Origin of the sequence: Streptomyces sp. BK022 (assembly GCF_004217355.1) — a bacterium.
Lineage (GTDB): Bacteria > Actinomycetota > Actinomycetes > Streptomycetales > Streptomycetaceae > Streptomyces > Streptomyces griseoluteus.
In genome coordinates this window covers 1-226,885 of the sequence record NZ_SHKU01000008.1, presented here as the reverse complement: position 1 = coordinate 226,885, position 226,885 = coordinate 1, and the positions used below count along the sequence as shown (strand labels likewise).

Sequence of the window (226,885 nt, the reverse complement as noted above, 5' to 3'; positions counted from 1 at the left end):
GGTGGAGGTGAAGACCAAGGACGGCCGGGGCGCCACGGTGAAGCACGCCCTGAAGGCCCCGGCCACCGCGTACGGCCGGCTCGACACGCGGGGCGCGGCGTTCGTGGACGACGTGCTGCAGCGGTGTGGCATCCCCGTCACGGCCGAGGACCTGATCCCCGCGGCGGAGGTTCGCTACGTCCGCGCCGCCCTCGCCGACCTGGATCACGGCACCCGCGTCACTCTCGACGGCGCCCTCTCCTGCCACCGTGGCGGCCGCGGCGCCGCCCTCGACCCCGGCCACGTGCTCGTCGAGACCAAGGGCGGTGTCCGGCCCGCACCGGCCGACCGGCTGCTGCTGCGCCTGGGCGCCAGACCCATCTCCCTCAGCAAGTACGTCATCGGCCAGTCCCTTCTCACTCCCGGCCTGCCCGACAACGACGTACGCCGTCTCGCCCGTGCCCACTTCACGGCGCTGACGCGTGCCGAACCGCTCTTCGAAAGGACCCCCACCGCATGAACGCCCCGCGCGGTATCACATGGCCCTACGCCGTGATCGCACTGCTCGCGGTCGCCGCCGTCGCCGTCGGCCTGTTGCGGCCGCAGCTGATCCCGACCGCTGCCGCCTCCGGCAAGAAACCCGGGGCCACCCGACGGGTCGAGCAGAACCCACCGCCCAAGCTGTTCACCGACGCCGAGATCGCCGCCATCGGCAAGCAGGCCGCAGCCCAGCGCGCGAAGGCGGACGCCCTCTTCGCCCGGTGGAAAACCGCGCACGGCACGGCCCGCGACGACAAGGCGTTCGCCGCCTGGGCCGCCCGGCAGGTCCCGGCACCACCGTCCGCGAAGCGGCGTACCGCCGAACTCCACCAGGTCCAGGCGCTCGCCAGGACCCGCACGGCGGCAGGGAAGAAGGCCGCGACCTGGCTGGAGCTCTACGGCAAGCAGGACATCTGGAAGCTCTACCTCCACGACCAGCGCGAACTGATGCCCGCAGCGCGGGGCGAGGCCGAGAAGGGCCGGCTCAAGGCCGCGCTGAAACTCGCCAAGACGATCACCGACCAGGTGGCGGCCAAGGACAAGCAGTCGGCCCCGTTCGTCCTGGACCCGACCCTGCGCCCGGAGAAGCACATCGAGCCCGGCGCGAAGGGCCCGTACTCCTACCCCTCCCGGCACGCCAGCCGCTCCGCCGCGGCCGTCACCTTCCTCGCCGCCCTCTCCCCGCACCGCGCCCAGGACTACCAGTGGATGCGCGCCGAGGTCCTCTACTCCCGCCTCTACATGGCCGGCCACCTGCCCAGCGACCTCACCGCCGGTACCCTCCTGGGCGACCTGACCGGCGACTACGAACTGGCCGTCAGCGGCCACTGACCCGTTGGCCGCCATCGGGAGCGGGTGGCGGTGCGACCCCGTCGCCGGCCGCTCCGGATCTTCCCGGCGACGGGGTCGGCACCGGGGCGGACCCGGAGCTGTGGCTGCCGGTTGAGGGGGCGGTGACCGGCTGAGGCTGCGGACCGTAAGCTCGGGGCATGGACGCGTGGGTGCCGTACCTGATGCTGTGCGGTGGGCTGGCGGTGGTGCTGGGAGCCCTGACCTGGCTGGCTCTGCGTGTGCGGCGGCGGGGTGGTGCCGGGGGCGTGCTGGCCGCGTACGAGGAGGCGTTCCGGACCACCGGCCATGCCGCGTACCAGGAGATCCGGGCGGAGGCCGAGCGGAAGACGCCCGCGGACTCTCCCGACGGGCCCTTCAGGAGGACACGGTGACGGACGGCGAGTGGTGGCCGGTGGCCGACACGCTCGGGTTCCTCGCGGGGCGGTGGCGGGTGACCCGTACCGTGCGGGATCTCACGGGCGCGCACGAGGGGTACTTCACCGGGCACACCGACTTCGGCCCGCTGGACGGCGGGTTGCTGCACGAGGAGGCCGGGGAGTTCACCTGGCAGGGCGTGACGCGGCCCGCGACGCGGACGCTGCGGTTCCTGGCGGGCGCCGAGCCGGGCACGGCGGACGTGCGGTTCGCGGACGGGCGCCCCTTCCACGACCTGGACCTGCGCGGCGGACGGCACGTCGCCGGGCACCCCTGCGCGGCCGACTTCTACCGGGGCGAGTTCACGGTGACCGACGCCGACCACTGGCGTTCGGTGTGGCGGGTCGGCGGCCCGGAGAAGGACCTCGTGCTCACCACGGACTACGTGCGCGAGGGCTGAGGCGACACCGCGTCCAGCCGCAGGGTCCAGCGCCCCGCGCGCCCGGCGACGGTGATCGTGGAGAGCGGTCGTACGTCGATGCTCCAGAAGGCGGACGGCGGCGCCTGGAGGGCGTAGACCAGGGCCGCGCGGATCACGGCCGGCTCGGCCACGGCCACGATGCGGGCATGGTCGTCGCCGGGCCGGGTGTCGAGCCAGCCGCCCACCCGTGAGATGAAGGCGAGCATCGACTCACCGCCGTGCGGGCTGGCCCTCGGGTCGGCGAGCCAGGCGTCCACCGCCTGCGGCTCGCGGGCCATCGCCTCGGCCAGGGTCAGTCCGCGCCAGCGCCCCATGTCGCAGTCGCGCAGGGCCAGTTGGGAGAGCGGAGCGTACCCGAGCGCGTCGCCGGTGGCGCGACTGCGCGGAGTCGGGGAGCAGTAGCGCAACTCGGCGGCCGCCAGCGGCAGCAGATACCCGACGACGCGCTGCACCTCGTCCCAGCCCGCCTGGTCCAGCGGCCGGTCGTCCTGGAACCGCTCCGCGTGCGACGGGGAACCGTGCGCTGCGGCCACGAACGTCACCCGAAGTGGCATGCGGTGATGGTGATCCCCGGACGGGGGCCGGTCAAGGGCCCTCACGCGGGCCGCTGCGAGGGTGACCGGAAAACACCACCCCTGGTGTCTCAACGCCCCCGTTCGGGCTGTGACTTGAGGGGCTTCACCGTACTTCGTCCCACGCCGACCGCAGCCGCCGCACCCCCTCCGCGATATCCCCCGTGCTCGCCACCGCGGCGAAGCTCAGCCGGATGTGCGCCGCCGGGGGTTCGGCGCTGAAGTAGGGCCGGCCAGGGGTGACGGAGATGCCCGCGCGCAACGCGGCGGCGGTCAGCGCGGACTCCGTGACGCCCTCCGGCAGCCGCAGCCAGAGGTGGTAGCCGCCGAACGGGATGTGCGGCAGGGCGAGTTCGGGCAGATGCAGCCCGAGCGCCCCCGTCATCGCCTCCCGGCGTACCGCCAACTCGGCCGACAGCGACCGCAGATGGCGCGGCCACGCCGGTGAGCCGACGAGTTCGAGCGCCGCCTCCTGGAGCGGCCGGGGTACGAAGAAGCTGTCCACGACCTGGATGGCGCGCAGGCGTTCCAGTACGGGCCCGCGCGCGGCGAGGGCGGCCACCCGGAAGCTGGGCGAGGTCGCCTTGGTGAGCGAGCCGACGTGCACCACGACACCGTCCGGGTCGTCCGCCGCCAGCGGCCGGGGCAGCGGGGGCGCGTCGGCGTGCGCGAGACGGCGCACGAAGTCGTCCTCGATGACGAAGGCGCCCGAGGCGCGGGCGATGCGGAGCACCTCGGCGCGCCGGCCGGGGGCGAGCACGGCGCCGGTCGGGTTCTGGAACAGGGGCTGGCACACGAAGACCCTGGCGCCGCTGGCACGGAAGGCGTCGGCCAGCAGGTCGGGGCGTACGCCGTCGGCGTCGACCGGCACCGGTACGGGCCGCAGGCCGGCGGCCCGGGCGAGGTCGAGCATGCCGGGGTAGGTGGGCGACTCGACCAGGACCGGCGCGCCGGGCGGGGCGAGCGCGCGCAGCGCGGTGGCCAGCGCGGACTGACCGCCGGACGAGATGAGCACCTCGGCCGCGGTGACGGACCCGCCGATGCCCCGGGCGAACCACTCCCGCAGCTCGGGCAGCCCCTCGAGCGGCGGCCTCCCCCAGGCGCCGGGCCGCCGTCCGGCGCGGGCGAGCGCCGCGGCCATGGCCTGTTCGGGCTGGAGGCCGGGGTGCGGATAGCCGCCGCTCAGCTCCAGCACGCCGGGCGGCGGCGCGGGCAGCGAGACCATGACTCCGGACGCGTCCACGGTGCGGGGCACGACGTCTCCGGCGGCGTCGGCGCTCAGCGCGACCTCCTGCCAGGAGGTGTCCCCGGCGGGCGGGGTCTCGGCACGCGGCCCCGCCCGGAAGGCGCCCGCGCCGGGCCGGGTGACGACCAGCCCCTCGGCGGCGAGCCGGGCCAGCGCGCGGGAGACGGTGACCGGGCTGACCCGGAACCGCTCGACCAGCGCACGGCTGGACGGGAGCTTTCCACCAGGTGAGTAGCGGTCCAGCTCCAAGCGCAGCTGTTCCGCCAGCTCGCGCACACTGCTACGCTCGTTCATGAGAGCACAGAGTAGCGCTACCGATACGACCGCGATAGCAGTCACCGCACCCCGCAAGCCCCTCCTCGTGGGCACCGGCCAGGCGGCCCTCGGTGTCGTCGCCTTCTCCCTCACCTTCCCGGCGACCGCCTGGGGTCTGGAGAGCTTCGGGCCCTGGTCGCTCGTGGCGGTCCGGGGCGTCCTCGCGGCCCTGGTGGCGGGAGCCTGCCTGCTGCTTCTGCGCGTGCCGCTGCCCGAGGCCCGCCATCTGCCGGGACTCGCCATGGTCGGGATCGGTACGGTGCTGGGCTTCCCGCTGCTGACCACGCTCGCGCTCCAGACCTCGACCACCGCGCACGCGGCCGTCGTCGTGGGCCTGCTGCCCCTGACCACCGCCGCGGTGTCCGCCCTGCGCACCGGCGTACGCCCCTCGCGCCGCTTCTGGACGGCCGCGCTGGCGGGCGCGGCGGCCGTGGTCGCGTTCACAGTCGTCCAGAGCGGCGGCGCGCTGACCCGGGCGGACGCCTACCTCTTCGGGGCGCTGCTGGTGTGCGCGGCCGGATACACCGAGGGCGGGCGGCTGGCCCGGGTGATGCCGGGCTGGCAGGTCATCGGCTGGGCGCTGGTGCTGTGCCTGCCGCTGAGCGCGCTCGGCACCGCGCTGGCACTGGGCCACGAACCGGTACGGCTCACCGCACACGGGATCGCCGGGGTGCTGTGGGTCGCGGTGGGCTCGCAGTTCGTCGGGCTGCTGCTCTGGTACCGGGGCATGGCGGCCGTCGGCGTCCCGCGGGCCAGCCAGTTGCAGTTGGCCCAGCCCCTGCTCACACTGGTGTGGTCGGCACTGCTACTGGGCGAGCACGTCCCCGCGGCGGCACCGCTGACCGCGGTCGCCGTGCTCGTGTGCATCGCCGTCACCCAACGGTCGTGACCGTGAGGAGGGCCTGACAATGCACGCGTCCAAGGGCGACCGCCTTGTCCAGCACGGACGAGTGGTCGGCCAACACGATCAGGTCACCGAAGTGGTCGAAGTGATCGGCGAGGAGGGCGAACCGCCCTACCGCGTCCGCTTCGAGGACGGGCACGAAGCCATCATGTCGCCCGGCCCGGACTGCCAGGTCCGCCACCACGAGGACGAGACGAGCTAGCGGAAGCACAACGGGGTCAGCGCGGGGGTCTCGCCGGCCGGCGGTAATGGTCGGCGACCACCCGCGCCATCGCGCCCAGCGGATCGCGGGCCACGTCCTGGGCGGCGAAGAACACATGCCCGCGCACCTGCGGATATTCATCGGCCAGGGTGAGATGCCGGGACAGTTCGGCGGGGTCCTGCCATGCGGGAGGCTGTCCCGCCGCGCCCACCTTGTAGAGCGCCTCCCCCACGTACAGCCGGGTCCCGGTGCCCGCGGCCTCGGCCGCCCACCAGTCGAGGAGCTTGGCGTAGTCGGCGGCCGGGAAGCCGATGTTCCAGTAGATCTGCGGGACGATGTAGTCGATCCAGTGCTCGCGCACCCACTTCCGGGTGTCCGCGTACAGGTCGTCGTACGTCTGCACTCCGGCCCGGGTGTCGGAGCCGCGCGGGTCGGTGGCCGCGTTGCGCCAGACGCCGAAGGGGCTGATCCCGAAGCGGGTGCCGGGCCGCACCCGGCGGATGCCCGCCGCGACCTCCCGCACCAGCCGGTCGGTGTTGTCGCGCCGCCAGGCGGCCCGGTCCTGGAATCCGCCCCCGTACGCGTCGTAGGCGGCGTCGTCGTCGAAGGTCTGCCCGGCGACCGGATACGGGTAGAAGTAGTCGTCGAAGTGGACCGCGTCCACGGGGTACCTGGCGACCGCGTCCAGCATGGCCACCCGGACGAAGCGCCGCACCTCGGGCAGGCCGGGGTTGTAGTACAGCTTGCCGCCGTAGGGCACCACCCACTCCGGGTGGAGCCGCGCCGGGTGGTCCGGGGTGAGCCGGCCGGGGTCGGTGTGGTTGGCGATGCGGTACGGGTTGAACCAGGCGTGCAGTTCCAGGCCGCGCGCGTGGGCCTCGCGCACGGCGGTGCCCAGCGGGTCCCAGCCGGGGTCGCGGCCCTGGGTGCCGGTCAGGTACTCGGACCAGGGCTCGTACGGCGAGGGCCACAGGGCGTCGGCGGTCGGGCGCACCTGGAAGATCACGGTGTTCAGCCGGCCGGCCACCGCCCGGTCGAGGTGGGCGATCAGCTCGGCCCGCTGCTCCTCGGGCGGGAGCCCGGGCCGCGAGGGCCAGTCCCGGCCCGCGACCGTGGCGAGCCAGACCCCGCGCATCTCCCGGCGGTGCCGCCCCGACGCGTACGCCGGAGTGCTCCCGGCCGCCGCCAGAGCGGCCAGCGCGCCCAGGGCGAGCGTCCGCCGCGAGACGGCCGCCACCGCCGTACGCGTCCCGGTCACCGCGCGAGCCGCCATCGCTACCTCCACGCTCCGAGTCCGCCCCGTGACGGACCGTCCCGGAGGCACGGCTTGTCCCTACCCCGTCGATCGATCATCGATACTTGGCGGTAACGTGCACGATCGGAGCAGGCACCGAATCCGGACGCCCTGCACGAGCCGGAGAACCAGCGAAGGGGACGATGTGACGGACTTCCGAGCCGGAGACATCTCGCGCGTCGGAGTCGTGGGCTGCGGCCAGATGGGCGCGGGCATCGCCGAGGTGTGCGCACGCGCGGGACTGGACGTGAAGGTCGCCGAGACCACCGGCGACGCCCTGGAGTACGGCCGTACCCGGCTGCACAACTCCCTCGCCAAGGCGGCCGAGCGCGGCAAGATCAGCGAGGAGGAGCGCGACGCGGCCCTCTCCCGGCTGAGCTTCACCACCGACCTGGGCGAGTTCGCCGACCGCGATCTGGTGATCGAGGCCGTGGTGGAGAACGAGCAGGTGAAGACGGAGATCTTCCAGGTGCTCGACCAGGTGGTGACCCGCCCGGACGCGATCCTGGCCTCCAACACCTCCTCCATCCCCCTGGTCAAGCTGGCGGTGGCCACCTCGCGCCCCGACCACGTGATCGGCATCCACTTCTTCAACCCGGCCCCGGTGCAGAACCTGGTCGAGCTGATCCCGGCCCTCACCACCTCCGAGGGCACGCTCAGCCGGGCGCAGATCTTCGCCGAGAAGACGCTGGGCAAGCACGCCATCCGCGCGCAGGACCGCTCCGGCTTCGTCGTCAACGCGCTGCTGGTGCCGTATCTCCTCTCCGCGATCCGCATGTTCGAGTCCGGCATCGCCAGCCGCGAGGACATCGACAACGGCATGGAGATGGGCTGCGCCCACCCGATGGGTCCCCTGAAGCTCTCCGACCTCATCGGCCTGGACACGATCGTCTCGATCGCCAACTCCATGTACGCCGAGTACAAGGAGCCCCTGTACGCCGCTCCCCCGCTGCTCCAGCGCATGGTCGAGGCGGGCCGGCTGGGCCGGAAGTCCGGGTCGGGCTTCTACTCGTACTGAGCTAGCTGTGTGGTGATCCCACACAGGCTGATCGCACACATGCTGATCGCACAGGGACCCGGCACTCCTATGAGTGCCGGGTCCCTGTGTTTCACACTCCGTGTGCGCCGGGGGCTCGCATATGCCGTTCGCACACGCTCCCCACGGGCCCACCAGGGCGGTTGACTCTCCATGCGCATGCAAGGGACGCGGAGTCGTCCCGTCCGACCACGGAAAGGAGTGGACCCGTGACCGTCGAACCGGAGCAGGCCGTGGTTCACGGAGAACTGGCCGAGTTACGCCGCCGCCTCGATGTCGCCTACGCGCGCGTCGAAGGCGGGCTGGCCCTGCTCAGTCACCGTACCGAGGAGACCGCCAAGGAGCTGGACGAGCTGAACTCCCGGGTGAAGTCCCTCGAACACGCCCGTTGGCCACTGACCTCGGTGGCCGCGCTCACCGCCCTGGGGGCGCTCGCCGTCGCCGTCTGGCAGGCGCTGGCTCACTGACCGTCTGCGAGCCGGAGATGGTGCAGCAGGAGTAACGCGGCCGCCATGTTGGCGGCCGGGACCTCCCCTCGGGCGATCATGTCGGGGACGAGTTTGAGCGGGACCCACTCACGGCGGTCCGACTCGAAGTCGTCCACGGGATGACCGGTGTACTCACCCTGATCGGACCAGTAGACGTGGTGCCGGGCGTCGGTGAGGCCGTTGGACGGCTCCACACTCATCAGGTGGTGCAGAGGCCCCGGCCGCCAGCCGGTCTCCTCCTCCAGTTCCCGCGCGGCCGCGGCCATGATGTCCTCGCCGTCCTCCACGACCCCGGCGGCCAGTTCCCAGCCCCAGCTGTCGGTGATGAAGCGGTGCCGCCACAGCAGCAGGACCTCGTTGGCCTCGTTGACCACCGTGGCGACGGCGACCGGACGGAGCCGGATCAGGAAGTGGTCCAGATGTGAGCCGTTGGGCAGCTCGACATCCGCCAGATTGACGCTGAACCAGCGATTCGCGTACACAGTTTGTTCGTTCTGTTTCGTCCACTGCACGGTTCTGCCACCTTCCGCCGAGTAAGTGGCAATATCGCAGCAGGGACTATTCCCGGCCTACAGGGCGCTCGTTCCGGCGGCGCGCGCCCCCCGCCCGCTACAGCGGGACGCGCAGCGCGCCGTCGATCAGTTCGGCCGCGTCCGCGGTGCCGGCCGAGCCGCAGCGCACCAGGTACTCGCGGACCGCCCGGAGCCGGTCGCGCAGTCGCTGGGACTCCATGCCGCGGGCCTGCTCGGCCATCTGCACGGCCGTCGCCACCGCCTTGTCGGCGTTGCCCTGCCGCAGCTCGATCGTGCTCAGCATCGCCAGCCGGTGCACCCGGCCCCGGTCGTGCGCCGGGGTGTCCACGGCCGCCGCCGCGTGCTCCCGCGCGGCCGACAGCTCACCGAGGCGCAGCAGCGCCTCGGCCACCTGGACGTTCACCAGGCCCGGCTGGACGTACCCCGTCTCGTCCGGCTCGGTGCCCGGCCGGATCTGCCCGGCCGCGGACTCCGCCCGCCGGATGCAGGACAGCGCGCCGCCCCCGTCGCCGAGGTGCGCGTACGCCTTGGCCTGCATCGCGTACAGGTCGGAGGCGAGCGCCGGGGTGATGTGGCGGCCCGCCGTGCGCAGCGCGGCCTCGGCGAAGGCGACCGCCTGGCGGTACTCCCGCATGAACAGCGACTGGTTGACCAGCAGCGCTATCACGTATGCCCCGAGCCCCCGGTCGCCGCTCGCCTTGGCCAGCCGCAGCGCCTGGTGGAAGTAGCGCTGGGCCAGGCCGTGGGCGTCGGAGTCGTAGGCGCAGATGCCCGCGATGGCGACCAACCCGCCGGTGGCGCGGTGCAGTTGACGGCCGGTGTCGTCGGGGTAGCTGCCGCGCAGCAGGGGCGCGGCCTCGGCGTTGAGGAAGCCGACGATGCGGGTGCGGGTCGCCACCCCGCCCGTCTTGCGGTACATCTGCTCGTAGTGGGCGCGGGCTGCCCGCAGGGTGCCGATGTCGGCCTCGGTGACCCGGAGGTGTCCGCCGCGCGAGACGTCGACGTCCTCCGGCGGGTTCTCCCACTCCCACACCGGCATCACCGCGGGCGTACCGGTGACGGCGGGGGCGCCCAGGACGTGCGGGCGCTGCTGTTCGTCCGAGCGCCACAGCGCGGTGGCCCGCTCCACGAAGCCGGAGAGCGAGCCGGCGTGCGCGGTGGCCGGTTCACCCGGTACGCCGAGACCGATGTCGTCCAGCGTGACCGGGCGCCGTAACCGTCCCGCGAGCACCTCGCAGATCAGGTCCGGCACCTGGCCTCTCGGCCGCTGGCCCTTCAGCCACCGGGCCACGGCGGTGTGTTCGTATCTGAGGGCGAGTCCCCGGCGGCGGCCCGCCTGGTTGACGTGGGCGGCGAGCCCGGCGTGCGAGATCCCCGCCTCGTCCAGGATCGCGTCGAGCAGAGTGTTGGGCTGCATGATGGCCCCCCGAGTGGCGTGGTGCCGTAAGCGTAGTGCGAACGGGTTCACACGGGGTGTGAACGGAGTGCGCGCATCCGCGCCCCGCGCGCACTGTCCGGCGCGGGGGCCGGGGCGCTTCACTTGGGTCCCCGCCTCACCAGAGGCGGGCCGGGCCACCCGCTCCCCCTCACAAGGCGGCGGCCCGGCCGAGCGCCCCCGGGCGTCGGGCGGAGCCCCGCACTCCCGCCGCCGCGCGGAACCGGTACCGCGTCGCCGACAGGGCCCTCGGGCCACCGGCCTCGCGTTCGCGCGGCGGCGGCGGCCGGGCACCCGGCCCGGCGGGCGCCGGGAACGGCGCCGGCCGGCCACGGATCGAGTCCGTGACCGGCCGGTGCCTTCGGCTTCTCGCGGGGTCAGCCGCGCAGCTCCGCGCCCGTGCGCTCGTTCGCCACGGCCACCGCGGCGTCGCGCGCGGCGGACGCCTCGTCCACGGTCAGCGTGCGGTCGCCGGCCCGGAAGCGCAGCGCGTACGCCAAGGACTTGCGGCCCTCGCCGAGCTGCTCCGGGTTCTCGTACACGTCGAACAGCCGGATGGACTCCAGCAGTTCGCCCGCGCCCTCGCGCAGCGCGGCCTCGACGTCGGCGGCGGGCACCGGCTTGTCGACGACCAGCGCGACGTCCTGCGTGGCGACCGGGAAGGTGGAGATGGCGGGCGCCTGCGGGGTGTCGTCGCCGGCCGCCTCCAGGGCGTCCAGGTCGACCTCCATCGCCGAGGTGCGCTCGGGCAGGCCGAGGGCCTTGAGCACGCGCGGGTGGAGTTCGCCGGCGTGGCCGACGACGCGCTCGGCGCCGTCCACCACGACCGCCAGCTCGGCGCAGCGGCCGGGGTGCCAGGGGCCGTACTGGGCCTTGCGCACGATCAGCTCGGCGCCGGCCTCGCGGGCGACCGTCCGGGCGGCCTCGACGGCGTCCGCCCAGTCGGCCGGGCGGCCCTTGCCCCACCAGCCGGCCTGCTCGCGGGCTCCGGTGAGGACGACGGCCACGTGGCGCGGCTGCTCGGGCAGTACGGCGTCCAGGCGGGCGATCTCCTCGTCGGTGGGCCGGCGGTCGACGGGCAGGTGCCCGGCGACGGCGGCGGCCTCGCGCGGCAGGAAGACCAGGCCGGTCTCGAACAGCGCCAGGTCGTGCGAGCCCCGGCCGTCGTTGCGGCGCAGCGCGCCCAGCAGGCCGGGCAGCAGCGTGGTGCGGAGCGCGGGCTCCTCGTCGTTGAGCGGGTTGGCCAGCTTCACCACCTGGCGGGCCGGGTCGCCGGCGTCCAGGCCGAGCTGGTCGAAGACCTGCTCGGAGACGAACGGGTAGTTCGGCGCCTCGACGTAGCCCGCGCCGGCCAGCGCACGCCCGATCCGGCGGTGCAGGCGCTGACGGTGGGTGAGGCCGCGGCCGGAGCGGGGCCTGGGCAGCGTGGAGGGCAGGTTCTCGTAGCCCTCGAGCCGGATGACCTCCTCCGCGAGGTCGTTGGGCTCGGTGAGGTCGGGCCGCCAGGACGGGACGGTGACGATCAGCTCGTCCTGCCCGTACACGTCGCTGCCGATCTCCTGGAGACGGCGGACGACGGTCTCGCGGCCGTAGGTGACGCCCGCGACCTTGTCCGGGTGGTCGGCCGGGATGGCGATCGTGCGCGGCGCGGACGGCGCGACGATCTCGGTGACACCGGCCTCGGCGGTGCCGCCCGCGAGGAGGACCAGCAGGTCCACGGTGCGCTGCGCGGCAGCGGCGGCGGCCTCGGGGTCGACACCGCGCTCGTAGCGGCGGGACGCCTCGGTGGACAGCTTGTGCCGGCGGGCCGTACGCGCGACGGAGACGGCGTTGAAGTGGGCCGCCTCCACCACGACGTCCGAGGTGGAGCGCTCGGTGTCGTCGTGGTCGGCGATCTCCGTGTTCGCGCCGCCCATGACACCGGCCAGGCCGATGGGGCCGCGCTCGTCGGTGATGACGAGGTCCTCGGCGTGCAGCGTGCGCTCGACCCCGTCCAGGGTGCGCAGCTTCTCGCCCTCCTCGGCGCGGCGGACCCCGATGGCGCCCTGGACCGAGGTGCGGTCGTAGGCGTGCAGGGGCTGGCCCAGCTCCATCATCACGTAGTTGGTGACGTCCACGGCCAGCGAGACCGGGCGCATGCCGACCTTCTGCAGGCGTCGGCGCAGCCAGATCGGGGACCGCGCCTCGGGGGTCAGACCGGTGACGGTGCGGGCGGTGAAGCGGTCGCAGCCCATCGGGTCGGAGACCTTCACCGGGTAGCCGTAGGCGTTCGGCGCGGGCACGTCGATGAGCGCCGGGTCGCGCAGCGGCAGGCCGTAGGCGATGGCGGTCTCGCGGGCGACGCCGCGGATGGACAGGCAGTCGCCGCGGTTGGCGGTGACGGCGATGTCCAGCACCTCGTCGACCAGCTCGAGCAGCTCGATGGCGTCCTTGCCGACCTCGGTCTCCGGCGGCAGCACGATGATGCCGTGGGTACCGTCGTCGCCCATGCCCAGCTCGTCGGTGGAGCAGATCATGCCGTGCGAGGTCTTGCCGTACGTCTTGCGGGCGGCGATGGCGAAGTCGCCGGGCAGGACCGCGCCGGGCAGCACCACGACGACCTTGTCGCCGACGGCGAAGTTGCGGGCACCGCAGACGATCTCCTGCGGCTCACCGGTGCCGTTGGCGGTGCCGACGTCGACCGTGCAGAAGCGGATCGGCTTCTTGAAGCCCTCCAGCTCCTCGATCGTCAGCACCTGGCCGACGACGAGGGGACCCTTGAGGCCGGCGCCGAGCTGCTCGACGGTCTCGACCTCGAGGCCGGAGTCGATCAGCTTGGCCTGTACGTCACGGCCGGTCTCGGACTCCGGCAGGTCGACGTACTCCCGCAGCCAGGAAAGCGGGACACGCATCAGATCTCCATCCCGAACGGCCGGGTGAACCGGACGTCACCCTCGACCATGTCTCGCATGTCTTCGACGTTGTGGCGGAACATCAGCATCCGCTCGATGCCGAACCCGAAGGCGAACCCGCTGTACTTCTCCGGGTCGACACCGCAGGCGGCCAGCACCTTGGGGTTGACCATGCCGCAGCCGCCCAGCTCGATCCAGCCCTCGCTGGAGCAGGTGCGGCAGGGCCGGTCGGGGTTGCCGACGGACGCGCCGCGGCAGACGTAGCAGACCATGTCCATCTCGGCGGACGGCTCGGTGAACGGGAAGAAGTTCGGCCGCAGCCGGGTCTTCATGTCCGGGCCGAACAGCGACTGGACCATGTGGTCCAGGGTGCCCTTGAGGTCGGCCATGGTCAGGCCCTCGTCCACGGCGAGCAGCTCGACCTGGTGGAAGACCGGGGTGTGCGTGGCGTCCAGCTCGTCGGTGCGGTACACGCGGCCGGGGCAGATCACGTAGACCGGCGGCTCGCGGTCCAGCAGGGAGCGGATCTGCACGGGCGAGGTGTGGGTGCGCAGTACGACACCGGACTCGGTGCCGCCCTTCTCGTCGCGGACGAAGAAGGTGTCGGCCTCGCCCCGCGCGGGGTGGTCGGGGCCGATGTTGAGCGCGTCGAAGTTGAACCACTCGGCCTCGGCCTCGGGGCCCTCGGCGACCTCGTAGCCCATGGCCACGAAGACGTCCTCGATGCGCTCGGAGAGCGTGGTCAGCGGGTGCCGGGCACCGGCGGGGACGCGGTCGTACGGCAGGGTGACGTCGACGTCCTCCTCGACCAGCACCCGCGCGTCGCGCTCGGCCTCCAGCTCCGCCTGGCGGGCTGCCAGCGCCTTGTTGACCGCGCCGCGGGCCATGCCGACCCGCTTGCCGGCCTCGGCCTTGGCGTGCGGGGGCAGGGCGCCGATCTCGCGGTTGGCGAGGGACAGCGGGGAGGCCGGGCCGGTGTGGGCGACCTTGGCCTCGTGGAGCGCCTCGAGGGAGTCGGCGGCACGGAAGGCGGCGAGCGCCTCGTCCCGCATACGCTCGATCGCTTCCGGTTTCAACGCCTCGACCTCGACAGGGTCGTACGACTTATTCGGTGCCGACATCTCTTCCCGTGCTTCCGATTGGGTGGCTGGTGGTCCCGTCACCGCCCGAGGGGGTCCCGGCGGGCCGCGTACGGACACAAAGGTGCCAGGGGCCGAGTCTAACGGGGACGGGCTGGACGAATGGCCCGCGGGCGCTCAGGCCAGGTAGGCCGGGGCGCTCACGGGCAACGTAAATCGGAACCGCGCGCCGCCGCCGGGGGCGCGGCCGACCGTGATGGTGCCGCCGTGGGCCTCGACGATGCCCTTGACGATGTAGAGCCCGAGGCCGGTGCCGCCGCGCTTGCTGCCCCGCCAGAAGCGGGTGAAGACGCGGTTCATGGACTCCTCCGGGATGCCGGGCCCCTCGTCGCTCACCGTGACCGACGTGGCCGTCTCCTCGCCCTCGCGCGGTGACGGGGCGGGTGTGACGTCGATTGTGACGGTTCCGGCGCCGTGGCGCACCGCGTTTTCCAGCAGGTTGCTGAGCACCTGGTCGACCTTGTCGGGGTCGGCCCACAGGGCGGGCAGCGGATGCTCGACCCGGAGCAGGAAGCGGTCGGCGGGCTGGCCGGCGGCGACATGGGCCTGGATGTGCCGGCCGACGGCGGCCGCGATGTCGACGGGCTGGCGGCGCACCTCCAGCCGGCCGCTGTCGATGCGGGAGATGTCGAGGAGTTCGGCGATGAGCCGGGTGACCCGGTCGGCGTCGGCGTCGACGGTCTCCAGCATCAGCCGCTTCTGCTCGTCGGTGAACCGCTCCCACTTGGCCAGCAGGGTGGCGGTGAAGCCCTTGACGGAGGTCAGCGGGGAACGCAGCTCGTGCGCGACGGTGGCGATCAGCTCGGCGTGGCTGCGCTCGGTGCGGCGCCGGGCGTCGGTGTCCCGGAGGGTGACGACCAGGCGGCGCAGCGGGCCGAGGGGCTCGTCGCGTACATAGCGGGCGGCGACCAGCACCTCGCGGCCGCCGGGCAGCAGCAGGTTCCGCTCGGGCTGGCGGACCCGGATGGCGAGGCCGCCGTAGGGGTCGGTGAGCTGCCACCAGCGGCGGCCTTCGAGGTCCTCCAGCGGCAGCGCCTTCTCCAGCGGCCGGCCGAGGGCGTCGGCGGGGCTGACGGCGGTGATCCGGGCGGCGGCGGCGTTGAACCGTACGACCCGGCCGTGCTCGTCGGCGACGACGAGCCCGTCGGGGAGCTGGTCGGGGTCGATCGCGTCGGCGGGAAACGCGCGCACGTCCCGCCCGTCCGGCGCCGCACTCGTGCCGACCACACTCATCCCCGTACCCCACCTCTCCGCCTGCGCAGGGCCCCCGAGTGGGTCACCCTACTCGCTCCGGGTGACGGAACGGCAGCCTCCGGGAGCGCGCTGGGCGCGCGCCGACGCGTAGAGGCATACGGCCGCGGCGGTCGCCAGGTTCAGGCTCTCGGCCTTGCCGTGGATGGGGACGCTGACGACGGCGTCGGCGAGCGCGCGGGTCTCCTCGGGCAGTCCCCACGCCTCGTTGCCGAACACCCAGGCGGTGGGGTCGCCCATGGCGCCCTTGTCCAGCTCCTCGTCGAGGTCCCGGTCCCCGGCGCCGTCGGCGGCGAGGATGCGCACCCCGGCGTCCTTGAGCCCCCGCACGGCCTGTTCCACGGGGACGCCCATGGCGACGGGCAGGTGGAAGAGGGAGCCGACGGAGGCGCGTACGGCCTTGGGGTTGTACAGGTCCACGGAGGCGTCGGTGAGGATCACCGCGTCGGCGCCGGCGGCATCCGCGCAGCGCAGCACCGTACCCGCGTTGCCGGGGTCGCGGACGTGGGCGAGGACGGCGACCAGCTTGGGACGGGCGGCGAGGATGTCCTCGAACGGGGTGTCCAGGAACCGGCAGACGCCGACGACGCCCTGCGGGGTGACGGTGGTGGAGATGTCGGCGATGACGTCCTCGTCGGCGAGGTGCACCCGCGCCCCCGCGGCACGTGCCTCGGCGACGATGTCGGCGTACCGGTCCGCGGCCTCGACGGTCGCGAACAGCTCCACCAGCGCGGACTCCCCGTCCACCCGGTGCCCGGCGGCCTCCCGCACGGCCTGCGGCCCCTCCGCGAGGAACAGCCGCTCCTTGCCCCGGAAATTCCGCCTCCCCAGCCGGCGCGCGGCACTCACCCGCGCGGAGCGGGGAGAGATCAACTCAGGGTTGCCGGAGCCCATGTTCCTCATCACCTTCAACCGAAATCCAACAGCAAGCGGTGTCGTTCAGGGGCGCGGGGAACTGCGCGACCAGCCACGACGGCGCCGCACCCGACAACACCCACCGCCCGCCCGCCCCAACAACAGGACCCGCAAGCAAAAGAGCCTGCGGGTCCTGAAGACAACCGGCTCAAGGCCAGCGCAGCGTCACGCGGCCTTGGGCGCGTTCACGTCCGCCGGGAGCGCCTTCTGGGCGACCTCGACGAGCGCCGCGAACGCGGTGCCGTCGTTGACGGCCAGCTCGGCCAGGATCTTGCGGTCGACCTCGATGTTCGCGGCCTTCAGACCCTGGATGAAGCGGTTGTAGGTGATGCCGTTGGCGCGGGCAGCGGCGTTGATCCGCTGGATCCACAGCTGACGGAAGTCACCCTTGCGCTTCTTGCGGTCGTTGTAGTTGTAGACCAGCGAGTGGGTGACCTGCTCCTTGGCCTTGCGGTACAGGCGCGAGCGCTGACCACGGTAGCCGGAGGCCTGCTCGAGGATCGCCCGGCGCTTCTTGTGGGCGTTGACTGCCCGCTTGACGCGTGCCACTTTTAACTCCTTGTAGCGGGGCCGGTGAGTGGACTCGGACTCACACGACCCGAAAACGATTGGGTCCCGGTGTCGACGTAGGGCGCGCTGAAGGCGCCGCTACGTCACTTGCCGAGAAGCTTCTTGATCTTCGCGGCGTCGCCCGGAGCCATCTCGGCGGTGCCGGTGAGGCGGCGCGTCACGCGGGACGACTTGTGCTCGAGCAGGTGGCGCTTGCCGGCGCGCTCACGGAGCACCTTGCCGGAGCCGGTGACCTTGAAGCGCTTGCTGGCACCGCTGTGCGACTTGTTCTTCGGCATAGCGCCGTTATCTCCTCGTCGGTGGCGCTCCGGTGCCCGGTCGTGAAACCGGGCACGGTGGAGCGTCGCTCTTCTATCGGTTGGTTCCGTCGGGACCTTTCGGTCCCTCGGGATCACGCCTCGGCGGGAGCCTCGGCAGGGGCCTCGACGTCCGCGTTCTCGGCGGTCTCGACGTCCACGTCCTCGGAGTCCGCGGCGTTCTGCGAGCGGCCGGGGTTGGCCTTCGCGTCGGCCTTGCGGGCCTCCTGCGCCTGGCGGGCCTCGGCCATCGCCTCGGTCTTCTTCTTGTGCGGACCGAGAACCATGATCATGTTTCGGCCGTCCTGCTTCGGGTTCGACTCGACGAACCCGAGGTCCTGGACGTCCTCCGCGAGGCGCTGCAGCAGTCGGTAGCCCAGCTCGGGGCGGGACTGCTCACGGCCACGGAACATGATCGTGATCTTGACCTTGTCGCCCTGCTTGAGGAACCGGACGACGTGACCCTTCTTGGTGTCGTAGTCGTGCGGGTCGATCTTCGGCCGGAGCTTCATCTCCTTGATGACCGTGTGCGCCTGGTTCTTGCGCGCCTCACGGGCCTTCATGGCCGACTCGTACTTGAACTTCCCGTAGTCCATGAGCTTGCACACGGGCGGACGGGCGTTCGCCGCGACCTCGACCAGGTCCAGGTCGTACTCCTGCGCAAGCTCCAGTGCCTTGGCCAGGGGGACGATGCCCACCTGCTCGCCACTGGGACCGACAAGTCGCACCTCGGGAACGCGAATCCGGTCGTTGATGCGGGGCTCGGCGCTGATGGATCCTCCTCGGTAGCACCACGCGACGGTCTGGCGGACAGCCGCGTAACGTCTGTATCAGTAAGACCTAACCGCGCCGAAGCACAAAAAATGCCCCGGACGATCACATGCGGGGCTCCTCGAACTACCGGAACACCGCCGCGATGGTCGCGGGGCGCGCTCTCGGACGGGGTCCGCCGCCTGGGCGACGAATCCGTCTGACCGGTGACCCGCCGCCCGCGAGGGTGGTCGGGTGGGAGCTCGAAGCCTCCACTTGTGGCCGGAGTGCTCGCCGCGTGGGCGTACTCGTCCGGCCGGTCGTTACACCAGGTTAGCAGGAGCGGCGCGCGGCAGCCAATCTCGGGTCCTCCGGCCGTACCGGCCGGGGTCCGGTCGGGAGAGGCCGGGGGCCGGCGCCTATCGTGTGGGGTATGAGTGAGACCTCCCCTGAGACGCCCGACTTCGACGCCATGACCCGCGACATCGCCGAGGTCCCCGCCGTCGAGGTGATCGTGACGGTCGCCGTCAACCTGATGAGCGCGGCCGCCGTGAAGCTCGGGCTGAGCGAGGAGGGCGAGAAGTACAAGGACCTGGACGAGGCCCGCAAGCTGATCAGCGCCCTCGCCGGCCTGCTGGACGCGAGCACGACCGAGATCAGCTCCTTCCACGCCGCCCCGCTGCGCGACGGCCTGAAGTCGCTCCAGCTCGCCTTCCGCGAGGCGTCCCTCGTCCCGGACGAGCCGGGCCAGGGCCCCGGTGAGAAGTACACCGGGGCGGTCTACGGCTAGTCGTCAGTCACGCGTGAACAAGGGCTCGCCCGGAGGGGTGGTTCCGGCCGGCAGGAGTGCCAGGTCGAGGCCGCGCACCAGGCGGGCCCTCAGCGTTTCGTCGGCGGCCAGCCGCTCGGCGATCGCGCGGGCGGCCCGGGCGGGCGGCACGGCCGGGTCGAGGACGAGCGCCAGGGTGCCGTCGGCCTGGCCGGGGCCCAGGTGCGCGGAGCGCACGGCGGGCTCGGCGGCGACGGCCGCGCGGACGGCGGCCACCACGGCCGGGTCCGTCAGCGGGTCCACGCTGGTACGGCCCTCGGCCAGCGCGAGCAGCGCGGGCCCCGTCAGCTCGAACGGCACCGGCCCGGCGAGGTCCAGCACGACCGTGTCGGCCTTCTCGTGGGCGGCGGCCTGGAGCGCCTGGTGCAGCGGTACGGCGACCGGCCGGGCGGCGGGGTCCCAGCGGGCCAGCGACGCGGTGGAGGTGAAGGCGGGCAGCGCGGTGCGCCCGGCGGCCTTCAGCGTGGGAACGGCCATGTCACTGGTCTTCTCCCTGCGCAGCCCGTTCTCGTCCACCTCGACCTCACCGAGCACGGCGACGACCGGCACGAGCAGCCGGGCCCCCTTGAGCGCCTCCAGTACCGGCCCGAGAGCCGTCCGGTCCTCGGCCCAGGCCGCGAGCGCGGCGGTCAGCCGGGGGTCGGCGGAGCCGTCGTCGTCGGAGAACCCGGAGTCGGGAATGTTCTTGTTCACCACGCTCCCGACCCTATCGGGGGCGGTACGGGGCCGAGCCGACGGGAGGCGTCGATGCGCGCGCTGAAGGTGGCGGTGCCTGCGGGGGCCCGGTTGTCGGCGGGCGTGCTCGACCCGGGTTCCGGACGGAGCGCGGTGTACGGCGACGGCTCCTTCGACACGGCCAGCGTGGTCAAGGTCGGCATCCTCGCCGCGCTGCTGCTCGGCGCCCAGGACGCGGGCCGGGAGCTGACGGGGGCGGAGCGGGAGCGGGCCGCGCGGATGATCGGCCGCAGCGACAACGACTGCGCGACCGAGCTGTGGCACGGCATCGGCGGCGCCCCCGGCCTGGACGCGGCGCACCGGCGTCTCGGCCTCACCGCGACGGTGGGCGGCACGAACGGCTACTGGGGCCTGACCCGCACCACGGCACGGGACCAACTGACCCTGCTTCGGCATGTGTTCGCCCCCTCCCCCGTCCTCACCACGGCCTCGCGCGCCTGCCTGGCCGCCCTGATGGCCTCCGTGGTGCCCGACCAGCGATGGGGTGTCTCGGCGGTGGGCCCCGGCGCGCTGAAGAACGGCTGGTTCCCCCGCGACGCGACCGGGCGCTGGGTCGTGCACAGCGTCGGCCGGGCGTCGGGTGCCGACGGCGACCGCCTGCTGGCGGTCCTCACCGAGGGCACGTCGAGCCGGGCGGAGGGCATCGCCCTGGTGGAGTCGGCGGCGCGAGCGGCGGTACGGGCCTTCGCCGGCGATGCCTGATCAGTCCAGGGTGCCCGGTCTGCGGCCGCGCCTGATCACCACGGCCGCCGCGATCAGGAGCGCGGTGCCGGTGACGCCCGCCGCCCAGGCCGCCCAGCCTGGGCCGGAGGAGGCGGAGCCCGGGGTGTCCGGGCCCGCGCCGAAGTACTTCTTGGCGTAGGTGGCGGGGCGGAGGGTGTCCGGCTGGAGGGTCGTGGCGGCCTTGAGGGCGGCGGCCGGATCGATCATGCCGAAGCCCCGGGAGTCGTCGCGGCCGCCCGTGGGGGCGTCCCGCGCGGTGTCCTCCAGCACCTTCTTGACCTGGGCCGGGGAGAGCTTCGGGCGGTCGGCCTTGAGCAGGGCGGCCGCGCCGGAGACGAAGGCGGAGGCGGCCGAGGTGCCCCAGCCCTCGTAGTAGCGGTGGTCGGGGTCGGCGATGACGACGTCCACACCGGGCGCGCTGACGGCGGCGTACCAGCGGCGGGTGGAGAAGGAGGCGCGGGTGCCGTAGCGGTCGACCGCAGTGACGGCGATGACGCCGGGATAGGCGGCCGGGTAGGAGACGTGGTCGCCCTTGTCGCCGCCGTTGCCCGCCGAGGCGACCACCACGACACCCTTGCCGAGGGCGTACTGCACGGCCTCGTCCTCGCCGGCCTCGGGGTGCGCGGAGTCGGAGTCGTCGCCGAGGGAGAGGTTGATGACGTCGGCGCCGTGGTCGGCGGCCCAGCGGATGCCGTCCGCGAGGGCGTTGCCCCGGGTGACGCGGGCCTTGGCGCGGGCGGCGTCCTTGTCCTCCAGGATGACCCGCACGGGGAGGATCTTCGCCCGGGGCGCGACGCCCATGATCCCGGCGCCGCCGCCGGGCCCGTGCCCGTGACCGGCGATGATCCCGGCCATGGCGGTGCCGTGCCGGGCCCAGGCGCGGTCGCCGGGCCCGGCGCCGAAGCCGACCATGTCCTTGCCGGGCAGCACGTTGCCCGCGAGGTCGGGGTGGTCGTCCTCCACGCCGGTGTCGAGCACGGCGACGGTGACGCCCTGGCCCTGGGTGGTGCGCCACGCCTCGTCGAGATGGAGCGCGGACAGTCCCCACTGCTGGGCGCGGATGGAGTCGGCGTGGGCGGTGGCGGCCGGGAGCAGGGCGAGGCCGGCCGCGAGCAGCAGACTGGACGCGGTGCGGGTGCGGCGCCTCATGACGGTTTCTCCGTGGCCGGGCTGACGGTCTGGCGGAGCTTGCGCTGGACGCGGTCGGCGAGCCCCTGGGCCTCGTTGCCGAGACCGGCCTGCGCGGGTGCGGAGGTGGCGCCGGAGCGCACGGCGTCCGGGGCGGGCTCGGGGGTGTCGACGGTACGGCCGTCGGCCCAGCCGGAGACGGCGAAGGCGACGATGGGCGCGTCGGTGAGGACGCTGACCGTCCAGCTCGCCCGCTGCCTCGCGCCGAACCCTGCGGCGGGGGTGCCCTTGGCGGCGTAGGGCAGGGGCAGCAGGTCGGTGCGCCGGTCGAGGCGCTCGTTCCTGAAGCGGGCGGCGAGCCCGGCCATGGCCGCGGGGTCGGCCTTGGTGAACAGCAGCCCCACGGTGGTGACATGGGTCCGGGTGGCGTCGGTGTAGGTGGCGCGCAGCAGGCGGGCGCAGCCCACGGGGGCGAGGGCGCGCGCCAGCAGCGGGTCGAAGGCTCCTTCGCAGCCGGTGTCGGGGGCGACCGCGATCCGGGTCCAGCTGCGGTCGGCTCCGCCGGGTCCGGCGCCGGTGCCCCGCACGGTGGGCGGGAAGAGCTGGTCGACGGGCACGTTGTGCCAGAGCGATCCGGCGGCGGCGAAGCCGCTGTCCGCGGTGCGGTCGCCGTCCTCGCCGGTGAGCCAACTCCCGGCCAGCGCACCCCCGATGAGGCCGAGCCCGAGCACGACGCAGACGGCGGCGACACCGGTGCGGCCGCGCAGCCGGGCCAGCGGGCCGGGGCCGCGCACGGGTTCCTCGTACGGCTCGGGCTGCCCGAACGCGCCGACCGGCCAGGGGGCGTTCCAGGAGAGGGACGGGTCGGGCGCGGGCGCCGGGCTCCAGGCGGGCGGGGGCGGCACCTGCGGGGCGGGCTCGGGGCCGGCCGGTACCGGCCGGGTGGGGGTCTCCGTCGGCGTCGCGGCCGGGGTGCGGGGCGGCGGGGTGTCGGGGAAGCGGGCGGAGGCCGGCGGGGGCGGCGGCGGTGTGGTGATCCGGGCCTCGGGGACGGGGGGCCGGCTCTCGCGGGGGCGTTGGAGGGGGCGGCGCGGGGCGAACACCGAGGGCTCGTCCTCGGTCGGGGCTTCCGTACCGGCGGGCGAGGGGTCGTCGGCGGGGCGCGGAGGGAACGGGGCGCGGCGCGCTTCCGTGCTCATGCACCCCCCGTTTCCTGGCGACCGGGCCGACTGCTCGTACGCGGGCCGTCCTGGTCGGCGGCCTCGGCCCGTCGGACGAGTTCCGTCCGGGCACGCATACCCGTACGGCTGTACCGGCATCCCGGTTCAGCGCTGCGGCCGGGTGTTTTCCGCCGTACGTGCGCGTCACTTTACGGGTTAGGGGCGGCCTGGACGGAACCGGCCGACGCCCTCGGGGCATCTGCCCGGAACATCCCCCTACCCTCGGGTAATCGCGTCTGGCAGGCTGCCGTCATGACTGCGCGTGCCGCCGACCGGGCCCGGTACGACCGGGCCACCGCCGCCTACGAAGCCCCGCTCGCCCTCGTGGATCTGGCCGCCTTCGACGCCAACGCGGACGACCTCGTGCGCCGGGCTGACGGGAAACCGATCCGGGTCGCCTCCAAGTCGGTCCGCTGCCGGGCCCTGCTGGAACGGGTGCTGGCGCGGGAGGGCTTCGCCGGGATCATGTCGTTCACGCTGGCCGAGTCGCTGTGGCTGGCGCGCTCGGGCTTCGACGACGTGCTGCTGGCCTACCCGTCCGCCGACCGCGCCGGGTACGCCGAGCTGGCGGCCGATCCCAAGCTGGCCGCCTCGGTCACGGTGATGGTGGACGACGTGGCCCAGCTCGACCTGATCGACGCCGCCCGCGCCGGAGGGCGGGAGGTGGTGCGGGTCTGCCTGGAGCTGGACACCTCGCTGCGGCTGTTCGGCGGCCGGGTGCGGGTGGGCGCCCGCCGCTCCCCGCTGCACTCCCCCGCCCGACTGGCCGAGCTGGCCCGGTCGGTGGCCCGGCGTCCGGGGTTCCGGCTGGTGGGGATCATGGGGTACGAGGGGCATGTGGCGGGGGTGGGTGACGCGGTGGCCGGGCGTCCGCTGCGCTCGCGGGCGGTCCGGCTGATGCAGGCGGCGGCCCGGAAGGAGCTGGCGGAGCGGCGCGCGGCCGCCGTACGGGCGGTGCGGGCGGTGGCGCCGGAGCTGGAGTTCGTCAACGGCGGCGGTACGGGCAGTGTGCAGCACACGGCGGCCGAGGACGCGGTGACGGAGATCGCGGCCGGTTCGGGGCTGTACGTGCCCCGGCTGTTCGACAACTACACGTCGTTCACGGGCCGTCCGGCCGCCCTGTTCGCGCTTCCCGTGGTCCGGCGTCCCGGTGTGGGCGCGGTGACGGTGCTGGGCGGCGGCTATCCGGCGTCGGGCGCGGCGGGCCGGGACCGGCTGCCGGTTCCGTATCTGCCTCAGGGGCTGCGCTTCGACCCGCAGGAGGGCGCCGGGGAGGTGCAGACCCCGCTGCTGGGCTCGCCCGCCGACGATCTGCTGATCGGCGACAAGGTGTGGTTCCGGCACGCCAAGGCGGGCGAGCTGTGCGAGCGGTTCGACGTGCTGCACCTGGTGGAGGGGGACACGGTCACCGCGACCGTGCCCACCTACCGGGGCGAGGGGCACACGTTCCTCTGACGGTCCCTCAGTACACCGTGTCCGCCTGGTCCGGCACCACGGAGCCGTCCGGGCGGAGCACGGGGACCCGGCCGCCGTCGGGGGCGTTGTAGGCGGTGGTGGAGCAGGGGTACGGGTCGGTCCTGCGGGGCAGCGGCTCGATGAACATCGGGTTGACCACCCAGCGGCCGTCCGCGTCGTCGTAGGCCCGGCACATCAGCTCGGCCTTGTTCCGGTTGAGGACCAGGTGGGCGCCGGTGGCGTCGGAGACGAAGGTGACGTCGGTGTCCGCGTCGCCGCCGCCGAGGGCGATCCGCTTCCTCCACGGCTGCTTCTGCCAGGCGGCGGGCCCGTGGATGCCGTAGATGTCCTGGTTGATCCAGCACCGCTTGCCGTCGATGTACGGGATGACGTCACCCTTGTTCACCCCGGTCCCCCCGCAGCCCTCGTTGCGGGTGGTGATGCGGCCTCGGTGGTCGAGGACGGAGCGGATGGCGATGGTGTGCGCGGCGTCGACGCCGACCCCGCGCGACCAGACCTCGGTGACCGGTTCGGAGCCGGCCGAGACGATGTACACCCGGAACCCGGCCCGCTGGAGGGTGCGGATGAGGTCGCGCTGCTGGTCGTAGTAGCGGACGTAGGCCGGGACGGTGTGGGTGCCCAGGGTGCGGGTGGCGCCGACCGGCGCGGCCAGCGCCTCGGTGCGGGCGGCGGCCGCGTACGAGGAGAGCTGGGCCGGGGTGCGGCCCGCGAAGAGCTGGGGCACCCAGGCGTACTGCGGGACGGTGCGCCGGTGGTTCCAGGTGCCGGCGAAGGCGGCGGCGCCGCTCATCGTGGTGCCCTTCTCCCGGATCTCCACGATCTCGTCGGTGCACCCGGGCCGGTCGGAGGTGCGCAGGGAGACGCCCGCGCCGGTGCCGCAGGCGGCGGTGAGCGCCCGGTCCCCGGCCTCGGTCATCCAGGCGCTGGTGTCCTTCCAGCGGGCGGGGCGGGGCAGCGCGTCGTGGCGCAGGGCCCAGGAGAGGGTGGCGTCGGTGACGTCGTTCTTGGTGACCGTGTTGTCCCAGTCGAACGCGGCGACCGCGCCCCGGTGTCCGGAACAGGTGCCGCGGGCGTCGATGACCTGTTGCAGGTGGGCGCGGTTGCTGCCGTACCAACTGGTACTCAGCTCAGGGCACTTGGTGTCGGCGGCCACTGCGGTGGGGGCGAGGGCGGGGGCGGCCGCGAGGGCGGCGGCCGCGGCGAGGGACCAGGCGAGTAGCTGTCGCATGGGAAGGGGACCGTACACCTTTCGTGGGGAGGGGGCCGGGTACGCGCCCGACTAGAGCGGGGTGACGTACGCGCCGGAGATGCCGCCGTCCACCAGGAAGTCGGTGGCGTTGACGAAGGAGGCGTCGTCGCTGGCGAGGAAGGCGACGGCGGCGGCGATCTCGTCGGCCCGCGCGAACCGGCCGAGCGGGATGTGCACCAGCCGGCGGGCGGCCCGCTCGGGGTCGGTGGCGAACAGCTCCTGGAGCAGCGGGGTGTCGACCGGGCCGGGGCACAGGGCGTTGACCCGGATGCCCTCGCGGGCGAACTGCACCCCGAGTTCACGGGACATGGCGAGCACCCCGCCCTTGGAGGCGGTGTAGGAGATCTGCGAGGTGGCCGCGCCCATCCGGGCCACGAAGGACGCGGTGTTGATGATGGAGCCGCGGCCCTGGCGGCGCATGTAGGGCAGCGCGGCCTTGCAGCACAGGTAGACGGAGGTCAGGTTGACCTCCTGCACCCGCTTCCACGCCTCCAGCCCGGTGTCGAGGATGGAGTCGTCGTCGGGCGGGGAGATACCGGCGTTGTTGAAGGCGATGTCGACGCTGCCGTAGGTGTCGTGGGCGGCCTGGAACAGCGCCTCGACCTGCGCGGGGTCGGTGACGTCGGTCTTCACGAACAGTCCGCCCACCCCGTCGGCGGCGGCCTTGCCGGCGGCCTCGTCGATGTCGGCGCAGACCACGTGGGCGCCCTCGGCGGCGAGTCTGCGGACGGTGGCCAGGCCGATGCCGCTGCCGGCTCCGGTGACGACGGCGGTGCGGCCGACCAGGCGGCGGCAGACGGGAGCTTCGGTCTCGGTCACTTAGGCGGGCCCCTCCGTGCTGAGGAAGACGTTCTTGGTCTCGGTGAAGGCGGTCAGGGCGTCCGGGCCGAGTTCGCGGCCGAGTCCGGACTGCTTGAAGCCGCCGAACGGGGTCCAGTAGCGGACGCTGGAGTGCGAGTTGACGGACAGGTTGCCCGCGCGGACGGCCCCGGAGACGCGCAGGGCGCGGCCGAGGTCACGGGTCCAGATGGAGCCGGAGAGCCCGTAGGGGGTGTCGTTGGCGAGCCGGACCGCGTCCCGCTCGTCGTCGAAGGGCAGCAGGACGGCCACGGGGCCGAAGATCTCCTCGCGGGCGGCCGGGCTGTCGGGGGCCGCTCCGGTGAGCACGGTCGGCGGGAACCAGTGCCCGGGGCCGTCCGGCGCGGTGCCGCGCAGGGCGGGGGCGCCGTCGGGGACGTAGGAGCGGACGCGGTCGAGCTGGGCGCGGGAGATCAGCGGGCCCATCTGCGTCTTCTCGTCGGCGGGGTCGCCGACGACCACGGCGGTGAGGGCGTCCGCGAGGAAGGCGCGGGCCTCGTCGTAGACCTCGCGCTGGACCAGGACGCGGGTGCGGGCGCAGCAGTCCTGGCCGGCGTTGTCGAGGAAGGAGAAGGGGTCGAGGGCGGCCTTCAGGTCGGCGTCGGTGAAGACGATGTTGGGGCTCTTGCCGCCGAGTTCGAGGGTGACCGGCTTGAGCAGGCGGGCGCAGCGCTCCGCGACCTCGTGTCCGGTGCGGGTGGAGCCGGTGAACACGATCTTGGCGATGCCGGGGTGGTCGACCAGGGCGCGTCCGGCGGTGTGGCCGTGTCCCGGCAGCACCTGGAAGAGGTGCTCGGGCAGGCCCGCCTCCAGGGCGAGTTCGGCGAGGCGGAGCGCGGTGAGGGGGGTGGTCTCGGCGGGCTTGAGGACGACGGCGTTGCCCGCGGCGAGCGCCGGGAAGGAGCCCCAGGCGGCGATGGGCATCGGGAAGTTCCAGGGGGCGATGACGCCGACCACGCCGAGGGGTTCGTGGAAGGTGACGTTCCAGCCGCCGGGCACCGGGATCTGGCGGCCGGTCAGCCGTTCGGCGCCGCCCGCCGCGTAGAGCAGCAGATCACGGGCGTTGCCGGCCTCCCAGCGGGCGTTGCCGAGGGTGTGGCCGGCCTCGCGGACCTCCAGCAGGGCGAGTTCCTCGGTGTGCGCGTCGACGGTGTCGGCGAAGCGGCGCAGCAGCCGGGCGCGGTCGGCGGGGGCGAGGGCGGCCCAGGCGCGCTGGACGGGGACGGCGCGGGCGACGGCGGCGGCCACGTCTTCGGCGCTCGCGGCGGGGACGGTGGCGAGGGTCTCCTCGGTGGCGGGGTTGACCACGTGGAGTTCGTGCGGGTCCGTCAAGGAGGTGTCACCTTTCACGGGCGTTCACGGGTTCACGGGCGTCGGCGAGTTCACGGGTGTTCGCGGGTTCACGGGTGTTCGCGGGTTCAGGGGTGTTCACAGGCGACGGCCTGTTCACAGGCGTTCGAAGGAGCGGCGCAGTTCCCAGTCGGTGACGGCGGCGTCGAAGGCGGCCAGCTCGACGCGGGCCATGTTGGCGTAGTGGGCGACGACGTCCTCGCCGAACGCGGCCTTCGCGATCGGGCTGGTCTCCCAGAGCTGGGCGGCCTCCCGCAGAGTGGTGGGCACGTGCGCGTAATCGGCCGTGTACGCGTTGCCCGCGCAGGGCTCGGGCAGTTCGAGCCGCTGCTCGACCCCGTACAGCCCGGCGGCGACGAGTCCGGCGACGGCGAGGTACGGGTTGACGTCGCCGCCGGGCAGCCGGTTCTCGAAGCGCAGCGAGGGGCCGTGGCCGACCACGCGCAGGGCGCAGGTGCGGTTGTCGTGGCCCCAGGCGACGGCGGTGGGCGCGAAGGAGCCGGGCTGGAACCGCTTGTAGGAGTTGATGTTGGGCGCGTACAGCAGCGAGAAGTCGCGCAGCGCGGCGAGCTGTCCCGCCAGGAAGTACCGCATCACCTCGGACATGCCGTCGTCCCCGGCCATGACGCTGCGGCCGTCCTCGTCGGCGAGCGAGAGGTGGATGTGGCAGGAGTTGCCCTCCTTCTCGTTGAACTTCGCCATGAAGGTGAGCGCCATCCCCTCCTGGCTGGCGATCTCCTTGGCGCCCGTCTTGTACACCGCGTGCTGGTCGCAGGTGCGCAGGGCCTCGGTGTAGCGGAAGGCGATCTCGTGCTGGCCGGGGTTGCACTCCCCCTTGGCCGACTCGACGGTGAGCCCCGCGCCCGCCATCTCGTTCCGCAGCCGGCGCAGCAGGGGCTCCACGCGCCCGGTGCCGAGGATGGAGTAGTCGATGTTGTACTGGTTGGCCGGGGTCAGCCCCCGGTACCCGGTGTCCCAGGCGTGCTCGTAGCTGTCCCGGAAGACGATGAACTCCAGCTCGGTACCGGCCTGGGCGGTGTATCCCAGTCCGGCGAGCCGCTCCAGCTGGCGGCGCAGGATCTGGCGCGGGGCCGCGGTGACCGGGGCGCCGTCCTCCCAGGCGAGGTCGGCCATGAGCAGCGCGCTGCCGGGGTGCCAGGGCAGCCGGCGCAGCGTGGCCGGGTCGGGGCGCATGGCGAAGTCGCCGTAGCCCCGGTCCCAGGACGACATCTCGTAGCCGTCGACGGTGTTCATCTCGGTGTCGACCGCGAGGAGGTAGTTGCAGCCCTCGGTGCCGTGGTCGAGCACCTCGTCGAGGAAGAAGCGGGCGGCGAACCGCTTGCCCTGGAGCCGTCCCTGCATGTCGGGGAAGGCCAGGACGACGGTGTCGATCTCACCGCCGGCGACCAGCGCCCGCAGTTCCTCGATACTCAGCGGGGGTGTGCGGTCTGCCACGGGAGAGCCTCCTTTGGCCGTGCTGCGCGCGGTCCGGCGGGGAGCCATAAGGTATGGCGGGGAACCATTGCTTGGGAAGGGGGCGCGACCGGATGGCCGGGAATGCGGGGGCGCGGGAGCCGGGAGCGGGCAGCGACCGGCTGGGCGCGGTGCTGCGCCCGGTGCGGGCGGGCAACGGCTTCGAGGAGGCGCTGGAGCAGATCCTCCAGGTGGTCCGGCTCGGTCTCGTCCGCGACGGTGAACGGCTGCCCGCCGAGCGGGAGTTGGCGGAGCGGCTGGGCATCAGCCGGGTGACGCTGCGCGAGGTGCTGCGGGTGCTGCACGACCAGGGTCTGGTGGAGTCGCGGCGCGGGCGGTACGGCGGCACGTTCGTGCTGCGCCGCGCGGACGGGGCCGGCGAGGGCGAACTGCGGCGGCGCACGGCGGAGGTCGACATCGAGGACGTACTGCGCTTCCGCGAGGTGCTGGAGGTGGGCGCGGCCGGGCTGTGCGCGGCGCACGGACTGTCCAGGGAGGGCGTCGTGCGGCTGCGGCGGGCGCTGGACCACACGCGGGACGCGCCGCTCGCGGACTACCGGCGCCGGGACACCTTGCTGCATCTGACGCTGGCCGGGCTGTGCGGCTCGCCGTCGCTGGCGGCGCAGTACGCGGCGGTCCGGGCGGGCGTCAACGACCTGCTGGACTGCATCCCGCTGCTGGTGAGGAACCTGGAGCACTCCCAGCGGCAGCACACCGCGCTGGTGGACGCGGTGCTGGAGAGGGACGCGGACGCGGCGCGGGAGATAGCCCGGGAGCACTGCGCGGGCACGGCGGCGCTCCTGCGGGGCTTCCTGGCCTGACCCCGGCTCTGCAAAGGTATGGGTGAGCACCTTTGGAGGGCACATGGGCGGACGGCCGCTGATCGGTGTGAGTACGTATCTGGAGGCGGGCGCCCGCTGGGGTGTCTGGGAACTGGAGGCGGCCCTCCTGCCCGCCGCCTACCCCCGTCTGGTGAGCCGTTCCGGCGGCCTGTCCGCCCTGCTGCCCCCGGACGACCCGGCGCTGGCCCCGGAGGTGGTGGCCCGACTGGACGGCGTGGTCGTCGCGGGCGGCCCCGACGTCGACCCCGCCCGCTACGGCGCCGAACGCTCCCCCCGCTGCGGTCCGCCCGCCCCGGAGCGCGACGCCTGGGAACTGGCCCTCATCGAGGCCGCGTTGGCCGCCCACGTCCCCTTCCTCGGCATCTGCCGGGGCATGCAGCTCCTCAACGTCGTCCTGGGCGGCACCCTCGTCCAGCATCTCGACGGCCACGCGGAGGCGGTCGGCGTCTTCGGGGCCCACCCGGTCCAGCCGGTGCCGGGCACCCTCTTCGCCTCCATCCAGCCCGAAGCCACCAGCGTCCCCACCTACCACCACCAGGCCATCGAGCACCTCGCCACCGCCCTCACCCCCTCCGCCCACGCGGCCGACGGCACGGTCGAGGCCGTCGAACTCCCCTCCGCCGCGGGCTGGGCGCTGGGCGTCCAGTGGCACCCGGAGATGGGCACGGACGACCGGGTGATGCGCGCGCTGGTCGCCGCGGCGGGCGGAACCGGGTCCTAGGGGGCGTCTCCCCGATCTTCGCGGGCCCGCGACGCCTGGCACGGCACCTCGCCGCACGGCCGAATCGCCCAAGTACGTCCAGTACGAGGACGACTCGACCGCACGCCGAGGCACCGCACCAGACGCCGCGGGCCGATCCACGAAGATCGAGGAGACACCCCCTAGCTCCGCGTCAGCGACAGCAGCTCCCGCGCCGGTCCGGTGGGCCGGTGTCCCGTCGGCCACACCGCCCGCAGGTCCCGGCGCAGCGGGACCCCCTCCACCGGGATGCCGATCAGGCGGCGGGTGGCGAGTTCCTCGCCGACGGCGAGTTCGCTGAGGACGGCGGGGCCCGCGCCGCTGATCACGGCGGCCTTCACGGCGGTGGTGGAGGAGAGTTCGATGAGGGGCCGGGCGGGGGTGCCGAGGGCGGCGTCGAGGACCTGGCGGGTGCCGGAGCCGCGTTCGCGGAGGATGAGGGGGGTGGCGGCGAGTTCCGCCGTCGTCAGGGGGCGGGGGCGGCGGGCCCAGGGATGGGCGGGTGCGGTGACGACGGTGAGCCGGTCGTGGGCGATGACGGCCGAGTCCAGCCCCGCGGGGACGGTGAGCCCCTCCACGAAGCCGAGGTCGGCCTCGCCGGCGAGCAGGAGTTCGGCGACCTTGGCCGAGTTGCCCGCGAGCAGCGACACCGCCGTGTCCGGCCGGCCGGCGCGCAGCGCGAGCAGCCAGCCGGGCAGCAGGTACTCGGCGATGGTCATGCTGGCCGCGACCCGCAGCCGGGAGTCCCGTGTCGCCCGGAGCGCCTGCGCGCCCGCGTCGAACACCTCGGCCGCCGCCACGACCTGCCGCGCCCAGTCGGTGACCAGCGCGCCCGCGTCGGTGAGCCGGGAGCCGCGCGGGGAGCGGTCGACCAGGGCGACGCCGAGCTGCCGTTCCATGGAGCGCAGCCGGCTGCTGGCGGCGGGCTGGGTGATGCCCAGCTCACGCGCGGCCGCCCCCAGACTGCCCAGCCGGGCCACGGCCAGCAGCAGCTCCAGCCCGCCCAGATCGGGCACCCGGTGCGCCAGCGAACCGCGCCCGGCCTGCTCTTCGCTCATAAGACCACCTTATGCCCCCATAGAAACGGACTCCCTGGTCAGCACCGGGTCCGGGCCGGGACGCTGGTCCCATGGTCACCGCAGCCCGCCTCCGCCACCTCGGCCCGAACTGGTACGCCGTCGTCATGGGCACGGCGATCCTCGGCTCGGCGGGCGCCGTCCTCCCCGCCCCCGTCCGCCGGCTCTGCGCCGCTCTGTGGGTCCTCTCCCTGCTCCTGCTGCTCGCCCTCCTCGCGGCCCGCGCCCTGCACTGGAGCCACCACCGCGACCAGGCCCGTCACCACCTCCTCGACCCGGCGACGGCCCCCTTCCACGGCTGCGCCGCCATGGCGCTCCTCGCGGTCGGCGGCGGCGCGCTCTCGGCCGGCCGGTACCTGATCGGCACCCGGGCGGCCGTCGCCCTGGACACCGTTCTGTTCAGCGCCGGTACCGCGCTGGGGCTGGCTGCGGCCGTGGCGGTGCCGTACCTGATGGTGACCCGGCACCGGCTCACCCTCGCCGACGCCACCCCCGTATGGCTGCTACCGCTGGTCGCGCCGATGGTGTCGGCCGCGCTGGGCCCCGCCCTGGTGCCGTATCTGCCGCCCGGCCAGCCCCGCGAGACCCTGCTGCTGGGCTGTCTGACACTGTTCGGGCTGAGCCTGCTGGCCACGCTGCTGATGCTCCCGCTGCTCCTCGCCCGCCTGCTGCTCCACGGCCCGCTGCCGCTCGCGCTGACCCCGGCCCTGTTCCTGGTCCTCGGCCCGCTGGGCCAGTCGACCACCGCCACCGGTGCGATCGCGGACCTGGCGCCGGGCGTGGTCCCGGCGCCGTACGACCGGGGCCTTGCGGTGTTCGCCGTGCTGTACGGGGTGCCCGTCATGGGCTTCGCGCTGCTGTGGCTGGCGTTCGCCGTCGCGCAGCTGGTGCGGGCGCGGCGGCGGGGCATGCGGTTCGCGCTGACCTGGTGGGGGCTCACCTTCCCGGTCGGCACGTGCGTCACCGGCGCGGCCTCCCTGGCCCGGCACACCGGCCTGGACGTGTACGCGGCGCTCGCGGCCGGCCTGTACGCCCTGCTGCTCCTCGCCTGGGCCGCGGCGGCCGCCGGTACCGTGCGCGGCCTGCTCAGCGGGGCGCTGCTGCCAGCGCCTCCGCCAGCACGCGGGGAGCTTCGAGCAACGAGGGCCCGTACCAGGTCAGGTGCCGTCCGCTGACCAGGGCGCAGGGCAGGCCGGGGAACGCCTCGGGGCCGTCGTCGGCGGTGAAGCGGTACGGCTCGTCGGGCAGGACGACCAGCTCGGGGGCCGCCGCGTTCAGCTCGTCCAGCGGGACGCGGGGGTAGCGCTCGGCGTGATCGGCGTGGAGGTGCCGTACGCCGAGGCGGGCCAGGACGTCGCCCGCGAAGGTGTCCCGGCCGAGCACCATCCAGGGGCGGCGCCAGACGGGCACCACGGCGCTGAGCGGCCGCCGCGACTCGGGCAGCGCGGCCCAGGCCAGCTCGGCGCGGTCCAGCCAGCCGGGCCGGCTCGTGGCACCGCACGCCGACAGCACCCGCTCCAGCTCGGTGAAGGCCTGCGGCACGGTCCGTACCTCGGTGACGAGCACCGGGACGCCCGCCGCGCGCAGGGCGTCGAGGTCGGGGGCGCGGTTCTCCTCCTCGTTGGCGATCACGAGGTCGGGTTCGAGGGCGGCGATCCGCGCGGTGTCGGGGTTCTTGGTGCCGCCGATCCGCTCGACACCGAGGTCCGCCGGGCGCTCGCACCAGTCGGTGGCCCCGACGAGGACACCGGGCAGCGTCACGGCGACCGCCTCGGTCAGGGACGGCACCAGGGAGACGACTCGCATCAGGAACTACCGTGCCCGGTCCTGGACCGCCTCGATGTGCTCGGCGACGGCCACCACGACCACCCGGGTGTCCGGCACGGTGGCCCGCCAGCGGTGGCGGACACCGCCGGTCAGGTACAGGGTGTCGCCGCGGCCGAGCCGGTAGGCGCGGCCCTCGGCCTCGATCTCGACCGCGCCGTCGGCCACGTACATCAGCTCGTCGTTGCGGTGCTGGAACTCGCGGCCGGCGTCGTGGTCGCCGGTGAACTCGGAGGCGTGCAGCTGGTGGTGGCCGCGCACCAGGGCGCGGGTACGGGCGGTGAAGTCGCCCTCGGCGGCCGGCTCACCGCGTACGACGTCGACGCTGCACGCGGGGTCGGCGGCGGCGAGGAGTTCCACCGCCGTGGTGCGCAGCGCGTCGGCGAGCTTCTCCAGGGAGGTGCGGCTCGGGCGGGCCCGGTCGTTCTCCACCTGGCTGAGGAAGGGCACCGAGAGGCCGCTGCGCTCGGCCACGACCGCGAGGGTGAGTTCGAGCGTCCGGCGGCGCCGCCGGACGGCCGCGCCGACCCGCACGGGCTGTCGCTCCTTGTGGTCGCCCATGGCTGCGGCTCCCTCCTTCACGCGTGGCGCGGCTGCCCGGACGCCCCGTGCCGGGCGCCCCTGTCCTGAGTTGTCTGCACCCTACGCACGTTCGGCAAACCGTTTCACGCGCCTCTCACATCCGGCGCCGTCGCAGGGCGAGTACCCCACGGTTCGCGCCAGTGCCGCGGTCCGCCGGACGCGTGGTCCTGCCCCGGCTTTCCGCGGCGTTCACCTGCTTCAAGGCTCGGGCGTCCCCAGGTGTTCCCGCGAGGCGGGGTCCATGGCGCTCCGTGGTTGGCCGGATCTCTACGGTGGTGAGACCGGCTCCCGGGGGCGGACGCGGGCCGGCGTCCGCCCCCTCACCTCATCCGGTGGCTTCCCGCCCGCCCTTGCCGGCCGGTGCCCAGGTGTCGGCCAGCCCGGGGTTCTCCTTGAGCCAGGCGCGGACGGCGTCCTGCTCCTTGCCCTTGCCGGCCTTCTGGATGCGGGCCTCCAGGCCGGTGAGCTGCTTCTCGGTCATCGAGAAGTCCTTCAGCCACTCGGCGACCTCGGGGTTGTCCTGGCTGAACCCCTTGCGGGCGAGGGTGTGCACGGCGTCGCCCTTGCCCCAGGCGCCGGCCGGGTCCTTGAGCTTCTTCAGCCGGTAGTCGCTGTAGGCCCAGTGCGGGGACCACAGGGTGACGACCACGGGCTGCTTCTTGGCGTAGGCCCGCTTCAGCTCGGTCAGCATGGCCGGGGTGGAGCCGTCGACGACCTGGTAGCGGCCCTTGAGCCCGTACCGGTCGAGCACCTTGTCCTTGAGCAGGCCCATCATGCCCGCGCTGGGCTCGATGCCGATGATCCGGCCGTCGAACTCGGCGGCGTGGTCCTTCAGGTCGGCCAGGGAGTTCACGTCCTTCACATAGGACGGAACGGTCAGCTCCAGGGAGGTGGAGCCGTACCAGTGGCCCAGGTCCTCCATCCGGTCGCCGTACTTCTTCCAGTACTCGGCGTGCGTGGTGGGCAGCCAGGAGTCGGTCTCGAAGTCCAGGCGGCCGGTGGCCAGGCCGGTGTAGAGGGGGCCGGCCGCGTACTGGGTGACGCTGACCTTGAAGCCGCGCCGCTCCAGCAGCTCCTTCCACAGGAAGGTGGACGCGATGCCCTCGTCCCACGGGATGTACCCGAGCTTGATCTCCTTGCCCTGGCCGATGTCCGTGCCGGACGCGGTGGACTTGGCGGCGCCGGGCCCGAAGACCCCGAGCCCGCCCGCGACCAGCGCGAGCACGACCACCGCGACGACGGCGACGGCCGGGCGCGGCCGGTACGACCAGGCGGTGGGCCGGGCCTTGGCGGCGGCGCGGCGGCCCAGCGGGGAGAGGTGGGTGCCGAGCGCGCCGGTGACCCGGTCGAGGTAGATGGCGAGGACGACGATGCCGACGCCCGCCTCGAAGCCGTAGCCGATGTCGAGCTGGCCGATGGCCTCGTTGACGGCGCCGCCGAGGCCGCCGGTGCCGACCATGCCCGCGATGACGACCATGGACAGGCCGAGCATGATGACCTGGTTGACGCCCGCCATGATGGTGGGCAGGGCGAGCGGCAGCTGCACCCGCCACAGGGTGTCGCGGGGTGTGGTGCCGAACGCCTCGGCGGCCTCGACCAGTTCGGCGTCGACCTGGCGGATGCCCAGCTCGGTCATGCGGACGCCGGGGGCGAGCGCGAAGATCAGCGTGGCGACGACACCGGCCGCGGTGCCGAGCCCGAAGAAGAGCATGGCCGGGATGAGCAGCACCATCGACGGCATGGTCTGGAGGAGGTCCAGCGCGGGGCGCAGGGTGGCGCTCACCGCGCGGGAGCGGGCGGCCCAGATGCCGAGCGGGATCGAGATGACCAGCGCGATGATGGTGGCGACCAGCACCAGCGAGAGCGTGGACATGGCCCGTTCCCACAGGTCGAGGGAGTCCACGAGGGCGAATCCGGCGAAGGCGAGGACACCGGCGAGCAGTCCGCGCAGCCACCAGGCGAGCACGGCGAGGATGCCGGCGAGCAGCAGGGGCTGCGGGGCGGTGAGGACGGCGTCGATGCCGTCGTACATGCCCTCCAGGACGGCGCGGACGGCGTCGAAGAGCCAGGAGAGGTGGCCGACCAGCCACTCGACCCCGGAGTCGACCCAGTCGCCGAGCGGAAGCCTAGGCACGGGCGGTCACCTTCCTGTCGTCGCGGGGGTGGTCGCAGGCGATCGGGCCGCCCTGCTTGTCGCCGAGGAAGCCGACCAGGCGGCTCTCGGGCACGACGCCGACCAGGGTGCGGTCGGCGTCGACGACGGCGACCGGGTGGCTCAGCCGGGCGCTGAGCGCGCACAGTTCGGTGAACGGTGTGCCGGGCGCGGCGGTCTCGCAGGCGCAGTCGGCCTCGTCGCCGCGCACCTCGGTGTCCATGACCGCGGACGCGGTGAGCACGCGGGAGCGGTCGACGTCCTGGATGAAGGAGGCGACGTAGTCGTCCGCGGGGCGCAGCAGGATGTCCTCGGCGGTGCCGGTCTGCACGATGCGGCCGTCGCGCATGACGGCGATGCGGTCGCCCAGGCGCATGGCCTCGTTGAGGTCGTGGGTGATGAAGACGATGGTCTTGCGGAGCTTCTTCTGCAGTTCGAGGAGCTGGTCCTGCATGTCGCGGCGGATCAGCGGGTCCAGCGCGCTGAAGGACTCGTCCATGAGCAGCAGGTCGGCGTCGGTGGCGAGCGCGCGGGCGAGGCCGACGCGCTGCTGCATGCCGCCGGAGAGTTCGTCGGGCCAGGAGTCCTCCCAGCCGGCCAGACCGCACAGGGCGAGCGCCTCGTCGGCGCGGCGTTCGCGCTCGGCGCGGGGCACGCCCTGCACGGCCAGGCCGTAGGCGGCGTTGTCACGGACGCTGCGGTGCGGGAAGAGCGCGAAGTGCTGGAACACCATGCTGATCTTGTCGGCCCGGACCTCGCGCAGCTCGCGGTCGCCGAGCGCGGTGAGGTCCCGCCCGTCGAAGCGGACCCGGCCCGCGGTGGGCGTGAGCAGTCCGTTGAGCGTGCGCAGCAGGGTGGACTTGCCCGAGCCGGACAGGCCCATGACAACAAATATCTCCCCGGGCTCGACGGCGAAGGAGGCGTCGATGACGGCGGCGGTGCTGCCCTCCGAGCGCAGCTCGTCGCGGTCGGCGCCCTGTTCGAGCCGTTCCACGGCCCGGTCCGGTCGTCTGCCGAACACCTTGTAGAGATGTTCGGCTTCGATTCTCGCGGTCATGCATGTCCCTCGGCTAGGCGGCAAGGAGCAGGAGACGAGGGATAGTTGTCACTTGATAAGCAATTGCCTCGTTCCGGCGCGCGGCGCCTGCCCGGTCGCATTTGAGCCAAACACGCAAGTGTCCCAGGTCACACCCGCGGGCCCGGCGCACCGGCCCGCTGTCGGTGCGGTGCGGCATGATGCGAGCGTGACCGGACGACTGATGCTTCTCGACACCGCCTCCCTGTACTTCCGCGCCTACTTCGGCGTGCCGGACTCGGTCAGGGCGCCGGACGGCACCCCGGTGAACGCGGTGCGCGGACTGCTGGACTTCATCGACCGCCTGGTCAAGGACCACCGCCCGGACAAGCTGGTGGCCTGCATGGACGCGGACTGGCGCCCCCAGTGGCGGGTCGACCTGATCCCCTCCTACAAGGCGCACCGGGTGGCCGAGGAGCACGAGGGCGCCCCCGACGCCGAGGAGGTCCCGGACACCCTCTCCCCGCAGGTCCCGGTCATCGAGGACGTGCTCGACGCGCTCGGCATCGCCCGCGTGGGCGTGGCCGGATACGAGGCGGACGACGTGATCGGCACGTTCACCGCCCGCGCGGACGGCCCGGTCGACATCGTCACCGGCGACCGCGACCTGTACCAACTGGTCGACGACGCCCGTGACATCCGTGTCCTGTATCCGCTCAAGGGCGTCGGCACCCTCCAGCTCACCGACGAGGCGTGGCTGCGCGAGAAGTACGGCGTGGACGGCCGGGGTTACGCGGACCTGGCGCTGCTGCGCGGCGACCCGAGCGACGGCCTGCCGGGCGTCCCCGGCGTCGGGGAGAAGACGGCGGCCAAGCTGCTCGCCGCGTTCGGGGACCTGGCCGGGATCGTCGCCGCCGTGGACGACCCGAAGGCGAAGCTCACCCTGACCCAGCGCAAGCGCCTGACCGAGGCCGCCCCCTATCTCGCGGTCGCCCCGAAGGTCGTCCGGGTCGCCGACGACGTCCCCCTGCCCGAGGTGGACATCGCGCTGCCGCACGCCCCGCGCGACCCCGCCGCCCTGGACGCGCTCGCGGCCCGCTGGGGCCTGGGCAGCTCCCTCCAGCGGCTGCTGACCACCCTGGAGGCCTGAGTAGGAGCCCGTTGGCAGGGGAAATTCCCGGACGAAGGGCCCCAGGCACCGGAGGCACACCGGGGTGAGGTGCTAGCTTAGGTAAACCTAACCAAGGCAGCAGGAGGCCGTCATGGCAGAGCGTCCGGGGCGAAAGCCGCGCAAGCTCCATTCCGCCCAGGTGGTACGCACCGAGCGGCTGACCCCGCACGTCCAGCGGATCGTGCTCGGCGGCGCCGGACTGGCCGACTTCTCGGCCGACACCTGGACCGACCACTATGTGAAGCTGCTCTTCGCCCCGGTGGACGGGATGACCTACCCGGAGCCCTTCGACCTGGAGGCGATCCGGGCCGAACTCCCCCGCGAGCAGTGGCCGGTGACCCGTACGTACACCGTCCGCGCCTGGAACGCCGAACACCGGGAGATGACCCTCGACTTCGTCATCCACGGCGACGAGGGTCTCGCCGGGCCCTGGGCCACCCGGGTCCGCCCCGGCGAGACCGTGCGCTTCTTCGGCCCCGGCGGTGCCTACACCCCCGATGTGACGGCCGACTGGCATCTCCTGGCCGGGGACGAGAGCGCGCTGCCCGCCATCGCCCGCGCCCTGGAGACCCTGCCCGCCGGCACGATGGCGCGCGCCTTCGTGGAGGTGTCCGGGCCCGAGGAGGAGCAGAAGATCGACTCCGATGTGGAGGTCGTCTGGCTGCACCGCGGGGACCGCCCGGTCGGCGAGGCCCTGCTGGAGGCGGTACGGGCGCTCGAGTTCCCCGAGGGCCGCCCGCACGCGTTCGTGCACGGCGAGGCGTCCTTCGTGAAGGAGCTGCGCCGGATGCTGCGGGTCGACGCGCGGATCCCGCGCGAGGACCTGTCCATCTCCGGCTACTGGCGCCTGGGCCACAACGAGGACGGCTGGCAGGCCAGCAAGCCGGAGTGGAACGCGCGGATCGAGGCCGAACAGGAGAGCGCGGCCGCGTGAACCGGCGGGTCAGTCGCCCCTGAGCCGGGCGTGCAGGTGCATGTCGTGCCAGCCGTCCGGGTGCAGCAGCGCCCGGCGGCGGGTGCCCTCCACCGCGAACCCGGCCTTGGTGGCGACCCGGCAGGACGCCTCGTTGGCGGTGGCGTGCAGCAGCTCCAGCCGGTTGAAGCCGATCTCGTCGAACGACCAGCGCACCAGCGCGTCCGTGGCGTGCCGGGCCACGCCCCGCCCGCGCGCCGACGCCACCGTCCAGTACGCCACCTCGGCCACCCCGTCGCGCAGCCGGATCTCCCGCAGCGCTGCCCGGCCGCACAGCTCACCGGTGTCCACCCGGACCACGGCCCACTGGGCGTCGCACTCGCGCGTCCACTGGGCGTGCCAGTCCTCGATCCAGCCGGCGGCCTCCTCGGGGGAGTCGCAGGCCCTGGCGTGCCACTGGTTGAGCGTCGGGTCCTGGAAGGCCGCGTGGACGGCGGGCGCGTCCTCGGCCCGCCAGGGGCGCAGGCGCAGCCCGGCGGCGGCCGGGATCTCCGGCTGCGGCCGGTGGGAGAGGGTTCCTTCGGGCAGCACCGGGCTGGTCAGATACGGCATGTCGGCATCCTGCCAAGTACCGGGCGGCGGGCCAACCGGATGGGGCCCCCGTAACCTGGGAGACCTGATGAGACGCCGTACGCAGCCCCCGCCCGCCCCGCTCCCCCAGCGCCGGGGGGTCGACCCCGTGCGGGTGCGGCTGCCCGTGGACGGGGCGTGGGCGACGGTGCGCGAGCATCTGGTGGCCCGGCTGACGGGCGCCGGTCCGGGCGCGGTGGAGGCGATGTTCCACGCCGGGGCGGTGGTGGGCGCCGACGGGCTGCCGGTGGCGCCGGACGCGCCGTACCGGCCCGGGATGTTCGTGTGGTTCCACCGCGAGCTGCCGCCGGAGGTGCCGGTGCCCTTCCCGGTCGAGGTGGTGTACCGGGACGAGCACATCGTCGTCGCCGACAAGCCGCACTTCCTGGCCACCACCCCGCGCGGCTCCCATGTCCGGCAGACGCTGCTCGCCCGTCTCCGTCACGACCTCGGCCTGCCCGGACTGGGCGCCGCGCACCGACTGGACCGGCTGACCGCCGGGCTGGTGCTGTTCACCGTCCGCCCCGGTGAACGCGGCGCCTACCAGGGCTTGTTCCGCGACCGCCTGGTACACAAGGAGTACGAGGCCGTCGCCCCGCACGACCCGGGGCTGGAGCTGCCCCGGACCGTGCGCAGCCGGATCCTGAAGGAGCGCGGGGTGCTGGCCGCGCGGGAGGTGGCGGGCGAGCCCAACGCGGTGACGCGGGTGGAGATCGACGCCCACCGCGAGCGGGACGGGCTGGCCCGGTACCGTCTGCTGCCCGCGACCGGCCAGACCCACCAGCTCCGGGTGCACCTGAACTCGCTCGGCGTCCCCATCCTCGGCGACCCCCTCTACCCGGAGGTGGCTCCGGTCACCGCGCCCGGCGACTTCCGCCGCCCCCTGCAACTCCTGGCCCGCAGGCTGGAGTTCACCGACCCGCTGACCGGGGCCCGGCACAGCTTCGTCAGCGGGCGCACACTCCAGGCGTGGGCGTCGCCCTCGGCTTGGGCGGGCGCCTGACCGGGGGGCCTACTCCCCCAGCAGCCACCGCCACATGCGCTGCCAGCGGCTCGGCAAGGCGCTCTCCGACGACGCGGGCGAGGACCCGGCCGGCTCGGCGGGCGGCGCCGGGACCGGAGCCGGCTCCACCCTCCGCGCCGCCTTCTCCTCCACCCACGCGCGCGGCTGCGGCACCGGTGCCTCGGCCCGGTGCGGGTGGAGGGAGGACATGCTGGGCGCCCGGTTGACGTCCTGCTTCGCCTTGGGCTCGAACAGCACCGGCAGCGACACCAGGTGCCGGGACGCGATGGAGGACCGCCAGCGCAAGTCCTCCTCGGCGCACTCCAGCCGGATGTCCGGCAGCCGGGTCAGCAGAGCCTCCACCCCGATGTCGGCGATGGCCCGCCCGATGTCCTGGCCGGGGCATTCGTGCGGGCCGCCGCCGAAGGCGAGATGGGACCGGTTGCCCTTCATGTGCGCGGTCGGGTCGGGGCGTACGCGGGGGTCGACGTTGCCCGGTGCGGGCGCGAACAGCAGCCCGTCGCCGCGCCGGATGCGCTGCCCGCCCAGCTCGGTGTCCTGCTTGGCGTAGTAGCCGAGGACCGTGCTGAAGGGCGGCTCGTCCCACAGCGACTGCTCGATCGCCTCCGGCACCGTCATCTGGCCGCCGTTGAGCCGGGCGCGGAACCCCGGCTCGGTCAGCACCATGCGCAGCGCGTTGGCCAGCAGGTTGGCGGTGGTCTCGTACGCGGCGAAGAGCAGCAGCCGCAGATGCTCGCGGACCTCGTCGTCGCTGAGCCCCGCCGGGTGCGTGACGAGGTGGCTGGTGACGTCGTCCTCGGGGCGGGCCCGGCGCCGGGCGGTGAGCCCGCTGAGCGCCTCCATGACGTAGGCGTGGCTCTGGATGGCGGTGTCGGTTCCCTTGAGCGCGTCCCGGGCGGCGTGCACCATCCGGTCGTCGAACTCCTCGGGCATGCCGAGGATCTCGCACATCACGGCCATCGGCAGGTGCTCGGCGAACTGGGAGACCAGGTCGGCCCGGCCGCGCCCGCAGAAGCGGTTGACGAGTTCCTGGGTGGAGCTGTTGATGGAGCGGCGCAGCGCCCGGTGGTCGATGGTGCCCATGGCGGCGGTGACGGCCGCGCGCAGCCGCTGGTGCTCGTCGCCCTCGGCGTGCGCGCAGATCGGCTGCCGGGCGATGTGCGGCATCAGCGGATGGTCGGGCTTGACCATGCCCTCCAGCAGCGGGGTCCAGCCCCGGCTGTCGCGGGTGTACTGCGAGGGGCTGCGCACCATGTGCAGGTTCTCGGCGTGCCCGAGCACCACCCACATGGGCACGTCGTCGTGGAGGAGGACGGGGGCTACGGGGCCGTGCTTCTCGCGCAGCCGCTCGTAGAGGTCGTCCAGGTCGAGCGCGTCCGGTCCGTACAGCCGGTGCAGGCCGCCGGGGCCGGTGCCGTGCGCGGGGCAGCCCGGCGGCGGGCCGGGCGCGGTGTCGGGGGTGCCTGTCGGGGTCTGGGGTTCAGGCGTCACAGTGATCGCTTTCCGGAAACGGCTGGTGGGGTTCGCGCGCCCGCTCAGGTCAGGGCGCCGGACCGGGCGAGGGAGTGCAGGAAGTGCATCAGCGTCAGCAGGGTGTCCCGGCTGGAGGCGCGGCGCCGTACGTCGCACTCGACGATCGGGATCTCCGGGGCCAGGTCGAGCGCGCCGCGCAGCTCCTCGACGGGGTGCCGGGGCGCGTCCGGGAAGGAGTTGACGGCGACGATGAACGGCACGCCGCGTTCCTCCAGGCGGCCCATGACGTCGAAGCTGACGTCCAGGCGGCGGGTGTCGACCAGGACGACCGCGCCGAGCGCGCCCTCGAAGAGGCGGTTCCACAGGAACCAGAACCGTTCCTGGCCGGGAGTGCCGAAGAGGTAGAGCACCAGCTTCTCGGTGATGCTGATGCGGCCGAAGTCCATGGCCACGGTGGTGGCGGTCTTGGTCTCGGAGCCGTAGTCGTCGTCGATGCCTATGCCGGCCTGGGTCATGGTCTCCTCGGTGGTCAGCGGCCTGATCTCGCTGACCGAGCCGACCATGGTGGTCTTGCCGACGCCGAAACCGCCCACGATCACGATCTTCACCGCGGCCTGGGCGGTCTGCGGGAGCCGCTCCTCGGTGCGCGGGCCGGGGATCGCGGGGACGGCGTCAGAGGCGTTGAAGTCCATGCATCACCGCTTCGAGGAGGGTCCGGTCGGGGAGCGCCTGGCGGACGATCGGGGCGCGGGCCTGCACCAGGTCGGCGCCGATCAGCTCGGTGATCAGCGCGGTCATCGCGCTGAACGGCAGGTCGAGGTAGGCCGAGAGTTCGGCCACGGACAGGGGGGCGGAGCAGAGCCGGAGCACAGCCGCCTGCTCGGGGGTGCCGGACGGCGGGGGCGCCGAGCGCGCCACGATCAGGGTGACCAGATCGAGCTGGGCGCGCCCGCCGTCGTGCAGTCCGGTGACGGCGTACAGCCGCTCGGGGCTCCCGGCCTCCGCCTCCTCGCCCGTGTCCGGGGCGAGGGGCGGCGGGGAGGGCGCCTCCTGCGGCAGGCGCCGTTTGCGGCGCGGGGTCATACGGCCTGCCCGCCGCGCCGGGGCGGAGAGGTGAGGTGGGCGCCGATCCGGACGACGAGGTCGCGCATCATGCCGCCCATGCGGCCCGGCTCGCAGACCACGTCGGCGAGGACGGCGAGGTAGGCGTTGTCCCCGGCGGCCATCAGATAGAAGTAGCCGCCGTCGATCTCGATGACGACGAGCTTCATCTCGCCGCTGCTGCCCGGCAGTTCCTGGGCGACCGCCCCGGCCAGGCTCTGCACGCCGGCGCAGGCGGCGGCCACCCGGTCGGCGGCGTCCGGGTCGCCGCCGTAGCGGGCGATGCGCAGGCCGTCCGAGGAGAGCACCACGATCATCTCGATGCCGGGTACGCCGTCGTGCAGTTGCTTGAGCATCCAGTCGAAGTTGGCACGCTGCTGGATCACTTGGGCTCCCCCTCGTCGCCGGCGCCGGTGTCGGCCGAGTCGTCGATCAGATGCAGGTAGGCGGTCGGATTCCGGGTGAAGTCGGTCGGGTGGGCGCCTTCGTTGCCCTTCTTCATGCCCTCCCAGAAGGCGTCGACCCACATGCCCGGTTCGCGGTCGAGAAGCTTCTGCCGCTCGGGGTCGGCCGGGGGCCGGGACTCCGGTTCGGGCCGGGTCCGGGACCAGATGGTGGGGCGCCCCTCGCGCTCGGCCTGCTCGATGGCGGCCTGTTCGGCGTAGCGCTGGCTGAGCGGTACGGTCACCCGGCTGCGGCGCTGCGGCAGTCCGTTCGCCGTCCACTCGGTGACCTCGGGGGCGTCGTCCTCCATCGAGGCCGGGGCGGGGACGCGGGGCGCGGTGGGGCGGCGGCGCTTGGGCGGGCGCTTGGGTCCCTCCAGCGCGCCGAGTTCGGGCATCGGCACGGCCGTGGCGCCGATGCCGTGCGCGGCGCCGACTCCGGGTTCGGTGGTGAGCATGTCGCGGGGGACGACGAGGATGGCGCGGACGCCGCCGTAGGCGGAGGCGCGCAGCGAGACGTCCATGTTGAAGGCGTTGCAGAGCCGGCCGACCACGGCGAGGCCGAGCCGGGGGCTGTCGCCGAGGTTGTGCGCGTCGTCGTCGGCGCGGGCGTCCAGGATCATCTGCTCGACGCGGGCCCGTCCCTCCTCGCTGAGGCTGACCCCGGCGTCCTCGATCTCGATGGCGAGGCCGGTCTGCACCTCGAAGGCGGTGACGTGCACCTTGGTCGAGGGCGGCGAGTAGCGGGTGGCGTTGTCGAACAGCTCGGCCGCGGCGTGGATGATCGGCTCGACCGAGGTGCCCTTGATGTTGATGTTGACGATCGAGGCGAGGTTGATCCGGGGGAACTCCAGGATGCGGGACATCGCGCCCCGCAGCACGCTGTAGAGGGAGACGGGCACCGGCCACTGGCGGCCCGGACGGCCGCCGCCGAGCACCGAGATGGAGTCGGCGAGGCGGCCGATCAGCGCGGTGCCGTGGTCGACGCGCAGCAGGTCGTCGAAGACCTCGGCGTTGCGGCCGTGGTCCTCCTCCATCTCCCGCAGTTCCTTGGCCTGTTGGTGGACGATCGCCTGCACGCGCCGGGCGGTGGTGACGAACGCCCGCTGGGTGGCGTCCCGCATGTTGATCTCGTGCTCGGCCCCGCGCAGCGCGACTCGCAGCAACTCGCGCTGGGACGGCGGGAGGTGACGCAGGTCGGGGTCCTCGTCGACGACGTGGCGCAGCACGTCCCGCAGCCGCTCGCCCCCGCGCAGCCGAGCGAGCGCGAGGGGCAGCACCTCGGAGCCGAGGCGGACGATCTCCGCGTCATGGGCGGCGATGCGATGCTCCAGATACGCGGTTCGCCGGGCGTTCTCGGCCTCGGCGGCCCGGAGTTGACGCCCGCGCCGCACCACTTCGCTCGCGGTGGCGAGCAGCAGCAGCGTGGCCACCAGTCCGCAGCAGGCGACGGCGATCCGGGCGGGGCCCGGCACCAGGAACACGGCGGCCGCGGTCACCGCGGCCATCACCACGGCGGGCGGTGACAACACCTGCGCATAGGGACGTTCACGGACACCGGGAGGTTTCTGAACACTCACCATGGATGCCTTCTGGGAAGAACGGTATATAGGGGAACAGGCGCCCGAATCCATCTCAACCGGGTCCGCCGCGGGCGAGCCTAATCCGACCGGGACACCCCCGTGTCATATTCGGCAAGCACCTGAAATCCCCCGAACAACAGGAGTACCGTCACCCCTATTTGCACAGCGGGCACCCATTCGAACACGCGGAGTAGCGCCACCCGCGCATACGAAAAGGGCCGGCCGAAGCCGACCCTTCTCTTGAGGGGGGCGCGGGGGTGTGGCGATCTACGGCTACCGCCGCGCGAGCGCGACAAGCCACGCCCCGCCCGCACCCGCCCGAGGACTCACCCCACGGACGAGTAGGCGACGACCCCCCGCAGCAGCTGATCGACAGCCTTCCGCGCGTTCCTGGCGACCGTCGAGCCCTCCGCGGGAGCAGCCGCGGCGACCTGACCGAGCACGTCGATCACCTGCTTCGTCCACCGTACGAAGTCCCCCGCGGGCATCTCCGCCTCCCGCAGGACTTCGTCGAGCCCCCTCCCCGAGGCCCACTGGTGGGCGATCCACGCGAACCCGAGATCCGGCTCCCGCTGCCCGACACCCTCGGTCTGGCTGATCCGGAAGTCCTCCTCCAACGCGTCCAGCCGGCCCCAGATCCGCACCATCTCCCCGAGCGCGGCCTGCGCCGGCCCCGAGGGCAGCTTGGGTGCCATGGCGTCGTCGCTGACCCGCGCCTCGTACACCAGCGCCGAGGCGCAGGCGGCGAGATCGGCGGGGCCGAGCCCCTCCCACACGCCCTCGCGCAGGCATTCGCTGGCCAGCAGGTCCAACTCGCCGTAGAGCCGGGCGAGCCGCTTGCCGTTGGCGGTGACCTCGTCGCCCCGGAGATAGTCCAGTTCGGTCAGCAGGGCCACGATCCGGTCGAAGGTCCGCGCGATGGTGTTGGTGCGGCCCTCGATGCGCCGCTCCAACTGCGAGGTGTCGCGCTGGAGCCGGTGGTAGCGCTCGGCCCAGCGGGCGTGGTCCTCCCGGTCGTCACAGCCGTGGCAGGGGTGTGCGCGGATCGCGGTGCGCAGCCGGGCGATCTCGCGGTCGTCGGCGGCCTGCGCCCGCTTCTTGCGGGCGCGCTCCGGCGGGATGTGCCCGGCCTTGGTGCGCAGCGCGGAGGCGAGATCCCGACGGGACTGCGGGGAGCGGGCGTTGAACGTCTTCGGGATGCGCATCCGGTCCAGCGCCTCCACCGGGACGGGGAAGTCCATCGACGCCAGCCGCTTGACCTGCCGTTCGGCGGTGAGCACCAGCGGGCGGGGCCCGTCGTGGTGGTCGAAGCCGCGGGGGCCGCCGGTCCGCCCGGCGGGCAGGCCGGGGTCGAGCACGAGCGCGAGGCCCGCGTACTTGCCGGTGGGCACGTGGATGATGTCGCCCGGCTTGAGCTTCTCCAGGGCGACGGCGGCCTCGGCGCGCCGCTGGTTGGCGCCCTGCCGGGCCAGCTCGGTCTCCCGGTCCTTGAGTTCGCGGCGCAGCCGCGCGTACTCGTCGAAGTCGCCGAGGTGGCAGGTCATGGACTCCTTGTAGCCCTCCAGCCCCTCCTCGTTGCGCTGCACCTGCCGGGAGATCCCGACGACCGACTTGTCCGCCTGGAACTGCGCGAACGACGTCTCCAGCAGCTCCCGCGAGCGGTGCCGCCCGAACTGCTCGACCAGGTTGACCGCCATGTTGTACGACGGCTTGAAGCTGGAGCGCAGCGGATAGGTGCGGGTGCCCGCGAGCCCGGCGAGGTGCTCGGGGCTCATCCCCCGCTGCCACAGCACCACGGCATGGCCCTCGACGTCGATGCCCCGGCGGCCGGCCCGGCCGGTGAGCTGCGTGTACTCGCCGGGGGTGATGTCGGCGTGCTGTTCGCCGTTCCACTTGACGAGCTTCTCCAGCACCACCGAGCGGGCGGGCATGTTGATGCCGAGCGCCAGGGTCTCGGTGGCGAACACGGCCTTGACCAGCCCGCGGACGAACAGCTCCTCCACGACCTCCTTGAAGGTCGGCAGCATGCCGGCGTGGTGGGCGGCGATGCCGCGCTCCAGGCCCTCCAGCCATTCGTAGTAGCCGAGGACGTGCAGGTCCTCGGACGGGATGTTCGCGGTGCGCTCCTCGACCAGGGCGCGGACCTGTTCCCGCTCCTCCTCGTCGTTGAGCCTCAGGCCCGCGTACAGGCACTGCTGGACGGCGGCCTCGCAGGCGGCGCGGCTGAAGATGAAGGTGATGGCGGGCAGCAGGCCCTCGGCGTCCAGGCGCTCGATGACCTCGGGCCGGCTCGGCGTCCAGGCACGCTGGCGCTGCCTGCGCTCCCGCTCCCGGTCGGCCTCGCGCATGGCGCGACCGCGCCTGCGGTCCTGGTAGGAGGGCCGGGTGGCCTCCATCCGGGCGAGCCGGGCGAGGTCGGGGTTGACGGCCTTCTTGCTGCCCTCGCCCTCCTCGAACAGGTCGTACATCCGCCGCCCGGCGAGCACGTGCTGGAACAGCGGTACCGGGCGGTGCTCGGAGACGATCACCTCGGTGTCGCCGCGCACGGTGTCCAGCCAGTCGCCGAACTCCTCGGCGTTGGACACGGTGGCCGACAGCGACACCAGGGTCACCGACTCGGGCAGGTGGATGATCACCTCTTCCCAGACGGCGCCACGGAAGCGGTCGGAGAGGTAGTGCACCTCGTCCATGACCACGTAGCCGAGGCCCAGGAGGGTCTGGGAGCCCGCGTACAGCATGTTCCGCAGCACCTCGGTCGTCATGACGACGATCGGGGCGTCGGAGTTCACGCTGTTGTCGCCGGTGAGGAGGCCGACCTTGTCGGCTCCGTAACGGCGGCACAGGTCGGCGTACTTCTGGTTCGACAGCGCCTTGATGGGTGTCGTGTAGAAGCATTTCTTGCCCTGTTCCAGGGCGAGGTGGACGGCGAACTCGCCCACGATCGTCTTGCCCGAGCCGGTGGGGGCGGCCACCAGCACGCCCTTTCCGCTCTCGAGCGCAGAGCAGGCTTCCACCTGGAAGTCGTCGAGGCCGAAGTCGTACATCTCGCGGAAGCCCGCGAGCGCGGTGGCCTGCTCGGCGGCCCGCACTCGGGACGCCGCGTACCGCTCGGCCGGTGAGAGGTCCTCTGTCATCGTGCTTTCGAGCGTACCGGCCCGCACCGACAACAGGACGATCATTATCGCTTCCCACGCCCAGCGAAACGGAATGCCCGGCTCCGAGCCGCCCCGCGGGCGGGCGCCCCATGGAGAAGGGGCCGGACGGAAGATCCGTCCGGCCCCTCGCTCACGGGTGCGGGTCCGCTCAGGTGACGTCGTCGTAGCCCTCGTACCGGCCCGGCGGGAGGGCCTCGGTCTGGCGGGCCTGCTCGGGGACGGCGGCGGTCAGCCGCTCGGGGCCGGCGACCGGCTCCGGCCGGTGGTCCAGCGGCGAGGCCTCGTCGTCGTCCAGCTCGGCCGCCTCGTCGGCGCGCTCACGGCGGCGGTCGTTGAGCAGCGCGATGCCGACGGCGATGAAGTACAGCACCACGATGGGGCCGGCCAGCGCGATCATGCCGAAGGGGTCCGTGGTGGGGGTGGCGACGGCGCCGAAGACGAAGACGCCCATGACCACACCGCGCCACCAGCCGGCCATGCGGCGTCCGGTCACCACACCGGCGAAGTTCAGCATGACCAGCAGCAGCGGCAGCTCGAAGGCGCCGCCGAAGATGAGGATCATCCGGACGATGAAGTCCAGGACCTTGTCCATCGGCAGGATGTTCGCCGAGCCGTCGGGTGTGATGCCCAGCAGCACCCGCATGGAGATCGGCAGGATCGTGTAGGCGAGCCAGCCGCCCGCCAGGAAGAGCGGCACCGCCGCGGCCACGAACCCGTAGGTGTACCGGCGCTCGTTGCGGTGCAGCCCCGGGGCGACGAACGCCCACAGCTGGTACAGCCAGACCGGGCTGGAGAGGACCACGCCCGCCATGAAGCAGACCTTCACCGTGGTGGTGAAGGGCGACAGCAGGTCCGTGTAGGCGATGACCGCGCACGAGCCTCCGGTGGACTCACCCAGGCCCCCGGTGCAGCGCGGGACCGGCTGCGAGAGGAAGGACATCAGGTCCTGGCTGTAGAAGGCGGCCACCACGGAGACGACCGTGATCGCCAACATGCCCTTGGCGAGCCGGTTGCGCAGCTCGCGCAGGTGCTCCACGAGGGGCATCCGCCCCTCGGGGTCCTTCTCTTTCTTGCGGGCAGACTTGAGCAACCCACGTCCTCATCTCGTGCGGCAGGCCGGTGGTGCGGCCGCGGGTCAGCGCTGGGTGGTGTCCGTCGGCTCGTTGACCGGGCGGGCGCTGTGCACGTCGCCGGGGGCGGCGTGGATGGTGCGCTGCGCGGGGGGCTGCTCGCCGGGGGCCGGAGGCGTGGAGGTGTTGCTCTCCTCCTTCATCGCCTTGGCCTCGCTCTTGAGGATGCGCGCGGACTTGCCCAGCGAGCGGGCCATGTCCGGAAGCTTCTTCGCGCCGAAGAGCAGGAAGACGACGACGAGAATGAGAATGATCTCGGTAGGACCGAGCCTTCCGATCATGAGTTAGTACCTTCTCACCGAGGCGGGGGTGGGGGTGCTGTCCGACCGCTCGGACAAGCGTCCGGATGGTCGTGCCGGCAGCGATCGTAACGCTCCGGGGTAAACGAGAGGCAATCCCCGTGCGTACTCCCGGTCCGCGGTACGCGCCTCGTTCTTCGCACCGCGACCAGCAGCGTACCCGTACGTCTGTCCCGCATGACAGGGCGAAGTGACGCAAACCGCTTGTGGCGTTTCCGGCGTCCCGCCCGCCCCGCTGGTCAGAGCGTGTCGGCGGCGCGGGCGGTGCTCACCGCGGCCCGCTCCAGGTCCTCGGCGGCACGGCTGATGCGGCGTCCGGAGTCGGCGACCTGGAGGCCGAGCTGCCGCGCGGCCGCGAAGACGCGGACGGCGAGCACCCCCAGTACGGCGAGACCCAGAAATCCCATGGCTACCGCGAACATCGGCCAGAACATGGGGACGAGCCTAGACCGTCCCGGAGCCGGCTTCAGACGGTGGAGTGCAGCCGCAGGGTCCGCACCCCGGCCCCGCTGAGCAGTTGCACGATCCGGTCCCCCGCGGGTTTGCGCACCGCCGTGTCGCACCCGGGGCAGGTGAAGGAGTAGAACGTGGTCCGGCTGGAGCCGCCGATGGCCAGCCGCAGCGCGTTCGCGGCGAGTTCGAACCGGCCCCGGCAGTCGGGGCAGGCCGCCTTGAACACCACGGGCACGACGCGCCGCATCCCGGCGAAGGCGGCGGCGGCCGTCACCTCGCGCGTTCCGGGTACCGAGGTCTCGTTCACGGCGTGTGCTCCCGCCCCTCGTACGCGGCCAGCGCCTCGCGGGCGGCCCGGCGGGCCCGGTCGGCCAGGTCGGACGGCGACACGATCCGGCCGTCGGGGCCGAGCCGCAGGGCGAGCCGGCGCAGCGAGGCCGGGTCGGGGGTGCGCAGGGTGATGCGCAGGCCGCCGTCGGGCAGTTCCTCGGCCGTGTCGTGCGGGTAGTACTCGGCGACCCAGCGGCCGCCGGGGCCCACCTCGACCACGACCTCGGGGTCCTCGGCGGCGGGCTGCACCAGGCCCTCGGACAGGTCGCGCGGTTCTATCTCGGGCGGCGCGGCCGGCTCGTCGAGAATCCGGATCTCCGCGACCCGGTCCAGCCGGAAGGTACGGCGCGCCTCCGAGCGGCGGCACCACGCCTCGACGTAGGTGTGGCCCATGGTGACCAGGCGGATCGGGTCGATCTCCCGCTCGGTCAGCTCGTCGCGGGCCGGGGAGTAGTAGCGCACCCACAGCCGGCGCCGCTCGGAGATGGCCCGGTCGACGTCGGCGAAGACCCCGCCCTCGGACTCGAAGGTCACCGACAGCCGTGAGCTGGCCCCGGCCGCCTCACCGGCGGCGGTCTCCACCTTGGCGGTGGCCCGTACGAGTGCCTGCCGGTCGCTCTCGCGCAGGCCGGGCAGGGTGGCCACCGCGCGGGCGGCGACCAGCAGCGCGGTCGCCTCGTCGGCGGCGAGCCGGAGCGGCTCGGCCGCGTCCTCGCCGAGCGCGGCCGGGTTGTGCCACCAGATCCGCTCGCCGTCGGTGTCGATGTCCAGCAGGTCCCCGCCCCGGAAGCTGGTGCCGCACATGGGCAGCACGTCCAGGTCGGAGACGAGTTCGTCCTCGGTGATGCCGAAGGCGCGGGCCACGTCCGCGATCCGGGCGCCGGGGCGCTCGCGCAGATAGGTGACCAGCGACAGCATCCGCCGCGTCTGGTCGATGGCGTTCACGGGCCTCGCCGGTTTGCCTGCCATGGTGTCTCGCTCCGCTCTCAGCCCTTGGCCACGGCACGCAGCCGGTCCACCACGTCCGCCCGCAGCTCGGCCGGTTCCAGCACCACCACGTCCGGCCCGAACTCCACCAGCCAGGCATCCAGCCCGTGCCCGTACGGAATCTCCAACTCGTCCCAGCCGTCGCCCAGTTCGCGCACCTTGGTGGCCCTGGCCCGCAAGGGGTAGCCGGCGCCCGCCCGCAGCCGGATCAGCGCGGAGCGGTCGGCGGTCTCCCCCGCCCAGCCCCGTACGGTCTCCCGCACGGTCACCACGTCCGGCACCGGCGCGGTGAAGCCCGTGCCGCGGGCACGCACCTTGCCGGTGATCCGGGACAGCCGGAAGACCCGCTCGGCGCCGCGCTCGCGGTCGAAGCCGGCCAGGTACCAGTGGCCGCGCCAGCACTCCAGCGCCCACGGCTCGACATGCCGGGTCTCGGGGTGCGCGGCGGACGCCTTGCGGTAGTCGAAGACCACCGGGCGGCGGTCCCGGCAGGCCAGCATCAGCGGCTCGAACGCGGCCTCGTGCACGGGGATGCGGGGCTCCAGCGCGCCGTGCGAGCCGTAGGGGTCGACGTCCTCGGGCAGCCCGGCCGCGCGCAGCTTCTGCAGGGCGCCACTGGCCGCGCCGGCCAGCCGGGCCTGCTGCCAGACCTTGGCGGCCAGGCCCAGGGCGGCGGCCTCCTCGGCGTCCAGGGTGATCGCGGGCAGCCGGTTGCTGTCACGGCGGGCGAGGTAGCCGACCTCGCCCTCCAGGTTCTCCACGGTCTCGATGACCAGGCCCAGCTCGCGCAGGTCGTCCTTGTCCCGCTCGAACATGCGGTTGAAGGAGTCGTCCGACCCCGCTTCCAGGTACGCCTCGATGGACCCGCGCAGCTCGCGCTTGCTGAGCGGCCGCCGTGCGCCGAGCAGGCACAGCGCGAGGTTCATCAACCGCTCGGCCTTGGCAATGGCCATCGACGCCTACGCCTTCCCTCATGTGCTTCCGACCGTCGACCGTACCGCTCCCGGGTGGCGCGGCAAAAGCCGAAGCAAAGAACGGGGGCCGTTACGGACGAGGGTGGTCGAAGAAGAAGGGCCCGCGCACCAGGCGCGGGCCCCACTCCCTACACAAACGATCAGGTGTGATCGTCGGGTCAGCGCTTGCCGACGCCCACCAGGTCGCAGACGAAGATCAGCGTCTCGCCCGGCGCGATCCGGCCGCCGGCACCCCGGTCGCCGTACGCGAGGTGCGCGGGGATCACGAGCTGGCGGCGGCCGCCGACCTTCATGCCCTGCACGCCCTTGTCCCAGCCCGGGATGACCTGGCCGACACCGAGCTGGAACTCCAGCGGCGTGCCGCGGTTCCAGGACGCGTCGAACTCCTCACCCGTGGAGAACGCGACGCCCACGTAGTGCACCTTGACGACGTCGCCCGCCTCGGCGACCTCGCCGTCGCCCTCCCAGATGTCCTTGCTCTCAAGGTCCTTCGGCGGCTCGCCGCCCGGAAAGTCGACCTCGGGCTTGTCGATGCTCACGTCAAAAGCTCCTGCGTGTGTACGAAACGAAACATGGACAGTCTGTCATCCCCGCAGCTCCGGCGCCCGCGCGCTACATCGCCGCGAGGATGTCCACCGTGAAGACCAGCGTGGCGCCCTTCTTGATACCGCTCCCGCTCGGCGGGTTGTCCCCGTAGCCCAGGTCCGGCGGCACCACGATCAGCACCCGGCTGCCGACCTTCTTCCCCGTGATCCCCTGCGCCAGACCCTTGACGACCTGCTCCATCTGCTCCACCGAGAACTGGCTCAGGCGCCCCGAGCCGTACGTCTTCTGGAACGTCCGGCCGCCCTGCCACTCCAGCCCCTGGAACTGGCACAGCACCGCCTGCTTCCTGGTGACCTCGTCCCCGTCGCCCTCCAGGATGTAGTTCGACACCAGCTTCTTCGGCGGGTCCGACTTCGGCAGCGTCACCTTCGGCTGGTTGCCGTCGGTGTTCGTGGCCACCTTGGGCAGCGCCGGGTCCGTCTGCGGGACCTCCTTGCCCTTCGCCGAGCTCTTGGTGTTGTAGGAGTCCAGCAGGTCGATCACGAACACCAGCGTGTCCGTGCCCTTGATCCCCGCCTGCTCGTTGCCCGACGGCCCGTACCCCCAGGTCGGCGGCACCGCGATCTCCACCCGGCTGCCGATCTTCTTCCCCGTCAGCGCGTACCGCCAGCCGTCGATGATGCTGCCCTGCGCCAGCTGCAGCACCAGCGGACTGCGGTCGTAGGAGTTGTCGAAGACCTTCCCCGAGCTCCAGATCTGGCCCAGGTAGTTCGCCTTGATGAAGTCGTTCTCCGCCACCGCGCGGCCGTTGCCCGCGATCACCGTACGCACCGCCAGGTCCTTCGACGGCTCCCCGGTCCCCTTGGCGACCGTCGGCTTCTCCCCGAACTTCGTCCCCGCCGTGATCGCCGGCAGCGGCCCGTCCACGATCTTCGGCGGCGGAGGCGACGAGGCCGAAGACGACGGCGACGCAGTCGCCTTGCTCGACTTCGCATCACCGTCGCCGCACCCGGCGAGCGTGACCAGTCCAGCGGGAACGGCGGCCAGGAGGAGTGAGCGTCGGCGCACGGGAGATGCCTCGTAATCGGTCGATCTTGCGGATTGGTGCGCGCAACTCTACGGCGTGACAAGGGCGCCGTACGGGAAACGTACGGCGCCCGTGTGGCGCTCGAAGGCAATACGGCGCCAAAAGCCGCGGCCGGAGGGACCGCTCCTACATTCCGGCGATCAGTTTCTCCACCCGGTCGTCCACCGAACGGAACGGGTCCTTGCACAACACCGTGCGCTGCGCCTGGTCGTTGAGCTTCAGATGCACCCAGTCGACCGTGAAGTCCCGGCGCTGTTCCTGCGCCCGCCGGATGAAGTCACCGCGAAGCCGCGCCCGAGTCGTCTGCGGCGGCACCGACTTGCCCTCGAAGATCTTCAGGTCATTGCAGATACGCGCCGCCTGACCCTTCTTCTCCAGCAGGTAGTACAGCCCGCGACGCCGGTGGATGTCGTGATACGCGAGGTCTATCTGCGCGACCCGCGGATGCGACATCGTCATGTTGTGCTTCTCACGGTACCGCTCGATGAGCTTGTACTTCATCACCCAGTCGATCTCGGTACCGATCCGGTCCAGGTCCTCCGTCTCGATCGCGTCCAGCGTCCGGCCCCACAGCTCAAGCACCTGCGCGACCGTGCCCGTACGGATGCCCCGGCGGTCGCAGAAGTCCACCGCCTTGTCGAAGTACTCGCGCTGCACCTCCAGCGCCGACGCCTCCCGGCCACTGGCCAGACGCACCTTGCGCCGGCCGGTGATGTCGTGGCTGACCTCGCGGATCGCCCGGATCGGGTTCTCCAGCGTCAGATCCCGCATCACCGTGCCCGCCTCGATCATGCGCAGCACCAGATCGGTGGCGCCGACCTTCAGCAGCATCGTCGTCTCGGACATGTTCGAGTCGCCCACGATGACATGCAGCCGCCGGTAGCGCTCGGCGTCCGCGTGCGGCTCGTCCCGGGTGTTGATGATCGGCCTCGAACGCGTCGTCGCGGACGACACGCCCTCCCAGATGTGCTCCGCCCGCTGACTCACGCAGTACACCGCACCACGCGGCGTCTGGAGCACCTTGCCCGCCCCGCACAGCAACTGCCGGGTCACCAGGAACGGGATGAGGATGTCGGCGAGCCGGGAGAACTCCCCGTGCCGCGCCACCAGATAGTTCTCGTGGCAACCATAGGAGTTGCCCGCCGAGTCGGTGTTGTTCTTGAAGAGGTAGACGTCGCCCGCGATTCCCTCCTCGTGCAGGCGTCGTTCCGCGTCCACCAGGAGTCCCTCGAGAATGCGCTCGCCGGCCTTGTCGTGGGTGACCAGCTCGGTCACATTGTCACACTCGGGTGTCGCGTATTCCGGATGTGAGCCCACGTCGAGATACAGCCGAGCGCCGTTCCGCAGAAAGACATTGCTGCTGCGGCCCCATGACACGACACGGCGGAAGAGGTACCGCGCCACCTCGTCAGGAGACAGACGCCGCTGTCCCCTGAACGTGCACGTGACGCCGTACTCGTTCTCCAGCCCGAAAATGCGGCGGTCCATGAGTGAACATTACGCCCGATCCCCTGAACTGAAACGGGGTTCGGCAGCACGATCTGGATCATTTTCCGATGAAGCCGCAACCACACCACCCCCGACAGGAGCCGTCAGCACCCGTCCCGTGGCCAGCAGCACCAGCAACGACACACCCCCCGCCACCCCCGGCAACGCGAACCCCCACGACGCACCACCCGACTGGACCACCGGCCCCGCGAGCCCCGTCCCCACCGACGCGCCCACCATGAACGTCGTCACCAGCCACGAGAACGCCTCCGTCACCGTCCCCGCCGGAGCATGCCGGTCCACGATGATGAACGCGCACGCGATGCACGGCGCCAGGAACACCCCCGCCACCACCGACAGCAGCACCATCGCCACCACCCCCGGCATCCACAGCAACGGCAGGTAACACACCGCCAGCAGCGCCACCAGCACCCTCAGCCGCCGCTCCGGAACCCCGGACCACCGCCGCGCCCCGTACACCGTCCCGCCGGCCAGCGCGCCCAGCCCCAGCCCCGCCATCATCCAGCCGTACACCGCGTCACCACCGTGCCCGTCCGCGTACGACACCGACGCCACCGTGATCGACCCCATCGCGATCCCCACGAACAGGAACGCCCCCAGCAGCGCCAGCAGCCCCGGCGACCGCAGCGCCCCCAGCCAGTGCGCCTCCCGCGGCTCCGAGCGCCACGCCCGCGACGGCGCCGACACCACCACCGACAGCGCACCCACCACCCCCACCAGGTTCAGCACCAGCAGCGCCGCCCGCTCCGACCACACCGACACGCACAGCGTCACCAGCAGCGGCCCGACCGTGAACATCACCTCCTGCGCCACCGCGTCCAGCGCGTACGCCGTGTGCACCTGGTCCCCCCGGCGCAGCACCGACGGCCACAGCGCCCGCAGCCCGCCCTCCAGCGGCGGCGTGCACAACCCCGCCAGCGCCACCAGCGCGTACGCCAGACCCAGCGGACCGATCCCGCAGAACGCGAACCCCGCCATCGCCAGCGCCGACGCCAGCGCCGCCGGCAACTGCACCCGCGGCTGCCCGTACAGGTCCACCAGCCGCCCCAGCAGCGGCTGGCCCACCGCGTTCGCCACCCCGTACACCGCCGCCAGCGCGCCCGCCAGGCTGTACGTACCGCCCTCCGCGCGCACGAACAGCACCATGGCGATCGGCGCCACCGCGTTGGGCAGCCGGCCCACCAGCGTCCCCGTCAGCAGGCGCAGCGCATGCCGCGCCCGCAGGATCTCCAGATAACCCGTCGCCATGTCCCGCCCCTTCAGCGGCCGCTCCGGCACCCCCGACCGCCGTCGCGATGTCCCCGAAGTGTTACGTATAACTAACGCTTTCATACGTACCATGTGCGCTGTCCGACCGTCCACACGGCACCCGACCCACAGCACCCCGCCCACACAGCACCCCAAGGAGCACGCCCGCGGTGGCACGCAGCAGCACGCGCCCGACCAGCCGTGACGTCGCCCGCGCGGCCGGAGTCAGCCAGGCCGCCGTCTCACTCGTCCTCGGCGACAAATGGCGCGGCCGCGTCTCCGAGACCACCGCCCAGCGCGTCCGCCAGGCCGCCACCGACCTCGGCTACCGCCCCAACCTCGCCGCCCGCAACCTCCGCCTCGGCCACACCCGCACCGTCCTCCTCGTCGTCCCCGCCCTCACCACCGAGTTCTTCGCCGGCGTCTACACCGGAGCCGCCCGCGTCGCCGCCCGGCACGGCTTCGGCGTCGTCCTCTACCCCTCCCCCGAAGGCGTCGGCCCCGCCCGCGACCCCTTCGCCAGCGCCCAGGCCGCCCTCGACGGCGTCATCGCCTCCTCCATGGCCGCCGACGCCCTCACCGCCATCAGCGGCGACCAGCTCCCCCTCGTCATGCTCGACAGCGACCCCGCCGGCAGCCTCGGCGCCGCCACCGTCAACCTCGACATCACCGACGGCGTCCGCCAGGTCACCGACCACCTCCTCGGCCTCGGCCACCGGCACCTCCTCCACCTCGCCGCCGACATCCCCTCCTGGACCTTCGAGATCCGCGCCCGCGCACTCGCCGACCGGCTCGCCGCCACCCCCGGCACCCGGCTCACCACCGCCCACGCGCCCATCACCATCGACGCCGCCCGCGCCGCCACCGAGACCGCCCTCACCACACCCGGCCCCCGCCCCACCGCCATCGTCTGCGACGACGACAAACTCGCCGCCGGCGCCTACAAGGCCGCCCGCCGCCTCGGCCTGCGCATCCCCGACGACCTCTCCGTCACCGGCCTCGACGACCTCGCCCTCGCCACCGCCCTCGACCCCGAACTGACCACCGTCCGCCTCGACGCCGAACTCTTCGGAGAACGCGGCATGCAGGCCCTCCTCGCCGTCCTGGAAGGCCGCGAGCCCGAACACGGGGACATTCCCGTCCAGCTCATCCCCCGGGCCTCCACGGCCCCACCACGGCCCTTCTGACGCCCACCCACACCCCCACACGAAGTGCCCCCGGCCGGAAACCGGCCGAGGGCACCTGAACAGACTCGCGCGGCGCGCGCCTCACTCCTTCTCGGAGCCGGACGCCTCGTCCGGATCGTCCGCGCTCTCCGCCTCGGTCGCCGCGCCGTTCGCCGCCAGCAGCCGCGACAGCTGACCGCCCACGATCCGCTTGAACTTCCGCTTCTGCGGCCGCGTCCGGTCCAGCACCGCCACCTCCAGACGCTCTGCGGGAATCTCCCGCTCACCGCCGTTGGTGTCCCGCGACAGCGCCTGCACCGCCAGCTTCAACGCCTCCGCCAGGCTCATCCCGTCCCGGTGCCGCTGGTCCAGGAACGTGCTGATCTGCTCCGCGTTGCCGCCGACCGCCACCGAACCGTGCTCGTCCACGATGGAACCGTCGTGCGGCAGCCGGTAGATCTGGTCGCCGTCCGGAGTCCCACCGACCTCCGCCACCACCAGCTCCACCTCGTACGGCTTCTCGGCCGCCGAGGAGAAGATCGTGCCCAGCGTCTGCGCGTACACGTTCGCCAGACCGCGCGCGGTCACGTCGTCACGGTCGTAGGTGTAACCACGCAGATCCGCGTACCGCACACCACCGATCCGCAGGTTCTCGTACTCGTTGTACTTGCCGGCGGCCGCGAAGCCGATCCGGTCGTAGATCTCACTGAACTTGTGCAGCGCACGGGACGGGTTCTCACCGACGAACACGATCCCGTCGGCGTACTGCATGACCACCAGGCTGCGACCGCGCGCGATGCCCTTGCGGGCGTACTCGGCGCGGTCCGCCATGGCCTGCTGGGGTGAGACATAGAACGGCGTCGACACCGGTTATCCGTCCCTTTCTGTCATGGTCACTGGGATCACCTCACTGCGAAGACCGAGCACGCCCGCTCAGAGCAGGGCGGCCCGCGGACCGTCCGGCTCCTCCAGCCGCCGCTGGAGCACCGCGCGCGACAGCTCGGACGCCTCCTGCTCGGTCAGCCTGCGGAAACCGTCGTCGGTGATCACCGTGATGATCGGGTAGATCCGGCGCGCGACGTCGGGACCACCGGTCGCCGAGTCGTCGTCGGCCGCGTCGTACAGCGCCTGCACCACCAAGGTGGTGGCCTCGTCCTCGGTCAGGTCGTCGCGGAACAGCTTCTTCATCGCACCGCGCGCGAACACCGAGCCCGAGCCGGTCGCCGCGAAGTGGTGCTCCTCGCTGCGGCCGCCCGTCACGTCGTACGAGAAGATGCGGCCCTTCTCCCGGTCCAGGTCGTACCCCGCGAACAGGGGGACCACGGCCAGGCCCTGCATGGCCATGCCGAGGTTGGAGCGGATCATCGTCGACAGACGGTTCGCCTTGCCCTCCAGGGAGAGCTGCGCGCCTTCGACCTTCTCGAAGTGCTCCAGCTCCAGCTGGAAGAGCTTGACCATCTCCACGGCCAGGCCCGCCGTGCCGGCGATGCCGACCGCGGAGTGCTCGTCCGCCGGGAAGACCTTCTCGATGTCCCGCTGGGCGATGACGTTGCCCATGGTGGCGCGGCGGTCACCGGCGAGGACGACGCCTCCGGGGAACGTCACGGCCACGATCGTCGTGCCGTGCGGGGCCTCGATCACGCCCTGCACCGGCGGCAGCGTCCGCTTGCCCGGCAGCAGTTCCGGCTGGTGGTCCGACAGGAAGTCCATGAAGGAGGACGACCCAGGCGTCAGGAAGGCAGCTGGCAGACGCCCGGTGCTACGAGTGTTGGCTTCCACGCGTTTCCTTCCACGTATGCAGCAGCCCGCCTTATGGCATCGGGCCGATCCCTCAACTGCCCCAGCGCGGCATTGCAGCTGAAGCACAATACGCCTCGGACCCTACCCGTCTCATGGCAGTGATCCACATGTGCGGGCGGAGCAGAAAGACAGATGCAGCAGACACCGCCCTGCGAGGCGATCAGGGCGTCCCGCTCGGACTCGCTGAGGCCGTAGTTGCGCTTGAGGTGATCCTGCCGACCGTAGGCGGCCCGGCAGGATCGGCACCGGGTGGACAGGCCGTCCGAGGCGCTCGCGTTGCGATGCCATTCGCTGTGCGGCTTCACCTCGCCGCACGCCCGGCAGAGCTTGCGCCCGGACGGCACGTCCACGCTCTCCCGGACCGGCTTCCCCGTGGCCTCACGGCGGCGCCGGTAATGCGAGGCACTGTATTTCGCCACGCATTCCCGGCAATACGGCTGGAGGCCGTCGCCTCGGTTCCGGTCCCGCGCGAACGCCGCGGGAGCCAACTCCCGCTCGCACTTCCCGCAGCGTTTCGCGGTCGATCCCGCAGTCACCCGATTCCCCCGCACCCTTCACTTCGAAGGCGACTTCGCCAGCCGACCTTTATTCGCCGCCTTTTTGCACGAAGGAGCGCACGAAATCCTCGGCGTTTTCCTCGAGTACGTCATCGATTTCGTCGAGCACCGAGTCCACGTCGTCGGTCAGCTTTTCCTGTCGTTCCTTGAGGTCTTCGGAGCCCTGTGCTTCCTGGGTCTGCTCCTCGACCTCTTCGGTGGAGCGTGTGGCCTTCTGCTGGCCGCCGCCGGTGTCCTTGGTCGCCATAACCCTCACCCCGCTCAGTTCGCCGTTCGCTGATGATCAGACCCTACAAGCCGGGTCCGACATCGGCCCCGTAGTTCCAGGAACGTACGGGGGCCATCTCGATGATTCCCTGACGCCGGGATTTCCACCCTGCGAAGGGAGCCGAATCAATGCCCCGGACCGGGGTTTCAATTGCCGGACAGCACCCTGACCAGCTCATCAGCGGTCCGGCACCGGTCCAGCAGCTCCTTGACGTGATTTCGCGTTCCGCGAAGAGGTTCCAGGGTTGGCACCCGCTGGAGCGAATCGCGGCCGGGAAGGTCGAAGATGACCGAGTCCCAGGAGGCCGCGGCCACGTCGTCCGCGTACTGCTCCAGGCACCGCCCCCGGAAGTAGGCCCGCGTGTCCTCCGGCGGCTTCGTACGCGCCCGCTCGACCTCGGCGTCGTCCAGCAGCCGCTTCATGCGGCCCTTGTCGACCAGGCGGTTGTAGAGGCCCTTCTCGGGGCGGACGTCGGCGTACTGGAGGTCGACCAGGTGCAGCCGGGGCGCGTCCCAGTCGAGGTCGTCGCGGCGGCGGTAGCCCTCCATGAGCTGCCGCTTGGCGACCCAGTCGAGTTCCGCCGCCAGGCTCATGGGGTCGTTCTCCAGCCGGGTGAGGGTGTCCTCCCAGCGGACGAGGACGTCCTTGGTCTGGTCGTCGGCGTCGGCGCCGTAGCGCTCCTCGACGTACTTGCGGGCCAGCTCGAAGTACTCCATCTGCAACTGCACGGCGGTGAGCGTGCGTCCGCTGCGGAGGGTGACGAGGTGCTGGAGGGAGGGGTCGTGGGAGACCTGGTGGAGGGTGCGGACGGGCTGGTCGACCGCGAGGTCCACCGCGATGAAGTTGTCCTCGATCATGGAGAGGACCAGTGCGGTGGTGCCCAGCTTGAGGTAGGTGGAGATCTCCGAGAGGTTGGCGTCGCCGATGATCACGTGGAGGCGGCGGTACTTCTCGGCGTCCGCGTGGGGTTCGTCGCGGGTGTTGATGATGGGCCGCTTGAGGGTGGTCTCCAGGCCCACCTCGACCTCGAAGTAGTCGGCGCGCTGGCTGAGCTGGAAGCCGTGTTCGTGGCCGTCCTGCCCGATGCCGACGCGGCCGGCGCCCGCGAAGACCTGGCGGGAGACGAAGAAGGGCGTCAGGTGGCGCACGATGTCCGAGAAGGCGGTCTCCCGCTTCATCAGGTAGTTCTCGTGCGTGCCGTAGGAGGCGCCCTTGTTGTCGGTGTTGTTCTTGTAGAGGTGGATGGGCTGGGCGCCGGGCAGCGCGGCGGCGCGTTCGGCGGCCTCGGCCATGATGCGTTCGCCGGCCTTGTCCCAGAGGACGGCGTCGCGCGGGTTGGTGACCTCGGGGGCGCTGTACTCGGGGTGGGCGTGGTCGACGTAGAGCCGGGCGCCGTTGGTGAGGATGACGTTGGCGAGGCCGATGTCCTCGTCGGTGAGCTGGCTGGAGTCGGCGACCTCCCGGGCGAGGTCGAAGCCTCGCGCGTCGCGCAGCGGGTTCTCCTCCTCGAAGTCCCAGCGGGCCCGGCGGGCCCGGTGCATCGCGGCCGCGTAGGCGTTGACGATCTGGGACGAGGTGAGCATGGCATTGGCATTGGGGTGGCCGGGGACGGAGATGCCGTACTCCGTCTCGATGCCCATTACTCGCCGTACGGTCATGCGGCCCTCCTTGCCCGGCGGCACCCTCTGTCTTGGGTGCCGCTCGCGTACCGCTGGCGCTCCGGTGCGTGTGCGGTGCCCGTCCCCGCACTGCGCGACTCGGCGGTAGGAAAGAGCCTAGAACGCCTTTGCACTGGTGGGGAGATCATTTGCGTCATTGACTGCTCCGGTCGTGGCCTGAAAAGCGAGCGGCTGCGGATGCCCGTGGCGGGCATCCGCAGCCGCTGGAGCCCTTTACAGGTACTGACCGGTGTTCGCCACCGTGTCGATGGACCGTCCGGTGTCCGCGCCCTGCTTTCCGGTGATGAGGGTGCGAATGTAGACGATCCGTTCGCCCTTCTTTCCGGAGATGCGGGCCCAGTCGTCGGGGTTGGTGGTGTTGGGCAGGTCCTCGTTCTCCTTGAACTCGTCCACGCATGCCTGGAGGAGGTGGGAGACGCGGAGGCCCTTCTGGCTCTTGTCGAGGAAGTCCTTGATCGCCATCTTCTTGGCGCGGCCGACGATGTTCTCGATCATGGCGCCGGAGTTGAAGTCCTTGAAGTAGAGGACTTCCTTGTCTCCGTTGGCATAGGTGACTTCCAGGAAGCGGTTGTCCTCGGTTTCCGCGTACATCTGCTCGACCGCCGTCTGGATCATGCTCTGGACGGTGATCTCCTTGTCGCCGCCGTGCTCGCCGAGGTCGTCGGAGTGCAGCGGGAGGCGCTCGGTGAGGTACTTGCCGAAGATGTCCTTGGCGGCTTCGGCGTCCGGGCGCTCGATCTTGATCTTCACGTCGAGCCGGCCGGGCCGGAGGATGGCGGGGTCGATCATGTCCTCGCGGTTGGAGGCGCCGATGACGACCACGTTCTGGAGGCCCTCGACACCGTCGATCTCCGCGAGGAGCTGGGGGACGATGGTGTTCTCGACGTCGGAGCTGACGCCGGAGCCGCGGGTGCGGAAGAGGGATTCCATCTCGTCGAAGAAGACGATGACGGGGGTGCCCTCGCTGGCCTTCTCACGGGCACGCTGGAAGACGAGGCGGATCTGCCGCTCGGTCTCGCCGACGTACTTGTTGAGCAGCTCGGGGCCCTTGATGTTGAGGAAGAAGCTCTTGCCCGAGGCCTGTCCGGTCACTTCCGCGACCTTCTTGGCGAGCGAGTTGGCGACGGCCTTGGCGATCAGGGTCTTGCCGCATCCGGGGGGGCCGTAGAGCAGGACGCCCTTGGGCGGGCGCAGCTCGTGCTCCTTGAAGAGGTCGGGGTAGAGGTAAGGGAGTTCGACGGCGTCGCGGATGGCTTCGATCTGGCCGCCGAGTCCGCCGATCTGTTCGTAGCCGATGTCGGGGACTTCTTCGAGGACGAGTTCCTCGACCTCGCTCTTGGGCACGACTTCGTAGACGTAGCCGGAGCGGGGTTCGAGGAGGAGTGCGTCGCCGGGCCGGATGGTGATGCCCCGCAGCGGTTCGGCTAGCCGGACCACGCGTTCCTCGTCGGTGTGTCCCAGTACCAGGGCGCGTTCGCCGTCCTCGAGGATCTCCTTGAGGGTGACGATGTCGCCGACGCTCTCGTACTCCATGGCCTCGACCACGTTGAGCGCTTCGTTGAGCATGACTTCCTGGCCGCGCCTGAGGTTGTCGAGTTCGACGCTCGGGCTGACGTTGACGCGGAGCTTGCGGCCGCCGGTGAAGATGTCGGCGGTGCCGTCCTCGTTGGCCTGAAGGAAGGCTCCGAAGCCGGCCGGCGGCTGGGCGAGCCGGTCGACTTCCTCCTTGAGGGCCACGATCTGGTCGCGGGCCTCGCGGAGTGTGTTGGCCAGGCGCTCGTTCTGTGCGGAGACGCCGGCCAGGTTGGTCTGAAGCTCGACGATCCGCTCTTCGAGAATCCTCGTGTGCCGCGGAGAGTCGGCGAGCTTGCGGCGCAGGACGGCGATCTCCTGCTCAAGATAGGCGATCTGCCCGGCGGGGTCGTCGGACCCTCTTCCCGAGCGGATGCCGCGGTTGATGTCGTCGTCGTGGGCTGCCACGGTCCTCACCTCCTCCAAGGGGAGCTGGACGCTTCCAGACCCTACCTGGGTGGGTGTCGATTGAAACCCCTAGATCACAAAGACTGTCAAGGTGTGTCGTCGGTCACCCGGTGCGCTCCCTCTCGCACGGAGGGGATACCCACTGAACGTGATGCGGAAGCCGCTTGTTCCGGGTGATCCGTCGGCCGCGCGGGCGCGGACGGTGGGAAGGCGGGCGGCGGGGGTAGGGTCGGGGTGTTCGACAGCCGCCGGACATGTGGGTCCGGTGAATCCAGGTCAGGAGAGATGAGCGTGCAGCAGGAGGCCCCGGACGGCGAGGCGCTGGAGGTCTGGATCGACCAGGACCTGTGTACCGGTGACGGGATCTGCGCCCAGTACGCGCCGGAGGTGTTCGAGCTGGACATCGACGGGCTGGCCTATGTGAAGGGCGCCGACGACGAGTTGCTGCAGGCCGTGGGGGCGACGGTGCCGGTGCCGCTGCCGTTGCTGACGGATGTGGTGGATTCGGCGAAGGAGTGTCCGGGGGCGTGCATCCATGTGCGCCGGGTTTCGGACCGGGTCGAGGTGTTCGGGCCGGAGGCGGACTGAGCCCTGGCGGACCCCGTTGGAGGACGCGCGCGTGCGATGGCATGCGCGCGTCTCGTGCGTTCGGGGTCAGACGCCTCGGGTGTCGTCGGGGGTGGAGCGCAGGAAGGCGTGGCCGTTCCAGCGCCAGGCCGCGGCCTTTTTCACGTCGGGGCAGCAGCTCGGTATGTCGTCGGTGGAGTAGCCGAGCAGGGTCGTCGTCACGGTGCGGTCGCGGAGGGCGAGGTCGGTGGCGGTGAGGCGCTCGGCGGGCTGGACGAGGGTGGCGACGACGCGGGGCCTGCCGTCGGTGGCGTCGCGGGTGAGGACGTAGACGGCGTCGGGCGGGGTGCCCATGGCGGCGTCGCAGTGGACGACGGCGACGGTCTCGGGTTTGCCGTCGCCGTCGAGGTCGCCGTCGGCTCTGTGGGCGACGACGGCTTTGACGGGGCCGCAGTCGAGGGGGAAGGCGACGCCGGTGGTGCCGGGCGGGGTGGTGGCGGTGGGCGCGGGGGCGGGTCTGGCCTCGGTGGTGGTGGCCGGCTGGGCCGCGGTGGCCGGGCCGGGCTGTACGAGGGAGGACAGTGCGATCACGCCGGCGACCGCGGTGGCCGTGGCGACCCAGTGGATGGGCCGGGTGTCCGTGCGGGCGAGCTCCGGGACGGCGGATTGCTGCACTAGGAGGGTCTCCTGTGGGGCTGTGCCGGTGAAGGGGTGGCCAGCATGGTGTCACACGTCACGGTGGGTGGGAACGGCGGGGGCGGGTGCGGATTCGGCGGGGTGCGTGGTGTCCTGCGCCTGGCGTCTTCGAGGGGGTACGCGAGGGCGCCGTGCCCCTGGTTCCCGTGGCGGGAGGTGGGGGACGGCGCCCTGGTGTGGTGCGGGGTGGGTGCGGGTCAGCGGCCCGCGCCGCCGTCGGCGTTGGGGCCGGCGTAGTCCTCGCCGTAGGCGCCCTTGGCGGGGCGGCGGCGGCGCATGGGCGGCTCGACGCCGTCGGCGAGGCGGCGGGCGGTGAGCAGGAACCCGGTGTGGCCGATCATGCGGTGGTCCGGGCGGACGGCGAGGCCCTCGATGTGCCAGTTGCGGATCATCGTCTCCCAGGCGGTCGGCTCGTTGAAGCAGCCGATCTCGCGGATGGACTCGACGGTCCGGGCGAGCTGGGTGGTGGTGGCGACGTAGGCGCAGAGGATGCCGCCGGGGACGAGGGCCTTGGAGACGGCCTCCAGGCATTCCCAGGGGGCGAGCATGTCGAGGATGACGCGGTCGACGTCGGTGTCGGAGAGGTTGTCCTGGAGGTCGCCGACGGTGAGCTGCCAGGCGGGGTGTTCGCCGCCGAAGTAGCGCTCGACGTTCTGCTTGGCGATCTCGGCGAAGTCCTCGCGGCGCTCGTATGAGTGCAGCATGCCCTGGTCGCCGATGGCGCGCAGCAGGAAGCTGCTGAGCGAGCCGGAGCCGACGCCGGCTTCGACGACGCGGGCGCCGGGGAAGATGTCGGCGAAGGCCAGGATCTGCCCCGCGTCCTTGGGGTAGACCACGGCGGCGCCGCGGGGCATGGACAGGACGTAGTCGGGGAGCAGGGGGCGCAGCGCGAGGTAGGCGACGTTGCCGGTGGTGCGGACAACGCTGCCCTCGGGAGCGCCGATCAGTTCGTCGTGCGGGAAGGAGCCCTTGTGGGTGTGGAAGTTCTTCCCGGCTTCGAGCGTGAACGTGTAGTGGCGGCCCTTGGGGTCGGTCAGCTGAACCTGGTCCCCGACCTTGAAGGGCCCGCGCCTGCGGGCGGCACCGGTCGGTTCGGACATGTGACCAGCCTACCGGCAGGAGAGGGGGCCGCCGACCACGCTCCCCGGTGCTGCCAGGGGGTGTGCGTCAGGAGGGGCGTGCCATGGCTTTGACGAAGGCGCGCTCGACGTCGGCCGCCGAGAGGACGCCGTAGATCTCGCCGGTGTTCTCGACGACCAGGTACTCGGTGGCGGGGGTGGCGCGGAGGGTGTCCAGGAGTTCCTCGCCGGAGAGTTCGGCGGAGACGCGCATGCCGGCGGTGAGGTCCTGGGCGAGTTCGCTGACGGGGACCCAGGGGCGGCGGTGTTCGGGGACGCCGACGATGGCGGCTTCGCGGACGAGGGAGAGGGGGTTGCCGTCGGTGTCGACGACGACGAGGGCGCGGGCGCCGGCGGCGTTGGCGCGGCGCAGGCCCTCGGAGAGGGGGGTGTCGCTCTGGACGGGGACGGCGCGGCGGGTGAGGGTCCGGGCGCGGAGGTCGGGGAGGTGTTCGCGCAGCCGGGCCATGCGGAGGCTGTTGCCGGCGCCGGTCCAGATGATGGCGGCGAGGATCGCGGCGAGCAGGGCGTCGGTGACGGTGTCCATGCCGCTGACGTCCTGGTCGCCGCCGAGGGTGCCGGACTGGTTGAGCAGGGGCAGTCCGATGAGGACGGAGACGGCGAGGGCGCGGCCGACCCAGGCGGCGGCGACGGTGCCGGTCATGGGGCGGCCGGTGATCTTCCAGACGACGGCGCGGAGCATGCGGCCGCCGTCGAGCGGGAGGCCGGGCAGCAGGTTGAAGATCGCGACGATGAGGTTGGAGATCATCAGCCCGGCGAGGAGGACGCCGGGGACGGTGCCGGGCTCGACGGGTTGGAGGGCGAGGTAGAAGAGTCCGGCGAGGACGAGGGAGAGCAGGGGGCCGACGAAGGCGAGGACGAATTCGCGGCCGGGTGTCTCGGCTTCCTTCTCGATCTCGGAGACGCCGCCGAAGAACTGGAGCTGGATGCGGCGGACGGGGAGTTTGAAGCGGAGGGCGGCGATGGTGTGCGCGAGTTCGTGGACGAGGACGGAGGCGTAGAAGGCGACCGCGAAGAAGAGGGAGACGAGGTAGCGCAGGGCGCCGAGTTCGGGCAGGACGCGGTCGAGCTGGCCGCCGAAGACCCAGGTGATGAGGGCGGCGACGAGGAACCAGCTCGGGGCGACGTAGACGGGTACGCCGAAGGGGCGGCCCATGAGGATGCCGCCGCCGGGTTCCCTGGGGCGCTCGGGGGGCGGGTCGGTGCGGGCGATGCCGGCGTGGGCGAGGGAGCGGTGCTCGTGCTCGGTGCGGTGGGCGGTGTCGCCGGGTTCGGGCTTGTCGGGGTGGCCCTCGCCGGGTGCGGACTCGTGTTCCGGGTCGTGTTCGGGGTTCGGGGTCGGAGGCGCTGGGGGGTGCTCGGCCGGGTGGTTCTTGTCCGGCCGCGGCTGCCCGTTCCCGCCGGTCACGTCCACGGTGTCCCCTCGTTCGAAGCGTCTTCCGCGCGTGGCCGGGCGGAAGGGTCTCGGGTCGATGGTATGCGGCCGGGGTGGCGCGGTCCGCTCCGGCACCCTGGTGGGGTGGGGGCGTGAGGTGCGTGGCTGGGTCGCTGTCGGTGCCGGGCCGTATGGTCTTGGGTCATGGAGAGCAGCGGTGTGGAGAGTGCCCCCGAGGGCGTTTCGGGTGGCGGGGCCGGCGCGGAGGGTGTCGCGCGGGTCGTCGTGGCGCCGTCGTCGCTGTCTCCGTCGCGGGCGAGTGATTTCATGCGGTGTCCGCTGCTGTACCGCTTCCGGGTGATCGACCGGCTGCCGGAGAAGCCGAGTGAGGCGGCGACGCGGGGCACGCTGGTGCACGCGGTGCTGGAGCGGCTGTTCGACGTGCCGGCGGCGGAGCGTACGGCGCCGGCGGCGAAGTCGTTGATCCCGGCGCAGTGGGACCGGTTGCGGGAGAGCCGGCCGGAGGTCGCGGAGCTGTTCGAGGGTGATCCGGAGGGTGAGCGGCTGGCGCGCTGGCTGGGTGAGGCGGAGCGGCTGGTGGAGCGCTGGTTCTCGCTGGAGGATCCGACGCGGCTGGAGCCGGCCGAGCGTGAGATGTTCGTGGAGACGGAGCTGGATTCGGGGTTGCGGCTGCGCGGGATCATCGACCGGGTGGATGTGGCGCCGACGGGTGAGGTGCGCATCGTCGACTACAAGACGGGGAAGGCGCCGCGCCCGGAGTACGCGGAGGACGCGCTGTTCCAGATGAAGTTCTACGCGCTGGTGGTGTGGCGGCTGAAGCGGGTGGTGCCGCGCCGGCTGCAGCTGGTGTATCTCGGCAGTGGTGATGTGCTGACGTACGACCCGGTGCCGGCGGATCTGGAGCGGGTGGAGCGGAAGCTGCTGGCGTTGTGGGCGGCGATCCGGGAGGCGACGGAGTCGGGGGTGTGGCGGCCGCGGCCGACGAAGCTGTGCGGCTGGTGCGATCACCAGGCGGTGTGCCCGGAGTTCGGGGGTACTCCCCCGCCGTATCCGCTTCCCGTGAGGGCGGCGGAGTCGGGCGCGGAGGGCGCGGGCAGAATGGGGCCGGTCTAGCGAAGGAGTTCTCAGGTGGCCATCCGCGTCCTTTTGGTCGATGACCAGCCGCTGTTGCGTACCGGGTTCCGGATGATTCTGGAGGCGGAGCCGGACCTGGCGGTCGTCGGTGAGGCCGGTGACGGTCTGCAGGCGCTCGATCAGGTGCGTGCGCTGCAGCCGGATGTCGTGCTGATGGACATCCGGATGCCCCGGATGGACGGGGTGGAGGCGACGCGCCAGATCACGGGTCCGGAGCGGGACGGTCCGGCGAAGGTGCTGGTGCTGACGACGTTCGATCTGGACGAGTACGTGGTGGAGGCGCTCAGGGCGGGGGCGAGCGGGTTCCTGCTGAAGGACGCTCCAGCGGACGAGCTGGTGCAGGCGATCCGGGTGGTGGCGGCGGGTGAGGCGATGCTGGCGCCGAGCATCACGCGGCGGCTGCTGGACAAGTACGCGACGCATCTGCCGTCGGGCGAGGAGCCGGCGCCGAGCACGCTGCACACGCTGACGGACCGTGAGGTGGAGGTGCTGAAGCTGGTGGCGCGGGGGCTGTCGAACGCGGAGATCGCGGCGGATCTGTTCGTGAGCGAGACGACGGTGAAGACCCATGTGGGGCATGTGCTGACGAAGCTGGGTCTGCGGGACCGGGTGCAGGCGGCGGTGTACGCCTACGAGAGCGGTCTGGTGCGGCCGGGCGCGCAGTAGCGGAGGGTTTCGGGGCGCCCTTCCTGTCGGAGGGGCGCCCTCGGTGTTCCGGAGCGGGGTTCAGCTCTTGCTGAGTTCCCAGAAGCGGAAGACGGTGGAGGCGTCGAGGCAGTACTCGAGGCCGTAGACGCCGTCCCGGACGACGGCGTACTGCTTGGCCTGCCAGACGGGGAGGATGGGCAGTTCGTCGGCGACGATGTCCTGGACCTGCGCGAAGTCCTTGTCGGTGGCGGCGCGGTCGCTCTGGGCGGCGGTGGCCGGGAGCAGGGTGCCGGTGAGGCGCCTGTTGTCGTAGTGGTTGGACAGCACGTTGCCCTTGCCGAAGAAGGGCGCGGTGAAGTTGTCGGCGTCCGGGTAGTCCGGCACCCAGCCCTTGACGTAGACGCCGTACTTGCCGGCGGCGATGTCCTTCTCGTACTGGTCGAAGGGGACGGACTTGACGTCGGCTTCGAACAGGCCGCTGGCGTTGAGCTGTCCGGCGACGGCGCGCAGTTCCGCGTCGGTGGCGGGGCCGTAGCGGGCCGGGGTGGACCACAGGGTCAGCTTCACCTTGCCGGTGATGCCGTCGGCGTGCAGGGCCTGGGCGGCCTTGGCCTTGGAGGGGCGGGCGCCGTAGGTGTCGAAGAAGGCGGTGTTGTGGCCGATGATGCCGGCCGGGATGATCGAGTACAGGGGGGTGGCGGTGCCCTGGTAGACGTTGTGGATGAGGGCGTCGCGGTCGAGCAGGTGGGCGATGGCCTTGCGTACGCCGAGCTTTCCGGCGACGGGGTCCTTCATGTTGAAGACGAGGTGCTGGACCTCGGCGCTGCTGCCCTCGATGACGTCGATGCCCTTGGTGCCTTCCTGGGCGTCGATGTCGGTGATGTCGGTGGCGCTCAGGCCGCGGTAGGCGATGTCGATGCCGCCGCCGAGGAGGGCCTTCTTCAGGGCCTTCTGGTCGCCGTGGAAGAACTTGAGGGTGACGCCGGAGTTCTTGATGGCGGCGGTGCCCCGGTAGTGGGAGTTGACCGAGAAGACGGCCTGGCCCTTGTCGAAGGAGTCGAGCTTGTAGGGGCCGGAGCCGACGGCCTTCTTGTCGGTGCGCAGGGCGCCGGCGTCGTACTGGCGGTGGTCGACGATGGAGCCGGCGCCGGAGGCGATCTTGCTGGGGAAGGTCGCGTCGGGGGCGTTGAGGTGGAAGACGACCGTCTTGGCGTCGGGTGTCTCGACCCGCTCCAGCGTCGGGAACATGACGGCCGGTCCGGCGGGGTCGTTGATCTTCAGCAGGCGGTCGAAGGAGAACTTGACGTCCTCGGAGGTGAGGGAGTCGCCGTTGCTGAACTTCAGGCCGGGCTTGAGTTCGCAGGTGAAGAGGGTGGCCCGGGTGTCACCGAAGGCGCAGGACTTGGCGAGTTCGGGCTCGGGCTGGGTGCCGCCGTTGGGGAAGCTGAGCAGCGACTGGAAGACGTTGTTGAACAGGAGCCAGGAGCCGGGGTCGTAGCCCGATGCCGGGTCGGTCGCCAGGACGTCGTCGGACATCCCCATCACCATGGCATGGCCGGTGCCCTTGGCATCGTCGGTCCCGGTGCCGCAGCCGGTCAACAGGCCGCAGGCCAGCCCCGCCACCACGGGCAGGACCGGCCACTGGGTGCTCATCTTCACAGCAGTGCCTTGTCGTCGGTTCGTGGCCCGGAGCCGCCGTCGCGGCTCCGGGTACGGGAGACGTCAGCCGCTCACACCACGGCCGAGCTCCCACAGCTGAAGCGTCGACGAGGAGTTCAGGGCGTAGGAGGTGCCCGTGATGTCGTCCCGTGCGGCGACGTACTGCTTGCCCTGCCACAGCGGCAGCACGGGGACGTCCTCGGCGACGGTGTCCTGGATGTCGGTGAGGCTCTTGGCGGCGTCGAGGCGGTCGGCCTCGCGGCGGGACTCGGGGATCAGCGTCCGCTCGATCGTGCCGTTGGAGTACGGCGAGCCGAGGAAGTTGTCCTTGTCGAGGAACGGTGCCAGGAAGTTGTCGGCGTCGGGGAAGTCGGGGAACCAGCCCATGCCGTAGACGTCGTACTGGCCCTTCTGCTCGGCGGGGCGGAAGGTGGCCCAGGGGTGGCCCTGGATGGTGACGTCGAAGAGGCCGCTGTCGTTGAGCTGCTTCTGCAGGACCTCGAACTCCTGCTTGGTGGCGGAGCCGTAGTGGTCGGTGGTGTAGTGCAGCGTCAGCTTGAGCGGGGCGGTGACGCCGGCCTTGGCGAGCAGCAGCTTGGCCTTGGCGGTGCTCGGGTCGCCGTACTTGTTGAAGAACGAGTTGGAGTGGCCGGTCAGGGTGGCGGGCACCAGGGAGTACAGCGGCTCGGCCTGGGTGCCGTAGACCTTGGAGACGAGTTCGCCGCGGTTGACGACCTGGGCGATGGCCTGGCGGACGGCCTTGTCCTTGACCGTCTGCGCGTCGGTGTTGAAGGCGAGGTAGCGGATCTCGAGACCCGGCATGTCGACGAGGTCGGCGTGCGTGTCGGAACCGCCGTCGAGCTTCTGGATCTGGCTCGGCGACATGGTGCGGCTCATGACGTCGATGTCGCCGCGGTCCAGGGCGGCGCCCATCGCGTCGGCGTCGTCGAAGGAGCGGATCTCCACCTTGTCGTTGTTCAGCTCGGAACTGCCCTTGTACGAGGCGTTCTTGGTGAACGTGGCGCTGACCATGGCGTCGCCCTTGACCTGCGCCTTGAAGGTGTACGGGCCGGAGCCGTCGACCTCGAAGCCCTCGCGCAGCTTGCCCTTGGCGTAGACCTTGGGGTTCACGATGCCCGCGACCGGGGTGGACAGCTTGAACGGGAACGTGGCGTCGGCCGTCTTCAGGTGGAAGATGACCTCGCGGTCGCCCTGCGTCTCGACGGTGTCGACGGTGTTCAGCAGGGCGGCGACACCGCTGTCGGCCTGGAGCTTGATGGCGCGGTCGATGGAGAACTTCACATCGGCGGCGGTGACCGGGTCGCCGGAGGCGAACTTCAGGCCGCTGCGCAGCTTGCAGGCGTAGCGCTCGTTGCCGGTGTCGGTGAAGCTGCAGCTCTCGGCGGCCTCCGGGACGGGGCTGCCCTCGCCCTTGGGCTGGGTCATCAGCGTCTGCAGGGTCTGACGCAGGATGTTCCAGGTGCCGACGTCGTAGGCGTAGGCGGGGTCGAGGGGCGCCGGGGCGTCGCTCGTGGCCGTGAACCGGTCCGTGGTGCCGACGACGATGGGGTCGCCGTTCTTGGCCCCGCTGTCGGTTCCGCCGCACGCGGCGAGAACCGGCGTGAGCAGGCCGGCCACTGCCGGCAGCACCAGAGTCTTGCGGTTCATGCGGGACGTTCTCCAGAGCTGTTCGATTCCGTGAACCCGGCAAGCTTCGGATGGGCGCGGCGGATCACGGGGGGTTGCTGCGATGTTGTCGCGTCGACATTAGTCCGCGCCCGCAGGGCGGTTCGCGGCCCCTTGAGTTGAGGGTTCATCACGCAGTGAAACCGGGTGTGGACGCACCGAAAAACCGACAGCGGCAGGATTCGTACAACGGTCCATCAATCGGGACACATGGGCCTGCGGAGGGGGCGTTCGGCGCCGTTTTCTGCACACGGGCACGGTGTTGTCGAGGCCGATTCGAGTGGCGAACGTCACAGTGTCAACTGCGGTCCGGGATACCGGAATTCAACCGGTTCGGCGGGTGGGGAATTTCCGCCGGGGCGCAACTCCGAAGAATTGCGCCCCTGGTCAGCATTGATTTCGCACGCTGGGTGAACGCCTAGTGCGTGAGCGTCATCAGGCCGCGCAGAAAAGACAGGTCGACCTGTTCCAGCGAGGGTACGACGGTGCGCCGTTCGGCCGGGACGATGGGGGCGATGGAGGGCACGGCGACCACATGGCAGCCGGCGGCCTCGGCGGCGGCGACCCCGGTGGCGGTGTCCTCGATGACGGCGCACCGGGCCGGGTCGGCGCCGAGTCCGGCGGCGGCCAGCAGGTAGGGGTCGGGGTGGGGCTTGGTGCGGGAGACCTCGTCGCCACCGATGGAGAGGCGGAAGTGGTGCGGGCCGAGCGCGGCCAGCACCCGGTCGATGATGCGCCGGTGGGAGGCGGAGACCAGGGCGGTCGGGATGTCGTGCTCGTGGAGTTCGGCGAGCAGCCGGGCGGCGCCGGGCATCAGCGGGAGGTGGCTGCCGATGCGGGCCTCGAAGCCGTCGTTGAGCAGGACGGAGAGTTCGGCGAGGGTGATGGCGGCGCCGGTGGCCTCGATGAGGAAGCCGGCGCTGCGGGTCATGGGGCCCCCGACGACGACGTGCCGCCAGGACTCGTCGAGGGTGTGCCCGAGGGCGGCGAAGACCTCGACCTCGACATCCCACCAGAAGCCCTCGGTGTCCACCAGGGTGCCGTCCATGTCGAGGAGGACCGCTTGCAGGGCGGACCCTTCGGCCGTACGAATTCCGGGCGCGGGGACCGTGCTGGTCATCCGGGCGCACCTCCTTGAGGGACGATCAGGCCGGTTCCCGGAAAGGGAACCGGCCTGCGGTGGACCGACCAGCATACGTCGCTTGCGTCCGATGCGCCTGTTGTGTGCGCGTGTCCGCCGATCGGCCTGGTCAGCGCGGTCAGCGGGCGTTGAAGTACTTCGCCTCGGGGTGGTGGATGACGATGGCGTCGGTGGACTGCTCGGGGTGGAGCTGGAACTCCTCGGAGAGGTGGACGCCGATCCGCTCGGGCTGGAGCAGGTCCGCGATCTTGGCGCGGTCCTCCAGGTTGGGGCAGGCGCCGTAGCCGAGGGAGAAGCGGGCGCCCCGGTACTTCAGGGCGAACATGTCCTCGATGTCGGCGGGGTCCTCCCCGGCGAAGCCGAGTTCGGCGCGGACGCGGGCGTGCCAGTACTCGGCCAGCGCTTCGGCCAACTGGACGGACAGGCCGTGCAGTTCGAGGTAGTCGCGGTAGGCGTTGGCCTCGAAGAGCTTGGCGGTCTCCTCGCCGATGCGGGAGCCGACGGTGACGACCTGGAGGCCGACCACGTCCCGCTCGCCGGACTCCTCGGGGCGGAAGTAGTCCGCGAGACAGAGCCGGCGGCCCCGGCGCTGGCGGGGGAAGGTGAAGCGGGTGCGCTCGTTGCCGTCCTCGTCCAGGATGATCAGGTCGTCGTCCTTGGAGACGCAGGGGAAGTAGCCGTGGACGACGGCGGCCTCCAGCAGGTTCTCCGTCTGGAGCCGGTCGAGCAGGCCGCGCAGCCGGGGGCGGCCCTCGGTCTCGGCCAGTTCCTCGTAGGAGGGGCCGTCGCCGGTGCGTGCCTGCTTCAGGCCCCACTGGCCCTTGAAGAGGGCGCCCTCGTCCAGCCAGGACGCGTACTCCTTGAGCTGGATGCCCTTGACCACCCGGGTGCCCCAGAACGGCGGGGCGGGCACCGGGTTGTCGGTGCGGACGTCGGAGCGGACGTGGCCCTCCTGCGGGGTCTCCTCGGGGAGGTCGGCGGCGGGGGTGGCGCGGACCCGGCGCTGCTTCAGCTCGGGGAGCCGCGCGCCGGGCAGGCCGCGCTTGACGCCGATGAGGGCGTCCATCAGGCGCAGGCCCTCGAAGGCGTCGCGGGCGTAGCGGACCTCGCCCTCGTAGATCTCGTGGAGGTCCTGCTCGACGTAGGCGCGGGTGAGGGCGGCGCCGCCCAGGATCACCGGGTAGTCGGCGGCCAGGCCGCGCTGGTTCAGCTCCTCCAGGTTCTCCTTCATGATCACCGTGGACTTGACCAGGAGGCCGGACATGCCGATGACGTCGGCGCGGTGCTCCTCGGCGGCGTCCAGGATCGCGGAGACGGGCTGCTTGATGCCGAGGTTGACGACGTTGTAGCCGTTGTTGGACAGGATGATGTCCACGAGGTTCTTGCCGATGTCGTGGACGTCTCCGCGCACGGTGGCCAGCACGATCGTGCCCTTGCCCTCGGCGTCGGACTTCTCCATGTGGGGTTCCAGGTGCGCGACGGCCGTCTTCATGACCTCGGCGGACTGGAGCACGAAGGGCAGCTGCATCTGGCCGGAGCCGAAGAGCTCACCGACGGTCTTCATGCCGTCGAGCAGGGTGTCGTTGACGATGTCGAGGGCGGGGCGGTCCGCCAGGGCCTCGTCCAGGTCGGCTTCGAGGCCGTTGCGCTCGCCGTCGATGATGCGGCGCTTGAGCCGCTCGTCCAGGGGCAGCGCCGCCAGTTCCTCGGCCTTGCCGGCGCGCAGGGACTTCGCGGTGGCGCCCTCGAAGAGCGCCATCAGCTTCTGCAGCGGGTCGTAGCCCTCGGCGCGCCGGTCGTGGATGAGGTCGAGGGCGGTCTGCACCTCCTCCTCGCTGAAGCGGGCGATGGGCAGGATCTTGGAGGCGTGCACGATGGCCGAGTCCAGGCCCGCCTTGACGCATTCGTCGAGGAAGACGGAGTTCAGCAGGATGCGGGCGGCCGGGTTGAGGCCGAAGGAGATGTTGGAGAGGCCGAGGGTGGTCTGGACGTCCGGGTGGCGCCGCTTGAGTTCGCGGATGGCCTCGATGGTGGCGGTGCCGTCCTTGCGGGACTCCTCCTGACCGGTGCAGATGGTGAAGGTCAGGGTGTCGATGAGGATGTCCTCCTCGCGGATGCCCCAGTTCCCGGTGAGGTCGTCGATGAGCCGTTCGGCGATCTCGACCTTCTTCTCGGGGGTGCGGGCCTGGCCCTCCTCGTCGATGGTGAGCGCGATCAGGGCGGCGCCGTGCTCGCGGGCGAGCCGGGTGACCTTGGCGAAGCGGGAGTCGGGGCCGTCGCCGTCCTCGTAGTTCACCGAGTTGATCACCGCGCGGCCGCCGAGCTTCTCCAGGCCCGCCTGGATGACGTCGACCTCGGTGGAGTCGAGGACGATCGGCAGGGTGGAGGCGGTGGCGAGGCGGCCGGCGAGTTCGGCCATGTCGGTGACGCCGTCGCGGCCGACGTAGTCCACGCAGAGGTCGAGCATGTGCGCGCCCTCGCGGATCTGCTCGCGGGCCAGCTCCACGCAGTCGTCCCAGCGGGCCTCCAGCATGGCCTCGCGGAACTTCTTCGACCCGTTGGCGTTGGTGCGCTCGCCGATGGCGAGGTAGGAGGTGTCCTGGCGGAACGGCACGGACTGGTAGAGCGAGGCGGCGCCCGCCTCGGGCCGCGGCTGCCGTTCGGAGGGGGTGAGGCCGCGGACCCGCTCGACGACCTGGCGCAGGTGCTCGGGGGTGGTGCCGCAGCAGCCGCCGACCAGCGAGAGGCCGTACTCGTGGACGAAGGTCTCCTGGGCGTCGGCCAGCTCGGGGGCGGTGAGCGGGTAGTGCGCGCCGTCCTTGCCGAGGACGGGGAGGCCGGCGTTGGGCATGCAGGCCAGCGGGATGCGGGCGTTGCGGGCGAGGTGGCGCAGGTGCTCGCTCATCTCGGCGGGGCCGGTGGCGCAGTTCAGGCCGATCATGTCGATGCCGAGGGGTTCCAGCGCGGTGAGCGCGGCGCCGATCTCGGAGCCGAGCAGCATGGTGCCGGTGGTCTCGACGGTCACCGAGACGATGACCGGCAGGTCGATGCCGAGGGCGTCCAGGCCCCGCCAGGCGCCGAGGACGGCGGCCTTGGTCTGGAGGAGGTCCTGGGTGGTCTCGATCAGCAGGGCGTCGGCGCCGCCGGTGACGAGTCCCTCGGCGTTTCGCTGATAGGCGTCGCGCAGGGTGGTGTACGGGGCGTGGCCGAGGGTGGGCAGCTTGGTGCCCGGGCCCATGGAGCCCAGCACCCAGCGGGGGCGGCCGTCGCGGGCGGTGAACTCGTCGGCGACCTCGCGGGCGATGCGGGCGCCGGACTCGGAGAGTTCGTGGACGCGCTCGGGGATGTCGTACTCGCCGAGGGCGGAGTGGTTGGCGCCGAAGGTGTTGGTCTCGACGCAGTCGACGCCGACCGCGAAGTACTCCTCGTGCACGGAGCGCACGATGTCGGGCCGGGTGAGGTTGAGGATCTCGTTGCAGCCCTCGAGCTGCTGGAAGTCGTCGAGCGTGGGTTCCTGGGCCTGGAGCATGGTGCCCATGGCTCCGTCGGCCACCACCACACGGGTGGCGAGTGCCTGACGGAGCGCGGACGCACGGGTCCGGCTGTCGGCGGAAGGGGACGTCGGCGACGAGGCCATGAAGGGGCTCCCTTGGGTGCGACGGCTGTCGGCTATGCGCCCGCTCCGGCCGGGGCCGGGCGTGGGGCACGGCGCCAGAGTAACCGCCAGTGGGCTTGGATGGGCACAGGCGTCCACGACACGGACGCGGATGGCGGAGTCCGGCCGGTGGGCGCGGTGGCCGGAACCCGACGGTTGTTCCGGCGCGGCCCTGCTCATTGGCGGGAGATCGACATGGACCGGTAATGTTCGGCATTGCCGAACGCGTGTGGGATGGCTCGGCGGTGGCCGATGCGGACGGAGGCAGGACGTCGATGGCACGGAACATCCAGTCGCTCGAACGGGCGGCCGCGATGCTGCGCCTGCTCGCGGGCGGCGAGCGGCGGCTCGGCCTCTCCGACATCGCCTCGTCGCTGGGCCTCGCCAAGGGCACCGCGCACGGCATCCTGCGCACCCTCCAGCACGAGGGCTTCGTGGAGCAGGACGAGGCGTCGGGCCGCTACCAGCTGGGCGCGGAGCTGCTGCGGCTGGGCACCACCTACCTGGACGTGCACGAGCTGCGGGCGCGGGCCCTGGTGTGGACCGACGACCTGGCCCGCTCCAGCGGGGAGAGCGTGTACCTGGGCGTGCTGCACCAGCAGGGCGTGCTGATCGTGCACCACGTCTTCCGCCCGGACGACAGCCGCCAGGTGCTGGAGATCGGGGCGATGCAGCCCCTGCACTCCACGGCGCTCGGCAAGGTGCTCTCCGCCTACGACCCGGTGGCCCACAGCGAGGCGCTGGACTCCTCCCGCAAGGCGTTCACCGACCGTACGGTGTGCGCGCCGGAGGAGTTCGAGCACGTCCTGGACCTCACGCGGGCGCGCGGGTACGCGGCCGACCTTGAGGAGACCTGGGAGGGCGTGGCGTCGATCGCCGCGCCGATCCACGACCGGCGCCGGATGCCGGTGGGCGCGGTGGGGATCGCCGGCGCCGTGGAGCGGCTGTGCCGGGACGGCGAGCCGCGTCCGGAGCTGGTCGCGGCGGTGCGGGACTGCGCCCGCGCGGTCTCCCGCGACCTGGGTGCCGCCCGCTTCTGAGCACGGCCTTCCGCGGTGGGCCGGTCTGCTGTGCCCCCGTCCGTAACGATCCGGCGTTCTGTGCTTTTTTTCGCCCCCGGAACTCTTGACGCGTGCGCGCGCCGAAAGCGAGACTCCCGTCCATCGGTCGGCATTGTCGAACACCTATCGGTATTACGCCTTAGGGTGGGACAGCGCCAAGGGCCGGGTTTCCCTGGACCAAATGACAAAGGAGTCGCGGGTGTCCAGCTCCGACATCTTCATCGGCGAGACCATAGGTACCGCCGTTCTCATCCTGCTCGGCGGCGGTGTGTGTGCCGCCGTGACTCTGAAGGCCTCCAAGGCGCGTGGCGCCGGGTGGCTGGCCATCGCCTTCGGGTGGGGTTTCGCCGTTCTGACGGCCGTCTACACCTCGGCGCCCCTCTCCGGCGCGCATCTCAATCCGGCCGTGACCCTCGCGCTCGCGATCAAGGACCACGACTACGGCACGCTCCCCGCGTACTGGGGCGGCCAGTTGCTGGGCGCGATGATCGGCGCGACGCTGGTCTGGGTGGCCTACATGGGCCAGTTCCGCGCCCACCTGACCGACCGGGAGATCGTCGGCGGGCCCGGCGCGCAGGACACGGTCAAGGCGGTCGAGGCCGAGGAGGCGGCCGCGGGCCCGGTACTGGGCATCTTCTCCACCGGTCCGGAGATCCGGAACGCGGTGCAGAACCTTCTGACGGAGATCATCGGCACGATCGTGCTGGTGCTGGCGGTCCTCACACAGGGCCTGAACAACGAGGGCAACGGTCTGGGCCCGGTGGGCGCGCTGATCACGGCCCTGGTGGTCGTCTCGATCGGTCTGTCGCTCGGCGGTCCGACGGGGTACGCGATCAACCCGGCGCGTGACCTGGGACCGCGCATCGTGCACGCGCTGCTGCCGCTGCCCAACAAGGGCGGTTCGGACTGGAGCTACGCGTGGGTGCCGGTCGTCGGTCCTCTGATCGGCGGCGCGATCGCTGCGGGCATCTACAACGTCGCTTTTGCTTGACGAGTAACGATTTGCGCCAAAAGCACCGATCATTCGAGTAAGCGCCGTACACACCGCCACCTCACCTCGGATCTCCCAGGAGCACACAGTGACCGACGCCCACACCGCAGGCCCCTTCATCGCGGCGATCGACCAGGGCACGACCTCCTCGCGCTGCATCGTCTTCGACAAGGACGGCCGGATCGTCTCCGTCGACCAGAAGGAGCACGAGCAGATCTTCCCCAAGCCCGGCTGGGTCGAACACGACGCGAACGAGATCTGGACGAACGTCCAGGAGGTCGTCGCCTCCGCCATCGCCAAGGCGAACATCACGCGGGACGACATCAAGGCCATCGGCATCACCAACCAGCGCGAGACGACCGTGCTGTGGGACAAGAACACCGGTGAGCCCGTCCACAACGCCATCGTCTGGCAGGACACCCGTACCGACGCCCTCTGCCGCGAGCTGGGCCGCAACGTCGGCCAGGACCGCTTCCGCCGCGAGACCGGTCTGCCGCTGGCGTCCTACTTCGCCGGCCCCAAGGCCCGCTGGCTGCTGGACAACGTGGAGGGCCTGCGGGAGCGCGCCGAGGCCGGCGACATCCTCTTCGGCACCATGGACAGCTGGGTCATCTGGAACCTGACCGGCGGTGTCGACGGCGGCAAGCACGTCACCGACGTCACCAACGCCTCGCGCACCATGCTGATGAACCTGCACACCATGGAGTGGGACAAGAAGATCTGCGAGTCCATCGGGGTGCCGGAGCAGATGCTCCCCGAGATCCGCTCCTCCGCCGAGGTGTACGGCGAGATCACCGGCGGCAGCCTCGGCGACCTGCTCGGCGGCACCCCCGTCGCCTCCGCGCTCGGCGACCAGCAGGCGGCCCTGTTCGGCCAGACCTGCTTCTCCGAGGGCGAGACCAAGTCGACCTACGGCACCGGCACCTTCATGGTGATGAACACCGGCGAGAAGATCATCAACTCCTACGCCGGCCTGCTCACCACGGTCGGCTACAAGATCGGCGACAAGCCGACGGTGTACGCCCTGGAGGGCTCCATCGCCGTCACCGGCTCGCTGGTGCAGTGGATGCGCGACCAGATGGGCCTCATCTCCACCGCCGCCGAGATCGAGACCCTCGCGCTCTCGGTCGAGGACAACGGCGGCGCCTACTTCGTACCGGCCTTCTCCGGCCTGTTCGCCCCGCACTGGCGCTCCGACGCCCGCGGTGTGATCGCCGGCCTGACCCGGTACGTGACCAAGGCGCACCTCGCGCGCGCCGTCCTGGAGGCCACCGCCTGGCAGACGCGGGAGATCGCGGACGCCATGACGAAGGACTCCGGGGTCGAGCTGACCACGCTCAAGGTGGACGGCGGCATGACCGCGAACAACCTGCTGATGCAGCAGCTCGCGGACGTGCTCGACGCCCCCGTGGTGCGCCCGATGGTCGCCGAGACCACCTGTCTCGGCGCCGCCTACGCCGCCGGTCTCGCCGTCGGCTTCTGGTCCGGCACGGACGAGCTGCGCGCCAACTGGCGCCGGGCCGCCGAATGGACCCCCCGCATGGACGCGGAGACCCGCGACCGTGAGTACAAGAACTGGCTCAAGGCCGTCGAACGGTCCATGGGCTGGCTCGAGGACGAGAGCTGACCCGCCAGGTCCGGCTCCGACGAGGAGTGAAGTACCCGACATGACCAGTCCCACCACCCTGCAGTCCGTACCTGCCCTGGGCACGCACCCGGCCTCCGGCTCCAACCCGAGCCGCGCCGAGACCCGGGAGCAGCTCGCGCGGGCGTCGTACGACCTCCTAGTGATCGGCGGCGGCATCCTGGGCATCTCCACCGCCTGGCACGCCGCGCAGTCCGGGCTCAGGGTGGCGCTGGTCGACGCCGGCGACTTCGCCGGAGCCACCTCCTCGGCCTCCTCCAAGCTGCTCCACGGCGGGCTCCGCTACCTCCAGACCGGCGCGGTGAGGCTGGTCGCGGAGAACCACTTCGAGCGGCGAGCGGTCTCCCGCCAGGTGGCACCCCACCTGGCGAACCCGCTCACCTTCTACCTGCCGGTGTACAAGGGCGGCCCGCACGGCGCGGCCAAGCTCGGCGCGGGCGTCTTCGCCTACTCCGCGCTCTCCGCGTTCGGCGACGGCGTGGGGCACCTGCTCTCCCCGGCCAAGGCAGCGCAGGACGTGCCCGAGCTGCGCACCGACAACCTGAAGGCCGTGGCCGTGTACGGCGACGACCAGATGAACGACGCCCGCATGGCGCTGATGACGGTCCGCGCGGCCGTCGACGCGGGCGCGGTCGTGCTGAACCACGCCGAGGTCACCGGGCTGCGCACCACGCGCGGCCGGGTCACCGGCGCCGAGCTGAAGGACCGGCTCACCGGCGAGGAGTTCGGCGTAGACGCCCGTCTGGTGCTGAACGCGACCGGCCCCTGGGTCGACCACCTGCGCCGGATGGAGGACCCGCACGCGGCCCCCTCGATCCGCCTGTCCAAGGGCGCCCACCTGGTCCTGAAGCGCACCGCTCCCTGGAAGGCGGCGCTGGCCACCCCGATCGACAAGTACCGCATCACGTTCGCCCTGCCCTGGGAGGACATGCTGCTGCTCGGCACCACCGACGAGGTGTACGAGGGCGACCCGGCGGACGTGTCGGTCACCGAGTCGGACATATCCCAGATCCTGGACGAGGCCGCGTTCTCCGTCCGGGACCAGCAGCTCCAGCGGGATCTGATCACCTACTCCTTCGCCGGGCTGCGGGTGCTGCCGGGCGGGCCCGGTGACACCGCGAAGGCCAAGCGGGAGACCGTGGTCACGGAGGGGCCGGGCGGGATGCTCTCGGTGGCGGGCGGCAAGTGGACCACGTTCCGGCACATCGGACGGACCGTGCTGAAGAAGCTGGAGGAGCTGCCGGGCCGCCCGCTCGGTGACGACTTCGAGCCGGTGTCGAAGCTGCCCAAGCGGCTGCCGCTGCCCGGTGTCGCCAACCCGCGCGCGGTCGAGCACCGGCTGCTGGTGGACCGTCCGGCGCCCGGCCCGCGCATGGGCGCCGACACCGCCCGCCACCTGGCCACCCACTACGGCTCGCTGGCCTTCGACATCGCCCGCCTGGCCAACGAGCACCCGGAGCTGGCCGAGCGGGTCCACCCCGAGGCGCCGGAGATCTGGGCGCAGGTGGTCTGGGCCCGCGACCACGAGTGGGCCGAGACCCCGGACGACGTGCTCCGCCGCCGCACCACGCTCACCATCCGCGGCCTTGCCACGGACGAGGTGCGCGCGCGGGTGCGTGAGGTGCTCGACAAGAAGCAGTGACAGACGCCTCCCGGGGGCGGTTCCGCATCGGCGGAACCGCCCCTCCCGCGTGTCCGTGACTCCATCCGCCCCCGAACACTCCCGCGCGCTCCCTCGAACGTGTTTCAAAGTGTGCGTTTACCACCCTGTCTACGGCTAAAACGGATCTTTCCGACAACACTGGACCCGGCGGCAGTGGGGCCGGCGAGAGCAGAGCGGGGCGAGGCCCAGGTGCGGGGAGCGGTCATATGCGAGGCGGATGGCACACGGCGCGGGCGCGGCGGCGGCTCGGCCTCGGTGCGTGCGGCGCCGCGCTCGCCGCGCTCGCGGCGGTCCTGCGGTTCTGGTGGCTGGACGCGGCGGTCGCGGGCGTCCTGATCTCGGCGATCGGCGCCTTCGTGTCGGTGGTGGCTCTGGTGGCCGACATCCTGCGCGGTGACGCCGACCCGCCCCTGCGGTCGGCGGCCGAGGACCGGCGCCGCGCGGCGGACGCGCTGGCCGAGGCGGTGCGCGACCAGTGGGCGGCGGAAGCGCGGTTCCGGCGGCTGCGGGACCCGATGCCGATGGAGGTGCGCTGGGCCCCGGCCGACCGGCGGCTGGCGGACCACCCGGAGAACGTCCGCCGCGCCCAGCCCCTGCCCGCCCCGCGCGAGGCGGCGGTGGAGCACGTGCCCGACGACTTCCCGGTACCACCCGGCCGCCGGGTCGTGGTGCTGGGCGGGCCCGGCTCGGGCAAGAGCGTGCTGGCGCTGCGCTTCGTCCTCGGCCGGCTCGCGGCACGGGCACCGGGCGGACCGGTGCCGGTGATCCTCCCGCTGGCCGGCTGGGACCCGTGGCGCACCCCGCTGCGCGACTGGCTCGCCGAGCGGCTGGCCGCCGACTATCCCCCGCTGGCCGCCCCCGACGGGCAGCGCACGCTCGCCCGCGCCCTGCTGGACTCGGGCCTGGTCATGCCGGTGCTGGACGGCTTCGACGAACTGGCCCGTCCCGGCCGGGCGGCGGCCGTACGGCGGGTCAACGCCGAGCTGGACGACGACCTGCCGCTGCTGCTGACCAGCCGGAAGGAGGCGTGGGCGACGGCGGTGGCCGAGGGTGACGTGCTCACCGCCGCCGAGGTGGTCGAACTGCTCCCCCTGGACCTGGAGCAGGCCGCCGCCCACCTGGAGCGCACCGCCCGTCCCCTGCCGACGGTGGACGGCGAGCGGGCCACGGTGTGGACGCCCGTCCTGCGGGAGCTCCGCGAGCGTCCCGGCTCGGCCCCGGCGCGGGCGCTCACCACTCCCCTGATGGTCTCGCTGGCCCGCGCGGTCTACGGCGACACCTCCGGCGATCCCCGGGAGCTGCTGGACATCAAGCGTTTCCCCACGGTGGCCTCGGTGGAGGAGCATCTGCTCGGGGCGTTCGTCCCGGCCGCGTTCGCCGGTTCCGGGCCGGAGGCCGCGGTGGAGGCGGAGCGCAGGCTCACCGTGCTGGCGCGGGCGTTGCAGCACCGCGACACCGGGCGGCTCGCCTGGTGGGAGCTGGAGTCGATGCTGCCGGCCACCCTGCGGGTGTACACACCGGGGCTGCTGGCGCTGGCGGTGCAGGCCCTGCTGGTGCTGCCGGTGATGGCGGCTCGGGTGCTGGGCGGGCAGGCCGGGACGGAGGACGTCGTCTCGGTGGGCGCCACGCTGTTCGGCCAGACCCTCGGGTTCGCCTTCGGCGCCGCCTGTCTGCTGCCGCGCGACGGGGGCCTGCCGAGCAGACGGTTCATCCTGCGGCAGGCGTTGCTCACCGCGCTGGTGAGCGGGCTGCTGTGGGCGGCGTTCGCCTGCACCGACGACCTCCGGTTCGGCTTCCGCTACGGCACGCTGACCGACGGCTGGATGCCGGACCTGCTCGGCGGGTGCCTGTTCTCGCTGCTGTTCACGCTGTTCTTCGGCATCGCGGGACTCCCCCGGCGCCCGGCCCCGCTCAGCCTGCCCTGGAGCGGCGCGGCGGGCCGGGCGGTGGCCCGGGTGCTGGGCACCACCGTGCTGCTGGGCGGCGCGGCTTCGGCGGGGTCGGTACTGCTGGACTCCTCGCGCGATCCCTGGACCGCGCTGATCGGCACCACCTGCATGGCGGCGGGCACCGCGCTGCTGGTGAGCGGCACTCACCGGCCGGACGGCCCGCATCCGGGACGCGCGGGCCGGATCGGCCAGCGCTTCGCGGCCGGCGCCGTACGCGGCACCGCGGCCGCCCTGCTGATCGGCATCACCGCCTGCACCGCCGCCGGACTGGCCGCGGTCGGGGTGACGGTGCTGAAGTCGGCCGGCGTGGAGGACCTCGCGGGCCGGCGGATCGACGGCTGGCGGTTCGCGTCGCGGGACGGGGTGCGTACGGCGGTCACCACGCGCCCGCTGCACGGCCGGATGCTGATCCCCGGCGACGGCGCCCGCCCCATCGCCTACCCCGGCGACGCCGAGCCCCCCGACTGCACGATCCCGCTGGTCGAGGACCGTATGTGCCGCCCCTTCACCTCCCGGCGGACGGCGTTCGAGTCGCGGGAGGGGGTCGTGGTGGTGCGGCTGGCGCTCGCCGGCGGCATGACCGAGGCGTACCCGGCGAATCTGCGGTCGGTGCTGCCCGCGCCCGCCCGTGGCTGGCTCACCCAGGGTCCGGCCACCGGGCTGCTGGTGCGCTGTCTGCCGCCCTTCATGGCCGTCGGGGTGCTGATCGGGCTGGTGGGCGGCTGCGTCTGCGGGGTGTACCGGGCGCTGAGCGTGCCGTCGGACATCATGCGCGCGGCCGGCCCCGGTTCGTCGCTGCGTACCGACCGGACGGCGTCGTTCACCCGGGCCGGGGTGGTGGCGCTGCTGGTGGCACTGGTCTGTGTGCCGGTGATGGTGCTGCCCGGCGACTGGGGCGGGCTGGCGCATGTCGGGACCCGGCTGTGGCTGCCGCTGGGCGCGGCCGCGCTGGCGCTGAGCGCCTGGGGGCGGTTCGCGGTGGCGCGGGTGTGGCTGGCGGTGACCGGGCGGCTGCCGTGGCGGCTGATGGCGTTCCTGGAGGACGCCCACCGGCGGGGCGTGCTGCGCAGGTCGGGCGCGTGCTTCGAGTTCCGGCACCTGCGGCTCCAGTCGCACCTGGCGGGCGGCGGGGCGGGGGTGCGGGGCCAGGGCGGTCCGGTGGACGGCGCCTGGGAGCAGGCTCCGCCGCAGGGTGTTCCGGGCCGGGGTTCGGGGCAGTGATCCGTTCAGCCCCTTGCGAGGGGGCTGCTGAGGCTCCCGCAGGACGCCGTAAGGTTGGGTGGTCAGGCGAGAGCACGTCGGAAGGAGGCACTGGGTGATCGAGCTGGAGGGTGTTCCCGAGCTGATCGACCCAGTCATGGTGGCCGCGTTCGAGGGCTGGAACGATGCCGGTGACGCCGCTTCCACGGCGGTCGGGCATCTGGAACGCGAGTGGAAGGGCGAGGTGTTCGCGGCGCTGGACGCCGAGGACTACTACGACTTCCAGGTGAACCGCCCCACGGTCTTCATGGAAGGCGGCGTACGCAAGATCACCTGGCCGACGACCCGGCTGTCGGTGGTCCGCGTCGGCGGGGACAAGCCCCGTGACCTGGTGCTGGTGCGCGGCATCGAGCCGTCGATGCGCTGGCGCTCGTTCTGCAACGAACTGCTGGGCTTCGCCCACGAGCTGGGTGTGGAGCTGGTGGTGATCCTGGGCGCGCTGCTCGGCGACACCCCGCACACCCGCCCGGTCCCGGTCAGCGGGGTCACCTCGGACGGTGACCTGGCGCGCCGGATGAACCTGGAGGAGACCAAGTACGAGGGCCCGACGGGCATCGTCGGGGTGCTCCAGGAGGCGTGCACGCACGCCGGGGTGCCCGCGGTGTCACTGTGGGCGGCGGTGCCGCACTACGTCTCCCAGCCGCCCAACCCCAAGGCCACGCTGGCACTGCTGAACCGTCTGGAGGACCTGCTCGACCTGCGTATACCGCAGGGCGAGCTGCCCGAGGACGCGCGTGCCTGGCAGACGGGCGTGGACCAGCTGGCGGCCGAGGACAGCGAGGTCGCGGAGTACGTGCAGACGCTGGAGGAGGCCCGCGACACCGCCGAGCTTCCCGAGGCGTCCGGTGAGGCCATCGCGCGCGAGTTCGAGCGGTACCTGCGGCGCCGGGACGTCGGCGGGCCCGGTGGGCACGCCACGGCGGACGGCGCGGAGAGCGGGCCGTACCGCCGGGACACGCCGAGCGGCCGTACCCGTCCGCCCAAGCCGCCGAAGCCGGAGGCGCCGGGCGCCTCCGAGGGCGGCGACGAGCCGGACGGCTCGGAGGACTGAGAAAGCGGGGGCGGTACCCGGTCGGGTACCGCCCCCGCTTGTCTCTCGGCTCAGAGAGCCACGCCGAGCAGCGCGTCCACGGTGCGGCTGACGACGCCGGGGGCGCCGATGTCGGTGCCGCCCTCCGCCTCCTGACGGGCCGCCCAGCGATCCACGGCCGCGAGTGCGGCGGGCGCGTCCAGGTCGTTCGCCAGGGCCTCGCGGACCTCGTCCACCAGCGCGTCGGCCGAGGGGCCGTCCGGGCGGGAGACGGCGGCGCGCCAGCGGCCGAGGCGGTCCACGGCGTCCTGGAGCACCTGGTCGGTCCACTCCCAGTCGGAGCGGTAGTGGTGGGAGTGCAGGGCGAGCCGGATGGCGGCCGGGTCGACGCCGTCGCGGCGCAGTGCGGAGACGAAGACGAGGTTGCCCTTCGACTTCGACATCTTCTCGCCGTCCAGGCCGACCATGCCGGCGTGCACGTACGCCTTGGCCATGGGGAACTCGCCGGTGAGCACCTGGGCGTGGGAGGCGCCCATCTCGTGGTGCGGGAAGGCGAGGTCGGAGCCGCCGCCCTGGACGTCGAAGGTCATGCCCAGGTGGTCCAGCGCGATGGCGACGCACTCGATGTGCCAGCCGGGGCGGCCCCGGCCGAGCGTGCCGCCGTCCCAGCTCGGCTCGCCCTCGCGGGCCGCGAGCCACAGCATCGGGTCGAGCGGGTTCTTCTTGCCGGGCCGGTCCGGGTCGCCGCCGCGCTCGGCGGACAGCGCGCGCATGGCGGCCGCGTCCAGGTTCGAGACCTGGCCGAAGTGCGGGTCGGCGTCGACGGAGAAGTAGATGTCGCCGTCGAGGTCGTAGGCCGCGCCCAGTTCCCGCAGCCGTTCCACGAGCGGGACGATGCCGGGTATGGCCTCGACGGCGCCTATGTAGTGCTGGGGCGGGAGCATCCTGAGGGCGGTCATGTCCTCGCGGAACAGGGTGGTCTCCTGCACGGCGAGGTCGGCCCAGTCGACGCCGTCCCGGGTCGCGCGCTCCAGCAGCGGGTCGTCCACGTCGGTGACGTTCTGGACGTAGTGGACCTGCCGCTTGGTGTCGAGCCACACGCGCTGGACGAGGTCGAACGCGTTGTAGGTCGCCGCGTGACCCATGTGGGTCGCGTCGTACGGCGTGATGCCGCAGACGTAGATCCGGGCGACGGGACCGGGGTCGAGGGTGACCGGACCGTCGGTCGCGGTGTCGTGAATCCTCAGGTCGCGGCCCTGACCAGGCAGGGCGGGGACCTCGGAAGCGGGCCAGGCATGCATGTACATGAGCGTAACCGGCCATGAGCTGGGGCTACGAACCGGATCACGCCCAAGGCGGCCGGATGGCCGGATGGGCGCTCTTGCGCCAGGTGGCTTTCCCGTGCTCGCCGGTCTCAGACCGGGGGCCAGGGGATGGCGGGCCACTCTCCGGTGGGTTCGGGGTGGCGGCCGGTGGCGAGGAGGTCGTCGACCCGGGCGCGGGTGGCGTCGATCTCGGCCGGGGTGAGCAGCGGGGCCAGCGTAGCGGCCAGGGTTCCGCCCTCGGCGAGGGCGTCGCGCAGGGAGGCGAGGACCTCCCGGGCCTCCTCGGTGAGGGGTTCGCCGGCCCAGCCCCACAGCAGGGTGCGGAGCTTGTTCTCGGCGTTGAAGGAGACGCCGTGGTCGATCCCGTAGAGATGCCCGGCGACGGTGGGCAGGAGGTGGCCGCCCTTGCGGTCGGCGTTGTTGATCACGGCGTCCAGGACGGCGAGGCGGCGCAGCCGGTCGTCGTCGGCGTGCACGAGCAGCGCGGTACGGCCCTCGCCCACCTCGGCGAGACCGATGGCCTTCCAGCCGGGCCCGGCCTCCTCGCCCTCGGCGAGCGCGAGGAGTTCGGCGTCGGTGCTCACCTCGATCCAGAGCTGGCACATGCCCTCGCCGTAGGGCCCGTCGCGCAGTACGGTCGGCGGGATCAGGTCCCAGCCGGTCGCCCTGGACACCTCGTAGGCGGCGACCTCGCGGCCGGCCAGGGTGCCGTCGGGGAAGTCCCACAGGGGGCGCTCCCCCGCGACCGGCTTGTAGACGCAGGTGGCCTCCTGGCCGTCGAGGGCGACGGTGCAGAACAGCGCGGCGTTGGAGGCGTCCCGGATGCGGCCGCGTACGGTCAGCTCCCCGTGGGCGAGCAGTTCGGCGGCGTCCGCGTCGGTTCCCGTGTCCGCGGCGCTCACGCTCCCCGGCGGTATCCGTTCTGGCGCGGACATACGTGTCCTTCCGGGTCGAGCGGGAGGCTGCACAGCGGGCACGGCGGCCGCCCGGCGTTGACGACGTCCAGGGCGCGCTTGGCGAAGGCCCTGGCCTGCGCGCCGGTGAGCCGGACCCGCAGCATCGGGGGCCCGTTCTCCTCGTCCTGGAGGAGGCGTTCCTCGGCCTCGGCGAGGTCCTCGGCGGTCTCGGCGTCCAGCTCCACCAGGGCCTGGGCCTCGACGACCATGCGCTGTTCCTCGCCGTCCCAGGCGAGCGCCATGGTGCCGACGCGGAACTCCTCCTCGACCGGACTGTCCAGCGGGCCGGTGTCGGCGATCTCGACGGGGGCGACGGCGGGCACCGCGGCGTTGCCGCCGCTGCGCCGCACGACCTCGTCGAGAAGCTCGTCCATGCGTTCGGCGAGCGCGGCGACCTGGGCCTTCTCCAGGGCCACGCTGGTCACCCGCGGGCCCGCGGTGGCCTGGAGGAAGAACGTACGGCGTCCGGGCAGTCCGACCGTGCCGGCCACGAAGCGGTCCGGCGGGTCGTAGAGGAACACCTGACGGGACACGTCCTGTCTCCATTGGGTTCGGGATCGTTCGAGCGGTTCAAGCGGTCGGTACGGGCGTGCGGGCACACCGTGCGGCCGACCGCCTCACCCTACTGCGGGCGGCGATCACGGTGCGCCCGCACCGCCCCCGACCGGTGCGTCGTCGTCCGGGGGCGTCTCGCGGGGGGCCAGCGAGGCGAGGTCGCCGGTCTCGCCGAGGCGGACCAGATAGGGCCGCAGCCGGGTGTAGCGGATCGCGGTGACCGAGCAGGGCTCCACGGAGACGCGCTGGAACAGGTCGAGGTGGAGGCCGAGGGCGTCGGCCACGATCGACTTGATGATGTCGCCGTGGGAGCACATCAGGTACACGGCGTCGGGACCGTGCTCGCTCTCCACGCGCGCGTTCCAGTCGCGTACGGCCGCGACCGCGCGGGTCTGCATCTCGCGCATGGATTCGCCGCCGGGGAAGGCGGCGGCGGACGGGTGCGTCTGGACGACCTCCATGAGGGGTTCGTCCTTCAGCTCGGCCAGTTTGCGGCCCGACCAGTCGCCGTAGTGGCACTCCCCGATGCGGTCGTCGGTGCGGGGGGTGAGACCGGGGCGGGCTTCCAGCAGTGGCCGCATGGTCTCCTGGCAGCGCTGGAGGGGGCTGACGACGATCTCGGCCAGCGGCAGGCCGTCGAGGCGGCCCGGCAGGGCGGCGGCCTGCTCGGCTCCGCGTTCGTCGAGGGCGACGCCGGGGGTCCAGCCGGCGAGGAGCCCCGCGGTGTTGGCGGTGGAACGGCCGTGCCTAACGAGGATCAGGGTGGGCATGCGGCCCAGCGTAGACCGGCGCCGCCGGGCGGTGACCGGGGGCGCACAATGAGGGGGCCCCGAGTGCGTTCGGGGCAGGACGGCGGGAGAATACGCTCCGTGATCTTCGACTGTGCCATCTACCGTGACGGGCATCGGACCGACTCGTCCGGCGATCCGGCGAAAGCCCTGCGGGAGGCGCGTGCGTCCGACGACGCGTTCGTGTGGATCGCGCTGCACGATCCGACGGCGGACGAGTTCGAAGAGGTCCGCAAGGTCTTCGGGCTGCATCCGCTGGCGGTCGAGGACGCCCTGAAGGCCCACCAGCGCCCCAAGCTGGAGACGTACGACGACTCGCTGTTCGTGGTGCTGAAGCCGGTGTTCTACGAGTCGGCGCGCGACACGGTGACCACGGGCGAGGTCATGCTCTTCCTCGGCGACTCCTTCGTGGTGACGGTGCGGCACGGCGACTCCTCCCCGCTGCCGGAGGTACGGCAGCGGCTGGAGGGGGACCCGGACAAGCTGCGGCACGGCCCGACCTCGGTCCTGTACGCGGTGGCGGACGCCACCGTGGACCAGTACCTGGAGGTCGCCACCGAGCTGGGCACCGACCTGGAGGAGCTGGAGGCGGACGTGTTCTCGCCGTCCGACGCCGGGACGCGGGACACCGCTTCGAGGATCTACCTGTTCAAGCGGCAGGTGCTGGAGTTCCGCCGGGCGACGGTGCCGCTGACGGTGCCGATGGCCCGGCTGGCGGGGATGGGGCAGTCCGCGACCCCGGTGCCGTTCGTGGACCCCGCGGCGCGGCCGTTCTTCCGGGACGTCAACGACCACCTGACGCGCGTCAACGAGTCGGTGGAGGGCCTGGACCGGCTGGTGTCCGACATCCTCTCCGCGCATCTGGCGCAGATGGGTGTGCGGCAGAACGACGACATGCGCAAGATCTCGTCCTGGGCGGCGATGGCCGCGATCCCGACGCTGATAGCGGGCATCTACGGCATGAACTTCGAGCACATGCCGGAGCTGCGCTGGGTGTGGGGCTACCCCACAGTGGTCGCGGTGATGGCGGTGCTGGAACTGCTGCTGTACCGGAACTTCAAGCGGCGCGGCTGGTTGTAGCTCACACCGGTTCGGTCGCCCTGGGGGCGGGCCCGCCGAGGGCGTCGCGCCGCTCGGGCATCTCCAGGGTGACCATGCGGCGCCAGCCGACGGCCCGCTCCCACGCGTACAGGGCGTGGATGCCGGCCGCGAGGAGCGCGTTCCTCGCGGCGGACCAGCCAAGGACGCGGCCCATGCGGGCCATGACGGCGAGGCTGACGTCCCGGTGGATCCGGATCTCCGCGAGCGCGCTCTCCCGCAGGACGCGCTGGATGGTCCGGCCGTGGCCCCGGGAGGCCAGGCGCAGGAGCTCCTCGTGGCAGTAGGCGAGGTGGTTGTCCTCGTCGTGGGAGATCATGCGCACCGCGCGCCCGAGGTCGGGGTGGTCGCCGAAGTGCCGGAGCAGCATCCGCATCTGTTCGGAGGCCCGCTGCTCGGTGACCCGGCTGTGCGCGAGGTAGGTGACGACGTCCAGTTCGGTCAGCGGCCGGTCCGCCTTCAGCTTGTCGTGGGCGAGCCCGATGCCGTGGCGTTCGAGGAGCATCGTGTAGTCGGTGTCGGGCGGGACCTCGACGGGCTTCAGGCCGCGTTTGCGCAGCAGGGCCTCGAAGATGCGGCCGTGCTTGTCCTCGTCGGCGCCGTGCCGGGCGATGCGGGGCGCGAGGCCGCGGGCGCTCTCGGGGACCAGGGCGGCGATCCTGCCGTTCTCCCAGCCGCCCTGGGACTCGCCGCTGGCGGCGATGGAGCAGAAGAGCCGGAAGGACGCGTCGTCGTCGAGGATCTCCTGGAACAGGCTCTTGGCCGAAAGCATCGCGGGCCCCTCTCTGCACGATTCCGCAGAGAAGTAGTCAAATGCGGGTCAAGGGGGCGCGCAACAGGAGGACATCCGCGCTGGGCCGAAGGAGGGACGCGTGGGGGCGTAACCCCGTCCGGCCCGGCGCGTTGTTCCCCGTGACGGCCGTGGCGGGGAAGACCCCCCGAGCCCCCACCACGGCCGCGAACCTCTCCCCCGGCCCCCGTCAGGCGAGGCCGGCGCGCTCCAGGGCCTCGGCGCCGCCGCGCAGGGCCGCGAGCCGCTCCTCCAGGGTGAAGCCGGCCGGGGCGAGCGTGAGGGTGGTGACGCCGGCCGCCGCGTAGGCCGCCATCCGGTCGGCGATGCGGTCCACCGAGCCGAGCAGGGTGGTCTTGTCGATGAGGTCGTGCGGGATGGCGGCCGCGGCGCCGTCCTTGTCACCGGCCAGGTACTTGTCCTGGATCTCGGCGGCCTCCTTCTCGTACCCCATGCGCTGGGCGAGCCGGTTGTAGAAGTTCTGCTGCCGGCTGCCCATGCCGCCGACGTAGAGCGCGGTGTAGGGGCGGAAGGTGTCCGCGAGCCGGGTCACGTCGGCGTCCTCGCCGAGCGCGAGCGGCACGGTGGGGCAGATGTCGAAGCCGTCCAGGGTCTTGCCCGCCTTCTCCCGGCCCGCGCGCAGGTAGGAGACGGCGGTGTCCTCCAGGTGCTCGGCGGAGGGGAAGATCAGCAGGGCCCCGTCGGCGATCTCGCCGGTCTGCTCCAGGTTCTTCGGGCCGATGGCGGCGATGTAGAGCGGGATGTGCTCGCGCTGCGGGTGCACGGTCAGCTTGAGCGGCTTGCCGGGGCCGCCGGGCAGCGGCAGCGTCCAGTGCTCGCCCTCGTACGACAGGCGGTCGCGGGTCATCGCCTTGCGGACGATGTCCACGTACTCGCGGGTGCGGGCGAGCGGCTTGTCGAACTTGACGCCGTACCAGCCCTCGGAGACCTGGGGGCCGGAGACGCCGAGGCCGAGGCGGAAGCGGCCGCCGGACAGCGAGTCCAGGGTCGCCGCGGTCATCGCGGTCATGGCGGGCTGGCGGGCCGGGATCTGGAAGATCGCGGAGCCCACGTCGATCCGCTCCGTCTGCGCGGCGACCCAGGTGAGCACCGTGGCGGCGTCGGAGCCGTAGGCCTCGGCGGCCCAGCAGACGCTGTAGCCGAGCCGGTCGGCCTCCTGCGCCACGGCGAGGTTGTCCCCGTCCATCCCGGCGCCCCAGTAGCCGAGGTTGATCCCGAGCTGCATGCCGATCCCCTTACTCGCAAGTAACGTATCTGTGGCCGACCTTAGCGATCCTTTCCCGCGCGGCCCACCCCGGCGGGGGTGTCACGGGGGTGTCCAGGCCAGGCGTCGCGGCCGGGTCCCGTTGTCCACAGGCAACCCACGGCAGCAGCTCTGGCCAGTAATCTCGCGCTCATGGAGCAGAGGCATCTCGGCCGTACCGGCCTGCGCGTGTCCCGGATCGGACTCGGCACCCTCACCTGGGGCCGGGACACCGAGGAGCACGACGCCGCGGACATGCTGAAGGCGTTCTGGGAAGCGGGCGGCACCCTCGTCGACACCGCGGACGTGTACGGCGACGGGGCGGCCGAGTATCTGCTCGGGCGGTTGACGGACTCCCTGGTGCCCCGCGAGGACCTGGTGATCTCCACCAAGGCGGGCAGCGTGCCCGATCCCGACCGCCCGGCCGACGGCTCCCGCGGACATCTGCTCGCCGCGCTCGACGCCTCGCTGGAGCGGCTGGGCACCGACCATGTCGACCTGTGGCACATCCACTGCCACGACCCCTCCACCCCGCTGGAGGAGACGCTCCAGGCGCTCGACCTCGCGGTCGGCAGCGGGCGCGCGCGGTACGCGGGGGTGTCCAACTTCTGCGGCTGGCAGCTGGCCAAGGCCGCCACCTGGCAGCTCGCCGCGCCGGGCGTCCGCACCCGGCTGGCCGGGACCCAGCTCGAGTACTCGCTGCTCCAGCGGGGCGCCGAGCGCGAGGTGCTCCCCGCCGCGCTCGATCTCGGCGTCGGGCTGCTGCCCTCCTCCCCGCTGGGCCGGGGCGTGCTGACGGGGAAGTACCGGGGCGGTGTGCCGTCCGACTCGCGCGGTGCCTCCGAGCACATGGCGCCCTTCGTCGAGCCGTATCTCGACGACACCGCGAGCAGGATCGTGGACGCGGTCACCACGGCCGCCGACGGGCTCGCGGTCACCCCGCTCCAGGTGGCCCTGGCCTGGGTCCGGGACAGACCCGGCGTCACCGCCCCGATCGTCGGAGCGCGCAACGCACGGCAGCTCGCGGCGGCGTTGTCGGTGGAGGCGCTTAGTCTTCCTGACGAGATCTGCCGGGCGCTGGACGACGTGTCGGCCCCGGTGCACCGCTACCCCGATCACGACTGGAGCACCCTGTGACCACGGAGCAGACGCCTGCCGGCGACACGGAAGGGGCCGCTTCCCCGGCCCCCACCCCGGCCGAGGGCACCTCCGGCGGAGCGACGGAAGCCGGGACGGAGACTGCCGGGGCCGGCGGGGCCGAGGTGTCCGCGGGCGGTGACGAGTCCGGTACCGGGACGGCCAGCGGCGGCCGGGACGACGCCGGGGCGCCGGACGCCGGTGAGCCGGGCAGCGGTGGCCGCGCGGACGATGCCGACGGGCCGGCCCGGACGCCGTCCGCCGGGGCAGCCGAGGACGCGGGCGCGGTCTCCGGGGACGGCGGAGCGGAACTGGACGCCGGTGGCGCGGAGAGCGGCGGCCCCGCGGCCGGGGCGGGTGCGCCGGACGCTGCCGACGGCGCGAGCGCTCCCTCCGAGGCCGAGGCCGAGCTGGCCGCTCAGCGGGTGGAGCGGGAGCGGATCGCCCGGCGTAAGGCGGAGCGGCGGGGGCCGGTGGAGAGCGGGGGGAAGCTGAGCGGCAAGGCGGCTGATCTGCTGGCCGCCGTGCGGGCCGTGGAGAGCGGGGAGAAGGTGAGCGCGCGCGGCTTCACCGAGCCCGCGCCCGCGCCCCGGCGGCCCGCGCCGGAGCCGGTGCGGCGACCGGAGCCCGTGCCGGTGACGGCCGTGCCGGACGCGGAGACCGTGGGAGCCGTACGGGCGGTGCTTGCCGAGGGTGGAGCCCCGGAGGCGTTGGCCCCGCAGGTGGTCGTCACCCTCGGGGACGGTGCCGAGGACACGCTGCGCGCCGATCCCTGGCAGTTGTTGCGGGTCGCGGGAGTGCGGCCGGAGCAGGCGGACGGGTTCGCACGGGCCCTGCTGGGCGCGGAGTGCCGTCCCGATGACGAGCGGCGCGGGCGAGCGCTGACGGTGTGGCTGCTGGAGCAGGCAGCCGTCGCCGGGCACACCGCGCTGGACCTCCCGGCGCTCACCGAGGCTCTCGGCAAGCGGGCGGTGCCGGACCCCGACGAGGCCGTACAGAGCGCGCTCGCGGAGGGCGACGCCCTCGTCTTCCAGGACGCCCTGGAGGAACCCGGGGCCCAGCCCGCCGCGGCCGAGACGGACGAGGAGGAGGTCCCGGTCCGCGTCCTCGCCGGTCTGGAGCGGTACGCCCTCGCCGAGGAGAGCCTCGCGGACGCGCTGGCCCGGCTGGTGAACTCGGTGCCCAAGGAGACCGAGGAGCCCTGGGAGGCGGCCGTGGCCGCGCTGACCAGGGGCGCGGCCGACCTCGCCCGCCAGGTCGCCCGGCACGGCCTGGTCCTGCACACCGGTGGCGAGGCGGCCCGGGCCGAACCCGCCGCCCTGCTCGGCGCCGCCCGCGCGGCGGGCCTGCGCGCGTTCGCGGTCTGCCACACCCCCGACGGCGCCCGGCGCTGCGCCGCGCACCTGGGCGAGGAGCCCGGCGGAACCGTGGGCACCGTCGCGGGCCTGCTGTCCGGCGCCTCCGGCCCCGGCCGCGACGCGGAGGGCGCGCTGGACCTGGACCTGCTGATCGTGCTGGACGCGCCCCAGCTGGACGTGGAGGCCGCCGCGATGCTGGCCGAGTCGCTGCCCGACGGCGCACGGCTCGTGCTCAGCGGCGACCCCGCGGTGCTGTGGTCGGCCGGTCCGGGCCGGGTCTTCGCGGATCTGCTCGCCGTCCCCGCCTGCCCGCAGGTCGCCTCCCGCGTCCCCGACCCCGGCCCGCTCGGCGAACTGGTCTCGGGCATCGGGGTGGGCGAGCTGGCCCAGGTCGAGGCACCCGGCAAGGAGATCGTGATCGTCCCGGTCCGGGACGCGGGCGAGGCGGTGCACCGCACCGTGCAGTTGGTCGCGGACTCGGTGCCGCGCGCGTTCGGGGTCCCGCCCGAGGAGACCGTGGTGATCACGCCGGGCCACGGCGGCGCCGCCGGCACCCGCGCACTCAACACGGTCCTGAAGGAGCGGCTGAACCCCGGCCCCGGCCGCTTCGGCGGCTTCGACCCCGGCGACCGGATCGTGTACTCCCCCGCACCAGGCCGTACGGTGCCGGGCCGCGTGGTCCGCGCGGACGCGGAGGGGCTGCACCTGGAGTGCGCGGGCGCGCCCGTGGTCGTCCCCAGGGAGCTGGTGGAGAGCCGGGTCCGGCACGGCTGGGCCCTGACCGCGCACCAGGCGGTGGGCGGCCGCTGGCCTGCCGCCGTGGTGGTGCTCCCCGGTGACGCGGCGGACGTGCTGTCCAGGCCGTGGGTCTACACCGCGTTCGGCCGGGCGGACCGGCACCTGTCGGTCGTCCACGGCGTGGAGCAGGCGCTGCCCAGGGCGGTCGCGGAGAGCGTGGCCAAGCCGCGTACGACCCGGCTGCGGACGCTGCTGCGGGTGCAGCTCCCTCCGGCGGGCTGAGCCCGCGCGGACACGGCGGTGCCCGTACCGGATCACTCCGGTACGGGCACCGCCGTGCGTTCACCGGTCGCGGTCGAGTGGCTCCAGATCGTCGTCGGCCAGCTCGTCCAGGAGCGTGCCCGGCACGTCGGCGTCGTCGTCGCTGTCGTCCCGGTCGAAGACCGCGCTGACGTCGAAGCGGCAGATCACCTGCTGCGGGTCGGCCTCCTCGAACGGGGCCTCCAGCCATTCACCGGGCTCGGCCGCCTCCTCCGCCGCGGTGACCCAGAGCGTGGAGTCACCCTCCGCGAGACCGAACTCACGGTGCCGGGACGCGATCTCGTCCGGCTCGAACTCGCCGAACAGGATGCCCAGCGCGCCGGGGACGGTGTTCGCGGTGTCGTCCTCGGTGAGGGCGTCCTCGAACTCGGCGGCCTCCACCCGCTGGGCCTGGGCCAGCAAGCGCTGGGGCTCGGCCACCGTGTAGTCGCGGCGGATCAGGACGCTGACGGCGTGGGGCTCCTCCGGTCCCGTGTACGGCGGCAGCGAGTCGTCGGCTCCGGGGATCTCGAAGGGGGTGACCTCGTCGTAGCGGTCGTAGAGCAGCTCGTCGTACACCTCGCCGGCCGCCGCAAGCTGATTGAACGCCTCGTGGACGGCCGGGTCGTCGTCACCCGTCCTGCGTTCGACGGCCGCCAGGTGGCGGTCGAGCGCGGTCTTGACCGCCTCGGCGGCGGCGCGTACCTCGGCAGCGGTGGGCTGCGCAGCATCAGACATAGTGCAGACGCTATCCGTACCGGGCACCAGCCCGCACAATAGATGCGATGCCGGAATACGAATTTGTCGACGTGTACGTCCCCCGCGGGGTGTCCCGCAAGGAGGCGACGCGCCTACTCACGGACCATGCCGAGTACGGACACTGGGAGTTGGACCGACTGAGCCTCATGCGCGACGGCAGCCGCAGGGTGCGGTTGCGCCGGCGGATCATCCGCCAGGTGCGGGCCACGTGGTGAGCGGGAGCACATGACCGGAAGCGGGCCCCGCCGTCCTGCGGCAGGGGCCCGCTCCGTCTTCCGGGTGGCCGTTCTCGCGGGTGGCCCGTCGGGTCAGGCCGCGTTGCGCGCCTTGCGGTACAGGACCGCGCCGGCGAGGACCGCGCCCGCGCCGGCCGACAGCGCGAGGCCGAGGGGCAGGTCGTCACCGGTGTGCGCGAGCTGCCCGCCCGAGGCGTGGCCGTAGCCGGCCTGGGAGGCCCCCTGCCGGGTGTGGTCACCGCCGGTGGAGGGGGTGGCGGGCGTGCTGGGGGCGCTCGGCCGGCCCGGAGTGGCGGGAGTGTCGGGGTTGCCCGGCTGACTGGGGTTGGCAGGCGTTCCGGGGTTGCCGGGAGTACCGGGGTTGCCGGGATTCCCAGGAGTGCCGGGGTTCCCGGGCGTACCCGGATTCCCAGGAGTACCGGGGTTGCCTGGGGTGCCGGGCGTACTCGGGTTGCCAGGAGTACCGGGAGTGCCGGGGTTTCCGGGGTGGTGCCCGTGATGGCCGGGCGGGCAGTCCCCGTGGTGGCCGGGGTGACCCGGCGTGCCCGGATGGCCGGGTCGGCCCGGCGGAGTTCCGTGCTCCCGCCCGTGCCCCCCGTTCCCGCACCGCTCGCCCCCCGCCGGATTCCCCACGCCGATCACGTCGACGCTGTTCCCGCACAGGTTGACCGGCACGTCCACCGGCACCTGGACGGTGTTCCCGGAGCCCACTCCCGGTGAGTCGGCGGTGTGGGCGCCCGCGTGCGCGCCCCCCGACGCACCGCGCGCCCCGTTGCCGCAGGCGTTCCCGGCGGCCGGGTTGAGCAGGCCCACCACGTCGACGGTGTTGCCGCAGGCGTTCACCGGCACGTGGACCGGGACCTGCACGGTGTTGCCGGACAGTACGCCGGGCGAGCGGGCGGCGGAGCCGGCCGCTCCCGCGTCGGCGTGCGCGTATCCACTGGCCGCCGCGATCACTCCGGTCGCGGCCGCCATCGTCATCAGGCCCTTACGGGTGCCCTGTCGCATGTTCTGATCCCCCCTGGGATGTCCCTGCTTCGACTGGGTGCGTAACCGGTCGGCCCCGGAGCGCGGGAATCGCGCTTCCGGGGCCGACGGTTCGCTGAAGACGCCTTGTGAACGGCTGACGTCAGTCGTTGACGCAGGTGTTGCCGAAGGCGGGGTTCAGGAGCCCGATCACGTTGATCGTGTTGCCGCAGAGGTTCACCGGCACGTGCACCGGCACCTGGACGACATTGCCGGACAGGACGCCCGGCGAACCCACGGCGGCACCGCTGGCACCGGCGTCGGCGGCGGCCATGCCCGCACCCGCGAGAACCAGTCCACCGGTGGCGACCGCGGCAGCGACGACCTTCTTGATCATTATTCCTCCTAGTTGGAAACGCGGCCCCAAGGTGCGGGGTCACATCACGAGTAACGAGGAGGGAGTAATCGGGCTACGAGCTTATCGTCGCATTCACTCTTCTCAGTTGATCTCGTACACCTGCCTGATTACCGGCGACGGCGGCCGCCCGGACGGTCAGGAGGCGCCGATGAACCGGTCGAGCACCCGCACGCCGAACTGGAGCCCGTCGACCGGAACCCGCTCGTCCACGCCGTGGAACATCCCGGCGAAGTCCAGCTCCGGCGGCAGCTTGAGCGGAGCGAAGCCGAAGCCGCGGATGCCGAGGTCGTCGAACGACTTGGCGTCCGTACCGCCGGAGAGCATGTACGGCACCGCACGCGCGATCGGGTCCTCGGCCAGCAGTGCGGACTGCATGGCCTCCACGAGGGCACCGTCGAAGCTGGTTTCGACCGCCTTGTCCGCATGGACGTCCGAGCGGCGCACGTTCGGGCCCAGCAGCCGGTCGAGGTCGGTGAGGAACTCCTCCTCGTGCCCCGGCAGGAACCGGCCGTCGATGTGCGCGGTGGCCTCGCCGGGGATGACGTTGACCTTGTAACCGGCGTTCAGCTGGGTCGGGTTGGCGGTGTTGCTGAGGGTGGCGCCGATGAGCTTGGCGATGCCGCCGAGCCGGGCGAGGGTCGACTCCATGTCCTCGGGGTCGAGTTCGGTGCCGAGCGCGTCGCCGAGCTCGTCCAGGAAGGCGCGGGTGGTCTTGGTGACCCGTACCGGGAACTTGTGGCGGCCGACGCGGGCGACCGCCTCGGACAGCTCAGTGATGGCGTTGTCGCGGTGGATCATGGAGCCGTGCCCGGCGGTGCCGGCCACGGTCAGCTTCATCCAGTGCATGCCCTTCTCGGCCGTCTGGATCAGATAGAGCCGGCGCTGCTCGTTCACCGTGAAGGAGAACCCGCCGACCTCGCTGATCGCCTCGGTGACGCCCTCGAACAGCTCGGGGTGGTTGTCGACCAGGTACCGGGCGCCGTAGGTGCCGCCCGCCTCCTCGTCGGCGAGGAAGGCGACGACGATGTCGCGCGGGGGCTTGCGCCCGCTGCGCAGCCGGTCGCGGACGACCGCGAGGGTCATCGCGTCCATGTCCTTCATGTCGACGGCGCCGCGCCCCCACACGCACCCGTCGGCGACCTCGCCGGAGAAGGGGTCGTGGGTCCAGTCGTCCGCGTTGGCCGGCACGACGTCCAGGTGGCCGTGGATCAGCAGGGCCGGCCGGGACGGGTCCTCGCCCTCGATGCGGGCGACGGTGGACGCGCGCCCCGGATGCGACTCGAAGATCTTCGGCTCGAGGCCGACCTCGGCGAGCTTCCCGGCGACGTACTCGGCGGCGGCGCGCTCGCCGGGGCCGGAGTGGTCGCCGTAGTTGCTCGTGTCGAACCGGATCAGCTCGCGGCAGAGGTCCACGACCTCGTCCTCACCGGTGACGCCCCTGGTCGTGTCCGTCTCGCTCACGCTGCTTCCTCCCGCTGTCACTGCTGGTGGGTCACCCCCATCCTCCCCCTCCCCGGCCCGTTCACGTCCACCCCGCCACAGGGCGTTCACACGGCGGGGGCCGGGGCCGGGGGGTGATCGGACACCCTCGAAAGCCTGGTAATGTTTCCTTCGTCGCCGCGGGGAACGCCCCGCACGACAGACACCTTGTCCGGGTGGCGGAATGGCAGACGCGCTAGCTTGAGGTGCTAGTGCCCTTTATCGGGCGTGGGGGTTCAAGTCCCCCCTCGGACACCACTGAAGGACCCCTGGCGATCAGGGGTCCTTCTGTTTTTCCGGGGCCCTTCTGCTTTTTCCGGGGTCCGGGCGCGGTCCGGCACAATGGCGCGCATGGCCCGTCGCACCTCCCGTACGCCGTCCCGTACCGCCGCTCCCGCCTCCTGCCCCTGCGGGCTGCCGGGGGCCTACGCCGACTGCTGCGGCCGGTTCCACTCGGGGGCGGCCGCGGCGCCGAGCGCGGAGGCGCTGATGCGGTCGCGGTACAGCGCGTTCGTGGTGGGGGACGTGGCGTATCTGGTGCGGACCTGGCATCCGCGGACGCGGCCCGAAGAGCTGGAGCTCGATCCCGGTACCCGGTGGACGGGGCTGGAGATCCTGGACACCGGGGGCGGGTCCGCCTTCCACTCGACGGGGACCGTGACGTTCCGGGCCTCCTACCGGGGCGGTTCGCTGCACGAGCGGAGCCGGTTCGAGCGGGTGGACGGGGCGTGGGTGTACGTCGACGGGGAGTTCCTCGACTGACCGCGCCCTACGGCACCAGGATGTCGAGTTCCTGGAGCGCGCCCACGGTGATCTCCCGCGTCAGTTCCTCCGCGCGGGCGCTGTCGCCGGCGCGGACGGCCTCGGCCACCCGGACGTGCAGGGTGACGGCCGGCGGGTCGGGGTCGGCGAACATCACGTCGTGATGGGTGCGGCCCGCGAGAACCTCGGCGACGACGTCCCCGAGCCGGGCGAACATCTCGTTGCCGGAGGCCGTGAGGATGATCCGGTGGAAGGCGATGTCGTGGATCAGGTACTGGTCCAGCTTGTGGCCGCGTGAGTTGGCGACCATGCCGAGGGCGCACTCGGTGAGTTCGGCGCACTGCTCGGCGGTGGCGTTGCGGGCGGTCAGGCCCGCCGCGACGGGCTCGATCGCGGAGCGCAGCACGGTCAGCGAGCGCAGCTGGTGCGGGCGGTCGGCGCCCGCGAGGCGCCAGCGGATGACCTGCGGATCGTAGACGTTCCACTCGTGCTTGGGGCGGACCGTGACGCCGACGCGGCGGCGGGAGGCGACCAGGTGCATGGACTCCAGCACGCGCACCGCCTCGCGCATGACGGAGCGGGAGACGTCGAACCGCTGGGCGAGTTCGTCGGTGCGCAGCACGCTGCCCGGCGGGTACTCGCCCGCCGTGATCGCGGGGCCGAGGGTGTCCAGTACGCGGCCGTGCAGCCCCCGGCCCGGTGTGCTCATGCACTCAGCGTACGGCCTGGATCACAGCCATAAAAAGTCAGACTTATATGTCACACCCACTTGAATTTGTCGTACCTAATGGGTTTCAGTACATCGACGCCGGAGTACGGCGTCGATGTCGAAGAAGACAGCGAGGCAGTCATGCGCACCCCCCAGGTCGTCGTCGTGATGGGCGTCGCCGGGACGGGCAAGACCACGATCGGTCCTTTGCTCGCCGCCCGGCTGGGCGTCCCGTACGCCGAGGGCGACGACTTCCACCCGCAGGCCAACATCGACAAGATGACGGCGGGTACCCCCCTGGAAGACGCCGACCGGTGGCCGTGGCTCGATGCCATCGGGCGCTGGGCGCACGGCCGGGTGGGGCTCGGCGGGGTGGTCAGCAGCTCGGCGCTGAAGCGGTCGTACCGCGACCGGCTGCGGGCCGAGGCCCCCGGTGTGGTGTTCGTGCACCTGACCGGCAGCCGTGAGCTGATCGAGAACCGGATGGCCCAGCGGCAGAACCACTTCATGCCGACCGCGCTGCTGGACTCGCAGTTCGCCACGCTCCAGCCGCTCCAGGCGGACGAGGCGGGTGTCGCCGTCGACGTCAGCGGGTCCCCCGAGGAGATCGCCGAGCGGGCGGCCGAGGCTCTGGCCGCGTTCGCCGCCGCGTAGTCCCCCTCCGCAGTACCGCAGTACCGCAGTACCGCAGTACCGCAGTACCCCTTTTTCTCCACCCCCCTCATGTCCCCCGAATCCCCGTAACCGCAAGGGAATCCCGTGACCAGACTCAGCGTCGAGATGCTGGCAGCGGACACCGTCCAGCCGATCACCTCGGCCGGCCACGCCCAGCTGGGCATAGCCGTCCTGGCGGGCATCGCCGTCATCGTTTTTCTCATCACCAAGTTCAAGCTCCACGCCTTCCTCGCCCTGACCATCGGTTCGCTGGTGCTCGGAGCGGTGGCCGGTGCCCCGCTCGACAAGGCGATCGTGAGCTTCACGACCGGCCTCGGCAGCACGGTCGCCGGTGTCGGTGTGCTGATCGCGCTCGGCGCGATCCTCGGCAAGCTGCTCGCCGACTCCGGCGGCGCCGACCAGATCGTCGACACGATCCTCGCCAAGGCGGGCGGCCGTGCGATGCCGTGGGCCATGGTGCTCATCGCGTCCGTGATCGGTCTGCCGCTGTTCTTCGAGGTCGGCATCGTGCTGCTGATCCCGGTCGTCCTGATGGTCGCCCGGCGCGGCAACTACTCGCTGATGCGGATCGGCATCCCGGCGCTGGCCGGTCTGTCCGTGATGCACGGCCTGATCCCGCCGCACCCCGGCCCGCTGGTCGCGATCGACGCGGTCAAGGCCAACCTGGGTGTCACGCTGGCCCTCGGCATCGTGGTCGCCATCCCGACCGTGATCATCGCCGGTCCGCTGTTCTCGAAGGTCGCCGCCCGCTGGGTGGACGTCCAGGCGCCGGACCGGATGATCCCGGAGCGCGCCTCGGAGAGCCTCGAGCGCCGTCCGGGCTTCGGCGCCACGCTGGCCACCGTGCTGCTGCCGGTGGTGCTGATGCTGGCGAAGGCCCTGGTGGACATCGTCATCGACGACCCGGCCAACATGACCCAGCGGGTCTTCGACGTGGTCGGCTCCCCGCTGATCGCGCTGCTCGCCGCGGTGATCGTCGGCTTCTTCACGCTGGGCCGCCCCGCGGGCTTCACCAAGGGCCGGCTCCAGCAGACCGTCGAGAAGGGCCTGATGCCGATCGCCGGCATCCTGCTGATCGTCGGCGCGGGCGGTGGCTTCAAGCAGACGCTCATCGACTGCGGTGTGGGCCAGATGATCCTGGACATCTCCAAGGACTGGTCGATCCCGGCGCTGCTGCTCGCCTGGCTGATCGCGGTGGCGATCCGGCTCGCGACCGGCTCCGCCACGGTGGCGACGGTCTCGGCGGCCGGTCTGGTCGCGCCGCTCGCGGCCGACATGTCGACCACGCACACCGCCCTGCTGGTGCTGGCCATCGGCGCCGGTTCGCTCTTCTTCAGCCATGTCAACGACGCCGGCTTCTGGCTGGTGAAGGAGTACTTCGGCCTGAGCGTCGGCCAGACGGTGAAGACCTGGTCGGTGATGGAGACCATCATCTCGGTGGTCGCCGGCGGCCTGGTGCTGCTGCTCTCACTGGTCATCTAGGAGCGGTACGGCGATGACGGCCCACCCTCTCTTCGACATCAGCGGCCGTACGGCCCTGGTCACCGGTTCCAGCCGGGGCATCGGACTCGCCCTGGCCCGTGGTCTCGCCGAGGCGGGCTGCACCGTGGTCCTCAACGGACGTGACGGCGCGCGCCTCGCGCGGGCGGCGGCGGAACTGCCGGGCGACCGGGTGCACACGGCGGTGTTCGACGTGACCGACGGCCCCTCGGTGGCCGCCGGGATCGCCGAGGTCGAGGAGCGGGTGGGCCCGCTGGACATCCTGGTCAACAACGCGGGGATGCAACTGCGGGCACCACTGCTGGAGTTCACCGACTCCGACTGGCACCGCATCCTCGACACCAATCTCACCAGCGCGTTCCTCACCGGCCGCGAGGCCGCCCGGCGGATGACCGGGCGCGGCCGGGGCAAGATCGTGAACGTCTGCTCGCTGCAGAGCGAGGTGGCCCGCCCCGGCATCGCGCCGTACGCGGCGACCAAGGGCGCGCTGAAGATGCTCACCAAGGGCATGTGCGCGGACTGGGGTCCGCGGGGCGTGCAGGTCAACGGGCTGGGGCCCGGTTACATCGAGACCGAGCTGACCCGGCCGCTGGTCGAGGACACCGAGTTCAGCGCGTGGGTGCGGGGGCGGACCCCGGCCGGTCGCTGGGGGCGTACCGAGGACCTGGTGGGCGGGCTGCTGTTCCTGGTCTCCCCCGCCGCCGACTTCGTCACCGGCCAGGTGCTCTACGTCGACGGCGGCATGACGAGCGTGCTCTGAGCGCGCGCCTTCACGGGCGCCAGAGCGGGTGTTCCCGCTCCGCCCACTCCCGGCTCACGGTGCCGGTGCGCAGTCCCCGCCGTGCCTCCGGGTCCCCGAGGGCCTTGCCGATGTGTCCCGCGAGCACCACGCCGACGGCGAGGGCCAGCCAGTCGTGCACGAAGGTGGCCGAGGTGCGCCACAGCAGCGGGGCGAGATGGGTGAACCACATCATCAGGCCGGTGCCGAGCATCACCAGGACGGCCCCGGCGATCCAGGCCGTGTAGACCTTCTGCCCCGCGTTGAACTTGCCCGCGGGGCGCTCCGCGTACCGCCGGTCCCGGCGCAGGGCGGCGCGCAGCCAGCGCCGGTCGTGCGGGCCGAACCGGTTGAGCGCGCCCAGGTCGGCGCGGAAGGCCCGCGAGACCAGGCCCAGCAGCACCGGCGCCGGCAGCGCGAGCCCGGCCCACTCGTGGACGCGTACGACGAGTTCGCGGCGGCCGACCAGGACGGCGAGCTGGGGCACGTAGAGGCAGGCGGCCGTGGCCACGCAGACGGCCATGAGGGCGGCACTCGTGCGGTGGACCCAGCGTTCGCCGGGCGTGAAGCGGTGGACACGGGCACCGGCGGGCGCCGGGGTGTCAGCTCGTAGGGTCATCGGTCCGTCCGTTCGAGCGGCCGACCCAGGCGTCGACGTCGTAGCCGAGTCTCTCCCAGTAGCCGGGCTTGACGTGGTCGCTGACGGTGATGCCGGAGAGCCACTTGGCGGACTTGTAGAAGTACATCGGGGCGACATAGAGGCGGACGGGGCCGCCGTGGTCGTGGCCGATGTCCTCGCCCTGCATGCCCAGCGCCACCAGGACGTCAGGGCGGCGGGCCTGGTCGAGGGTGAGGCTCTCGGTGTAGGTGCCGTCGAAGCAGGTGAAGCGGATGGCCCGGGCGGTGGGGCGGACACCGGCCGCGTCCAGCAGGGTGCTCAGGCGGACGCCCTCGAAGGGGGTGCCCGGCACACGCCAGCCGGTGACGCACTGGACGTCCCTGGTCAGCCGGGTGCGGGGCAGGGCGCGCAGGTCGGCGAGGGTGTAGGCGCGGGGGTGGTCCACCAGGCCGTCGACGGTGAGCCGGTAGTCGGCCGGGCCCTTGTGCGGGACGGAGGCGGCGACGGAGTAGTACCGGAAGCCGCCGCCGTTGGGGAGCAGGCCGCTCAGGCCGGTGGGGTCCTGGCCGGAGAGGGCGCCGAGCGCGCTCTCCGCGCCGCGTTGCAGCCAGGGCGCGGTGGCGACACCGAGCGCGCCCAGGCCGAGGGTGCCGAGGAAGAGACGGCGGCCGATGGGCCTGCCGTGCGCGTCGGGGTCTTCGGCGGGATCGGGGGCCTGCCGGTCCGGGTGGGGGGTCACGTCGTCATTCGAGCACGGCCGGGGGCCGTGGGGCCAGTGCCCGCCGGGGTCAGCCGGTGGCCAGGGCGTGGGCACGGGCCTGATGGAAGGCGGTCCAGGGGTCCTGGCCGGTGTAGGACCAGGGGGCGCGGGTGGCGTGCGGGCCGATCCGGTGGAAGAGGGCCGCGGCCTCGGCGGGGCGCCCGGCGGCGGACATGGCGAACGCCAGGTGGTTCAGATCGAGGTGGCGCCGGGGGTGTTCGTCGTGCTCCCACTCCAGCCACCAGTCGAACGCGGCCCGCAGTACCCGGCGGGCGCGGGGGCCGGTCCAGTGGGCGCAGGGGGCCGGGCCGGGGACGGCCGGGGCGAGACCGGCGGCGGCGAGGACGCGGTGGCGTTCGGCGTACGCGACGACCGGGAGGACGGCGAGCGGGGAGTCGGCGGGGGCCTCGGCGGCGGCGCGCTCGGCCGTGTCGTACGCCTCGTGGGACTCGGGGCCGCCGGGCGGGCGTTCGGCGAGGCCGGCGATGAGCAGGTGGTGGCCGTGGTGGTGCTCGGGGTGGCGGGCGCGCAGCTCCTTGAAGGCGGCGGTCAGTTCCGCCTCGGGGCCGAGGGCGCGGGCCAGCAGGAGCAGACCGAGCCAGGGCGTGGGGTCGGCGGGCGCCAGTCCGGCGGCGGTGCGGCAGGAGGCGCGGGCGTGCTCGGGGTCCTCCTCGCCGCCGAGCGCGCGGTGGACCAGGGCGAGGGCGAGCAGGGTGGCCGCGTCGGCGGAGCCGGGTTCGGCGAGCAGCCACTGCCCGGCCCGGCTGTGGGCGCCGGGATCGGCGGCGAGCACGGTGACCCGGTGGCCCCGGCGGTCCCACTCGTCGCCGGTGTGCAGCAGCAGGGAGCGGGCAGACTGCCAGCGGCCCTGGGCGAGGGCGGCGCGCGCGGCGAGGAGTTCGGCGTCGCCGAGGGCGGCGTCGAAGGTGCCGGAGTGCTCCGGGGCGAGGCCGCCGGGCGGGTCCGAGGGGGCCCGGTCTGTGACGGGCGGGGGCGGGGTCAGGGGCACCGCGGGACTTCCTGTTTTTCGGGCTGCCATCGGCCGATCACTCACAGCAAACTCCCCGCCTAGGTTTGCGTCAAGCGGAATCGAAGTGTTGCTCCGTCCAACCACCGCGGCAGCAGAGGGACTTGGGGCACAGGTGCCCTGGTCGGCGCCGGTCAGTCCGGTCCGGGGGCGGCGGGTGTGGCGTACGCCATGGCGCCGGGGAGCGCGGAGACGGAACATGACCGGACGGTTCCCCCGAAACGTGTCCGGTTCCGGGCACTCTCCACAGTCCGGGCCTTGCGGGGCGCTACAGTCGGCCTACGCAATCGTGGCCCGGCCGATGATCGAGGTACGCAGCGTGTCCGTTCTGGTTCTCCTCCTCGCCGTGAGTGCCGCGGCGTGCCTGGGGTTCGGGTTCGTGCTCCAGCAGAACGTGGCGCGTGAGGCGCCCCCGAGCGACTTCCTCTCCTTCCGGCTGCTGCTCGACCTGATGCGGGTGCCGCGCTGGCTGGGCGGTACCGCGCTGATGGTGGCCGGCATGGCGCTGGGCGCGGTGGCGCTCGGCAACGGCGAGATCTCGCTGGTGGAGCCGCTGCTCGCCACGAACCTGCTGTTCGCGCTCGCCCTGTCCCGCCGGCAGACCGGTCAGCCGGTGGGCCGGCAGGGCTGGGCGGGGCTGGTGCTGCTGGCGGGCGGGGTGAGCACGTTCATCCTGGCGGGCCGGCCGCGCGGCGGCAGCGCCGTCACCGACCCGGTGCGGCACTGGCTGATCCTCGGTGTGACGGTGGGGGTGGCGCTGGCGCTGGCCGGCTGGGCGAAACGCTCGCGGACCACCTGGAGCCCGGTGCTGCTGGCGACGGCCGCCGGGCTCCTGTACGGCGTGCAGGACGCGCTGACCCGGGTGAGCAGCATCCGCTTCCGCGAGGGCGGCTTCACCGAACTCTTCAGCGGCGGGCACCCGTACGCGGTGCTGGCGCTCGGGGTGACCGGGCTGCTGCTGGTGCAGAGCGCGTTCGAGACGGCCCCCTTGCGCAGGTCGCTGCCCGCGCTGACCGCCGCCCAGCCGCTCGCGGGCATCCTGTGCGGGGTCGGCTTCCTCGGCGACCGGCTGCACACCGACACCGGGGCGCTGGCCTGGGAGGCGGCCGGGCTCGCGGCGATCGTCGGGGGCATCGTGCTGCTGGGGATGCACCCGGCGATGCCGTGCGGCACGGCCGAGGAGCGGCCGGTACGGGACCTTCAGCGCAACTGAGCTGCTTGGATGGCGGGATGAACCCCGCCGACGAGATTCTCGACATCGTGGACGAGCACGACCGTGTCGTCACCCAGGCCCCGCGCGGCGAGGCGTACGCCAGGGGGCTGCGCCACCGCTGCGTCTTCATCCAGGTCCGCGACGCCGAGGGCCGCCTCTTCGTGCACCGGCGCACCGCCGGCAAGCTGGTCTTCCCCGCGCTGTACGACCTGTTCGTGGGCGGGGTGGTCGGCGCGGGCGAGTCCTACGACGAGGCGGCGCTGCGCGAGGCGGAGGAGGAGCTGGGGGTGAGCGGGCTGCCCGAGCCGACGTACCTCTTCAAGTTCCTCTACGAGGACGAGAGCGCGGGCGGGGCCGGGCTCGGCTGGTGGTCGGCGGTGTACGAGGTCCGCTGCGACCTGCCGGTGCGACCGCAGGTGGAGGAGGTGCAGTGGCACGCCTTCCTCACCGACGAGGAGGTCGCCGCGCGGCTCGGCGAGTGGGAGTGGGTGCCGGACGGGCTGGCCGCGCACGAGCGGCTGAGGGCGTTCCGGGCCGCCGGGTGACGCGCCGGTAGGGTCCGGCGTGTGAGCGAATTCGTACGCAACGTCCGGCTCTGGCTCGAACCCGAGCGGGTACGGGAGCAGGGCACCACCCCGGACTACCGGTTCTCGCTGGCCAACGAGCGGACCTTCCTGGCCTGGCTGCGGACCGCGCTGGCGCTGATCGGCGGCGGTTTCGCGGTGGACCAGTTCCTGCCGCATCTGCGCTGGGCGTGGCGGGTGGGGCTGGCGCTGGCGCTGCTGGGCGCGGGGGTGCTGTGCGCGCTGCGGGCGGTGCACCACTGGGTGCGCTGCGAGCAGGCGATGCGGCGGGGCGAGGACCTGCCGGTGTCCCGGTTCCCCGCGGTGCTGAGCCTGCTGGTGGCGGTGGTCGCCGTGGCGATGGTCGTGGTGGTGCTGGCCGGATGGGCGGGATGACCGCTCCGGCCCGCGACGCGGGGCTCCAGCCGCAGCGCACCCGGCTGGCGTGGCGGCGTACGACCCTGTCGGGCACGGTGACCGCGGTGCTGGCGATACGGGCCGGTGCGCGGGCGTCCAGTCCGCTGACCGGGGCGGTGCTGGTGCTGCTGTGCTCCGTGTGCTGGCTGGCCTTTCTCGCGCTGGCCCATCTGCGCATCCGCACCCTGGCGACGAGCCCGGAACCGCCCACGCTCACCCCGCGCCTGGTAGGGGCGGCGACGGGGTGCGCGGTGGCGCTGGCGGTGTGCGCGGCGGTGCTGGTGGCCTAGGGGGCGTCTCCCCGGTCTTCGCGGGCCCGCGACGCCTGGCACGGCACCTCGCCGCACGGCCGAATCGCCCAAGTACGTCCAGTACGAGGACGACTCGACCGCACGCCGAGGCACCGCACCAGACGCCGCGGGCTGATCCACGAAGATCGAGGAGACGCCCCCTGGGGCCCCGCGCGGCAGGCCCTAGTCCGCGGCCACCACTGCGGGTTCGCCGTCCGTCATGCGCACCAGCTCCGCGAAGGTGGTGGGGAAGACGGTGTGCGGCATGCCCGCGCCCGCCCAGACCTGCCCGTGCCCCCGCAGCGCGACGTCGACCAGCGTGCGCACGGGCCGGGGATGGCCCACGGGCGCCACGCCACCGACCTCCTGGCCGGTCACCTCGAGGACGAACGCGGGGTCGGCGCGCCGGATCCTGCCGCGCCCGACCCCGGTCAGGCGGGCCAGCAGCCGGGTGTCGACCCGGTGGGCGCCGCTGGTGAGTACGAGCAGGGGCGTGCTGTCCACGGAGAAGACCAGGCTGTTGGCGATCGCGCCCACGGTGCAGCCCAGTTGGGCGGCCGCGTCGGCGGCGGTGGGGGCGGGGGCGGGCAGTTCGACCACCTGCGCGGCGCTGCCGTGCTCCCGCAGGGCGGTGCTGACCCGTCGTACTCGCTCGTGCATGAGGTTCCTCTCCCGGCGGGGGCGTCGGTCACCGCTCCCGAGCGTGCCACTCCGGCGCGAGGACCGCCCAGACGTGCTTGTCGTGCCGCGTGCCCGCGTACGGCCACGCCTCGCGCCGCACGCCCTCCAGTGTCATGCCGAGCCGCTTAGCCACCGCCGCGCTGCGGTCGTTGTCGGCTCGGCAGTGCCACTCCGCCCGGTGCAGGCCACGGGTGCCGAAGGCCCAGTCGAGCAGGGCGGTGCAGGCGGGCGTGACCAGGCCGTGGCCCTCGGCGGACGGCTCCAGCCAGCAGCCGACCTCGCACGAGCCGAGAGCCGTGCTGAAGTCGGTGAACATCACGCCGCCGACCAGGGTGCCGTCCCGCCATATGCCGTACAGGCGGCCGCCGTCGGCGGCCTGACGGGCCGCGTACCGCTCCAGCGTGGCCCGTGCGCCCGGCACGTCCTCGGTGACGAATCCGGCGCCGACCCACGGGCGGATGTGCTCGCGGGCGCGGTCCAGGTGCCCGGCGAACTCCTCGGCGTGCCAGGGCTCCAGCGGAGCGAGGTGCGCGCCGTCGCGCAGCGGCAGCAGGAACATGTGGGCCTCCCCGTTCACATAACAAGCGTTATGGCAATGTACCGTGGCGGCATGCCACGTACCAAGGGAGATCACGAGGCCCGTCGGCGGGAGGTCTCCGAGGCGGTCTGGCGGGTCATGGGCACGCGCGGCTTCGCCGGGCTGACGCTGCGCGCCGTCGCCACCGAACTCGGCGCGACCACCGGACTGCTCACGCACTACTTCCCGACCAAGCGGGCTCTGGTCGAGCACGCCCTCGACCTGCTCGAACAGCGCACCCTCGCCCGCCCGCGCCGCTCCGGCGGGCCGGGGCTGGCGGCGCTGCGGGACGCCCTGCTCGACATCCTTCCGCTGACGCCCGAGGCGGCGAACAGCAACCGCGTCTGGGTCTCCTCCTGGGACACCGCCCTGTCCGACCCCGCCCTGAGCGCGGGCCACGCCCGCAGGTACGCGGAGGGCCGCACCCGCCTGACCGAACGCGTGGCGGCCGCCCAGGCTCTGGGTGAGCTGACCCCCGGCGACCCGGCCGATGTCGCGACGGGAGCCCAGTCCTTCGCCATCGGCCTGGTGGTGCAGGCTCTGCTCGCTCCGGCGCAGTTCCCGCCCGAGCGGCAGGTGGAGCTGCTGGACGAGTACCTGGCCGGGCTGACCCCCCGCACCGGGTGACGGCCCGGACCGCTGCCGGCGACCGGCCACCCGGCGCGCGTCCGCGCCCCCTAGCCGTCCTGACCGGAGACGGTGACGACGATCTTGCCCCGGGTGCGGCCCTCCTGGCTGAGGCGCTGGGCGTCGGCGGTCTGCTCCAGGGGGAAGGTCCTGTCGACGTGGACGGAGACGGCGCCCTGGTCGGCCAGCCGGGCGAGCTGGGCGAGGTCTTCGGCGTCGGGGCGGACGAACCAGTAGCGGCCGCCGTACTCGGTGACGTCGGGATCGGCGATGGAGGCGAGGCGGCCGCCGGGGGCGAGGAGCTGGGCGGAGACCTTCAGGGTCTCGCCGCCGACGGTGTCGAAGACCGCGTCCACGCCCTCGGGCGCGATGCCGCGTACGCGCTCGGCCAGGCCCTCGCCGTAAGCGACGGGTTCGCCCCCGAGGCCGCGCACGTAGGCGTGGTTGCGTTCGCCGGCGGTGCCGATGACGCGGGCGCCGAGGTGGGCGGCGATCTGCACGCCGAGGGAGCCGACCCCGCCCGCGGCTGCGTGGATGAGCACGGTCTCGCCGCGCTTGACCTCGAGGATCTTCACGAGGACCTGGTAGGCGGTCAGGCCGACCAGCGGCAGTCCGGCGGCCTCCTCGAAGGAGAGCGCGGCGGGCTTGCGGGCGAGGGTGCGCACGGGGGCGGCGACGTACTCGGCGAAGGTGCCGAGCGAGAGCAGGTCCTCGCGGACGTACCCCATCACCTCGTCCCCCTCCGCGTACTCGGCGACGGAGGCGCCGGGGCGGACCACGACCCCGCTGACGTCCCAGCCGGTGATCACGGGGAAGACGGTGTTGAGGATCGGGTCGAGGTACCCCTCGCGGCACTTCCAGTCGACCGGGTTGACCGAGGCCGCGCGCACCCGGACCAGCACCTCGTCGGGGCCCACCTTGGGCTCGGGGACCTCGCCGTACTCCAGCACTTCGGGGCCGCCGTAGCGGCGGTAGCTGATGGCCTTCATGATCTGGACCCTCCAGGTTGTTCACGGGCCGCGCAACCCCTGTGTCCCGGTCCGGGCGCTTCGCGGCGTTCGCACCCGGCCCCTGCGTCGTCACGCGCCTCCACTCGCCGAGTCCCCCTTCCGAGCACGCCGGCCATGCGCCGCCCGGCGTGTGTCCGGTCACGTCGGCACACGCTTTACGGCGCACACACTGGACGGCATACCGACCGGTCGGCATCATGTGACCCGATCCTGTTCACCCGTTCGTAGGAGTGATGTATGAGCGCCGACCACCCGCCCGGACTCGATCTCGACCGGCTGCGCGCGCTGCTCGACCGTGAGCGGCCCGGCCTGGTGACCGGTCCGCTGACCGGCAGGCTGATCGAGGGCGGACGGTCGAACCTCACGTACGCCGTCACCGACGGCACCTCCCGCTGGGTCGTCCGCCGCCCGCCGCTGGGCCACGTCCTGGCCACCGCGCACGACATGCGCCGCGAGCACCGGGTGATCAGCGCCCTGCACCCCACCCGTGTGCCGGTCCCCCGGCCGGTGCTGCTGTGCGAGGACGACGAGGTGCTGGGCGCCCCGTTCTACGTGATGGAGTTCGTCGAGGGAACCCCGTACCGCACGGCGGACCAGCTGGCGCCGCTCGGCGCGGAGCGCACCCGGAACGCGGTGCTGTCGCTGGTGGACACCCTGGTCGAGCTGCACGCGGTGGACCCCGCCGAGGTGGGCCTCGCCGACTTCGGCCGTCCCGAGGGCTTCCTGGACCGCCAGCTCCGCCGCTGGGGCAAGCAGCTGGCCGCCTCCCGCAACCGCGAGCTGGCGGGTGTGGACGAGCTGCACGCGGCCCTCGGCCGCTCGCTGCCGCTCTCCCCGGCGCCGGCCGTGGTGCACGGCGACTACCGCCTGGACAACGTGCTGATCGGCGAGGGCGACCGGATCGAGGCCGTCCTCGACTGGGAGATGTCGACCCTGGGCGACCCGCTCACCGACCTCGGCCTGCTGGTGATGTACAGCCAGCCGCTCGGAATGGCCCACTCCCCCGTCTCCACCACGGCCGAGGCCCCCGGCCACCCCACGCCCGCCGAGCTGATCGAGCGGTACGCGGAGCGCTCCGGGCGCGATGTCTCGGACGTCAACTGGTACACCGCGTTCGCCTGGTTCAAGCTCGCCGTGATCCTCGAGGGCATCCACTACCGGTACACCCTCGGCCAGACGGTGGGCGGCGGCTTCGACCGCATCGGGGACCTGGTGCCCGTCTTCATCGACCACGGACTGACCACACTTCAGGAAGGCTGAGCAGATGGACTTCGCGTTCGACGCGCGCACCGAGGAACTCCGCACCCGTCTCCTCGCCTTCATGGACGAGTACGTCTACCCGGCCGAGAAGACCGCCGAGGAGCAGCGGGCGCTGCTGGACTCCCCCTGGGACACCCCGGCGGTGGTGGAGGAGCTGAAGGCCGAGGCGCGGCGGCAGGGCCTGTGGAACCTCTTCCTGCCCGACGCCGAGTACGGCGCCGGGCTGACCAACCTCCAGTACGCGCCGCTGGCCGAGATCACCGGCCGCTGCCCGCAGCTGGCGCCGACCGCGCTGAACTGCGCGGCGCCGGACACCGGGAACATGGAGGTGCTGGCGCAGTTCGGCACGGACGAGCAGAAGAAGCAGTGGCTGGAGCCGCTGCTGGCCGGGGAGATCCGCTCGGCGTTCGCCATGACCGAGCCGGAGGTGGCCTCCTCGGACGCCACCAACATCACCACGCACATCGAGCGGGACGGTGACGAGTACGTCGTCACGGGCCGCAAGTGGTACATCTCCGGGGCGATGAACCCGGACTGCAAGATCTTCATCGTGATGGGCAAGACCGACCCGGACGGCGAGGACCCGCGCCGTCAGCAGTCGATGGTGCTGGTCCCTCGGGACACGCCCGGTGTGACCGTGAAGCGGGCCATGCAGGTGTTCGGGTACGAGGACCACTGGCACGGCGGGCACGCGGAGGTCGTCTTCGACCAGGCGCGCGTGCCGGTGGCCAACCTGGTCGGCGAGGAGGGCGGCGGCTTCGCCATCGCGCAGGCCCGGCTGGGTCCGGGGCGCATCCACCACTGCATGCGGCTGATCGGCATGGCCGAGCGGGCGATCGAGCTGATGTGCCGCCGGGCGGTGTCGCGTACCGCGTTCGGCAAACCGCTGGCGCAGCAGGGCGTGGTGCAGAACTGGATCGCGGACGCGCGGGTGACGGTGGAGCAGCTGCGGCTGCTGGTGCTGAAGACGGCCTGGCTGATGGACACCGTCGGCAACCGGGGCGCGCACACCGAGATCCAGGCCATCAAGATCGCCACCCCGCGCGCGGTGGTGGACATCCTGGACCGGGCGATCCAGCTGCACGGCGCGGGCGGGGTGAGCCAGGACTTCCCGCTGGCCGAGCTGTACGCGAGTGCCCGCACGCTGATGCTGGCGGACGGTCCGGACGAGGTGCACCAGCGCTCGCTGGCCCGGCGCGAGCTGAGGAAGTACCTGTAGCGGAACCGCTGTCACAAGGGGCGCCCGCCGACGCGGGCGCCCCTTGCGCGTCGGCGCTACGGGCGCAGGGCGCGCAGGAGGAGGTCGGCGAGGTGGTCGGCGACCTCCTGCGGGGTGAGCGGCCCCTTGGGGCGGTACCAGGTGGAGAGGTGGTGCACCGAGCCGAAGTGGTAGTCCACGACGAGGTCGGCCGGGGTGGCGGTGGAGAACACGCCCTCGCGCTGGCCCTCTTCGATGAGCGCGCGGAACCGTTCGTGGTAGCGGCGGCGTTCGGCGCGGACCTGCTTGTTCTTCTCGGGGCTCAGGTGGTGCATCGAGCGGAAGAAGATCATCGCGTCGTCGAGGTTCTCGATGGTGGTGACGACGACGTCGGCGGCCGCGTCCCGCACCCGCTTCTCCACCGGCTCGTCGGCGTCCGCGAAGGCGTCCAGGCGCTCCTGCTGGAGGCGCAGCACGCGCGCGTAGACCTCGTGCAGCAGGTCGTCCTTGGACCCGAAGTAGTGGTAGAGCGCGCCCTTGGTGACTCCGGCGGCCTCGACGATCTCCTGCACCGAGGTGCGGTCGTACCCCTGGTCGGCGAAGAGGCGGGTCGCGGCGTCCAGCAGCCGCCGGGGGACGGGCGTGGCGTCTCCGTCCGTGGTCCTGGGCACTGCCGCCACCTGCCTTTCCGTCGGGTCGCCGACTGTCGTCACTGGCGCGGGAACGGTTCCCCGCCGGAGGATCTTCCCATCCCCCGGCGGGACCGGGTCAGCGGGAGTCCTCCCAGGCGCGCTGGAGGCGGTTCATACCGCCCAGCCACTTGTCCGGCTGGGCCGCGCGGGCCTGGTAGTACTCGGCCACCTCGGGGTGCGGCAGGATCAGGAAGCGGTCCTCCGCCATGCCCGCGAACAGCGCGTCGGCGACCTCGGCCGGTTCGATCGCGGTCGGCTGGAGCACCAGGTCGCCGGCGCTGCCGGTGGCGGAGAGCATGTCGGTGCGTACGCCCTGCGGGCAGATGGCGTGCACCTTGACGCCCCGGTGGCGGTAGGTGAGGGAGAGCCACTCGGCGAAGGCCAGCGCGCCGTGCTTGGTGACGCTGTAGGAGGGGGCGCCGATCATGGTGAGCAGTCCGGCGGCGGAGACGGTGGAGACGAACCGGCCGCCGCCCCGCTCCAGCCACTCGGGCAGCAGGTCGTGGGCGGCGCGGACGTGGGCCATCACGTTGACGTCGAAGGACACCGCCCAGGAGCGCTCGTCCAGCGGACCGCCCGGGGTGCCGTCCTCGAAGGCGACGCCCGCGTTGGCGCAGTACACGTCGATGGCGCCGCCGAGCGCCGCGCGGGCCTCGGCGACGATGCCGGAGGCGTCGCCGGGCACGGCGATGCCGCCGATCTCCTCGGCCACCGCCTTGGCCTTGTCGGCGTCGAGGTCGTTGACGACGACCCGGGCGCCCTCGGCGGCGAACCGGCGGGCGAGAGCCGCCCCGATCCCCCCGCCCGCCCCGGTGACGACGACTCCGGCGTCCTGCACGGCTTCCACCAGCGGCCTCCTTCGAGCTGTGGCTGTACGCGGCGGTCCCGCCGCCGCGGCGCCAGACTAACCAGTCGGTATGCCGGAGGGAAGGGGAATCCGCGACGGCCCCCGGTCCGGCGCGTTCCCTGGCGGCCCGCCAGGCGCTAGCGTCCCCGTGGTCATGACACCCGCCGCGCTCACGGAGGTCCCGTATGACGCTGTCCAGACGGAGCATGCTCGCCACCACCGCCACGGCCGCCGTCGGGGCCGGGGTCCCGGCCCCCGCCTCGGACGCCGGGGCCGGGCACCGGGTGCGCACCGGGTTCGAGCGGCTGGCCGCCGGCGGCTACGCGCAGCTGGCCGGCCAGAAGGCCGGCATCGTCACCAACCCGACGGGCGTCACCCGCGACGTGCGGCACATCGTGGACGTGATGCACGCGGACGACCGGGTGCGGCTGACCGCCGTCTTCGGCCCCGAGCACGGCTTCAGGGGCACCGCCCAGGCGGGCGGCTCGGAGGGCCGCTACGACGACCCGGCGACCGGGCTGCCGGTGTACGACACGTATCTGAAGAGCGGCCAAGCGCTCGCCGACGTCTTCACCGCCTCCGGCGTGGACACGGTCGTCTTCGACATCCAGGACGCGGGCGCCCGCTTCTACACGTACATCTGGACGCTGTACGACTGCATGGAGGCGGCGGCGCTGGCGGGCAAGCGGTTCGTGGTGCTGGACCGCCCGAACCCGGTGACCGGACGGGCCGCCCTGGGACCGGTGCTGCACGAGGAGTTCGCCACGTTCGTCGGCCGGCGGCCGATCGCGCAGGCGCACGGGATGACGGTGGCGGAGCTGGCCCGGCTGTTCAACGGGGAGTTCCTGGAGAAGCCGGTGCCCCTGGAGACCGTGCCCATGACCGGCTGGCGGCGCGGGATGTTCTTCGGCGACTGCGGGCTGCCCTGGGTGCCGCCGAGCCCGAACATGCCGACCCCGGACACCGCCCTGGTGTACTCCGGGACCTGTCTGTTCGAGGGCACCAACCTCTCCGAGGGCCGGGGCACCACCCGCCCCTTCGAACTCCTCGGCGCGGAGGGCGTCGACGGGCGCTGGGCCCGGGAGGCGGACAGGGCGGGGCTGCCGGGGGTGCGGTTCCGGGAGGCGTACTTCGCGCCGACGTTCTCCAAGTTCCAGGGGAAGACGGTCGGCGGGGTGCAGCTCCATGTGCACGATCCGGCGGCCTTCGACCCGGTGCTGACCGGAGTGACCCTGCTGGTGACGGCACGGCGGGTGTGGGACGGGTTCGCCTGGCGGCCGGACAACTGGATCGACAAGCTGACCGGTTCGGAGCGGGTGCGCACGATGATCGACGCCGGGGCCGGGGCGGACGAGGTGGCGGCCGCCTGGCACGGGGAGCTGACGGCGTTCCGCCGGACGCGGGCGAAGTACCTGATGTACCGCTGAGCGCGGCGGCCCCCGCACCGGGAGCCGCCGCTCACGGGCCGTCAGCGGTGCGCGGTGTACTCCACCACCTGCTGGTAGGTCGGCCGGTTCTGCCAGCTGATGTTGCCGTGCTTGATGCCGCCCAGGGTGCGCTGCCGGATCGAGTCGGCGCACCACTGGTCCCCGGCCGAGCACAGGTCGTCGCCCGGGTAGACCTGGGCGGCGGTGAGCCCGGCGGCCTGCTTCAGCGTGCCGAGCAGGGCGTCCCGGCAGGCGGAGAGACTGCCGTCGCCGCAGTACTTCCGGGAGAGGCCGCCCTGTACGGGCTCACCGAGCACCGCCCGCATGTCCTTGTCGACATAGCTCCACCAGCCGTACTGGAACGAGCTTCCGGCGTGCGAGCCGGTCGGGCCGTGCCCGGCGGAGGGTGCCTCGTCCACCGGGAGGTTGGCGGTGAGCGCGCCGTACAGGCCGCTGCCGAGGCCGGGTTCGAACTCGGCCTTCACCAGCAGGGGCCACCAGGCGTCCAGGATGCGGATCGCGTCGGCGTCGGCGTACTTCTTCGACCCCGCCGACGTCTCGGTGCGCCTGGCGCCCGCGCCCAGCCACGTCCGGAGCTTGGTCACCGCCGCCGCTGCCGCCGGGTCGCTCACCGGCGCGGAGTCGACGACCTTGAGCAGTTCGGGCAGTACGTCCTCGGCGCGCAGGTCGGCCAGGGCCGCGTCCGCCATCGCCTGGACCAGCTTGGTCCGGGTGACCCCGCCCTGCGCGACCAGCTTGCTCACCCGGTCGTCGAGGAGGTCGCCCCGGTGCACCGAGCCCTCGCCCCAGGGCGCGGCGGTGTACGCCTCGGCCTGCTTGTTGTTCCAGGAGATGTAGTAGTCCTGGTCGACGGAGTTGGGGTGTTCGCCGGCCGGGGTGTAGTCGGCGGTGTTGGCGGCCGGGTCCCAGTTCCGCCACTCGTAGGCCGGCTGGGCCCACACCGGGAACTCGGCGTCGACGCCGGCCGCGCGGACCGGGTTGTCACCGCTGTTGTAGTACGCGGTGTGCGCGGAGTCGGCGTAGAACCAGTTGAAGGTGAAGTTGATGTGCTGGGCCGCCTTCTGGAAGTCCTCGGGGCCCTTCACATAGCCGGGGTCGTTGAGCAGCTGGAAGCCGATGATGGAGTCGGCCTCGTGCAGGTAGGAGGAGCGCAGAGTGGTGTAGGCGACCTTCTTCCCGCCGACGGTCGCCCGGTACTGCACGGGCCCGTACCTGGTCCGCCACACGCGCATGGCGTACGAACCGGCGGCGGTGCCGTCGGCCACGGTGGGCTTCCAGGCGTTCTTCCGCTCGACCTGCTCCATCGCGGTGCAGGTGCCCCGGTAGAGGTAGTGGTGGTCGTCCTGGCACAGCTCGACGGCGTAGGTGTCGATGATGTCCTGGCCGGAGGTGGTGGCGCTCCAGGAGTAGTCCTGGCCGCGTCCCAGTTCGACGTACATGCTCAGGCCCGCGAAGGAGGCGCCGCGGGCGCTGATGCCGGGGCCCTGGATCTCCTGGAGCATCAACAGCTGCGGGGCGAAGTAGCCGGTCTGCGGGCCGAAGACGGCGACCGGATGGCCGCTCGCGGTGTGCTTGCCGCTGACCACCAGGGCGTTGGACATGCCGCGCCGGGCGGAGCTGAGGGTGTCCCTGGCGGCGGCGGTGGAGGAACTCCTGGCGCTCGCGGTGCCCGCGCTGCCGGTGCGGTCGTAGACCAGCGGCTCCTGGGTGACCGAGCCCGCGTCGGGCAGGGCCCGGCCCTGAGGGCTGTCGGGGCGGGTGGCGTAGGGGAAGCGCTGCCCGTCGTGGAGGGTGAGGACGGCCTCGGGGTCGTTGCGCATCCGGAAGGACTCCCAGACGCGGGTGCCCTCCTCGACGCCGTACTTGGACTGGGCGGCGATCAGGGAGAGGGCGTTGTTCACCTCGCCGCCCCCGCCGGAGCCGAACAGCGTGCCGACGACCGAGGCGAGCGCCACCAGGTCGGTGACCTTGAAGTGGTCGATGGTGCCGGCGTTGGTGATGGAGTCCTTGTGGCCGGTGAGGACGTACTCGCCGGGGAAGTAACGGCCGCTGTCGGAGGCGTCGATGTAGGCGTTGATGCCGTCCAGGTAGGCGGTGACGTCGGCGAGGGCCTGCTGTCCGCGCTCGCCGTTGCGGGCCACGGCGCCGTCGATCTGGGCCTGGAGGTCCGCCTCGGTGTAGGGCGCCTGGCGGTAGAACTCCTGCTCCAGGCCCTGGTTGGCGGGGGCGCCGCCGGCGAAGCCGGTCAACTGGCCCCGGCCCACGTGCCGGAACACGTCCATCAGCCACAGCCGGTCCTGCCCGGCCGCGTAACCGGCGCCGAACTCGGTGCCGTAGCGGGTGGTGCCGGTGATGTGGGGCACTCCGGTCTTCTTGTCCCGGACGATCGTGACGTCGGTGCGCCCGGCGGGCTTCTCGGTGGAGGCGACCTGGGTGGCGGGGACGCCGAAGGAGGCGTCGTTGAAAAAGTCGTTGATCTTCGCGTCGGTCAGGCCGGGGTGACCGGTGGCCAGATTCGCGTAGGGGCCGAGCTGGTCCTCGGCGTGCGCCGGCTGGGTGCCGAAAGCCTGGTTGAGCAGGATCTGCGCCAGGGTGGCATTGCCGTTCTCACCCGGCGGAAGGATGTCCGAACACTGGCCGGAACAGTAGTCGTTCGTCGCGGTGGGAGCGCTTGTGGCGGCCGCCGCCTGACCGAGCGGTGAAAGACAACCGGCGATCAGGACGCATATCGAGGCCGTCTTCAGGAACCCGGAGAGTGTGCGAGGAGTTCTGAGTCTGTCGGACAACACGTTACGTGGGGTGCGCCGTGGCATGGCAGCTCCTCCCGACGGGGGTGGGCCGGACGTTACCGCCGGTATCCCCGCGAACGAAGGTGAACATGCGTCAAGTTCCGCGGTCCCTCGGGCCGGTGCCCGGCGGTCAACACGGAACGCGTTATGGGAGGGCATCGGAAAACGGATGGAGCCGGATCGGCCCGCGACACGTCTATCCGGCGACGTCGCGCGACAGCCGTACGGCGACGCCGAGGTGACCGAAGAGCGGACACAGGTGTGACGGAGGTGCAGGGCGATGGCCGGATTCCGAAGTCTGGCGAGACAGGTGCGCGATCCGCGATGCGATCTGGCGCTGCGGCGCTACTCACTGCGCAAGTGCCTGGAGCGGTTCGCTCCTTACGGGCACCGGGCTACGTGGGACCATCTGTGCGGGCGGGCCGGTTTCGGCCCGGAGGACCGCTCCCCCGACCCGGCGCGGCTCGTGGCCGCACTGGTGGAACTGGAGCAGGCGCGGGCGGTGTGGCTGACCTACGAGGCCGATTTCGCGGAACGCCGGAAGAAGGAGAAGCACGACGGCCTGCGCAGGCCGGGCAGTGTCGACGACTGGCACCGGATGACCTGGGGCGGCTTCGGCGTCGCCTGGTGCGACGACCCGCGGCTGCACCCCCGTGAGCCGCTGGGCGACGTACTGCACCGGATCATCAGCGCCCTGGAGCGCCGGCCGGGGTCGGTGTGCCCGGTGTGCGACGGCGAGCGGCTGGTGTGGCGGTACGGCCTCGATCACGAGCCGTCCGCCGGGCCGGTGTGCGCGGACTGCGGCATCCTGGTGCCGCGTCCGGTGCTCACCGACGACGCGCTGGCCTCGGCGCGGCGGGAGCGGCTGCTGATGTCGGCCTGACCGGGTGCGGCACCATGGTGCGGTGCAGGTCTGTCTGAACGGGAGCAGAACGGCGGCGGACGGGGCGCATGTCCCGCTGACGCCTCAGGAGTTGGCGCGGTCGGCCGCGGAGGCGGTCGCCGCCGGGGCCACGGAGGCGCATGTGCATCCCCGGACGCCGTGCGGGCGGGAGTCCCTGTCCGCACGCGTCGTCGGGCCCGTGGTGGAGGCACTGCGCGGGCTCGCCGGCGTGCCGGTCGGGGTCACCACCGGCGCCTGGGCCGAACCCGGTCCGGCGGCACGGCTGGAACGGGTGCGCTCCTGGTCGGTGCTGCCCGACTTCGCCTCGGTCAACTGGCACGAGCCGGGCGCGGAGGAACTCGCCGCGCTGCTGCTGGCGCGGGGCGTCGGGGTCGAGGCGGGCGTCTGGTCCGGCACCGAGGGCGCGGCGCGCTTCGCCGTCTCGCCGCTGGGGCCGCGCGTGCTGCGGGTACTGGCGGAGGTGACGGACACCGGCCCGGCGACCGCCGAGGCGTCGGCGCACGCCCTGCTCACCGAACTGGGCTCGGCGCACGGCCGTCCCGTCCTGCTGCACGGCGAGGACGGCGGCGCGTGGCCGGTGCTGCGGCTGGCCGGACGGCTGGGACTGGCGACCCGCGTCGGCCTGGAGGACACGCTGTTCCTGCCGGGCGGCCGACGCGCGCCGTCCAACGCCCGGTTGGTGGCGGCGGGGCTGGCGGAGTACGGGGCCGGCCGCCTGTAAGTCCCGGCCTGACAGTGCGAGAAGGCCCCCTGGATAGCCTTGGCCACGTGACGACGATCGACGCCCTGATCGCCCTGGTGCCCCCGCCGGCGAATCCCGTGGACGCGAGCGGTGACTGGGCGCGGGTCGAACATGCCCTCGGCCTGGAACTTCCCTCCGATTTCAAGTCCCTCGTCGGCTTCTACGGCTCGGGCCAGTTCGTCGACTTCATCACCCCCCTCACACCGTTCGGCAGTCACAGCCTCCTGCTCCGGTCGGCACAGCACCTGCTGGAGAGCGAAGGACCGTTCCGTGCGGCGAACCCGGACAAGTGCCCCTACCCCTACTTTCCGGAGGCCGGTGGCCTGCTGGAATGGGCCGGAACGGACAACGGCGACCGGCTCTGCTGGGTGACCGGCGGCCACCCGGACACATGGCCGGTCGTCGCGTGGAACCCGCGCGGGTGGTACTACGACGCCCACGAGACCGGCGCGGTCGGCTTCCTCCACGGCTGGCTGAGCGGACGGCTCGACACCACTGTCTTCGCTGCGAACGAGCATGTCACCGCACCATGGTTCGACCCGTTCCGCGAGCTCGACCACATCAGCGTCGAGCTCACCGACAGCCTGCGGACCCACCCCGAGCGCCTTCGAATCCTCAGGGACGCCCTCTCCCCGACGGCCGACCGAGGCGGCTACGCGCAAGGGGAGTACCGCCAGGACCACTTCGCCGCCACCGCGCTCGGCTGGAAGGTCACCTACGAGACGGACGCCGGACACCGGATCGGCATCGCCTTCCCGCCCGCGGACGCGGACCGGGTGCGCTCCGCCCTGCTTGCCGCCGCCCACAGCATGGGGTGCGACGTGTTGTCAGCGACCACGCACCGGGGCCGGCCCGCCTGGGACTGACCGTGTCGCGAGCGAGCGAGTCGGCGGAAGCCCGAGCCGGGGATCGAGGACCCGCTCTCAGCGGGACCAGTAGGGGGCGTTCCAGCGAGCGTCGTACGGCAGTGCGAGGAGGGCCGTGCGATCGGCGAGGTCGGTCGATCCGAGGAGCCGGAGGCGGGCGGAGGCGTGCTCGCCCAGCCAGGTCTGAAGTTCCACGCGAGCGCGGGGCTCGTCGTCCGGACGCCACCACGTGAAGGGCCAGCGGTCGACAAAAAGATCGTCCGACCACCATTCCACGCAGTCCGCGAGATGCGCGTCGGCCTCGGGTCCGGCCTCCCACACCGCCAGCAGCGGTGCCGCCGCACCGAGTACGGAGCAGCAGATCTCGAACATGTCCCGGACCGGGCAGGGCGGCTCGGCGGCACCGAGGGCCGCCCGCCACCAGGCTCCGAAGAACGCCTCGACCGCTCGCGCCCGGGGACCCGGCCAGGACCGCCAGTCCACCCGGCTCAGCCCGAGCGGCATCCACCCGGCGTCCTCCAGAATGCCGTCCGCCAGGGCATGCGCGCACTGCGGCAGCAGGCGGCGCATCGCGGCGGCGTGGTCGGCGAAGTGCTGCGGCGACTTGCGCAGGAAGCGGTTCAGCAGCTCGGCCGGCAGGCGGGTGTGCGGGGTCCGCAGATACGCCGCGTCCTCGGCCGTGCAGCAGTGGCGGGCGCAGCCGGACTCGGCGCGGCTCGCCTCGCCGTTGAACACGACGTCGATCTCCGCGAGCGCGGCGGTGAGTTCAGGGCTGCGCACGTGACGCCCGCTCCTCCCGCATCAGGCGGGAGCCGGCCCTGCGCTCGCCGAACACGTCGTCCGGGTTGGACAGTACGCAGGTGGCCAGGGAGAGGCAGCCGCAGCCGATGCAGTCGGTGAGGTGGTCGCGCAGCCGGTTGAGCTGGTTGATGCGGTCGTCCAGCTCCGAACGCCACGCCTCGGAGAGCCGGGCCCAGTCCGCGCGGGTCGGCGTGCGCTCCTCGGGCAGCTCGGCGAGGGCCTCGCGGATGGTGGCGAGCGGGATGCCGACCCGCTGGGCGGCGCGCACGAAGGCGACCCGGCGCAGGGTGTCGCGGGTGTAGCGGCGCTGGTTGCCGGAGGTGCGGCGGCTGCTGATCAGGCCCTTGGACTCGTAGAAGTGCAGGGCGGAGACGGCGGCGCCGCTGCGCGCGGACAGCTGGCCTACGGTCAGCTCGTGGATCTTCTCGGGAAGCTGGGGCACCGTCCCGAGCCTACCGACCCGCCGGACCGGGCGAGCCGTTGACAGGCGCCGCCCACCCCACCATGCTAAGCAGTTGCTTAGACTGACGACGCGAGAGGCCGGGATCATGGCAGAACCGAGGACCTTCCACTCCCCCGACGAGCTGAAGGCGGCCGTGGGCGAGCAGCTCGGCCACACCGACTGGCTGGAGGTCGACCAGAAGCGGATCGACCTGTTCGCGGAGGCCACCGGCGACCACCAGTGGATTCACGTGGACCCGCAGAAGGCGGCCGCGGGCCCCTTCGGCACGACCATCGCGCACGGTTACCTCACGCTCTCCCTGCTCCCCCTGTTCGGGCCGCAGCTCATCGCGGCCGACGGCGTGCGGATGGGCGTCAACTACGGCACCAACAAGGTCCGCTTCCCCGCGCCGGTGCCGGTGGGCTCCCGGCTGCGCTCCACCGCGGTGATCACCGGCGTGGAGGACGTGCCGGGCGGGGTCCAGGTGTCGGTCGCCTTCACCGTGGAGCGCGAGGGCGGCGACAAGCCGGTGTGCGTGGCGGAGTCGGTGTCCCGCTACTACTTCTGACCCCGGTGGGCGGGCGTCGGGGTCAGTGGGCCCCGACCATCCGCAGGACGAGGCCCGCGTACAACTCGCCGACCTGCTCGGGGGTGCGCGGGCCGTCCACGCTGAACCAGCGGGCCACGTCGATGCAGAGCGACAGGACGGCGAGGGTGGTGCCCTGCACGTCGGGCACGTCGAACTCGCCGGCCGCCACGCCGTCCTCGATGATCCCGCGCACCTCGGCGTCCACCTGGCGTCGCAGCGCGACGATCTCGGCGCGGGCGTCCGAGCCGAGGGCGTCCAGCTCGTACTGCACGACCCGCGCGGTGGTGCGGCGGCCGGCGTGCCAGCGGACGAAGGAGCTGACCCCGTCCGCGAGCCGCTCGGCGGCCGTGCCCTCGCCGCGCGCGGCGGTGCGCAGGATGTCGAGCGCCTTGTCGTGACCGATGCGGCTGATCCGGTGGAGCAGCTCTTCCTTGGTCTTGTAGTGGATGTAGAGCGCGGCCGGGCTCATCCCGGCGCGGCCCGCGATGTCGCGGGTGGTGGTGGCGTGGTAGCCGCGCTCGGCGAACGCTTCCACGGCGGCGACGAGCAGCCGCCGGGCCGCGTCCGGGGTGACCTCGGCCCACGCGTCGGCCTCGCCGCCGACCGTCTCCTCAGCCGTACTCATCGCTCGCCCCTCCTCGGGTGACAGGGGCACCACCATACCGCCGAAGGTGAGCGGCCGCTTAGCGAGACTGCTGCGGACCTGGGGTCTTGCGGTACGGGTCGTGGGAGGTGAGGAGTTCCTCCATGCGGGCCTGGTCGACTCTGCTCACGATCTCACCGGCCTCCTGTCTGTCGCGGATCACCTTGGCGAGGGTGAAGGCGGAGGTGACGAGATACAGGACGGCGATGGCGAGGAAGCCGCGCACCCAGGCGTTGGCGTCCAGGCGGTAGATGCCGATGGCGGTGGCCGTCATGGCGACGGCGAAGGAGGCGACGGCCTGTCCGTAGAAGGCGGCCGTGCTCTGCTGCTTGACGGGTGTGTCGCTCATGGCACGAGTGTCGGCGGACGGGGCGCCTGCCACATCCGCCGAGATACTCAGTACCCGTACTCAGAAAGCGGAGACACCGGTCAGCGCGCGGCCGATCAACAGCTTCTGGATCTGGCTGGTGCCCTCGTACAGGGTCATCACGCGGGCGTCGCGCAGCAGCTTGCCCACCGGGTACTCGTCGATGTAGCCGTAACCCCCGAACACCTGAAGGGCGTTGGAGGCGGCGCGCACGGCGGCCTCGGAGGCGAACAGCTTGGCCTTGGAGGACTCCGTGGCGAACGGCTCGCCCCGGTCGACCAGGTCGGCCACCCGCCAGGTGAGCAGCCGGGCGGCGTCGACGTCCACGGCGATGTCGCTGATCAGCTCCTGCACCAGCTGGTGCCGGGCGATGGAGGTGCCGAACTGCTCGCGCTCACCGGCGTACCGGACGGCCGCGTCCAGGGCGGCCTGGGCTATGCCGACGCAGCCCGCGGCGACCGACATCCGGCCCTTGGCGAGCGCGGACATGGCGACGGAGAAGCCCTTGCCCTCGGCGCCGACCATCGCGGAGGCGGGCACCCGCACGTTCTCCAGCACCAGTTCGGCGGTGGCCTGGCCGCGCAGGCCGAGCTTGCCGTGGATGGCGCGGCGGGTGAGGCCGGGGGTGTCGGTGGGGACGAGGAAGGCCGAGACACCCTTGTGACCGGGGGCGTCGGTGGAGCGGGCGAAGAGCAGCACCACGTCGGCCCAGGTGCCGTTGGTGATGAACATCTTGGTGCCGCTGAGCACGTAGTCGTCGCCGTCCCGTACGGCCCGCGTGGCGAGGTTGCCCGCGTCCGAGCCGGTGCCGGGCTCGGTGAGACCGAAGCAGCCGATCAGCTCACCGGAGGTGAGCCCCGGCAGCCAGCGCCGCTTCTGCTCCTCGTCGCCCCAGGCCGCGACGGACTTGGCGACCAGGCCGAGGGAGACGGAGACGATCCCGCGCACCGAGGAGTCGCCGCGCCCCAGTTCCTCGGTGACCAGGCAGTACGCGAGATGGTCGCCGCCGGAGCCGCCGTACTGCTCGTCGATGGTCAGACCCAGGAAGCCGACCTCGCCGAGCTTCTTCACGATGCCCCGGTCGACCTCCTCGGCGCGGTCCCAGGCGGTGACGTGGGGGGCGATCTCGCGCTCCACGAAGTCACGGGCCAGTCGCCGTACGGCCGCCTGTTCCTCGCTCAGGCCCAGGTCCACCACGCGATCACCCCACACGGCCTCGGCGGGAACCCGTAAGGCCCTTGAAAGACGTACATTTAAATTAGCAGTGCTAGTTTCTGCTCGCAGCCCTACTATGTGCGCCATGGCCCGACCGCGCAAGCCCCTTCTGAGCACCGACCGGATCGTCGCGACGGCGCGGGCCCTCGTGGACGCGGAGGGGCTGCAGGCCGTCTCCACCCGGCGGCTCGCGGCCGAACTCGGGGTGAGCGGGCCCTCGCTCTACAACCACTTCCGCACCAAGGACGAGATCCTGGAGGCGGTCGCGGACTCGGTGAGCGCGCAGGTCGACCTGTCGATGTTCGAGGACGGGCGCGACTGGCGGACCGCGCTGCACGACTGGGCCGTCTCCTACCGGTCCGCGCTGCGCGACCACCCCAACATCGTCCCGGTCCTCGCGCGCGGCCCCGGCCGCCGTCCGGCCGGGCTGCGGCTGGCCGACGCGGTGTACGGCGGGATGGTCGACGCGGGCTGGTCCCCGGCCCAGGCGACCTCGATCGGCGCGCTGATGCGGTACTTCGTCATGGGCTCCGCGCTCAGCTCCTTCGCGGGCGGCTTCGTGGACGACGCGAGCGCCTACGACCCCGCCGACTATCCCCACCTCGGGCAGGCCCACCTCCTCGCCGAGCAGCAGGAGAAGATCGACGAGCGGGCCTTCGAGGTGGGCCTCGCGGCGCTGCTGGCCGGCCTCGCGGGGCAGTACGGGCAGCCGGAGCACAGGCCATGATTCGGTGGGCGCCGAAGCGTCCGTCCCGCATGCTGTGCACATGACCGCCAGCGAACCGTGCGCCGCCGCCCTCGCCTCGCTCGCCGCGCTCCTCGCCGACGAGACGCGAGCGGGGTGTCTGCTGGCCCTGCTGGACGGGCGCGCGTGGACCGCGGGGGAACTCGCCCGGCACGTCCGGGTCGCGCCCTCGACCCTCACCGAGCACCTGAACCGGCTGGTCGCGGGCGGCCTGCTCGCGACGGAACGCCAGGGGCGGCACCGCTACGTCCGGCTGGCCGACCCGCGCGCCGCGCAGCTCGTCGAGGATCTGGCGGCGCATCTGCCGCAGGACGTGGTGGTCACTGTCCCGCACACACTGCGGGCGGTGCGCACCCAGTCCGCCCTGGCGCGCGGGCGCACCTGCTACGACCATCTCGCCGGCCGGCTGGGCATCGCGGTCACCGACGCGCTGACCTCGCGGGGGCTGCTGCGCCAGGACACCGGCTTCGCGCTGACCGACGAGGGTCTCGCCTGGTTCGGCGAGGCGGGCATCACGGTCGACCGCTCCACCCGCCGCCCGCTGGCCCGCTCCTGCCTGGACTGGACGGAGCGGCGCCCGCATCTCGGGGGCGCGGCGGGCGCGGCGCTGTGCCGGCACGCGCTGGACGCCGGGTGGTGCGCCCGCGTGGGCTCGGGACGCGCGCTGCGGGTGACGCCCGAGGGGGCGCGTGCGCTGGCGGAGCTGCTGGGTATCGACGAGCGCGCGCTTCTCTGAGACCGCCTGCCTTTCACCGAATCGATCGAGGAGTCCGATGGACCTGAGTCCGCGTCATCGTCTGCTGCCCGCGGCCGCGGCCGTGGTCACCGTGCTGCTGTGGGCGTCCGCCTTCGTGGTGATCCGCACGGCCGGGGACGCCTACTCACCGGGCGCGCTGGCGCTCGGCCGGCTGCTCGCGGGCGGCCTCACCCTGGCCGTGCTGTGCGCGATACGGCGGGAGGGGTGGCCGCCGCGCGGAGCCTGGCCCGGCATCCTGGTGTCCGGGGTGCTCTGGTTCGGCTTCTACATGGTGGCCCTGAACTGGGGCGAGCAGCGCGTGGACGCCGGTACAGCCGCCCTGGTGGTGAACGTCGGCCCGCTGCTGATCGCCCTCTTCGCCGCCCGGTTCCTCGGCGACCCGATGCCGCCCCGGCTGCTGGCGGGAATGGCGGTGTCCTTCACCGGCGCGGTGATCGTGGGCCTGTCGATGTCGGCCGGGGGCGGCGGCTCCTCGGTGCTGGGCGTGGTGGCCTGCCTCCTCGCGGCGGTCGCGTACGCGGCCGGCGTGGTCGCCCAGAAGCCCGCGGTGGCCCGCGCGAGCGCCCTGCAGGTGACGACGTTCGGCTGCCTGATCGGCGCGGCGGCCTGCCTGCCCTTCACCGGCCAACTCGTCTCCGAGGCGTCCCGCGCCCCGCTGTCGGCCACGCTGGGCATGGTCTACCTCGGCGTCTTCCCCACCGCGCTGGCCTTCACCGCGTGGGCGTACGCCCTGGCCCGCACGAGCGCCGCCAGGCTGGGCGCGACGACGTACGCGGTTCCGGCACTGGTGGTCCTGATGTCGTGGCTGGCCCTGGGTGAGGTGCCGGGGCCGGTGATGCTGGGCGGCGGCCTGCTGTGCCTGGCGGGCGTGGCCGTGGCCCGGTCGCGGGGGCGTACGGCGCCCGCGCAGGTGGCGGACGCGGCACCCGGCCCGGACCGGGTGCGCTGAGTCCCCGGGGGAGGGAGACCATCCGGGGGGGGCTTCCCCTAGAACACCACCAGCGCCCGACCGCCCCGGCCCGCCAGCATGTCCTCGAAGGCCGTCGGGATGTCCTTCAGGGTGATGTGTTCCGTCACCAGGGCCGAGAGGTCCAGGCGGCCCTCACGGACGTGGGCGGCGATGGCCGGGAGGTCGCGCGCGGGGTCGGAGTTGCCGTAGACGCAGCCGGTGAGGGTGCGGCCCCAGTGGAAGATCTCCAGGGCGTTGAAGGTGACCTGCTCGTCCTTGCCCCCGATGCCGACGACCGTGGTGCGGCCGCCCCGGCGGGTGGACTCCCAGGCGGCGCGGATGCTCTGCGCACGGCCCGCGCACTCCACGGCGACGTCGACGCCCTGCTTGCCGGTGAGGGCGCGGACGGCGCGCGGGGTCTGCTCGTCGGCGAGGACGAAGTCGGTGGCACCGCAGGCACGGGCCAGCTCCTCCTTCCGCGGCGAGACGTCCACGGCGATGATCCGGGCCGCGCCCGCGATCCGGGCCGCCTGGAGGGTGGCGAGGCCGACCCCGCCGACGCCGAACACGGCGACCGTCTCGCCGGGCTGGACCCGGGCCGAGTGGTGGACCGCGCCGTACCCGGTCAGGACGGCGCAGCCCAGCAAAGCCGCGTCGGTGAGCGGAACCCCCTCGGGCAGCGGCAGCGCGCAGGCGGCCGGTACGACGGTCTCCTCGGCGAACGCGCCCACGTTGAGGCCGGGATGGAGTTCGGTGCCGTCGGCGGTACGGGCGTGGACCCGGGCGGCGCCGTCCAGCGCGTGCCCGCACAGCCACACCTCCCCCCGCGCACAGGCCGGGCAACCCCCGCACGCCGGAGCCCAGTTGAGGACCACGGGGGTACCGGGTACGAGCCCCGCCACCCCCTCCCCCACGGCGGTCACGGTGCCCGCGCCCTCGTGACCGAGCACCGCCGGTACCGGCACCCGCATGGTGCCGTTGGACAGCGACAGGTCGGAGTGGCAGACCCCGGCGGCGGCCAGGCGCACCCGCACCTGGCCGGGCCCCGGCTCGGGCAGTTCGATCCCGGTGATCTCCAGCGGTGCCCCGACGGCGGGCAGGACGGCGGCTCGTACGGTCATCGCGCGCGGTCTCCTCGGAAGCTGGGGCGACGGTGGCCCGGAGGTACCCGGCGGACGCGTGCCCGCCGGCGCACCAAACTAGCGGCGTTAGTTTTCCGGCGCCAGGGCTGCCGGGACGCCGGCGGGGCCGACCCGGACCGGGATGCCGTTGAGCACGGCGTTGCCGGACAGGGGATCGAGGAGGGTGCCGTCGAGGAGCTGGTTGACGTTGACACCGGGTTCGCGGCCCGCGTGGCCCAGCCGGGTGCCGGGGCGGTTGTGGCCCCAGCCGTGCGGGAGGCTGACCACGCCGGGCCGGATGGCGTCGGTGATCTCGGCGGGCGCGGTCACCTCTCCCGCGGCGCCCTTGACGCGCACCGGTTCGCCGTCGCGCACTCCGAGGCGCTCGGCGTCGTCGGGGTGGAGGTGCAGGGTGCAGCGGTTGGTGCCGCCGGTGAGGGCGGGCACGTTGTGCAGCCAGCTGTTGTTGGAGCGCAGGTGGCGGCGGCCGACGAGGACGAGCCCGGTGGGCCGCTCGCGCAGGGCCTCGCGCAGCCGGGGCAGGTCGGCGGCGAGGGGCGCGGGCAGCAGCTCGACCTTTCCGCTGGGTGTCTTCAGCGGCTGCGGCAGTCGCGGGCGGAGCGGGCCGAGGTCGATGCCGTGCGGGTGGTCGAGCAGCCGGGCGAGGGTGAGTCCGTCGGGGCGGGCGCCGAAGCCGTCGCCGTAGGGGCCGAGGCGCAGCATCAGGTCCAGGCGGCGCTCGGGTCCGTCGGCGCCGGTGAGCAGCGCGGCCAGCTCGCGCGGGTCGCGGCCGTGGACCGGGGAGTGGGGTTCCTGGACGGCCTTGCCGAGGGTCTGGTCGATCACCATGGTGTCGACGGCGGCCGGGTCCGCGCCGTGCATGCCGCTCGCGGCGAGGATCAGCCGGGCGAGTATCTCGGTCTCCGCCATCCTGCCGGGCTCCAGCGGCACGGCGGGCCGGGTGTAGCGGACCTGGTTGCGGACGGCCAGGGTGTTGAAGGCGAAGTCGTGGTGCGGGCTCTGCGCGGGCGGCGGCGGGGGCAGGACGACGTGCGCGTGGCGGGAGGTCTCGTTGAGGTAGGGGTCGACGCTGACCATGAAGTCCAGCGAGCCCAGGGCCTTGTCGAGCCGGTCCCCGTCGGGCGCGGACAGCACCGGGTTGGCGGCGATCACGATCAGCGCGCGCAGGGGCTCACCGTCGGGGGTGGCGGTGTCGATCTCCTCGGCGAGCGCGGAGAGCGGCAACTCGCCCTTCGCCTCGGGCAGCCGCCGTACGCGGGAGTGCCAGCGGCCGAGGGAGAAGCCCCGGCCGGGGCCCGCCGGGCGGGGGGTGCGGTCGGTGGCGGCCTGGGGGAACAGGGCGCCGCCGGGGCGGTCGAGGTTGCCGGTGAGGGTGTTGAGCACGTCGACCAGCCAGCTCGCCAGGGTGCCGTGCGGGACGGTGCAGCTGCCGATGCGGGCGTAGACCGCGGCGGTGGGGGCGGCGGCGAGTTCTCGGGCGAGGGTGCGGATGGTGTCCGGGTCGACGTCACAGGCTCCGGCGACGGCCTCGGGGGTGAAGTCCGCCAGCGCTTCGCGGAGTTCGGAGAGCCCGTCGACGTGCGGCGCGAGGTCCCCGAGGTCGACGAGTCCCTCCTCGAACAGCACGGTGGTCATCGCGGCGAGGAGCAGGGCGTCGGCGCCCGGCCGGATGGCGAGGTGCCGGTCGGCGAGCTGGGCGGTGCGGGTGCGGCGGGGGTCCACCACGGTGAGGTGCCCGCCGCGCGCCCGGAGCGCCTTCAGCTTGCCGGGGAAGTCGGGCGCGGTGCACAGACTGCCGTTGGACTCCAACGGGTTGGCGCCGATCAGCAGGAGGTGGTCGGTGTGGTCGAGGTCGGGCACCGGGATGGCGTTGGCGTCGCCGAACAGCAGGCCGCTGGAGACGTGCTTGGGCATCTGGTCGACCGTGGAGGCGGTGAACAGGGAGCGGGTGCGGACCGCGCCGAGCAGCACGGTCGGGTAGAGGGCACCGGCCATGGTGTGCACGTTGGGATTGCCGAGGACCACCCCGAGGGCGTCGGCGCCGTGACCCTCCACGACCGAACGCAGGCCGCGCGCGACGGCGTCGAACGCCTCCTCCCAACTGGCCTCGCGCAGCTCGCCGTTCTCCCGGACCAGCGGGGTGCGCAGCCGGTCGGGATCGGCGTCCAGCGCGCCGAAGGAGGCGCCCTTGGGGCAGATGAAGCCCTTGCTGAACACGTCGTCCCGGTCACCGCGGGCGGAGGTGACGCGGGCGCCCTCGATGGTGAGGGTCAGGCCGCAGGTGGCCTCGCACAGGGGGCAGATTCGCAGGGCGGTGCGGGGCACGGGTCCTCCCGGAGGGTCGACGGCACGGCCGCAGCAGCAGGGCGCCGGTGGCTCGGGCGAGCATACCGACCGGTAGGCATGGTGGGGAGTCCCGTGTACCGGCTTCAGTCGAGTACGCGGCCCAGATAGGCCCGCAGCAGCTCCCGCGTCTCGTGGATGATCGCCGGGTCGCCGTCCGGGTCGGTGCGGAAGGCGAGCTGGATGAGGGTGTCGGCGCTCTCCACGGCGACCAGCAGGACGCGGCGGAGGTGCTCGTCGGGGGCGCGGCCCAGGTAGCCGGCGATGAGCACCCCCAGCCGGTCGGCGACGCGGGTGTTGGGCGCGGTGCCGCGGGTGCCGACCGGTATCTGGTTGCCGAAGTCCACCAGGGCGAAGCCGGGCGCGGTGCGCTTCATGCCGAGGTACTCGTCCAGGACGACGTCCATCGCGGCCCGCCAGTCGCCGGGGGGCGCCTCCTTCAGCCGGGTGGTGACGTGCTCGGCGTAGTGGCGCAGATTGCGCTGGGCGAGAGCGTCGGCCATCTGCCGCTTGTTGCCGAAGAAGCGGTACACCGAGCCGATGGGCACCCCGGCCCGCTCCGCGACCGCGCGGGTGGTCAGGGCTTCGTAGCCGACCTCGTCCAGGAGGGCGGCGCAGGCGTCGAGGATTCTGGTCAGCCGTTCGGCGCTGCGCCGCTGGACAGGGGCGCGGCGGAGGGATGTCACATGGGGCACGGCCACATGATGCCTCGCCACGGGGAGGCCGAGAAGGGCGGGGAGTCCTCGCACGCCCCCCGTACGCCCTCCGGGCGGCCGGTTCTCGCGCCCCGGCCGGGTGAAGGGCGCGTTCGCCTCTTGCGCACACCCTCCGGCATTCCTACGGTGCTCCATAGGAATGCCGGAGAAGTGTGCCGCAAGGGAGCGATCATGACCGATGGGGGTACCTCCCGCGCGAGCGGGTTCGAGCGTGGGGGAGCGCGGAAGACCGCCGAAGCGCTGGCGTACCTGACTGGGTTCGGCAACGAACACTCCTCCGAGGCGGTACCCAGCGCCCTGCCCGAGGGCCGCAACTCACCGCAGCGCGCACCGCTCGGCCTGTACGCGGAGCAGCTCAGCGGGACGGCGTTCACCGAGCCCCGCGCCCACAACCGCCGCTCCTGGCTCTACCGCATCCGTCCCTCGGCCGCGCACCCCGCCTTCACCCGCACCGCGAACGGCGCGATCCGCACCGCCCCCTTCACCGAGACCGTGCCCGACCCCAACCGGCTGCGCTGGAGCCCGCTGCCCGAGCCGTTGCCGGGCACCGACTTCCTGGCCGGCCTGTGGACGTTGGGCGGCAACGGCGACGCGACCCAGCGCAGCGGCATGGCCGTGCACCTGTATCACGCCAACTCCTCGATGGAGCGCGTGTTCTCGGACGCCGACGGAGAGCTGCTGATCGTCCCCGAGCGGGGCGGACTGCTGCTGCACACCGAGTTCGGCCGCCTCCATGTGGAGCCCGCACAGGTGGCCCTCATCCCCCGTGGGGTCCGGTTCCGTGTGGAACTGCTGGACGACTCGGCACGGGGTTATGTGTGCGAGAACTATGGTGCGCCCTTCCGGCTCCCGGACCTGGGCCCCATCGGCGCCAACGGCCTGGCCAACGCCCGCGACTTCCGGGCGCCGGTCGCCGCCTACGAGGACGTCGAGGGCCCGGTGGAGGTGGTCAACAAGTTCTGCGGCAACCTCTGGACGGCCACCTACGACCACTCCCCGCTCGACGTGGTCGCCTGGCACGGCAACTATGTGCCTTACATCTATGACCTGCGCCGGTTCAATGTGATCGGCACCATCTCCTACGACCACCCCGACCCGTCCATCTTCACGGTCCTGACCTCCCCCTCGGACACTCCGGGGCTGGCGGGCGCCGACTTCGTGGTGTTCGCCCCGCGCTGGCTGGTCGGCGAGGACACGTTCCGGCCGCCGTACTTCCACCGGAACGTGATGAGCGAGTACATGGGCCTGATCGAGGGCGCCTACGACGCCAAGGCGGAGGGGTTCGTGCCCGGCGGGGGCTCGCTGCACAACATGATGTCGGCGCACGGCCCGGACCGGGAGACCTTCGACCGGGCGAGCGCGGCCGAGCTGCGCCCGCAGCGGATCGACGACGGGCTGGCCTTCATGTTCGAGACCCGCTGGCCGATCGCCCTCACCCCGGAAGCGGCCCGCGCGGACCACCTCCAGCGGGGCTACGACGACGTGTGGCGCGGACTGGAACCGCACTTCCGCACCTCATGACGATTCGGGGCGACCACCCCGGGTGACAACTCCGATGTGCGACCGTTCCGTTGCGCCGGCCGGTCCGGACAGGTACGGATAGCCGCGTGACCTCTTTCGCCCCGGACTCGATCGTCCTGAACCGCAAGCTGCCGCTCTGGTACCAGGTGTCGCAGTCGCTGCGGGCCTCCATCCTGGGCCGCTCCCCCGAGGACCCCTTGCGGCTGCCCACCGAGGAGCGGCTGGCCGGGCACTACGGGGTGAGCGTGCTGACGATGCGGCAGGCGCTGAAGGAGCTGGAGGACGAGGGGCTGATCAGCAGGCACCGGCGGCGCGGCACCTTCATCGAGCCGGGGGTGCGGCGCGGGGCGCCGGTGAGGCTGCTGGGCTCGGTGGACGCGATCGTGGCCCAGCAGTCCGGGATGACCGCCGAACTGCTGGACGTGGCGCGGGTTGCGGTGCCGCCCCTGTGGGCGGAGCACTTCCCGGACCTCACCGAGGTGGCGGTCTACCACCGGCTGCGCGGGGACGCGAAGACCGGCGAGCCGACCAACCACGCCGTCAACCATGTGCGCCCGGAGCTGGCGGACCGGATCGACCCGGCCGATCTGGCCCGCTGGCCGATGACCAAGGTGCTGCGGGACGTGGTGGGCGCCGACATCAGCCGGATCACCGACACGGTGGAGGCCAGGCTCGCCGACCCGGAGACCGCCCGACTGCTTCAGGTGCCGCTGCTGAGCCCGATCCTGCACTACACGGGGGTCACCTACGACTCCGCGGGGCGGGTGCTGGACGTGGCCGTCATCCAGTACCGGGGCGACCGCTTCTCCTTCACCGTCACCCTGGAGGCGACCTGAGCGCCACCCCCGTTCCCGTCCCCCGCCGGGGCCGAGGCCGTAGCATTCCGGGCGTGACGTACGAGGACGCGCCGCCGCTGGCGGACCTCATGCCGTGGTCCGTCGCACCGCTGCGGCCGGGCCGCGCCTGGCCGACGGCACCCGACCCGGCGTCCCTGAAGGCGCGGTGGACGGCCCTGCTGGCGGCCGAGGGGGCGGAGCGGGCGGCCCTGTTCGAGCCGACCCGGTCCCGCACCGTCAACTCGGCGGTGGCCCAACTGCCCGGGCGGAACACCGGTACGGAGCGGCTGGCGCGGGCCTCGGGGCCGTGCCCGGAGCCGGTGCGGGTGCTCGCGGCGCCGTTCGACGAGCGCTGGCTGATCCCGGACCACCGTCTGATCGACCACGCCCGTCCGGAGCTGTGGCGGGTGGCGGACGAGCACCAGGTGTTCGTGGTGGAGGCGGGCGCCGGACTGCTGGCGACCTCGCTGCCGCCGACCCTCGCGGCGGGCCGTGTCCGCCCGTTGTACCGGCGTCCCGGCGGCGCCGAACCCAACCTGGCGCCGGGGCTGTCGGACGAGCTGGCCGTGCGGCTCGGCTCCCGGCCCGCGGCGGCGGACGTGCTGGCGTGGATTCTGGCCGCCGTCCAGGCGGACCTCACCGTGCCGCTCACCGGGGACCGGGAGGTGTGGGCGCGGGGTGTGGAGGCGGGCCGGCGCGCGCTGTGGCTGATGCGCCGGGACGGGGAGCGCCCCAAGCTGCCCGGCGGCCGCCGCCCGTACGTCCGCGCGCCGCTGCCGCCGTACCCGCGCACCCTGCGCCACGACGCCGAGGACGAGACCCTGTACCTGGACGAGGGCCGCGTCTCCCCCGTCCCGCGCGCGGCCTGGGAGCACGAGGTGGCCGGGGTCCGCACGCTGGAAGCCTGGTTCACGGCTCGCACGGCCCCCGGCGCCCCCGGCACCCTGGCCGCGATCGGCCCCCGCGCCTGGCCGCAGAGCTGGACCTCGGAGCTGCTGGAGCTGATCACGGTGCTGACCCTCCTGGCCGAACTCCCCGGCACGGGCCCGGTGTCGGAGCCGATCACGGCAACCGATCTGCGCACGGCCGGAGTTCTCCCACCCGCGCCCCCCACCCGCCGTCCCGCCTCGGTGCTGGACCACCAGGAGGAGGGACCGGAGGGGCAGTTCGCCCTGCTCTGACGGGCCGACGGGTGACAGCGGGGGCCGGCCGGGAGATCATCGCGGGCATGGATCTGCTGCCGCCGCCCCTGGAGGGCGTCACCGTCGTCGCCGTCGAACAGGCCGTGTCCGCGCCCTTCGCCACCCGCCAGCTGGCCGATCTGGGTGCCCGGGTGATCAAGGTGGAGCGGGTCGACGGCGGTGACTTCGCGCGCGGCTACGACACCGCCGCCGCGGGCCTCGCCTCGCACTTCGTGTGGTGCAACCGGGGCAAGGAGTCCATCGCGCTGGACCTCAAGGACCCCCGCGGCCTGGACGTCGTACGGCGGCTGGTCGCGGACGCGGACGTGTTCGTGCAGAACCTCGCGTACGGCGCGGCGGCCCGCCTCGGCCTGGACGCGGCCACCCTGTGCGCGGCGGACCCGCGCCTGATCGCCGTGGACATCTCCGGCTACGGCGGCTCGGGGCCGTACGCGGACAAGCGGGCGTACGACATGCTCGTGCAGTGCGAGGCGGGGCTGGTGTCGGTCACCGGCACGCCCGAGCGTCCGGTGAAGGCGGGCATCCCGGCGGCGGACATCGCGGCGGCCATGTACGCCTTCTCCGGGGTGCTGGCCGCGCTGGTGCGGCGCGGCACGACCGGGCGGGGCGGCCCGGTGGAGGTCTCGATGCTGGAGGCGCTCGCCGAGTGGATGGGGCACCCGCTGCACCACACGATGCACGGGGGCGAACCCCCGGCGCGCACCGGCCTCGCGCACGCCGTCATCGTGCCCTACGACTCCTACGCCACCACCGACGGCGGCCGGGTGCTGCTCTCGGTGCAGAACGACCGGGAGTGGCGACGGATGGCCGAACTGGTACTGGAAAGACCTGAGTTGGCACACGACCCGGCGTACGCCACCAACGCGGCGCGGGTGGCCGGACGGGAGCGGACCGACGCGCTGGTCGCCGGGGCGCTGGGCGCGATGACGGTGGGCGAGGCGCTGGCGCGACTGGAGGCGGCGGGCATCGCCTGTGCGCGGATCAGGGACCTGGCGGAGCTGGCGGAACATCCGCAGCTCTCGGCGCGGGAGCGGTGGCGGCGGGTGGGTTCGCCGGTCGGGCCGCTGCGCGCGCTGCTGCCGCCCATCACGCTGCCGGGCGGCGCGGAGACGCGGCTGGGGGACGTGCCCACGCTCGGCCGGCACACCGACGCCCTGCTCCGTGCCGTGGGGATGACGGACAACGAGATCGCGGCGTTGCGCCGGGACGGTGTGGCGGCCTGAGCGCGGGTTGACGCGCGGAACTGCGGGGCGGGGCGCCTGTTCGGCGGGGCCGGGCCAGGACCGGGCGGGACTCCGGGGAGTCCGCTCGGTACGGCTCAGTGACTGCCGAAGAGCGACCGGCGCAGCCGGCGCAAGGGGGCGAAGAGAGAGACCCGGCTGACGCGGACGCGCCGGTCGCTGCGCTGACGCACGGTGTCCCGCGCGGTCAGTTCGCGCATGAGCGACGTCGCCTCGACCGTCTTCTGCTGCGGTATGGCGGGTCCGCCGAGCACCGCGAGGTGGCGGTCCAGACGCCTGCTGGTCGCACCACTGCCGCAGGTGATCGCAGGGACCCTGGCCCTGCTGCGCATTGCTATCTGCTCCATGTCACTCCCCACCCGTACGAATCCACCCGGCCCACGGGCAGAGTAACCCTATCGTCCCGATAGGGCATGCGTGTATCCCGGCCACGGGATTCACCTTCCCCACAAGGCGGTTGATCATCCCTAGTTGACTACTCTCCGAATCCGACTGATTTCAGGGTGAGTTGGACAACGGGCTGGCCAGTGGGGTGTGGGGAACCGCCGTTCGGCTCGACGGTCACCGCGAGTGACGCCGCGGACTTCTCCAGCCCCTTGACGGCCAAGGGCGTGTCGCCGCTGAGAAGCCCGAGGGACCGGGGCCCGGCGCCGGGGCGCGTGAGCCAGAGCTGATGCACCCGGCCGCCGGACGGGCTACCGTATCCGCTCAGCGTGACGACGGCGCGGCCCTCGGACGGCGAGGCGACCACGGCGAGCGCACGGCCGTGTCCGTCGGTACCGGCCGTGGCGCGGGCGTCGGGAGCGGCCAGAACGTGGGCGATGTCACGTGCCCGCGCCCGCTCTGCGGCGAGCCGTCCCTCGGTGCGGTGCGCCTGGACGGCGAAGAGCGAGGCGACGACCAGGGCGGCGGCGGCCGTCACGGTGGCGAACGGCACGAACAGCGGACGCGGCCCGGCCCGCCGGGCGCGGGCCGGCGGCGGCTGCACCCCCCATACGTGCGGCGGCAGTTGGGCGGTGCGCGGCCGGCCGGTCGGTGCCGGTTCCTGCGGGGTGGCGCGTACGGCGGCCAGGACGCGCTCGCGCAGGGCGGCGGGGGCGGGCGCGGCGGTGGACCAGGCCAGCCGGACGGCGTCCTCGGACAGTTCGCGGACCTCGGCCGTGCAGCGTCCGCAGCCCGCGAGGTGCTTCTCGAACCGGCGCCGCTCGGCGGGGTCGAGGGCGTCCAGGGCGTAGGGGGCGGCCAGCGAGTGCGGGTCCTCGCGGCGCAGAAGACGGGTGAGTGCGCTCACGCGGCACCTCCGAGGCAGCCGCGCAGCCGGTTGAGGCCGTCGCGCATCCGGGTCTTGACGGTGCCGAGCGGCAGGGCGAGCCGTTCGGCGACCTCGCGGTAGGTGTAGCCGTCGTAGTAGGCGAGGGTGACGGACTGGCGCTGGAGGTCGGTCAGCCGTCTCAGACAGCGGCGCACCCACTCCCGTTCCAGTCCCGCCTCGACCTCCTCGGTGACGTGGTCGAAGGCGGGTTCCCCGGCACGCAGGGCCTCGCGCTGCTCGCGTTCGCCGGCCGCGCGGGCGCTGCGCACCCGGTCGACGGCCCGGCGGTGGGCGAGGGTGAGTATCCAGGACAGGGCGCTCCCGCGGGCGGGGTCGAACCGGCCCGCGGAGCGCCAGAGTTCGAGCAGCACCTCCTGGACGACCTCCTCGGACTGGGCGGGGTCGCGCACGACCCGCCGGACCAGTCCGAACACCGGCCCGGAGACCAGGCCGTACAGCTCCTCGAACGCCTGATGGTCGCCGGCCGCCACGCGCACCAGCAGTGCTTCGGCCCCCTCACCCCGGCCGCCGTGGCCGCACCCGGCCCTGCCTGTGACCCCTCGCATCCGCACGAACGCACACCTCCGGCGGTTGATACGGATCGGAGAGCCGAAAACGCGGGTCCGGAAAAAGGAAAAAGAAAGTTCCGCTCCGGCCAATCCGCCCTCGCCGATCGCTCCGTATACCCGTCCGTCAAGCAAGTCGGATTCGAGGACGGACGGCATGACTCTCTTCGCCAGAAGCGGCACGGCACGCAAGGGCCTGGTCCCGCTCATCTGCGGCGCGCTCGCCGCCGGTGGGCTCGCGGCCGCCGGTGTCGCCACGCTGGAGCCGGGGGCGGCCTCCGCCTCCTCCCACCGGGAGGCCCCGCTGATCTCGGGCACCCCGCAGTACGACAACACCGATCTGTACGCGTTCGTCAGCCCCGACAAGCCGGACACGACGACGATCGTGGCCGACTGGATACCGTTCGAGGAGCCGGCGGGCGGCCCGAACTTCTACACCTTCGCCGACGACGCGCAGTACGACCTGCACATCGACAGCGACGGCGACGCCCGGGACGACCTCCTCTTCCGCTACACCTTCAAGACGAAGACGAAGAACGGGAAGACGTTCCTGTACAACACCGGGCCCGTCACCAGCCTGGACGATCCCGACCTCAACATCACCCAGACCTACGACCTGGAGCTGGTCCGCATGAAGGGCGGCCACGCGATGTCCCGGACGAAGGTGGCGGACGACGTGCCGGTGGCGCCGTCCAACGTGGGCAAGGCGTCCATGCCGGACTACGGCAAGCTGCGCTCCCAGGCGGTGTACAAGACGGCGGGCGGTGCGGCCACCTTCGCGGGCCAGGCGGACGACCCGTTCTTCCTGGACCTGCGCGTCTTCGACCTGCTGTACGGCGGCAACCTCAGCGAGGTCGGCCGGGACACCCTCAAGGGCTACAACGTCAACACGATCGCCCTCCAGGTCCCCAACGACCTGATCCGGCAGTCGGCGGACCAGCCGGTCGTCGGCATCTGGTCCACCACCCAGCGCCGCAACGCCCAGGGCTACTACAGCCAGGTCTCCCGCCTCGGCAACCCGCTGGTCAACGAGGTGGTCAACCCGCAGGCGGACAAGGACCGCTTCAACGCCTCCCAGCCCTCGCACGACGCCCAGTTCCTGAAGAACGTCACCAACCCGGAGCTGCCCAAGCTCATCGAGGGCATCTACAAGATCGACGCCCCGGCCGAGCCGCGCAACGACCTGGTCGACGTCTTCCTCAAGGGCGTCAAGGGTCTCAACCAGCCCCCGAAGGTGCGCCCTTCGGAGCAACTGCGGCTGAACACCTCGATCAAGCCGGCCATGCACCCCAAGCGGCTCGGCGTGCTCGACGGCGACAACGCGGGCTTCCCCAACGGACGCCGGCTCACCGACGACGTGATCGACGAGGCCCTCCAGGTCGTCGAGGGCGAACTGCTGGGCGCCAAGAACGACCTGGGCGACGCGGTGGACGCCAACGACAAGAAGTTCGAGAAGTCCTTCCCCTACGTCGCCCAGCCCACGGCGGGTTCGCGGGGCGCGCTGGCCAAGGGCACGACCGCGGGTGCCGACGTCAAGAGCCAGCTCGGTGACGCGCTGAGCCCGGCCTCGGCCACGGGCGGCACCGGCGACACCGTGCTGATCGCCGGTTCGGCGGCGGCGGGCGCGGCCGGAATCCTGCTGCTCGGCACCGTCGTCGGCTGGTGGCGCCGCCGGATGCGCCGCGCGTACTGAGCCGCACCCCGAAAGCGACCGGCACGGCCCGTACCCCTTCCCCCACGGCGGGCCGCGCCGGTCATCCCGACCACCATCAGGCGAACCAGGAGAGGGCGATGGGCCCGCGTACGAGTAGTGACGAGCAGACCGTCGGCACACCGGACGGTCGTGCTCCGGGCCGCCGGACGGCGTGGCGGGTGGCGTCCGCCGCCCTGCTGGCCGTCGCGCTGACCGGTGGCGCGGTCGCCTTCGGGGCCGCGCGGGACGGCGGGCGGGTCGCCCCGGCCGCCGCCTCGGCCGCGATGGACCCCGGCGCGCTGGCGGGCGCCGACCCGGACGCGGCCGTGGCCGCGCTCCAGACGCACCTGAAGGCGCAGCCGAAGGACCACGACGGCTGGGCCACCCTCGGCCTGGCCTATGTGGAACAGGCCCGCACCAAGGGCGACCCGGCCCGCTACCCGCAGGCGCAGGCCGCCTTCCGCCGCTCCCTCGCTCTCGCCCCCGGCAACGACAGGGCGGTGGCCGGGCAGGCCGCTCTCGCCGCGGCCCGCCACGACTTCACCGGCGCCCTCGCCGACGCGGACCGCGTCCTGAGACACAACCCCTACGACGAACGCGCCCTGTGCTCCCGCATCGACGCCCTGGTCGAACTCGGCCGGTACGCCGAGGCGGCACGCGCCGCCGACACCGCCGACGCCCGCAAACCCGGCACCCCCGTCTTCACCCGGTACGCCTACGTGCGTGAACTGCGCGGCGACGTCACCGCGGCCCGGCGCGTCCTCCAGCAGGCCCTCACCGGCGCGACCTCCCCGGGCGACATCGCCTACGTGGCCGCCCAGCTCGGCCAACTCGCCTGGAACCAGGGCGACTACAAGACCGCGCTCGCCCAGTACGCCCGCGCCCTGGCCGCCGACGACACCTACCTCCCCGCGCTGGAGGGCCGGGCCCGCGCCCAGGCGGCCGGCGGGCGACAGGCCGCGGCCATCAGGGGACTCGAGGCGGTCGTCGCCCGTGCCCCGCTGCCCACCTCTCTGGTCGCGCTCGGGGAGCTGTACGAGGCGCGCGGCGGCGCGGGGGACCGGGAGAAGGCACGCCGGCAGTACACCCTCGTCCAGGCGTGGATCGCGCTCGCCCGTGCCAACGGCGTCGACGCCGACCTCGACACCGCGCTGGCCGCCGCCGACCACGGCGACAAGGCGGCCGCCCTGCGCGCGGCCCGCGCCGAGTGGGCCCGCCGGCACACCGTCCACACGGCCGACGCCCTCGCCTGGGCACTGCACGTCAACGGCCACGACACGGAGGCCCTGGCGCACGCCCGCGAGGCCACCGCCACCGGCTACCGCAACGCGTCCTTCCTCTACCACCGGGGCGTCGTCGAACTCGCCACCGGGCACACGAAGGAGGGCCGGGCGTCGCTGGCGGCGGCGCTGAAGCTGAACCCCGGCTTCTCCCCGCTCGGTGCCGCCGGGGCCCGCAAGGCACTGGAGGCGGCCAAGTGAGACTCCGCCGTTCCCTCGCCGTCCTCGCGGGCGCCTGCGCCGTGCTGCTCGGCTCCGCCCCGGCGGCGGTCGCGCATCCCCTGGGCAACTTCACCGTCAACCGGTACGACGGCCTGGTCGCCGCCCCCGGCACGCTCCACGTCACCCATGTCGAGGACCTCGCGGAGATCCCGGCGACCCAGGCCGGGCCGGACCTGGAACGGCTCGGCACCGCCCGCTGGGCCGAGCTGCGCTGTGCCGAGGCGGCGCGGGGCAGCGAGGTCACCGTGGGCGGGCGCCGGATCAGCCTCGCGGTGTCGGCCGCGCGGGCCGAGCTGCGGCCGGGGCAGGCGGGGCTGGACACCCTGCGGCTGGAGTGCGCGGAGTCGGCCCCGCTGCCGCGGGGTGCGACGGTGAATGTCGGCTTCCGCAGCGCCGGGGTGTCCTCCGGACCGGGGTGGCGGGAGATCACGGCGCGGGGCGACCGGATGACGCTGAGCCGGTCCGACGTGCCGCGGAAGTCGGTCTCGCGTGAACTCACCGTCTACCCGGCCGGTCTGCTCTCCTCCCCCGCCGACACCTCCACCGCCCGGCTCACGCTCGAGCCCGGCGGGGCGCCCCTCGCCCAGGAGCGGGACGCGCCGGGCGCCTCGGTGCTGCCGCGCGGGGCCGACCGCTGGACCCAGGCCCTCGGCGACCTGGTCGCCCGGCGCGACCTCACCCTCGGCTTCGCCACGCTCGCCCTGCTCGTCGCGGTCGGCCTGGGCGCGGCTCACGCGCTGGCACCGGGTCACGGGAAGACGCTGATGGCCGCCGCCGCTGCCGCCCGGGGTGGCAGGGCCCGGCTGCGGGACGTGCTGCCGCTGGCCGCCTCGGTCACCGTCACCCACACCCTCGGGGTGGTCGCGCTGGGGCTCCTGGTGACGGCCGGCTCCGCCGCGACACCCTCGGTGGTGGCGTGGCTGGGGGTGGCGAGCGGTGCGCTGGTACTCGGGGCCGGGGTGAACCTCGTACGGCGGGCCTGGCGGGGACGGGTGGCCCAGGCGGAGCACACGCATGAGCACGTACCGGCCGCCGGGGTGGCGGCGCGGGCGCCGGCGGTGGTGGGCGGGGGTGATGGTGGGGAGGCCCATGTGGGCACAGACCATGGGGCGGGAGCACACACCCCCACCCATGGTGGCGAAGGCCATGTGGCCACGCACCATGGCGTGGAAGCACACACCCACGCCCACGCCCACGCCCACGGCGGTCACACCCACACCCACGGTGGCCACACCCACTCCCACCCGACTGCCCCCACCCTCAAGGGCACCCTCCTCCTCGGCTTCGCCGGCGGTCTCGTCCCCAGCCCCTCCGCCGTGGTCGTCCTGGTGGGCGCCGCCGCGCTCGGCCAGGCGTGGTTCGGCCTCCTCCTGGTCGTCGCGTACGGGGTCGGCCTGGCCCTGACCCTCACCGCGGCCGGCTTCGCCGTGGTCCGGCTCGGCGCGGTCGCCGGACGCCTCCTGGAGCGGAACTCCGCCCGCCGCGCCCACCCCCTCGCCGTCCTGCTCCGCCGCACGATCCCCCTGGCCTCGGCGCTGGCCGTGCTGGTGCTGGGCGCCTCATTGATGCTCAAGGGGGTCGCAAGCGCTGTCGGCTGAGCTACGTTGGTCAGGATTCGCGCGACGTGCCGTGGGGGGAAGCCCGTGTCAGAACAGCCGGGACGCGATCGGTTGATCGCCGGCCGCTACCGTCTGCTGTCCCCGCTGGGCGAGGGCGGCATGGGCACGGTGTGGCGCGCCCACGACGAGGTGCTCCGGCGTGAGGTGGCCGTCAAGGAGGTACGCGCCCCGGCCGGGTTGCCCGCCGGGGACGTGGAGCGGATGTACGCCCGCCTGGAGCGCGAGGCGTGGGCGGCGGCCCGGGTCGCCCACCCCAACGTGGTCACGGTGTACGACGTGGCGATGGAGGGCGGCCGCCCCTGGATCGTCATGGAGCTGGTGCGCGGCCGCTCGCTCGCCGACATCCTGGAGACGACCGGCCCGCTGTCCGTGACGGAGTCGGCCCGCGTCGGCGCCGAGGTGCTGGACGCGCTGCGCGCCGCGCACGAGGTCGGTGTACTGCACCGGGACGTGAAGCCGGCCAACGTGCTGCTGTCCGACGACGGCCGGGTGGTGCTGACCGACTTCGGTATCGCCTCGGTCGAGGGCAGCTCGGCGCTGACCATGGCCGGTGAGGTGATCGGCTCGCCCGAGTTCCTCTCCCCCGAGCGGGCGTTGGGCCGCACTCCGGGCCCCGAGTCGGACCTGTGGTCGCTGGGTGTGCTGCTGTACGCGGCGGTGGAGGGCGGCTCGCCGTTCCGCCACGACACCCCGCTCTCCACCCTGCGCGCCGTGGTGGACGAACCCCTGCCGCCCCCGCGCCTCGCGGGCCCGCTCACCCCGGTGATCGAGGGCCTGCTCCGCAAGGACCCCGAGGATCGGCTGCCCGCCGAACAGGCAGCGCGCGACCTGCGACTGATCGCGGCCGGGGGCGCCCCCACGACCCGTGTCGCGTACGTACCGCCGCCCCCGCCGACCGTCCTGCTGCCGGAGGACGAACCCGACCCGGGACCGCCGGTGCGCGAGCGCCGCGCGGGCGTCGTCCTGGTCGTCGGTGTGCTCGCCCTGGTCCTCGCGCTGGCCGGGCTGGCGTACACCCTGCTGCAGCGGGACGACGGTGAGCGGAACGAGGGCGAAACCACCCCGACCGCCACCGTGACGAAGACCGGCGAGCCCCGCTCCCCCGCACCGAGCAGCCGTGAGCCGTCACCGTCGAAAAGCAGCGCCCCGCCGAGCAGCAGCGAGCCCGCGCAGTCGGTGCGGGTGGCGCTGACCGGAACGCACACGCGCTACCAGGGGAGTTGTCCGCCGCCGGAGGCGGGGTCGCCGGTGTTCACGGCGACGTTCACCGTGGGGCGGCTGCCCGCCGAGGTGCGCTACCGGTGGAAGCTGAGGCACGGCTCGTTCGAGGGCGAGGAGTGGCGCACGCTGTCCTTCCCCCGGGGCGGGGAGCGGACGCGGCAGGCGCGGGTGACCGTGCGGACGAACGACGAGGACGGCACGTCGGAGAACGCGATCAGTGTGGAGGTGCGCGAGCCGGAGCGGGTCACGTCCGACGATGTGCCGTTCACCGTGACGTGTGACAGGACGACGGAGACCCCGTCGGACGGGGCCTCCGCTTCATCCTCGGGCACACCCTGACATTCCCTCGTACGAGCGACACCCGTACGGCTCGCTTTGACGGGGTCACCCTTGCGGGCCGCGTGGGTCAGGCGGCGTTGGTGAGCACGGGGAGGTAGCCGCCGGACTGTCCGGCCGCGGTCGGGTGGTACGACTCGCCGATGTTGGTCCAGTTGACGCTGTGCAGCCAGGAGTCGCTGGAGCAGATCTCGTGGCCGGTGAAGGTGGTGCGGACGTCGCCGAAGACGAAGCCGTGGGCCTGGGCGCGCTTCTGGATGGCGCTGTTCATGTAGTCGGCCGCGCTGTTGATCGCGGAGCGCTTGGTCTCGGAGAGGCCGAGGCAGCTCTGGCCGAGCAGATAGAAGCGCGGGTAGCCGATGACGACCACACGGGCGGAGGGGGACTTGGCGCTGATCGCGTTGTACACGGCGTCGAGCTTGCCGGGCAGCGTGGAGTCGACGTAGGCGCGGGCGGTGTTGATCCGGGACAGACAGGTGCTGTCGGAGGAGATGACACAGGTGGTCATGACGTCGGCGAAGCCGGCGTCATTGCCGCCGACGGTGATGGACACCAGGCCGGTGGAGGAGTTGAGCGAGCCGAGCTGGTTCGCGAGGACGTCGTCCGTGCGAGCGCCCGAACAGGCGTTGAAGGCGAACGAGGACGGGCCGTGCGCGGCGTTCCAGAGGTACGGGTACGCCTTGGTGCTGCGGTCGCAGTCGCCGCTGGAGCTGATGTAACTGCCCGACCCCACCCCGGAGGAGTAGGAGTCGCCGAGCGCCACGTAGCCGCCGGTGGCGGCCTGGGACGATCCGGCACCGGCGAGGGTGAAGCCGGTGGCGAGGAGGAGTGAAGCCACGTATGCCGCAATTCGGGTACGTCTCATGGAACCTCCCTTTAGCAGGATCTCTGCCACAACTTTGGTACCAGCTACGCGCGTTGACGGGAAGTGTCCATGCCAAAACAATTTCGGTTCTCAACCATGATCGGTCGATTACGCTGACGCCCCGCTACATAGCACAAGTCGCAGGCGTGTTCCGGCACAATCCCCCGGAAGAGGTACGCGGACCGAGGTCGTCTTGACGCCCTCGGAGCGGCTGGGCCACATTGAAGCCCGGCATCCGGCGCGTCGGGGGGCAAAGTCGGCCCATGCGGTCATCAACTGGCAACAGATCCACAACAGACGGCTCCACGGCAGACGGTGAAGGCACAGAGCGGGCGGGTCCGGGGAGGGACCTGCCGGCGCTGCTCGCCGGAGCCGCGAGCGCCACCGCCGCGTGCGGCGCGCTGCTCGCGCTCACGGACTCCGGCTCACCGCTGCGCGGGCCGTGCGCGCTGTTCTTCCTGCTCGCCGCACCCGCCCTGGCCATCGCCATGGCGCTGCGCGGGCTCGACCCCTTCGGCCGGCTGACCGCCGCGCTCGCGGGGGCGGTCGCGCTCGACATGCTGGTCGCCCAGGCCATGTTGACGGTGCACCGCTGGTCGGTGACCGGCGGGATCGTCGCCGTGACCGTACTCAGCCTGCTGATCCTGCTGGCCACCCGGGTACGGCACGGAGCGGGCTCGCGGGAGAGGAAACCGGAGGGGAGTAAATCAGGCCAAAGTTTCGTAACGGCCAAACCAACTGATTCGTGAGACCACGTCCAGGTCTTGCGATTCTGCTTCTATCGTCAATACCGTCGTACATCTCACCCGATCGGTCCGTCGCCCACGGTTCAGGGGAGGGCTCGGAGCCGTGACGCACCGGGGTGAGGCGCGGTAGGGGGGTGCCGTGCTCGGTGACCGCATCAGGTGACCGGGCCGTGCCGCGCGACCGGAGGTCCCTGCACGCTCGGGGGCCCGGTCAGCTTTGCCAGCTCGTCCTTTCCGGCCCGGAGCGCTTTTCGCCGTGCCGCGGTCAGGGACGAGAACCCCCCTTTCGAACCGGACACACAGCCGGGCCGCCCGAGGGGCGGGCGGTCCACCGGACGAGAGGGACCACAGTCATGAGTTCTGTTCTGCGCACGCCGGGTCCGGACCGCGAACCGCTGCTCGCGGCCCACTACCGGCCCATCTCCTCGCACCTGGCCATCACTCCGCCGGTGAGCGTGGTGATTCCCGCCATGAACGAGGCGGAGAACCTGCCGTACGTGTTCAAGACCCTGCCGGACTGGATTCACGAAGTGGTCCTGGTCGACGGCGACTCCACCGACGACACCGTGGACGTGGCCCGTTCGCTGTGGCCGGACGTGAAGGTGGTCGCCCAGCGCGGCAAGGGCAAGGGGGACGCCCTGATCAGCGGGTTCGAGGCGGCCTCCGGCGACATCATCGTCATGGTCGACGCGGACGGCTCGGCCGACGGCAACGAGATCGTCTCGTACGTCTCCGCGCTGGTCTCCGGCGCCGACTTCGCCAAGGGGTCGCGGTTCGCCAACGGCGGCGGCACCGATGACATGACCCTGATCCGCAAGCTGGGCAACTGGGCGCTGTGCACGGTCGTCAACCGCAAGTTCGGCGCCCGCTACACCGACCTCTGCTACGGCTACAACGCGTTCTGGCGGCACTGCCTGGAGAAGATCGACCTGGACTGCACCGGCTTCGAGGTCGAGACGCTGATGAACATCAGAGTGGTCAAGGCCGGGCTGAAGGTGCAGGAGATCCCCAGCCACGAGTACCTCCGTATCCACGGCACCAGCAATCTGCGGGCCGTGCGGGACGGGCTGCGGGTGCTCCGAGTGATCCTCCAGGAGCGCTCCAACCGCCGCGCGCTGCGCCGGGGACGCCGCTCGCCGCTGGCGGACTCCCGGCGGGGAGCGTCGTCTTGAGGGCTCCGGCCGTTTCCGTCGTGATCTGCGTGTACACCGAGGACCGCTGGGAGGACATCCTCGCGGCGGTCGCCTCGGTACGCGCCCAGTCCCACCCGGCGCTGGAGACCCTGCTGGTGGTGGACCACAACACCGCGCTGCTGGACCGGCTGGCCGCCGAGTACAAGGAGGCGGACGGCCCGGTCCGGGTGCTCGCCAACGCCGGTCCGCGCGGCCTGTCCGCGGGCCGCAACACCGGGGTCGCCGCGTCGACGGGCGAGGTGATCGCGTTCCTCGACGACGACGCGGTGGCCGAACGGGACTGGCTGCGCCACTTCGCCGAGGGGTACGCCGACCCGCGCGTGCTGGCGGTCGGCGGCCGGACCGAGCCGGTGTGGGCGTCGGGGCGGCGGCCGCCCTGGTTCCCGGAGGAGTTCGACTGGGTGGTGGGCTGCACCTACCGGGGTCTGCCGCCCGGCCGGGTCCGGGTGCGCAACGTGCTGGGCGGCAACGCCTCCTTCCGGCGCTCCGCGTTCGAGCTGGCCGGCGGTTTCGCCACCGGGATCGGCCGGGACGGCGACCGGCGCCCGCTGGGCTGCGAGGAGACCGAGCTGTGCATCCGGATCAGCCGCGCCCGCCCCGACGCCGTGCTCCTCGTCGACGACCGCGCGGTGATCCACCACCGGGTGCCCGAGGTCCGCGAGCGCTTCGCCTACTTCCGCACCCGGACGTACGCCGAGGGCCTGTCCAAGGCGCTGGTGGCCCGGAGCGTGGGCGCGGCGAAGGGGCTGGAGTCGGAACGCCGGTACGCCACACGGGTGCTGCCCGCCGGGATCGCGCGCGGTCTGCGGGACGCGGTGCTCGCCCGGCCGGGCGGCGCGGGACGGGCCGGTGCGATCGTGGCGGGCGTGCTCGGCGCGGCCGGCGGCTACGTGGTGGGCAGCGTACGGGCCCGGCGCGGCGGCCCCCGGTTCGCGGTGCCGCCGGTGGAGGTGGGCGGATGACCGGGACGGCCGTACCGATCCTGATGTACCACGCGGTGGCGGCCGCGCCCAACGACGCGACCCGCGCCCTGTCGGTCGCGCCGGAGGCGTTCGCGGAGCAGATGGCGCTCATCGGCGACCTGGGGCTGACCCCGATCACCACCGCCGCGCTCGCGGCGCACTGGCGCTACCGGCGCCCGCTGCCCGCCCGGCCGGTGCTGATCACCTTCGACGACGGCTACGAGGGCGTCCACCGGCACGCCCTGCCGGTGCTCGCCAAGCACGGCTTCCCGGCCACCCTGTTCGCCTCCACCGGCTGGCTCAGGGGCCCCTACGACACCGGGGGCGGCCTGGACGCCATGCTCGACTGGGACCAGGTGCGCGCACTGGCCGGCGGTGGTGTGGAGATCGGCGGCCACACCCACAGCCATCCGCAGCTCGACCAGTTGGACGACGCCGCACTCGCCGCCGAGCTGGAGCACAGCACCGGCATCCTCACCGACGAACTGGGCGCCCGCCCGCTGTCGTTCGCCTACCCCTACGGTTACTCCAGCCGCCGTGTCCGCCAGGCGGTGCGGGCGGCGGGGTACACCCAGGCGCTGGCGGTCGGCAACGCGCTGGCCCGGCGCCGGCAGGGCCCGTACGCGCTTCGCCGGGTCACCGTGCGGCGCGGCACGGGGGTGGCCGAGTTCGAGCGGCTGCTCGAAGGACGTTCCATCGCACGGGACTTCGCCGGGGACCGTGCGCTCACCAAGGGTTACGCACTCGTGCGAAGAGCACGCCAGGTCTGCCGGAAGGCCATCCGCTCCCGTGTCTGACACGACCACCGCCCAAGAGGCCGCCCCGGCCGTCGCCGCGCCGGGGCGCCGCCCGCGACTGCCCGTACTGGGCCGCGCGTTCGGCGGCAATCCGCTGTTCCGCAACGCCTACGCGCTGATGCTGAACACCGGCATCTCCGCCGTCCTCGGTCTCGGCTTCTGGCTGGCGGCGGCACGCTACTACTCGGAGTCGGCGGTCGGGCAGGGCTCGGCCGCCATCGCCGCGATGAAGCTCCTCGCGGGGCTGACCGCGGTGACCCTGACCGGCGCCCTGGCCCGCTTCATCCCGGTCGCCGGACGTGCCACCGCGCGGCTCATCTTCCGCACATACGCCGGAAGTTCGCTGGTGGTGGCGGTGGCGGCGGGGGCCTTCCTGCTGACGCTGGACATGTGGGGGCCCTCGTACCGGTTCCTGCACGGGCCGGTGAACGGGCTCGGGTTCCTCGCGGCGGTCGTCGCCTGGAACGTGCTGACCCTGCAGGACGGGGTGCTGACCGGGCTGCGCAGCGCGCCGTGGGTGCCGGCGGGGAACACCGTGTTCTCGGCGGTGAAGCTGGGGCTGCTGGTGGCGTTCGCGGTGGCGATCCCGACCGCCGGAGTGTTCGTCTCCTGGGTAGCGGCCATCGCCACCTCCGTACTCCCGCTGGGCTGGCTGGTGTTCCGGCGGCTGGTGCCCCGGCACACGGCGGCGACCGAGGGGCGGGCGCATCCGCCGACGCTGCGGGAGATCGGCCGGTTCCTGGCCGGCGACTACACGGGTTCGCTGTTCTCGCTCGGGGTGGTCTACCTCGTTCCGGTGATCATCGCCTCGCAGGTCAGTGCCGAGGACAACGCGTACTTCTACATCGCCACCACCATCGGCGGCACCACCAACCTGCTCGCCATCAACATGGGCGCCTCCCTCACCGTGGAGGGCTCGCACGACCCGGCCCGGCTGGCCGCCAACACGCGGGCGGCACTGCGGCGGATGGCCCGGATCATGCTGCCGGTCGCGGGTGTCCTCTTCGTCGGCGCGCCGTGGATTCTCGGCGTGTTCGGCGCGGGGTACGCGGACGCGGCGACCCCGCTGCTGCGCTGGTTCGCGGTCGGCGCGGTGCTGCGGGTGGTGATGGAGACCTACTTCGCGGTGCTCCGGGCACAGAGCCGGACCGCCGGACTGGCCTGGCTCCAGGGGCTGCTGTGCGTGCTGGTGCTGGCCCTGACGCTGCTGCTCCTGCCCCGGATGGGGCTGGCCGGGGCGGGCGTCGCGGAGATCTCCAGCCTGGCGGTGATCGTGGCCGTCGCCGCGCCGCGCCTGTGGCAGGTGATCCGGCCCGGCCCGGTGACCGCGGCCCCGGACGGCGACCTGGCCGATCTGGGACCGCGCGAGGCGACCCGGCGGACGCCCTCCTGGGCGGTGAAGGCGGTGAAGGAGACGGCAGAGGTGGACGCCTCTTCCGACGTGGCCCCGCCCGTGGCTCCACCGGTGGTCCCGCGGGTGGCTCCGCCGGAAGAACGCGCGCCCGCGGAAGGCCCCCCGCCCACTGCCCGGGCACGCCGCGTGCCGAAACCCACCCGCGGCGGCCTCCTCCTCGGCTGTCTCCTCACCGCCGCGCTCCTCCTCTACTGGCTCCCCGCGCTGCGCCTGACCGACGCCGACCTGGACCGGATGGGCGGCCTCGGCCTGGTCTCGGTGCTGCCGCTGCCGACGCTGGCCGGTGCCGCGCTGCTGGTCACGGTGTTCGCCGGGCTGCTCCGGCTGCGCCGGGAACACCGGGCGCTGCTGCTGCTCACCCTGGTGGCGACGGTGTTCTCGCTGCACGCGCTGCCCGCCGTGATCGAGAGCGCGCCCCGGTTCCCCACGGCCTGGCAGCACCTGGGCTTCCTCGACCACATCGACCGCACCGGCGCGACCGTGCCCGACCTCGACGCGCGCTGGAGCTGGCCGGGCTTCTTCGCGATCACCGCCTTCGTCGGCCAGGCGTGCGGGGTGTCGGACTTCACCGAGGTGATCCGCTGGTGGCCGACGGCGATCCAACTCGCTTACCTGGCGCCGATGTTCCTGCTCACCCGGTCGCTCCGGGCGAGCTGGCGGGCCCGGTGGGCCGGGGTGTGGCTGTTCGCGCTGAGCGGCTGGGTGGGGCAGGACTACTTCTCCCCGCAGGGCTTCACCTATCTGCTGTACCTGGCGTTCGTGGCGATCCTGCTGGTGTGGTTCCGGGCCCCGCACATGATCTGGTCCCGGTTGCGGCCCGGCGAGGCCGAGGTGGAGCCGACCGACCGGCGCCAACGGGTGGTGCTGCTCCTGGTGGTGATCGCCCTGTTCGTGGCGTGCGTCCCGGCCCACCAGCTCACCCCGTTCGTGATGCTCGGGGTGCTCGCGGCCCTGGTGCTGCTGCGCCGGTGCGAACTGCGCGGCCTGCCGCTGCTGTTCGCGGTGGTGGTGGCGGTGTGGGTGGGCTTCATGGCGGAGCCGTACTGGTCGGGGCACTTCGACGAGCTGTTCGGCGGCCTCGGCGGGGTCGGCGGCAATGTGTCGACCTCGGTCTCCGGCCGCATCGAGGGCGGGAGTTCGACCCACAAGCTGGTGCTGTACGCGCGGGTGCTGCTGGCCGGCTCGGTGCTGGCGCTGGCCTGCTGGGGCTGGTGGCGGCGGCGCGGGCACGGCTACCGCGAACGCTCCCTGCCGGTCCTCGCGTTCGTACCGTTCCTCGGCTTCGGCATGCAGTCCTACGGCGGCGAGATGGCGCTGCGCGTCTTCATGTTCGCGCTGCCGGGCGCGGCCCTGCTGGGCGCGCTCGCGCTGTTCCCGCGTACCGGTGCCGAGGCGCGGCGGAGGGTGGGCCTGGGCGCGCCGGCCGCGCTGCTCGCGGGGCTGCTGCTGATCGGCGGGTTCCTCGTGGCCCGCTGGGGCAACGAGCCGTTCGAGCGGACCCGGCCCGGCGAGGTCGCGGCGATGAACTGGGTGTACGCCCATGACAAGCCGACCGTACGGCTGCTGTGGCTGACCACCGACACGGTCAACGACGTGACTCCGGCGCTGGCCTGGGGCGCGCGGGACATGGAGCGGGTGACCTATGTGCCGACGCTCGCCCCTACCGACCCGGTGCTGGTGTCCGGGCTGGTCAAGTCGCTGAAGGACGCGGGCCCCCACTCGTATCTGATCGTCAACGAGAGCCAGGTCCGCTATCTGGAGCTGGACGCGGGCTACCCGGCGTCCTGGGAGTCCCGGCTGACCCGGACCCTGGACGGCCGTGCCGAGCTCTCCAGGGTGCTGGTGAACGGGGACGCGACCGTGTACGCGCTGCGCGGTGGCGGATCGGCGGCGGTGCCCGAGCCGGACCCCGGTCCGATCGGGCCGCAGATCACCTGGACACCGTGGTCGGTGGTGGGCGCGCTCGCCGCCGGGGTGCTGATCCTGCTGCTGGCCGGCCGTGAGGTGCTCCGGGTGGCGGGCCGGCCGAGCGTGGGACGGCTGCGGCGCTCGCAGAGCGCGTTCTGGTTCGCGCTGCCGCTGCTGGCGGTGGTGCTGGCCTCGCTGGTGCAGCGGTTCCTCACGCTCAGCTGAGAGGGGTGGAGTGGTTCAGCGGTCGAGCCACTTCACCTCGTAGCCGCGCATCTCGAACCGCTTGCCGTCGACGCGGGCGCTGACCGGGCGATCCAGGGTGTTCACCACCAGGACGGTGTCGCGGCTCGCCAGGACGCGGAGGTTGGGGCGGTCGTCGGCGGCGACGGACACCTCCACGTGCCCGGTGCCGGGCGGGAACGCCTTGGCGAAGCGGGAGACCAGGCCGTACATGGGCAGTTCGCGGCCGCCGCCGCTGTCGCCGGTCGGGGTCCACAGGCAGCCGGGGCAGTCGGCGCCGCTCTTCCTCTCCGGGTTCCAGTAGAAGCCGGATTCGGCGCCGCCCCGGGCCATGGCGATCAGCCCGGCGGCGTGCACGGCGATCCGGCGGTCCTCGGACCAGCCCGCGCGCCGGTCCTCGGAGTCGGCGGGCTCCACGTAGTACTCCGCCCACCACAGCGGGAGGCCGTGCGTGCGCTCGCGCACCCACTTCCCCACGGCCGTGAACTTGGCGGTGGCGGCGAACTCGTCGGGGAGCAGCTCGTCGTCGTTGGTGTAGCTGGAGCCGTCGACCACGACGAAGTCGGCCCCGGACTTGTGGGCGTTCCAGTAGTCGAAGGCGTCCAGCACGCGGCGGTCCATCGCGCCCCAGGGACCGCGCACACGGTCGGAGGCGTCGGAGGCGCGGGGGTCGACGCTGTCCATGGGCAGGTAGGGGCCGCCGACGAGGTTGTCCGGGTCGGCCTTCTTCAGCGCCGCCCGGACCAGGTTGTACAGCTTGGTGTAGCCCTCCTGGTCCCAGCGGCCCTTCGCCTCGTTCCAGAACCCCTTGAACTCGTTCCAGACGACGAAGTGCCGTACGTCGGGGTAGCGGCGGGAGACGGTGGCGGCGAGGTCGGCGAAGTCCTGGTAGTGCTCCGGGTCGGGCGCCCGCTCCAGCGCGTCCTGGCTCCAGTCGGTGGCACCGACACCGGCCTTGCCGCCCTTCATCCAGTCGGGGGCGCAGCACAGCGTGATGACGGGGGTGCCGCCGGAGGCGCGGATGAAGTCGACGCGGCGGTCCAGGGCACCGAAGTCGTAGCGCCCCTTGACCGGTTCGGGATTGTCGGCGCCCCAGCCCATCACGGCCTGGTCCTGCGGGAGTCCGCCGTCGCCCTTGAGCAGCCGGGCCACGCGGTCGCTCCCGCCGCCCTGGTCGGCGCTGTACTGGGTGTGGGTGAACCCCCAGCCCACATCGGGGCGTACGGGTCCGGACGGGGCGGCGGGCGTGCCGTGCGCCCGGTCGCCGTCGCGGGTGGTGCCGTGTATGTCGGCGCCGCGTCCGGGGAGGGTGTCGAGGAGGGTCACCAGCAGGGCCAGCGCGGTCACGCACACGCCGAGCAGGGCGGTGAGCCGCCACCTCCGTGCCCCCGTGTACCACCGATGACTGCCCATCAGCTCCACAGTAACGGCGGAAACCCGGCGTCGGGCGTGAGTTGGGAACACCTGGGGACAAGCGGCGGAATTGCCGTGCGCGCCGTGCGCCGGTGCCCGATCATGACGGCATGTCTGTGAACCCGCGGAACCCGTACGACGCGCTGCCGATCCGGCTGAACGTCGACGACTCCGACTCGCCCTCCGACGTCGTCGACGCGCTGTTCCTCGGCCGCTTCGCCACGGGTGAGCAGCCGTACGCGCACGCGGCCAACATCGACCGGGTCCGTTCCGGGGCCACCCTGCTGCCCGACGGCGCCCGGGTGCTGCGGGTGGCGCGGGACGAGGACCGCAGCGCGACCCTCGCGGAGGGCGACGGCTGGACCCTGCTGGTCTCCCGCTGGAACCGGGGCGCGGACGTCACGGTGACCGCGACCACGGCCGAGCTGGCCAAGGAGGTCCTGGCCCGGGCCACCGACGGCGCGGCCGACGAGCCCGCCCCGCAGCCGGACAACGTGACGATGGGCTTCTGGTACGTCTCGCCCCGGCGCGGCCCGCACCGCACCACCCGGCAGATCTCGGCGGGCACCTGGGAGGAGGTCCGGTCCAACTACACCGGGCCGGTGGCCCGTGCGATGGACCGGCTGATGAAGACGACACCGGAGGACATCGCGGGCCGGCTCCTGCTGCTGCACGGCCCGCCGGGCACCGGCAAGACCTCCGCGCTGCGCACGCTGGCCCGGTCCTGGCGGGAGTGGTGCCAGGTGGACTGTGTACTGGACCCGGAGCGGCTCTTCTCCGACGTGGGCTATCTGATGGACATCGCCATCGGCGAGGAGGACGCCACCGGCAAGGGCCGCTGGCGGCTGCTCCTGCTGGAGGACTGCGACGAGCTGATCCGGGGCGAGGCGCGGCACACCGCGGGCCAGGCGCTGTCCCGGCTGCTGAACCTGACCGACGGGCTGCTGGGCCAGGGCCGCAATGTCCTGGTGGGGGTCACGACCAACGAGGACCTGGAGCGGCTGCACCCGGCCGTGGTCCGGCCCGGCCGCTGTCTGGCCCGCATCGAGGTGGGGCCGCTGACCCGCCCGGAGGCGGTGAGCTGGCTCGGCGACCAGGCCCCGGAACTGGAGAACGAGCTGGGCCGGGACGGCTCGACGCTGGCCGAGCTGTACGCGCTGCGCCGGGGCACGGCGCCGACCTCGGTGCCGGGGGCGCGGGACGGGGCGGACGCGGGTCTCTACCTGTAGCCGCGCGGGCCCGCATCCCCGGGTGGGCCGTTCCGGTGGGCGTGGTCCGTCCGCCCGCCCGGCCCGCGCGCGGATGTTTTGATGGACCCATGACCCTGTTCGTCGGTACGTCGGGGTGGCAGTACAAGAGCTGGCGGGGCGTGCTGTACCCGGCGGGCGTGCCGGTGCGCCGGTGGCTGGAGGAGTACGCGGAGCACTTCGCCACGGTGGAGCTGAACAACGCGTTCTACCGGCTGCCGTCCCGCGAGAACTTCGAGGCGTGGCGGGACCGGCTGCCCGAGGGCTTCGTGGTGGCGGTGAAGGCGAGCCGCTATCTGACCCACATCAAGCGGCTGCGGGACCCCGAGGAGCCGGTGCACCGGCTGATGAGCCACGCCGAGGGGCTGGGCCCGGACCTGGGCCCGGTGCTGCTCCAGCTCCCGCCGACCCTGCGCGCGGACCCAGCGCTGCTGGACGCCTGCTTGGCCTGTTTCCCGGCGACGACCCGGGTGGCGGTCGAGCCGCGGCACGACTCCTGGTGGACCCCGCGGACCCGCGAGGTGCTCGAGGCGAGGAAGGCGGCCCTGTGCTGGGCGGACCAGCTGGGCCGCCCGGCCGGCCCGCTGTGGCGCACCGCCGACTGGGGCTACGTCCGCTTCCACCGCGGCCGCGCCAAGCCCTGGCCCCGCTACGGCACCCAGGCCCTCCAGTCCTGGGTGGACCGCGTCGCCACCACCTGGCCGGACGGCGAGGACGTCTACGCCTACTTCAACAACGACCCGAGAGGCGCGGCGGTGAAGGACGCGGCCGAATTCGGCAGCCTGGCCCGCCGGGCGGGGCTGGAGGTCACGCGGACCCCGGAGCCGTGGGCGCGGCGGTGAGCGCCGCTCAGTCGGTGCCGTAGGCGGCGCGCAGTGCGTCGCGGACGGTGGCCAGGGCGGTGTCGTGGTCCAGGCCGAGGCGGCGGGCGCGTTCCGCGTACGCCTGGGCGGCGGTGCTGGCCTCGCGGGTGGCGGCGGGGGCGGCGATGTAGGTGCCGTTGCGGCCGCGGGTCTCGATCACGCCGTCCGCCTCCAGCGCGCGGTACGCCTTGGCGACGGTGTTCACGGCGAGGCCGAGGGACTCCGCGAGGCCGCGTACGGTGGGCAGCCGGTACCCCACCGGGAGCGCGCCCGCCCGCGCCTGCTCGGAGATCTGCGCCCGGACCTGCTCGTACGAAGGCGCGCTGTCATCAAGGTGGATCTTCAGGCTCACAGGGCCGATTCTCCCGCACCCGGCGCGGACGAGGGGCGAAAAATGAGAGGCACTCCGCCGGTCCCGCCCGTACGGTGCCTGCTCATGACCGTACGCGTGCGCGATCTGCGTCCCGACGTGCCGGCCGACACCGAGGGCTTCGCCCGGGTCCGACGGCTGGCACTGCCCTACATCCTGTTCACCCCGGAGTCGGTGCGGCACGTCCTGCTGCGGAGCCACCCGGACGCGCGGTTCCGCTCGCTGGTCGCGGAGGAGGGCGGCGAGGTGATCGGCACGGCGCATGTGTCGCTCGCGCACGAGAGCACGGAGCCGGGGCAGGCGTACGTCAACGTCCAGGTCCGCCCCGACCGCACCGGCCGGGGCGCGGGGCATCTGCTGGTGGCCACCGCCGAGGAGTACCTCGCCTCGCTGGGCGCCACCCGGCTGTACTCCTGGGTGCAGGACGAGCCCGCCAGTGTGCGCTTCGCCGAACGGCACGGCTACCGGGCCGGCCGCCCCGCCCGTTTCCTCCGTCTCGACCTGGCGCAGCGCACCCTCCCGCCGCTCCCGCAGACCCCGGCCGGGGTGGAGCTGCGTACGGCCGCCGACTTCGCGGCCGACCCCCGCCCGCTGTTCGAGCTGGACGCCGAGACCGTGGCGGACGAGCCCGGCGAGGTCACGATCGCCTACTCCGACTACGAGGCGTGGCTGGCGGAGACCTGGGAGCACCCGCTGCTGGACCTCGACCTGACCGTGGTGGCGGTGGCCGACGGCCGTCCGGTCGCCTTCAGCGTGGCCTACTCCGACGGCGCGAGCCGCTACTTCACCGCGATGACCGGCACCTCCCGCGCCTACCGGGGCCGGGGCCTGGCCAAGCTCGCCAAGCTGCACTCGCTGCACCGGGCGCGCGCGGCCGGCCACACCGAGGCGTTCACCGGGAACGACGCGGGCAACGGTCCGATGATCGCCATCAACAAGTGGCTCGGCTACGAGTTCTGCGCCACGGAGGTGCGGTATGTCCGCAAGCTCGGCTGAAATGCGCGAGGAGTTGGAGGTCGTCCTCGTCAAGGCGGGGCGTACGAAGATCCGTTACCCAGCCACCCTGCTCGCGGACGACGGCACCCGTGTGTCGGTGCGCGCTCCCTGGGCGGGTGAGGGTGTGCGGGACTTCGGGTTCGTGCGCTTCGAGCCGGGCGACGTGTTCACCGAGCACTACTGGCGGGACCGCTGGTACGCGGTGAAGGAGGTGCGCGCCCAGGACGGCACCCTGAAGGGCTGGTACTGCGACATCACCCGGCCCGCCGTCCGGTCCGGCGCCGAACTCGTGGTGGAGGACCTCGACCTGGACCTCTGGGTCTCCGGCGACGGCCGGGACGTGTTCCGGCTGGACGAGGACGAGTTCGCCGCGAGCGGGCTGGCCGGGCGGGACCCGGGAGCGGCGGCCGCCGCCGCCTCGGCGCTGGACGAGCTGGAGGTACTGGCTCGCGCGGAGGGTCTCACGGGCCTCGTCTGAGCCTCAGATCTCGGCCAGCACCGCGTACCGCTCGTCGGCGACGGTCTTGCCCCACAGCAGCGGGTCGCCGGACAGCGGCTCCACCCGTATCCGCCCGGCGAGCGGTGCCAGCAGAGCGGTCACCTCGTCGACGGGCATGCCGACCGGGGAGAGGCTCCCCCACACGCCCTCGACCAGCACGAACCGGCCGCCGGGGCGCAGCAGGGTGCGCCAGTGGCGCAGCACCTCGGCGGGGCGGGGCAGCGTCCACAGCACATGCCGGACGAGGATCACGTCGTACCCCCGCTCCACCACCGGGGGTACGGCCGCGTCCCCGCACAGGACCCGCGCGTCCTGGCCGGCGAGCTTGGCGCGGGCCCGCTCGACCATCGCCGGGGAGGCGTCGACGCCGGTCACCCGGTGCCCCTGTTCGGCGGCGAGCAGCGCGAGGCTTCCGGTGCCGCAGCCGAGGTCGAGCACGTCCGAGGGCTGCTCGGGCAGCCACCCCCTGAGCTTTGCGGCCCACGCGGCCCGTGTCCCGGGCGCGCGCAGGCCGTGATCCGGTTCGTCGTCGAAGACGGCGGCCTGGGCGTCCCAGTCCACGTCCGCCCCGGCGGTCCTCTCGCTCGCGTCGCTCATACGGCAAGCGTGCCATCCCCCACTGACAGTCAGGCTCCCCGGCGGTCCAGGGACTTGCGGTAGTGGAGCCGGTCGTAGGGGCCGTCGACCCGGCGTTCCACCAACTCGTAGCCGTACCGGGGGTAGATCTTCTGGTTCTCCCACATCAGGGCGTTGGTGTAGAGCCGGATCTCGGGGAGCCCCAGCGCGCGGGCGTGGGCCTCCACGAAGCGCAGCAGCCTGCCGCCGACGCCCCGGCCGTGGGCGTCGGGGTGGACGGCGATGCTGTCGAGGAAGAGGTGGTCGGGGCGAGCACGGACGACCACGAGTCCGGTGACGGGCTCTCCTGTGACGAAGACACACCCCTCTTCGAGGTCGGCCATATGGTCCGCCTCCATGGGCTGGGGCACCACACCGATGCGCGCGATATAGGGCCGGTAGGCCGCGTCGGTGACCCCGCGCACGGCGGGCTCGTCGTCGGCCGTGGCGGCGCGGACCGGGGCTTCGGGGTGATCGTTCATGCCGGGCACGGTAGCGACCTGAGCCCAGTCTGAGCACGGCCTTAAGCGGACCATAAAGATCGGCTCCCGGGGCTCGGAGCAGGCGATTCCGCCACCGTACGGGGCTAGTTTCTGACCGTCCCCCCACGGGACCAGCCCCCTTCCGGCACACCCTTCCGAGGAGTTCCGATGCCCTTCGCCACGCCCTCGACCCCGCGCGGGCGGCGCATGCCCCGGCTGCGGGCGGCCACCACCGCGGCCGCGCTCGGCCTGGCGCCGCTGACCCTGACCGTGCTGGCCGCCGCGCCCGCGTCCGCGCACGGTTCGATGGGCGACCCGGTCAGCCGGGTCGCGCAGTGCTTCGCGGAGGGCCCGGAGTCCCCCGGGTCGGCGGCCTGCCGGGCGGCCGTGGCGGCGGGCGGCACCCAGGCGCTGTACGACTGGAACGGCATCCGGATCGGCGACGCGGGAGGCCGCCACCAAGAGCTGATCCCCGACGGCAAGCTGTGCAGCGCGGGGAACGACGAGTTCAAGGGCCTCGACCTGGCCCGCGCCGACTGGCCGGCGACCGGTGTGCACAGCGGCTCGTACACCTTCAAGTACCGGGTGACCGCGCCGCACAAGGGCACCTTCGAGGTGTACGCGACCAAGCCCGGCTACGACCCGGCGAGGCCTCTGGCCTGGTCCGACCTGGACCTGGCCGACCCGGTGGCGAAGTCCACGGACCCGGTCGCCCGGGACGGCTTCTACACCTTCTCCGGCACGCTCCCCGCCCGCACCGGCCGCCATCTGCTGTACGCGGTGTGGCAGCGCTCGGACAGCCCGGAGGCGTTCTACTCCTGCTCGGACGTCGACTTCGGCGGCGCGACGGCGGCCGGGGCGGCCACCCCGGCCGGCACGGCCAAGGTGGCCAAGGTGGCCAAGTCCGCGAGGACCACCCCCGCGCCCACCGTCTCCGCCCCGTCGGAGCGCCAGATCGCGGCCGGCGCCGACCGCTCCACGGTGGAGCACCACGGCCACGGCGACGACGACCCGAGCACCTCGGCGGAACCGGTGACACCCGACACCCCTCAGCCGGAAGGGACTTCGGTCCCCCTGGCCGAGACGGGCACCCCCGCCGGCACCTCGTACGCGGCCATCGGCGGCGCCGCCGCCCTGGCCCTCGGTTCAGCCGCGCTGTTCCTCTCGGTGCGCCAGCGCGCGACGGGCCGGAACCCGCGCTGAGCACCCCCGTGAACGCGGGGCCCTGCCGGGCGGCTCAGGCCGGGCAGGGCCCCGCGTCACCTCAGCTGAAGGCGGACGCGCAGGTGGTGGCCGTGGCGTGGAACGGGTCGAGGGCGTTGGCCACCTCGTGGTAGGCGATGCGGTCGAAGATGCCGATCGCGACGTGTTCGGAGAGGTCGAGCGGGCAGAGGTCCTGGAGGAGGACGTTGCGGACGTCGGAGCCGGAGAGGTACTGGGTGCGCCAGGGGGTGACGACCTCGTCGTACTTGGTGGCGATGACGGTGTAGTGCACGCCGGGGACGGTGTCGCCGCCCGCGTTGAGCTTGGTCATGAAGGCCGAGCCGGTGATCTGGTCGGCCAGCGCGGGCGTGGTGGACTTGATGAGATCCTCGGCGCCGGGGAAGTACGGCAGCAGGTTGGTGAGGCCGCTCAGGTCGGTGCCGTGGTTGCTGGGGGCGACCCCGACGAGCGCGTTCACCTTGGCGGACCCGCCGAGGAACTTCAGGTAGTACCGGGGCATCATGCCGCCCTGGGAATGGCCGACGAGGTCGGCCTTGGTGGCGCCGGTGGCGGTGAGCACCTTGTCGACGAAGGCGGAGAGCTGCTCGGCCGACTTGTCGATCGGGCCGAGGCCGTAGAAGACGGGGACGCCGGGGAGCTGTCCGTAGTCGAGGGAGAAGACGCAGTAGCCGCGCTCCTTGAGGTACGGAGCGAGTGACACCCAGTTGGTGACGGAGTTGCCGAGGGTGCCGTGGACGAGGACGACGGGCCGCGGGTGGGCGGCCGAGGGCTTGCAGGAGTAGTCGTTCCAGCCACTGCTGGGAGCGGCGTGGGCGGTGGCGGCGGGAACGGTGGCGAGCGCGGCGGCCAGGACCAGCGCGGCGAGCGGTCTGAGCGCTCGCTTCCAGGGCAGCATCGTGTGATCTCCTTGCGGCTCAAGGGAGAAGGTGCACGGCCTAACCCTGTGATCCGGATCACGGGATGCTGTTCACTCGTCAAGTTACGGACGAGTAGTGCAACTGTGAAGTTACGCGTCGGTAAAAAGTTCCATCCGCCCTCAGAAGCCCCCGCACACTGAGGAACCGTCACGAGGCGGCACAGGGCCGCCGAATCCCACGGGAAACTTCCGCAACACGGGTAACTCAGGCAGCGAGCGTCCCGGGCATCACCGCGCGGGGTCCGAACTTGGCCCGCGCCAGGTCGGCGACCTCCTCGATCCGGCGGACCTTCTCGTCCACGGGGTCGAAGGTGAGCTGGTGCGCGGCCTCCCCGGCCGGCGTCAGCCCCTCGGCGCGCAGGGCGAGCGCCCGCACCCGCGCCCGCTGCAGCCCGAGCGCCTCGTACATGCCGTACGCCGCCTTCGTGAGGTCGGCCGAGTGCGCGGTCGGCTCGGCGAGGGTGCGCCCGCGGACCGTGGTGGAGCGGTCGGCGTAGCGCACGGTGAGCGTCAGGGAGCGGCAGACGTGCTCCATCCCCCGCAGCCGGGACCCCAGCTCCTCGGCGTCGGCCAGCAGCGCCCGCCGGTGCCGGCCGGGGTCCAGCTCGTCCCTCTCGAAGGACCGCTCGGCGGCCACCGACCGGGAGACGGCGTTCGGCACTACCCGCCCCCGGTCCACCCCGTTGGCCCGCTCCCGCAGTTCACGGGCGGTCCTGGCCCCGACGAGCCGCTGGAGCGTGGCGGGCGGCGCGACGGCGACCCGCCCGAGGGTGTCAAGACCGTACTCGCACAGGGTCCGGGCGGTGGCCGTCCCCACACCGGGCAGCGCGACCACGGGCAGCCCGGCGAGGAACTCCGCCCCGGCGCCGGGCTCGTCGGGAACGGCGCACACCACTCCTGGCCCCGCCTGGCGCAGCGCCATCCGGGCCAGCATCGGCCCGGGCCCGGCGCCCACCACGCAGTCGACCCCGTACCGGGCGAGGGCCCGCACCCGGATCAGCGCGGCCAGCTCCACCGGCCCGCGCCCGAAGTACCGCTCGGCCCCGCGCAGATCGGCCAGGGCCCCGTCGGGCGGCAGCCCCTCCACGACGGGCGTGAACTCCTCCAGCAGCCCGAGCAGTTCGGACAGCTCCAGCTCACCGTCACCCTCGCCGGCCCGGCGAAAACGCACACAGAGAACGGTCATCCCGCACTCCCCGGACTCTGGTGCCACAACTTCCGCATGGCGGAAGGCGCTTGCTCGGACACCTCCTGGCCGGCCGGGCGCAGGTCGGCCCAGGGGTGCATCTGGAAGCCGGTGGACATCCGAATCCGGCGCCCCACCCCGTCCTCCGCGGCCTTCGCCTCCGGCGCGGGCTCGGCCAGCCGGGCCGCCACCTTCTCCAGCCCGCCCTCGGCCCGCAGCCCGGCGAGTTCCGCGAGGTTCCAGGCGGCCGACCCGACCACGCTCAGACTGCGCGGCCCGCGCCGCTGCACCACTCCGCGCACCAGCAGCAGCCAGGAGTGGAAGACGGTGTGCGCGCAGGCATCGTGCGAGTCGTCGAAGAAGGCGAGGTCGACCAGCCCGGTGCCGTCGTCCAGCGTGCTGAAGATGACCCGCCGGCCGGACCGGATCGGCGGCGTCTGGGTGGCCGCCTTGGCCCCGGCGACCAGTACGGTCTCCCCGTGCCGGGCCTCGCGCAGCCGCCGCGCCGACACCACGCCCAGCTCCTCCAGGAAGCCCCGGTGGTCGTCCATCAGGTGGTGGGAGACGTCCATGGACAGCACGCCCAGCTCGGCACTGAGCCGCTCGGCGTCCGACAGATCGGGCAGACCGGCGGAAGCGGTCCGCCGGCCACCGCCCAGCGGAAGCTGCTCCCCACGGCCGCCACGGGACCCCCGGTGCAGCTCGGCCAGGTGCAACTGAAGATCACGCCGATTGGCCCCGAACGCGTCCAGCGCCCCGACCTGCGCCAGCCGCTGGGCGAGCGGCCTTCCCGGCCGCGCCCGCTCCCAGAAGTCCAGCAGGGACGCGTAGGGCTGCCCCTCGGCGATCCGCGCGGCCTCCGCCTCACTGATCCCGTGCACATCGGCGAGGGCGAGCCGCACCCCCCACACCCCCGAACCAGACACCAGTTCGATTCGATGAGCGACCCCGGACACGTTCACGTCCAGCGGCAGGATCGGCACCCCGAGCCGCCGGGCGTCGGCCAGGAGCAGCCGCTTGGGATACATGCCGGGATCATGTGTGAGCAGGCCGGCGTAAAAAGCGGCGGGGTGATGCGCCTTGAGCCAGGCCGACTGATAGGTGGGCACGGCAAAGGCGACGGCATGCGCCTTGCAGAACCCGTAGGACCCGAAAGCCTCGACGATCTCCCAGGTCCGCCGGATGGTCTCGGCGTCGTACCCCTTCTCCTCGGCCCGCTGGGCGAACCACACCCGCACCCGCCCCTGGGCCTCGGAATCGGAGAGCAACCGCCGCACGGCATCAGCCTCTCCCCGCCCGCACCCGGTCATGACGGCGAGAATGTCGATGACCTGCTCGTGGAACACCACCACCCCATAGGTGTCCCGCAACGCCGGCTCGAGGTCCGGATGCGGAAACCGCACGGGCGCCCGCCCGTGCCGAGCCTCGATAAAGGGCCGCACCATATCGGCGGCGACGGGACCGGGCCGGAACAAGGAGATGTCCACCACCAGATCCCCGAAACAGTCGGGCTGGAGCCGCCCCACCAGATCCCGCTGGCCGGGCGACTCGATCTGAAAGCACCCGAGCGTCTCGGTGGACCGGATGAGCCGGTACGTATCGGCATCCCCGGCGGGCAGGGCATCCAGATCGACCCGCTCCCCCGCAGCCCGCTCCACCTCGGCGACGGCGTGTGCCATGGCCGACTGCATCCGCACCCCGAGCACATCCAGCTTGAGCAGCCCGAGATCCTCCACGTCCTCCTTGTCGAACTGCGACATGGGCAGCCCCTCCCCACTGGTGGGAACCACCGGAGTACGCCGTAGCAGCGAGGAGTCGGAGAGCAGAACCCCACAAGGGTGCATGGCGACCCCGCGCGGCAGGGCATCCAGCGCCTCCACCAGTTCCCACAGCACCCCGTACCGCTCCTGCTCCCCGGCAAGCCCCTTCAGCTCGGGCAACTCGGCAAGCGCGACCCGGGCGTCCCGGGCCCGGACATGCGGAAAGGCCTTGGCGACCCGGTCGATCTCGGCGGGGTCCATCGAAAGGGCGGCCCCCACATCCCGAATGGCGTGCCGGACCCGATAGGTCTCCGGCATGGCGACGGTGGCGACGCGCTCCCCGCCGAAGCGCCCGAGGATCGCCCGATAGACCTCGATCCGCCGAGCGGACTCCACATCCACATCGATATCAGGAAGCGCGACCCGCTCCCGCGACAGGAACCGCTCCATGAGCAGCCCGTGCGCCACCGGATCGGCATGCGCGATGCCCAGCAGGTGGTTCACCAGAGACCCGGCCCCGGACCCCCGAGCAGCGACCCGAATCCCCATCTCCCTTACATCATCGACCACCTGGGCGACGGTCAGAAAATAAGACGCAAACCCATGATGCCCAATGATCTCCAGCTCTTCGTGCATCCGCTCCCAGTACTCCCGCCGCCCGGAATACCCGAGCCGCACCATCCCGGCGACGGCCCGAGAGGCAAGCGCGCGCTGAGCCCCCCGCCGCCCGGCCCCCACGAGCCGCCCCTCGGGAAACCGCACACTCCCGATCCCGAGATCGTCCTCGGGATCAACGACACACTCCCCGGCGACAGCGAGGGTCTCGGCAATCAACCGCCCCGCGGTCTCCCGCCGATACCCGGCGGCCTCCACCACCCGCTCGGCAACCCGGAGCATCTCGGCCGGCCCCTTCAACCAGGCCTCCCCCGAGTCGAGCCCCTTCCGCGGATCGATGGGCACCAGCCGCCGGGCGGCATCCAGCACATCGGCGACCCGCCCCTGCCCCGGATCGGCGTACCGCACCGCATTGCTGAGCACAGGCCGCACCCCTTGCTCCACGGCGAACCCGAGACTCCGGGCAGCGAGCCGCAGGGACCCGCCCCCCGTCCCCTCCACCCCGTGCCACACCACCTCGACCCGCAGAGCGTCCCCGAAAACCTCCCGCCAGGCCCCCAGCAACCGGGCGGCCCGATCAGGCCGCCCGGCCCCGAGAGCCCGCCCCACATCGGAGCCGGGCCCCAGCAGAACGACGACCCCCTCCCCCCGGAGCGCCTCCCAGGGCACCAGCGGCGTACCCCCACCACCGGCATGAGCAGCGGTGACCATCCGGCAGAGCTCGGCCCAGCCCGAAGCCCCGTCGCGCGCCAGAAAGGTCACCCGGGGAGCCGACTCGTCCACAAAGGCACCCCCACGCACCGGAGCCCGGAGCCGTCCCCCGCCACCCCCGCCGGAAGGAACGGCAACCCCGAGATCAACCCCGAAAACGGGGCGTACCCCGCTCCCCGCACAAGCCTTGGCGAACCGAACGGCCCCGGCGAGCGAGTCCCGATCCGTGAGGGCCAGCACATCCATCCCCCGCTCGGAGGCCCGCAGGGCAAGCCGTTCCGGATGGGAGGCCCCGTACCGCAGGGAGAACCCGGAGACGACCCGCAAATGCGCGAACGCCACTCCAGCACCTCCCATCACTCAGCTATCGAACACCCGTTCCCTTCCACCATACCCCCACTATCGAACACCCGTACGACAAGCACACCCACCCCTCCCACCTGCGCAAACACACACCGCCACCCACACAAGCCCCCCACCCAAGACCACCCACCCAGCCACAAAGGCACCGCACCCACCAGAGGCGCCCCACCCACAACCGCACCCACACCCACCAGGGCGCCCCACCCACAACCGCACCCCACCCACAAGGGCGCCCCACCCACAAGGGGCGGCCCCACCCACAACCGCACCCCGTACGGGCGGGATGACCGGCGACGGCGGCGAGGGGACGTGCCGGGGGGTGTCCGCCCGCAGCGTCCGGCGAAAAGCCAAGCCGAACAAATCGAGGAAACAGAAGTCGCCGGACCGAGGACGGACACCCCCCGGCGCGGCCCCGCCCACAACGCAAAGGCCCCCGCCCTCCCGAAGGAGAGACGGGGACCCAAAGACCGGAGCCAGGAACCTCAGCCGATCTGCGTCCCGGTAGCGGCCAGCGCCTCGGTCACAGGCTGGAAGAACGTCTCCCCGCCGGAGGAGCAGTCCCCACTCCCCCCCGACGTGAGCCCCACCGCACTGCTCCCGGAGAACAGCGACCCACCACTGTCCCCGGGCTCGGCGCACACATCGGTCTGGATCAGCCCGCTCACGGTCCCCTCGGAGTAGTTCACCGTCGCGTTCAGCCCGGTCACGGTCCCGCCGTGAACCTGAGTCGTGGACCCACTGCGAGTGACCTTCATCCCCACAGTGGCCTCGGCAGCCCCCGAGATCGCTTGAGCAGACCCGTTGTAGAGATTGACCTCGCTCGGGTGATCGACCCCGTCGGTGTACTTCACGAGCCCGTAGTCGTTACCGGGGAAGCTGGAGTCCGCGTTGGACCCGATGGCGTTCCCGGACGCGTCGGTCCAGCTGGAGATCGCGGCGGTGCAGTGTCCCGCGGTGAGGAAGTACGGCGCCCCGCCCTTGGTCACGTTGAACCCGAGCGAACACCGCCCACCCGACCCGTTGATGGCGTCGCCGCCGGACACGAAGGGCTTGAACTCCCCCTTCGAACGCTTGAGTTGGGCGGCGCCCCCGAGCCCGGAGACAACCTTCCCCAGCTTGGCGTACTGAGCCGGGGACACGGTCTTGTCGGCGGTGACGACGACCTTGTTGGAGACGGGGTCGCTGGCCCACGAGGTCCCCGGGATCGTCGCGTCCTCGGTGAGCGTGGACCGGGCCCCGTCGAGCACGGCGAGCGAGCGGGAGACGATTCTGGCCTTGGCGCCGGCCGCCTGGACGGTATCGGCGGCGGAGGCGTCGAGCACGTTGACGACGAGGTTCTTGGCCTGCGCGTCGTAGTAGCTGCCCGCGCTGTCGGAGCCGAGGTCGGCGAGCAGCGTGGAGGCGAGCTTTCCGGCCGCGGGGGCGGACAGAACACGCGCCCCGGCCGCGGAGTCGGCGGCCCCGGCGGGTTCACTGGCGTTCGCAGTCTGGAAGGTGACACCCGCTCCGACCAGTGCGAGAACTCCCGCTCCGGCGATCGCGGCCCGGCGTGCGGGTATGCGTCGATGCTTCAACTCACGTCCTCCTGTGGGGGGTCGGTCCGACAAGGTTGTGGGGACCTGACGGACCGGAAGGCTGGTTGACGAGCGCCCACTCTTCCGAAGGTCACAGCGGGCACACAAGACCGACTTCAGGCCGGACCACCGACCAACCGCCCCAGCTTGACCGAGGACAGTCACCCCAGGAAATTCGCAGCGCAAACACGAAACGTCAAAACCCAACCACCGCAGAGCAACAGGATCGGGTGTCCAGAAAACGCCCCTCCCGAAGCACCCGAAACCCGAAGCCCCACACCCCCCACACAGACCCCCCACATGCGCCCCGCCCGCCCCCGCACCCTCACCCCGCGAAAAAGCGGGCCCCCGCACGCGAGTGACCGCGTACAGGGGCCCGCCGAACCGACCCGTCAGTGAGGACGGCCCGTCAGGGAACCTCGGGCGACCTACGGAAGCGTCACCCCGTAGTAGCTCAACGCCTCGGTGACGGGCTGGAAGAACGTCGTCCCGCCGGAGGAGCAGTTGCCGCTGCCCCCGGACGTGAGCCCGTAGGCGACGCTCCCGCCGTAGAGCGGGCCACCGCTGTCACCGCCCTCGGCGCACACCGTGGTCTGGATGAGCCCGGAAACCACGTCCCCACCGCCGTAGTTGACGGTGGCGTTCAGCGCGGTGACCCGCCCGCTGTGCGTGCCGGTGGTGGAGCCGCGCCGCGTCACGGTGGTCCCGACAGCCGGGGTGGCCGCGCTGCTGATCGTCTGGCTGCCGACCGCGCTCGGGTGCGCGATGGAGGAGTTGGTGTACCGCACCAGCGCGAAGTCGTTGCCGGGGAAGCTGTATCCGACGTTGGTGCCGAGCACCGTGGTCTTCGCGGAGTTGCTGTACCAGGTGGAGGCGACCTCACCGCAGTGCCCGGCGGTCAGGAAGTAGTACGTGCTGCCGCTGCGGACGTTGAAGCCGAGCGAGCACCGGTAGGAGCCGCCGTAGATGGCGTCACCGCCGGTGATCAGCTTGTTGAACTTGCCGGCCGTCCGCTTGATGGTGAGCCGGTCCGCGCCCGCCTGCCGCTTGATCTTGGCGATCTCGGCCTGGGACACCGTGCTGTCGACGGTGACGAGGACGCGGTTGGTCTTGCTGTCGACGGCCCAGGCGGTGCCGGGGACGTCGGCCTGGCGGACGGAGTCGCTCGCCTTGGTGAGCTGCCCGGCGCTGAACGTGTGGACGTCGCTGGCGTTCGCGGTGGGGGCGGCGAACGCGGCTACGGCGAGAAGGCCGCTGACGGCCGCCGTGAGCTGGGTGCGTCTGGCGATACGGCCTCGGGGAGTGGTGCGCTTGATCCTCACGTGTCGTTCCCTCCTGGGGAATTCGGGGGCCCGCGTGGGGTCGGGGCCCGTGAGGCGCAGTCAGCGGCAGACCCATCGGACGTGCATGCCCCTGACAAGCGCTGAGGGGGAGTATTCGGCCGAACGACCGGTCGGCACAAGGGTGCCTTTCGGCCGTAGACGGCTCAACGATCAGACGTCCCGCACACCTTGACGTCGCCTCACGTCACACAAGCCGACCCTCACCCCGCACGTCCCACCCCGGACGTCCCCGAGGCCCCTTCCGTCACCCGGACACACCACACATCACCCATCCGCCGCGACAAATCATATTTCACTCCCAGTCAGCAGCCGTATGAGTCGCAGGCCTTGGGGCACAAGGGCTCTCGACGGATCGATCGTGCACCAGTACCGTCACAAACCCCCCGCGCGGCGTCTATCCACTTGGCGCACCGTCCGCATCATGGATGACCATAGGGAAGCGAAGAACAGACAAGACCGCTGTGAGAGGAGGCGTCCATGGGATCGGTACGCAAGGCGAGTGCGTGGCTCGGCCTCGTCGACGACAACGATGACGAGCGTTACTACGACGACGACTACTCCGAGGGCACGGAGCCCGCTGACGCCTGGGTCACCGACCCGCGGGTGAAGGTGGCCGCGGACACGGCCGAGGACAAGGGCCGCCGCATCGGCACGGTCACCCCGGACAGCTTCCGGGACGCCCGTGCCATCGGCGAACTGTTCCGGGACGGGGTCCCGGTGATCATGAACCTCACGGCGATGGAGGGCGCCGACGCCAAGCGGGTGGTGGACTTCGCGGCCGGGCTCACCTTCGGTCTGCGGGGCACGATCGAGCGGGTGGCGACGCGGGTGTTCCTGCTGACGCCCGCCCACACCGAGATCATCAGCGGCGAACCGGCGGGCCGCCGGGAGGACGGCTTCTTCAACCAGAGCTGAGGCGGGGCCGTTCTCCGGCCCCGCCCCCCAGGGGGCTCACCGGAAGGCGTCGAGCCCGGTGAGCGCCTTGCCCAGCACGAGCTGGTGCATCTCCACGGTGCCCTCGTAGGTGAGCACCGACTCCAGGTTCGTCGCGTGCCGCATCACGGGATATTCGAGGGAGATCCCGTTGGCGCCGAGGATCGTCCGCGCCGTCCGGCAGATCTCGATGGCCTCGCGGACGTTGTTCAGCTTGCCGAGACTGATCTGCTCGGGCCGCAGCCGCCCGGCGTCCATCCGCCGCCCCAGATGATGGGCGAGCAGGATTCCCTTGTGCAGCTCGACCGCCATGTCGGCGAGTTTGGCCTGGGTGAGCTGGAAGCCCCCGATGGGCCGCCCGAACTGCTCGCGCGTCCTCGCGTAGTCGAGAGCCGCCTCGAAGCTGCTGCGGGCGGCGCCCATCGAGCCCCACACGATGCCGTACCGGGCGTGCGACAGGCAGCCGAGCGGTCCGCGCAGCCCGGTGACGCCGGGCAGCACCGCGTCGGCGGGCAGCCGCACGTCGTCCAGCACGAGTTCACTGGTGACCGAGGCCCGCAGCGACCACTTGTGGGTGATCTCCGGCGCCGAGAAGCCGGGCCGGTCGGTGGGGACGACGAAGCCCCGGATGCCGTCCTCGGTGCGCGCCCAGACCACCGCGACCCCGGCGACCGAGCCGTTGGTGATCCACATCTTGCGCCCGCTGAGCACCCAGTCCTCGCCGTCGCGCTTGGCGAACGTGCGCATGCCGGCCGGGTCGGAGCCGTGGTCGGGCTCGGTCAGCCCGAAGCAGCCGATGACCTCGCCGGAGGCCATGCGGGGCAGCCACTCGTTCTTCTGCTCCTCGCTGCCGTACCGGTGGATCGCGTACATGGCGAGCGAGCCCTGGACCGAGACCAGGGAGCGGATGCCGGAGTCGGCGGCCTCCAGCTCCAGGCAGGCCAGGCCGTACTGCACGGCCGACGCGCCCGCGCAGCCGTACCCGGTCAGGGACATGCCCAGGGCGCCGATCGAGCCGAGTTCGCGGGCCAGCTCCCGGATCCCGGGCAGTTCGCCCTTCTCGTACCAGTCGGCCACGTACGGCAGCACGCGGTCGGCCGCCCAGGAGCGGACGGTGTCGCGGACGGCGAGGTCCTCGGGGTCGAGGAGGTCGTCGAGGCCGAGCGGGTCGGCGGGGTCGAACGCGGGCGGCTTCGGGGACGCGGACATGGGGAACACCCTCCGGCACTCAGCGGCTGGGGACCTGCGGCGCTCGAACTGTGCTGCGTTCGAAAACTAGCACCGCTAGTTACGTATGCCCGGCCGACGTTACGGCCCGAGCGCGCCGCGCGTCCAGAGCGACCGGGCCGCAGGTCAGGCGGAGACCGTGGGTTTCCCGGCCGCCCGGGGCGCGGGCAGCTCGCTCTTGGCGAGCGGTACGGGGCTCTCGGCGGCGGGTCCCGGCGCCGCGGCGGCCTCCGGGGCGCAGTTCATGACGCGGGGCAGCCGGAGCGCCATCAGCGCGCCGAGCAGCAGCAGACCTGCGCTGACCAGCAGCGTCACATGCAGTCCGTGCACGAAGGAGTCACGGGCGGCGTCCCGCAGCGCGGCCCCGGCGGGCCCGCCGAGCCGGGCGGCGACGTCGTACGCCTCGCCCAGGGAGCGGCCCGCGGCCGAGGAGGCGGAGGCGGGGACGCCGGGCACCGAGTCGAGGGCGGGCGCGTAGGCGGCGTTCATCACGCTGCCGAGCAGGGCGATACCGATGCCGGCGCCCAGTTGGTAGGAGGTCTCGCCGATGGCGGCCGCTCCGCCGGCCCGGTCGGCCGGGGCCTCGCTGAGCATGGACTCGTAGGCCCCGAAGAGGGTCGTCTCCAGGCCGAAGCCGAGCAGTACGAAACCGGTGAGGAGCAGCGGGGTGTTGTCGTGGCCGCCCATCGCGGTGAGGGTGAGGACGGCGACGGCGGTGAGGACGAACCCGGCGCAGACCATCCGGCGCGGGCCGACACCGCGCAGTACGCGGGCGCCGGCGAGGCCCGCCGCCATCGCGGCGACGGTCAGCGGGAGCAGCCGCAGCCCGGTCTGGAGCGGGGACAGACCGAGCACGAGCTGGAGGTACTGCGCGGCGATCAGCTCCAGGCCGACCAGGGCCAGCATGGCGAGCACGATGCAGCCCACCGAGGTGCTGAAGGCGGGCCGCCGGAACATGCTCAGGTCGACCAGGGGGTGGGCGCGGTGCGACTGGCGCCGGACGAAGAGGACCACCAGGGCCACGCCGACCAGGAGCGGTACCAGGGTGAGCGGGCCGGTCACGTCCTCGCCGCCGCCGAGCCGCTTGACGCCGAGGACGACGCCGAAGAGGCCGCCCGCCGCCATCAGGGCGCCGACGACGTCCCAGGGGCCGTCCCGCTCGCCGCGGGACTCGGGCAGCAGCATCCGGCCGATGGGCAGGCTCACCAGCATCAGCGGGATGTTGACCAGGAAGACCGAGCCCCACCAGAAGTGCTCCAGCAGGAACCCGCCGAGCAGCGGGCCGACGGCCGCGCCGACGGCGGCGACCGCGCTCCAGATGCCGATGGCGAGCGCCCGTTCGCGCCGGTCGGGGAAGACCTGGCGCAGGATGGAGAGGGTGGCGGGCATGATCATGGCGCCGCCGACGCCGAGCAGCGCGCGGGCCAGGATCAGCGTCTCACCGTTGTGGGCGAGGGCGGCGACGGCCGAGGCCACGCCGAAGAGGGCGTAGCCGAGCAGCAGGACGCGCCGGCGTCCGACCCGGTCGCCCAGCGTGCCGAAGAGGATCAGCAGCGAGGCGCAGACCAGGGGATAGATGTCGACGATCCAGAGCAGTTCGACAGCGCTGGGCCTGAGGTCCTCGGTGACGGCGGGGACCGCCACGTGCAGCACGGTGGCGTCGAGACCGACGAGCAGCAGGCTGACACAGAGGACGACGAGGACGACCCAGCGGTTGGCACCGGCCCCGGTCGCCCCACGGGACGGCCGGACAGCGGCCGTGGTCGTCCCGGACATGTACGTACCTCCCAGAAGAGTCCTCGCGTGCGGCGGGTCGGCGGGGTGGGGGGATCTCCACGCCGTACGGCCGGAGAGAAGCGGCGTCCGAAGGCCCGCCCTGACCCACGCGGGTGGCTCGTCAGCGTACGCGAGTTCATACGCAGGTCACGTGGTGGACCTCTCACGGTTGTGCCCCGATCGGTGTGGCGTGCGCCACCCCGCCACCGGGGGTCACCGGCGGATGACGGGGCGGCCGGCACGGGCGTCGATAATCGGCCCGTGACCGAGACAGCCACGCGGGCGGCCCCGCCCGTGACCTCCCTCCCCCGCCGGGCCCTCCCGGCGCTCGTGGGGTACGCGGGGGTCCGGGCGCTGGGGCTGGCCGTGCTGGCCGGGTGGAGCGCGGCGCGCGGCACGAGCGCGCACAAGCTGCTCTCCGCCCGCTGGGACTCCCTCTGGTACGCCCGGGTCGCCGGGGCGGGCTACGGCCACGAGGTCCGGCTGCCGAACGGCGACATCCACTCCGACCTCGCCTTCTTTCCGCTCCTGCCCTGGCTGGAACGGCTGCTGCACGCGCTGACCACGCTGTCGTACGCGGACGCGGGGCTCCTCGTCTCCGCGCTGGCCTCGCTGGCGGCGGCGGGCGGGATCTTCGCGCTGGCGGACCGGCTGTACGGGGCGCGGGCCGGGGTGTGCGCGGTGCTGCTGTGGGCGGCGCTGCCGGTCGGGGTCGTGCAGTCGATGGCGTACAGCGAGTCCCTGTTCACCGCGCTGGCCGCCTGGTCGCTGTTCGCGGTGGTGTCGGGGCGCTGGGTGACGGCGGGGCTGCTGGCGGCGCTCGCGGGGCTGACCCGGCCGGTGGGGGCGGCGGTGGTGGCCGCGGTGTGGGTGGCGGCAGCCGCCTCGTTCGGGCGAACCGGGAGCGCGGACGGCGCGCGCGCCCCCGCCTGGCGCCGGGTGCTGGGCGCCGCCGTGGCCCCGCTGGGCGCGGCGGCGTACGTGTTGTGGGTGGGCCACCGCACCGGGGACGGCCCGCTCGGCTACCTCGACGTCCAGGCGGGGTGGCGCAACGGGTTCGACGGCGGCTACGCCTTCGCCCGCTTCGCCGGCCACCTGCTCACCGCCTTCCCGTCGGTCCTCGCGGGCGTCGCCCTGATCACCGGCGTCGTCCTGCTGCTGTGGCTGTACGGGGCCGGGGTGCGCCGGGGGCAGCCGCTCGCGCTGCTGGTCTACAGCGGGGTCGTGCTGGCGCTGGCCCTGTGCGCGTCGAGCTATTTCGGCTCCAAGCCCCGGCTGCTGCTGCCCGCCTTCCCCCTGCTCTTCCCCCTGGCCGAGGCCCTGGCCCGCGCCCGCCCGGCCCGCGCCGCGCTGCTGGCCGGCACGCTCGCGGCCGGTGCGGCGGTGTACGGCGCCTGGTGGCTGAACGGCTCCGGTCCGCCGTGAGGGGCCCGGCGGGCCGGGTGAGCGGCCGCCGAATACCGGACCACCTTTCGGTGAACCGAATTAAAAGCGCCATAAAACCGCTCCGCGCGAGATCCGGGGCAATTACGGGGGCCGCTCCGGCGATATTGCCGACGCTCAGGAATTCGAGCGGTTCCTGAGAGGTTTCCCACATCACATCGTCATCACAAAGGCCCAGTACCGACCGGGAACACAGCTCACTCGCTGTAACGTCGATTGGGTGCGTACCGAACGAAAGCTCACCCGGCGTCTGGACCGGGTGTTCGCCAGGCTGGACCGGGAGCCGGAACGGCCGGCCCATATCGACGTGCCGCGGATGTCGCGGCACCGGGCCGTGCTGTTCTCCTCGACCCTGGCCTTCTACCTGGCGATCGTGTGGGCCGTGATCACCACGTCCTGGCTGGTCCGGCTGGACTGGCGGGTCATGTTCTTCCGCCCCTACCAGCAGTGGCCGGGCATCCACGCCTTCCTCGACTACTACGTGGTGCTCGGCCAGCGCGGCCCCACCGCGGTGATGGTCGCGGCCTGGCTCGGCTGGCGCTCCTGGCGGCAACACACGGTCCGCCCGTTGCTCACCCTGGCCGCCTCGCTGCTGCTGCTGAACATCACGGTCGGCGCCGCCAAGCTCGGCATGGGCCGCCTCGGCCCGCACTACGCCACCGTGATCGGCTCGAACGAGATGGGCCTGGGCGGAGACATATTTCCCTCGGGTCACACCGCCAACGCGGTCGTGACCTGGGGCATCCTGGCGTATCTGGCCTCCACGGCCAGGGCGCGCCGCTGGCTGTCCGCCCTCTCCGCGATCACCTCGCTCGGCGTCGGCCTCACCACCGTCTACCTCGGTACGCACTGGCTGAGCGACGTGCTGCTGGGCTGGGCCGCCGGGCTGCTGATCCTGCTGGCGCTCCCCTGGTTCGAGCCGCTGATCTCCCGCGCGGAGAACGCGCTGTTCGCGCTGCGGGACCGGCTGCGGGACCGCCGGCGGCGGACCGCGACCGCACCGGCCGCGCCGCTGGCCCCGGTGGCGCTCCAGCCGCTGGCCAAGGCCGCCGAGCCGTCCGTACCGGCGCGGGAGCCGGTCGCGTCGGCGCGCGGGTCCCGGCCGCCGGTCCATCTGGCGCCGGGCCCGCACACGGCCCGCTCCGAGCGCGCTCCCCTCACCCCGGCGGGCAGCCGGCGGCCGCCGCACGCGGACCGGCTCCCGCGCGGGGCCTCGCAGGCCACGCGCCCCTGACGGCCGGGTCAGCCCTTCCAGACGCGGGCGACCCGGCCGTCCTTCACCTCGAGGTTGAGGCGGCCCGCGCGGTACTCCATGGTGATGATCGCGCCGGGCGGCAGCGCCCGCACCGTCTGCCAGCCCCGGCTCCGGGCCTGCCGGTCGGCGTCCTCCGGGGCCAGGCCGACATAACTGTCCAGGGTGTCCTGCGGCTCCGGCGGCGGAGCGGGAATGTGTGCCATGCGGCCACGCTAGGCGGCCCGCGGCGACTACGGAAGGCACCGGCCCCGACGGGCACCGGGGCGCCGCCCGGTCACACTTCTGTCACAGCTCCCGGCGCCCGTAACCCGCGTACTCCGTCACACGTATGGGGGTTTCCGTTCACCTTCACGGGGTAATCGAACAGAATTTTCCCGTGGAGGCCCTCACAGGGTCCGATTAACGCTCGTAATGCGTCGGATCCCACACCGGAACCGGCCAAGAACGAGCGGGGAACGTTTTTCCCGCGAAATACGGCGCACGCGCACCGGAGCTGACGCCGCATAGGAAATTCACGGTTTCTCCGCACGAACAGACATGCGAACGGCCGCCGCCCTCCGGAGGGCGGCGGCCGTGGCCGTCGAGGCGGTGTCTCGCGTCAGAGCGCGAGATGCTGCCCCGGCACGATCAGGTCGGGGTCGGCCCCGATGACCGACCGGTTGGCCTCGTAGACCCGCTGCCAGCTCACCCCGTGCCGGGCGGCGATGGTGCTCAGCGTGTCGCCCTGGCGGACGGTGTAGCCGCCCCGGCCGGCTCCCCGGTCGGCGTGGGTCGTCGCCGGGCGCTGCGGGGCGGGGGTGGACCGCGTCGGTGCGGTCCGGGTCGGTGCGGACCGGGCGGGAGCGGACTTCTTCGTCACGCCCTTGTCGGTTCCGCCGCCCGCCGAGGCGCTGGACGGTGCGGACCCGTAGGCCCCGGCGCGGCCGGAGCAGACGGGCCAGGCGCCCCAGCCCTGGGCCTGCTGGACCTTGGACGCCACGGCGATCTGCGCGCTTCTCGACGCCTGGTCCGCGGTGGGGGCGTAGGCGCCGCCACCGTAGGCACGCCACGTACCGGCGGAGAACTGGAGCCCGCCGTAGTAGCCGTTGCCGGTGTTGATGTGCCAGTTGCCGCCGCTCTCGCACTGGGCGATGCGGTCCCAGACCCCGTTGTCCGCCGCCTGCGCCTCTCCGGAGGCTGCCAGCAGCCCCAGCGGGGCGAGCAGCGCGGCCCCGGCGAGGGCGGCCGTCGTACGGCCCTTACGGGCGGTCGAACGGGTCGTATCGGCACACTCGGTCATGCAGTTCCCTCTCCACGAACCCGGGCTCCCCCTGGGCGGGGCACGGCTCGCCGCGTCGGACCGCGGTTCCTCGCGCCCGCCCCGTCCACCGGTGACCGGAGCCGCGGCCCTGACGGACCCGGCGCCGGGCGGCGGACTCACCCGAGCGGTGCTAGTTGCACACGGCGAAGGAATCTAAGGAGGACAGGTGCCGCATTTCAACAACGCCCCGTATCGGCAGGCCAGTTGGCGGTTACCGCCGGTATCGGCAATTTCCGGCCAACCACTTCATACGGTTATTTCGCTACTTGTCCACCATGGGCGGCACCTGCCCGTGACGCACATCACCCTTTCAAGTTCCTTGACCGTGTACGAAGTTGACGGTGAGTGGCCGATTCCGTGTCGAAAGTGACCCTGCGCGCAGGCCGGTTCGATTCCGTTCCCCCTGGGGCGTGACCCCCACCACAGGACGCCCGTTGTCTTCTGCATGAGCCCGCGATCCCAAGGCTCAGCGACCGGGAGCCACCCGGCCGACCGCGCGCATCCCGAGGGAGCCACCGTGCCGCGCATGCTCGACGTCAGTGACGCCGTACGCGCCGAGATCGGCGACGAAGAAGCCGACCGGCTGCTCACCGGAGCCAGCGCTCCGGGCAGTTACGACTGCACGTCCTGCCGCACTCCGGGGGACTCCGAGCAGGAACGCACCAGCACCGTCCTGTTCGTCGGGGACGAGACCGCCGTCCTCGCCTTCGCCCACGCGGGCTGTCTGCCCTCGCAGGTCGTGCAGGTCACCGAGGAGCAGTTGCAGGGCGCCGTCCGCTCCATCGGCGGTGAGGCGGCCCCCCAGGCGCCGGAGCAGCCCCACCGGACCACGCCCGAGCCCGCCGTGCTCGGCGTGACCAGCGGACTGGTCTTGATCGAGGGCGAGTTGCACCCGGCGCTGGTCGTGGAGCCGACCGGGCCCATCGCGCGCCCCGGCGCCACCGGGGGCGGGGACGACTTCCTCCCCCTCCTCATCGAGCAGGGCTTCATGCCGGTGACCGCGCTCGAAGCCGTCCCGCCGGTGCTGCACGGCTGGTCGGTGCTGCTCGCCGTCGGCCAGCTCCACGCGGTGCTCCAGCCGGGCCCCCACGGCAGCCAGCCGGTGGCCTGGTGGCAGGCGCACCAGCCGCTCCAGGTCACCGACAGCTGGCGGGCCGCCGCCAACAAGCACCAGCAGGTGCTGATGTTCGCGGCCCCCGTCGGCTCCATCGGCCGCCAGCCCCGCGAGGACCTCCTCCGCGACGCCCTGGACAAGGCCGCCGCCAACGGCCGCCTGGTGGCCGCCGCCCTCCCCCTCGCCGGCACCTGACCCCGTCCCTCCCCCGGACACCGGCCGTACCGTCCCCCACCCCCGGGGGCGGCACGGCCGGTCGTGCTGTCCGGTGCACCCCCGACAGCCCCCCGCGTGGCCGCATCCCTTTGGGTGCACCGTCGTTTGGACATACGTGCACCCATACGACGCCTCTCCCCGCCGGCCCGCCCTGTCCCCCGTTCCCGTCGCCCGGTCCGGGCAGGAGAACCCCGGCGGGCCCTCGTCCACGCCGATCTACGACACGCTGTACGCGGAGTGGGTCAAGACCTTCCGGACGCTGCCCGGGGACCGCAGCGGCGAGGAGAATCTGGGCTTCACCGCCTTCGGGAACCTCCCGCAGAGCACAGGCGCGTACGGCGGGCACCGGCCGGGATCGTTCAGCAGCTCCTACAGCGCCTACAGCGCGGGGGCGTACAGCGCGCGGCAGCAGTCGCAGCAGTCCCAGTGGCAGCGGATCGGCACGATCGGGCGGGCCCAACCGGACGGCGAGGGGCCCCCGGCGCTCCCCCCGGCCCCGCGCCAGGGCAACTGAGCCGGACACGAAGGGGCGGCCCGTCTCCACCGAGACCGGGCCGCCCCTTCGCCGTGCGTCAATCCGCCGTGGCGGTCACTTCTTCTTGGCGCCGCGCTTCTCGCGCACCCGCACCGAGAGGTGGATCGGGGTGCCCTCGAAGCCGAACTCCTCGCGCAGACGGCGCTCGATGAAGCGCCGGTAGCCCGCCTCGATGAAGCCGGAGGCGAAGAGGACGAAGCGCGGCGGCTTGGTGCCGGCCTGGGTGCCGAACAGGATGCGCGGCTGCTTGCCGCCCCGGACCGGGTGCGGGTGGGCGGCGGCCAGCTCGCCGAGGAAGGCGTTCAGCCGGCCGGTGGGGACGCGGGTCTCCCAGCCGTCGAGCGCGGTCTCGATCGCCGGGACCAGCTTCTCCATGTGGCGGCCGGTGCGGGCGGAGACGTTGACGCGCGGGGCCCAGGCGATCTGGCCCAGCTCGGTCTCGATCTCGCGCTCGAGGTAGTAGCGGCGCTCCTCGTCGAGGGTGTCCCACTTGTTGAAGGCGACGACGACCGCGCGCCCGGCCTCGACGGCCATGGTGACGATGCGCTGGTCCTGCACCGAGATGTTCTCGGAGCCGTCGATCAGGATGACCGCGACCTCAGCCTTCTCCACGGCGGCGGCCGTGCGCAGGGAGGCGTAGTAGTCGGCGCCCTGCTGGAGGTGGACGCGCTTGCGGATACCGGCGGTGTCCACGAACTTCCAGGTCTTGCCGCCCAGCTCGATCATCTCGTCGACCGGGTCGCGGGTGGTGCCCGCCAGCTCGTTGACGACGACGCGCTCCTCGCCCGCGACCTTGTTCAGCAGCGAGGACTTGCCGACGTTCGGGCGGCCGATCAGGGCGATGCGGCGCGGGCCGCCGACGCCGGTGCCGCCGAAGGTCTGCGCCGGCGCGTCCGGCAGGGCCTCCAGGACGGCGTCCAGCATGTCGCCGGTGCCGCGGCCGTGCAGGGCGGAGACCGGGTGCGGCTCGCCCAGGCCCAGGGACCACAGGTAGGCCGCGTCGGACTCGCCGGAGAGGCCGTCGACCTTGTTGGCGGCCAGCACGACCGGCTTGCCGGCCTTGCGCAGCAGCCGGACCACGGCCTCGTCGGTGTCGGTGGCGCCGACCTTGGCGTCCACCACGAAGACGACCGCGTCGGCGGCCTCGATCGCGTACTCGGCCTGGGCGGCCACCGAGGCGTCGATGCCGAGGACGTCCTGCTCCCAGCCGCCGGTGTCGACCACCTTGAAACGGCGGCCGGCCCACTCCGCCTCATAGGTGACGCGGTCGCGGGTGACACCGGGCTTGTCCTCGACGACCGCCTCGCGGCGGCCGATGATCCGGTTCACCAGGGTCGACTTGCCGACGTTGGGGCGGCCGACGACGGCGAGCACGGGAAGGGGGCCGTGGCCCGCCTCCTCGATGGCGCCCTCGACGTCCTCGATGTCGAAGCCCTCTTCCGCGGCGAGCTGCATGAACTCCGCGTACTCGGCGTCGCCGAGAGCCCCGTGCTCGTACTCGTGCGCGGCCGAGCCGTCGGGCTGGTTCTGGTCGTTCATGAAGTCCGTACCTCGTCGTCGTTCGTGGTGATCGGTGGAAGCGGCCCGAATCGGGCCGTTCCACTACTCAAGTGTCGCCCAGCGCCCGGTCAGGCGCCTGGCGTTTTCCAGGTGTGCGGTGAGCCGCTTCTGGATGCGCTCGGTCGCCTCGTCCAGCGCCTTGCGCGTACGCCGCCCGCTGCCGTCGCCCGCCTCGAACGGGTCTCCGAAGACCACGTCGACGCGGGAGCGCAGCGGCGGCAGGGCCTTGACCAGGCGGCCGGGCCGGTCGGCGCTGCCGAGCACGGCCACCGGCACGATCGGCGCCCCGCCGCGCACCGCGAAGTAGGCGAGCCCGGCGCGCAGCGAGGCGAAGTCGCCCTCGCCCCGGGTGCCCTCCGGGAAGATACCCAGCACGCCGCCCTGCTCCAGCACGCCGAGCGCCCGCCCGATGGCGGTGCGGTCGGCGGTGGTGCGGTCGACCTTGAGCTGGCCGATGCCGGTCAGGAAGGGGTCCAGCGGCCCGATGAACGCCTCCTGCTTGATCAGGAAGTGCGTCGGCCGGGGCGCCACGCCCATGACCATGGGGCCGTCGATGTTGTGGGAGTGGTTCACCGCGAAGATGACCGGGCCGGACGCGGGCACCTTCCAGGCGCCCAGCACGCGCGGCTTCCACAGGCCGTACATCAGGCCGACGCCGATGCGCCGCCCGATCTCGGCGCCCCGCTCCGAGGGCGGTGGCGGCTGGCTCACTTCCCGGCCCGCTTCTCCTCGACCAGGGTGACCACGCACTCGATGACCTGGGCGAGGGTCAGCTCGGTGGTGTCGACCTCGACCGCGTCGCCGGCCTTGGCGAGCGGGGAGGTCTTGCGGCTGGAGTCGGCCGCGTCCCGCTGGATCAGGGCGGCGCGGGTGGCGGCGACGTCGGAGCCCTTCAGCTCGCCGCTGCGGCGGGCCGCGCGGGCCTCCGGGGAGGCGGTGAGGAAGATCTTCAGGTCGGCGTCGGGCAGCACGGTGGTGCCGATGTCCCGGCCCTCGACCACGATGCCCTCCTCGGCCCCGGCGGCGATGGAGCGCTGCAGCTCGGTGATCCGGGTGCGCACCTCGGGGACCGCGCTGACGGCGCTGACCTTGGAGGTGACCTCCTGGGTACGGATCGGGCCGGCCACGTCGTAGCCGTCGACGGTGATGGTCGGGGCGAGCGGGTCGGTGCCGGAGACGATCTCCGGCTTGCCCGCGACGGCGGCGATCGCGGTGGGGTCCGCCAGGTCGATGCCGTTGGTCACCATCCACCAGGTGATGGCCCGGTACTGGGCGCCGGTGTCCAGGTAGCTCAGGCCGAGCTGCGCGGCCACGGCCTTCGAGGTGCTCGACTTGCCCGTGCCGGAGGGGCCGTCGATCGCTACGATCACGGGCTGTGCGGTCGGGGCGGCGCCGTTTTCCACGGGTGGGCACCTTCCTGGTGAAGGGTGTCGGTCGGGGTGGCGGGACGCGAGGGCGCCCCGCACAAGGTTACTGGGTGTGGGTCACTCGTACGGACGCACGTGCGCCGCGTGACCACCGGGGCCCCGTGCTACTGCCGCAGCGCCCAGCCCCGCTCGCGCAGTGCCTCGGTGAGGACGGGCGCGGCGCCCGGCTCGACCATGAGCTGGACGAGGCCGGCCTGCTGTCCGGTGGCGTGCTCGATGCGGACGTCCTCGATGTTGACCCCGGCCCGTCCGGCGTCGGCGAAGATGCGGGCGAGCTGGCCGGGCTGGTCGTCGATGAGGACGGCGACGGTCTGGTAGGCGCGCGGGGCGGAGCCGTGCTTGCCGGGTACCCGGACCTGGCCGGCGTTGCCCCGGCGCAGTACGTCCTCGATCCCGGCGCCGCCGGTGCGCCGCTTGTCCTCGTCGGCGGACTGCAGGCCCCGCAGCGCGCGCACGGTCTCGTCGAGGTCGGCGGAGACGTCGGTGAGGAGGTCGGCCACGGGTCCGGGGTTGGCGGAGAGGATGTCGATCCACATCCGGGGGTCGGAGGCGGCGATCCGGGTGACGTCCCGGATGCCCTGCCCGCACAGCCGTACGGCGGCCTCCTCGGCGTTCTCCAGCCGGGCGGCGACCAGGCTGGAGACCAGGTGCGGCATGTGGGAGACGAGCGCGACGGCGCGGTCGTGGGCGTCGGCGTCCATGACGACCGGGACGGCGCGGCAGTGGGAGACCAGTTCGAGGGCGAGGTTCAGCACCTCGGTGTCGGTGTCGCGGGTCGGGGTGAGCACCCAGGGGCGGCCCTCGAAGAGGTCGGCGGTGGCGGCCAGCGGACCGGACTTCTCGCGGCCGGACATGGGGTGGGTGCCGAGGTAGCGGGCGAGCACGGCCTCGTCCAGGCCGAGTGCCTCCAGTTCGCGGCGCGGGCCGCCCTTGACGCTGGCCACGTCGAGGTAGCCGTGCGCGAGGTCGCGGCGCATGGCGTCGGCGAGGACGGCGGCGACGTGCGCGGGCGGCGCGGCGACGAGCGCGAGGTCGACCCGGCCGTGCGGGGGCTCGTCGGTGCCGGCGCCGAGGGCGGCGGCGGTACGGGCCTGCGCGGGATCGTGGTCGGTGAGGTGGACGGTGACGCCCCGCTGGGTGAGCGCGAGCGCGGCGGAGGTCCCGATCAGCCCGGTGCCGATGACGAGTGCGGTTCTCACTGGGCGATGTCCTTGTGCGGGGCGGCGGCACCGGCCCGGGGCCGGCTTCTGGTGGCGTCCAGCCTAGGGGGTGTCGTCCGGATCAGGTCGGCGGAGGGATACGGCGCCTCTTGCCAGACCCCGCGTCGTCCAACTGATGCAGACGGCACCCCCTGGTCGGCCCGGGCGGGCCGGAGGCACGCCGAGCGCGCGTCGGGACGGGCGCCCGTTCGGCCGAGGCGGGGTCCGACCCGCTGCCGCCTCCTTCGTCCGGGCGGTGTTCGGTGCCAAGATGCCCGGAAGTCTGGGGCTTTCCATCCCCTTTTCCGCACGTTTTCCGCCTCTTGAACCTCTCGGAGTGACGACATGACCCAGCCCGCGACGCGGCGCACGCTTCTCGCCACGGGGGCCGCCACACTCGCCGTCTGCTGTGTGGGATGCGGCGACGACGGCGACGGCTCCTCGGCCTCCGCCAGCACCTCCCCCGGCGGCGAGAGCGCCTCGGCCTCCGCCTCCGCCTCCTCCGGCTCCGGCGACGGGCAGGCGCTGGGCAGCGTCAGCGAGATCCCGGAGGGCGGCGGCAAGATCTTCGCCGCGCAGAAGGTGGTGGTGACGCAGCCCGAGAAGGGCCGGTACAAGGCGTTCTCCGCCATCTGCACCCACCAGGGGTGCACCCTGAACAAGGTCGCGGACGGCACCGTCGACTGCCCGTGTCACGGCAGCAGGTTCCGTATCTCCGACGGCTCGGTCGCGCACGGCCCGGCCACCGAGCCGCTGCCCGCCAAGGAGATCATGGTGCACGGAAACACGGTGCACCTGGGCTGACCGCCCGCGTACGCTCCCCCGCATGCGCCCCGCCGACCTGGTCCGTGACCACACCGTCTACGCCTGTGTCATGGGCTCGCGCGCCTTCGGTCTGGCCACGGACGCCAGCGACACCGACCGGCGGGGCGTGTTCCTGGCCCCGACCCCGCTGTTCTGGCGGTTCGAGAAGCCGCCCACGCATGTCGAGGGGCCGGGCGAGGAACGGTTCTCCTGGGAGCTGGAGCGCTTCTGCGAGCTGGCGTTGCGGGCCAATCCGAACATCCTGGAGTGCCTGCACTCCCCGCTGGTGGAGCACCTGGACGAGACCGGCCGCGAACTGCTCTCCCTGCGCGGGGCGTTCCTCTCCCGCCAGGCGCACGCCACCTTCACCGGTTACGCCCTCGGCCAGCGCCGCAGGCTGGACGCCGACATCCGCACCACCGGCGCCCCGCGCTGGAAGCACGCGATGCATCTGCTCCGCCTGCTGAGCAGCGCCCGGGACCTCCTGCGCACCGGCGAACTGCGACTGGACGTGGGTGAGGAGCGCGAGGCACTGCTCGCGGTGAAGCGGGGCGAGGTGCCCTGGCCGGAGATCGAGGCGCGGATGGCCCGGCTGGCCGAGGAGGCCGACGCGGCCCTCCTCCGCACCCCGCTCCCCGCCGAGCCGGACGAGGCCCGGGTGGCCGACTTCCTGCACCGCACACGACAGGCGTCGGCCGCGCGCGCCTGGCCGACGCCCTAGGGTCTTTCGTTTGGATCAGACCCCGCGAGCCCGGCAAGATCCAAACGAGAGGCCCTAGACGTCCCAGAACCCGCCCAGGTCCAGCAGTTCGTCCCGGTGCTCGATCCGGTCCACCCAGTGCGCCGGCCAGGCGTCCGCGCCCAGCCAGGCGCCCGCGAAGGCGCCGGTCAGGCAGGCGATCGAGTCGGAGTCGCCGGAGGTGCAGGCGGCGCGGCGCAGCGCCAGGAGGGGCTCGGCGGGGAAGAGGAGGAAGCAGAGCAGGCCGGTGGCCAGCGCCTCCTCCGCGATCCAGCCCTCGCCGGTGGCCAGGCACGGGTCGGTCTCCGCAGAGGGCGTGCGCAGCGCGTCCCGGAGGCGGCCGAGGACCGCCAGGCACTCGTCCCAGCCGCGCGCGATGAACTCCTCAGGGCTCGCGTCCCCGGCACGCCGCCACAGGTCGCCGAGCCAGAGGTGGTGGTAGCGGGTGCGGTTGTCGAGGGCGTACGAGCGCAGCCGGCCGACGAGCCCTTCCGGGTCCGTGCCCTGGGCCAGCAGCCACACCGCGTGCGCGGTGAGGTCGGAGGCGGCCAGCGCGGTGGGGTGGCCGTGGGTGAGACCGGACTGCAACTGGGCGGCGCCCGCCCGCTGTTCGGCACTCAGGCCGGGCGCGAGGCCGAGCGGGGCGACCCGCATGTTGGCGCCGCACCCCTTGGAGTGCACCTGGCTGGCCTCCTGCCACTCCCGCCCCTCCTCCTTCAGCAGGGCGCAGGCGGTGAGGCAGGTGCGGCCGGGGGCGCGGTTGTTCTCCGGGGACCGGTACCAGTCGACGAACTCCTCGCGCAGCGGCCGCTGGAACCGCTCCGGCGCGAGCGGACCCCGGTCCATGGCGGTACGGAGCGCACGCCCGAGCGCGAGGGTCATCTGCGTGTCGTCGGAGACGAAGGCGCGGCCCGGCAGCTCCATCTCCCGCCAGGGTCCGCATGTGGCGAGGATGGAGGGCACGTCGTCGAACTCGGTCGGGAAGCCCAGCGCGTCACCGAGGGCGAGTCCGAGCAGGGAACCGGCGGCGGCGCGCTTGCCCGCGGGCGTGGTGGTCATGGGTGAAGTCCTTCCGGGCACCCATGACCCGGCCCCCGTTGGTCCGGCCGCACGGCCACCCGACTAATCGTCAGGTTGACCATAAGGCCGGACCGCTGCGGGCGGCAAGACCCTCGCCTACAGGTCGACTTCCTTCATCAGCATGCCGACCTCGGTGTTGGACAGGCGGCGCAGCCAGCCCGACTTCTGGTCGCCGAGGGTGATGGGACCGAAGGAGACGCGGACCAGCTTGTCGACGGGGAAGCCCGCCTCGGCCAGCATGCGGCGCACGATGTGCTTGCGGCCCTCGTGCAGGGTCACCTCGACCAGGTAGTTCTTGCCGGTCTGCTCGACCACGCGGAAGTGGTCGGCGCGGGCCCAGCCGTCCTCGAGCTGGATGCCGTCCTTCAGCCGCTTGCCCAGGTCGCGCGGGATCGGGCCGACGATGTGCGCGAGGTACGTCTTGCGCACGCCGTACTTGGGGTGGGTGAGACGGTGGGCCAGCTCGCCGTGGTTGGTGAGCAGGATGACGCCCTCGGTCTCCGTGTCGAGCCGGCCCACGTGGAAGAGCCGGGTCTCGCGGTTGGTGACGTAGTCGCCGAGGCACTGGCGGCCCTCGGGGTCCTCCATCGTGGAGACCACACCGGCGGGCTTGTTCAGCGAGAAGAACTGGTACGACTGGGTCGCGACGGTCAGGCCGTCGACCTTGACCTCGTCCTTCTCCGGGTCGACCCGGCGGCCCTGCTCCAGCACGATCTCGCCGTTGATCTCGACGCGGGCCTGCTCGATCAGCTCCTCGCAGGCGCGCCGCGAGCCGTAGCCCGCGCGGGCCAGCACCTTCTGCAGCCGCTCGCCGTCCTGCTCGGCGCCGGGGAAGGTCTTGGGCGGCTTGACGTCCTTCTTGCCCTCGTACCGCTCCCGGTTGCGCTCCTCGGCCCGCGTCTCGAACTCACGCGAGCGGCCGGGCGCCGTACGGCTGCGCCCCGCCTGCTGGGACTGCTTGGGGCCGCCCTTGGCGCCGCCGCGCGCCGCGCCGCCACGGCCGGACTTCGGGCCGTCATTCGTGGCGCCGGGTCCGACGTCGTAGCGGCGCTCCTCCGGACGGGGCTTGCTGGGGCGGCCCTGCCCCTTGCGCTCGTCCCGGTCGTTGCCGCGGGGGTTACCGCGTCCGCTGTTCCTGCCGCTGCCGCTGCTTCGCATCAAGGTTTCCGTCGTAGTCGTCTGCGTCCTGACCACCGGCCGCGTCGGGCGCGTCCGGGTCGAACGACGGGACTCCCTCCTGGGTCTCCGCCTCGATCGCCTCCGCCTCGGGGAGGAAGGGCGCGAGTTCCGGAAGCTCGTCCAAGCCGCGCAGGCCCATCCGCTCCAGGAAATAGTTCGTCGTCACGTACAGGATCGCACCTGTTTCGGGTTCCGTGCCCGCCTCGGCCACCAGACCCCGCTGGAGCAGGGTCCGCATCACCCCGTCGCAGTTGACCCCGCGCACGGCGGAGACCCGGCTGCGGCCGACCGGCTGGCGGTACGCGACGACCGCGAGAGTCTCCAGAGCCGCCTGGGTGAGCCGGGCCGTCTGGCCCTCCCGCGCCAGGCGCTCCACGGCGGGGGCGTAGGCGGGGCGGGTGGAGAAGCGCCAGCCGCCCGCGACGAAGCGCAGCTCGAAGCCGCGGCCCTGGGCGGTGTAGTCGGCGGCCAGTTCGCGCAGCGCCTCGGCGATCCGGCGCCGGGGCCGCTGGAGGACCCGCGCCAGGTGTTCCTCGGTCGCGGGCTCGTCCACGACCATCAGGACGGCCTCCAGCGCGGGCTTGAGGTCGAGGGCGGCGACCCGGTCGTCCGGGGCCTGGTGGTTCACGTCTTCTGCTCCCCGGTGGTCTGGTCGGGCTTCACGGGCCGGTCGAACTCGTCGGTGACCGCCGGCGCCGCCGCCTCCCCGCCGGTCCAGCGGACCAGCAGGGTACCGAGCGCGGTCTCCTGCTCCAGGGCGACGGCCTTCTCCCGGTACAGCTCCAGCAGCGCGAGGAAGCGGGCGACGACGGTGAGGGTGTCGTCGGTGTCGGCCACCAGTTCCTGGAAGTCGGCCTCACCGGCCTCGCGCAGCCGGGCCACCACGACCCGGGCCTGCTCCTGCACGCTGACCAGCGGGGCGTGGATGTGGTCGACGTACACCTGGGGCCTGGCCTTCGGCTGCATCGCCTTGACCGCGAGCCGGGCGAACCCCTCGGGGCCGATGCTGATGACGACCTCGGGCAGCAGCTCGGCGTGCTCCGGCTCCAGACCGACGGTACGCGGGTATCGGCGGCCTTCGTCGTCCAGCCGCTCGTTGAAGATGTCCGCGATCCGCTTGTAGGCCCGGTACTGCAGCAGCCGGGCGAAGAGCAGGTCCCGCGCCTCCAGCAGGGCGAGGTCGGCCTCGTCCTCGACCTGGGCGGCGGGCAGCAGCCGGGCGGCCTTGAGGTCGAGCAGGGTGGCGGCGACGACCAGGAACTCGGTGGTGCGGTCCAGGTCCCAGTCGGGCCCCATGGCCCGGATGTGCGCCATGAACTCGTCGGTGACCCGGGACAGCGCGATCTCGGTGACGTCCAGCTTGTGCTTGGTGATGAGCTGGAGCAGCAGGTCGAAGGGGCCCTCGAAGTTGTCCAGCCGGACCTTGAAGACGCCGTCGGGCGCGGAAGCCTCGGGCGCGGGCGTCCCGGGCGCCTGGGCCGGGTCCGGAGGTGCGGTGTCCGGGCCCCGGCCCAGCGGGCGTCTCGGGCCGGTCGAGGCGGTGCGGTGCGCGTTCATGGAGGTCGCAAGGCTATCGGTCGGGCGGTGCCAAGCCGGGCTAGCGCCCCCGCAGCCGCCGTACCAGGATGCTGGCTTCGCCGCGGGACTCCAGGTCGGCGAGGACCACCGCGACCGCCTCGCGTACGATGCGGCCGCGGTCGACGGCGAGGCCGTGTTCGCCGCGCAGGACCAGACGGGCGTGTTCGAGGTCCATCAGTTCCTCGGCCGAGACGTACACGGTGATCTTCTCGTCGTGCCGCTCGCGCCCGCTGGGCCGCCGGGCGGCAGCGCGGCCGCGCTTGCGGGGCTGCTCGCCGGAGCCGTCCGGCTCGCTCTGCCGCCGGGCGGGCCGGATACGGGACTCGCCGGACCCGTCGGGTTCCGGGCCGACCGCGGCGGTGTGCTCGGCGCCCTCGCCGTCACCGCCCTGCGCGGGCACCCCCTGCGGCGCGTCCTGGGCCGCGGCGGCCGGGTCGCTCTCCCCCGCCGGCGCGGGGACCCGCGCCTCGCCGCCGGGCCCGCGCCGGGGCGAGGAGGGCTGGAGCCCCATCCCCCCTGTCGTGCGGAACAGTTCGTCGGCTCCGGGCAGACTCACTCGGCGTGACACCGGGCGAGCACCTCCCTGGCGAGCTGACGGTAGGCGGCCGCGCCGACGGAGTTGGAGGCGTACGTGGTGATCGGCTCACCGGCGACCGTGGTCTCCGGGAAGCGGACCGTACGCCCGATGACCGTGTGGTAGACGTGGTCGTCGAACGCCTCGACGACCCGTGCCAGCACCTCGCGGCTGTGCACCGTGCGCGAGTCGTACATCGTGGCCAGGATGCCGTCCAGCTCCAGCTCGGGGTTGAGCCGCTCCTGGACCTTCTCGATGGTCTCGGTCAGCAGTGCCACACCGCGCAGCGCGAAGAACTCGCACTCCAGCGGCACGATCACCTTGTGCGCCGCGGTCAGCGCGTTGACGGTGAGCAGGCCCAGCGAGGGCTGACAGTCGATCACGATGTAGTCGTAGTCGTCCATCAGCGGCTTCAGGGCGCGCTGGAGCGTGGACTCGCGCGCGACCTCGGAGACCAGCTGCACCTCGGCGGCCGACAGGTCGATGTTGGAGGGCAGCAGGTCCATGTTCGGGACCGCCGTCTTCAGCAGCACCTCGTCGGCCGACATGCCCCGCTCCATGAGCAGGTTGTAGACGGTGAGGTCCAGCTCCATCGGGTTGACGCCGAGACCCACCGACAGCGCGCCCTGCGGGTCGAAGTCCACGAGCAGCACGCGCCGTCCGTACTCCGCGAGCGCCGCGCCCAGGTTGATGGTCGACGTGGTCTTGCCGACGCCGCCCTTCTGGTTGCACATGGCGATGATCTTCGCGGGGCCGTGGTCGGTCAGCGGGCCCGGGATCGGGAAGTACGGCAGCGGGCGCCCGGTCGGGCCGACGCGCTCACGGCGCTGGCGGGCCGCGTCGGGCGCGAGCGTGGCCGCGTACTCCGGATCGGGCTCGTACTCGGCGTCGGGGTCGTAGAAATGCCCCTCGGGCAGTTCGTCGTAGTCGGCGAAGTGGTTGCGGGGCGCGCCACTTCCGTCGCCGGCCATGGCGTTCACGTGTTGGCCATCCATGCTCTGGTGTGCTCTCCGGGCCGTCTGCGGTACCGGACTCTGGTGGGCTGCGAAGGTGCGCACCGCGACGGAGCCGACGGCCTCGTGTCCCTCGGGACCCTGGCCCTCTCCGCGCAATCCTGGTCGACCACCTCCGGGAGAAAATGTCGACTCATTCACAAGTCGTCTTACCTCCTTGGCGGCCAAAGGACTTCTAGACAAGGTCAGCGTGGCACCATGCCGACGGTTGGCGACTCTATGGCGTGTCGGCGGTCCGCAGCAACACAATCCGCCGGACCCGGCTCGATGTGTCGACAATGAAACATCCCGCTGTCAAGGGCGTACAGCCGTCGCACAGCAGGTTTCACCGGTGTGCGAATCGGTCCAAGCGTTACGTTCGAGGCGAGTTGACCTAGCGTCGCAAAGTGACCATACACACATCCGGCCGGACCTTGTCGGGCAAGGTCCGGCCGGGTTCGCGGTGTTGACGATCCATGTTGACGAATCGCCTTTTCCACGCGGACGACTTGGTGCTTCGCCGTCGCCCTGGAGGTCAGCCGATCAGGGTCTCGATCGCCACGTGCTCCAGGCCGTGCGCCTCGGCGACCTCCTTGTAGACAACCTTGCCGTCATGGGTGTTGAGGCCGCGGGCGAGCGCCTCGTCCCGGCGCAGCGCCTCGACCCAGCCATTGTTGGCGAGCGAGACGATGTACGGGAGCGTCGCGTTGGTGAGCGCGTTGGTGGAGGTGTTGGGCACCGCGCCGGGCATGTTGGCGACGCAGTAGAAGACCGAGTTGTGCACCCGGAAGGTCGGCTCGGCGTGCGTGGTGGGACGGGAGTCCTCGAAGCAGCCGCCCTGGTCGATGGCGATGTCGACAAGGACACTTCCGGGCTTCATCCGCGACACCAGCTCGTTGGTGACCAGCTTCGGGGCCTTGGCGCCCGGGATGAGGACGGCGCCGATGACGAGGTCCGCGTCGAGGACGGCCTTCTCCAGCTCGAAGGCGTTGGACATGATCGCCTTGACCTTGCTGCCGAAGATCCGGTCGGCCTCGCGCAGCTTGTTGATGTCGCGGTCCAGCAGGGTGACCTCGAAGCCCATGCCGACGGCGATCTGGGTGGCGTTCCAGCCGGAGACGCCGCCGCCGATGACGACGGCCTTGGCCGGGGTCACGCCCGGCACGCCGCCGGGGAGCACACCGCGGCCACCGGCCGGGCGCATCAGGTGGTAGGCGCCGACCTGCGGGGCGAGCCGGCCCGCGACCTCGGACATCGGGGCGAGCAGCGGCAGCGCGCGGTTCGTCAGCTCGACGGTCTCGTACGCGATCGCCGTGGTGCCGGACTCCAGCAGCGCGTCGGTGCACTCGCGGGAGGCGGCCAGGTGCAGGTAGGTGAAGAGGATCTGGTCCTTGCGCAGGCGGTGGTACTCCTCCGCGACCGGCTCCTTGACCTTCAGCAGCAGGTCGGCGTCGGCCCACACCTGGTCGGCGGAGTCGAGGATGCCGGCGCCGGCGGCGATGTACTCCTCGTCCGTGATCGAGGAGCCGAGACCGGCGCCCCGCTCGATGACGACCTGGTGGCCGTTACGCACCAGCTCGTGCACGCCGGCGGGGGTGATGGCCACCCGGAACTCGTTGTTCTTGACCTCGCGGGGGATGCCGACCTTCACGTCGATCACGGTCCTTGGCTCAGGGGGTATGGGGGGTGCGCTGAAAGACATACCCGGGCGCGCCGGGGCGCACCGGGAGACACCGCAGGAGAACGTGCGGCAGAGCCAGTTTAATGAAGGCGTTCCGCGTGTCTAGCCTTCCAATGCATCAATCTTCATGGGATGCACTACGGATTTCGCAGGCACCCGAGGTCTGGGGGTCCGATTCCCCCGGCTCTCCGCCGGCGGCGGTCCCGGTGGCCGCCTCCTCTTCCAGCATGCGCTCGGCCGCCGCGCGGTGCAGTCGGGCGGCCGTGGGGTCGCCGAGCCGGTCCAGGGTGTCGGCCAGCCGCAGCTGAAGGGCGGCCAGCAGCCGGGTGTCCTCCGCGCGCCGCGCCCACTCCACCGCCTCCTGGCAGGTGCGCAGGGACTCCTCGGGCCGCCCGGCGTACTCCTGGACGCGGGCCAGCTCGCTCAGGGCGCGGGCGTGGGCCGCGATGTCGCCCTCCTTGCGGTACCCGGCGAGGGCCGCCCGCCAGTTGCGCTGCGCCTCGCCGTACCGGCCCGCGTAGGTGTGGGCGGTGGCGATACGGCCGTAGAGCCGGGCGGCCTCGGCGCGCTCGCCGCGGGCGAGGCGCTGGGAGAGGGCGCGGCCGAACCAGTCCGCGGCCCGGTCGTGATCGCCCAGCTCCTGGTGGGCGCCGCCCACGGATTCCATCGCGCGGCCGGTGGCGTAGGGGTCGTTCGCCTCGCGTCCGGCGTCCAGCGCGGCGCGGTAGCGGGCCAGCGCGGCCCGGGTGCGGCCGGTCTGGGCGTCCACGTCACCGAGGTTCAGCAGGGCGGCGGCCTTCTCGCGGGGCAGTCCGCGCCGCTCGGCGACATCCAGGACCAGGCCGTGGATGCCGTACAGGTCGGGGGCGGCGGCCCGGGTGCCGAAGTGGGCGACCATGGCGCGCACGAGCTGGGACATCAGGCGGCGGGCCAGGGTGTCCAGCTCGCCGTCGGCCACCGCGAGCCGGGCGGCGGCCAGCAGCGCCGGGCGGCGGGCGGTGAGCCAGACGGCGGCCGCGGCGGCGGTCGGAAAGCGCAGCGGCGCCGGGATCGCCTGGAGCTTCTCCTGGGCCTGGGGGCTGTCGGTCTCGGTGGCGGCGCGGCAGGACTGCAGGAGGCGCACGTCCCGCTCCAGCAGCCGGGCGCGGGCCAGCTGGAGTTCGGCGGGGCGCTCCCCCGCCTCGGCGAGCGCGCGCAGCAGGGGGTGCAGGCAGCCGGGGACGTCGTACGAGGGCAGCGGTCCGGCGACCGGGCGGAGCAGGCCGAGGGCGGCGAGTTCCCGCAGCACGGTCTGCGCGGTCTTGACCGAGCAGCCGGCCAGCGCGGAGGCGGAGTGCGCGTCGACACCGCCGGCCGGGGCCTGGGAGAGCAGGCGCAGGGTCCGGGCGGTGGCGGCGGGCAGTCCGTCGTGGACGAGCTGGAGTACGCGGGTCAGGGTGGGGGCGTCGTCGGGGTCGGCGTGCAGCCGCTTGGCCAGGTCGGAGACGGCCGTCTGGGGGCGGGCGGCGAGCCAGCCGCCGGCCAGGGTGAGGGCGGCGGGCTGTCCCTCGCAGATCTCGGCGAGGCTCTCGGCGGAGCGCGGGTCGACGGTGACGCGGACCGAGCCGGTGTACCGGGTGAGCAGTTCCACCGCCGACTTGGTGTCCAGGCCGCCCAGGGTGCAGGGGCGGACGTCGGAGATCCCGGTGAGGGGGCCGCGGGAGACGGCGACCACCAGGCAGTCGGGGGCGTCCGGGATGAGGGCGTCGACCTGTTCGGCCCCGGTGGCGTCATCCAGCAGCAGCAGGGCGCGCCGGTGGGCGAGGGCGGTGCGGAGCACCTCGGTGAGCTCGTCCTCGGCGGCGCCCGCGGGAGCGGGGACACCGAGCGCGCCGAGCAGCTCGCGGGCGGCGCGTTCCACGGGTACCGGGGTGCCGTCGGGGTCGCCCAGGCAGGCCCGGAACACTCCGTCGGGGTAACGCTGCGCGACCTGGCGGACGAACTCCTCGGCGAGCGCGGTCCGGCCGGAGCCGGGACGCCCGGCGATGAGGAGGACCCGGGCGCGAGGGGCCTTGCGGCCGGCGAGGGTGTCCAGGCCGGTGCGCTCGATGTCGGCCCTGAGCTCTTTCAACTCCCGTGTGCGCCCGAGGAAATGACCCTCCGGGGCCGGCGGCTCCGACAGCCGCGCCTCATCCTGGTCCACCGCCTGATCCGTCACGGGCCACGCTCCCGTCCCACCGCACGCGCAAAGCCCGCCGGTTCTTCCGGTACGGGCGTTTGCAGAGCCTAGTTCACGCTCTGCGACGTTCCCGGTGGAGCGTGGCGGACGGGTCCCCCGATCGGATCAGGCGATGGTCACACCATCGGGGTACCGCGGGGGTACCGCCTGGATCTTGGCCGGAATCGGCGGTCGGTCAGGACGCGAAGGGCCGCGCGGGCCACGGCGCGTCGGCCGGGCGCAGGCTGTCCAGCCCGTCCCCGGCGCGGGCGGCGGCCAGCGAGAGGACGCCGACGGCCAGGCAGTTGTTGTGCAGGTCCCCGGCCAGCACCAGTCGCACCAGCTCGTGCAGGGGCACGCGCGCGTGCTCCATGTCCGTCTCCTCGTGCTCCGGGACGAACCGCTCGCCCTGGGCCTCGGAGACGTCCCGGGCGAGGAAGATCCGGACCGCCTCGTCGCAGCCGCCGGGGCTGGTGTAGACGTCGGCCAGCACCCGCCAGTCCTCGGCCTTGACGTGCGCCTCCTCGTACAGCTCGCGCTGGGCCGCGTGCAGCGGGTTCTCGCCGGGCACGTCGAGCAGGCCGGCCGGGATCTCCCAGAGCTTGTGGCGCACGGGGTGGCGGTACTGGCTGATGAGCAGGACCCGGTCCTCCTCGTCCAGGGCGAGGACGGCGACCGAGCCGGGGTGGACCTGGTAGTCGCGGCGGGCCACCGAGCCGTCGGGCATGACCACGTCGTCCGTGCGGACGGCGGTCTTGTTGCCCCTGAACGGGGTCGCGCTGTCGCGGATCTCCCACTCCTCGGGGGTGTCCTTGATCGTCATGCCCTGTCCCTCCACGCGCGCAAAAGAAAACCGGGGTGCGCACCTTTGAAGGTTCGCACCCCGGCCACCGTAACAACTGGTGTGTTACTTGGAGTTCTTCGGCTTGCCCGCCGTCTTGCGCTCGACGGAAGCCTTCACCAGGCCCGCGAACAGCGGGTGCGGCCGGGTCGGCCGCGAGCGCAGCTCGGGGTGCGCCTGGGTGGCCACGAGGTAGGGGTGGACCTCCCGCGGGTACTCCACGTACTCGACGAGCTTGCCGTCGGGCGAGGTGCCCGAGAAGACGATGCCCGCCTTCTTCTCCAGCTCGGCGCGGTAGGAGTTGTTGACCTCGTAGCGGTGGCGGTGCCGCTCCTCGACGTACTCCTTGCCGTCGTAGACCTCGCGGACGATGGAGCCCTCGGCCAGCTTGGCCGGGTACATGCCCAGCCGCATGGTGCCGCCCATGTCGCCCTCGCCGGCGACGATGTCCATCTGCTCGGCCATGGTGGAGATGACCGGGTGGGCGGTGGCCGGGTCGAACTCGGTGGAGTTGGCGTCCGGGATGTCCGCCAGGTTCCGCGCGGCCTCGACCACGATGCACTGCAGGCCCAGGCAGAGGCCGAGCAGCGGGATCTTGTTCTCGCGGGCGTAGCGGATGGCGCCGACCTTGCCGAGCACACCGCGGTCGCCGAAGCCGCCGGGGATGCAGATGCCGTCCACGTCACCGAGGGCGGCGGCGGCACCGGCCGGGGTCTTGCAGTCGTCGGAGGTGACCCACTTGATCTTGACGCGGGCGCGGTTGGCGAAGCCGCCGGCGCGCAGCGCCTCGGTGACCGACAGGTAGGCGTCGGGCAGGTCGATGTACTTGCCGACCAGGGCGAGGGTGATCTCGTGGTCCGGCTTGTGCACCCGGTCCAGCAGGTCGTCCCAGGTGGTCCAGTCCACGTCCCGGAAGGGCAGGTCGAGCTTGCGGACCACGTAGGCGTCCAGGCCCTCGCCGTGGATGGTCTTCGGGATGTCGTAGATGGAGCGGGCGTCGGGGCAGGCCACGACGGCGTCCTCGTCCACGTCGCACATCAGCGAGATCTTGCGCTTGATGGCGGTGGGGACCTCGCGGTCACAGCGCAGCACGATCGCGTCGGGCTGGATGCCGATGTTGCGCAGCGCGGCGACGGAGTGCTGGGTCGGCTTGGTCTTCAGCTCGCCGGACGGGCCGATGTAGGGCAGCAGCGAGATGTGGACGACGAAGACGTTGTCCCGGCCGACCTCGTGACGGACCTGGCGGACGGTCTCCAGGAACGGCAGCGACTCGATGTCGCCGACGGTGCCGCCGACCTCGGTGATGACGACGTCCACCTCGTCGGTGGCCATGCGCCGGATGCGGTGCTTGATCTCGTTGGTGATGTGCGGGATGACCTGCACGGTGTCGCCCAGGTACTCGCCGCGCCGCTCCTTGGCGATGACCGTGGAGTAGACCTGACCGGTGGTGACGTTGGCCGAGCCGTCGAGGTCGCGGTCGAGGAAGCGCTCGTAGTGGCCGATGTCCAGGTCGGTCTCGGCGCCGTCGTTGGTGACGAACACCTCACCGTGCTGGAAGGGGTTCATCGTGCCGGGGTCGACGTTCAGGTACGGGTCGAGCTTCTGCATCACGACGCGCAGGCCGCGAGCCTTGAGCAGCATGCCCAGGCTGGAGGCGGTGAGGCCCTTGCCGAGCGAGGATGCGACACCCCCGGTGACGAAGATGTGCTTGGTCGTCGTAGATTTCGGCGGCATGGCCAAGAGGGGGCTCCCGTGGTCGCTGTCTGTGATGCGGTGCGGTCGCCGGCCCGGAGGACTGGGTGTTCCTCGCGGTGGCGTCGTCGCTGCGGTTCGGGGGTTTTGGGGCCCACCGGTCCACGGGCTACCAGGGTATCAGCGCCTGGAGGAGTCGGCGTCCGGCCACGCTCCGCGACCGGCGGGGAGGGCTGGTGTGACCAGGCACCGGACGCGCGGACGGCCGTCACGAGGTTCTCACCCCGCGCTCACTCGTTCGGCCCACACAGGTTGCCCCGAGCGGCGCGCGGATCATCCGGGTGCGTCGTATCCTGCTCGGACACTCGCTGCCGAGCGCGGCCGGGATGACGGCACACCCCCGCCTCCAGCATCCCCGCCACCGGCATGGGGAACATGGAGAGCGCGGCAGTTCGTTGAGCATGGACCGCCGTTTTGCCTCAGGGCTCGGCGGGCTGCTTTGCTTCACCGCTCAACGTATGACAACCACCCCTTGACCGCACCAAGCGACTGCCCCCTCGTGCGGGGGTGACGTGGCCGTTCGACTGGAGTTGCACGTGGCCGGGCGCATCGAAGATTACGCACTCATCGGAGACATGCAGACCGCCGCGCTGGTCTGCCGGGACGGCACGGTGGACTGGCTGTGCCTGCCCCGCTTCGACTCGCACGCCATCTTCGCCGGTCTGCTCGGCACCGAGGAGCACGGCTTCTGGCGGCTCGGCCCGGCGTACGCGGCGGACTCACCACCGCCCACGGCGGCCCGGCGGAGCTACCGGGGCGACTCGCTGATCCTGGAGTCGGAGTGGGACACCCCGCGCGGCACCGTACGGGTGACGGATTTCATGCCCCCGCGTGACGGCGCCCCGCAGCTCATCCGGATCGTGGAGGGGCTCAGCGGCGAGGTGCCGATGCGCTCGGAGCTGCGCATGCGGTTCTCCTACGGCCGTGTGGTGCCGTGGGTGCACAAGTACGACAACCGCACGGTCGCCGTCGCGGGTCCCGACTCGGTGTGGTTCGACACCGACGCGGACACCTACGGCAAGGACCTGACGACGTACTCCGACTTCACCGTCTCCGCCGGTGAGCGGGTGGCGTTCACCATCTCCTGGCAGCCCTCGCACAAGGAGGCGCCGCCGCTGCCCGAGCCGGAGCAGGCGCTCCGGGCGACGGAGGAGTTCTGGCGCGACTGGGTCGAGCAGTGCACGTACCACGGCCCCTACCGTGAGGCCGTGGTCCGTTCGCTGATCACGCTGAAGGCGCTCACCTACGCCCCCACCGGCGGCATCGTGGCCGCGCCCACCACCTCCCTGCCGGAGGACATCGGGGGCGTGCGCAACTGGGACTACCGCTACACCTGGCTGCGGGACGCGGCGATCACCCTGTCCTCGCTGCTGCGCACCGGCTACCGCGACGAGGCCCGCGCCTGGCGCGAGTGGCTGCTGCGGGCGGTCGCGGGCGACCCGGAGAACCTCCAGATCATGTACGGCATCGCCGGTGAGCGTGAGCTGGGCGAGGCCGAGCTGGACTGGCTGCCGGGGTACGAGCACTCCCGCCCGGTCCGGGTGGGCAACGGCGCCGCCGACCAGCTCCAGCTCGACGTGTACGGCGAGGTCATCGAGGCCCTGCACCTGGGCCACATGACGGGGCTCGCCCGCAACGACTACGCCTCGGTGCTCCAGCTGAAGCTGATCCGCTACCTCGAGGACCACTGGCAGGAGCCGGACGAGGGCATCTGGGAGGTGCGCGGGCCGCGCCGCCAGTTCGTGCACTCCAAGGTGATGGCCTGGGTCGCCGTGGACCGCACGATCAAGCTGATCGAGTCCGGCGACGCCGAGGGCCCGCTGGAGCGCTGGAAGGAACTGCGCGACGACATCCACCGCGAGGTCTGCGAGAAGGGCTACGACCCGGAGCGCAACACCTTCACCCAGTACTACGGCTCCAAGGAGCTGGACGCCTCCCTGCTGCTGATCCCGCAGATGGGCTTCCTGCCGCCGGACGACAAGCGGGTCATCGGCACCATCGAGGCGATCCAGCGCGAGCTGTCCACCTCCGACGGGTTCATCCTGCGCTACCCGACCGACGGCGAGGACGCGGGCGTCGACGGCCTCCCCGGCGACGAGGGCGCCTTCCTGGCCTGTTCGTTCTGGATGGCGGACGACCTGGCGATGATCGGCCGGGTGGACGAGGCCCGCAAGCTCTTCGAGAAGCTGCTCGGTCTGCGCAACGACCTCGGCCTCCTCGCCGAGGAGTGGGACCCCCGCCTCCAGCGCCAGGTCGGCAACTTCCCGCAGGCCTTCAGCCACGTCCCCCTGATCGACACCGCCCTGCGGCTGACGGCGTCGGGGGCGTACGGGGGCTGAGCCCGGCCTAGGCTGGGAAGCGGACCACTCCCGAGGCGAAGGGGGGCGGCCATGGCTTCCCTCTCGAAGGCGAGCGCGGCCCTGGCCGGTCTGCGCGAGGAGCTGACCGGCCAGGTGTTCGTGCCGGGCGACACGGGGTACGACGAGGCCCGGGCCGTCTTCAACGGGATGATCGACCGGCGCCCCGCCGTGATCGCCCGGTGCGCGGACGCCGCCGACGTGGTGCGCACGGTCCGCTTCGCCCGTGACCTGGATCTGCCCGTCGCCGTGCGCGGCGGCGGGCACAGCGTCGCGGGCAACGCCCTGGGCGACGGCGCGGTGGTGGTGGACCTGCGCCGGATGCACGGCGTGAGCGTCGACCCCGGGGCCCGCGCCGTACGGGTCGAGGGCGGGGCCACCATGAGTGACCTGGACCGGGCCTGCCGGCCGTACGGGCTGGCCACCACCGGCGGCCGGGTCTCCACCACCGGGGTCGGCGGGTTCGTGCTCGGCGGCGGCACCGGCTGGCTGGACCGCGCCTTCGGGCTCGCCGTGGACAACCTCCGGAGTGTGGAGCTGGTCACGGCCGACGCCGAGCGGGTGCGGGCGGACCCCGAGGAGCACCCCGAGCTGTTCTGGGCGCTGCACGGCGGGGGCGGCAACTTCGGGGTGGCCACCGCGCTGACCCTGGACCTGCACGAGCTGCCCGAGTTCGCGGTCGCCCTGCTGCTGTACCGGCCGGAGCACGGTCCCCAGGCGGTGCGCGCCTTCCGGGAGGCGATCGACGCCGGCCCGGACCGGCTGAGCGGGGCGCTGCTGTACATCACCGGGCCGCCCGAGGAGTTCGTCCCCGAGGAGCTGGTGGGGCACCTGGTGTGCGGGGCGCTGGTGACGTACGCGGGTGGGGTGGAGGCGCTGCGCGGCCTGATCGCGCCGCTGCTGGCGCTGCCGGCGGCGGGCGGGCTGGTCGCCGAGCTGCCGTACGCGGATGTGCAGTGCATGATCGACGACCCGCCCGGCCTGCGGAACTACTGGTCGGCCGAGTATCTGACCGGGCTGCCGGACGACCTGGTGGACGTCTACTGCTCCCTCGGGGAGCGGATGCCGGTGCCGACCGGCACCCAGCACATCCTCTTCCCGCAGGGCGGCGCCCTCGCGGCCGGGCCGCACGACTACCCGGTCCCCTACCGGGACGCCCCCTGGTCGGCGCATCCCTTCGCCATCTGGGAGGACCAGGCCGACGACGAGCGTGCCATCTCCTGGGTGCGGCAGGTGCGCTCCGGGGTGGAGCCGTGGAGCACGGGGGACGTGTACCTGAACTTCATCGGCGACGAGGGCGCCGAACGGGTCGGCGCGGGCCTGGGCGTGGGCAACATGCTCCGGCTGGAGAAGGTGAAGCGGGCCTGGGACCCGGACAACGTCTTCCGCTTCAACCACAACATCCGGCCGCTGTAGCTCCGGCTGTTCCCTGCGAGGTCAGCGAGGTAGCGTCCCGCGCATGGGCACAGAGGGTGGCGGGATCACCGTGCGGCGGGCGCTGGAGCTGCCCGGCCTGCGCGGCGGACTGCCGGAGGTGGTGGCGGGCGAGGACCGGCTGGAGCGCGCGGTGCGCTGGGTGCACGCGGGCGAGGTCCCGCACATCGCCTCGTTGCTCAAGGGCGGCGAGCTGCTGCTGACCACCGGGTACGGGCTGGGTACGCGCCCGGCCGAGCAGCGGGCGTTCGTGCGCACGCTGGCCGAGCGGGACATCGCCGCGCTGGTGGTGGAGCTGGGCCAGCGCTTCACCCGGCTCCCGGCCGCGATGGTGGACACCGCGCGGGCGACCGGCCTGCCGCTGGTCCAGCTGCACCGCGAGGTCCCCTTCGTGGCGGTCACCGAGGAGATCCACACCGAGATCGTCAACGGCCACTACGCGCTCCTCCAGCGGGCGGAGGACGTCCACCGGCGTTGCACGGAGGCGCTGCTCGGCGGGGGCGGCGTGCCTCAGCTGCTCGCCATCCTCGCCGGCTTCTGCGCCAACCCGGTGTTCCTGGAGACCGCGGACGGCCGCCTGCTGTACGCGGCCGGGCCGGGTCCCGAGGGCGCGGACCCCTTGCAGGTGTGGGAGGGGCTGCGCGGACCGCACCGGGCGGAGCCACCGCCGGCGGGTGCGCTGCTGGTGGACGTGCCGGGCGGTGGCGCGGGGCCGGGCGGGGTGCGGGCGCGGCTGGTGCTGCTGCCGGTGGGCGCTCCGCTGGCGCCGGTGCACCGGATCGCGGCCGAGCGGGCGGCGGGGACCGTGGCGGTGGTGCTGATGCAGGCCCGCCAGGAGGAGGAGCTGGCGGCGCGCGGCCGGGGTGACTTCCTGACCGATCTGGCCGAGGGCCGGGTGCGGGCCGGGGACGCTCCGGCGCAGGCCCGTGTGCTGGGGTTCCGGCCGGGTGACGGCCCGCTGCTGCCGGTGGTGATGCGGGTGGGGGACGCGCTGTCCCCGGCGGGCGGCTGGGCGGTGCTGGCGCGGGCGGTCGGCGAGGAGCTGGCATCGGTGGGGGTGCCGGTGCTGCTGGGGGTGCGGCCGGTGGAGGGCCGGGTGCCGGTGCTGGTGGGGCTGCGCGCGCGGGCCGACCGGGCGCCGGTCGCGGACCGGGTGGCGGCCGCGCTGCGGACGGGCGCGGAGCGGGCCGGGATGGTCCGGCCGGGAGCCCGGCCGCCGGTCGTGGTGGTGGGGGTGCCGGGTGACTGGGCGGCGGCCTCGGCGGGGCTGCGGCACGCGGCGGAGACGGCGACGGCCGCACAGGGTCTCACGGACCAGCCCTGGTACGACGCCCGCCGCCTCGACATCGACCTGCTGCTGTGGCGGCTGCGCGACCATCCTGACCTGGCGGCCTTCGTGGACCGCGCCCTCGGTCCGCTGCGCGAGCACGACCGGCGCGCCAGGCCCCCGCTGCTCCCCACCCTGGAGACCTACCTCGCCCACGCGGGCCGCAAGGCGGAGACCGCCCGCGAGCTCCACCTCAACCGCCAGACCCTCTACAACCGCCTCGCCCGCATGGGCGAGTTGCTGAACACCGACCTCGACGACCCGCACACGGTACTGGCATTGAGCCTGGCCCTGCGGGCGAGGCGGCACGTGGACTAGAGGAGCGCCATCGGTTGTAGGAGGCCAGGACGTTGATGACGTGGTCGGCTAGCCGAGAGGCTGGTGGCTGGCCCCCTGCTCCGCTGTAGGGGAGGTGACGAGGATCCGGTTGTAGCGCTCTGCACCGTTCGATGAGGCGACGGCGTCCTTCGACGGACAGGGTTCATTGGCGTGTGGCAAGAGGAGGCCTCCGTCGGTGGATGCTCTGCGGGACCCGCGCTTGTCGCCCGGCCCATGAGCAGCAAGGGATGTCGGCGTTCCCGGCCGCGTTCGGATGAATGCGGCCGGTTCTAGATCCGTCGGCACAGCACACGGTGTGCCTCAGAAGGTGATGAGGACCTTGCCGAGGAGGCCGCCGGCTTCGAAGCGCTCGTGGGCGGTGCGGATGTCGTCGAGCGGGAAGCGGGCGGCGATCCGCAGCCGCAGCTCATCGGTGTCGACGAGCTTGGCGAGGCGGGCGAGGTCGGCGGCGTTCTCCTGGACGTAGCTCTTGCGGGCGCCCGGCACGTCGGGCAGGGGATGGTCGGCGATGGAGACGAAACGCCCTCCGGGGACGAGAGCCGCAGCCACGTCCGCACCGGCGGTGTCGAGAACCGCCGTATACCGGCCGCGGGGCAGGTCCTGCGGGCGGTGCCAGGCCCGCTCCGCTCCGAACTCCACCGCGGCGGGCTCATGGCCGGGCCGGGAGACCAGGGCATCGACCTGAGCGCCGGTCAAGCGGGCGAGTTGGACAACCAGACCGCCGACCGCCCCGGCGGCACCGACAACTAGAAGGCGCTCGCCGGCGCCCAACCCCGTGGCCCGAAGGGCCTGCAAGGCGGTCGTCCCGGCCAGAGGAAGGGCCGCCGCGTCCGCCAACGGCACGGTGGCCGGTGCGGGTGCGAGCAGATGGCCGGGCAGGGCGACCAGCTCCGCCCAGGTGCCGCGGCCGGTGGCGATCTGCGCGGACATGGCGATCACTTGGGCGCCCACCTCGTGGACGGGGTCGTTGCTCGCGACGACCCGGCCGGAGATGTCCCAGCCGAGCGTGGCCGGCAGCGGCGGGCCGACCTGCCAGGCGCGGGACTTCCAGTCGACCGGGTTGAGGCTGCTGGCCGCGGTGCGGATGAGGACTTCACCGGCGGCCGGTTCGGGTGCGGCGACCTCGCGGAGGGCCAGGACGTCGAGACCGCCGTGGCGGTCGATCTGGACAGCGCGCATGGTCAGAAAGGACCTTCCAGGAGTGGGTTCGGGGATCAGACAGCGGTACCCACCGGGGCATCGCCGGTGTGCTGTGCGGTTCCGGTTCGGGGCAGAACCAGGTAGGTCAGGGCCAGGCCGCTCAGGCTGAGTACGGCACCGGCCAGGCCGGTCCAGCGCAGCGCGCCGGCGGCGACGATGGCCCCGCCGAGGGCAGATCCGGCGGCGGCGCCGAGGTTGAAGGCCCCGACGTTGGCCGCGACAGCCAACGTCGGGGCGGAGCCGGCATGGCGCAGGATCAGGCCCTGCAGCGGGGCGATGGTGGCGGTGGCCAGCAGGCCCAGGACCAGGACCGCAAGCACGGCGGTGGGCTGCCAGGCGGCGGCGAGCGGCATGACAGCCAGGACGCCGGTCAGGCCGCCGAACACCCCGCGCACGGTGGCGGACATGGACCTGTCGGTCAGCTTGCCGGCGGCCAGGTTGCCCAGAAAGCTGCCGGCGCCGTAGGCAAACAGGAGAGCGGAGATGGCGGCCGGGGAGAAGCCGGCGATGCGGGTGAGCAGCGGCGCGATGTAGGTGAATACGACGGAGACGCCGGAGAAGCCGACCGCGGTGGTGGCGATGGCCAGCAGCACCGGTTTGCGGCTCACCACGCGCAGCTCGTCGCGCAGGCCGGCGGACGATGCCTGCTGCCTGGGCAGCACCAGCGCCAACAGCGCGACGGCGGCCAAGGTCAGCGCGGTCAGCACCGCGAACGGGGCGCGCCAGCCGGCCGCGTGTCCCAGCCACGAGCCCAGCGGTACCCCGAGCAAAGTAGCGACGGTGAACCCGGAGGCCACAGTGGCGATCGCCGAGCCGGTCTTGTGCTCAGGCACCACGCCGGTGGCCATCACCAGCGCCAACGCCAAGAACGCGGCATGGCTGAGCGAGGAGACCACCCGCCCGGCCAGCAACATCGGGAACGAAGAGGCAAAGGCGCTGACCGCGCTGCCCGCAGCGAACAGCAGCATCAGCCCGAGGGCCAGGGGCTTGCGGGGCAGCCGCGCGGTCAGCATGGTCACCGCGGGCCCGCCGATCACCACGCCGAGCGCGTAGGCGGTCACCGCCTGCCCCGCAGTGCTTTGCGATACCTGAAGATCCACGCCGACCTCGGGCAGCATGCCCGCGACCAGGTATTCCGACGTACCGACAACGAAAACGCTCGCGCACAAGGCCGCGAGGGAGGCGTAACTCTTGGTCATGCTGGGGAAGCTAGAGCCTCACATCGGTGTGAGAGTCAAGCGACGTTGCCCGCCCGAGACATCCATGAGGAGCATGAGGAGGATGAAGTGCGGATCGGTGAACTGTCCCGCAGGACCGGCGTACACGAACGACTGCTGCGCTACTACGAGGAACAGAACCTGCTCCAGCCCCAGCGGCGGCCCAGCGGCTACCGCGAATATAGCGAGGCGGACGTGGACACCGTGCGCCGCATCCGCAGCCTGCTCGCCGCCGGCCTGAACACCGCCACCATCGCGACGATCCTGCCCTGCCTGCGTGACGAGGCCGAACGCCTGGTGCCGACCTGCTCCGATCTCCTCGCCGACCTGACCAGGGAACGCGAGCGGATCACCAAGGCCATCATCGATTTGCAGACCTCCCGCGCCGCACTCGACAAAGTCATCGCCGCGGCTCCCGCCGACGTCGCAGAACGCGCGACGCGCGGTGCGACAGCCCGCAGCACACGGGCATGACCGCCACCAGCCCCGAATAGCGCTGCCACCGTCAACAACGTCCTGACCCGCAACAACTGGTGGAGTGCGCCGAAGGGCACTCGATCATGGATGTGTCTCGCCGGCTGCGGATAGCTCCGGAGACGGTCCGCAGCTGGCGGCGGCGTTCCATCGAACGAGGCCTGGACCGCTTGTGTGACGACCCACGGCCGGGCGTCCCCCGGAAGGTCACCGACGCGGACGTGGAGCGGGTCAGCGTCACCCACAAGACGACCGACATCAAGCGGCATCTGGTGGCCCACTGACGATTCCACCTGCACTTCACTCCGACCGGTACGTCTTGGCTCAACCTGGTCGAACGGTGGTTCGCCGAGCGGAGCCAGAAGAAGCTCAAGCGTGGCGGCCACCGTTCCCTAGAGGCCCCTCTCAATCGAAGCCGCGATGGCGCGAAGGCGCTTTGCCGCCGATCGCGCGTCACCGATCCGGTAGGTCGCATAGCGCGGGTCCTGCACGTCCTCAATGCTCCTCACGATGTCCAGGTCGAGGCGGTCGAACAGCCCGAACGTGTCCAGCAGTTCGTCGACGTTCGGCGCCAGTGGCGACCCGCGCTCGATCAGCGAGACATCGCGTGCCGAAACGGCCTCCTCCGTCTCCGACTCGGTCTTGAGTCGGGAGATGACGAGGGAAAGGATGTCCAGCTCGCGCTGCCGCGTGTCGATGAGCCCGGCGAGCCTGGACAAACCGTCCGGCACCTCGAAAAGCATCCCGACATCCGCCGGCCGGAGGCCGAGGGCCTCGGCGGAGCTGACGATTTGACCCAACTCGTCGGCGGTGACGAGCGCCCACTGCTTCCGCTTGGCCATGTTCTGAATCGTGTCGCCGCTGAAGGAGGGGCCGATGACCGCGACGTACTCCGCGGAACGCTTCTCCTTGTGCGTGTCGATTGCCACATCGCTCACGTTGTTGTGCGTGACCCGACCGGATGACGTCGACTTTCCGTCCACGATCGCGGTCCGCAACGACCCGGTGCCGTCGTACCACTGCACGAGGATGTCAGTGTCACCGGAACCGCTGATGCGCTGGGCACGGAAGCCCATGTGCCTGAACGCGCTCTCGATATACACCTCAAACGCCACACCAGGGGCCGCGCCGTCGGCGCCCGGGTCGACGGCGCTGCGCCTCAGTGAGTCCACAATGAGCGAAAGTTCATCCGGTTCAACCGGTTGGCCCGGCGTGCTTTGCGCCAGGTCTGGAGACAGGTCCTCGGCGGCTTCCGGCAAGTGCGGGTCGGCGAGGGGGAGTGTCTCGATGAGACGTAGCCCGGTCGCCGTCGCCTGGACCGACGACCAGGACGTCTCGATGAGCAAGCCCGCTTCGAGCATGAAGGCCGTGAGCCACCGCACCTTATCCTTGTTCAAGCCGTACGTGATGCCTTCCCGGTACACGTCGTTCCTCGGAACATTGGTCTTCGCCGCACGAATCAGCTCGCCGACGAACCTCATGTTCGCGTGAAGAATCCGGATGAAGTCGATGTCCGATCCCGACCGCAGCCACGCCTTGGCGGCCGGCGTTGCCATGAACACCCCGCGGCGGACCTCCAGGAGTAGCCCGGCGGCCCGCACGAACGGCAGCATGGAGTCGACGCTGCTGCGCTTCAGACCGAACCGGTTCGCGATAAAGCCCAGCAGCGCGTCCTTCTCCAGCTGGTCCTCTGCGGCCGCGATGCACGTCCGCAGGTTCTCGATCTTGTTGGGGTCCTCCTTGGGGCTCGGAACCCAGATGTTGTAGGTGTTCCTTGCCTCCTGGGCGCCGTCGGTCACGGCCAGGTGCGCGAGGAGTGCGGCGATCTCCTCCGGGGGTTCGGGAATGTCGACCACTTCGCCCGAGTTGGGCAAGGCCAGGGCCGAAGGCGTCACGACGTCCCAAGTGGCGCAGAGCGACCGTCCTTCAGCGGTCGCGCTCTGCTTCCGCTCTCCCAGCCATTCGGTCAGCCCCAGGACTTCAAGCCAGGTCATGCGGAGGCGCGTGTTGTTGACGGTCGTCCAGTCGAGGTTGTACGACTCGATCAACTCGGCATTGGCCTCTTCGACCGTCAGCGGCTCGCGCACGAGGAGCCTGAGCACCTCGGCGAACAGCCGGATTCGCTCGGCCATCAAAGAGGCGAGACGTGAGCGCGACTCGTCCGCGAGCAGTTCGGACCCCTCAGGGGTCAGCTGAAGAACCCCTTTTCGATTTTGAACCAACCCCATTGACCGCAAAACGTAGGAGTACTTCCGCCAGGACTTCGACGACTCCACACTTGACAGCTGCGGCCGTGCGTCGAGATCCGTGGCCTCACCATCGCCGATCCGGCGGACGAGCTCAAGAATGAGCGGGAACATCTCGTCCTTCCCGCAATGGGGGTTCGGTGCGGAGGACGCCTGCTGCATCCACCTGCTCCGCTGCGCTCCGAGAGTGGGCGTGCTCGGGGGGGTGGTCCGTTCGCTGGTCTCGCTGAAGAGGTCCGGAGTCATTCTGGTGCAGCCGTTCCGTTCATATCGCTGTCCGGTAATTCGGCAGAGACTACTGCCATGCGCGCACGCTACTTCCCACCACTGACAGGCGGTATCCAGCTCCGATTGCGAAACCTGAACTGATCGATCAACAGCTAATCCGGATCGAATGCACCACTCTCCGCATGACTGCTAGTGAGCAGTAGGAGGCGACTTTGTCGAGGATCTCGTCAGCTGTCCCGGTGCAGATGAACGGCCCGGGGTGCTCGCTCCAGTCGGCGAGTCAGGCTCGGATGTCGCGTTCGAGTGCCTGGACGGAACGGTGGCCGCCACGCTAGAGCTTCTCTCTTCGAGTGTTCTGACGATGACCCGCTCGACGTCGACATCGGTGATCTTCCGAGGGGACGCCGGGCCGCGGGTCTTAGTACAAGCCGTCCAGACCGCGCTCGAGAAACCGGCGTCGCCGGGTGCGGACCGTGTCCGGGGCGATCCTCAGCCGACGGGACACCTCCATGATCGAGTGGCCTTCGGCGCCCTCGATCACGATCCGTGACCACAGGGCCAGGGCAGTCGCCCGGCGACGCAACCACCCCTCCAGCACAGACCGCTGGGCGTCAGTCACCGACAACGGCGGAATCTCGGACCCGGACGACTCATGCAGGGCTAACGATGAACCTCTGATTCAGGTCGCTAGAGGAGCGCCATCGGCTGGGTCAACTCGTCGTAGATACTGAGTACTTGGGCGATCGTGTCGTCCTCGGTCGGCCAGCCGGCCGCCTGGCGGGTGCCGCGTTCGACGAGCCGCTCGCGCCGTTCGGGGTCGGCGAGGAGGGCGGTGACGGTGTCGGCGAGGGCCAGGGGGTCGCCGTAGGGGACGAGGGCGGCGGCGTCGCCGACGAGGTCCGGGACGCCGCCGACGGCGGTGGCGACCAGGGGGACGCGGGCGTGCAGGGCCTCCTGGGCGAAGAGGGGGCGGGACTCCCAGCGGCTGGGGAGCAGGGCGAGGTCGGCGGCCGCGAGCAGGTCGGGCACGTCGTCGCGGACGCCCAGCAGCCGGACGGGCGACTCCTCGTCGGCGATGCGCTGCCGCAACTCGGCGCGGAGCGGCCCCTCGCCCGCGATCAGGAGGAGCGGCTCCGGGTCCAGGCCGCTCCAGCGGCGGGCCGCGTCCAGCAGCACGTGGTAGCCCCGGTGCCGGTCGAGGGAGCCGACGGCGAGGAGCAACGGGCGGTCGGTGGCGCCGAGTTCGGCGCGGAGCTTGGCCGAGGGGCCCTCCGGGTCCTTCGCCGCGGCGGGCCGGGGGCGGCCGGGCAGGGCCAGCGCGCCGAGCCGGGCGTCCCGCGCGCCGGTGCGGCGGGCCCGGTCGACCAGGGCGGAGCTGGTGCCGAGGACCACGGCGGCCGTCCGGGCCACGCGCCGCTCCAGCAGCCGCAGCAGGTGCGCCCGCGCACCCTCGGCGTGTGCCCGGTCGTGCCAGGTGACGACCAGCGGGGTGGTCCGTCCGCCGAGCGCCAGCGCGGCCCGGAAGGAGGCGTGCAGCCCGTGCGCGTGCACCAGGTCGGCGTCCGCGCAGGCCGCCCGGAGCCGGCCCACGGCCGTCGGGTCGCTGCTGCGGGGCACCGGAACATGGTCGGCGCCGGTGCCCCGGAAGTCGTAGGCGTGGTCGGCCTCGGCCGGGGCGCACACCGTGACCCGTACGCCCCGCGCGACCAGCCCCTCGGCCAGGGAGCGCACATGGGCGCTGCTCCCGGCGTTGCCGCCGCCGAGCACCTGCACGGTGCGCAGCGAGGACTGGCCGTGCGGGGCGTTGCTGCTCACGGGGGTCACTGGGGCCGGGGCTCCTGGGTCGGGGCGGAGGTCGGTCACGGGTACGGATCGGGCACGAGGACGTACAGAAGGTAGCGAACGGCGAAACACCGGAAGCGGGGTACGACGGGCCGCGCGGGCCCCCGCCCGGAGGCGGCACACCGTCAAGCATGCCAGTACGTACGGCTGTTCCGGGAAATCCCGCCGGAGCCGGCGGGCGGGGCGCGTTGGCAATGCGCCGGCGCATCTCACCCGTACGAGTGAGAGCGGCCGTCGGCCCGGCGGAGCCGGCCGGCATACGTATCGCGAGGTCAGCGGCTCACAGCGCCCGCGCCCAGGCGGACACCCGGTCCCCGTACACGGTGGCGGCGACCACGGCGACGGCGTGCGCGAGAAGGCCCGCGCGCCCGGCCGCCGAGACGACGGCGGTGCCGAGCGCCGCGCCCAGGGCGTGCGCGCCGGTGTCGCCGAGCATGGCCCGCGCCCCCAGGTCCTCCGGGAGCACGGCGGCGGCCCCGCCCGCCGCGACGGCGGCCAGCGCGCCGCCCGTACCGCTCCGGGCGAGCCCCGGCGCCGCGAGGGCGAGCACGGCACCCGCCGCGCGGCCGGGGCGTACGTCGAGCAGGTTGGCGGTGTGCGCGGCGCCCGCGATGACGACGCCGGCGAGCACCCGGTCCACCGGCCTCTCCTTCAGCAGGGTCCCGGCGGCCAGCGCGGCGGCGGAGATGCCGAACAGCTTGACCGCGCCGGAGGTGACCTCACCGGTGCGCAGGGCGCCGAGGTGGGCGCCGAAGCCCCGGCGCGGGTCGTCGGCGCCGGCGATGTCGTCGTAGGCGCCGCAGGCTCCGGCGGCCAGCACGGCGAGCCCGGCCGCCGGGTGGACCCGGGCGGCGGCGAGCGCGGTGGCGGCGGCGCTCGCCGGTCCGGCGTACAGCTCGACGGTGCGGCCCGCGTGGTTCTTCCGCTCCCAGCGGCGGCGGCCGCCCGGCGCGCGGTGCCGGAGCACCGCCGTCAGCCCTCGGGTGAGCAGCGCCGAGCTGAGCAGGGCGGCGCGGCGGGACGTCACCGGCCTAGTCCTCCGCGCGGGCGGTGGCGAGGAGTTCCTCGGCGTGGGCGCGTGCGGCCTCGGAGTCCTCCTGGCCGGCCAGCATGCGGGACAGCTCGCGTACGCGGTCCTCGCCCTCCAGGACCTTCACACCGGACCGGGTGACCGAACCGTCGTTGGTCTTCTCCACCAGCAGCTGCCGGTCGGCGAACGCGGCGACCTGCGGAAGATGGGTGACCACGACGACCTGCGCGGTCCGGGCGAGCTTCGCCAGCCGCCGCCCGATCTCCACGGCCGCCTTGCCGCCGACCCCGGCGTCCACCTCGTCGAAGAGGTACGTCGGCACCGGGTCGGTGCCCGCGAACACCACCTCCACGGCGAGCATCACGCGGGACAGCTCACCGCCGGAGGCGCCCTTGGCGATGGGCCGGGGCGGGGCGCCGGGGTGCGGGGCGAGCAGCAGCTCGACCTCGTCGACCCCGGTGGGCCCGTAGGCGACCGTACGGCCGCCGGCCTCGATGCCGTCCGGGTCCTCGGTCTGCCGGATGTCGAAGGAGACCCGCGCGTGCGGCATGGCCAGCGAGGCCAGTTCGGCGGTGACGGCGGCGGCGAACCGCTCGGCCGCCTCGGCGCGGGCCTTGGTCAACGCCTCGGCGAGCGCGCCCAGTTCGATGCCCAGGGCGTCCCGTTCGGCGGTGAGTTCACCGATCCGCTCGTCGTCGCCGTCCAGCTCGGTGAGCCGGGCGGCGCCCTGCTCGCCCCAGGCCAGCACGGCGCCGATGTCCTCGCCGTACTTGCGGGTCAGCGCCGTCAGGGCGGCCCGGCGCTCCTCCACCGCGGCCAGCCTGAGCGGGTCGGCGTCCAGGTCGGAGGCGTATCCGGCCAGCTCACCGGCGACGTCGGCTAGGAGGATGTTGATCTCCCCGATCCGGTCGGTGAGCGCGGCCAGCGCCGGGTCGTGGGCCCGGACCGCCTCCAGCGCCCGGTGGGCGCCCGCGACCAGGGTGGCGGCGTCGATGCCCTCCGGGTCCTCGGGGTTGCCCGCGAGGGCGGCGTGCGCGGCGGTGGCCGCGGCGGCCAGCGCCTCGGCGTGCCCGAGCCGCTCCGCCTCCTCGGCGAGTTCGGTGTCCTCCCCCGTCCGGGGTTCCACGGCGGCGATCTCGTCCAGGCCGTACCGCAGCAGGTCGGCCTCCTGGGCGCGCTCGCGGGCGCGGGTGACGATCTCGTCCAGCTCGGCGGCGACGGCCCGCAGCCGCCGGTACGCCTCGGTGTACGCGGCCAGCGGGCCGGAGACGGCCTCCCCCGCGTACCGGTCCAGGGCCTGCCGCTGCCGGGACAGCTTGAGCAGGCCCTGCTGGTCGGTCTGGCCGTGCACGGCCACCAGTTCGTCGGCCAGCTCGGCGAGCAGCCCCACGGGCACGCTGCGCCCGCCGAGGTGCGCGCGTGAGCGGCCCTCGGCGGAGACGGTACGGCTGACCAGCAGGGCGCCGTCGTCCAGCTCGGCCCCCGCCTCCTCGGCGCGTACGAGGGCGGAGGCGCCGGCGGCCAGGGCGATCCGCCCCTCCACCACCGCCTTGCCCGCACCGATCCGTACGAGCGCCGGGTCGGCGCGTCCGCCGAGCAGCAGGCCCAGGCTGGTGACCACCATGGTCTTGCCCGCGCCCGTCTCACCGGTGACCGCGGTGAACCCCGGCGACAGCTCGACCACGGCGTCGTCGATGACCCCGAGCGACCGTATCCGCATCTCCTCCAACACGGAACAGACCTTACGAGGTCCGGGGCGTGCCGCGCACACGGGCCGCCGCTGTCACTCCGAGGAGTGGTCCCGGGCGCCGCGCCAGCCGGTGGTCGGCAGGGCGAACTTCGCCACCAGCCGGTCGGTGAAGGAGGCGTGGTGCAGCCGGGCGAGCCGGACCGGCACCGCGCCGCGCCGGACCTCGACCCGCGCGCCGGGCGGCAGCTCGATGGTGCGGCGGCCGTCGCACCACAGCACGCCCGGCGGGACGTGCGGGAGCACCTCGACGGCGAGGACCGAGTCGGGCGAGGTGACCAGCGGCTTCGCGAACAGGGCGTGCGCGCTGATCGGCACCATGAGCAGCGCCTCCACCTCGGGCCACACCACCGGTCCGCCGGCGGAGAAGGCGTAGGCGGTGGAGCCGGTGGGGGTGGAGAGCACGATGCCGTCGCAGCCGAAGGCGGTGACCGGGCGGCCGTCGATCTCCAGCACCACTTCGAGCATCTTCTCGGCGGACACCTTCTGCACGGCCGCCTCGTTCAGCGCCCAGTCGGTGTGCACGATGTCACCGTTGCGGTGCACGACCACGTCGATGGTCATGCGCTCCTCGACCTCGTAGGAGCGGGCCACCACCCGGTCCACCACCCGGTCCAGGTCGTCCCGCTCGGCCTCGGCGAGGAAGCCTACGCTGCCGAGGTTGACGCCGAGCATCGGCACGCCGGAGGCGCGGGCGAACTCGGCGCCGCGCAGCAGGGTGCCGTCACCGCCGAGGACGATGAGCAGTTCGCAGCCGTCGAGTGACTGCGGTGTCGCCTCCTTGACGAGTTCCACCTCGCCCGGCAGCGGCAGGTCGCACGCCTCCTCCTCCAGCACCCGCACCCCGATGCCGGACCGCAGCAGTCCCTTGACGACGAGTTCCGCGCTGCGGATCGCCGCGGGACGCCCGGTGTGGGCGAGCAGGAAAACAGTACGCGCTCGGTTCTGTGTCAACGCGGCCCCTCCGCCACTGCACGATCGATGTCGGCCGGGTCGATCTCGGGGGCTCCGGCACGCAGCCAGAGAAAGTACTCGACGTTGCCGGACGGGCCCGGCAGCGGACTCGCGGTGACTCCTCGCACCCCGAGACCCAGCTCCCACGCCTTGTCGGCCACCCCGCGCACGGCCTCCGCCCGCAGTTGCGGACTCCGTACGACACCCCCGCTGCCCAGCCGTTCCTTACCCACCTCGAACTGCGGTTTCACCATCATCACCAGATCCGCGTCCGGCGTCACGCACCGCTTGAGGGCGGGCAGCACCAGATGGAGCGGGATGAAGGACAGATCGCCCACCACCAGGTCCACCGGCTTCCCGTCGATCCCGTCCAGCGTCAACTCGCGTACGTTCGTACGGTCCTTGACGACGACCCGTTCATCGTTCCGGAGAGACCAGGCGAGTTGTCCGTATCCGACGTCCACGGCGACGACCTGGGCGGCGCCCGAGCGCAGCAGGACGTCGGTGAAGCCGCCGGTGGAGGCGCCGGCGTCCAGGGCGCGGCGGCCCTCGACCACGAGGCCCAGGGGGACGAAGGCGGCGAGGGCGCCGGCGAGCTTGTGGCCGCCGCGCGAGACGTAGTCGGGGTCGGAGTCGTCGCTCAGCACCACGATCGCGGCGGCGGTCTCCACCTGGGTGGCCGGCTTGGTGGCCACGGTCTTGCCGACGGTCACCCGTCCGGCGGCGATCAGCTGGCTGGCGTGCTCGCGCGAGCGCGCCAGCTTGCGGCGGACCAGTTCCGCGTCGAGACGGCGGCGTGCGACTCCTGCCACGTTCGGTTCAGCTCCTGCTCAGGTCTTCATGCGTCGGTACGGGCGGTGCGGCCGTGGCCTCACCGGGGGGCGGGTGCCGGAGGGTCCGGGCGGGCGTCGAGCGCGTCCAGCGCGTCGCGCAGCCCCCGGTGTACATCCTCGTACACGCCGAGGTGTCCCTCGGTGGGCAGGTGGTCGGCGTCGGCCAGGCGGGCCAGGCGGGCGTCGACCCCGGCGTCCCCGGTGGGGGTACGGGGGACGGCGAGCGGCGCCGGGGCCGCGGGGTCGGACTCGGGCGCCGGGGACCCGGACTCGGGCGCGGACTGGCTCATGCCCAGACGCTACCGCGAACGCCTGGGGTACCGTCGTGCGCGATGGCCACGATCGAGGAGTGCCGTACGGCACTGGAGAAGCTCTCGGACAGCATGAGCGGTGCCGGGGGCGACGTCGGCGCCGCCGCCGCGCTGGACCGCTCGGTGAGCTGCCATGTCACCGACCTGGACGTCACCTTCGCCGGCCGCATGAGAGGCGGCCGGATCGAGGTGGCCGAGACCCTCCCGGGTCCGCCCGGGGAGCGGGCCCAGATCCGGCTGGCGCTGACCGGGGACGACCTGGTGGCCCTGGTGGACGGCGAGCTGGACTTCGCCTCCGCCTGGGGTTCGGGCCGGGTCAGGCTGGAGGCGGGTCTGATGGATCTGTTCCGGCTCAGGAAGCTGCTGTGACCTTCGCCGTCCGCGCCTTGCGGGCGGCGGGCACGACCAGCGGGGTCCCGGTCTCGGGGTCGTCGATGACCTGGCAGCGCAGCCCGAAGACCCGCTCGACCAGGTCGGCGGTGACGATCTCGTTCGGCGCGCCCTCGGCGATGACCTCGCCGTCGCGCAGGGCGATGAGGTGCGTGGCGTAGCGCGCCGCGTGGTTGAGGTCGTGCAGGACGGCGACCAGGGTGCGCCCCTGCGTCTCGTGCAGTTCGGCACAGAGGTCGAGCACGTCGATCTGGTGCTGGATGTCGAGGTAGGTGGTCGGTTCGTCCAGGAGCAGCAGCGGGGTCTGCTGGGCGAGGGCCATGGCGATCCAGACGCGCTGGCGCTGACCGCCGGAGAGTTCGTCCACGTACCGCTCGGCGAGCTCCGCGACCCCGGTCTGCGCCATGGACTCCTGTACCACCCGCTCGTCCTCGGCCGACCACTGGCGCAGCAGCCCCTGGTGGGGGTAGCGGCCCCGGCCGACGAGGTCGGCGACGGTGATGCCGTCGGGCGCGATGGAGGACTGCGGGAGCAGGCCCAGGGTGCGGGCGACCTTCTTGGCGGGCAGTGACTGGATGGCCTGCCCGTCGAGCAGCACCTGGCCGTCGGCCGGCTTCAGCATCCGCGACAGCGCCCGCAGCAGGGTGGACTTGCCGCACGCGTTGGGGCCGACGATCACGGTGAAGGAGTTGTCGGGTATCTCCACCGACAGCCGCTCGGCGATGACGCGCTGTTCGTAGGCGAGGGTGACGTTCTCGGCGGACAGGCGGTTCACGGTGCTGGTACTCCTAGGGGGGTGCGGGGTCGGCTTCGGTCCGCTCGCCTCGGTGCTCATACCCGGCCCGCCCGGCGCTCGCCGACCAGCAGCCACAGCAGGTAGGCGCCGCCGACGACACCGGTGACCACGCCGACGGGCAACTGGTCGGCGCCGAAGAGACGCTGGCAGACCCAGTCGGCGGTGACCAGCAGAGCGGCGCCCATGCACAGGGACGGTACGAGGTTGGGGCCCGGCGAGCGGGTCAGCCGCCGGGCGAGCTGCGGCGCGGTGAGGGCGACGAAGCCGACGGGGCCCGCGGCCGCGGTGGCGGCGGCGGTGAGCAGGACGGCGCCGACCATCAGCACCAGCCGCACCCGGTGCACCCGCACCCCGAGGGCGAACGCCACGTCGTCGCCCATCTCCAGCATGCGCAGGCCCCGCCCGTTGGCGAGGACCACGGGGACGACGACCGCGCACAGGATCAGCAGCGGCCAGACCTGGGTCCAGTCCCGGCCGCTGAGCGAGCCGGTCATCCACACCACGGCGCGGGCGGCGTCGACGATGTCGGCCTTGGTGATCAGGTAGCCGTTGACGGCGGTGAGCACCGCGGAGACACCGATGCCGACCAGGACCAGCCGGTATCCGTGCACCCCCTGCTTCCAGGCCAGCAGATAGATACCGAGGCCCGTGACCAGGCCGCCGGCCAGGGCGCCCGCGGTCACGGCGGCGGCGCTGCCGGAGAACAGCACGATCATCACCAGGGCGCCCGCGGTGGAGCCCTGGGCGAGGCCGAGCACGTCGGGGCTGCCGAGCGGGTTGCGGGAGATCGACTGGAACAGCGCCCCGCCGAGTCCCAGCGACGCACCGACCAGCAGGCCGACCAGCAGCCGGGGCAGCCGCAGCTCGTTGACGATGAAGTCCTGGGACGGGGTGCCGTTGCCGACGAGGGTCCGCAGCACGTCCATGGGAGGGATGTGGGCGTCGCCGGTGCCGATCAGGGCCACGCCCGCGGCGAGCACGGCGACCAGCAGCAGGGCGACGACGGTCAGGGAGCGCGGGTCCAGGCGCAGCGAGAGCCCGCCGGGGGTGCGCACCGCACGGCTCCGGGAGAGTGTCTTCACAGTTGCGCCGTCCTCCGCCGTCGTACGAGAAAGATGAAGACCGGTCCGCCGATCAGCGCGGTGATGATGCCGACCTGGATCTCGGCGGGCCGGGCGACGAGCCGGCCGACGATGTCGGCGCCGAGCAGCAGCACCGGCGACAGCACGGCGGCGTACGGGAGAATCCAGCGCAGGTCGGGCCCGGTGAAGGAGCGCACCACGTGCGGCACCATCAGGCCGACGAACATGACCGGGCCGCAGGAGGCGGTCGCGGCGCCGCACAGCACGGTCGCCGCCAGCATGGCCAGCGCGCGGGTGCGGTTGAGGTGGGCGCCGAGCGCGCGGGCGGTGTCGTCGCCCATCTCCATGGCGTTCAGCGGCCGGGCCAGGGCGAGCGAGAGGACCATCCCGGCCACCAGGAACGGCAGGACCTGGACGATGGTCCGGTCGTTCGCGGAGTCCAGCGAGCCGACCGTCCAGAAGCGCATCCGGGACAGCGCCTCGTCGTCCGTGATCATCACGGCCTGGAGGTATCCGTACAGCGCGGCCCCGATCGCGGTGCCGGCCAGCGCGAGCCGTACCGGGGTGGCCCCCCGCGTACCGCCGAGGAACCACACCAGCGCGCCCACGGCGGCCGCACCGGCGAAGGCGAACCAGACGTAACCGCTGAGCGAGGTCACCCCGAAGAAGGTGATGGCGGTGACGACGGCCGCCGAGGCGCCCGCGTTGATGCCGAGCAGTCCGGGGTCGGCCAGCGGGTTGCGGGTGAGCGCCTGGAGCACCGAACCGGACAGCCCGAACGCGGCCCCGGCCAGCAGACCGAGGACGGTCCGGGAGATCCGGTCCCGTACGACGATGTCGGCGTAGGTCCCGCTGTCGTGGAACAGCCCGTGCCAGACGAGGTCCGGCGCCAGTGATTTGGCGCCGACTCCGATACTCGCCATGGCGACGCACGCCAGCAGCACGACGGCCAGGAGCAGCCCTAGGGCGCGCGCCAGCTGTCGCTTCGGGGGCGCGGGGGCGGTTTCCGCGCGCTGTTCCGGACGACTCTCGACCAACACGCAGTTAGGTTAGCCTATCCTGCTCTGCGATCTCGATCCCGCTCTCGATCCCGCCCAGCCGACGGAGCCTCAGAGTCCCAGCCTGGCCAGCGCCTTCTCCGCGTCCAGCGCGCAGGTGCCGTCCCCGGCCGCCGTCCAGGCCGCCGCGCACAGCGCCCGCAGACCGTCGAGCTCGGCCCCCTCGCCCGACAGCTCCAGCTGGCCCGAACCGGCCGTGGCGGTCCAGCCTCCGCAGCGGAAGCCCTCGCCGGCCTCCGTCACCGCCGGCTGACCGGTGAGCAGGCCGCGCAGATCGGCGTCGACATAGGTCGGCCGGTGCTGCGGGGGCGCGGCGAGCAGCTGGGCGCCGTCGGTGACGCCGGTCAGCACGAGCAGCGAGTCGACCCCGCCGTTGTGGGCGCCCTCGATGTCGGTGTCCAGCCGGTCCCCGACCACCAGCGGCCGCTCGGCACCGGTGCGCAGGATGGTCTCCTTGTGCATCGGGGGCAGCGGCTTGCCCGCCACCTGCGGCTCGGCGCCGGTGGCGATCCGCACGACCTGCACGGCCGCGCCGTTGCCCGGCGCGATGCCCCGCCCGCTCGGAATGGTCAGGTCGGTGTTGGACGCGAACCACGGCACCCCGCGCGCCACCGCGTACGACGCCTCCGCGAACCGTCCCCACGGGAAGTCCGGGCCGCCGTACCCCTGCGCCACCGCGGCCGGGTCGTCGTCCGCCGACTCCACCGGGGTCAGCCCGCGCTCGCGCAGCGCCACCCGCAGCCCCTCACCGCCGATCACCAGCACCTTCGCCCCGGCCGGCACCTGCTCGCTGATCAGCCGGGCCACCGCCTGCGCGGAGGTGATCACGTCCTCCGCGCCGGTCGGTATGCCCAGCTCGGTCAGGTGCCCGGCCACCGCGTCCGGGGTACGCAGCGCGTTGTTGGTGACGTACGCGAGGTGCATGCCGTCGGCACGGGCCTCGGCCAGCGAGTCCACGGCGTGCGCGATGGCCTCACCGCCCGCGTACACCACCCCGTCCAGGTCGAGCAGCGCCGTGTCGTACGCCTCGTGCAGGGGCCGCTCGCTGCCCTCGGGGCTCGTCCTGACGCTCCGGCTCATCCGTATCGCTCCTCGTTCGACGCTCTTTCCCCCGATCATCCCGCAACGCGCCCGCACACGTACGATGCCGGGATGAACATCGCAGGTCACTCGGAAGCAACGGCGCCCCGAGGTCTGGAACTCGCCCCGTTCCGCGGCCTTCGTTACGACCCGGAACGGGTCGGCAGCCTGGCCTCCGTCACCTCCCCGCCGTACGACGTGGTGGTACGCCCCGACGGCCTGCACCACCTCCAGGACGCCGACCCGTACAACATCGTCCGGCTGATCCTGCCCCAGGCCGACACGCCCGACATCCGCAACGAACAGGCCGCCGACACCCTGCGCCGCTGGCTCGCCTCGGGCATCCTCGCGCCCGACCCGGTCCCCGCCCTGTACGTGTACGAGCAGCAGGACGTGGACGGACTGCTCCAGCGCGGTGTCATCGGCGCCCTGCGCGTCTCGGAACCGGAGGACGGCGTCGTCCTCCCCCACGAGGACGTGATGGACCCGGTGGTCGCCGACCGCGCGGGCCTGATGCGCGCCACCCGCGCCAACCTGGAACCCCTGCTGCTGACCTACCGGGGCGACGGCGCGACCTCCGAGGCGGTCGAGCGCACGGTGAAGCTCCCGCCCCTGCTGACGACCACCACCGAGGACGGCGTACGGCACCGCCTGTGGAACCTCACCGACCCGGCCGAGCTGGCCCTCGTCCGCGAGGACCTCGCCCAGCACCAGGCCCTCATCGCCGACGGCCACCACCGCTGGGCCACCTACCGCCTGCTCCGCGCCGAGCAGCCCTCCCCCGGTCCCTGGGACCTGGGCCTGGTCCTGCTGGTCGACACCGTCCGCTATCCGCTGCGCGTCCGAGCCATCCACCGCCTGCTGCACGGCCTGCCGGTGGCGGACGCCCTGGCCGCCGTGGGCGACCTGTTCCGGGTACGGCACCTCGCGGTCCCGCTGCCCGAGGCGCTGGAGGCGCTCGCGGAGGCGGCCGCCGAGGGCAACGCCTTCCTGCTCGCCGGCGACGGCGACTTCCACCTGCTGGACCGCCCGGACCCGGCCCTGCTGGCCCGCACGGTCCCGGCCGGCCACCCGGACGCCTGGCGCTCCCTGGACGCGACGGTCCTGCACGCCGTGCTCCTCGAACACGTCTGGCGCGTCCCCGAGGACTCCCCCGCGCACATCGCCTACATCCACGACACGGCGGCCACCGTCGCCAAGGCCGAACGCGGCGGGAGCACGGCGGTGCTGCTGCACCCGGTACGCGAGGAAGTCGTGCGCGAGCTGGCCCGGCAGGGGGTGACGATGCCGCGCAAGTCGACCTCGTTCGGCCCCAAGCCGGCGTCGGGGCTGGTGCTGCGAGTGGTGGACATCTGAGAACCGATCCGGCTGGTCGCGGGCACGAAAAAAGGGCGGGACCGCTGGGGTCCCGCCCTTCATTCATGTGCCGTGCGCGCCGCCGGGATCAGTCCTCGGTGGTGTCCTTGACCTGGACGATCTTCGGCTCGTCGGCCTTGGGCTCGTCCTCGTCCGCGGGCTCGTCGTCGTCCTCGTCCGCGTCCTCGTCCGCAGGCTCGTCGTCGTCCGACGGCTCGCTTGCGTCCGCGGGCTGGTCGTCGGTGGTGGTGTTCTCGTCCACCACGACCGTCACCACGGTCTCGGTCTCCGCGTCGTCCTCATCCATCGCGTCGACGAACTCGACACCGTCCAGCTCGGCCAGCCGGTCGGAGGCGTCGGTGCTGCCGTCACGGTCGGCCTCGACGGCCTTGGCGAACCACTCCCGCGCCTCGCCCTCCCGGCCGACGGCCAGCAGGGCGTCCGCGTAGGCGTAGCGCAGACGGGCGGTCCAGGGCTGGACGGAGTTGGAGGCCAGCTCCGGGCTCTGGAGGGTGACGATGGCCGCGTCGAGCTGGTCCATGTCACGCCGGGCACCGGCGGCGACGAGCCGCATCTCGACCTGGCCGGCCTTGTCCAGCTTCTGCACCTCGGGGGCACCGGCCATGTCCAGCGCCTTCTCCGGGCGCCCGAGCCCACGCTCGCAGTCGGCCATCACGGGCCACAGCTCGGTGTTGCCGGTCATCCGGCGAGCGGCACGGAACTCGGCCAGGGCCTCGCTGTACTTCTGGGTCGCGTAGGCGGCGAAGCCGGCGGCCTCACGGACCGCGGCCACACGGGACGCCAGACGCAGGGCCACCCTGGAGTAGCCGTAGGCGCCCTCAGGGTCCTCGTCGATGAGCCGCGCGACCATCACCAGATTCCTGGCGACGTCCTCCGCGAGCGTCTTCGGGAGGCTCTGCAGCTCCTGGCGGACGTCCTTGTCGATCTCGTCGCCGGTGACGTCGTCCGGGATCGGGAGGCGCTTGATCGGCTCGCGGTCGCGCTCGTCACGGCCCCGGTACCCACCACGGTCGTCGCGGCGGTCGTCACGGCCCCGGTACCCACCGCGCTCGCCCGGCCGGGCGCCACGGTCGTCACGGCCCCGGTAGCCCCCACGGTCGCCGCCCCGGTCGTCCCGGCCGCGGAAACCGCCCCGGTCACCACCACGGCTGTCGTCCCGACGGAACCCACCACGGTCGCCGCCACCACGGCGGTCGTCGTCACGGCGGAAGGAGGGGCGGTCGCCGGAACGCTCGTCACGACGGAAGGGAGGACGGTCGCCGCCGCGGTCGTCGCGACCCCGGAAGCCACCACGGTCGTCACCACGACGGTCATCGCGGCGGTCATCACGGCGGTCGTCTCGGCGGAAGTCGCCACGGCTGTCGTCCCGACGGAACGCCGGCCGGTCACCCGAGCGCTCGTCCCGACGGAACGACGGGCGGTCGCCGGACCGCTCGTCCCGACGGAACGACGGGCGGTCACCCGAGCGCTCGTCACGGCGGAAGGAGGGGCGGTCGCCGGAGCGGTCGTCACGACGGAACGACGGACGGTCGCCACCACGGTCGTCACGACCACGGAAGCCACCACGGTCGCCACCACGGTTGTCGTCGCGGCGGAAGTCGCCACGGCTGTCGTCCCGACGGAACGCCGGGCGGTCACCCGAACGCTCGTCACGACGGAAGGACGGACGGTCCCCACCACGACGGTCGTCGTCCCGACGGAAGGAGGGGCGGTCGCCGGAACGCTCGTCGCGACGGAAGGGAGGACGGTCGCCGCCACGGTCGTCACGACCACGGAAGCCACCACGGTCGCCACCACGGTTGTCGTCACGGCGGTCGTCGCGGCGGAAGTCGCCACGGCTGTCGTCCCGACGGAACGGGGGACGGTCGCCGGAACGCTCGTCGCGACGGAAGGGAGGACGGTCGCCACCACGGTCGTCACGACCACGGAAGCCACCACGGTCGCCACCACGGTTGTCGTCACGACGGAAGTCGCCACGGCTGTCGTCGCGACGGAACGCCGGCCGGTCACCGGAACGCTCGTCACGACGGAACGACGGACGGTCCCCACCACGACGGTCGTCGTCACGACGGAACGACGGACGGTCCCCACCACGACGGTCGTCGTCACGACGGAACGACGGACGGTCGCCGCCACGGTTGTCGTCACGACCACGGAAACCGCCGCGGTCGCCACCACGGTTGTCGTCACGACGGAAGGACGGGCGGTCATCGCGGCGGAAGCCACCGCGGTCGCCACCACGGTCGTTGCCGCGGTCGCCACCACGGTCACTGCCGCGGTCGTCGCGGCGGAAGGAGGGACGGTCGCCGCCACGGCGGTCGCCGCCACGGTCGTTGGACCGACTCGGGCCGCCGCGGTAGCCGCCACGATCACCGCGGTCACCACTGTCCCGTCGCCGCTGGTCGCGCTCCGGTCGGTCCTCGGGAGAGTTGGTGGACATCGGGTGACTCCTGTCTTCGGGTACCACAAGCATTGTAAAAACAAAAGGACCCCTGGTCCCAGCTGAACGCTGGGACCAGGGGTCCTCCAAAGATTGTTCGGCGGCGTCCTACTCTCCCACAGGGTCCCCCCTGCAGTACCATCGGCGCTGTGAGGCTTAGCTTCCGGGTTCGATATGTAACCGGGCGTTTCCCTCACGCTATGACCACCGAAACCCTAATGGTTTCGAGCGAACAAGCACACTTTTTATTTGTGAGTTCGAGTTCAGCTCTGAACCGGCAACTGTTCGTTGCCTCAGAACTTACACAGTGGACGCGAGCAACTGAGGACAAGCCCTCGGCCTATTAGTACCAGTCAACTCCACCCGTTACCAGGCTTCCATATCTGGCCTATCAACC

At 72.5% G+C, this 226,885-nt stretch carries 209 protein-coding genes, 1 tRNA gene, 1 rRNA gene and 3 pseudogenes (1 of these 214 cut by a window edge); 84 read left to right on the top strand and 130 right to left on the bottom strand.

Annotated features, from left to right (window positions below):
* The 4 genes from EV284_RS30070 to EV284_RS30055 form a co-directional block, all read left to right on the top strand.
* A protein-coding gene (locus EV284_RS30070) for a VTC domain-containing protein (protein WP_130339730.1) crosses the window boundary here: on the top strand, window positions 1–499 show its 3' portion. Its footprint begins 320 nt before the window's first position; 499 of the gene's 819 nt are visible here — the last part of the coding sequence; its start codon lies beyond the left edge, outside the window; the stop codon is at window positions 497–499.
* A complete protein-coding gene (locus EV284_RS30065; RefSeq protein ID WP_130339728.1) occupies window positions 496–1,350 on the top strand; it encodes a phosphatase PAP2 family protein in 855 nt (284 codons plus the stop codon). Before EV284_RS30070 ends, EV284_RS30065 begins: the two co-directional genes overlap by 4 nt.
* A 158-nt stretch (window positions 1,351–1,508) precedes the next feature.
* Window positions 1,509–1,742, top strand: coding sequence for a hypothetical protein (locus EV284_RS30060; RefSeq protein ID WP_130339726.1), 234 nt, complete (start codon window positions 1,509–1,511; stop codon window positions 1,740–1,742).
* The gene (locus EV284_RS30055; RefSeq protein ID WP_130339724.1) at window positions 1,739–2,185 is read left to right on the top strand and encodes a DUF6314 family protein; all 447 of its coding nucleotides are present in this window, start codon (window positions 1,739–1,741) and stop codon (window positions 2,183–2,185) included. Before EV284_RS30060 ends, EV284_RS30055 begins: the two co-directional genes overlap by 4 nt.
* Here EV284_RS30055 and EV284_RS30050 read toward each other — a convergent pair.
* Both EV284_RS30050 and EV284_RS30045 read right to left on the bottom strand, forming a co-directional pair.
* Window positions 2,167–2,760, bottom strand: coding sequence for a histidine phosphatase family protein (locus tag EV284_RS30050; protein WP_130339722.1), 594 nt, complete (start codon window positions 2,758–2,760; stop codon window positions 2,167–2,169). The genes EV284_RS30055 and EV284_RS30050 overlap by 19 nt on opposite strands.
* A gap of 124 nt (window positions 2,761–2,884) precedes the next feature.
* A complete protein-coding gene (locus tag EV284_RS30045) occupies window positions 2,885–4,318 on the bottom strand; it encodes a PLP-dependent aminotransferase family protein (protein WP_207229172.1) in 1,434 nt (477 codons plus the stop codon).
* Between EV284_RS30045 and EV284_RS30040 the strand changes: the two genes are divergently transcribed.
* Entirely contained in the window at window positions 4,317–5,228 is a 912-nt protein-coding gene (locus tag EV284_RS30040; RefSeq protein WP_130339720.1) for a DMT family transporter, read from the top strand. The two genes, EV284_RS30045 and EV284_RS30040, sit on opposite strands and share 2 nt — an antisense overlap.
* 19 nt (window positions 5,229–5,247) lie before the next feature.
* A complete protein-coding gene (locus EV284_RS30035; RefSeq protein ID WP_130339718.1) occupies window positions 5,248–5,445 on the top strand; it encodes a DUF1918 domain-containing protein in 198 nt (65 codons plus the stop codon).
* 16 nt (window positions 5,446–5,461) lie between these two features.
* On the opposite strand, the gene EV284_RS30030 is transcribed toward EV284_RS30035, so the two are convergent.
* Window positions 5,462–6,718, bottom strand: coding sequence for a family 10 glycosylhydrolase (locus EV284_RS30030; RefSeq protein WP_130339716.1), 1,257 nt, complete (start codon window positions 6,716–6,718; stop codon window positions 5,462–5,464).
* A 166-nt stretch (window positions 6,719–6,884) separates the two neighbouring features.
* On the opposite strand from EV284_RS30030, the gene EV284_RS30025 reads away from it, so the two are divergent.
* Both EV284_RS30025 and EV284_RS30020 read left to right on the top strand, forming a co-directional pair.
* Window positions 6,885–7,757 carry a 3-hydroxybutyryl-CoA dehydrogenase gene (locus tag EV284_RS30025; RefSeq protein ID WP_207229171.1) on the top strand — a complete coding sequence of 291 codons (873 nt, stop codon included), beginning with the start codon at window positions 6,885–6,887 and terminating at the stop codon, window positions 7,755–7,757.
* A 227-nt stretch (window positions 7,758–7,984) separates the two neighbouring features.
* Window positions 7,985–8,242: a hypothetical protein gene (locus tag EV284_RS30020; protein WP_030812856.1), complete on the top strand. Its 258-nt coding sequence runs from the start codon at window positions 7,985–7,987 to the stop codon at window positions 8,240–8,242.
* Here EV284_RS30020 and EV284_RS30015 read toward each other — a convergent pair.
* The 9 genes from EV284_RS30015 to infC form a co-directional block, all read right to left on the bottom strand.
* The gene (locus tag EV284_RS30015; RefSeq protein ID WP_130339714.1) at window positions 8,236–8,775 is read right to left on the bottom strand and encodes an NUDIX domain-containing protein; all 540 of its coding nucleotides are present in this window, start codon (window positions 8,773–8,775) and stop codon (window positions 8,236–8,238) included. The genes EV284_RS30020 and EV284_RS30015 overlap by 7 nt on opposite strands.
* A 97-nt stretch (window positions 8,776–8,872) precedes the next feature.
* Window positions 8,873–10,213: a transcriptional regulator gene (locus EV284_RS30010; protein WP_130339712.1), complete on the bottom strand. Its 1,341-nt coding sequence runs from the start codon at window positions 10,211–10,213 to the stop codon at window positions 8,873–8,875.
* A 395-nt stretch (window positions 10,214–10,608) separates the two neighbouring features.
* A complete protein-coding gene (gene pheT / locus EV284_RS30005) occupies window positions 10,609–13,122 on the bottom strand; it encodes a phenylalanine--tRNA ligase subunit beta (RefSeq protein WP_130339710.1) in 2,514 nt (837 codons plus the stop codon).
* Window positions 13,122–14,243 (bottom strand): phenylalanine--tRNA ligase subunit alpha, encoded by a 1,122-nt coding sequence (gene pheS, locus EV284_RS30000; RefSeq protein WP_130339708.1) that lies wholly within the window; start codon window positions 14,241–14,243, stop codon window positions 13,122–13,124. The genes pheT and pheS overlap by 1 nt, the downstream gene beginning before the upstream one ends.
* 135 nt (window positions 14,244–14,378) lie before the next feature.
* A complete protein-coding gene (locus tag EV284_RS29995) occupies window positions 14,379–15,494 on the bottom strand; it encodes an ATP-binding protein (RefSeq protein WP_130339706.1) in 1,116 nt (371 codons plus the stop codon).
* A 48-nt stretch (window positions 15,495–15,542) separates the two neighbouring features.
* The gene (locus EV284_RS29990) at window positions 15,543–16,406 is read right to left on the bottom strand and encodes an RNA methyltransferase (RefSeq protein WP_130339704.1); all 864 of its coding nucleotides are present in this window, start codon (window positions 16,404–16,406) and stop codon (window positions 15,543–15,545) included.
* 186 nt (window positions 16,407–16,592) lie between these two features.
* Window positions 16,593–16,976 carry a 50S ribosomal protein L20 gene (gene rplT / locus EV284_RS29985; protein WP_030812835.1) on the bottom strand — a complete coding sequence of 128 codons (384 nt, stop codon included), beginning with the start codon at window positions 16,974–16,976 and terminating at the stop codon, window positions 16,593–16,595.
* 104 nt (window positions 16,977–17,080) lie between these two features.
* Window positions 17,081–17,275 carry a 50S ribosomal protein L35 gene (gene rpmI, locus EV284_RS29980; RefSeq protein WP_018549118.1) on the bottom strand — a complete coding sequence of 65 codons (195 nt, stop codon included), beginning with the start codon at window positions 17,273–17,275 and terminating at the stop codon, window positions 17,081–17,083.
* Window positions 17,276–17,388: 113 nt separating this feature from the next.
* The gene (gene infC, locus EV284_RS29975; RefSeq protein ID WP_130339702.1) at window positions 17,389–18,066 is read right to left on the bottom strand and encodes a translation initiation factor IF-3; all 678 of its coding nucleotides are present in this window, start codon (window positions 18,064–18,066) and stop codon (window positions 17,389–17,391) included.
* A 410-nt stretch (window positions 18,067–18,476) separates the two neighbouring features.
* Here infC and EV284_RS29970 point away from each other — a divergent pair, with 410 nt between their 5' ends.
* On the top strand, window positions 18,477–18,833 hold the full coding sequence (locus tag EV284_RS29970) for a DUF1844 domain-containing protein (protein ID WP_030812829.1): 357 nt from the start codon (window positions 18,477–18,479) through the stop codon (window positions 18,831–18,833).
* Window positions 18,834–18,836: 3 nt separating this feature from the next.
* Here the strand turns inward: EV284_RS29970 and EV284_RS29965 are convergent, their stop codons facing one another.
* Window positions 18,837–19,568 carry an SseB family protein gene (locus EV284_RS29965; protein WP_130339700.1) on the bottom strand — a complete coding sequence of 244 codons (732 nt, stop codon included), beginning with the start codon at window positions 19,566–19,568 and terminating at the stop codon, window positions 18,837–18,839.
* 51 nt (window positions 19,569–19,619) lie between these two features.
* On the opposite strand from EV284_RS29965, the gene EV284_RS29960 reads away from it, so the two are divergent.
* The gene (locus EV284_RS29960) at window positions 19,620–20,309 is read left to right on the top strand and encodes a serine hydrolase (protein ID WP_130339698.1); all 690 of its coding nucleotides are present in this window, start codon (window positions 19,620–19,622) and stop codon (window positions 20,307–20,309) included.
* Here EV284_RS29960 and mycP read toward each other — a convergent pair whose 3' ends face one another.
* Both mycP and EV284_RS33470 read right to left on the bottom strand, forming a co-directional pair.
* On the bottom strand, window positions 20,310–21,479 hold the full coding sequence (mycP, locus tag EV284_RS29955; RefSeq protein ID WP_130339696.1) for a type VII secretion-associated serine protease mycosin: 1,170 nt from the start codon (window positions 21,477–21,479) through the stop codon (window positions 20,310–20,312).
* Complete coding sequence (locus tag EV284_RS33470; protein ID WP_242625867.1) at window positions 21,476–22,657, bottom strand: hypothetical protein; 1,182 nt, start codon at window positions 22,655–22,657, stop codon at window positions 21,476–21,478. The genes mycP and EV284_RS33470 overlap by 4 nt, the downstream gene beginning before the upstream one ends.
* 273 nt (window positions 22,658–22,930) lie before the next feature.
* Here EV284_RS33470 and EV284_RS29945 point away from each other — a divergent pair, with 273 nt between their 5' ends.
* The gene (locus EV284_RS29945; RefSeq protein WP_130339694.1) at window positions 22,931–24,133 is read left to right on the top strand and encodes an amino acid deaminase/aldolase; all 1,203 of its coding nucleotides are present in this window, start codon (window positions 22,931–22,933) and stop codon (window positions 24,131–24,133) included.
* Between the two features lie 7 nt (window positions 24,134–24,140).
* Here EV284_RS29945 and EV284_RS29940 read toward each other — a convergent pair whose 3' ends face one another.
* The 4 genes from EV284_RS29940 to EV284_RS29925 form a co-directional block, all read right to left on the bottom strand.
* Complete coding sequence (locus tag EV284_RS29940) at window positions 24,141–25,382, bottom strand: haloacid dehalogenase-like hydrolase (protein WP_130339692.1); 1,242 nt, start codon at window positions 25,380–25,382, stop codon at window positions 24,141–24,143.
* Between the two features lie 51 nt (window positions 25,383–25,433).
* Window positions 25,434–26,222 (bottom strand): 3-oxoacyl-ACP reductase, encoded by a 789-nt coding sequence (locus EV284_RS29935; RefSeq protein WP_130339690.1) that lies wholly within the window; start codon window positions 26,220–26,222, stop codon window positions 25,434–25,436.
* A complete protein-coding gene (locus EV284_RS29930; RefSeq protein WP_130339688.1) occupies window positions 26,223–27,593 on the bottom strand; it encodes an aldehyde dehydrogenase family protein in 1,371 nt (456 codons plus the stop codon). It abuts the gene before it with no gap.
* A gap of 114 nt (window positions 27,594–27,707) precedes the next feature.
* Window positions 27,708–29,066, bottom strand: a complete 1,359-nt coding sequence (locus tag EV284_RS29925) for a glutamine synthetase family protein (protein ID WP_130339686.1) — start codon at window positions 29,064–29,066, stop codon at window positions 27,708–27,710.
* 92 nt (window positions 29,067–29,158) lie between these two features.
* On the opposite strand from EV284_RS29925, the gene EV284_RS29920 reads away from it, so the two are divergent.
* Window positions 29,159–29,905 (top strand): FCD domain-containing protein, encoded by a 747-nt coding sequence (locus EV284_RS29920; RefSeq protein WP_130339684.1) that lies wholly within the window; start codon window positions 29,159–29,161, stop codon window positions 29,903–29,905.
* A 43-nt stretch (window positions 29,906–29,948) separates the two neighbouring features.
* Window positions 29,949–30,647, top strand: coding sequence for a gamma-glutamyl-gamma-aminobutyrate hydrolase family protein (locus tag EV284_RS29915; protein ID WP_130340055.1), 699 nt, complete (start codon window positions 29,949–29,951; stop codon window positions 30,645–30,647).
* Between the two features lie 161 nt (window positions 30,648–30,808).
* Here the strand turns inward: EV284_RS29915 and EV284_RS29910 are convergent, their stop codons facing one another.
* Window positions 30,809–31,723: a LysR family transcriptional regulator gene (locus tag EV284_RS29910; protein WP_130339682.1), complete on the bottom strand. Its 915-nt coding sequence runs from the start codon at window positions 31,721–31,723 to the stop codon at window positions 30,809–30,811.
* 71 nt (window positions 31,724–31,794) lie between these two features.
* Here EV284_RS29910 and EV284_RS29905 point away from each other — a divergent pair, with 71 nt between their 5' ends.
* Window positions 31,795–32,916, top strand: a complete 1,122-nt coding sequence (locus tag EV284_RS29905) for a TDT family transporter (RefSeq protein WP_130339680.1) — start codon at window positions 31,795–31,797, stop codon at window positions 32,914–32,916.
* On the opposite strand, the gene EV284_RS29900 is transcribed toward EV284_RS29905, so the two are convergent.
* From EV284_RS29900 to EV284_RS29885, 4 genes are all read right to left on the bottom strand, one after another.
* The gene (locus EV284_RS29900; protein ID WP_130339678.1) at window positions 32,828–33,547 is read right to left on the bottom strand and encodes a helical backbone metal receptor; all 720 of its coding nucleotides are present in this window, start codon (window positions 33,545–33,547) and stop codon (window positions 32,828–32,830) included. The genes EV284_RS29905 and EV284_RS29900 overlap by 89 nt on opposite strands.
* Before the next feature lie 6 nt (window positions 33,548–33,553).
* On the bottom strand, window positions 33,554–34,126 hold the full coding sequence (locus EV284_RS29895; protein WP_130339676.1) for an XRE family transcriptional regulator: 573 nt from the start codon (window positions 34,124–34,126) through the stop codon (window positions 33,554–33,556).
* A 346-nt stretch (window positions 34,127–34,472) separates the two neighbouring features.
* Entirely contained in the window at window positions 34,473–36,281 is a 1,809-nt protein-coding gene (locus EV284_RS29890; RefSeq protein ID WP_130339674.1) for an ABC transporter permease/substrate binding protein, read from the bottom strand.
* Window positions 36,274–37,356 (bottom strand): betaine/proline/choline family ABC transporter ATP-binding protein, encoded by a 1,083-nt coding sequence (locus EV284_RS29885; protein ID WP_130339672.1) that lies wholly within the window; start codon window positions 37,354–37,356, stop codon window positions 36,274–36,276. Before EV284_RS29885 ends, EV284_RS29890 begins: the two co-directional genes overlap by 8 nt.
* Before the next feature lie 187 nt (window positions 37,357–37,543).
* Between EV284_RS29885 and EV284_RS29880 the strand changes: the two genes are divergently transcribed.
* Window positions 37,544–38,464 (top strand): 5'-3' exonuclease, encoded by a 921-nt coding sequence (locus EV284_RS29880; protein ID WP_130339670.1) that lies wholly within the window; start codon window positions 37,544–37,546, stop codon window positions 38,462–38,464.
* A 112-nt stretch (window positions 38,465–38,576) separates the two neighbouring features.
* Complete coding sequence (locus tag EV284_RS29875; protein WP_130339668.1) at window positions 38,577–39,419, top strand: siderophore-interacting protein; 843 nt, start codon at window positions 38,577–38,579, stop codon at window positions 39,417–39,419.
* 9 nt (window positions 39,420–39,428) lie between these two features.
* Here the strand turns inward: EV284_RS29875 and EV284_RS29870 are convergent, their stop codons facing one another.
* Window positions 39,429–40,010: a GNAT family N-acetyltransferase gene (locus tag EV284_RS29870; RefSeq protein ID WP_130339666.1), complete on the bottom strand. Its 582-nt coding sequence runs from the start codon at window positions 40,008–40,010 to the stop codon at window positions 39,429–39,431.
* A 67-nt stretch (window positions 40,011–40,077) separates the two neighbouring features.
* Between EV284_RS29870 and EV284_RS29865 the strand changes: the two genes are divergently transcribed.
* Entirely contained in the window at window positions 40,078–41,031 is a 954-nt protein-coding gene (locus EV284_RS29865) for a pseudouridine synthase (RefSeq protein ID WP_130339664.1), read from the top strand.
* 9 nt (window positions 41,032–41,040) lie between these two features.
* Here EV284_RS29865 and EV284_RS29860 read toward each other — a convergent pair whose 3' ends face one another.
* The 16 genes from EV284_RS29860 to EV284_RS29785 form a co-directional block, all read right to left on the bottom strand.
* Window positions 41,041–42,543 (bottom strand): cytochrome P450, encoded by a 1,503-nt coding sequence (locus EV284_RS29860; protein ID WP_130339662.1) that lies wholly within the window; start codon window positions 42,541–42,543, stop codon window positions 41,041–41,043.
* 44 nt (window positions 42,544–42,587) lie between these two features.
* A complete protein-coding gene (locus tag EV284_RS29855; RefSeq protein WP_130339660.1) occupies window positions 42,588–43,217 on the bottom strand; it encodes an ATP/GTP-binding protein in 630 nt (209 codons plus the stop codon).
* Window positions 43,198–43,608, bottom strand: coding sequence for a DUF742 domain-containing protein (locus EV284_RS29850; protein WP_030812758.1), 411 nt, complete (start codon window positions 43,606–43,608; stop codon window positions 43,198–43,200). The genes EV284_RS29855 and EV284_RS29850 overlap by 20 nt, the downstream gene beginning before the upstream one ends.
* Complete coding sequence (locus EV284_RS29845) at window positions 43,605–44,012, bottom strand: roadblock/LC7 domain-containing protein (protein ID WP_030812755.1); 408 nt, start codon at window positions 44,010–44,012, stop codon at window positions 43,605–43,607. Before EV284_RS29845 ends, EV284_RS29850 begins: the two co-directional genes overlap by 4 nt.
* Window positions 44,009–45,652, bottom strand: coding sequence for an ATP-binding protein (locus tag EV284_RS29840; RefSeq protein ID WP_130339658.1), 1,644 nt, complete (start codon window positions 45,650–45,652; stop codon window positions 44,009–44,011). The genes EV284_RS29845 and EV284_RS29840 overlap by 4 nt, the downstream gene beginning before the upstream one ends.
* A 326-nt stretch (window positions 45,653–45,978) precedes the next feature.
* On the bottom strand, window positions 45,979–48,831 hold the full coding sequence (locus tag EV284_RS29835; protein WP_130339655.1) for a DEAD/DEAH box helicase: 2,853 nt from the start codon (window positions 48,829–48,831) through the stop codon (window positions 45,979–45,981).
* A gap of 124 nt (window positions 48,832–48,955) precedes the next feature.
* Window positions 48,956–49,852, bottom strand: a complete 897-nt coding sequence (gene tatC, locus EV284_RS29830) for a twin-arginine translocase subunit TatC (RefSeq protein ID WP_130340053.1) — start codon at window positions 49,850–49,852, stop codon at window positions 48,956–48,958.
* Window positions 49,853–49,942: 90 nt separating this feature from the next.
* Window positions 49,943–50,218: a Sec-independent protein translocase subunit TatA gene (gene tatA, locus EV284_RS29825; RefSeq protein WP_130339653.1), complete on the bottom strand. Its 276-nt coding sequence runs from the start codon at window positions 50,216–50,218 to the stop codon at window positions 49,943–49,945.
* Window positions 50,219–50,475: 257 nt separating this feature from the next.
* Window positions 50,476–50,670, bottom strand: coding sequence for a hypothetical protein (locus EV284_RS29820; RefSeq protein WP_030812740.1), 195 nt, complete (start codon window positions 50,668–50,670; stop codon window positions 50,476–50,478).
* Between the two features lie 32 nt (window positions 50,671–50,702).
* Complete coding sequence (locus tag EV284_RS29815; protein WP_242625877.1) at window positions 50,703–50,936, bottom strand: hypothetical protein; 234 nt, start codon at window positions 50,934–50,936, stop codon at window positions 50,703–50,705.
* 56 nt (window positions 50,937–50,992) lie between these two features.
* Window positions 50,993–51,988, bottom strand: coding sequence for a WYL domain-containing protein (locus EV284_RS29810; protein ID WP_130339649.1), 996 nt, complete (start codon window positions 51,986–51,988; stop codon window positions 50,993–50,995).
* 17 nt (window positions 51,989–52,005) lie between these two features.
* A complete protein-coding gene (locus EV284_RS29805) occupies window positions 52,006–52,959 on the bottom strand; it encodes a WYL domain-containing protein (protein ID WP_130339647.1) in 954 nt (317 codons plus the stop codon).
* A 179-nt stretch (window positions 52,960–53,138) separates the two neighbouring features.
* Window positions 53,139–53,519, bottom strand: a complete 381-nt coding sequence (locus EV284_RS29800) for an FKBP-type peptidyl-prolyl cis-trans isomerase (RefSeq protein ID WP_130339645.1) — start codon at window positions 53,517–53,519, stop codon at window positions 53,139–53,141.
* Between the two features lie 73 nt (window positions 53,520–53,592).
* On the bottom strand, window positions 53,593–54,594 hold the full coding sequence (locus EV284_RS29795) for an FKBP-type peptidyl-prolyl cis-trans isomerase (protein WP_130339643.1): 1,002 nt from the start codon (window positions 54,592–54,594) through the stop codon (window positions 53,593–53,595).
* Between the two features lie 145 nt (window positions 54,595–54,739).
* Window positions 54,740–56,101 (bottom strand): Pup--protein ligase, encoded by a 1,362-nt coding sequence (pafA, locus tag EV284_RS29790; protein ID WP_030812727.1) that lies wholly within the window; start codon window positions 56,099–56,101, stop codon window positions 54,740–54,742.
* 9 nt (window positions 56,102–56,110) lie between these two features.
* Entirely contained in the window at window positions 56,111–57,370 is a 1,260-nt protein-coding gene (locus EV284_RS29785) for an MFS transporter (protein ID WP_130339641.1), read from the bottom strand.
* A 170-nt stretch (window positions 57,371–57,540) separates the two neighbouring features.
* On the opposite strand from EV284_RS29785, the gene EV284_RS29780 reads away from it, so the two are divergent.
* Window positions 57,541–58,557, top strand: a complete 1,017-nt coding sequence (locus EV284_RS29780; RefSeq protein ID WP_130339639.1) for a LacI family DNA-binding transcriptional regulator — start codon at window positions 57,541–57,543, stop codon at window positions 58,555–58,557.
* An 81-nt stretch (window positions 58,558–58,638) separates the two neighbouring features.
* On the opposite strand, the gene prcA is transcribed toward EV284_RS29780, so the two are convergent.
* The 6 genes from prcA to arc form a co-directional block, all read right to left on the bottom strand.
* The gene (prcA, locus tag EV284_RS29775) at window positions 58,639–59,403 is read right to left on the bottom strand and encodes a proteasome subunit alpha (RefSeq protein ID WP_130339637.1); all 765 of its coding nucleotides are present in this window, start codon (window positions 59,401–59,403) and stop codon (window positions 58,639–58,641) included.
* 66 nt (window positions 59,404–59,469) lie between these two features.
* Window positions 59,470–60,315, bottom strand: a complete 846-nt coding sequence (gene prcB, locus EV284_RS29770; protein ID WP_130339635.1) for a proteasome subunit beta — start codon at window positions 60,313–60,315, stop codon at window positions 59,470–59,472.
* Window positions 60,267–60,872: an endonuclease VII domain-containing protein gene (locus EV284_RS29765; RefSeq protein WP_130339633.1), complete on the bottom strand. Its 606-nt coding sequence runs from the start codon at window positions 60,870–60,872 to the stop codon at window positions 60,267–60,269. Before EV284_RS29765 ends, prcB begins: the two co-directional genes overlap by 49 nt.
* A gap of 49 nt (window positions 60,873–60,921) precedes the next feature.
* Window positions 60,922–61,140: a ubiquitin-like protein Pup gene (locus EV284_RS29760; protein ID WP_030812711.1), complete on the bottom strand. Its 219-nt coding sequence runs from the start codon at window positions 61,138–61,140 to the stop codon at window positions 60,922–60,924.
* 167 nt (window positions 61,141–61,307) lie between these two features.
* A complete protein-coding gene (dop, locus tag EV284_RS29755) occupies window positions 61,308–62,819 on the bottom strand; it encodes a depupylase/deamidase Dop (protein ID WP_347402212.1) in 1,512 nt (503 codons plus the stop codon).
* Window positions 62,820–63,053: 234 nt separating this feature from the next.
* Entirely contained in the window at window positions 63,054–64,820 is a 1,767-nt protein-coding gene (gene arc, locus EV284_RS29750) for a proteasome ATPase (RefSeq protein WP_130339631.1), read from the bottom strand.
* A 285-nt stretch (window positions 64,821–65,105) separates the two neighbouring features.
* Between arc and EV284_RS29740 the strand changes: the two genes are divergently transcribed.
* Window positions 65,106–65,408: a ferredoxin gene (locus EV284_RS29740; protein ID WP_130339629.1), complete on the top strand. Its 303-nt coding sequence runs from the start codon at window positions 65,106–65,108 to the stop codon at window positions 65,406–65,408.
* 66 nt (window positions 65,409–65,474) lie between these two features.
* Here the strand turns inward: EV284_RS29740 and EV284_RS29735 are convergent, their stop codons facing one another.
* The 3 genes from EV284_RS29735 to EV284_RS29725 all read right to left on the bottom strand — a co-directional run bounded on the left by EV284_RS29735 (window position 65,475) and on the right by EV284_RS29725 (window position 68,636).
* Window positions 65,475–66,062, bottom strand: coding sequence for a hypothetical protein (locus EV284_RS29735; protein WP_130339627.1), 588 nt, complete (start codon window positions 66,060–66,062; stop codon window positions 65,475–65,477).
* A gap of 218 nt (window positions 66,063–66,280) precedes the next feature.
* Entirely contained in the window at window positions 66,281–67,183 is a 903-nt protein-coding gene (locus EV284_RS29730; RefSeq protein WP_030812697.1) for a tRNA (adenine-N1)-methyltransferase, read from the bottom strand.
* Window positions 67,184–67,250: 67 nt separating this feature from the next.
* Window positions 67,251–68,636 carry a site-2 protease family protein gene (locus EV284_RS29725; protein WP_130339625.1) on the bottom strand — a complete coding sequence of 462 codons (1,386 nt, stop codon included), beginning with the start codon at window positions 68,634–68,636 and terminating at the stop codon, window positions 67,251–67,253.
* A gap of 288 nt (window positions 68,637–68,924) precedes the next feature.
* On the opposite strand from EV284_RS29725, the gene EV284_RS29720 reads away from it, so the two are divergent.
* Window positions 68,925–69,731, top strand: coding sequence for a PD-(D/E)XK nuclease family protein (locus tag EV284_RS29720; protein WP_242625876.1), 807 nt, complete (start codon window positions 68,925–68,927; stop codon window positions 69,729–69,731).
* Between the two features lie 15 nt (window positions 69,732–69,746).
* The gene (locus tag EV284_RS29715) at window positions 69,747–70,418 is read left to right on the top strand and encodes a response regulator transcription factor (protein ID WP_030812688.1); all 672 of its coding nucleotides are present in this window, start codon (window positions 69,747–69,749) and stop codon (window positions 70,416–70,418) included.
* Window positions 70,419–70,478: 60 nt separating this feature from the next.
* On the opposite strand, the gene EV284_RS29710 is transcribed toward EV284_RS29715, so the two are convergent.
* From EV284_RS29710 to metH, 4 genes are all read right to left on the bottom strand, one after another.
* Window positions 70,479–72,059 (bottom strand): ABC transporter substrate-binding protein, encoded by a 1,581-nt coding sequence (locus EV284_RS29710; protein WP_130339621.1) that lies wholly within the window; start codon window positions 72,057–72,059, stop codon window positions 70,479–70,481.
* A 63-nt stretch (window positions 72,060–72,122) separates the two neighbouring features.
* Complete coding sequence (locus tag EV284_RS29705; RefSeq protein WP_130339619.1) at window positions 72,123–73,727, bottom strand: ABC transporter substrate-binding protein; 1,605 nt, start codon at window positions 73,725–73,727, stop codon at window positions 72,123–72,125.
* Window positions 73,728–74,163: 436 nt separating this feature from the next.
* Entirely contained in the window at window positions 74,164–74,865 is a 702-nt protein-coding gene (locus EV284_RS29695) for an HAD family phosphatase (RefSeq protein WP_130339615.1), read from the bottom strand.
* Window positions 74,866–75,004: 139 nt separating this feature from the next.
* Window positions 75,005–78,523, bottom strand: coding sequence for a methionine synthase (gene metH, locus EV284_RS29690; protein ID WP_130339613.1), 3,519 nt, complete (start codon window positions 78,521–78,523; stop codon window positions 75,005–75,007).
* A 293-nt stretch (window positions 78,524–78,816) separates the two neighbouring features.
* Here metH and EV284_RS29685 point away from each other — a divergent pair, with 293 nt between their 5' ends.
* The 6 genes from EV284_RS29685 (at window position 78,817) to EV284_RS29660 (ending at window position 88,161) form a co-directional block, all read left to right on the top strand.
* Complete coding sequence (locus EV284_RS29685) at window positions 78,817–79,581, top strand: IclR family transcriptional regulator (RefSeq protein ID WP_030812673.1); 765 nt, start codon at window positions 78,817–78,819, stop codon at window positions 79,579–79,581.
* A gap of 220 nt (window positions 79,582–79,801) precedes the next feature.
* A complete protein-coding gene (locus EV284_RS29680; protein ID WP_130339611.1) occupies window positions 79,802–80,593 on the top strand; it encodes an MIP/aquaporin family protein in 792 nt (263 codons plus the stop codon).
* Window positions 80,594–80,681: 88 nt separating this feature from the next.
* Window positions 80,682–82,220: a glycerol kinase GlpK gene (gene glpK / locus EV284_RS29675; RefSeq protein ID WP_130339609.1), complete on the top strand. Its 1,539-nt coding sequence runs from the start codon at window positions 80,682–80,684 to the stop codon at window positions 82,218–82,220.
* 40 nt (window positions 82,221–82,260) lie between these two features.
* A complete protein-coding gene (locus tag EV284_RS29670) occupies window positions 82,261–83,880 on the top strand; it encodes a glycerol-3-phosphate dehydrogenase/oxidase (protein WP_130339607.1) in 1,620 nt (539 codons plus the stop codon).
* 227 nt (window positions 83,881–84,107) lie between these two features.
* Complete coding sequence (locus EV284_RS29665; RefSeq protein WP_130339605.1) at window positions 84,108–87,071, top strand: NACHT domain-containing protein; 2,964 nt, start codon at window positions 84,108–84,110, stop codon at window positions 87,069–87,071.
* A gap of 94 nt (window positions 87,072–87,165) precedes the next feature.
* Window positions 87,166–88,161, top strand: coding sequence for a PAC2 family protein (locus tag EV284_RS29660; RefSeq protein ID WP_130339603.1), 996 nt, complete (start codon window positions 87,166–87,168; stop codon window positions 88,159–88,161).
* Window positions 88,162–88,211: 50 nt separating this feature from the next.
* Here EV284_RS29660 and mshC read toward each other — a convergent pair whose 3' ends face one another.
* The 4 genes from mshC to EV284_RS29640 form a co-directional block, all read right to left on the bottom strand.
* Window positions 88,212–89,441 carry a cysteine--1-D-myo-inosityl 2-amino-2-deoxy-alpha-D-glucopyranoside ligase gene (gene mshC / locus EV284_RS29655; RefSeq protein ID WP_130339601.1) on the bottom strand — a complete coding sequence of 410 codons (1,230 nt, stop codon included), beginning with the start codon at window positions 89,439–89,441 and terminating at the stop codon, window positions 88,212–88,214.
* A 113-nt stretch (window positions 89,442–89,554) separates the two neighbouring features.
* On the bottom strand, window positions 89,555–90,400 hold the full coding sequence (locus EV284_RS29650) for an SCO1664 family protein (protein ID WP_130339599.1): 846 nt from the start codon (window positions 90,398–90,400) through the stop codon (window positions 89,555–89,557).
* Complete coding sequence (locus tag EV284_RS29645) at window positions 90,364–90,954, bottom strand: DUF3090 domain-containing protein (RefSeq protein WP_086693440.1); 591 nt, start codon at window positions 90,952–90,954, stop codon at window positions 90,364–90,366. The genes EV284_RS29650 and EV284_RS29645 overlap by 37 nt, the downstream gene beginning before the upstream one ends.
* A 105-nt stretch (window positions 90,955–91,059) precedes the next feature.
* A complete protein-coding gene (locus EV284_RS29640) occupies window positions 91,060–91,746 on the bottom strand; it encodes a histidine phosphatase family protein (protein ID WP_130339597.1) in 687 nt (228 codons plus the stop codon).
* Between the two features lie 99 nt (window positions 91,747–91,845).
* Here EV284_RS29640 and corA point away from each other — a divergent pair, with 99 nt between their 5' ends.
* On the top strand, window positions 91,846–92,844 hold the full coding sequence (corA, locus tag EV284_RS29635; protein WP_130339595.1) for a magnesium/cobalt transporter CorA: 999 nt from the start codon (window positions 91,846–91,848) through the stop codon (window positions 92,842–92,844).
* A gap of 1 nt (window position 92,845) precedes the next feature.
* Here the strand turns inward: corA and EV284_RS29630 are convergent, their stop codons facing one another.
* Complete coding sequence (locus tag EV284_RS29630) at window positions 92,846–93,634, bottom strand: ferritin-like domain-containing protein (RefSeq protein WP_130339593.1); 789 nt, start codon at window positions 93,632–93,634, stop codon at window positions 92,846–92,848.
* A 208-nt stretch (window positions 93,635–93,842) separates the two neighbouring features.
* Window positions 93,843–94,898 (bottom strand): LLM class F420-dependent oxidoreductase, encoded by a 1,056-nt coding sequence (locus tag EV284_RS29625; protein WP_130339591.1) that lies wholly within the window; start codon window positions 94,896–94,898, stop codon window positions 93,843–93,845.
* A 171-nt stretch (window positions 94,899–95,069) separates the two neighbouring features.
* On the opposite strand from EV284_RS29625, the gene EV284_RS29620 reads away from it, so the two are divergent.
* A complete protein-coding gene (locus EV284_RS29620) occupies window positions 95,070–96,053 on the top strand; it encodes an aldo/keto reductase (protein ID WP_130339589.1) in 984 nt (327 codons plus the stop codon).
* A complete protein-coding gene (locus tag EV284_RS29615; RefSeq protein ID WP_242625866.1) occupies window positions 96,050–98,431 on the top strand; it encodes a helix-hairpin-helix domain-containing protein in 2,382 nt (793 codons plus the stop codon). Before EV284_RS29620 ends, EV284_RS29615 begins: the two co-directional genes overlap by 4 nt.
* 60 nt (window positions 98,432–98,491) lie before the next feature.
* On the opposite strand, the gene EV284_RS29610 is transcribed toward EV284_RS29615, so the two are convergent.
* A complete protein-coding gene (locus EV284_RS29610) occupies window positions 98,492–99,187 on the bottom strand; it encodes a hypothetical protein (protein ID WP_130339587.1) in 696 nt (231 codons plus the stop codon).
* A 47-nt stretch (window positions 99,188–99,234) separates the two neighbouring features.
* Here EV284_RS29610 and EV284_RS29605 point away from each other — a divergent pair, with 47 nt between their 5' ends.
* Complete coding sequence (locus tag EV284_RS29605; RefSeq protein ID WP_046732800.1) at window positions 99,235–99,423, top strand: DUF5703 family protein; 189 nt, start codon at window positions 99,235–99,237, stop codon at window positions 99,421–99,423.
* 93 nt (window positions 99,424–99,516) lie between these two features.
* Here the strand turns inward: EV284_RS29605 and EV284_RS29600 are convergent, their stop codons facing one another.
* The 3 genes from EV284_RS29600 to EV284_RS29590 form a co-directional block, all read right to left on the bottom strand.
* On the bottom strand, window positions 99,517–100,452 hold the full coding sequence (locus tag EV284_RS29600; RefSeq protein ID WP_130339585.1) for a chaplin: 936 nt from the start codon (window positions 100,450–100,452) through the stop codon (window positions 99,517–99,519).
* Between the two features lie 121 nt (window positions 100,453–100,573).
* Window positions 100,574–100,807, bottom strand: a complete 234-nt coding sequence (gene chpH / locus EV284_RS29595; RefSeq protein WP_130339583.1) for a chaplin ChpH — start codon at window positions 100,805–100,807, stop codon at window positions 100,574–100,576.
* Between the two features lie 156 nt (window positions 100,808–100,963).
* Complete coding sequence (locus EV284_RS29590; RefSeq protein WP_130339581.1) at window positions 100,964–102,289, bottom strand: M20/M25/M40 family metallo-hydrolase; 1,326 nt, start codon at window positions 102,287–102,289, stop codon at window positions 100,964–100,966.
* A gap of 188 nt (window positions 102,290–102,477) precedes the next feature.
* On the opposite strand from EV284_RS29590, the gene EV284_RS29585 reads away from it, so the two are divergent.
* Together EV284_RS29585 and EV284_RS29580 are read left to right on the top strand one after the other, a co-directional pair.
* A tRNA-Leu gene (locus tag EV284_RS29585) sits at window positions 102,478–102,565 on the top strand.
* Window positions 102,566–102,658: 93 nt separating this feature from the next.
* A complete protein-coding gene (locus EV284_RS29580; protein ID WP_130339579.1) occupies window positions 102,659–103,069 on the top strand; it encodes a YchJ family metal-binding protein in 411 nt (136 codons plus the stop codon).
* Window positions 103,070–103,076: 7 nt separating this feature from the next.
* Here the strand turns inward: EV284_RS29580 and EV284_RS29575 are convergent, their stop codons facing one another.
* Window positions 103,077–103,778, bottom strand: a complete 702-nt coding sequence (locus EV284_RS29575; protein ID WP_130339577.1) for a FadR/GntR family transcriptional regulator — start codon at window positions 103,776–103,778, stop codon at window positions 103,077–103,079.
* Between the two features lie 141 nt (window positions 103,779–103,919).
* On the opposite strand from EV284_RS29575, the gene EV284_RS29570 reads away from it, so the two are divergent.
* From EV284_RS29570 to EV284_RS29560, 3 genes are all read left to right on the top strand, one after another.
* On the top strand, window positions 103,920–104,432 hold the full coding sequence (locus tag EV284_RS29570; protein ID WP_130339575.1) for a gluconokinase: 513 nt from the start codon (window positions 103,920–103,922) through the stop codon (window positions 104,430–104,432).
* 105 nt (window positions 104,433–104,537) lie between these two features.
* Window positions 104,538–105,935, top strand: coding sequence for a gluconate:H+ symporter (locus EV284_RS29565; RefSeq protein WP_086693410.1), 1,398 nt, complete (start codon window positions 104,538–104,540; stop codon window positions 105,933–105,935).
* A 13-nt stretch (window positions 105,936–105,948) separates the two neighbouring features.
* Window positions 105,949–106,713: an SDR family oxidoreductase gene (locus EV284_RS29560; RefSeq protein WP_130339573.1), complete on the top strand. Its 765-nt coding sequence runs from the start codon at window positions 105,949–105,951 to the stop codon at window positions 106,711–106,713.
* Between the two features lie 10 nt (window positions 106,714–106,723).
* Here the strand turns inward: EV284_RS29560 and EV284_RS29555 are convergent, their stop codons facing one another.
* The 3 genes from EV284_RS29555 to EV284_RS29545 are packed head-to-tail and all read right to left on the bottom strand — an operon-like array spanning window position 106,724 to window position 109,119.
* Window positions 106,724–107,350 carry a cytochrome b/b6 domain-containing protein gene (locus tag EV284_RS29555; protein WP_130339571.1) on the bottom strand — a complete coding sequence of 209 codons (627 nt, stop codon included), beginning with the start codon at window positions 107,348–107,350 and terminating at the stop codon, window positions 106,724–106,726.
* Window positions 107,334–108,089 (bottom strand): molybdopterin-dependent oxidoreductase, encoded by a 756-nt coding sequence (locus EV284_RS29550; protein WP_130339569.1) that lies wholly within the window; start codon window positions 108,087–108,089, stop codon window positions 107,334–107,336. Before EV284_RS29550 ends, EV284_RS29555 begins: the two co-directional genes overlap by 17 nt.
* A 49-nt stretch (window positions 108,090–108,138) precedes the next feature.
* On the bottom strand, window positions 108,139–109,119 hold the full coding sequence (locus EV284_RS29545) for a hypothetical protein (protein WP_130339567.1): 981 nt from the start codon (window positions 109,117–109,119) through the stop codon (window positions 108,139–108,141).
* Window positions 109,120–109,438: 319 nt separating this feature from the next.
* On the opposite strand from EV284_RS29545, the gene EV284_RS29540 reads away from it, so the two are divergent.
* Genes EV284_RS29540 through EV284_RS29525 form a run of 4 tightly spaced genes read left to right on the top strand, consistent with a single transcriptional unit; the run spans window position 109,439 to window position 111,620 of the window.
* Entirely contained in the window at window positions 109,439–110,350 is a 912-nt protein-coding gene (locus EV284_RS29540; protein ID WP_207229169.1) for a DMT family transporter, read from the top strand.
* 17 nt (window positions 110,351–110,367) lie between these two features.
* The gene (locus tag EV284_RS29535; RefSeq protein WP_130339563.1) at window positions 110,368–110,895 is read left to right on the top strand and encodes an NUDIX domain-containing protein; all 528 of its coding nucleotides are present in this window, start codon (window positions 110,368–110,370) and stop codon (window positions 110,893–110,895) included.
* A 21-nt stretch (window positions 110,896–110,916) separates the two neighbouring features.
* The gene (locus EV284_RS29530; protein ID WP_130339561.1) at window positions 110,917–111,309 is read left to right on the top strand and encodes a DUF202 domain-containing protein; all 393 of its coding nucleotides are present in this window, start codon (window positions 110,917–110,919) and stop codon (window positions 111,307–111,309) included.
* A complete protein-coding gene (locus EV284_RS29525; RefSeq protein WP_130339559.1) occupies window positions 111,297–111,620 on the top strand; it encodes a DUF202 domain-containing protein in 324 nt (107 codons plus the stop codon). The genes EV284_RS29530 and EV284_RS29525 overlap by 13 nt, the downstream gene beginning before the upstream one ends.
* A gap of 183 nt (window positions 111,621–111,803) precedes the next feature.
* Here EV284_RS29525 and EV284_RS29520 read toward each other — a convergent pair whose 3' ends face one another.
* Both EV284_RS29520 and EV284_RS29515 read right to left on the bottom strand, forming a co-directional pair.
* Complete coding sequence (locus EV284_RS29520; protein WP_130339557.1) at window positions 111,804–112,280, bottom strand: YbaK/EbsC family protein; 477 nt, start codon at window positions 112,278–112,280, stop codon at window positions 111,804–111,806.
* A gap of 28 nt (window positions 112,281–112,308) precedes the next feature.
* Entirely contained in the window at window positions 112,309–112,860 is a 552-nt protein-coding gene (locus EV284_RS29515) for a GNAT family protein (protein ID WP_130340047.1), read from the bottom strand.
* 51 nt (window positions 112,861–112,911) lie between these two features.
* Here EV284_RS29515 and EV284_RS29510 point away from each other — a divergent pair, with 51 nt between their 5' ends.
* Window positions 112,912–113,505, top strand: coding sequence for a TetR/AcrR family transcriptional regulator (locus EV284_RS29510; RefSeq protein ID WP_242625865.1), 594 nt, complete (start codon window positions 112,912–112,914; stop codon window positions 113,503–113,505).
* Window positions 113,506–113,555: 50 nt separating this feature from the next.
* Here the strand turns inward: EV284_RS29510 and EV284_RS29505 are convergent, their stop codons facing one another.
* Window positions 113,556–114,494, bottom strand: coding sequence for an NADP-dependent oxidoreductase (locus EV284_RS29505; RefSeq protein ID WP_130339553.1), 939 nt, complete (start codon window positions 114,492–114,494; stop codon window positions 113,556–113,558).
* A gap of 258 nt (window positions 114,495–114,752) precedes the next feature.
* Here EV284_RS29505 and EV284_RS29500 point away from each other — a divergent pair, with 258 nt between their 5' ends.
* Both EV284_RS29500 and EV284_RS29495 read left to right on the top strand, forming a co-directional pair.
* On the top strand, window positions 114,753–115,775 hold the full coding sequence (locus EV284_RS29500; RefSeq protein ID WP_130339551.1) for a phosphotransferase family protein: 1,023 nt from the start codon (window positions 114,753–114,755) through the stop codon (window positions 115,773–115,775).
* 4 nt (window positions 115,776–115,779) lie between these two features.
* Window positions 115,780–116,994 carry an acyl-CoA dehydrogenase gene (locus EV284_RS29495; RefSeq protein WP_130339549.1) on the top strand — a complete coding sequence of 405 codons (1,215 nt, stop codon included), beginning with the start codon at window positions 115,780–115,782 and terminating at the stop codon, window positions 116,992–116,994.
* Between the two features lie 56 nt (window positions 116,995–117,050).
* On the opposite strand, the gene EV284_RS29490 is transcribed toward EV284_RS29495, so the two are convergent.
* Together EV284_RS29490 and EV284_RS29485 are read right to left on the bottom strand one after the other, a co-directional pair.
* Window positions 117,051–117,644 (bottom strand): TetR/AcrR family transcriptional regulator, encoded by a 594-nt coding sequence (locus tag EV284_RS29490; protein ID WP_130339547.1) that lies wholly within the window; start codon window positions 117,642–117,644, stop codon window positions 117,051–117,053.
* Between the two features lie 97 nt (window positions 117,645–117,741).
* Window positions 117,742–118,515, bottom strand: coding sequence for an SDR family NAD(P)-dependent oxidoreductase (locus EV284_RS29485; protein ID WP_130339545.1), 774 nt, complete (start codon window positions 118,513–118,515; stop codon window positions 117,742–117,744).
* A gap of 182 nt (window positions 118,516–118,697) precedes the next feature.
* On the opposite strand from EV284_RS29485, the gene EV284_RS29480 reads away from it, so the two are divergent.
* Window positions 118,698–119,939 carry a DUF1343 domain-containing protein gene (locus tag EV284_RS29480; protein WP_130339543.1) on the top strand — a complete coding sequence of 414 codons (1,242 nt, stop codon included), beginning with the start codon at window positions 118,698–118,700 and terminating at the stop codon, window positions 119,937–119,939.
* Window positions 119,940–119,980: 41 nt separating this feature from the next.
* Here the strand turns inward: EV284_RS29480 and EV284_RS29475 are convergent, their stop codons facing one another.
* Window positions 119,981–122,773, bottom strand: coding sequence for a penicillin acylase family protein (locus EV284_RS29475; RefSeq protein WP_130339541.1), 2,793 nt, complete (start codon window positions 122,771–122,773; stop codon window positions 119,981–119,983).
* A gap of 256 nt (window positions 122,774–123,029) precedes the next feature.
* On the opposite strand from EV284_RS29475, the gene EV284_RS29470 reads away from it, so the two are divergent.
* Genes EV284_RS29470 through EV284_RS29460 form a run of 3 tightly spaced genes read left to right on the top strand, consistent with a single transcriptional unit; the run spans window position 123,030 to window position 125,261 of the window.
* On the top strand, window positions 123,030–123,632 hold the full coding sequence (locus EV284_RS29470) for a hypothetical protein (RefSeq protein ID WP_130339515.1): 603 nt from the start codon (window positions 123,030–123,032) through the stop codon (window positions 123,630–123,632).
* Window positions 123,633–123,654: 22 nt separating this feature from the next.
* Entirely contained in the window at window positions 123,655–124,374 is a 720-nt protein-coding gene (locus EV284_RS29465; protein ID WP_130339513.1) for a 3-keto-5-aminohexanoate cleavage protein, read from the top strand.
* A 47-nt stretch (window positions 124,375–124,421) separates the two neighbouring features.
* Window positions 124,422–125,261 carry an SMI1/KNR4 family protein gene (locus tag EV284_RS29460; RefSeq protein ID WP_130339511.1) on the top strand — a complete coding sequence of 280 codons (840 nt, stop codon included), beginning with the start codon at window positions 124,422–124,424 and terminating at the stop codon, window positions 125,259–125,261.
* Window positions 125,262–125,318: 57 nt separating this feature from the next.
* On the opposite strand, the gene EV284_RS29455 is transcribed toward EV284_RS29460, so the two are convergent.
* Both EV284_RS29455 and soxR read right to left on the bottom strand, forming a co-directional pair.
* The gene (locus tag EV284_RS29455) at window positions 125,319–126,041 is read right to left on the bottom strand and encodes a hypothetical protein (RefSeq protein ID WP_130339509.1); all 723 of its coding nucleotides are present in this window, start codon (window positions 126,039–126,041) and stop codon (window positions 125,319–125,321) included.
* Window positions 126,028–126,504, bottom strand: a complete 477-nt coding sequence (gene soxR, locus EV284_RS29450; protein ID WP_130339507.1) for a redox-sensitive transcriptional activator SoxR — start codon at window positions 126,502–126,504, stop codon at window positions 126,028–126,030. The genes EV284_RS29455 and soxR overlap by 14 nt, the downstream gene beginning before the upstream one ends.
* Window positions 126,505–126,610: 106 nt before the next feature.
* On the opposite strand from soxR, the gene EV284_RS29445 reads away from it, so the two are divergent.
* Window positions 126,611–127,072, top strand: coding sequence for a MaoC family dehydratase (locus tag EV284_RS29445; protein WP_130339505.1), 462 nt, complete (start codon window positions 126,611–126,613; stop codon window positions 127,070–127,072).
* A gap of 22 nt (window positions 127,073–127,094) precedes the next feature.
* Here EV284_RS29445 and EV284_RS29440 read toward each other — a convergent pair whose 3' ends face one another.
* From EV284_RS29440 to EV284_RS29430, 3 genes are read right to left on the bottom strand one after another with little or no spacing between them, the layout of a single operon-like run.
* Window positions 127,095–127,718, bottom strand: coding sequence for a TetR/AcrR family transcriptional regulator (locus tag EV284_RS29440; protein WP_130339503.1), 624 nt, complete (start codon window positions 127,716–127,718; stop codon window positions 127,095–127,097).
* 58 nt (window positions 127,719–127,776) lie between these two features.
* Window positions 127,777–128,085, bottom strand: coding sequence for a YiaA/YiaB family inner membrane protein (locus EV284_RS29435; protein ID WP_030812545.1), 309 nt, complete (start codon window positions 128,083–128,085; stop codon window positions 127,777–127,779).
* 60 nt (window positions 128,086–128,145) lie between these two features.
* The gene (locus tag EV284_RS29430; RefSeq protein ID WP_130340045.1) at window positions 128,146–129,297 is read right to left on the bottom strand and encodes an acyl-CoA dehydrogenase family protein; all 1,152 of its coding nucleotides are present in this window, start codon (window positions 129,295–129,297) and stop codon (window positions 128,146–128,148) included.
* A gap of 106 nt (window positions 129,298–129,403) precedes the next feature.
* Here EV284_RS29430 and EV284_RS29425 point away from each other — a divergent pair, with 106 nt between their 5' ends.
* From EV284_RS29425 to EV284_RS29415, 3 genes are read left to right on the top strand one after another with little or no spacing between them, the layout of a single operon-like run.
* Window positions 129,404–130,045, top strand: coding sequence for a TetR/AcrR family transcriptional regulator (locus EV284_RS29425; protein WP_130339501.1), 642 nt, complete (start codon window positions 129,404–129,406; stop codon window positions 130,043–130,045).
* A gap of 40 nt (window positions 130,046–130,085) precedes the next feature.
* Complete coding sequence (locus EV284_RS29420; RefSeq protein ID WP_130339499.1) at window positions 130,086–130,799, top strand: winged helix-turn-helix domain-containing protein; 714 nt, start codon at window positions 130,086–130,088, stop codon at window positions 130,797–130,799.
* A 37-nt stretch (window positions 130,800–130,836) separates the two neighbouring features.
* Entirely contained in the window at window positions 130,837–131,769 is a 933-nt protein-coding gene (locus EV284_RS29415) for a DMT family transporter (protein WP_130339497.1), read from the top strand.
* Window positions 131,770–131,807: 38 nt separating this feature from the next.
* Here EV284_RS29415 and EV284_RS29410 read toward each other — a convergent pair whose 3' ends face one another.
* From EV284_RS29410 to EV284_RS29400, 3 genes are all read right to left on the bottom strand, one after another.
* On the bottom strand, window positions 131,808–132,890 hold the full coding sequence (locus EV284_RS29410) for a zinc-binding dehydrogenase (protein WP_130339495.1): 1,083 nt from the start codon (window positions 132,888–132,890) through the stop codon (window positions 131,808–131,810).
* Between the two features lie 87 nt (window positions 132,891–132,977).
* Window positions 132,978–135,236 (bottom strand): molybdopterin oxidoreductase family protein, encoded by a 2,259-nt coding sequence (locus tag EV284_RS29405; RefSeq protein WP_130339493.1) that lies wholly within the window; start codon window positions 135,234–135,236, stop codon window positions 132,978–132,980.
* A gap of 104 nt (window positions 135,237–135,340) precedes the next feature.
* Entirely contained in the window at window positions 135,341–135,955 is a 615-nt protein-coding gene (locus EV284_RS29400; protein ID WP_242625864.1) for a TetR/AcrR family transcriptional regulator, read from the bottom strand.
* Between the two features lie 186 nt (window positions 135,956–136,141).
* Here EV284_RS29400 and hmgA point away from each other — a divergent pair, with 186 nt between their 5' ends.
* From hmgA to EV284_RS29380, 4 genes are all read left to right on the top strand, one after another.
* Window positions 136,142–137,491, top strand: a complete 1,350-nt coding sequence (hmgA, locus tag EV284_RS29395; protein ID WP_130339489.1) for a homogentisate 1,2-dioxygenase — start codon at window positions 136,142–136,144, stop codon at window positions 137,489–137,491.
* Between the two features lie 86 nt (window positions 137,492–137,577).
* Entirely contained in the window at window positions 137,578–138,327 is a 750-nt protein-coding gene (locus EV284_RS29390; RefSeq protein WP_130339487.1) for a GntR family transcriptional regulator, read from the top strand.
* Between the two features lie 44 nt (window positions 138,328–138,371).
* The gene (locus EV284_RS29385) at window positions 138,372–139,508 is read left to right on the top strand and encodes a type ISP restriction/modification enzyme (RefSeq protein ID WP_130340043.1); all 1,137 of its coding nucleotides are present in this window, start codon (window positions 138,372–138,374) and stop codon (window positions 139,506–139,508) included.
* Between the two features lie 47 nt (window positions 139,509–139,555).
* Entirely contained in the window at window positions 139,556–140,752 is a 1,197-nt protein-coding gene (locus EV284_RS29380) for a CaiB/BaiF CoA-transferase family protein (protein ID WP_130339485.1), read from the top strand.
* A gap of 95 nt (window positions 140,753–140,847) precedes the next feature.
* Here the strand turns inward: EV284_RS29380 and EV284_RS29375 are convergent, their stop codons facing one another.
* The 3 genes from EV284_RS29375 to EV284_RS29365 all read right to left on the bottom strand — a co-directional run bounded on the left by EV284_RS29375 (window position 140,848) and on the right by EV284_RS29365 (window position 142,648).
* Window positions 140,848–141,117: a hypothetical protein gene (locus EV284_RS29375; RefSeq protein ID WP_086690667.1), complete on the bottom strand. Its 270-nt coding sequence runs from the start codon at window positions 141,115–141,117 to the stop codon at window positions 140,848–140,850.
* Between the two features lie 128 nt (window positions 141,118–141,245).
* The gene (locus tag EV284_RS29370; RefSeq protein ID WP_130339483.1) at window positions 141,246–142,061 is read right to left on the bottom strand and encodes an anti-sigma factor; all 816 of its coding nucleotides are present in this window, start codon (window positions 142,059–142,061) and stop codon (window positions 141,246–141,248) included.
* A complete protein-coding gene (locus tag EV284_RS29365; RefSeq protein ID WP_130339481.1) occupies window positions 142,058–142,648 on the bottom strand; it encodes a sigma-70 family RNA polymerase sigma factor in 591 nt (196 codons plus the stop codon). The genes EV284_RS29370 and EV284_RS29365 overlap by 4 nt, the downstream gene beginning before the upstream one ends.
* 157 nt (window positions 142,649–142,805) lie before the next feature.
* Here EV284_RS29365 and EV284_RS29360 point away from each other — a divergent pair, with 157 nt between their 5' ends.
* The 4 genes from EV284_RS29360 to EV284_RS29345 all read left to right on the top strand — a co-directional run bounded on the left by EV284_RS29360 (window position 142,806) and on the right by EV284_RS29345 (window position 149,022).
* Window positions 142,806–144,341, top strand: a complete 1,536-nt coding sequence (locus EV284_RS29360) for a DUF4331 domain-containing protein (RefSeq protein WP_130339479.1) — start codon at window positions 142,806–142,808, stop codon at window positions 144,339–144,341.
* Window positions 144,342–144,439: 98 nt separating this feature from the next.
* On the top strand, window positions 144,440–145,822 hold the full coding sequence (locus EV284_RS29355; protein WP_207229168.1) for a tetratricopeptide repeat protein: 1,383 nt from the start codon (window positions 144,440–144,442) through the stop codon (window positions 145,820–145,822).
* Window positions 145,819–147,441 carry a nickel transporter gene (locus EV284_RS29350; RefSeq protein WP_130339477.1) on the top strand — a complete coding sequence of 541 codons (1,623 nt, stop codon included), beginning with the start codon at window positions 145,819–145,821 and terminating at the stop codon, window positions 147,439–147,441. The genes EV284_RS29355 and EV284_RS29350 overlap by 4 nt, the downstream gene beginning before the upstream one ends.
* 45 nt (window positions 147,442–147,486) lie before the next feature.
* Window positions 147,487–149,022, top strand: a complete 1,536-nt coding sequence (locus EV284_RS29345) for a serine/threonine-protein kinase (RefSeq protein WP_130339475.1) — start codon at window positions 147,487–147,489, stop codon at window positions 149,020–149,022.
* Window positions 149,023–149,089: 67 nt separating this feature from the next.
* Here the strand turns inward: EV284_RS29345 and EV284_RS29340 are convergent, their stop codons facing one another.
* Window positions 149,090–149,884, bottom strand: coding sequence for an SGNH/GDSL hydrolase family protein (locus EV284_RS29340; protein ID WP_130339473.1), 795 nt, complete (start codon window positions 149,882–149,884; stop codon window positions 149,090–149,092).
* A 263-nt stretch (window positions 149,885–150,147) separates the two neighbouring features.
* On the opposite strand from EV284_RS29340, the gene EV284_RS29335 reads away from it, so the two are divergent.
* The 5 genes from EV284_RS29335 to EV284_RS29315 all read left to right on the top strand — a co-directional run bounded on the left by EV284_RS29335 (window position 150,148) and on the right by EV284_RS29315 (window position 157,129).
* Entirely contained in the window at window positions 150,148–150,633 is a 486-nt protein-coding gene (locus tag EV284_RS29335; protein ID WP_347402211.1) for a hypothetical protein, read from the top strand.
* 350 nt (window positions 150,634–150,983) lie between these two features.
* Window positions 150,984–151,802, top strand: a complete 819-nt coding sequence (locus EV284_RS29330; protein WP_130339471.1) for a glycosyltransferase family 2 protein — start codon at window positions 150,984–150,986, stop codon at window positions 151,800–151,802.
* Window positions 151,799–152,785, top strand: coding sequence for a glycosyltransferase family 2 protein (locus EV284_RS29325; RefSeq protein WP_130339469.1), 987 nt, complete (start codon window positions 151,799–151,801; stop codon window positions 152,783–152,785). Before EV284_RS29330 ends, EV284_RS29325 begins: the two co-directional genes overlap by 4 nt.
* Window positions 152,782–153,582 (top strand): polysaccharide deacetylase family protein, encoded by an 801-nt coding sequence (locus EV284_RS29320; protein WP_130339467.1) that lies wholly within the window; start codon window positions 152,782–152,784, stop codon window positions 153,580–153,582. The genes EV284_RS29325 and EV284_RS29320 overlap by 4 nt, the downstream gene beginning before the upstream one ends.
* Window positions 153,575–157,129 carry a lipopolysaccharide biosynthesis protein gene (locus EV284_RS29315; RefSeq protein WP_130339465.1) on the top strand — a complete coding sequence of 1,185 codons (3,555 nt, stop codon included), beginning with the start codon at window positions 153,575–153,577 and terminating at the stop codon, window positions 157,127–157,129. Before EV284_RS29320 ends, EV284_RS29315 begins: the two co-directional genes overlap by 8 nt.
* Before the next feature lie 15 nt (window positions 157,130–157,144).
* On the opposite strand, the gene EV284_RS29310 is transcribed toward EV284_RS29315, so the two are convergent.
* Window positions 157,145–158,560 carry a xylan 1,4-beta-xylosidase gene (locus EV284_RS29310; RefSeq protein ID WP_130339463.1) on the bottom strand — a complete coding sequence of 472 codons (1,416 nt, stop codon included), beginning with the start codon at window positions 158,558–158,560 and terminating at the stop codon, window positions 157,145–157,147.
* Between the two features lie 110 nt (window positions 158,561–158,670).
* Between EV284_RS29310 and EV284_RS29305 the strand changes: the two genes are divergently transcribed.
* Window positions 158,671–159,789: a DUF5925 domain-containing protein gene (locus tag EV284_RS29305; protein WP_130339461.1), complete on the top strand. Its 1,119-nt coding sequence runs from the start codon at window positions 158,671–158,673 to the stop codon at window positions 159,787–159,789.
* Between the two features lie 89 nt (window positions 159,790–159,878).
* Complete coding sequence (locus EV284_RS29300; RefSeq protein WP_130339459.1) at window positions 159,879–160,649, top strand: DUF72 domain-containing protein; 771 nt, start codon at window positions 159,879–159,881, stop codon at window positions 160,647–160,649.
* Between the two features lie 7 nt (window positions 160,650–160,656).
* Here the strand turns inward: EV284_RS29300 and EV284_RS29295 are convergent, their stop codons facing one another.
* Complete coding sequence (locus tag EV284_RS29295) at window positions 160,657–161,022, bottom strand: GntR family transcriptional regulator (RefSeq protein WP_130339457.1); 366 nt, start codon at window positions 161,020–161,022, stop codon at window positions 160,657–160,659.
* Window positions 161,023–161,106: 84 nt separating this feature from the next.
* Between EV284_RS29295 and EV284_RS29290 the strand changes: the two genes are divergently transcribed.
* A complete protein-coding gene (locus EV284_RS29290; protein WP_165425679.1) occupies window positions 161,107–162,036 on the top strand; it encodes a GNAT family N-acetyltransferase in 930 nt (309 codons plus the stop codon).
* Entirely contained in the window at window positions 162,017–162,514 is a 498-nt protein-coding gene (locus tag EV284_RS29285) for a DUF402 domain-containing protein (protein ID WP_130339455.1), read from the top strand. Before EV284_RS29290 ends, EV284_RS29285 begins: the two co-directional genes overlap by 20 nt.
* A gap of 3 nt (window positions 162,515–162,517) precedes the next feature.
* Here the strand turns inward: EV284_RS29285 and EV284_RS29280 are convergent, their stop codons facing one another.
* Together EV284_RS29280 and EV284_RS29275 are read right to left on the bottom strand one after the other, a co-directional pair.
* Window positions 162,518–163,132 carry a class I SAM-dependent methyltransferase gene (locus EV284_RS29280; RefSeq protein ID WP_130339453.1) on the bottom strand — a complete coding sequence of 205 codons (615 nt, stop codon included), beginning with the start codon at window positions 163,130–163,132 and terminating at the stop codon, window positions 162,518–162,520.
* A 29-nt stretch (window positions 163,133–163,161) separates the two neighbouring features.
* Entirely contained in the window at window positions 163,162–163,632 is a 471-nt protein-coding gene (locus EV284_RS29275) for a GNAT family N-acetyltransferase (protein ID WP_130339451.1), read from the bottom strand.
* 207 nt (window positions 163,633–163,839) lie between these two features.
* Between EV284_RS29275 and EV284_RS29270 the strand changes: the two genes are divergently transcribed.
* Complete coding sequence (locus tag EV284_RS29270) at window positions 163,840–164,835, top strand: lytic polysaccharide monooxygenase (protein ID WP_130340037.1); 996 nt, start codon at window positions 163,840–163,842, stop codon at window positions 164,833–164,835.
* A 61-nt stretch (window positions 164,836–164,896) separates the two neighbouring features.
* Here EV284_RS29270 and EV284_RS29265 read toward each other — a convergent pair whose 3' ends face one another.
* From EV284_RS29265 to EV284_RS29245, 5 genes are all read right to left on the bottom strand, one after another.
* Window positions 164,897–165,751, bottom strand: coding sequence for an alpha/beta fold hydrolase (locus tag EV284_RS29265; protein ID WP_130339449.1), 855 nt, complete (start codon window positions 165,749–165,751; stop codon window positions 164,897–164,899).
* A gap of 226 nt (window positions 165,752–165,977) precedes the next feature.
* Entirely contained in the window at window positions 165,978–166,958 is a 981-nt protein-coding gene (locus EV284_RS29260; protein WP_130339447.1) for a hypothetical protein, read from the bottom strand.
* On the bottom strand, window positions 166,955–170,401 hold the full coding sequence (locus EV284_RS29255; RefSeq protein ID WP_130340035.1) for a DNA polymerase III subunit alpha: 3,447 nt from the start codon (window positions 170,399–170,401) through the stop codon (window positions 166,955–166,957). Before EV284_RS29255 ends, EV284_RS29260 begins: the two co-directional genes overlap by 4 nt.
* Window positions 170,402–170,889: 488 nt before the next feature.
* Complete coding sequence (locus EV284_RS29250) at window positions 170,890–171,981, bottom strand: S1 family peptidase (protein WP_130339445.1); 1,092 nt, start codon at window positions 171,979–171,981, stop codon at window positions 170,890–170,892.
* A gap of 428 nt (window positions 171,982–172,409) precedes the next feature.
* Window positions 172,410–173,303 (bottom strand): S1 family peptidase, encoded by an 894-nt coding sequence (locus EV284_RS29245; protein WP_130339443.1) that lies wholly within the window; start codon window positions 173,301–173,303, stop codon window positions 172,410–172,412.
* A 498-nt stretch (window positions 173,304–173,801) separates the two neighbouring features.
* Between EV284_RS29245 and EV284_RS29240 the strand changes: the two genes are divergently transcribed.
* Window positions 173,802–174,239 carry a cell division protein SepF gene (locus EV284_RS29240; RefSeq protein ID WP_030812436.1) on the top strand — a complete coding sequence of 146 codons (438 nt, stop codon included), beginning with the start codon at window positions 173,802–173,804 and terminating at the stop codon, window positions 174,237–174,239.
* A 36-nt stretch (window positions 174,240–174,275) separates the two neighbouring features.
* Here EV284_RS29240 and EV284_RS29235 read toward each other — a convergent pair whose 3' ends face one another.
* Entirely contained in the window at window positions 174,276–175,466 is a 1,191-nt protein-coding gene (locus tag EV284_RS29235; protein WP_130339441.1) for an acyl-CoA dehydrogenase family protein, read from the bottom strand.
* A gap of 144 nt (window positions 175,467–175,610) precedes the next feature.
* Window positions 175,611–177,260: an MFS transporter gene (locus EV284_RS29230; RefSeq protein WP_130339439.1), complete on the bottom strand. Its 1,650-nt coding sequence runs from the start codon at window positions 177,258–177,260 to the stop codon at window positions 175,611–175,613.
* Between the two features lie 261 nt (window positions 177,261–177,521).
* On the opposite strand from EV284_RS29230, the gene EV284_RS29225 reads away from it, so the two are divergent.
* Both EV284_RS29225 and EV284_RS29220 read left to right on the top strand, forming a co-directional pair.
* Entirely contained in the window at window positions 177,522–178,685 is a 1,164-nt protein-coding gene (locus EV284_RS29225; RefSeq protein WP_130339437.1) for a glycosyltransferase family 39 protein, read from the top strand.
* A 238-nt stretch (window positions 178,686–178,923) separates the two neighbouring features.
* Window positions 178,924–179,937: a phosphatase PAP2 family protein gene (locus EV284_RS29220; protein WP_130339435.1), complete on the top strand. Its 1,014-nt coding sequence runs from the start codon at window positions 178,924–178,926 to the stop codon at window positions 179,935–179,937.
* An 8-nt stretch (window positions 179,938–179,945) separates the two neighbouring features.
* Here EV284_RS29220 and EV284_RS29215 read toward each other — a convergent pair whose 3' ends face one another.
* Both EV284_RS29215 and EV284_RS29210 read right to left on the bottom strand, forming a co-directional pair.
* The gene (locus tag EV284_RS29215; RefSeq protein ID WP_130339433.1) at window positions 179,946–180,161 is read right to left on the bottom strand and encodes an I78 family peptidase inhibitor; all 216 of its coding nucleotides are present in this window, start codon (window positions 180,159–180,161) and stop codon (window positions 179,946–179,948) included.
* A 395-nt stretch (window positions 180,162–180,556) separates the two neighbouring features.
* Window positions 180,557–181,237, bottom strand: a complete 681-nt coding sequence (locus EV284_RS29210) for a transglycosylase family protein (RefSeq protein ID WP_130339431.1) — start codon at window positions 181,235–181,237, stop codon at window positions 180,557–180,559.
* 538 nt (window positions 181,238–181,775) lie between these two features.
* On the opposite strand from EV284_RS29210, the gene EV284_RS29205 reads away from it, so the two are divergent.
* On the top strand, window positions 181,776–182,567 hold the full coding sequence (locus EV284_RS29205) for a hypothetical protein (RefSeq protein WP_130339429.1): 792 nt from the start codon (window positions 181,776–181,778) through the stop codon (window positions 182,565–182,567).
* A gap of 136 nt (window positions 182,568–182,703) precedes the next feature.
* Window positions 182,704–183,102 (top strand): hypothetical protein, encoded by a 399-nt coding sequence (locus EV284_RS29200; RefSeq protein ID WP_130339427.1) that lies wholly within the window; start codon window positions 182,704–182,706, stop codon window positions 183,100–183,102.
* Window positions 183,103–183,177: 75 nt separating this feature from the next.
* On the opposite strand, the gene der is transcribed toward EV284_RS29200, so the two are convergent.
* From der to EV284_RS29180, 4 genes are all read right to left on the bottom strand, one after another.
* A complete protein-coding gene (der, locus tag EV284_RS29195) occupies window positions 183,178–184,662 on the bottom strand; it encodes a ribosome biogenesis GTPase Der (protein ID WP_130339425.1) in 1,485 nt (494 codons plus the stop codon).
* Window positions 184,663–184,725: 63 nt separating this feature from the next.
* The gene (locus tag EV284_RS29190) at window positions 184,726–185,328 is read right to left on the bottom strand and encodes a lysophospholipid acyltransferase family protein (protein ID WP_051888047.1); all 603 of its coding nucleotides are present in this window, start codon (window positions 185,326–185,328) and stop codon (window positions 184,726–184,728) included.
* 62 nt (window positions 185,329–185,390) lie between these two features.
* Window positions 185,391–186,086 (bottom strand): (d)CMP kinase, encoded by a 696-nt coding sequence (cmk, locus tag EV284_RS29185; protein ID WP_130339423.1) that lies wholly within the window; start codon window positions 186,084–186,086, stop codon window positions 185,391–185,393.
* A gap of 128 nt (window positions 186,087–186,214) precedes the next feature.
* Window positions 186,215–187,309, bottom strand: coding sequence for a prephenate dehydrogenase (locus tag EV284_RS29180; RefSeq protein ID WP_130339421.1), 1,095 nt, complete (start codon window positions 187,307–187,309; stop codon window positions 186,215–186,217).
* Between the two features lie 345 nt (window positions 187,310–187,654).
* Between EV284_RS29180 and EV284_RS29175 the strand changes: the two genes are divergently transcribed.
* Window positions 187,655–188,113 (top strand): Rieske (2Fe-2S) protein, encoded by a 459-nt coding sequence (locus tag EV284_RS29175; RefSeq protein WP_130339419.1) that lies wholly within the window; start codon window positions 187,655–187,657, stop codon window positions 188,111–188,113.
* A 22-nt stretch (window positions 188,114–188,135) separates the two neighbouring features.
* A complete protein-coding gene (locus tag EV284_RS29170) occupies window positions 188,136–188,834 on the top strand; it encodes a nucleotidyltransferase domain-containing protein (protein ID WP_130339417.1) in 699 nt (232 codons plus the stop codon).
* 54 nt (window positions 188,835–188,888) lie between these two features.
* Here the strand turns inward: EV284_RS29170 and EV284_RS29165 are convergent, their stop codons facing one another.
* The 10 genes from EV284_RS29165 to EV284_RS29120 all read right to left on the bottom strand — a co-directional run bounded on the left by EV284_RS29165 (window position 188,889) and on the right by EV284_RS29120 (window position 200,708).
* Window positions 188,889–189,911: an ADP-ribosylglycohydrolase family protein gene (locus EV284_RS29165; RefSeq protein ID WP_130339415.1), complete on the bottom strand. Its 1,023-nt coding sequence runs from the start codon at window positions 189,909–189,911 to the stop codon at window positions 188,889–188,891.
* Between the two features lie 117 nt (window positions 189,912–190,028).
* A complete protein-coding gene (locus tag EV284_RS29160; RefSeq protein WP_130339413.1) occupies window positions 190,029–191,090 on the bottom strand; it encodes a pseudouridine synthase in 1,062 nt (353 codons plus the stop codon).
* Window positions 191,050–191,739, bottom strand: a complete 690-nt coding sequence (gene scpB, locus EV284_RS29155; protein ID WP_130339411.1) for an SMC-Scp complex subunit ScpB — start codon at window positions 191,737–191,739, stop codon at window positions 191,050–191,052. Before scpB ends, EV284_RS29160 begins: the two co-directional genes overlap by 41 nt.
* Window positions 191,736–192,668, bottom strand: coding sequence for a ScpA family protein (locus EV284_RS29150; RefSeq protein ID WP_130339409.1), 933 nt, complete (start codon window positions 192,666–192,668; stop codon window positions 191,736–191,738). The genes scpB and EV284_RS29150 overlap by 4 nt, the downstream gene beginning before the upstream one ends.
* Before the next feature lie 40 nt (window positions 192,669–192,708).
* Window positions 192,709–193,257: a hypothetical protein gene (locus EV284_RS29145; RefSeq protein ID WP_130339407.1), complete on the bottom strand. Its 549-nt coding sequence runs from the start codon at window positions 193,255–193,257 to the stop codon at window positions 192,709–192,711.
* On the bottom strand, window positions 193,242–194,417 hold the full coding sequence (locus tag EV284_RS29140; RefSeq protein WP_229918950.1) for a ParA family protein: 1,176 nt from the start codon (window positions 194,415–194,417) through the stop codon (window positions 193,242–193,244). The genes EV284_RS29145 and EV284_RS29140 overlap by 16 nt, the downstream gene beginning before the upstream one ends.
* Before the next feature lie 373 nt (window positions 194,418–194,790).
* Complete coding sequence (ald, locus tag EV284_RS29135) at window positions 194,791–195,906, bottom strand: alanine dehydrogenase (RefSeq protein ID WP_165425684.1); 1,116 nt, start codon at window positions 195,904–195,906, stop codon at window positions 194,791–194,793.
* Between the two features lie 148 nt (window positions 195,907–196,054).
* Window positions 196,055–198,133 (bottom strand): tetratricopeptide repeat protein, encoded by a 2,079-nt coding sequence (locus EV284_RS29130; RefSeq protein WP_130339403.1) that lies wholly within the window; start codon window positions 198,131–198,133, stop codon window positions 196,055–196,057.
* Between the two features lie 196 nt (window positions 198,134–198,329).
* On the bottom strand, window positions 198,330–198,956 hold the full coding sequence (locus EV284_RS29125) for an NUDIX hydrolase (protein ID WP_130339401.1): 627 nt from the start codon (window positions 198,954–198,956) through the stop codon (window positions 198,330–198,332).
* Window positions 198,957–199,040: 84 nt separating this feature from the next.
* Window positions 199,041–200,708 carry a CTP synthase gene (locus EV284_RS29120; protein WP_130339399.1) on the bottom strand — a complete coding sequence of 556 codons (1,668 nt, stop codon included), beginning with the start codon at window positions 200,706–200,708 and terminating at the stop codon, window positions 199,041–199,043.
* 554 nt (window positions 200,709–201,262) lie between these two features.
* Between EV284_RS29120 and EV284_RS29115 the strand changes: the two genes are divergently transcribed.
* From EV284_RS29115 to EV284_RS29105, 3 genes are read left to right on the top strand one after another with little or no spacing between them, the layout of a single operon-like run.
* Window positions 201,263–203,065: a glycoside hydrolase family 15 protein gene (locus tag EV284_RS29115; RefSeq protein WP_130340033.1), complete on the top strand. Its 1,803-nt coding sequence runs from the start codon at window positions 201,263–201,265 to the stop codon at window positions 203,063–203,065.
* Window positions 203,066–203,116: 51 nt separating this feature from the next.
* Window positions 203,117–204,499: an FAD-binding oxidoreductase gene (locus EV284_RS29110; RefSeq protein ID WP_130339397.1), complete on the top strand. Its 1,383-nt coding sequence runs from the start codon at window positions 203,117–203,119 to the stop codon at window positions 204,497–204,499.
* Window positions 204,500–204,542: 43 nt separating this feature from the next.
* Window positions 204,543–206,162 carry a PucR family transcriptional regulator gene (locus EV284_RS29105; RefSeq protein WP_130339395.1) on the top strand — a complete coding sequence of 540 codons (1,620 nt, stop codon included), beginning with the start codon at window positions 204,543–204,545 and terminating at the stop codon, window positions 206,160–206,162.
* Window positions 206,163–206,483: 321 nt separating this feature from the next.
* Here the strand turns inward: EV284_RS29105 and EV284_RS29100 are convergent, their stop codons facing one another.
* Window positions 206,484–207,362, bottom strand: coding sequence for an NADP-dependent oxidoreductase (locus tag EV284_RS29100; protein WP_130339393.1), 879 nt, complete (start codon window positions 207,360–207,362; stop codon window positions 206,484–206,486).
* Window positions 207,363–207,397: 35 nt separating this feature from the next.
* Complete coding sequence (locus tag EV284_RS29095; RefSeq protein WP_130339391.1) at window positions 207,398–208,582, bottom strand: MFS transporter; 1,185 nt, start codon at window positions 208,580–208,582, stop codon at window positions 207,398–207,400.
* 87 nt (window positions 208,583–208,669) lie between these two features.
* On the opposite strand from EV284_RS29095, the gene EV284_RS29090 reads away from it, so the two are divergent.
* The 3 genes and pseudogenes from EV284_RS29090 to EV284_RS33460 all read left to right on the top strand — a co-directional run.
* Window positions 208,670–209,074: a MerR family transcriptional regulator gene (locus tag EV284_RS29090; protein WP_130339389.1), complete on the top strand. Its 405-nt coding sequence runs from the start codon at window positions 208,670–208,672 to the stop codon at window positions 209,072–209,074.
* 64 nt (window positions 209,075–209,138) lie between these two features.
* Window positions 209,139–209,192: pseudogene (locus tag EV284_RS33465) on the top strand (hypothetical protein); the annotation flags it as partial.
* Window positions 209,167–209,241, top strand: a pseudogene (locus EV284_RS33460) (hypothetical protein); the annotation flags it as partial. The pseudogenes EV284_RS33465 and EV284_RS33460, both read left to right, overlap by 26 nt.
* Before the next feature lie 225 nt (window positions 209,242–209,466).
* Here EV284_RS33460 and EV284_RS29080 read toward each other — a convergent pair.
* The 8 genes from EV284_RS29080 to EV284_RS29045 all read right to left on the bottom strand — a co-directional run bounded on the left by EV284_RS29080 (window position 209,467) and on the right by EV284_RS29045 (window position 218,244).
* Window positions 209,467–211,482 carry a restriction endonuclease gene (locus tag EV284_RS29080; RefSeq protein ID WP_130339385.1) on the bottom strand — a complete coding sequence of 672 codons (2,016 nt, stop codon included), beginning with the start codon at window positions 211,480–211,482 and terminating at the stop codon, window positions 209,467–209,469.
* A 484-nt stretch (window positions 211,483–211,966) separates the two neighbouring features.
* Window positions 211,967–212,089 (bottom strand): helix-turn-helix domain-containing protein, encoded by a 123-nt coding sequence (locus tag EV284_RS33455; RefSeq protein ID WP_242625873.1) that lies wholly within the window; start codon window positions 212,087–212,089, stop codon window positions 211,967–211,969.
* Between the two features lie 146 nt (window positions 212,090–212,235).
* Window positions 212,236–213,372 carry a glycosyltransferase family 4 protein gene (locus EV284_RS29070; protein WP_130339383.1) on the bottom strand — a complete coding sequence of 379 codons (1,137 nt, stop codon included), beginning with the start codon at window positions 213,370–213,372 and terminating at the stop codon, window positions 212,236–212,238.
* Between the two features lie 298 nt (window positions 213,373–213,670).
* The gene (locus EV284_RS29065) at window positions 213,671–214,417 is read right to left on the bottom strand and encodes a hypothetical protein (protein ID WP_130339381.1); all 747 of its coding nucleotides are present in this window, start codon (window positions 214,415–214,417) and stop codon (window positions 213,671–213,673) included.
* Window positions 214,418–214,421: 4 nt separating this feature from the next.
* Entirely contained in the window at window positions 214,422–216,140 is a 1,719-nt protein-coding gene (recN, locus tag EV284_RS29060; protein WP_130340031.1) for a DNA repair protein RecN, read from the bottom strand.
* Between the two features lie 63 nt (window positions 216,141–216,203).
* A complete protein-coding gene (locus EV284_RS29055) occupies window positions 216,204–217,121 on the bottom strand; it encodes an NAD kinase (RefSeq protein ID WP_030812355.1) in 918 nt (305 codons plus the stop codon).
* Window positions 217,118–217,933 carry a TlyA family RNA methyltransferase gene (locus EV284_RS29050; RefSeq protein WP_130339379.1) on the bottom strand — a complete coding sequence of 272 codons (816 nt, stop codon included), beginning with the start codon at window positions 217,931–217,933 and terminating at the stop codon, window positions 217,118–217,120. The genes EV284_RS29055 and EV284_RS29050 overlap by 4 nt, the downstream gene beginning before the upstream one ends.
* 59 nt (window positions 217,934–217,992) lie before the next feature.
* A complete protein-coding gene (locus EV284_RS29045) occupies window positions 217,993–218,244 on the bottom strand; it encodes a hypothetical protein (protein WP_130339377.1) in 252 nt (83 codons plus the stop codon).
* A 42-nt stretch (window positions 218,245–218,286) separates the two neighbouring features.
* Here EV284_RS29045 and EV284_RS29040 point away from each other — a divergent pair, with 42 nt between their 5' ends.
* Complete coding sequence (locus EV284_RS29040) at window positions 218,287–218,634, top strand: sterol-binding protein (RefSeq protein WP_130339375.1); 348 nt, start codon at window positions 218,287–218,289, stop codon at window positions 218,632–218,634.
* Here the strand turns inward: EV284_RS29040 and EV284_RS29035 are convergent.
* The 4 genes from EV284_RS29035 to EV284_RS29020 form a co-directional block, all read right to left on the bottom strand.
* Window positions 218,618–219,490 carry an ABC transporter ATP-binding protein gene (locus tag EV284_RS29035; RefSeq protein WP_130339373.1) on the bottom strand — a complete coding sequence of 291 codons (873 nt, stop codon included), beginning with the start codon at window positions 219,488–219,490 and terminating at the stop codon, window positions 218,618–218,620. The two genes, EV284_RS29040 and EV284_RS29035, sit on opposite strands and share 17 nt — an antisense overlap.
* Window positions 219,487–220,533 carry an iron chelate uptake ABC transporter family permease subunit gene (locus EV284_RS29030; protein ID WP_130339371.1) on the bottom strand — a complete coding sequence of 349 codons (1,047 nt, stop codon included), beginning with the start codon at window positions 220,531–220,533 and terminating at the stop codon, window positions 219,487–219,489. The genes EV284_RS29035 and EV284_RS29030 overlap by 4 nt, the downstream gene beginning before the upstream one ends.
* Window positions 220,530–221,573 (bottom strand): iron chelate uptake ABC transporter family permease subunit, encoded by a 1,044-nt coding sequence (locus EV284_RS29025; protein ID WP_130339369.1) that lies wholly within the window; start codon window positions 221,571–221,573, stop codon window positions 220,530–220,532. The genes EV284_RS29030 and EV284_RS29025 overlap by 4 nt, the downstream gene beginning before the upstream one ends.
* A 69-nt stretch (window positions 221,574–221,642) precedes the next feature.
* Window positions 221,643–222,671: an HAD-IIA family hydrolase gene (locus tag EV284_RS29020; RefSeq protein WP_130339367.1), complete on the bottom strand. Its 1,029-nt coding sequence runs from the start codon at window positions 222,669–222,671 to the stop codon at window positions 221,643–221,645.
* Between the two features lie 72 nt (window positions 222,672–222,743).
* On the opposite strand from EV284_RS29020, the gene EV284_RS29015 reads away from it, so the two are divergent.
* Complete coding sequence (locus tag EV284_RS29015) at window positions 222,744–224,027, top strand: DUF1015 domain-containing protein (protein ID WP_130339365.1); 1,284 nt, start codon at window positions 222,744–222,746, stop codon at window positions 224,025–224,027.
* Window positions 224,028–224,115: 88 nt separating this feature from the next.
* Here EV284_RS29015 and EV284_RS29010 read toward each other — a convergent pair whose 3' ends face one another.
* From EV284_RS29010 to rrf, 3 genes and pseudogenes are all read right to left on the bottom strand, one after another.
* A complete protein-coding gene (locus tag EV284_RS29010) occupies window positions 224,116–225,015 on the bottom strand; it encodes a hypothetical protein (RefSeq protein ID WP_207229176.1) in 900 nt (299 codons plus the stop codon).
* Window positions 225,016–225,558: 543 nt separating this feature from the next.
* Window positions 225,559–226,515, bottom strand: a pseudogene (locus tag EV284_RS32865) (hypothetical protein); the annotation flags it as partial.
* Window positions 226,516–226,583: 68 nt separating this feature from the next.
* Window positions 226,584–226,700, bottom strand: a 5S ribosomal RNA gene (rrf, locus tag EV284_RS29000).
* Between the last annotated feature and the right edge of the window lie 185 nt (window positions 226,701–226,885).

Bases quoted from the DNA above. Each gene is read 5' to 3' on its own strand.
- EV284_RS29365 (WP_130339481.1), bottom strand. From the start codon at position 142,648: ATGCGAGGGGTCACAGGCAGGGCCGGGTGCGGCCACGGCGGCCGGGGT.
- mshC (WP_130339601.1), bottom strand. From the start codon at position 89,441: ATGCATGCCTGGCCCGCTTCCGAGGTCCCCGCCCTGCCTGGTCAGGGC.
- EV284_RS29730 (WP_030812697.1), bottom strand. From the start codon at position 67,183: ATGTCCGAACCGACCGGTGCCGCCCGCAGGCGCGGGCCCTTCAAGGTC.
- EV284_RS29215 (WP_130339433.1), bottom strand. From the start codon at position 180,161: ATGGCACACATTCCCGCTCCGCCGCCGGAGCCGCAGGACACCCTGGAC.
- EV284_RS29695 (WP_130339615.1), bottom strand. From the start codon at position 74,865: ATGACCAGCACGGTCCCCGCGCCCGGAATTCGTACGGCCGAAGGGTCC.
- EV284_RS29995 (WP_130339706.1), bottom strand. From the start codon at position 15,494: ATGAGTGTGGTCGGCACGAGTGCGGCGCCGGACGGGCGGGACGTGCGC.
- EV284_RS29895 (WP_130339676.1), bottom strand. From the start codon at position 34,126: ATGGGCGACCACAAGGAGCGACAGCCCGTGCGGGTCGGCGCGGCCGTC.
- EV284_RS29265 (WP_130339449.1), bottom strand. From the start codon at position 165,751: ATGCTGCCCTGGAAGCGAGCGCTCAGACCGCTCGCCGCGCTGGTCCTG.
- EV284_RS29535 (WP_130339563.1), top strand. From the start codon at position 110,368: ATGAACCCCGCCGACGAGATTCTCGACATCGTGGACGAGCACGACCGT.
- EV284_RS29015 (WP_130339365.1), top strand. From the start codon at position 222,744: ATGAACATCGCAGGTCACTCGGAAGCAACGGCGCCCCGAGGTCTGGAA.
- EV284_RS29035 (WP_130339373.1), bottom strand. From the start codon at position 219,490: ATGAGCACCGAGGCGAGCGGACCGAAGCCGACCCCGCACCCCCCTAGG.
- EV284_RS29110 (WP_130339397.1), top strand. From the start codon at position 203,117: ATGGCTTCCCTCTCGAAGGCGAGCGCGGCCCTGGCCGGTCTGCGCGAG.
- EV284_RS29500 (WP_130339551.1), top strand. From the start codon at position 114,753: ATGAGCGCCGACCACCCGCCCGGACTCGATCTCGACCGGCTGCGCGCG.
- EV284_RS29330 (WP_130339471.1), top strand. From the start codon at position 150,984: ATGAGTTCTGTTCTGCGCACGCCGGGTCCGGACCGCGAACCGCTGCTC.
- EV284_RS29850 (WP_030812758.1), bottom strand. From the start codon at position 43,608: ATGACCCCGCGCCGCAAACGGCGCCTGCCGCAGGAGGCGCCCTCCCCG.
- EV284_RS29520 (WP_130339557.1), bottom strand. From the start codon at position 112,280: ATGCACGAGCGAGTACGACGGGTCAGCACCGCCCTGCGGGAGCACGGC.
- EV284_RS29905 (WP_130339680.1), top strand. From the start codon at position 31,795: ATGGTCACCGCAGCCCGCCTCCGCCACCTCGGCCCGAACTGGTACGCC.
- EV284_RS29885 (WP_130339672.1), bottom strand. From the start codon at position 37,356: ATGACCGCGAGAATCGAAGCCGAACATCTCTACAAGGTGTTCGGCAGA.
- EV284_RS29820 (WP_030812740.1), bottom strand. From the start codon at position 50,670: ATGTTCTGGCCGATGTTCGCGGTAGCCATGGGATTTCTGGGTCTCGCC.
- EV284_RS30065 (WP_130339728.1), top strand. From the start codon at position 496: ATGAACGCCCCGCGCGGTATCACATGGCCCTACGCCGTGATCGCACTG.
- EV284_RS29505 (WP_130339553.1), bottom strand. From the start codon at position 114,494: ATGAAGGCCATCAGCTACCGCCGCTACGGCGGCCCCGAAGTGCTGGAG.
- EV284_RS29555 (WP_130339571.1), bottom strand. From the start codon at position 107,350: ATGACCCTACGAGCTGACACCCCGGCGCCCGCCGGTGCCCGTGTCCAC.
- EV284_RS29525 (WP_130339559.1), top strand. From the start codon at position 111,297: ATGGGCGGGATGACCGCTCCGGCCCGCGACGCGGGGCTCCAGCCGCAG.
- EV284_RS29360 (WP_130339479.1), top strand. From the start codon at position 142,806: ATGACTCTCTTCGCCAGAAGCGGCACGGCACGCAAGGGCCTGGTCCCG.
- der (WP_130339425.1), bottom strand. From the start codon at position 184,662: ATGAACGACCAGAACCAGCCCGACGGCTCGGCCGCGCACGAGTACGAG.
- EV284_RS29440 (WP_130339503.1), bottom strand. From the start codon at position 127,718: ATGAGTACGGCTGAGGAGACGGTCGGCGGCGAGGCCGACGCGTGGGCC.
- EV284_RS30030 (WP_130339716.1), bottom strand. From the start codon at position 6,718: ATGGCGGCTCGCGCGGTGACCGGGACGCGTACGGCGGTGGCGGCCGTC.
- dop (WP_347402212.1), bottom strand. From the start codon at position 62,819: ATGACCGTACGGCGAGTAATGGGCATCGAGACGGAGTACGGCATCTCC.
- EV284_RS29340 (WP_130339473.1), bottom strand. From the start codon at position 149,884: ATGAGACGTACCCGAATTGCGGCATACGTGGCTTCACTCCTCCTCGCC.
- EV284_RS29685 (WP_030812673.1), top strand. From the start codon at position 78,817: ATGGCACGGAACATCCAGTCGCTCGAACGGGCGGCCGCGATGCTGCGC.
- EV284_RS29960 (WP_130339698.1), top strand. From the start codon at position 19,620: ATGCGCGCGCTGAAGGTGGCGGTGCCTGCGGGGGCCCGGTTGTCGGCG.
- EV284_RS29165 (WP_130339415.1), bottom strand. From the start codon at position 189,911: ATGACCACCACGCCCGCGGGCAAGCGCGCCGCCGCCGGTTCCCTGCTC.
- EV284_RS29605 (WP_046732800.1), top strand. From the start codon at position 99,235: ATGCCGGAATACGAATTTGTCGACGTGTACGTCCCCCGCGGGGTGTCC.
- EV284_RS29410 (WP_130339495.1), bottom strand. From the start codon at position 132,890: ATGACCGTACGAGCCGCCGTCCTGCCCGCCGTCGGGGCACCGCTGGAG.
- EV284_RS29235 (WP_130339441.1), bottom strand. From the start codon at position 175,466: ATGTCCGCGTCCCCGAAGCCGCCCGCGTTCGACCCCGCCGACCCGCTC.
- EV284_RS29900 (WP_130339678.1), bottom strand. From the start codon at position 33,547: ATGCGAGTCGTCTCCCTGGTGCCGTCCCTGACCGAGGCGGTCGCCGTG.
- EV284_RS29705 (WP_130339619.1), bottom strand. From the start codon at position 73,727: ATGAACCGCAAGACTCTGGTGCTGCCGGCAGTGGCCGGCCTGCTCACG.
- hmgA (WP_130339489.1), top strand. From the start codon at position 136,142: ATGACCGATGGGGGTACCTCCCGCGCGAGCGGGTTCGAGCGTGGGGGA.
- EV284_RS29495 (WP_130339549.1), top strand. From the start codon at position 115,780: ATGGACTTCGCGTTCGACGCGCGCACCGAGGAACTCCGCACCCGTCTC.
- EV284_RS29580 (WP_130339579.1), top strand. From the start codon at position 102,659: ATGGCCCGTCGCACCTCCCGTACGCCGTCCCGTACCGCCGCTCCCGCC.
- EV284_RS29650 (WP_130339599.1), bottom strand. From the start codon at position 90,400: ATGTCCGCGCCAGAACGGATACCGCCGGGGAGCGTGAGCGCCGCGGAC.
- tatA (WP_130339653.1), bottom strand. From the start codon at position 50,218: ATGATCGGAAGGCTCGGTCCTACCGAGATCATTCTCATTCTCGTCGTC.
- EV284_RS29080 (WP_130339385.1), bottom strand. From the start codon at position 211,482: ATGCAGCAGGCGTCCTCCGCACCGAACCCCCATTGCGGGAAGGACGAG.
- EV284_RS29335 (WP_347402211.1), top strand. From the start codon at position 150,148: ATGCGGTCATCAACTGGCAACAGATCCACAACAGACGGCTCCACGGCA.
- EV284_RS30035 (WP_130339718.1), top strand. From the start codon at position 5,248: ATGCACGCGTCCAAGGGCGACCGCCTTGTCCAGCACGGACGAGTGGTC.
- EV284_RS29125 (WP_130339401.1), bottom strand. From the start codon at position 198,956: ATGACGATCAAGGACACCCCCGAGGAGTGGGAGATCCGCGACAGCGCG.
- EV284_RS29915 (WP_130340055.1), top strand. From the start codon at position 29,949: ATGGGCGGACGGCCGCTGATCGGTGTGAGTACGTATCTGGAGGCGGGC.
- EV284_RS29170 (WP_130339417.1), top strand. From the start codon at position 188,136: ATGCGCCCCGCCGACCTGGTCCGTGACCACACCGTCTACGCCTGTGTC.
- EV284_RS29105 (WP_130339395.1), top strand. From the start codon at position 204,543: ATGGGCACAGAGGGTGGCGGGATCACCGTGCGGCGGGCGCTGGAGCTG.
- EV284_RS29920 (WP_130339684.1), top strand. From the start codon at position 29,159: ATGGCCGGGAATGCGGGGGCGCGGGAGCCGGGAGCGGGCAGCGACCGG.
- EV284_RS29320 (WP_130339467.1), top strand. From the start codon at position 152,782: ATGACCGGGACGGCCGTACCGATCCTGATGTACCACGCGGTGGCGGCC.
- EV284_RS29510 (WP_242625865.1), top strand. From the start codon at position 112,912: ATGCCACGTACCAAGGGAGATCACGAGGCCCGTCGGCGGGAGGTCTCC.
- EV284_RS29760 (WP_030812711.1), bottom strand. From the start codon at position 61,140: ATGGCGACCAAGGACACCGGCGGCGGCCAGCAGAAGGCCACACGCTCC.
- EV284_RS29270 (WP_130340037.1), top strand. From the start codon at position 163,840: ATGCCCCGGCTGCGGGCGGCCACCACCGCGGCCGCGCTCGGCCTGGCG.
- EV284_RS30010 (WP_130339712.1), bottom strand. From the start codon at position 10,213: ATGCAGCCCAACACTCTGCTCGACGCGATCCTGGACGAGGCGGGGATC.
- EV284_RS30045 (WP_207229172.1), bottom strand. From the start codon at position 4,318: ATGAACGAGCGTAGCAGTGTGCGCGAGCTGGCGGAACAGCTGCGCTTG.
- chpH (WP_130339583.1), bottom strand. From the start codon at position 100,807: ATGATCAAGAAGGTCGTCGCTGCCGCGGTCGCCACCGGTGGACTGGTT.
- EV284_RS29620 (WP_130339589.1), top strand. From the start codon at position 95,070: ATGGAGCAGAGGCATCTCGGCCGTACCGGCCTGCGCGTGTCCCGGATC.
- EV284_RS29300 (WP_130339459.1), top strand. From the start codon at position 159,879: ATGACCCTGTTCGTCGGTACGTCGGGGTGGCAGTACAAGAGCTGGCGG.
- EV284_RS29190 (WP_051888047.1), bottom strand. From the start codon at position 185,328: ATGTACGGCCTGTGGAAGCCGCGCGTGCTGGGCGCCTGGAAGGTGCCC.
- EV284_RS29540 (WP_207229169.1), top strand. From the start codon at position 109,439: ATGATCGAGGTACGCAGCGTGTCCGTTCTGGTTCTCCTCCTCGCCGTG.
- EV284_RS29815 (WP_242625877.1), bottom strand. From the start codon at position 50,936: ATGCGGCGCGTCGTGCCCGTGGTGTTCAAGGCGGCCTGCCCCGACTGC.
- EV284_RS30050 (WP_130339722.1), bottom strand. From the start codon at position 2,760: ATGCCACTTCGGGTGACGTTCGTGGCCGCAGCGCACGGTTCCCCGTCG.
- EV284_RS30060 (WP_130339726.1), top strand. From the start codon at position 1,509: ATGGACGCGTGGGTGCCGTACCTGATGCTGTGCGGTGGGCTGGCGGTG.
- EV284_RS29425 (WP_130339501.1), top strand. From the start codon at position 129,404: ATGGCCCGACCGCGCAAGCCCCTTCTGAGCACCGACCGGATCGTCGCG.
- EV284_RS29600 (WP_130339585.1), bottom strand. From the start codon at position 100,452: ATGCGACAGGGCACCCGTAAGGGCCTGATGACGATGGCGGCCGCGACC.
- EV284_RS29380 (WP_130339485.1), top strand. From the start codon at position 139,556: ATGGATCTGCTGCCGCCGCCCCTGGAGGGCGTCACCGTCGTCGCCGTC.
- EV284_RS29805 (WP_130339647.1), bottom strand. From the start codon at position 52,959: ATGGCCATTGCCAAGGCCGAGCGGTTGATGAACCTCGCGCTGTGCCTG.
- EV284_RS29640 (WP_130339597.1), bottom strand. From the start codon at position 91,746: ATGCCCACCCTGATCCTCGTTAGGCACGGCCGTTCCACCGCCAACACC.
- tatC (WP_130340053.1), bottom strand. From the start codon at position 49,852: ATGCCCCTCGTGGAGCACCTGCGCGAGCTGCGCAACCGGCTCGCCAAG.
- EV284_RS29020 (WP_130339367.1), bottom strand. From the start codon at position 222,671: ATGAGCCGGAGCGTCAGGACGAGCCCCGAGGGCAGCGAGCGGCCCCTG.
- EV284_RS29910 (WP_130339682.1), bottom strand. From the start codon at position 31,723: ATGAGCGAAGAGCAGGCCGGGCGCGGTTCGCTGGCGCACCGGGTGCCC.
- EV284_RS29275 (WP_130339451.1), bottom strand. From the start codon at position 163,632: ATGAACGATCACCCCGAAGCCCCGGTCCGCGCCGCCACGGCCGACGAC.
- EV284_RS29175 (WP_130339419.1), top strand. From the start codon at position 187,655: ATGACCCAGCCCGCGACGCGGCGCACGCTTCTCGCCACGGGGGCCGCC.
- EV284_RS29290 (WP_165425679.1), top strand. From the start codon at position 161,107: ATGACCGTACGCGTGCGCGATCTGCGTCCCGACGTGCCGGCCGACACC.
- EV284_RS29740 (WP_130339629.1), top strand. From the start codon at position 65,106: ATGAGCGTGCAGCAGGAGGCCCCGGACGGCGAGGCGCTGGAGGTCTGG.
- EV284_RS29285 (WP_130339455.1), top strand. From the start codon at position 162,017: ATGTCCGCAAGCTCGGCTGAAATGCGCGAGGAGTTGGAGGTCGTCCTC.
- EV284_RS29610 (WP_130339587.1), bottom strand. From the start codon at position 99,187: ATGTCTGATGCTGCGCAGCCCACCGCTGCCGAGGTACGCGCCGCCGCC.
- EV284_RS29625 (WP_130339591.1), bottom strand. From the start codon at position 94,898: ATGCAGCTCGGGATCAACCTCGGCTACTGGGGCGCCGGGATGGACGGG.
- EV284_RS29375 (WP_086690667.1), bottom strand. From the start codon at position 141,117: ATGGAGCAGATAGCAATGCGCAGCAGGGCCAGGGTCCCTGCGATCACC.
- EV284_RS29970 (WP_030812829.1), top strand. From the start codon at position 18,477: ATGAGTGAGACCTCCCCTGAGACGCCCGACTTCGACGCCATGACCCGC.
- EV284_RS29280 (WP_130339453.1), bottom strand. From the start codon at position 163,132: ATGAGCGACGCGAGCGAGAGGACCGCCGGGGCGGACGTGGACTGGGAC.
- pafA (WP_030812727.1), bottom strand. From the start codon at position 56,101: ATGGACCGCCGCATTTTCGGGCTGGAGAACGAGTACGGCGTCACGTGC.
- EV284_RS29100 (WP_130339393.1), bottom strand. From the start codon at position 207,362: ATGCGCGCTGTCCAGATCGACCGCCACGGCGGTCTCGACGTCCTGGCC.
- EV284_RS29560 (WP_130339573.1), top strand. From the start codon at position 105,949: ATGACGGCCCACCCTCTCTTCGACATCAGCGGCCGTACGGCCCTGGTC.
- EV284_RS29095 (WP_130339391.1), bottom strand. From the start codon at position 208,582: ATGACCAAGAGTTACGCCTCCCTCGCGGCCTTGTGCGCGAGCGTTTTC.
- EV284_RS29670 (WP_130339607.1), top strand. From the start codon at position 82,261: ATGACCAGTCCCACCACCCTGCAGTCCGTACCTGCCCTGGGCACGCAC.
- EV284_RS29515 (WP_130340047.1), bottom strand. From the start codon at position 112,860: ATGTTCCTGCTGCCGCTGCGCGACGGCGCGCACCTCGCTCCGCTGGAG.
- EV284_RS33470 (WP_242625867.1), bottom strand. From the start codon at position 22,657: ATGAGCACGGAAGCGCGCCGCGCCCCGTTCCCTCCGCGCCCCGCCGAC.
- EV284_RS29305 (WP_130339461.1), top strand. From the start codon at position 158,671: ATGTCTGTGAACCCGCGGAACCCGTACGACGCGCTGCCGATCCGGCTG.
- EV284_RS29570 (WP_130339575.1), top strand. From the start codon at position 103,920: ATGCGCACCCCCCAGGTCGTCGTCGTGATGGGCGTCGCCGGGACGGGC.
- EV284_RS30040 (WP_130339720.1), top strand. From the start codon at position 4,317: ATGAGAGCACAGAGTAGCGCTACCGATACGACCGCGATAGCAGTCACC.
- recN (WP_130340031.1), bottom strand. From the start codon at position 216,140: ATGCGGATACGGTCGCTCGGGGTCATCGACGACGCCGTGGTCGAGCTG.
- rpmI (WP_018549118.1), bottom strand. From the start codon at position 17,275: ATGCCGAAGAACAAGTCGCACAGCGGTGCCAGCAAGCGCTTCAAGGTC.
- EV284_RS29445 (WP_130339505.1), top strand. From the start codon at position 126,611: ATGGCAGAACCGAGGACCTTCCACTCCCCCGACGAGCTGAAGGCGGCC.
- EV284_RS29990 (WP_130339704.1), bottom strand. From the start codon at position 16,406: ATGGGCTCCGGCAACCCTGAGTTGATCTCTCCCCGCTCCGCGCGGGTG.
- EV284_RS29045 (WP_130339377.1), bottom strand. From the start codon at position 218,244: ATGAGCCAGTCCGCGCCCGAGTCCGGGTCCCCGGCGCCCGAGTCCGAC.
- EV284_RS29840 (WP_130339658.1), bottom strand. From the start codon at position 45,652: ATGGTGAGTGTTCAGAAACCTCCCGGTGTCCGTGAACGTCCCTATGCG.
- EV284_RS29260 (WP_130339447.1), bottom strand. From the start codon at position 166,958: ATGACCGTTCTCTGTGTGCGTTTTCGCCGGGCCGGCGAGGGTGACGGT.
- EV284_RS29720 (WP_242625876.1), top strand. From the start codon at position 68,925: ATGCGGTGTCCGCTGCTGTACCGCTTCCGGGTGATCGACCGGCTGCCG.
- EV284_RS29945 (WP_130339694.1), top strand. From the start codon at position 22,931: ATGACTGCGCGTGCCGCCGACCGGGCCCGGTACGACCGGGCCACCGCC.
- EV284_RS29870 (WP_130339666.1), bottom strand. From the start codon at position 40,010: ATGCCGTATCTGACCAGCCCGGTGCTGCCCGAAGGAACCCTCTCCCAC.
- EV284_RS29475 (WP_130339541.1), bottom strand. From the start codon at position 122,773: ATGCCACGGCGCACCCCACGTAACGTGTTGTCCGACAGACTCAGAACT.
- EV284_RS29355 (WP_207229168.1), top strand. From the start codon at position 144,440: ATGGGCCCGCGTACGAGTAGTGACGAGCAGACCGTCGGCACACCGGAC.
- pheS (WP_130339708.1), bottom strand. From the start codon at position 14,243: ATGTCGGCACCGAATAAGTCGTACGACCCTGTCGAGGTCGAGGCGTTG.
- pheT (WP_130339710.1), bottom strand. From the start codon at position 13,122: ATGCGTGTCCCGCTTTCCTGGCTGCGGGAGTACGTCGACCTGCCGGAG.
- EV284_RS29835 (WP_130339655.1), bottom strand. From the start codon at position 48,831: ATGATCGTCCTGTTGTCGGTGCGGGCCGGTACGCTCGAAAGCACGATG.
- EV284_RS29940 (WP_130339692.1), bottom strand. From the start codon at position 25,382: ATGCGACAGCTACTCGCCTGGTCCCTCGCCGCGGCCGCCGCCCTCGCG.
- EV284_RS29785 (WP_130339641.1), bottom strand. From the start codon at position 57,370: ATGGCGACGGGTTATCTGGAGATCCTGCGGGCGCGGCATGCGCTGCGC.
- EV284_RS29420 (WP_130339499.1), top strand. From the start codon at position 130,086: ATGACCGCCAGCGAACCGTGCGCCGCCGCCCTCGCCTCGCTCGCCGCG.
- EV284_RS29210 (WP_130339431.1), bottom strand. From the start codon at position 181,237: ATGACCGAGTGTGCCGATACGACCCGTTCGACCGCCCGTAAGGGCCGT.
- EV284_RS29255 (WP_130340035.1), bottom strand. From the start codon at position 170,401: ATGGGAGGTGCTGGAGTGGCGTTCGCGCATTTGCGGGTCGTCTCCGGG.
- EV284_RS29240 (WP_030812436.1), top strand. From the start codon at position 173,802: ATGGGATCGGTACGCAAGGCGAGTGCGTGGCTCGGCCTCGTCGACGAC.
- EV284_RS29630 (WP_130339593.1), bottom strand. From the start codon at position 93,634: ATGCTTTCGGCCAAGAGCCTGTTCCAGGAGATCCTCGACGACGACGCG.
- EV284_RS29470 (WP_130339515.1), top strand. From the start codon at position 123,030: ATGGCCGGATTCCGAAGTCTGGCGAGACAGGTGCGCGATCCGCGATGC.
- EV284_RS29665 (WP_130339605.1), top strand. From the start codon at position 84,108: ATGCGAGGCGGATGGCACACGGCGCGGGCGCGGCGGCGGCTCGGCCTC.
- EV284_RS29160 (WP_130339413.1), bottom strand. From the start codon at position 191,090: ATGCGAAGCAGCGGCAGCGGCAGGAACAGCGGACGCGGTAACCCCCGC.
- EV284_RS29575 (WP_130339577.1), bottom strand. From the start codon at position 103,778: ATGAGCACACCGGGCCGGGGGCTGCACGGCCGCGTACTGGACACCCTC.
- EV284_RS29865 (WP_130339664.1), top strand. From the start codon at position 40,078: ATGAGACGCCGTACGCAGCCCCCGCCCGCCCCGCTCCCCCAGCGCCGG.
- EV284_RS29480 (WP_130339543.1), top strand. From the start codon at position 118,698: ATGACGCTGTCCAGACGGAGCATGCTCGCCACCACCGCCACGGCCGCC.
- EV284_RS29875 (WP_130339668.1), top strand. From the start codon at position 38,577: ATGGCAGAGCGTCCGGGGCGAAAGCCGCGCAAGCTCCATTCCGCCCAG.
- EV284_RS29310 (WP_130339463.1), bottom strand. From the start codon at position 158,560: ATGGGCAGTCATCGGTGGTACACGGGGGCACGGAGGTGGCGGCTCACC.
- EV284_RS29435 (WP_030812545.1), bottom strand. From the start codon at position 128,085: ATGAGCGACACACCCGTCAAGCAGCAGAGCACGGCCGCCTTCTACGGA.
- EV284_RS29230 (WP_130339439.1), bottom strand. From the start codon at position 177,260: ATGTCCGGGACGACCACGGCCGCTGTCCGGCCGTCCCGTGGGGCGACC.
- EV284_RS29150 (WP_130339409.1), bottom strand. From the start codon at position 192,668: ATGAACGCGCACCGCACCGCCTCGACCGGCCCGAGACGCCCGCTGGGC.
- mycP (WP_130339696.1), bottom strand. From the start codon at position 21,479: ATGAGGCGCCGCACCCGCACCGCGTCCAGTCTGCTGCTCGCGGCCGGC.
- EV284_RS29855 (WP_130339660.1), bottom strand. From the start codon at position 43,217: ATGGACTTCAACGCCTCTGACGCCGTCCCCGCGATCCCCGGCCCGCGC.
- EV284_RS29040 (WP_130339375.1), top strand. From the start codon at position 218,287: ATGGCCACGATCGAGGAGTGCCGTACGGCACTGGAGAAGCTCTCGGAC.
- EV284_RS29810 (WP_130339649.1), bottom strand. From the start codon at position 51,988: ATGGCAGGCAAACCGGCGAGGCCCGTGAACGCCATCGACCAGACGCGG.
- metH (WP_130339613.1), bottom strand. From the start codon at position 78,523: ATGGCCTCGTCGCCGACGTCCCCTTCCGCCGACAGCCGGACCCGTGCG.
- EV284_RS29120 (WP_130339399.1), bottom strand. From the start codon at position 200,708: ATGCCGCCGAAATCTACGACGACCAAGCACATCTTCGTCACCGGGGGT.
- EV284_RS29415 (WP_130339497.1), top strand. From the start codon at position 130,837: ATGGACCTGAGTCCGCGTCATCGTCTGCTGCCCGCGGCCGCGGCCGTG.